The following is a 230,119-nucleotide window of genomic DNA, read 5'->3' as shown; positions in this document are numbered from 1 at the left end:
TCGACCAGTCCCTGAAGCGCACGGGCCTCGACTACGTCGACATCTTCTACTCCCACCGACTGGACGCCTCCACCCCGCTGGAGGAGACCATGACGGCGCTGGACACCACGGTCCGCCAGGGCAAGGCGCTCTACGTCGGCATCTCCTCCTACGACGCCGAACGCTCCCGGCGGGCCGCCGCGATCCTGCGCGACCTGGGCACGCCGCTGCTCATCCACCAGCCGTCGTACAACATGCTCAACCGGTGGATCGAGACCGAGGGGCTGCTCGACGCGGCGGCCGACGAGGGCTTCGGCGTCATCGGCTTCACCGCGCTGGCCCAGGGCCTGCTCACCGGCCGCTACCTCGACGGCGTGCCCGAGGGGTCCCGCGCCACCCAGGGCAAGTCCTTCGCGACCGGCTGGCTCACCGAGGACACCGTCCGGCGACTGCGCGCCCTCGACGACATCGCCGCCCGCCGCGGCCAGAGCCTCGCGCAGATGGCGCTCGCCTGGGCGCTGCGCGACCCGCGCGTCACCTCGCTGGTCATCGGCGCCTCCCGCCCCGAGCAGCTGGAGGAGAACGTGGCCGCCCTGGGCAACCTCTCCTTCGGCGACGACGAACTCGCCGAGATCGACAAGCACGCGGTCGTCGACGGCGACGTCGACCTGTGGCGGGGGGCCCGCACCGGCGAGCTCGGCTGAGCCGCCGGGGCGGCACAGCGGCCGGTCAGGACGGGGTCCCGCCGGTGACGCGGAGCATCCGGGGCGGCTCGCCGGCCGGCTCGGGCAGCCGCAGGGGCTCCCGGCCCGGTGTGATCGTGCCCAGCAGCGCCGCCCGGCGCGCGCCCGTCCCCGAGGGGATCGCGCCGGGCAGGCCGTTGACGGTCAGGAAGCCCAACAGGGCGAAGGCCAGGGCCTCCTTGGCGTCCGACGGCAGCCCGAGCGCGTCGCTGGAGCCGAGGACCACGTCCGGCAGCTCCTCGGCGATCATGCCCATCAGCACGGGGTTGTGCGCCCCGCCGCCGGACACCACGAGCCGCGTGACGCCGTGCGCCCGGCAGGCGTCGGCCACCGTGACGGCGGTGAGCCGGGCCAGCGTCGCCAGGACGTCGTCGGGCTCGGCGACGGGCGCCGCCGCGAGCGCCCGCAGCAGGTACGGCAGGTGGAAGTGCTCCTTGCCGGTGCTCTTCGGAGCCGGCCTGCCATAGTAGGGGTCGTCCAGGAGCGCCCGCAGCAGTACCGGATCCACGCGGCCCGCCCCGGCGCGGCGCCCGTCCTCGTCGTACTCGGCCGCTCCGCCGGTGAAGTGCCGTACGGCGGCGTCCATGAGGGCGTTGGCCGGCCCGGTGTCGAAGGCCAGCGGCTCGGCGCCGGGGGCGACGACGGTGACGTTGGCGATCCCGCCCAGGTTGAGGGCGGCGGGGACGCCGGGCAGCGCCGCCATGGCCAGGACGTCGGTCATGGCCACCAGCGGTGCCCCCTGGCCACCGGCCGCGACGTCCCTGCCGCGCAGGTCGGAGACGACGGGCAGACCGGTCGCCTCGGCGATCCAGGCGGGCTGGCCGAGCTGGAGCGTGCCTCGCACGGCCCCGTCCTCGACCCAGTGGTACATGGTCTGCCCGTGCGAGACCACCAGGTCGGCGCCTTGGCCGCACAGTTCGCGCACGGCCCGCACGGCCACGTCGGCGAACGCCTGCCCGATCCCGGTGTCGAGCCGGGCGACACTGCCGACCGTCGTCGCCGCCGGCGGCAGGCTGCTCGCGATCAGGTCGCGCAGCTCGTCCGGGTAGGGGGCCGACAGATGGCCGAGGGGACGCAACTCCAGCACCTCGCCCCGGAGTTCGAAATCCGCGGCGGCCGCCTCGACGGCGTCGTAGGACGTGCCCGACATCAGGCCGATCACACGCACGATGTACTCCTGCGAAGAGGGGGTGGGGGCCCGGCCGGGGATCAGTTCCGGTCGGCCGTCGTGGTCAGGCGGTCGGGCCCGGCGCCCGGCTCCTCGTCGGGGGCAGGGCCCCCTCCGGACTCCGGCGCCCGGTGGAACAGGCTCAGCACACCGCCGACGACCAGCGTGATCAGCACGCCGATGGGCACCAGCCACTGGGCCGCGATCGCCTGGGACACCGTCGTCCCGTCCGTGGTGACGTCGATCTTCACCACCCGCACGATGTACGTCATCACCCCGATGGTGACCAGGAAGGCCACGACGGAGTCGGTCTCGTTGGCCCGTTTGACCAGCCGGCCCAGGAGGAACGCGCCGAGCAGCGCGCCGTAGGTGTAGCCCGCGATGGTCAGACCGGTCAGATACACGTTGCCCGTGCTCGTGCTGAACGCGCAGGCGAAGACCGCCATGAGCGTCGCCCACACCAGCGTCATCCAGCGGGCCAGCCGCAGCAGCGCCTCCTCGGACGGAGTGGTGCGGAAGAAGCTGTGGATGATGTCGGCGACCGTCGAGTTCGACATGGAGTTCAGCGCCGAGGACAGCGAACCCATCGCGGCACCCAGGATGCCGGCCACCAGCAGGCCCGAGACCACCACGGGCAGCCCGTGCAGAATGAACTCGGGGTAGAGGTTGTCCGAGCTGGACAGCCCCAGCTCCGAGAAGGACTTGCCCTCGTTGTACGACCACAGCAGCGCGCCGACGAGGGAGAAGGCGGCGAACTGGACGGTCACGAAGAGACCCGAGGCGATCATGGCCTTCTGGCCCTCGCGCAGCGTCCTCGTCGCCAGCACGCGCTGGACGATCAGCTGGTCGGAGCCGTGCGAGGCCATGGCGAAGATGGCGCCGCCGACGATGGCCGTGGGCAGGGCGAACGGGCTGGTGAGGATGTGGGCGAGGTCGAAGTCGGTGTCGAAGAGCGTGAACTTGCCGGCGTCCAGGGCACGCGCGTAGCCGTCACCGCCGACGTGGGCGGAGAGCACCGCGACGGCGAGGACCGCGCCGCCGAGGTAGAGGACCATCTGGATGGCGTCGGTCCAGATGACCGCCTTGATGCCGCCCAGGTAGGTGTAGACGACGGTGATCAGCGTGATGACGACGATGATCACGCGGTAGCTCGCGTGCACGCCGAACTCGTCGAGCAGCAGCTTGATCGGGATGGCGGAGGCGAACAGCCGCACGCCCTCGGCCAGGAGCCGGGTGAACACGAAGGTCACCGAGGCGAGCCCCTGCAGCTTCAGCCCGAACCGGTCACCCAGGTACTGGTAGGCGCTGACGAAGCCGCCGCGCTTGTAGAGGGGGATCAGCACGGTGGCCACGACGACGCGTCCGACGACGTAGCCCAGGGCCAGTTCGACGTTGCCGAACCCCTGGCCGCTGTAGGCACCGCCGGGGACGCTGATCACCGTCAGCACACTGGTCTCGGTGGCGACGACGGAGAACGAGACCGTCCACCACGGCATGTGGCCCTCACCGACGAAGTAGTCCTTCGCCGACTTCTGCCGGCCTGCCTTCCGCAGGCCGATCCAGGCGATCCCGATCAGATAGACCACGATCACCACGAGGTCGAGCTGGCGCACGCTTGCTCCTAGGCACTGGCCGGTGGGGTCGCCGGCGTGGGGAGAGGGGGGTTGGCGGTCGCCCGGCGGACGCGGACGACGAGGGAGGCATGAGGGGTCGTGCGGTCCAGCGCCAGCAGCCCGGCCCCGTCCAGGGGGTCGCCGAGCGGGGACGTGAGCCACACGTGGAGTGCGGAGCCGGTGATCCGGGCGGTCAGCGGCGTCATCAGGGCCGGGCCCAGACCCGCCAGCCCACCGGTGACGGCCAGCGGCAGCGGACCGCCGTCGCCGGTGATCCGGCCGGCCGCCGCGAGGGCGGTCTCGGCCAGGTCGGCGGCCGCGTCCCGGACGATCGCCGAGGCCACGGCGTCCCCCGCGTCGGCGGCGCGGGCCACCTCGGGGGCGAACGAGGCGGCCGTACGGGCGGGATTGCCGTCCCGTCCGACGGCGGCCGGGAGCCGTTCGAGGTCGCCGAAGAAAGCGGTGGCCGCGTCCAGCAGGGCGGTGGCCGGGCCCCGCCCGTCGTGGGCCCGCAGGGCCGCGCGGAGTCCGGCCGTACCGATCCGGGCACCGCTGCCGTCGTCGCCGAGCAGGGGACCCCACCCGTCGACGCGCGCGTACGTCCCGTCGGCGCCGATGCCGACCGCGACCGACCCGGTGCCGATCGCCAGCACCACACCCGCGCGGCCGCCGAGCGCGCCGGCGTGGGCGGTGACGGCGTCGCTGGTGACGGCGGCCTCCCCGACGGGCAGGTCCTCCAGGAGGGCTCCCGCCAGCGAGCGGGCCGCCGCCGGGGCCGAAGCCGCTCCGGCGGCACCCACGAGGACCGACTCCGGCCGGGCGCCGCCCGGCTCACGCAGCAGCGGCCCGACGGCGGCGCGCACGGCCGCACGGGCCGCCGCCACACCGTCGGGGGCGGCCAGACCGGGGGCACCGGCCACGGAACTGACGGACGGTGAGGAGCCGGCGCCGTGCCACAGCATGGCGCGGCAGCCGGTCTTCCCCAGATCTACCGCCACTGTCGAAGTCATACGGCTCGCCCTTTGCCCGAGGGACCCGGCACGTCGAGAGCCACCGGGTCGTCGGTGACCGGCGCGGATCGCCGTCCGAGTATGGGAACGCCGCCCTCCGGATGTCAATAAGTAACGTCGAGTCGTTCACCGCGTAACTTTTTGACCCCCTCGGTGGACCCCATTACCCTGTGTGCACCACTTCCAGGAGGGGCCATGGTCCGCCAGTCCTCGTCCCGCGCGCCGGAGCCGTCCGCCCAGGACGCCCCGCTCGCCGACGTCCTCACGCGCATCCGCGCCGCCCGGCCCTCCCTGGCCCCCTCGGAACGCCGGGTGGCCGACGCGGTCCTCGCCGATCCGGGACAGGTCGCGGAGCTGTCCATCGGCGCGCTCGCCGAGCGGGCGAGCACCTCGGCGGCGACCGTGATGCGGTTCTGCCGCACCATCGGCACGGGCAACTACCCCCAGCTGCGCCTGGCACTGGCCGCCGCGGCGGCGCGGGAGCACGCGCTGGGCGGCGGGCGGGCGGCGCACGGCGGCACCGACATCAGCCCGACGGACTCGCTGGACCGGATAGTCAGCAAGATCATCTACAACGAGGTCCGGGCCCTGGAGGACTCGGGCGCCGGACTCGACGTCGACGCGCTGGGCCGGGCGGTCGACGCGGTCGCCAAGGCCCGCAGGGTCGACATCTTCGGCGTGGGGGCCAGCGCCTTCGTCGGCCAGGACCTGCACCAGAAACTCCACCGCATAGGCCACATGGCCTTCATCTGGAGCGACCGGCACGCGGCGCTCACCGCGACGGCCCTGCTGGGGCCCGGCGACGTGGCCCTGGCCGTCTCCCACTCCGGCGAGACCGAGGACACCACCGAACCCCTCCAGGCCGCGGCCGAGCGCGGAGCCACCACCATCGCCCTGACCAACGACCCGGGCTCCACGCTCGCGACCGCCGCCGACCTGGTGCTGACGACCTGTGCCAGGGAAACGCCGTTCCGCTCCGGCGCCACCGTCAGCCGCATCGCCCAACTGGCCGTCATCGACTGCCTCTTCGTCGGCGTCGCCCAACGCTCCTACGACGCCGCGACCACCGCCCTCGAAGAGACCTACGGCGCCGTCCAGCGCCGTCGGCGTCCCGGGCGCCGCACCGGTTGAGGCCGCCTCACGGCCGTACCGTCCGGCCGCCGCCCGGGCCGGGGTGCCCGTCCCCGCGCAGACTCGTCACCAGGTCGCGCGGCAGGCCGTGGGTGTCGTGCAGGTAGGCGAAGTCCTCCTCGCCCAGCGGTCCGCTGAACCGGGGCCGGGCGAGCACGTTCCGGCCGCGTTCCAGGAGCCGCCGGAACCGGCGCTCCTCCTCCACCAGCAGCCCGCGCACGAGACCCGGGTCCACGTCCTGCCGGAAACGGTCCGAGGTGTGCGTGACCAACTCCTGCGGCAGGTCTCCGAGCCCGCGTGAGGGGTCGTCCCGCCACAGCACGGTGAGCATCCGTCGTACCAGGCGGCGCAGCACATAACCCCGGCCGGTGTTGGACGGGCGGACTCCGTCGCCGACGACCACGACGGCCGACCTGAGGTGGTCGCAGACCACCCGGAACGACGGTTCGTCCAACGGCCACAGGGACGGCAGCAGCCGCCGCCACGGCTCGAAGACGTCGCAGTCGAACACCGACGACTTGCCCTGCAGGAGCATGGCGAGGCGTTCCAGGCCCAGGCCGGTGTCGACGTTGCGCTGCGGAAGCGGCACGAGACGGCCGTCGTCGAGCCGGCGGTGGCGCATCATCACGTGGTTCCACACCTCCACCCAGCGGTCGTCGCCCGTGGGCGTGGACCGCGGCGGAGTGTCACCGCTCCACAGGAAGATCTCCGAGTCGGGTCCGCACGGGCCCACCGGTCCGTTGGACCACCAGTTGTCGTCCACCGTCGGCTCCACGGGAACGCCGCGCTCCTGCCACAGCCGCAGGGACTCGGTGTCCGGCCCGACCTGTCCGCCACCCCCGTACACGGTGGCGTGCAGCAGGCCCGGGTCGACGCCCAGGCCCTCGGTGAGCAGCCGGTGGGCCCAGTCGAGGCTCAGTGGGCCCTCGTAGTCGCCCAGCGACCAGGTGCCGAGCATCTGGAACACCGTCAGGTGGGTGTCGTCGCCGACCTCCTCGAGGTCCGTGGTGCGCAGACAGCGCTGTACGTTGACCAGCCGCCGGCCCAGCGGATGGGGGCGTCCTTCCAGGTACGGGGTGAGCGGATGCATGCCGGCGCTGGTGAACAGGACGGGGTCGCCGGGTTCGGGCAGCAGCGTCGAGCCGGTGATCCGGCGGTGCCCGTGGTCCTCGTAGTACTCGACGAACATGCGGGCGACGCGCTCGGTGTCCATGGGGGTGACTCCTTCGCTTCGGGGCGGGAGGGGCACCGGAGAACGGAAACCGTGCGGTCCTCGCACCGAGGCGAAGGCGGCGGAGCGCCACGTGAACCACCGACGGCCGTTTCCGGTCGCCGGTGGGAAAGGGGGGAGGTCAGACGGCGGCAACCGGCGAGCTGGTCGCTCGCGCGGTCGCGAAGACACTTCGGCCGATGACGTTCATGCTCCGAAGATAACGCCCTCCGGTGTCCGGAGCACCCGAATTCTCCGTGAGCATCCTAGGAAGGTGCGCCGGCCCACACGCCCGGGGTTCGGCCCGACCACGGTTGTGCCCGTTCGAGCTGTCCGGCGAGACGGAACAGGAGGTCCTCGCGCCCGAAACCGGCGGCGAACTGCATTCCGACAGGCAGCCCCGTTCCGGTGTCGGCCGTCAGGGGCACGGACATGGCGGGTGTGCCCGCCACGTTGAAGGCCATGGTGAACGGCGAGCGGTCGTTGAGCCGGTCGATCCAGCCGAGGCCGTCGAGTGCGTCCGAGCCCTCGCCGTAGGCACCCAGCGGCGGGGGGAGCTCCGGCAGGGTGGGGGTGAGCAGCAGGTCGTGGGTGTCGAAGTACCGGGCCAGGCCGCGGGCGACGCGGTTGCGGACGGTGAGGGCGGCGACGAACCGGGGGCCGCTGACCCGCTGCCCGTAGCGGTGGGCGGCCAGCGTCGACGGCTCGAGGGTCGAGGAGTCGACGGGCCGGCCCAGGGCGGCGGCCAGGGCGTCGACCGAGGCCGCGAGGTTCGCCGTCGACAGGTGGGCGTTGGCCAGCACGAACTCCTCCCAGCCGGCCCCCAGGCCGACCGTGACCTCCTCGGTGCGGTGGCCGAGCGATTCGAGCAGCCGCACCCTACGGTCCAGTGCGTCGGCCACCGGGGCGGCGGTCCGGCGTCCTCCCCCAGGCCTGGGGGAGGACCCCGATCCGCAGCGGGCCCGGAGGGCGGGTGACTTCCTCCGCGTAGGGGCGGGCCGGCTGCTCGGCGAAGTAGGGATCGCCCGGTTCCGGACCGCGTACCAGGTCGAGGAGCGCCGCGCTGTCCCGCACGGTCCGGCTCACGGTGCCCTGGACGGCCAGCCCGTTGAACCCCTCGTCGAGGGCGGGGCCCATGGAGACCCGGCCGCGGGTCGGCTTCAGCCCGAAGAGGCCGTTGTACGAGGCCGGAATGCGCAGCGAGCCCGCCGCGTCGGTGGCGTGGGCGAGGGGAACCGCCCCGGCCGCGACGGCCGCGCCCGCGCCACCGCTGGAGCCGCCGGCGCCGCGACCGGGGTCCCACGGGTTGCGGGTGGGGCCGTACAGCACCGGTTCCGTGGTGATGCTGTAGGCCAGCTCCGGTGTCGCGGTACGCCCGAGGGTCACCAGGCCGGCGCGGCGGAAGCGCCGCATCAGGAACGAGTCGGAGCGGGCGACGTGCCCGGCCGCGAGACGACTGCCCATCTCGGTGCGCCGGCCCGCCATGGATATGCCGAAGTCCTTGATCAGGAAAGGCACTCCCGCCAGCGGCGTGCTGCCGGGGGCGGGCCGGTCGTCGGCCGGCCACGTCTCCACGACGGCGTCGATCGCCGGGTCACCTCCTGCACCGCCTCACGGGCGGCCGCCTCCACCTCGGCGGGCGACACCTCGCCCCCGGCCATCAGCTCCGCGAGGCCCACCCCGTCGTGGCACACGTACTCGGAAACTCTCACTGTCACTCCTCGACCCGAAAGAACGGTACTCATGAGTCTCGGACGATACCGTACGGTATCGAACGGGACGGGCTGGTACCGTAGCAGGAGCTGAACGAGCCCATCGACCGCACGTCACGGAGCAGGCATGACAACGACCGTCCGCAGGCCGGGCAGGGTGGCGAAGCTGCCGCCCCGGGAGCGCATCCTCGACGCGGCCGAAGTGCTCTTCCGGAGCGAGGGCATCCAGCGGGTGGGTGTCCAGGCCATCGCGGAGAAGGCCGAGACCACCAAGATGGCCATCTACCGGCACTTCGAGACCAAGGACGCGCTGGTCGCCGAGTGGCTGCGGATCCTGGCCGCCGAGTACCAGGCGGCCTTCGACCGTGTCGAGGCGGAACACCCCGGCCGTCCCCGGGAGCAGATCCTGGGCCTGGCCCGCTTCATCGCCGACGGACTGCCGACGCTGTCCTACCGGGGCTGCCCCTTCGTCAACTCCCTCGCCGAACTGCCCGACCGCTCCCACCCCGCGAGGCAGGTGATCGAGGAGCACAAGGCCCGCCAGACCCGCAGACTGGTCGGCATGTGCACCGAGGCCGGGCTGCCCGACCCCGAGCAGGTCGCCGCCCAGATCACCTTCGTACTCGAAGGCGCCCAGGTCAGCACGCAGAACGGAAGCATCGACCGGGCGGGGGAGCGGTTGATGCGCATCGTCGAGACGCTCGTCGGCCGGTAGCGGCACACGATGGGTGCGATGATCCGGGGAGCCAGCCTGCGCGGCTTCGCACGCCTCGTCGAGGAACTCGGCGGCGTCCCCGGGGAGTTCACGGCACGGTTCTCGATCCCCGCGCGGGCGCTCACCTCCGGGGCCGGCCTCGTCCCGATCACCGGCCACGATCTGATGCTCGACGCGGCCGCCCGTGATCTGCGGTGCCCGGACTTCGGCCTCCGCCTCGCCCGCGGCCAGGATCTGGGCATCCTCGGGCTGCTCGCCCCGGCCGTCCAGGCGTCGGCCACCGTGCGGCAGGCACTGGAGTGCGCCTCACGGTTCATGTTCGTGCACAGCCCGGCACTGAGCGTCGGCGTGGAGCCCGATCCGCGGGGCCGGCGCGAGGTGGTCGCCCTGACCTACCGCAAGGACCTGAACGAGTCCCCGTACTCCCCGCAGGCGACCGAACTCGGGCTCGGCCTTTTCCACCGGGTGGCGGTGGCGCTGGTGGGCGGCACGGCCGGTCTCCGCTCGGTGGAGTTGCCCCACCCGCCCCTGTCGCCGGTCTCGCTGTACACGGAGTTCTTCGGCGCGGACGTGAAGTTCGGCTGCCCGACCGCCGCACTCCGGGTGGAACGGCGCCTGCTGGACACGGAGTTGCGCGGCACGGACGCGGAGGCGCGCCGGCTCGCCGTCGACCGTCTGGCCGCGCACCACACCGATCCGGAGACACTGACCGCCACGCACGTCCGGAGGGTCCTGGCCCGGGCCGTCGGCGTCGGCCCCGTCACCGTCGGCCGGGTGGCGCGCCTCCTCGCCCTGCATCCCCGCACCCTGCAACGGCGGCTCGCGGCGGAGTCCACCGGCTTCGCCGAGATCCTGGAGGAGGTACGGCGGGACCTCGCGCTGCGCCACCTCACCACGACCGACCTGCCACTGTGCCAGGTGGCCGCGATGGCGGGCTTCGCCGACCAGTCCGGACTCAGCCACGCCGTGCGGCGGTGGGAGGGCGCCAGTCCGAGCGAGGTGCGCCGCAGGGTGCGCGGCACCGGCTGAGATTGTCGCGCCGGAACAAATCCCGCCCGGCGGGCGCGGGCATGCTGCTGCCCCGACGACGAGAGCGAGGAGTGGCCCATGGCGACGGCCGGCACCAACCACCTCACCGGCATCGGTGCGCGAACGATCCCCGGGTTCGACGGCGTCCACGGCATGTGGCCGCGCGGCGACCGGCCGCGGTCGGTCCGGGCGGCGGCCGAGACCCGCGAGGAGCGCTTCAAGGCCCTGCGCGCCACCGAACTCGCCCCGTGGAAGCGTTTCTGGCCCGTGGTGCCCACCTGTGTCCACGGCGGCATCGCCCACGGCGAGACCAAGGGCGGCGGGCGATGAGCCGGGAGCGCACCGGCGCGGTGGTCACCGGGGCCGGCCGCGGCCTCGGCCGGCTGATCGCCGGGCTGCTGGCCGACCGCGGCCACCGCGTCCTGGTCACCGACGTGTCCGGGGATGCGGCCCGCGCCGCGGCGGCCGAACTGGGCCCCGACGCGTCGTGGGCCGCCGTCGACGTGCGCGACGAGGCCCAGGTGGCCGGGGCACGGGACCGCGTCGTCGCGGAGACCGGCCACCTCGGCGTGTGGGTCAACAACGCCGGTGTACTCGTCACCGGCCCGGCCTGGGAGCAATCGCCCGACGCACGGCGCCTGATGCTGGAGGTCAACGCGCTCGGCACCGTCAACGGCACCGTCGCCGCGATCGAGGCCATGCGGAACACGGGCGGGCACATCCTCAACGTCGTGTCCCTCGCCGGGCTCACCGCCGTGCCGGGCGAGGCGGTGTACGCCGCCTCCAAGCACGCCGCGATCGGCTTCAGCCTCAGCACACTCGCCGACCTGCGCCTGGCCGGCATCGAGAACGTGCACATCTCCTGCGTCTGCCCCGACGGCATCTGGACCCCGATGCTCCACGACAAGCTCGACGACCCCGCCTCCGCGCTGTCGTTCTCCGGCAGGCTGCTCAGGCCCGAGGAAGTCGTCGGCGCCGTCGGCAGGGTGCTCGACCGCCCCCGCCCGGTCACAGCGGTACCCGGCTGGCGGGGTGTGCAGGCCCGCCTGGCCGACGCCCTGCCCTCGCTCGCCCTGCGCGGCATTCCACTGGCGGTCGCGCTGGGCCGGCGGGTGCAGCGCAGGATGCTGGCGAAAAGGCCCCCGGCGTAGGCGCCGGGGGCGGTGCGGTGACGGCGACCGCGTCACCGCACCGCGATCGACTCCGGCTCAGGGGGCGGGTGTTCCGTAGACGCCCATCTCGTACAGCGAGTAGCCCCAGGTCATACTCTGGCCAACACCGTTCGCCGGGTGCCGTTTTGGCATGCACGGCTCATGGAATGGGCTGAGGCTCATGGAGAGGTGGCCATGAAATTCGGACGACGACGCGGCATCGCGGGAGTGATCTGCGCGGTGACGGCCCTCGCGGCCGCCGCGGACCAGCGCACCCAGCGCTGGCAGCTGACGCCGCACAAGGGCGCGCTGACGCTCACGAACGCCGTCTCCCAACTGGTGCTCACGGCGGGCGGAGCCGACGGCGCGGCCGTGCAGGCGGCACCGGACACCACCGCGCCGACCCGGGTGCGGGCCGTCCCGCGCGACTGACCCGGTTGCCCGGACCCGTGGGCGCGGTCAACGCCGCCGGGCGTGCCCGGCCTCGGGGCCGTCGTCACCCCGCGGCCTCGTTGCCCAGGAGGGGAGCCAGGTGTCCTCCGGCAGCGGGGCGAGGCTCGCGAAGTGGTTCAGGACGGCCCGGAGCCCCGGGTGCGGGTTCTCCCGCGGGAGGACGAGCGAGAGCGGGTAGGCGAGCGTCGGGCGCACGATCGGAATGCGGCGCAGGTCGTGACCGGCCGGCCAGACGTACCGGTCGCGCGAGCCCACGAGAGTGGCCACGTCGTCGGAGTCGGCGAGGACGTCGAGGAGCACCTCGTTGCCGAAGTTGGGGCCCGCGGCGTCCACGCGCAGGCCGAACGCGGTGGTGAGCTGGTCGTAGAAGTCCGCCCATTCGCTGCCCGGCGCGATACCGGGCACCCAGATCCGGTGCCCGCGCAGCCGGGCCGGTGTCACGCTGCGCGCGGGCGCGAGCGGGTGTCTCGGTCCGACGACGAGTTCCAGCGGGGAGTGGAACGCGTGGATCATCCGCACCTCGGGCGGCAGGCCGTCCGGGTCGGTGACCGAACGGAAGGAGGCGTCGACGTCGCCCGACTGCACGGCGGCCACCGCCACACGCGGGTCGTCGGTCTTGAGCGTCACCACGTCGAGCGCGGTTTCGGGGTGTGAGCGCCAGTAGTCGTGCAGGATCACGGCCTGCGCGGTCCGCAGGCCGAGAACGTCGATGCGCAGCGCCCGCGAACCCCGCCGGATCGCGGCGACGGCACGGTCGACGTCCGTGACGATGTTCCGGGCGTGCGCCAGGAAGGCCTGTCCGTCGAGGGTCAGCTCCACCCCGCGGGCAGTGCGGTTGAACAACCGGACGTCGAGTACGCGTTCCAGGGCCGCGATCCGCTTCGAGACCGCCTGCTGCGTCACACCGAGCTCGTCGGCCGCGTGCCGCAGCTGTCCCAGCTCGGCCGCGCGGACGAACGACCGCACCGCCTCGGTATCCATGGGGCGAGCATAGGCGGGCCCAACCGACGGGTGTGCGCTTCGCCCGCGCGCCACGGGCGGGCCCGACGCGGGAGGAGCGGCTGCTCCCGCCGGGGTCCCTCCCCGCGTGCCATAACCTCGTCCGTGGGAACGTCGGTTGCCATGCGTGTCCACACCGAGGAGGCGGCGGTGCTCAACAGCGGCGGCTCGCGATTGCTCATATGCGCGGTGGCGCTGGCCTGCCTGGCGCTGGTGGGCCCCAGCGCCCCCGGCGGCACGCTGCCCGGCGGGGCGCTGCCCGTCCAGGCCGTCAGGGACGTCGTACCGAACCGGGTCATGACGTGGAACCTGTGCAATCCCTGCGACGCGAGCAACCTCGACCGGGCAGCGGCGATAGCCGCGCACGCGCCCCAGGTCGTCGGCATGCAGGAAGCGTGCGCACGTGACGTCGAACGGATCCGGGACTACCTGGAGGTCTTCCACGGGCTAGTCTACCACGTCGCATACGGGTCGGTCCTGGAGAACTGGAGCCGCTGCGGGGGAGCACCGTGGAATCCGGGCGGCTTCGGCCAGGCCATCCTCTCGGCGGCGCCGATGACCGACCGGGTCAACACCGAGTACCCCGACGGCGGATCCGAGGACCGCGGGTACCTCGCGGTCACCACCGAGGTGGGCGGCCGGTCCGTCCGGGTCTTCGCCACACACCTCGCCCAACGGCGTCAGGAGGAGTTCCGCAAGGGCCAGGTCCGCGTACTCGCCGAGGAAGTCGCCCGGTACGACCGCGCCGTGGTCCTCGGCGACTTCAACGCCGTGCCGGACGCGCCCGAACTCGACCCCATGTGGGCACTGGCCACGGACACCGACCCGCAGTGCCGCCCCGCCTCCGCCGGCACCTGCGATCCGACCACGGACTGGCGGAGCAAGTTCGACTACGTCTTCCTGCGCGGCATCGCCCCGATCGACCACCGGGTGGTCCGCACCACGCACTCGGACCACGACATGCTGTACACCGACCTCGACGTGACCTGAGGCGCGGTCCCAGGCCGTGCTTCCGCCCCAGGGTCCCCGGACGACCGCATAACCGGTTGCCGGCCGGCACCGGCGTCGGATGCAATGTCCGGCATGGTCACCGAGGCACGCCTGCCAGGGCGAGACGACATCGACGCGCACGTCCGGATCGGCGTCCTCGTGCCGCTGACCCGGCCCGGCTGGGGTGAAGCGGGCCGCCACCTGCTCGCCGGAATGGAGCTGGCCGTACGCGAAGTCAATGACGCCGGCGGCATCGCGGGCAGGCCGCTCGGGCTGGTGGTCCGGGACACGGCGGCCGATCCGGACAGGGCGGCGGCGGCCGTGGACGAACTGGCCCGGCTGGGCGTGTCCGCCCTGGCGGGGGAGTACCACAGCGTCGTCGCGCGCGCCGTCGCGTCCGGAGCCGACGCCCTCGGCCTGCCGTTCCTGTGCTCGTCGGCCGTGATCGACGCCCTCACCGAGCGGCCGGCGCGGTGGGTCGCCCGCCTCCCGCCGGCACAGTCCCACGGCTGGCGGATCTACGCGGACTTCCTCCTCGCGGCGGGCCACCGCCGTGTCGCCGTAGCGGCTCAGCCGAGTCTCTACTGGGCATCCGGCGCCCGAATCCTGCGGGACCATCTCGCTGCGCGAGGCGGCACCCTCGTCGATCTCGGCCTCCGCGAGCCGGCCCCCGCGTCGGTGTGCGACGCGCTCGCCGAACAGGACGCGAGCGCCCTGCTGCTCCTGGTCGGTCACCCCGAGCCGGCCGTGTCGATCGTCCGCTCCGTCCGCCGCGACCGACGCCTTGCGGAGATCATGATCGGTGCCCCGGCCGGGCAACCGGAGTTCGCCCAGTGGGCGGCGTCGCTGGGCGGAGACGGCGCCGCGGTCCCGTTTCTGCGCTACCTGCCCGAGCGCCTCGGCCCGCTCGGGGCACGAGTCCGGACGGCCCTGCGCGAGCGGCTGGCCGAAGCGCCCTCCTTCGTCGCCTTCGAGGGCTACGACACGGTGACGGTCCTCGCCGACATGCTGCGTTCGCACGGCGCCGGCCGGGCGCCGGCCACCGAAACCTGGGCACGTGTGTCGGTCGAAGGCACCCGGGGGCGGATCAGGTTCTCCCGCACGCCGGACACCGGCGTGTGGCAATGGCCCGGTGCGCCGGTCCAGGTCGTCGACCGGGATCCCGCTGAACCCGGTCGCTTCCGCGTCCTCCACACCGGCTGACGCGCCGGCGCCCCGAACCGGGCGATCACGAGGCCCCGCCGTCCGGTCAGCCGTACATCGCCACGCGGTGGAAGGCCGCGAGCGCGTCGTCGATGGGGTGGGGCTGCGGCCTGCCCGAGGAGTCGAGCACGTTCCACCTCTGGAGGTTCACCGCGATCGCCATGCGCCGCCTGCCGTCGGCGCTGATCACGGCCAGGGTCCCGGCGCCCCAGGCCGTGCCGCCGTGACCCCAGAAGGTGTCCTGGCCCGGTGCCCGCGTCGGGTGCAGGCCGAGACCGTACTCGATGGTGCGGCCCTCCTGCGAGACGACCGGCACGGTGCGCCGCATCTGCCCCAGCGACGACGGGCTGACGATCTCACCGGCCATCAGCATCCCGAAGAAGCGGTTGAGGTCCGAGACGGTGGATATCAGCGAGGCCGACGGCCCCACCCACGACATGTCGAAGACGCTGTAGTCGCGCGGCGGATCGATCATGCCGAACCAGGACTCGTAGAGGCGCGAGTGCGGCTCGCCCACGTACGGTCCGGTGGGCAGCTCGGTGTCCCTGAGCCCGGCGCGCTCGATGACGTCGCGGGTGATGCACCGCTCGGCCGTGGTGCCGGTCACCCGCTCCAGGAGCAGGCCCAGCAGCAGGTAGTTGGTGTTCGAGTACAGGCCCGGAGTGCCGCCCGGGGTGCCGACGGGGGGTGCGGCGACGCCCAGTCCGATCAGTTCGGCGGGGTCGAACCGGGTGAACCGGTGGTCGTCCAGGCTCTGGGGCCCGGTGTCCGCGAGGGCGGGGAACGCCTTGAGGGACGGGTAGGCGTGGGGGAGGTACTCGGCGAGGCCGCTGGTGTGGTTCAGCAGCATCCGGACCGTGACGGCGTCGCCGCGCTCCCGGGGAAGCATCTCCGGAAGGTACCGGCCGATCGGCGCGTCGAGGACTATCCTCCCCTGCTCGACCTGCCGCAGGACCGCGGCGGCGGTGAAGGTCTTGGTGATGCTGCCGACACGGTGGCGCATGTCGGCGCCGACCGGGCGGCCGCCGGTGACGTCGGCGACCCCGGCGGCCCCCCGCCAGACCTGGTCGCCGTCCCGCACCTCGGCGAAGACGCCCGGTATCCCGGCGCGACGGACGTTCTCGACGGCTGCGTTCAGTTCCTCGGGATCCAGAGAGTCACTCACGGCGTGCGTTCCTTCCCAAGCTCTTCGGCATGTCCTTGCACCCATTATGCACGCAGTGCGTGCAACGCCAAGTGCTCAGCGGCCGGGAAGGGGCCCGGCAGGGGCATCCGCGCGCATGCCCGTCCCCGCCCCGGGTAGGACCTCCGGTGCAAGGGCGCAGCGCAAGCGCCCGAGGAACGAGGAGTGGCGGACGTGATTCGAAAGCTGCAGGCGGTCGCGCTGGACTGCGCCGATCCGGTCCGGCTCGCGGAGTTCTACGCCGAGCTGCTCGGCGGGCGGGTGGTCGCGGATCCGGACGAACCCGAGTGGGTCGAGGTGCACGGCTTCGAGGGGACGCCGCTGGCCTGCCAGCGGGTGGACGGCTACCGGCCGCCCGAGTGGCCCGGCCAGGACCGCCCCCAGCAAGTGCACCTGGACTTCGACGTCGACGACCTCGAAGGCGAGGAGAAGCGGGCGCTCGCACTCGGCGCGACCGTCCTGGAACGCACGGACCGAATCCGCCCGGAAGCCAACTGGCGGGTCTACGCCGACCCGGCCGGCCATCCGTTCTGCCTCTGCGTGCACTGAACCCGCCGGGCGGTGGACGGTCCCCGGCCGTAGCCGCGAGGGGCTCCGGCGACGGTGGTGCCGACCGCACCGGCAGGACCCTCGGCCGGCCGGAGGCGGACGTCGCGAGCGGCCATGCCGTCGACGTCGCCGTCCGCCGCGAGGAGGAGCCCGACGCGCTGTTGCGCTCGCGCGTCAGGCGGCGCGCGTCAGGGGGGGGCGAGGCTCAGGCGGTCCCCGCCGCCGCGGCCAGGATCCGGGCCAGCTCGGCAGGGGCGGTGATCATGGGCCAGTGGCCCGAGTCGATGTCGGCGAAGTCGACGCGGCCCGCCCGGGCGAGTTCCGGAACATCGCCCGCGTCGATCCACTTGCGCGCCTGCGCGGGCGTGAACTCGGGGCACACGAGCAGGACCGGTACGTCGAAGCGGCGTTCGTCGGTCAGCCGCACCGTGCCCCGGGCCACCGCTTCGGGCACCGGGACCGCGGCCGCCGCCAACCGGCGCCTCGCGTTCTCGTCGAGGTCCGCGGCATCCGGTCCCTGGAAGGGCTCCCAGCCCGGAAAGGGCATGGCACCGTCCCTGATCTCGAAGAAGTCGGCGTAGGGCTGCGCGTCAGGGGCCGGGACACCACCGATGAGAGCGACCTTGGCCAGCCGCTCCGGTCGCCGGTCGGCGGCCAGCCAGGCCAGTGAGCAGGCCGCGGAATGCCCGACCACCATGGGCTTGGCGGGCGCCACATCCACTGCGGCCAGCACCGTCGCCAGCTGATCGTCGAGCGTCGCGGCCGCCGCGCCGTCGCCCTGCCCCGGGAGGGTGAGCGGCACCGGACGATGGCCGAGCGACTCCAGTGCGGACGCGACACGGTCCCACACGGTTCCCTCCAGCCACAGGCCGCCGATGAGCAGAATGTCCATGATCGTTCCCTTCCTCTGTGTGGCTTCACCGTAGGAGGAGATCCGGACGTTCCACTGCCGGAATGTTCTCCCGCCCGGCCAGACGCGTTCCGAGCGCGGACTAGCCTGTTCCCGTGCCGAACGACGTCAGCCCCACCGCGCGAGCGCTGCGTGCCCTGGAGATCCTCCGGACCCGCCCCGCCACGACGGCCGGCGAACTCGCCGTACGGCTGGGCGTGACGGAGCGAGCGGCACGCCGGTACGTCGGGATCCTCAGGGAGGCGGGCATCCCGGTGGAGTCGTCCCGCGGACCGCACGGCGGTTACCGGCTGGGACGCGGGACGCGGCTGCCGCCCGTGCACTTCACGCAGGCCGAGGCCCTCGGCCTCGTCATGGCGGCGCTGAGCGGCCGGCCGGCCGTGACCGACGCCGACGACCTCGTCGGCACCGCCCTGGGCAAGGTCGTCAAGGCGCTGCCGGAGAGCGTCGGACGGCAGGCCGCGCTGCTGCGGGAGTACGCGTCCGCCGCTCCCGACCCGTACGCGGCCCACCCGGATCCGGCTGTCACCAGTTCCCTCGTCGAGGCCGTCGCACACCGGCGCCGCGTGCTGCTCACCTACCGCAGCGAGGCAGGCAACGAGTGGGAGGAGCAGGCGGACCCGTGGTCACTCGTCGTCCGCTACGGCCGCTGGTACCTGCTGTGCCATTCCCATCGCGCGGACGCGATCCGCACCTACCGGGTCGACCGGGTCGGCCGGGTGAGAACCACCGGGCACGGATTCGAGCCACCGGTTGCCTTCGACCCGGTGACGGTCCTGGAGGAGAACCTGGGCAGCGGATGGCAGTTCACCACCCGGGTGGTGTTCGACGCACCCCCGGCCGAGGTCGCCCCCTGGATCCGTCCGCCCATGGGACGGCTCGAACCCCTGGGCGACGGCTGCGTCCTCGTCGGCAGCACTCGCAACCCGGACATGTACGCGCAGGAGTGGCTCGCCGGGGTGCCGTTCGCCTTCCGCGTCGAGGGCGGAGAGGAACTGCGTGCCGCGGCCGCCGCACTCGCCGCACGGTTCACGGCCGCCGTGACGGACCGCCCCCCGTCCGGCGGCTCCCGCCCGCACGGGGGGTGAAGACCACTCCGGCCGCCCCGAGGAGCCGCCCCCGACGACCGGTTCGGCGAGCGCCGACCGGCGGCCGGACTCAGGAGGAGCGGATCGCGGAGATGTCGAACTGCAGGCGGACCTTCTCGCTCACCATGCTGCCGCCCGCCTCGAGCCGCTGGTTGTAGACCAGGCCCCAGTCCCTGCGGTCGATGGTGGTGGTCCCGTCGAAGCCGGCCCGCTCGTAGCCGAACGGGTCCACGACCGAACCGAGGTAGTCCAGTTGCAGTTCCACGGGCCGGGTCGTGCCCCGGATGGTGAGGTCCCCCGTCATACGGAAGGCTTCCGCCGATTCCTGGACGGCGGAGGTGCTGCGGAAGGTCATCTCGGGGTGGCGGCGCACGTCGAAGAAGTCCTTGCCGACGAGGTGGGCGTCCCGCTGCTCCACGCCGGTGTCGACGCCGGCGACGCGAATGACGATCTCGGCCCGGGACTTGGCGGGGTCGGCCCCGTCGAAGTAGAGCTTGCTGTCGTAGTCGGGGAAGGCCCCGCGGACCGTGGTGACCATGGCGTGCCGCACGGAGAACCCGATCCGGCTGTGGGGGCGGTCGATGGTCCAGTGCCCGGTCAGGGCGCGAAGGGCCGGATCGGGGGCGGCCACCGTTGTCGCGGACCGCGCGGCGGGCCCGTCCTGGACTGCCGCCGTCGGCGGCTCGGCGGTGGCGGTCTGGCGACGGCTGAAGATACCCATAGTCGTAGGCCTTTCGAGTTGATCACTTCGTGCTATCACGAAGCCGATCAGCGGCCCACGGCAAGATGTGCGCCCTCGTCCGGGTTCCATGAGCCCGGCCGTAAAGCTGCACCGGTTCGACACCGCGTCCCTCGTTTGTGCACGTGGTGGGCTCAGCGCAGCCGCCCGAGCGCCTCCCGCAACCGCCGCGCGTCGCGCAGCCGTTGCTCGTAGGTGGCCCCCAGCGCCAGCAGCACCAGACCGGCGAGGGCCGGAGGTGCCCAGCGGGGGAGCGCGCCGACGGCCTGGGTGAGGTACGGGGCGAGTTCGTGCAGTGTGACCAGCGCGAGCACACCCGCTCCGAGGACCAGTGGAGCCTGGAGCCGGTACCGGGCGCCCGCCAGAGTCACCGCGAGCGCGGCGACGCCGAGCAGCAGGGGCCGCAGCCAGTGCCGGTCGTCCCAGGCCGCGAGCAGACTAGGCACCAGGGTGAGGGCCAGCCCCCCGCCGTACGCCGTCCACGAGGAGACCGCCGCGTCGCGGCGCCGGCGCAGGAACCCGACGACCAGCGCGGGGCCCGTCACCGGCAGGGTGTAGGCCTCCGGCGTGGTCACGCCCCAGGCCGTCAGGCGCACCCAGGCGGCCAGCAGGAACAGGGCGGCGGCCGCATGACCGGCCGCCCGCCGCCCCGGACGCAGCGCGGTGGCGGCCGCGAGGACACCGCTCAGGGAGAGCACCACGGCCAGCGTCGGCGGCTCCGTCACGGCGAGCGCGAGTGCGAGCAGCCCCGCTGCCGCGCCCGCCGCCTCGACCGGCACGGTCGCGCGCGAGCCACTCGTGCGCGAGGCGACCACGGCGGCGACGGCGGGGACGACGAGAACCAGCAGCGCCGTGTGGTGCGGCTGCCAGCCGGCGGAAGCCCCGACCGCGCAGGCCAGCGCCGTGGCATGGCCGAGAGCGGCGGGCGCGGTGAACGGGGCCGGTCCCCGGCGGCGGCAGGCGGCACCGAAGAGGAACGTCAGCGACGCGAGGACACCGATCGTCGCGGACTCGGAGGCCAGCGCGAGGAAAGCGAGGTCGACCGAGGTGACGAGAGCCAGCACAAGGGCCGTGCGGGTCACCGGCGAGGGCCGGTCCCCGGCCCGGCCCGTCCGCTCCGCGATGCTCAGCGCCGCCACGACCACGACCCCCTGCGCCACCAGGCCGGTCGCGTACGGCAGTTGGAGTACCACCGGGACCGCGACGACGGCCGCCCAGCCGAGGACGAGCGCCGCCACCCCGGCGGCGGCGCGGTGGACCGTGTTGCGTCCGGCGACCAGCACTACGGCGGCCACGACGGCCAGGACGAGCGGTCCCGTGCTCGCGTACGGAGGCCGCAGGACGTCCGTCGTGAACACGGCGTCCCGGAAGTCCCCCGGCGCACCGGACCAAGGCCGCGCCCCCTGCGCCACCGGACCGAGGACGGTCCCGGCGACCAGAGGGACCGTCCACAGCACGGCGAGGCACTGGACGGCCGCCGAAGCACGCACCAGCCCCTGACGCAGTGGCCGGGGCAGGGGCGTCCGGTCCGCCGCAAGCAGGGCGATCGCAAAGGCCAGGAACCCCGGCACGGTCCACTCGTCCGGCACGAGGACCCGCAGCACCCCGCCGGTCCCGGCGACCAGACACAGGCCCGCGGCCGAGGCGGCGCCCATGGCGGCCTCCGCGTTGGGGACCGACCGGCCGGCGACCAGGGCGACCGCCGCCGCCACGACCAGGAGCGCCGCCGCCCGGGCGGCCGTGCCCGGGTCGGACGCGCTCCAGCAGAGCCACCCCGCCGACAGGACACCGGCGACGCCCGTGCCCAGCGCACCGACCACGGCGACGACCCGCACCGGCACCGAGCCCGCCCGCAGGGCGACGGCGGTGCCGCCGGCGGCGGTCGCCAGCACCACGGTCGTGACCGTGTGCGGCCCCGCTCCGGCGGCGAGTGCCCACAGAAGCAGCGGCAGGTGGGCGGTGGCCACGGCGAGGGGGAGCGGGTGCCGGAGCCCGAGGCGCGCGCCCTCGGCCCCCCGGCCGCCCTCCGCCGCGCGCACCTCGGCGGAAGGGGATACCGAGGAGCCCGCCGCCACCCCGTACGCGGCCCACACCGAGGCCAGGACGGCGGACGCGGCCGCCGTGTACCCGACACCGTCCGCGTCGGCGAACGCCACCTCGTGGAGCGCGTAGGCGTCCAGCACGGTCAGGGCCGTCCCCAGGGCGGCCACGGCCTCGGCGGTCGACCGCAGTCCGCGCCGCAGCAACACCACGGGCGCGCCCAGCGCCGCGAGGGTCAGCGCGCCGAGTGCCGGCGCGCGTCCCGCGATCCCCATATGACTCCAGCTGACCAGCGTGAACGCGATCGCCGCGATCGTCAGCAGCACACCACCGAGCGCGAGCAGCAGGTTCTGCACGCCGGGCCCGGTGGCCTCCGGCCGCCGGGCGAGGCCACTCGCGCCGGTGCTCGGCGGTCCACCTCCCGGCGTGGTCCCGGCCGCTGGGGCGGACTGCCCGCCGGCGGCAGCCCGCAGCGTGTGGATCAGCCACTCGCGGCGCCGGAGCAGGACGGCACGGCGCAGGTCGAGTTGCCGCAGCTCGGCGTCCAGCAGCCGCAGCTCCTCGGCCGGGGGCGGAAGGTTCGTCATGCCACGGAGTGTGGCCCGCGCCACCTGCCGGGACATGAGCGCGGATACTCAGCCCGTACTCATTGACGTGGTTCCCCGCGGCGCGGCCCCGGCGCGGGGTCAGAGCTCGATGCGGAGATCCGCCCAGACGGTGGTGCCCCCGGTGCGGCCGGACCGGGAGGTGCCCCAGGAGTCCGCGAGCTGCTGCACGATCAGCAGCCCCCGGCCGCTCTCGTCCAGGGAAGCGGGGCGGGAACCGGCCGGACCGGCCGGCGCACGTCCGTCGTCGTGCACCTCGATCCGCAACCGCTGGTGCGAAGCCAGTGACAGACCGCACAGCATGCGGTTGCTGCCCGAGTGGATCACGGCGTTGGTCGCCAGTTCCGACACGAGCAGCACCGCGTCCGTGCACACGTCGCCGGGGAGCCCCCAGTCGCGAAGCCGTCTGCGGACCGTGTCACGTGCCGTCCGCACGCTGACGCGGAGCGAAGGAAGGTCGAACCAGTGTTCCCGGTCCGGCTGCGCCGGCGGTAAAAGGCCGGGCGAAGGGCTCCTGTGGGGGGTCACGGTGATCGCCTTCCGATGGGGGCGGGCGCGATGGGGAGAGCGGGCCCGGGCAGGCGCGGACGGGACGACGGTCGGACGGGCGGGCTCACGGACGCCACTATGCTCGCCGCGCGGTTCAGGCTGCAACCGAATCCCTGATAATTTCAGGAAGACGCGTTCAGTCTGGTTTCCTCACCAAGTCGCTGCCACAATGGCGCCGGTGACAGCCCATCAGGAGGTGGGGCGTGAGTGAAGCCCGGTCCGGCGCGGCCACCAGCGCTCCGACGGTGCTGCGCATGATCCTCGGACGCAGGCTCCAGGACATGCGGCAGAACGCGGGTGCCTCACTGGCCGACGCCGCCAAGGCACTTCGGGTGACACCCCTGACGATCCGCCGGCTGGAGAAGGCCGAAGTCGCCCTCAAACCCCTGTACGTCGAGAAGCTGCTGCAGACCTACGGCAGCGCGCAGCAGGAGATCGACGAGTTCGTCGCGCTCGCCGAGCAGGCCAACAAGCCGGGCTGGTGGCACGCCTACCGCGACGTGCTGCCCACCTGGTTCACCGCGTACGTCAGCCTGGAGACCGGCGCCAGCACGCTGCGCACCTACGAACCCCACTACGTCACCGGCCTGCTCCAGACCCCCGCGTACGCCCGCGGCGTCCTGGGCGGAGGCTTCCCGAACGGCTCCGACGACGAGCTGGAGCGCCGGGTCGGCCTGCGGCTGCGCCGGCAGAGCCTGCTGGAGCGGGAGAACGCGCCCACCCTCTGGGTGGTCATGGAGGAGGCGGTCCTGCACCGGGCCGTCGGCGGACCGGAAGTGATGCGCGAGCAGATCGACAGGCTGCTGGAGGTGTCGGAGCTGGAGCACGTCAGCATCGACATCCTGCCCTTCGCCGTCGGCGCCCACGTCGGGGCCTGCGCCCCCTTCACCTACTTCCGGTTCGAGGAGCCGGAGCTGCCCGACGTCGTCTACAGCGAGATCCTCTCCGCGTCGATGTACCTGGACGAACGCGCGGACGTCGTCGCACACCTGGAGGCGCACAACAGGATGTCGCTGCTGACCTCGACACGCGACAGCACGGCACTCCTGAACCGCATGCGCAAGGAGTACTCATGAGCACCACCGAAGGCAGCGTCTACAACGGGATGCCCGCCTGCGACCTCGGCGAGCACGGCTGGGAACGCCCGTGGAGCGGGCCCAACGGCGGCCAGTGCGTGGAGACCAAGCAACTCGCCGACGGCCGGGTCGCGGTGCGCCAGTCGACGGACCCGGCCGGCCCCGCTCTCATCTACACGCCCGAGGAGATCGGCGCATTCGTCCGGGGAGTCAAGCAGGGCATGGCCGACCACCTGACGGCCGGTCTTCCGAAGGGAACAGCATGAGCAGCACCCGTGCCGCGCGCGGCCTCGACACCAGCAGGCCGCACTCGGCCCGCATGTACGACTACTACCTCGGCGGCAAGGACCACTTCCCGGTGGACAAGCAGGCCGCCGAAGCGGTCGCCGAGGCCTACCCCGGCATCTTCACCTGCGCACGGGAGAACCGCGCCTTCATGCACCGTGCCACCCGGGTCCTGGCCCAGGAGCACGGCATCCGCCAGTGGCTGGACATCGGCACCGGCATCCCCACCGAACCGAACGTGCACCAGGTGGCACAGTCCGTGCTCCCCGAGGCCCGGGTGGTCTACGCCGACAACGACCCGCTCGTCCTGAAGTACGCCGAGCGCCTCATGCGCAGCACCCCGCAGGGCCGCACCGCCTACATCGAGGCCGACGTCACCGACCCGGACGCCCTGCTGGAGGCCCCCGCGCTGGCCGAGGTGCTCGACCTGTCCCAGCCGGTCGCCCTGTCCCTGAACGCGCTGATGCACTTCATCACCGACGCCCGCAACCCGTACGGCATCGTCGACCGGCTGATGGCGCCCCTGCCGGCGGGCAGTGCCCTGGCACTGAGCCACTGCACGCCCGACTTCGACCCGCCCACCTGGGAGAAGGTCACGGGCATCTACACCGGGGCGGGCACACCGGTGCAGATCCGCTCGCAGAAGGACGTCACCCGCTTCTTCGACGGGCTCGACCTCCTCGACCCCGGTGTCACCGTCGGTCACCGCTGGCGACCGGCCCGGCCCACCGGTGCCGACGCCCCCACCGACGCAGAGGTCAGCCTGTGGGCAGGGGTGGCCATCAAGCCGTAGCCGCACTTGCCGGACCGTTCCGGTGGGGCGCAGTCTGGAGGGGTGAACGGTCAGGAGGGCCCCACGCTCATCTCCTCGGTGCAGCGAGCCTTTCGGCTGATGGAAGCAGTGGGCGCCCACGAGAGCGGCGCACCGGCCAAGCAGCTGGCGCGCGAGACGGGGCTGGCCCTGGGCACCACCTACCACCTGCTGCGCACCATGGTGCACGACGGCTACGTGCGCAAACTCGAGGACGGCACGTTCGTCCTGGGAGAGAGGCTGGGCGCACTGCACGCGGGCAGCAGCGACCAGACGGCGCTCAGCAGGGTCCGTCCCACGCTCACTGAGCTGCGGGACGGCCTGTCGGCCGCGGCCTACCTGACCCTCTACGAGGAGGGCGAGATCCGGGTCGCCGAGATAGTGGACGGGCCGAAAGCGCCCCGGGTCGATCTGTGGGTCGGCTTCGAGGACGCGGGACACGCCACGGCACTCGGCAAGAGCGTGCTGCGCGAGCTGGACGCCGACGCCCGCGCCGACTACCTCTCCCGGCACGTACTGAACGATCTCACTCCGCGCACCATCACCTACCGCGCCGAGCTGCTGCGCCGCATCGAGGCCTCCCCGCACGGCAGGGCCGTGACCGACATCGAGGAGTACCGTCTGGGCACCGCGTGTCTCGCGGTCCCCGTCCGCCGGGGCGACACCGTCGGATCCCTCGGCATCTCCGTGGACGTCAGCCGCACCGCCTGCCTCGACGACGCGGTGGCCACGCTGCTCGACACCGCGGAACGGGTGTCCCGGGGCCTCTCGCTCACCATCTGAAAACCACGCTCTTGTGACACCGACGCCGGACCGCGTTTCCTGGATGAGACGGGCAAATCGGACATGGATGCAGGGGAGCGAGAAGTGAGCGAGCAGGGCGTCGCGGGGCCGGACGTGCGGGTCGGTTGCCATGTGGCCAACGGCTGGACGGTCGTCAAGGCCGACGAGGAGATCGACATCGCCTTCGCGCCCCTCGTCCGGGCCGAGGTGGGCCGGCGTCTCGCCGAGGGACACCGGCACTTCGTGCTCGACCTGTGCGACACCCCCTTCATCGACTCCATGGGCCTCGGCATGATCGTCGCCGTGACCAAGCGCATCCGGAGCCATCAAGGGTCGCTGCGGATCGCCTGTTCCGACCGGCGGCTGCTGCACGTCTTCGCCCTCGGCGGCCTGGGAGCGGTCTACTCCTTCCACGACTCCGTCGGGCAGGCCGTCGCACAGCCGCCCTGCGCGGAGGGGCTCGCCGACTGGCCGCCCGTGCGAAGCTGACGCGGCAGCCGCCGCCGGCCCGTGTTTGGGCCCGGCGTGCCGGTTCACTTGAACCGGAGGCACGAGAGGGCTGCGCGGTCTCTGCGGGAGGAAGGGCGGGGCATGGCTGCACGGGTCGGATACCGGAGGATCTACGAGGACCCCACACCGCAGGACGGCAAGCGGGTGCTCGTCGACCGCCTGTGGCCCCGTGGCGTGAGCAAGGAGAGGGCCGACCTGGACGAGTGGCTGCGCGACGTCGCTCCGTCGACCGACCTGCGTCACTGGTACCACCATGATCCCCAGCGTTACGAAGAGTTCCGGCGCCGCTACTACGCCGAGCTGGAGGACTCCGACCACCAGGAGCCGCTGCGTCGGCTGCGCGAGCTGTCGGCACACGACAGGGTCACCCTGCTGACCGCCACCAAGGACGTGGATCACAGCGAGGCGGCCGCCCTGGCCCAGTGGCTGGACGGGTCCCGAGGGGAGTAGCGCCCCTACCCGGGAGGCAGTCGCCTCGCCGGCCGCCGGAATGAATGCTCTCACCGCGTCGACGGGACGCGGACCAGGGAGGGGTCGATGATGTCTGTGACCGCAGCGGCGAGTACACGCACCGTGGTGGGAACTCGCCGAGCACCACGTGTCCGAGCACGCGGACACCGAGGTCGAACGCGTTCTCGTCGACGGAGACGACGCGGTGGTGCTCGGCGAGATCCGCCGGACGGCCCGGCTCACCCGACGCGCCTGTCGCGCCCGGTTCGCCCTGCATCTCACCCTCCTGAACGGCCCGGTCACCGCACCGCTGTCACCCCCCGCCCGGCGGCCGCCGGGCCCGGTTCGCTCCCGGCGTCGAGCGCTTGGAGGATCCCCTCGACGCTCTGCCTGGCGTCGCCGAAGAGCATGCTGCTGTTCTCCCGGAAGAACAGCGGATTCCGCACGCCCGCGTAGCCGGAGGCCATCGAGCGCTTGAAGACGACGACCTGCTCCGCCTCCCACACCCGCAGCACGGGCATGCCCGCGATCGGGCTGTCGGGGTCCTCGGTCGCCGAGGGGTTGACCGTGTCGTTCGCACCGATGACCAGCACGACCGACGTGTCCGCGAAGTCGTCGTTGATCTCGTCCATCTCCAGGACGATGTCGTACGGCACCTTCGCCTCGGCCAGCAGCACGTTCATGTGCCCGGGCAGCCGCCCGGCGACCGGGTGGACACCGAAGCGCACCTCGATCCCGCGCTCGCGCAGCCGCCGCGTCAGCTCCGCGACCGGGTGCTGGGCCTGCGCCACGGCCATGCCGTAGCCGGGGGTGATCACCACGGTCCGGGCCCGCGCGAGCAGTTCGGCCGCCTCGTGTGCCCGTACCTCGCGGTGCTCGCCCTGCTCCTCGTCGGCGCCCGGCGGGGCCTCGATGCCGAAGCCGCCCGCGATGACGGAGAGGAAGGAACGGTTCATCGCCTGACACATGATGTAGCTCAGATACGCACCGGAGGATCCGACCAGGGCACCGGTGACGATGAGCAGGTTGTTGTCCAGCAGGAACCCGGCCGCCGCCGCGGCCCAGCCGGAGTAGCTGTTGAGCATCGAGACGACGACCGGCATGTCCCCGCCGCCGATGGAGGCCACCAGGTGCCAGCCCAGGGCGAGTGCCAGGACCGTGACCGCCACCATCAGCGGGAGGCCCGGACTCACGGTGAACCAGACCGTCAGCACCGCGAACACGGCCAGGGCTCCCAGGTTGAGGGCGTTCCTGCCGGGCAGCATGAGCGGCCGGGACCTGATCCGTGCGGACAGCTTCAGGTAGGCGACCACGGAGCCGGTGAAGGTCACCGCACCGATGAAGACGCCGACGAACACCTCGGCGTGGTGGATGCCGGCCAGGTCGGCGGCGATCCGGCCCCGCGAGCCGTGGGCCTCGACCTCGAGGTAGCTGTTCCAGCCGACCAGGACGGCCGCGAGACCCACGAAGCTGTGCAGTACCGCGATCAGCTCGGGCATCTGCGTCATCTCCACGCGCCGCGCCCGCCACAGGCCCAGAGCGGCGCCGATCACCATGGCGAGCAGGATCAGCGCGACCGGACCGGCGGAGACGCTCCGTGCCGAGACCACGACGGTGGCGGCCAGGGCGAGCGCCATCCCGGCGATGCCGTAGACGACTCCGGCGCGTGACGTTCGGTGCCGGGACAGGCCGGCCAGACTGAGGACGAACAGCAGGGCCGCGACCAGGTCGGCGGCGCGGGAGGCGGTCATGGACGTCATCGGGGCTCGCCTCTCGAGAACATGGACAGCATCCGGCGGGTGACGGCGAAACCTCCGAAGATGTTCACGCTCGTCAGCAGGATCGCCACGAAGGACAGCACGGTGACGAGCGCGCTCTCGTGACCGATCTGCAGGAGGGCGCCGATCACCACGATCCCCGAGATGGCGTTGGTCACCGACATCAGCGGCGTGTGCAGGGAGTGGTGCACCTTGCCGATGACGTAGTAGCCGATGACCACCGCCAGCGCGAACACCGTGAAGTTCTCCGCCAACTGGGCCGGGGCGAAGGCCACCATCAGGAAGACGGCCGACATGCCGAGACCGATCAAACCGGAGCGTCCGGCCGCGGTGAGCCGGGGCTTCGCACTCACCGGTGCGGAGGCGGACGCCGGTGCGGTGGTGGGCGGGGCCGCCGACACGGGGACCGGAGGGGGAGGCCAGGTGACCGTGCCCGCGCGGACCACGGTCACGGTCCGCTGCACCACGTCGTCGAAGTCGAGGACGAGGCGGCCGTCCTTGCCGGGGGTGAGGAGCCGGAGCAGGTTGACCAGATTGGTGCCGAAGAGCTGCGACGCCTGGGCGGGCAGCCGGGACGCCAGGTCCGTGTAGCCGATGATGGTCACACCGTTGTCGGTCACCACACTCCGGCCCGCGACGGTCCCCTCCACGTTGCCGCCCTGGGCGGCGGCCATGTCGACGACGACACTGCCGGGCCTCATCGCCGCCACGTCGGCGGCGGTGAGCAACCGCGGGGCGGGCCGCCCGGGTATCAGCGCGGTGGTGACGACGACATCCACATCGCGGGCCTGCTCGTGGTACAGCTCGGCCGCGGCCCGGTCGTAGTCGTCCGACGTCGCCCGGGCGTAGCCGTCGGTACTCTCCTCCCGGGGCACGTCCACCGCGAGATACTCACCACCCAACGACCGCACCTGGTCGGCGACTTCGGGGCGGGGGTCGGTGGCGCGGACGATCGCTCCCAGACTGGACGCGGCCCCGACGGCGGCGAGTCCCGCGACACCGGCCCCCGCGACGAGGACCTTCGCCGGCGGCACCTTGCCCGCCGCGGTGACCTGCCCGGTGAAGAAGCGCCCGAAGACGTGCGCGGCCTCGATGACCGCCCGGTACCCGGCGATGTTGGCCATGGAGCTGAGCACGTCCATCGACTGCGCCCGCGAGATCCGCGGCACCGCGTCGAGGGCGAGCACGGTGACGCCACGTGCGGCGAGCGCCTCCAGCAGTTCGGGCCGCTGTGCCGGGGCGACGAGCGCCACCAGTGTCGTCCCTGCGCGCAGTGCGGCGACCTCCTCGTCGGACGGCGCGTTGACCTTGAGTACGACGTCCGCGGCCCAGGCCTCGCCGACGCTCGCCCCCGCCTCGGAGTAGGCCCCGTCGCCGAATCCGGAGCCGGCGCCGGCCCCCGGCTCCACGACGACCTCGTAACCGAGGCCGAGCAGCAGGCGCACCGTCGAGGGCGTCGCGGCGACGCGGGTCTCCCCGGGCAAGGACTCGGCGACGACGCCGACGCGTTGAGGTGGTTGGTGAGCGGGTTGGTGTCCAGTCATGTCCAGTCTCTCGTCGAGGCGTTGTTGCCGGTTCCGTACCCAGGGAGGGGGGCGGGGCACCGGAAACACTGATCCCGGATCGACTGCGGCCCGGTCGCGGAGCAGTGTCGGCGGGCCGGTCAGGTGAGTCTGGCGGCCACGGCGTCGAGGACCCAGTCCAGGCCGGTGGTGAAGGACTCCTCGGCGTCCACGTGCGTGCCGTCGTACACGGCCTTCGACAGGGCCGGAAAGCGGCCCGTGGCCAGCATGCGCGTCACGTGCGGACCGCGGGCGCGCTGCCACTCGCTCTTGGACAGGCCGGTGGCGCGCTCGGCCCGCAGATCCGTGACCTCGCGCCTGATCGCGCCGGTGAAGTAGGCGCTGACCGTCTCCACGGCGCGCATGACGGTGTCGACGTCGGCGAGGCCGTCGAGGGCGGCCAGCGTGGCCTCGGAAACGGCGAGGCCGTTGGGGCCCAGGGCGGGACGGCCGCCGAGCAGGTCGGCCAGCCATTCGTGACGCAGGGCCGACCGCCTGGTGCGGTGGGCGAGGCCGCGCAGCGCCTCCCGCCAGTCGCCGGGCTGTTCCTCGGGGAGGATCTCGGCGTACACCGCGTCCACCATGAGGTCGAACAGCTCGTCCTTGGTGGAGATGTATCCGTACAGCCGCATCGGACCGGCGTCCAGCCGGGCGGCGACCTTGCGCAGGGAAACCGCCGCCAGGCCCCCCTCGTCGGCGAGCGCGACGGCGGCGGTGACGATCCGTTCCCGGTCGAGCGGCACGGGGCGATTCGGCGGCTCGGGCCGGTCCCACACAGTCATGATCACACCGTACTGACCGTACCGAACCGTTGCGGTGCGCCGTAGGGCGGAAATACAGTGTATCGGTATGAGACACCGTATCGCCGTGATCGGCGGCGGCCCCGCCGGCCTGGCCTTCGCCCGCGTCCTGCACCGCCACGACCACCCCGTCACCATCCTCGAACGCGAGTCCGGTCCCCACGCCCGGCCCCCGGGCGGCACTCTGGACCTGCACGAAGGGCTGGGGCAGCTCGCGCTGGAGAAGGCCGGGCTGCTGGCGGAGTTCCGGGCGCTGTCCCGTCCCGAGGGGCAGGCCATGCGCATCCTGGACACCGACGGGACCGTCCTGCGCGACTGGCGGCCGGGTCCGGACGAGCGGGCCAATCCGGAGATCGACCGCCGTCAGCTCCGCGATCTGCTGCTCGGGCCCCTCGACGTCCGGTGGGGGCGGGGTGCGGCGAAGGTGACGCCGGGCCCTCCGGACGGTGTACGGGTCCATTTCGAGGACGGCCGCCAGGAGACGTTCGACCTCGTGGTCGGCGCGGACGGCGCCTGGTCCCGTACCCGACCGGCGGTCTCCCCGGTGACACCGCACTACACCGGCGTCACCTCGGTCGAGACCTCCCTGGACGACGTCGACACCGACCACCCCGACCTCGCACGCCTGGTCGGCGACGGTTCCGTGGCCGTGTACGGCGCGAACCGGGCGATCGTGGCCCAGCGCAACAGCGGCGGCCACGTCAGGGTCCACGCCCAGTTCCGCGCGCCGCTGGACTGGCACGCGAACCTGGACACGGCCGACGCAGCAGCCGTGCGAGCGAGTCTGCAGGCCCTGTTCGACGGCTGGGCCGCTCCCGTTCTCGACCTCCTCCGCCGCGGCACCGCCTTCGTCCACCGCCCCCTCCACGCCCTGCCCGTGTCGCACACCTGGACCCACGTCCCCGGTGTGACGCTCCTGGGCGACGCCGCACACCTGATGCCCCCCTTGGGGGCGGGCGCGAACCTCGCCCTGCTGGAAGGCGCCGAACTGGCCGAGTCCGTCGCCGCCGGCCCCGAAGACCTGGACGAGACCGTCCGCGCCTTCGAGGAACGGATGTGGGAACGGGCCGGCGAGTGGGCGAGGATCACGACGGCCGGTCTGGAACACCTCATGAGCCCGGACCCGGCCGAAGCGCTGGCGCTCTTCGACCAGGTCCAGCCGTCCCGTTGAGCGGCGGCCTCCCGGGCCGCCCGGGATGCGTCAGCCGGCCGGCTCGCCGTACCAGCGGGCCAGGTGCCCGTCCAGGTCCCGCTGGTCGTCGCCGATCCAGGCCACATGGCCGTCGGGGCGCAGCAGGACGCACGGTACGTCCAGCGCCGCGCCGGGGTCGCAGACGCGGTCGACGCGGCCCGACCAGCGGCCCACGGTCAGGCGTCCGGTGCGGTCCAGCAGCAGGCCGCGCCCGCGGTGCATCAGACCGTAGAGGCGGCCCTGTTCCACGCCGACGTCCCCGATGCGGCGGCCGAGCAGATCGGGGCCCTCGCCGAAGTCGTAACGGATGCCGGTCGCGGTGATCTTCTCGGTGAGGCGGCGGTTCACCTCGTCGAACTCCATCAGTTCGGTGAGCAGCCTGCGCACGGCCTGCGGCCCGGGTTCGGTGGAGTGCAGTTCCATCTGGGCCCGGGTGTTGTCCAGCACGTCCTCGGCGACCGGCCGGCGTTCGGCCTGGTAGGTGTCCAGCAGTGTGTCCGGCGCCCAGCCGCGGATCTGCGCGGCCAGCTTCCAGCCGAGGTTGAACGCGTCCTGGACGCCGAGGTTGAGGCCCTGCCCGCCGGTGGGCGGATGGATGTGTGCCGCGTCGCCGGCCAGCAGCACCCGCCCGGCCCGGTAGCGCTCGGCCAGCCGGGTGGCGTCCCCGAAGCGGGACAACCAGCGCGGGGAGTGCACGCCGAAATCGGTTCCGGCGACGGCACGCAGCTGTTCCCTGAAGTCCTCCAGGGTGGGCGCCGCCGTTCGGTCGCCGGCTCCCGCGGCGGGGACCACGACGCTGTAGACCTCCGTGCCGACCGGCCGAAGCCAGAACCGGTGCCGCGTCTCGCGGACCTGGGCCACCCTGGCGGCGATCTCCTGCGGCGGCACACCCACTTCCATCTCGCCCATCAGCGTCTCGTTGCGGGAGGGCTCGCCGGGGAACCCGACGCCCAGCAGCCTGCGCACGGTGCTGCGCCCGCCGTCACAGCCCACGAGGTAGCGCGCACGCACCCGTTCCCCGCCGGCCAGTTCGACGGTCACACCCTCGTCGTCCTGCTCGAAACCGGCGACCGCGCCCCCGTGCCGGACCCGCGCACCCAGTGCGACCGCGTGTTCCTCCAGCAGCCGGACGACGACCGGCTGCGGAATGCCCAGCAGACAGGCGTATTCGGAGTCCAGGCCCTCGGGCGCGGGCGCCGGGATCGCGGCGAAGAGTCCGCCGGCCGGGCGCCGCCTGCCGTGCTGGAGGAGGCGGTCCAGGAGCCCGCGCATGGCCATCAACTCGAGGCTGCGCATGTGCAGAGCCACGATGCGGACGTACGACGCGGGCTCGGTCTCCTTCTCGAGAACGAGTACCCGTACATCGTGCAGCCGCAGCTCGGCGGCCAGCGTCGCGCCGGTCGGTCCGCACCCGGCGATGATCACGTCGAAGTCGTGCCCGGCCGTCTCGTCGGACGACGGCTCGGCGGTGAACTGCCCAGTGTTCATGGGTGTTGCCTTTCGGGAGTGCCTGTGTCGAGGCGCTCCCGGCGACACCTGGGTCAGTCGCCGGCCATGACGTAAAGGGGGAGCACCCACATCGATACGACATTCATGGGTCTCACCTCCCCGGGCGGTGTCACGGTCCACCGAAAGCTACAAGCGCGGGCGTTGTTCCGTCCAATCCTTTTCCGCGGAGAAGCGCTCCGGCGCCGGCGTGCCCAGCAGGGAGCGGATCACCAGGTCCGTGGACGCGGCCATCTCGACGGAGCCGGGGTCGAGCAGCCACTGGACCTGGAGGCCGTCCATGACCGCGATGACCGCGTCGGTGACGAAGGCACGCAGGCCGGTGTAGCGGTCGCGGAAACAGGCCTGTGCGGGGTGCTCGTCGGTGACGGACTCGGCGGACAGGACGGCGTAGAGCCGGACGATGCCCTCCCGCTCGGCGTTGCGCCGGGCCGTGTCGACGAGATGGCGCAGGAGCGCCGGCCCGTGCGGACGCTCGGTGCCCAGCTGTTCGGTGTCCTGCTGGTCGCGGAGTGCGAGCACGCTGGTGAGCAGCAGCGCCTCCGCGCTCCACGGTCTGGGTACCGGCCGGCCCGGACGGAATCTCCGTACGTTGCTCCCGGTCGCCGGTACACCCCGCCCCGCACCGAAGCGAAGGAGTCCCCACCGTGTCGACCCGTACGAGACCCCATTCTGAACACCTGCCCGGGCCGCCGAGCCGGTCGCCCAGGTGTGGGTCACCACACCCGACGGCGCCAAGAGACTCACGGCCGAGGGCGACGTGCCCTTCACCGGCAGTCCGCAGCCCGTCGACATCCGCATCGACGGCGGCGCCGAAGGCCGGCGGTTCACCGGCGCGGGCGCCTCCGTGACGGGCGCGTCGGCCCACCTCGTCCAGAGCCCGCCCGCGGACCGGCGCGGCGAGCTGATGCGGTCGCTGTTCTCCACCGCGGGCGACGGCATCGGCCTGAACTACCTGCGCCAGCCGCTGGGCGGTACCGACTCCGACGCGACGAACGACCACTACTCCTACGAGGACACCCCGGGCCGGTTCTCGACCGACCGGGACAAGACGCCGAGATCGTCCCCGTGCTCACCCAGGCCACCGCGGTGAACCCGCAGATCCGCTGCTACGGCGGCCAGGTCTCCGCACAGCAGCAGGTCGTCGACGCGGGCAAGCGCGCCTTCTTCACCGAGTGCTCCGGCACCGACAGCGCCGACACGTCCCGGACCTTCGCCGACAGCCTGCGCCGGCAGGCGGAGAACCTCGGCGTGCAGAATTTCCGCCACGGCGGCGAGACCGTCCTGACCCAGGTCGTCAACCGGCACAACGGCACCCGCAATGGCGTCCCGAGCCCGCCGGCACCACGGGCGGGTACCGCTTCGTCGCCCGGCACGGTGCCAAGTGCCTGAGCGTCGACGCCGGCTCCACCGCGAACGGGGCACGCCTGTCGCAGCAGCCCTGCACGCAGTCCGCCGTACAGACGTTCACCCTGGCGGCCGGCTGACCCCGCCGGCCCCCCTGCGCCGGCTCCGACGACTTCCGGGCCCGGCCCCGGTCGCATCCGGCAGGGAACACCCGGGCACACCTACCTGCTCAGGGCGTGTGAACGGCCTCGCTGCCGTACAGCTCCCGGGTGAACGCGGAGACGTCGGCGGTGCGGTCGCCGCCGTCGAGGTTGTACGTCAGATAGACGCCGTACACCTCGTCGACGGTGCGGCGGGCGAGGTCGGAGACAGTGCCCTGCGGGGTCCGGCCGATCTCGACGGCCGCCGGGGACAGCTTCGCCTTGGGCAGCGAGATGCCGGGGACCTGCCAGGTGCCGTAGTACGGATTCCAGGCGTAGTCGAACGCGGCGGAGACGTCGACACCGCCGTACGAGAGTCGGGACGCGGCCGGGCCGATGTTGTAGAGGCTGATGATCTTGTCCGGCATGTTCGCACGCAGTGCCGTCACCAGATGCACGAACGAACTGTCGTTGGGCTGCGCCGTGCCGTTGTTGCCGTACTCGGCGTATTCGTCGTCGAAGTCGACGCCGTCGAGGCCGTACTTCGCAACAGCGTCCGAGAGCTGCTTCGCGAACGCCGAAGCCGCCTGCTGCGACGGGAAGTTGGCGAATCCGGCGCCCTGGTGGTTGCCGAGCACCGAGAGGACGACCTTGATGCCCTTCTGCTGCAACGGCCGTATCTGCGTGGCGGCGTTGTCGAGGACGCGCTGTACGTTCTCGTTGAAGTGCAGGTACGCCGTCTTCGTGCCGGTGTCGTAGTTGATGTTCGCCGCGAAGATCACGGCGACGTCGAAGGCGTTGCCGCCCCCGTTCGCCAGTGTGTACTTGCCGACGTTGAGCATGCTGTTGTTGTTCACCTCGACGTAGGCCACCGAGGTCGGCCCCTGCTTCAAGGGAGCAGGGGCGGGGGCCGCCGGCGCGCCGCTCGCGGCGGTCGCGCCGAAGAGGAGGGCCGCGGCGGCGGAAAGCGCGAGCGCCGCCGTCCGCGCTCTTGTGCGAACCAGAGTGAACATGGCTGATGGTCTCCCAACGCATGGGCGGCGCCCCGCCTGTACGGAGGCGCCGAGCGAGTGCTTCGAGTCTTCCGCCGCCGGGACCGTGACCGGGAGAGCGTGCCCTGACTCTTCACGGCTTCCACGCGCGGCGCGCCCCAACGGCCCTGTTAGGTCAGTCGCCCGGTCGGTCCGCGACGAGGACGGGAACCGATTCCGCGACCGCCAGCGAACCGGCCGTGCCGGTGAAGTTGTTCTCGACCTCCGCCCTCTCCGCCGCGTTCGGGTAGGGGTTCGTGCACGGGACGCCCGCACTCGATCCCGACATCAGACTGGAGCACGGCCCGGGCTTCCGGTCCGGCAGCCCCAGGATGTGACCGAGTTCGTGGGACGAGATACGCACCGTGTCGTAGCCCTCGTTCACGGCCTGGCGTCCGATCCAGACGGTGCCGCTGCCCAGGGACGTGGTGAGGGCGCGCGGCCAGCCGTCGTCGGCCAGGACGCGGATGTCGGCCCGCTGCCCGGCCGTGGCCGGACGCAGCTCGGCGCCCTCGACGCTCTCGTTCCAGATCGCCGCGCCCCGGTCGACCGCGGACCTGAACTCGGCGGAGCCGCTCGCGTCGTAGGTGAGGACCCTGGCCGCGGCCGGGGCGGCGCCCGGCGAACCGGCGGCCACGGCCTCGCCGCTCAGCAGCGGCAACGACACCAGCACCAGCGCAGCCGCGGCGAGGTGTCCGGTCAGTGTGCGGACGTGCATGCTCGACCTCCTTGTGGGGGAGAGGAGTCGTGCTCATGACATCATCTGCCTCCCTGCCCGCCGGGAGGCGGCGTCAATCAGTCAATTCGCGTGCCGATCGTGACGCGCGCGGTCCGGCGTCAGCCCCGCCCGAGGACGCAGAACTCGTTGCCCGCCGGGTCGGTCAGGACGACCCACGGGACGTCGCCCTGGCCCACGTCGGCCCGCGTCGCGCCGAGCCCTTCGAGCCGGGCGACCTCCCTCGCCTGGTCCTCGACCGGATCGGACATCACGTCGAGATGGACGCGGTTCCACACGATCTCGTCGTCGGACGTGCGGCGGAACTCGAGGTAGGGCCCGACGTCCTTGGCGGAACGCAGCAGAGCACGGTCGTCGGACAGCTCGTGGACGGTCCAGCCGATCGCCTCGCCCCAGAACCGGGTCATGTCGCGCGGGTCGGCGCAGCCGACGACCACGGCGGCGATCGGTCCGGTGTCCCGGTACAGGTCACGGGGCTCCAGGACGCTGAACATGTTGCCCTCCGGGTCGGCCATCACCTTCCACGGCGCGTCGCCCCGGCCGACGCCCATGTGCGTCGCCCCGAGCTTCTCCAGGCGGGTCACCAGCTCCGCCTGATGGGCGTCGGAGGTGGTGGCGAGCTCGATGTGCACCCGGTACCGCACCGTCTCCGGGTCCGGGACCCGGACGAGATCGACGCAGACCGCGGACGGGTCCGGCCAGTCGAAGCCCACGGGTTCCAGGTTGGTGACACTGGGCCCCTCGCTCGAAACACCCCAGCCGAGCGCCTCCGCCCAGAACCGGCCGAGCGCCGCGTCGTCCCGCGTCTTGAAGTTCACCTGCACAAGTTCCAGCGTCATCCCGCACACCCTAGTGGCACCGAACGGCCGGGCGGGTCCGTCCGGCCCCGGCAGACCGGCGGCCGGAGCGCACCGGGGCCGGCGGCCCCGGCCCGTCGTCGGAGGCCGGACTTTTCGGACCAGCGGGGCAGGGCACACGGTCGCTGACCGCGCCGTAACGAGACACGGGAGACCGACGTGGCGGACGACCGGCATCGCCAGCAGGACCCTACCGATCAGTATCCCCGTCCGGACTTCGCCGCCCAGGACCAGCCGCACCCGGGCTGGACCGGGCCGATGGACCCGCCACCCGACCACGGTGAGGAGTCGTACCGCGGAGCGGGGCGTCTGGCCGGGCGCAGGGCCGTCGTCACGGGCGGTGACTCCGGCATCGGCCGGGCGGTCGCCCTGGCCTTCGCGCGTGAGGGCGCCGACGTGCTGTTCACGTACCTCGAGCAGGAGCAGGACGAAGCGCGGCAGACGTCCCGCCTGGTGGAGGACGCCGGGCAGAAGGCCGTGGCCGTCTCCTGCGACATCCGTGAGGAGCGAAACTGCCGGACGCTGGTCGACCGGGCCGTGGCGGAGTTCGGCGGCATCGACATCCTGGTGAACAACGCGGCCTACCAGATGTCCCAGCCGGACGGCATCGAGGCGATCACGACGGAGCAGTTCGACCGGGTGGTGCGGACGAACCTGTACGGCATGTTCTGGCTGACCAAGTTCGCGCTGCCGCACATTCCCGAGGGCGGCAGCGTCATCAACACCACCTCGGTGCAGGCGTACAAGCCCAGCCCGCACCTGCTGGACTACGCGATGACCAAGGGCGCCATCGTGACCTTCACCCAGGGACTCGCCCAGATGGTCGCGGAACGCGGTATCCGTGTGAACGCGGTGGCACCGGGACCGGTGTGGACTCCGTTGATCCCGGCGACGCTGCCGGACACGGCCGAGTTCGGGAAGCAGAGCCCGCTGGGCCGTCCCGCGCAGCCGGCCGAGCTCGCCCCGGCGTACGTCTACCTCGCCTCCCAGGAGGCCGGGTACGTCACCGCGGAAATCCTGAACGTGACCGGTGGGACACCCCTGCCCTGAGCGGGGTGCCGTGGTGTGCGGCGGCCGCGGCGCGGCGTTGCCGATCCGGTTCGTGTCGTTGACGTTCACGGCGATGCGGAAAAGGGTGGTCGTGGCCGGGCGTCCCGCTTCCACGGGCGAAGCGTGCAGCACCCGGTCGTGAACTGGCCGGAATGCCGTTTCCAAGACCCCGAGGACGGACCCGTGAAAATCACCGCCGCCGACGTCGTCGTCACCAGCCCGGGCCGCAACTTCGTCACTCTGCGCATCACCACCGAGGACGGGCTGACCGGACTCGGGGACGCCACCCTCAACGGACGCGAGAGGGCCGTCGAGGCCTACCTGCGAGAGCATGTGGCCCCGCTGCTCCTCGGACGGGACGCGCATGCCGTCGAGGACACCTGGCAGTACCTGTACCGGGGCGCGTACTGGCGCCGGGGTCCGGTCACGATGGCGGCCGTGGCCGCCGTGGACACCGCGCTGTGGGACATCAAGGGCAAGGCCGCCGGCCTGCCGGTGTACCAGCTCCTCGGCGGCGCCTGCCGCACGGGCGCGCTGGCCTACGGCCACGCCTCCGGCCGGGACATACCCGAACTGCTCGACTCGGTGCGCGAACACCTGGCCGACGGATTCCGGGCCGTCCGCATCCAGAGCGGCATCCCCGGCCTCGACTCCGTGTACGGCGTCGCCGCCTCCGCCGCCGGAGCAGGGGAGCGCTACGACTACGAGCCGGCCCGGCGTACGGGCGCCGCTCACCCCCGTCCCACCGAGGAGACCTGGGACACCCGCGCCTACCTGCGCCACATGCCCACGGTGTTCGAAGCCGTGCGGCACACCTTCGGCCCCGGGCTGCCGCTGCTGCACGACGGGCACCACCGCATGACGCCCATCCAGGCCGCGCGGCTCGGCAGGGACCTCGAGCCCTACGACCTGTTCTGGCTGGAGGACGCGACACCGGGCGAGGACCAGCGGGCCTTGCGGCTGATCCGGCAGCACACCACCACCCCGCTGGCCATCGGGGAGGTCTTCAACTCGGTCCACGACTACACCACGCTGCTCCAGGAAAGGCTGATCGACTACGTCCGCTCGGCGGTGACGCACACCGGCGGCATCACCGCCGTACGGAAGCTGCTCGACATGGCCGCCGTCCACGGCATCAAGTCCGGCATGCACGGTCCGACCGACATCTCACCGGTGGGCATGGCGGCCGCTCTCCACCTCGACCTCGCCGTACACAACTTCGGCATCCAGGAGTACATGCGCCACGCCCCGGAAACGCTCGAGGTGTTCCGGACCTCCTACCGCTTCGAGGACGGCCTCCTGCATCCCGGTGACGCCCCCGGCCTCGGGGTCGAGCTCGACGACGAGGCCGCGGCCCGCTTCCCCTACGAACCCGCCTACCTGCCCGTGAACCGCCTGCGCGACGGCACCGTCCACGACTGGTGAGACGGGGGAGCCGGGCGGGTGCGGGATCCGCGGGTCCTCGCAGGACCGTGGCAGAGTGGGGACGTCCCGTCGTCCCCCGGAAAGCCCCGTCGCATGCGTCTACTGCTCATCAGGCACGGCCAGACCCCGTCCAACCTCAAGCACCTCCTGGACACCGCCGAGCCCGGCCCCGGTCTGACCTCCCTCGGCCAGGAACAGGCCGCGGCGCTGCCCGACGCACTGGCACCGGAGAGGATCGACGTCCTGTACGCGTCGACGCTCGTACGCACCCAGCTGACCGCCGCGCCGCTGGCCGCCTCGACCGGGCTGGAGGTCCGGGTCCGGGCAGGCATCCGGGAACTGACCGCGGGTGATCTGGAGATGCGCGGCGACGACGAGGCGGCACACACCTACATGCGGACCGCCTTCGCCTGGTCCGCGGGGGACGTGCGGCTCCGTATGCCCGGCGGCGAGAACGGGGAGGAGGCGCTGGCCCGGTTCGACGCCGTCGTCGCCGAGGCGCACGCGGACGGCGCGCAGACGGTGGCGATGGTCAGCCACGGTGCCGCGATCCGTATGTGGGTGGCAGCGCGGGCCGACAACGTGGACATCGACTACGCCGCGCGCCACCCCCTGGCCAACACGGGGATCGTCACCCTCGCCGGGTCGCCCGACGAGGGATGGCGGGCACTGCTCTGGGAGGGCGGCTCCGTGGGGCCCCTTCCCCACACACCGGGCCCGGACGACCCCACGGGGTCGGCGGTTCCCACGCCCTGACGCCGGGCGGCGGGAGCGGGAACAGCGGGGCCGGCCCGCGCCGTTGCACAGGCGGAGAGAGCGGCGCCCCTGGGCGGGGGACACCTGACCACGAGGCTGCCCGCCCGGCGGAGAGGGTTCCGGAATCGCCGCACACCCGTCGTACTCGGATTTATACGCATGTCTGCAGGAGGAAAGCTCTTATGACGGACCGACCCTTGACGCTCATGGCCGTGCACGCCCATCCCGACGACGAGGCCACCGGAACGGGCGGTGTCCTGGCGCGGTACGCGGCGGAGGGCGTCCGCACGGTGCTCGTGACGTGTACCGACGGCGGTTGCGGCGACGGACCGGGGGGTGTCAAGCCGGGCGACCCGGGACACGATCCGGCGGCCGTCGCCTCGATGCGCCGGCAGGAACTCCGGGAGAGCTGCGAGGTCCTGAAGATCAGCGATCTCGAGTTGCTGGACTATGCCGACTCCGGGATGGCGGGCTGGCCGAGCAACGACGCCCCCGGTTCCTTCTGGCGGACCCCTGTGGCGGAAGGCGCCGCGCGACTCGCGGAACTCATGCGGCGCTACCGTCCCGATGTGGTCGTCACCTACGACGAGAACGGTTTCTACGGTCATCCCGACCACATCCAGGCGCACCGCATCACGATGGCGGCACTGGAGATGACGGAGCAGGCGCCGAAGGTGTACTGGACGACGGCGCCCCGATCGATGATGGGGCGTTTCGGCGAGATCATGCGCGAGTTCCACGAGGACATGCCGGAGCCGGACCCCGCCGAGGCCGCCGCGATGGCCGAGATCGGCCTGCCCGACGACGAGATCACCACCTGGGTCGACACCACCGCGTTCAGCGGCCAGAAGTTCGACGCACTGGCCGCGCACGCCAGTCAGGGCGAGAACATCTTCTTCCTCAGGATGGGCAAGGAGAGGTTCGGCGAGTTGATGGGCATGGAGACCTTCGTGCGCGTCCGGGACACCACCGGCGCGGCCCTGCCGGAGGACGACCTCTTCGCCGGACTGCGCTGATCCCCGGCCGACGGCACTCCCGGGCTGTTAGCCTGCGCGCATGTCTGACCTGGGACGCGTCGCCTGGCCACCCGAGCCGATCAGGACCGAGAGACTCGTGCTCCGCGAGTCCGAGGCCGGGGACCGTGCGGTGTTCGTCGAGCTGCTGGCGTCGCCGGAGGTGCACACCTACCTCGGCGGACCCCGTACGCGCGAGGAGCTCGAGCGCGAGATGCCCGGGGTGCCGGGGCGGTGGCCCGGGTGTTTCGTCGTGGAACTCGACGGGGCGATGATCGGCGAGATCCTGCTCAGGAGACCGTCGGAGCACCAACGCCCGGCCGCGGTGGGAATGGTCGACCTCGGCTACCTGTTCCTGCCGCGGGCGTGGGGGTCCGGGTACGCCGCCGAGGCGTGCGCGGCGGCACTCGACTGGCTCGGCGGCGTCCTTCCCGGCGAGCCGGTCGTGCTGACCACCCAGACCGCCAACCTCCGTTCGATGCGTCTCGCCGCGAAGCTGGGTTTCACCGAGGCCGAGCGGTTCCACGCGTGGGACGCCGAGCAGTGGCTCGGCCTGCGGTCCCCGGTCCCGCCGTCCGGCTGACCCCAATGCCACGCGACTGCACAGCACTTGACCCAAAGATGCGCAGCTCTGTGTGAAGCTTTGCCCATGAGTCATCCGAGTGAAGAAGTCAGAGCCAGACTGCAGACCGATCGTCCGCACTCCGCCCGGGTCTGGAACTACCTGCTGGGAGGCAAGGACAACTACCCCGTCGACAGCCAGGCCGGCGACGTCATCCTGTCGACGTTCCCCGAGTTCGCCGCCGTGGCCCGGCTGCAACGGCGGTTCCTGGCACGGGCGGTGCGCTTCCTGGCGGGTGAGGCCGGCATCCGGCAGTTCCTCGACATCGGCACGGGACTGCCCACCGCGGACAACACGCACGAACTGGCCCAGCGCATCGCGACGGAGAGCCGCATCGTGTACGTGGACAACGACCCCCTCGTCCTCACCCACGCCCAGGCACTGCTCACCAGCAGCCCGGAGGGCGCCTGCGCCTACATCGACGCCGATGTCCGGGACCCGGAACGGATTCTGGCCGAAGCCGCCAAGACCCTGGACCTCAGCCGTCCGGTCGCGCTCACCATGCTGGGGATCATCGGACAGATCTCCGACGCCGAACGTCCGGCGGAGCTGGTGAACTCGCTGCTCTCGGGGCTGCCCCCGGGCAGCTACCTGGCCCTGAGCGACGGCACCGACGGCAACGAGGCGCTCAACAGGGCGGTCGAGGCATACAACGGACAGTCGGCCAACACCTACCACCTGCGGTCCCCGCAGCAGATCGAGGCCTACTTCGCCGGACTGACCCTGGTGGAGCCGGGAGTCGTGTCCACGGGTACCTGGCGCCCGGACGAGGACCGGCCCGAGGAGGCGACGGCCGATGTGTCCGTCTGCGGAGTCGCGGTCAAGAACTGACGGCGCCCCGCCCCCTGCGTGGACGGGACACGGCGCACGGCACGGGCCGATAGGCTGCGTCGATCGTGACGTCGATCGGAGTTCACCCGTGAGCCACCCACGTCTGGGGATCGCCATCCTGACCATGGGCAACCGGCCGGCGGAGTTGCGGGCGCTGCTGGACTCGGTGGCCGGGCAGACACTGCCGGCCACACGCACCGTGGTGATCGGCAACGGCAGCCCGCTGCCGGAGCTGCCCGCCGGCGTGGACGGGGTGGAACTGGAGGAGAACCTGGGCGTCTCCGGCGGCCGGAACGCGGCCGTCGAGCACCTGCGGGCATGCGGGGACGTGGACGTCGTCGTCGACTTGGACGACGACGGACTGCTCGTCGACACGGACGTCTTCGAGACACTGGCCGCGATGTACGAGGCCGACCGGCGGCTGGGGATCGTGTCGTTCCGTATCGCCGACGAGCGCGGCCGCACCCAGCGCAGGCACGTTCCTCGGCTGCGGTCGAAGGACCCGTTGCGCGGCGGCGAGGTGACCACGTTCCTGGGCGGCGGGCACGCGCTGTCGATGCGGATGCTGGACCGGATCGGCGGCTGGCCGGACGCCTTCTTCTTCACCCATGAGGAGACCGACCTCGCGTGGCGGGCGCTCGACGACGGATGGCGGGTGGTGTACGAGCCGTCGCTGCTGCTCCAGCACCCCTGGACGTCACCGGCCCGGCACGCCGTGTACCACCGGATGACGGCCCGCAACCGGGTGTGGCTGGCCAAACGCCACCTGCCCGCGCCGCTGGTGCCGGCCTATCTCGCGACTTGGACCCTGCTGACCCTGGCGCGGACACGGTCGTGGGGCGGTCTGCGGGCGTGGGCGGCCGGATTCGCCGAGGGGGTGCGATTGCCGGGCGGTCCGCGGCGGCCGATGCGGTGGGCGACCGTGGCCCGGATGACGCGTCTGGGCCGCCCGCCGGTCGTCTGACCGTCCGGCCCGGCCGCTGTCCGAGGGCACCCCGGGCAGGAGCGGCGGCGAGTTCCCTGGTGGCCGGCGCCACCTCCTGTCGAGGGCCGTGGCCACGTCCGGCGCGCCCGCGGCCCCGCCGACCGTCGTCGGCAACTCGTCGCCCTCACGCCCGAGGGGGAAGGACTCCAGCGGCACCTGATCGAGGTGGCTCAGCGCTCGCAGGACCGGTTCCTCGAATGCCTGGCACCCCAGGAGCGTGCCGTGCCGGCCGAGTTGCTGCGGCGTGTCCCGGCCCGCGGACTCCACGGCCGCCGGGGTGCCCGCCTCGGAGAGCCCGGACGGTCGTCAGGGCCGACAGCCGGGAGAAGGACGTCAGACGCGGTCGAGGGGCCGGTGCGGCTCGCTGGGAAGTTCCGCTGTGATCGTGTCACCGGGACGCACCGTGCCGCCGTGCTTCACGATGCTCATGATTCCGGCCTTGCGCACGACGTTCCCGGCCTCGTCACGGCCGACGACCCGCTTCAGGAGCCCCTCCTGGAAGTTGTCGATCTGCAGGCAGGGATTGCGCAGGCCGGTCACCTCCAGCACGGCGTCGTCGCCGATGCGCAGCAGCGTGCCGACCGGCAGCCCCAGCAGATCCATGCCGCGGGTGGTGATGTTCTCGCCGAGGTCACCGGACGACACCTTGAATCCCTCCGCGCCGACCTCGGCGAAGAGTTCCTCGTGGAGGAGGTGGACCTGGCGCAGGTTCGGCTGGGTGGGGTCCTGCGCGACCCGCGAACGGTGCTTGACCGTCACGCCGGCGTGTACGTCGCCCTCCACACCCAGCCCGGCGAGGAGCGTGATGCTGTTCCGGTTCGGCTTGGTGAACGAGTACGTGCCGTTGCTGCTGACCGCCGTGACCACACTGCTCATCCCTGACGCCCCTCCCGAGTGACACTGATCGGCCACGACCCTAACCCCAGGACCTCACGCGTCGTCCGGAACGTGGGGACGCCGGGCAAGCCGCAGGGCTTCCGCCGTGACTTCGGCGTCTACCCGGGCCGGTGTCCCGTCGTCGTACCCGAGGAGGTCGTACTCGTCGTCCAGTTGGGCGAGCCGCTCCGTCAGAGGCAGTTCGTGTCCGAAGCGCTGGTGGATCCGGAGCGTCAGCTCGCGTGGTGTCAGTTCCCCCGCGAGCATCCGGGCGGCCAGTGCCCGCGCACCGGCTTCCCGTCCGGCAGGACTGCCCGCGGCGCAGAAGGCCAGGCCCAGTTCGTCGAGTGCCGGGGGAAGGAGGTCGGGGACGTCGTAGTCGGCCTCCGCGCGAGTGCAGGCGGCCAGGATCCGCAGCGCGGGGCTGTCGAGACCGGCGACGAGCGCCTCGCATCCCGGGCTGAGCGGAGCCGGCGAATTTTCGCCCCGGGCCGTCCGCGGCACCGACGGCCGCGGCCACCGGCTGTCATCCCTCGGTGCGCCGCACCGGACGTTCCGCGACGAGATCGGCGGGGATGCCGGCGTCACCTGTCTGTCGGTGGGACGCGCGGGTGCCGGCGGCCGGGGCCGCGAGAACGGCCGTGGCGACGAAGGCCAGCACCACGACCATCGCCGGGCGCAGCCCGTAGTGATCGCCCAGGAAACCGAGGGTGGGCGGCCCCACGAGGAAGGCGATGTAACCGATCGTCGCCACGAGCCCGACACGGGCGGTCTCGTCGGGGCCCGAGTCACCGGCCGCCGACAGGGCCACCGGAAAACCCAGGGACGCGCCGAGTCCCCAGAACAGCACGGCGGCCGCCGCGACGACGGCGTTGTCGGAGAAGATGACCAGACACAGACCGATCGCTCCGGAGACCGCGCTGGCCCGCACCACGGTCGCGCGGCTGTGACGACTGAGGAAGAACGTACCGCTGAAGCGCCCGAGAGTCATCGCCGCGGCGAACCCCACGTAGACGAGCGAGCCGACGGCGGCGTCCAGCCCGTGACCGTCGACCATGAGCAGGGGCAGCCAGTCGTTGGCGGCCCCCTCGGCGAGGGCCATGGCCAGGACGATGGCCCCGATCACCAGGAGCCGTCGGTCCCTCCACACCTGCGGCCGTGAGTCCCGCGTGGAGTCCGAGGAAGACGGCACCGCACGGATTCCGGTCCCGGCGGGGACGGCACCGATGGCGTACGCGAAGATCGCGGTCGTCACCACGGCCACTGCCGGCAGGTGCCAGTGGGCGGGGAACGCCGCAGCGGTGGCCGCCATGCCGGCCAGGCCTCCGACGACGGTGCCCAGGCTGAAGCAGCCGTGCAGCGTGGGCAGTACCGCCGTGCCGGTGATCCGTTCCACGTCGGCACCGTCCACGTTGATCGCCACCTCACCCGACCCGACCCCGACGCCGAACACACACAGTCCCACGGTGACCAGGGGAGCGGAGGCCAGTGCGCTGCCCACGCCGACGACGGCCACGCTCGTGGTGATCAACAGCGTGCCGAGCGCCGTCACGGGTCTGGTCCCGAACCGTGAGACGAAACGGCCGGAGAAGAGGATGCCGGTCATCGACCCGACGGACAGACCGAACAGCACCAGTCCCATCTGCCCCGTCGACACGCCCAGACGGTCACGGATGTCCGGCGTGCGCGTGACCCAGGACGACATGGCGATGCCATTGAGGAAGAAGAAGAGGAACAGCGCCCGGCGGCGTCGGCGTATGGCGCGGTCTGTCAAGGAGGGGCTCCGCCGGTGTTGGAGACAATGGGACAGGCAGGCGACGACCCCGCGTCACCCACCGAGTATGCACAAATGTACATACCGGGTGGGGGGCCGAGAAGACAAGGCAGACAACGGCGATGACAGGCAGCACCCGTGGCCCCAACGACCCCCGGCGCCGCGAGCGCATCCTCGACGCCGCGCTCGACGTCATCGCCGAGCACGGCGCCATCAAAGTGACCTTCCGCAAGATCGCCGAGGCGGCGGGGGTGCCGCTGGGGTCACTGACCTACTACTTCGACGACATGCAGCATCTGCTGACCGACGCCTTCACCCGGCTCGCCGAGACCGTCTCCACGCGTTACGGCGCCCTTCTGGAGGCCGCGCGGACCCGCCGGGAGGCCGAGGCGGCGGTCGTCGAGATCATCTGCGGCAAGGTCTGGGGAACCGACCGCAACCTCCTGCTCAGCTACGAGCTGTACGCCTTCGCCACCCGTCATCCCGAGGTGCGCGCCGTCATGCGGTCCTGGATGCGAGCCAGCCGGGATTCGCTGGCCAGACACTTCGACCCGCTCACCGCGCGGGCCCTCGACGCCCTGATCGAAGGACTCTCCATCCACAACTCGGTCGACCCTCGGCCCACCGAGCGCGGGGAGGTGGCCGCCATCGTCAAAGCCGTCGCCGACCGGCGCCGTTGAACATGCGGCCGCCGACCGGGGCGGGGCTTTGGACGACCCGCAGCCCCGCCGCGGGTCAACTCGTCGGGAAGTCGTCGGCGGTGCTGATGCGGCTCTTGAGCAGAGCCCCGGACTCGGTCAACACGCCGTTGCTGCTGTAGTCGGTACCGCCGCAGGTGCCCGGCTTGAACGCGGCGCTGCCCTCGTCGGCGTCGGAGTACGTCCAGTTCGCGTAGCCGATCTTCAGCTGGTCGAGCAGATCCAGCCACGCGATGCTGCTCGCCCGGTCCACCGCACCCCCGCCGGTGGCGCTCACCGTGCCGAACTCGGAGACGAAGAGCGGCAGTCGGGCGGCCGCCCGGCTCACCGTGGACCGGTAGGCGTCCTTGTGGCTCGCGGCGTAGAAGTGGAACGCGTACATGATGTTGGTCGCGTTCACGGGGTTGTCGACCACCTCGCTCTCGTTGGCGCCGTCCGAGACCCCCAGCGAGGACCAGCCGCGGGTGCCGACGATGACGACGGCGTCCGGGTCGGCGGCCCGGATCACCGGGATGACCTGCTCGGCGTAGTTCTTGATGGCCGTCCAGCTCACGCCGTTGGGTTCGTTGGCGATCTCGTAGATCACGTTCTTCTTGTCGGCGTTGCGGGCGGCGACGGAGGAGAAGAACGTCTTGGCGCGGTCGAGGTTGTAGTTCGGATCGCCCGGCGTCAGCGTATGGAAGTCGATCACCGCGTACATGCCGCGTGCCTCGGCCATGTCGACCAGACGGTTCACCTGACCGGTGAAGCCCTCCGGGTCGGTCTCGTAGCCGTCCTCCTGTACGTACATGGCCACGCGGAGCAGGTCCGACTTCCAGTCGTCGGCCAGCGCGTCCAGGGCCTCGTCGCCGTAGCACTCGCCGAACCACTGGATGCCGTGCGTGCTCATGCCGCGGAGCTGAACGGGACGGTCGTACTGGTTGCACAGATGCACACCGCAGACGTGCAGTTGCCCGTTGACGTCGGCGGGGGCGCCGGTGGCGGGCGGATCGGTCGGGGGGTCCGTCGGTGGATCGGTGACGGATCCCGTGCAGGTCACGCCGTTGAGGGCGAAGGACGTGGGCGCCGGGTTGGAACCCGTGAAGGACCCCACGAATCCCAGGTCGGCGGACGCGCCGGTGGACAGGGTGCGGTTCCAGTCGACGCCGCCTGCGGTGACCGCGGCACCAGACTGTGACCAGGCCGCGTTCCACCCCTGGACGACCTTCTGTCCGGTGTCCGGCAGGGTGAATCCGAGCGTCCACCCGCTGACGGGATCACCCAGGTTCGTGACCTTCACACCGGCTTGGAATCCGCCGGACCACTGGCTGGTGATCGTGTACTCGACCGTACAGCCGGTTGCGGCCTGCGCCGGGGGGCCGACGAGCGCCGTGAGACCGACGACCGATGCGCCGGTCGCGAGCAGGGCCAGAAGACGTTTCAAGGCATTCCTCCTTGACTGTCGTGCGCATGACATTCCGGGCGGCGGGTGGGAGCGCTCCCAAACGCCGTCGGCCCGAGACCGTACACCTGAGTGCCGGTGCGCGACAGGTGTGGGACCGCCGAACTGCTCCCAATCGGCCACAGGCCGCTGATCGCGTGACGGGAGAACGGAAGAACGAACGAGGGGATGAGCGGAGGACGGAAGGGCGGAAGGGCGGACAGGCGGGCGGTCCGGGCGCTCGGCGGCGGCGGACGGCCTTCGGCGCCGTCAGGCCCCGGTGGCGGACGTGTAGCGGGCCAGTTCGGCGGCCAGGCGGCGCATGACCGTGCGGTTGGCCCGCCGCATCGTGCCGCGCACGACCGGGGCCAGCAGGCGGTCGGCGAGCGGGGCGCGTACCCAGGCGTAAGTGAACGAGACGGCGGCCCCGCCGGTCGGCAGCGGCTCGATGGCGTAGGTCCCGTGGGCCAGGCGCCGGCCGCCCGCGCTGACGTTGCGTTCGACGATCCGCCGCGGCCCGTCGGCCTCGACCACCTCGATGCCGACCTCGGTCCTCGTGCCGCCCAGCGAGGCGGTGACGGTGGCGCGCGAGCCGATACCGCAGGCGGGGCCGCCGTAGCGCCAGTCGGACAGGTAGTGATTCGTGAATCGCTCGTGGTGTGCCATGACGTCGAGGAAGTCGTAGACCTGCTCGGGCGTCTGGGGCACGCCGATCGACACGGTGACAGGCTTCATGTACCACACGGTAGCGTCGAGCCGTCGCGAAGCCCGCCGGCCGCTAGGGCGTCGCACGGGTGGTGGAGCCGACCCGGTGCACGCGTAGGGGCGAAAGGCGGCCACACGGGCGCGGGCCGGCACGCGAGACTGTGCGGGTGTTGAGCAACCTCCCTGAGATACCGGCGGGATTCGTCGGACGCACGCGTGAACCGGACCGGGTGGACGAGGTGCTGCGCGGGCACTGTCTCGTGACCCTCACGGGAATGGGCGGCGTCGGCAAGAGCGGACTCGCCCCGCAGGCGACGCACCGGTCACGCGCCACCGACGGTCGAGCTGTCGCGTTCGCCGAGCTCTGGCCGTTCCCCGACGACCGGCTCCTGGTCGCCACGGTCGCCGACGCACTCGACTTCTCCGACCACACGGCGGACGACCCGGCCGCCGCGCTCGCGGCCGGGGGGCGCCGCGGAACCCGCCGCGGAGGCCTGCGCCGTCGGCGAGACCCTGTGGAGTTCGGTGGGCCACCCGCAGCGCGGGACACCGGAGCTGGGTCCGACGCGCGCCCACTACGAGAGCACCGTCCGCGCGGTGCTCGGAGACACGCGGTACGAGTCCGTGACGGTACGGAGCGTGGTCCGCGGGCCGGAAGCCGTACTGGCCGACCTGCTGGGGCCCGCACCGGACTGACATCGCAACGCCGCGGGCCCGGGCCCCGCCTGCGGATGCGCGGGGCCTCGGCGCTTGGCCCTCGCTGTCCTCAGCCGATCTGTTCGGCGAGCCCCACGACGATGCCCTCGGGGCCGCGCACGTAGCAGAGCCTGAAGACGTTCTCGTACTCCACGACCTCGCCCACGAGTTCGGCGACACCACGGGCCCGCAGCCGGGCGACGAGGTCGTCGACGTCGTCCACGGCGAACATGACGCGCCGGAGGCCCAGGGTGTTCGCGGGCGCCTCGCGCGGCTCGGGAACGACGGCCTCCGGGCGGTGGAACTTCGCCAGCTCCACCCGGCCCGGACCGCCCGGAACCCGCAGCATGGCCACGTCCTGCCGGACGTCGTCGAGCCCGATCACACGCTCCGCCCCGCGCCATTCGAGCGGTCCCTTGCTCTCCAGTTCCAGGCCGAGTTCGACGAAGAACGCGACGACGGTGTCGAGGTCGTCGACGACGACGAGTACGTTGTCCAGCCGCTGGATCGTCATGCGGGGGTCTCCTTCTTCGCTGCGGTGTTCTCCCGGACGCGGCCGCCCGGTGTGGTGAACGCGAGGGTGAGCTCGTCGTGGAGGGATGCCGCACCGGGGTGGGGGCCACGGCGTGGCGTGATCGTGTAGATCCCCCGGGTCGGGGGATCCACGAGGCGCACGGTCGTGACGTCGGTTCGCAGAGCACGCGTCAGTACTCCGGGTATCAGCGCGATGGCGTGACCGGTCGCCACCAAGGCAAGCTTGCCGGGCAGATCGGCCGCGTCCAGTTCGATGCGGGCACCGACTCCGGCCCGGGCGGCGTGCTGGCGCAGTAGCGCCGCCGAGCCGTCGTTGTCCTCGACCCAGACCTCCTCGGCCAGCGCCCGAATGTGCACGGGGCCGCTCCCGGCCCGGGGATGACCGACGGGCAGGACGACGACCATGGCGTCCAGCCCGAGGAAGCGCCGTTCGACCTGCGAGTCCTGGGGCAGGCCGGGAGGCGCGTCGGTGACGACGGCGATGTCGAGGTCACCGTCGGCCACGCGCCGGTGCAACTGCCCGCTCAGGCCGGGGACCAGGCTCCAGCGGAGGCGTCCGCCCCTGTCCAGCAGGCCGCGGATGGCCTCCGGAACGATTCCGGAGGCCAGGGAGGGGGCGGCGCCGACGGCCAACGGCCGGCCGGTCGCCCCGTCGCGAACGTCACGTGCGGCGCGGACGGCCCGGTCGGCCTCGTTGAGGGTGGTCAGGGCGTGGCGCCGGAACACGTCACCGGCAGACGTCGGACGCACACCACGCGCATGGCGCTCCACCAGCGTCACACCCAGCTGCCGCTCCAGCCCGGCGATCTGTCGGGAGACGGCCGACTGCGTGTGATTCAGCTCGTCGGCGGCCGCCGACAGCGACCCGAGGCGGCACACGGTCACGAAGGTCCGCCACACAGTCAGGTCCATCGCGCCAGTATGGCGGCCGGTATGCGTGACGCGCATGCCGGCAGTGCGAAATCTGCGCTTGTCGCAACTCTTCCGATCCACCAGTGTGGCGTCCATGACCGCACCACGAACGCACCGCACCATCGCCGTCCTCGGCCTGGGACGCATGGGAGAGGCGATCGCCACCCGGCTCACCGCCCAGGGCTGGGACGTCGTCGGCTGGACACGCTCCGGGCACACGTCGGGCACCGTCGAGGTGGCCGACGACCCGGCCACCGCGGCGGCGAAGGCCGACCTCGTGCTCCTGTCGCTGTTCGACGGGCCCGCCTGCCGACAGGTCCTCGACGACGTCCGGGACTCGCTGCGCACGGACACCGTCGTGCTGAACACCAGTACCGTCGCACCCGCCCAGGCGTCGCAGCTCGCGCGTCGACTCGGCCGGTCCTACGTCCACGCGCCCGTGATCGGCTCCGTCCCGGCCGCGGCCGGCGGAACGCTCCGGATCCTCGCCGCCGCCGAACAGGGCACGCTCGACAGAGCCCGGCCGGTGCTGGAATCGCTGGGTACCGTGCGACGCGTCGACGATGCCGCCACCGCCGCCGCACTCAAACTCGTCGCCAACAGCAGCCTTGCCGGAGCCCTCCTCGCGCTGCGCGACTCACTGCGGCAGGGCGACGCGCTCGGCCTGCCCCGCGAGCAGGTGCTCGACGTTCTCGAACTCGGCGCGCTCGGAGGGCTCGTGGCCCGCAAGCGTCCCTTGCTCACCGGCCGTCCGGCCCCGCGCACGGCCGAGTTCACCGTCGGGGCGCTGGCCAAGGACATGGCGCTGCTCGCCGCGGCGTCCAACGCGCCCTTGCGCAGCGGGGACGACCTGGCCGGGCCCGCCGTCGACCCCGAGGCCGACATCGCCGTCGCCGCCGCCGTGCCGGCCGTGGAGGGGGCCGTACTCGATCCGCTCCGCGCCTACGTCCGCGGCCACGCCACCGGCGACCCCGGGCACTTCCGCGACGCGTTCCTGCCCACCGCCCACATCGAAGGCGTCCGGGACGGCGCGTTCGTCTCCTGGGGCCTGGAGGAGTACTGCTCCCTCTTCGAGGGGCGGCCGGCCCCGGACGAACCGACCCGCGCCCGCCGGATCGACGCCGTCGCGGTCCACGGCACCGTCGCGACCGCCACCATGACGCTGCGGCACGGTGCGGACAGGTTCACCGACGTCTTCCTGCTGGTCCGCGCCGACGACGGCTGGCGGATCGCCAACAAGGCCTACCACCGCCACTCTTGAGGACACGGCCGGGACGGCCCGCGCGGGACGACGGCCTACGCGTGCTGGTCCGAGTAGTGCCCGCGGAGCAGGTCGGCCCCCCAGTCGTGGCGGACGTGGCGCCAGACCGAGTGGGCGTGGTTGCCGTCGTCCTGGGTGTTGTCGTACTCGATCAGGAAGTCCGGGGCGCGGACGCAGTAGTAGTGCCGGTCCCCGGGCTCGAGGCCGCCGGCCCAGGCGAAGGAGAGGGAACCCAGTCCACGGGTCACCGTCTCGGACCAGCACTCGCGGGCGTACGCGGTGGGCGCACGGTCGAGATAGCGGCGCACCAGGCGCTGCAGAAGGTGCTGCTGACCGGGCGTCATGCGGTCGTGCGTCAGACCGTCCGGAAGAAGACCCGGATCGGCGAACGGATCGTCCCGGGTCGTGATGTCGTCCGGCGGCGTGGCGGCGAACACCGTGACCGCCCGTGCGCTGCCCGGCAGGTCTGTGACAAGCGCCCTGGCCAGGTCCTCCTCGGGTCCGAGGAGCCGGTGGCCCGTCCGTGGTCCGCTGCCGACGCGAGCCGGTTCCGAGCCGACGAAGTGGGGCGTCACCCGGATCCCGGCGGCCGTGACCAGTACGTGCACGGCGAGGTGGTGGCCGTTCATCCGCCAGCCCCACGGTTGTCCGCCGTCCGGGTCGCCGAGCAGCCGCACCCAGTAGCGGTCCGGGCCCAAGGGCCCCTGCAGGGCACGGCGGTGCCGTTCCACCTCGATCGCGCCGCGCACCAGCTCCGCTCCCGCCGCGCTGTGCGCCGTGGCCAGGAGGGCGTCGACCGCCTCGCGCTGCCGGTCGTCGAGCCCTTCGGTGGGCAGTCCGGGGCGCGGGCCCGGCAGATAGGTCCACTCGCGCAGCTCGGGCGCGTCCAACCGGTCGGGCGCCGCGCGCAGTTCACGCACCTGTTCCGGCTCCAGTACGGCGATCAGCGCACGTGCCGCCTCGCGCATCCCGGAGGCGACGTCCTTCGAAGGCATCCCCGTCACGCTTCTCCCTCACGGTTCGTCAAGTGGTCCCCGGCTCTCTCAGTGCGGCGGCGGTACCGGGTCGAGGGCGTTGGCGACGGTACAGCCGCCCTCCCCGGGCATCCGCTGGATACGGGGCGGCACCCACACCTCGGTGGCACCGGGTCCGACGCGGGCCAGCAGGCAGTCCTGCGGGTCGAAGTGATTGCCCTCGACCGAAAGGAGGACGCCGACCCGGCCGCCCTCCGCCGTCACTTCGGTACGTATGGCCGGGTCGAGGTCGAGCGCGGCGAGCGCACGGCGCACCTCGGCCTCGTTCACCCGGCCACCCGGCGGGACCCTCGGGAGTTTCGCCCGTAGCTCCTCGCCGGGCAGCCGCGGCGGCTCGGGAGGCGGGGCGAAGGTCGGCGCCGGACCGTCCGGGCAGTCCGCGTCATCGGGTTCCTCACGCCACCGCGACTCGGGGGACACCCGCAGCGTGAAACAGCGCCGCACGATGATCTCCTCGACGTCGAACCATCCGTTGTACGCCGAGCCGGACGTACGGACGACCACGTCGACGCCGTTCCCCTCGTGGGTGGAAGTGCCCGTCACCCGCAGCACCTTCACCCCGTCGATGCGGGAGGCGGCGAGCCCGACCTCCCGCGCGGTGCGGGGGCGCTGACCGTACAACTGCTCGCCCGCCTTCCTGGCGGCCTTTCGGGCGGCGTCCGTCGCCTCGCCCTGTGAGGACTGGACCGACCCGCAGCCGGCGGTGAACAGCAACAACGAAGTGAGGAGCAGTATTCGGCGCATGCGTCCACCTTTCCGGCGTCCCCCGCGGCGGGCCTCCGCTCGCACACTCGGTTGGGCTCAGGTGATCGTACTCATCCCGGGAGCCTCTGCGTCCGGGCGCGACACCGGTCTCGACCGTGTGCCCGCCACGAGCCGCCGGGTCCGGCGCCCGCGTACCCCTGTTCGGGTGGGTTCGGCTCGCCCCGGCGCGTTGCCGCGTCGCTGTTCCGGCCGGTGGCGGAGCATGCCACGCATGCTGTCCGATCTCCTGGCCAGACTGGCCGAACTGCTGCTCGGACGCCGGGGCGGGGCGCTGCACGTCAAGGCCGCCGGTGCCGCGACGGTCGTCCTGGTGATCGTGGTCCTCGTGGGTTCCTACCTCGCCGTCCTCGCCGAGCACGGCGCACCGGGGGCACAGCTGACCACCTATCCGCGCGCCCTGTGGTGGTCCGTGGAGACCGCGACGACCGTCGGCTACGGCGACCTGTATCCCGTGACCTTCTGGGGACGGATCGTGGCCGTGGTGGTGATGGTCGCCGGGATCACCGCCTTCGGCCTGGTCACCGCCGCGCTGGCCACCTGGTTCGTCGGAAAGGAACAGGAACGCCGGGGACACTTGGTGCGCCACACCGAGGAGGCCGCTCAGCAGGCGTACGCGGAGGCGAGCCGAGCGCTGCACGAGCGGTTCGACCGGTTGGAGCGGATGCTCGACGACAACCGCGGGGGACCGGCGCACGAACGGCGTTAGCAGCCGCACGAGTTGCCGTCGGCGGCCCCCCGCCGGGAGCCGTCGGCGTCAGACGCGCTCCAGCCGCCAGAGCTGTGGTTGCAGCCCGTTGCAGGTCCACTGCTGGACGTTGGCGCCCGGTTCCCGCGAACCCTGCGAGACGTCCAGGCACTGGCCGCTGGAGCGGGCGACCAGCCGGTAGTAGCCCCGGCCCGCGTTCTCCAGCCGCCAGTCCTGCGCGGCCAGCCCGTTGCAGTACCACTGCCGGACGTTCGCCCCCGGCGTGGGCGACCCGTTCTCCACGTCCAGGCAGTGGCCGCTGTTTCGCCCGGTCAGCGTGAAGTGGCCGTCGGCGCCGTGGGCGCGCACCGTCCAGCTCTGCGGACCGAGGCCGTTGCAGGTCCACTGCTGGACGTTGCCCCCGGCCTCCCGCGCGTCGGCCGCCACGTCGAGACAGTGTCCGCTGCCCGCGTTGACCAGCCGGTACAGGGCGCCGTCGGCGACCCCGGCCGCGTCCCCGGTGCCGGTGACGCTTCCGGTGGCGAAGTACGGCTTGCACACCGAGCCGTCCCAGTCGGTGGCGATCTCCAGCACCCGGCGACCGTCCGCGGACGGCAGCAGGGGCGAGCTGTAGTTCTGGCAGTAGTTCACCTCGGGCGCCGGCACGGCGACCGGCGCCTCGACCTCGTACCACGGCCCGCTGCCGTTCTCCGTGTTGGCGAGGATCGTGCGGCCGCTCTCGGCGGCGGGTGTGCCGTCCCTGTTCAGGAGCCGCTGGCCGATCAGCAGCAGCCGCCCGTTCGGCGCGCCGTCCGGTGACGGTGCCCAGGCGACGGTCGGTGCCGCGCGGAAGTACTTGCCGTCCACGGTCTCCGGCCGGTACCCGAGGAAGGCGGGGTCTCCCCAGTTCCAGCCGTCGACGGAAGTCCGGAAGTGCACCACGCACTGGTACTGGCCACCCGGATTGCAGATCTCGTAGCTCATGAAGTAGCTGCCGTTCGGCAGTTCGCGGACCACCGGCATCCCGGGCCGGTCCTCGGACCAGCCGCTCGCCACGGTGTCGTGGTGGTCCTGCCAGTGGACGCCGTCGTAGCTGCGCGCGGCGACCAGCTTCTGGCTGTGTCCGGGGTCGGTCTCGTCGGAGTAGTGGCAGACCAGCGCGCCGTCCGCGGCCACGGAGAACTCCGGTTCCCACAGCCCGCCGGTGCCGCCGGCGACGGCGCACGAGGACAGATAGGACCAGGTGCGTCCCACGTCGTCACTCCGCCAGATCCTGAGCGCCATGCGGCGGTTCTGTTCGTCCTGGCCGGCGGACGAGGCCCACAGCAGTGTGCCCGCCCGCAGCCCGCCCACCTGCCGGGGCAGCTCGAACAGCGTGGTGCAGCACAGGCCTTGGCCCGCCGCGGACTCGGGATCGACGACCCGGCCGACCTCGCGGAAGCTCGCACCCGCGTCGGTGCTCTCGTGGACGGCGCCGACGCCGTTGTCGCCGTCGAAGGTGACGACACTGGCGAGGACACGCCCGTTGGCCGTGCCGTTGTGGGCGAGCCGCACGGCACGGGGGTAAAGACCCGTGCCGTCGCGCAACGGCGTCCCGGTGGCCGCGGCGGCGGTGGTGGTGTCCGCCGCGACGGGCGTCGGGGAGACGGGGAGCGAGGGGACGCCGGCCGTGGCCGGAACGGCCAGTGCCAGGCTGAGGACGCCGGCCGAACCGTACAGCGCGAGCCGTGCGCGGGTGCGTCGGAGGAGGTGGTACAGGCGGAGGATCACGGTGGTCTTCCTTCCTGCGAGGAGGAAATCCGCGCCAGGGTAGAGGCGCATGTACATCGATGTAAACAGGGCGGACGAGCATGGCCGCGTACCGTGTCGTCCCCGGCCCCGCGTCCGGTCGGGCGAATACCGGCGCGGCGGAGAGGGGAGTCCGACCACGCCTTGTCAGCGCGACGACAACGGATGTATAACGTTGCAAAACCAGCGCACGGGCTCGGCGCACGGCTCAGGGTGACGACACCGGACCCGCACCGACCACCCGAGTCGGCAGCTCAGGGAAGGGAACACCGTGCGGGTCAGCCTCAAGGACGTCGCCGCGCACGCGGGGGTCTCCATCAAGACCGTCTCCAACGTGGTGAACAACTTCCAGCACGTCACCCCCGCCATGCGCGAACGCGTCCAGCGCTCCATCGACGAACTCGGCTACCGTCCCAATCTGACGGCCCGTCACCTGCGGGCGGGACGTACGGGCATCATCGCGCTCGCCCTGCCCGAACTGGGCAACCCCTACTTCGCGGAACTGGCCGCGGCCGTCATCGACACCGCGGCCGAGCACGACTACACCGTGCTCCTGGACCACACGGGCGGGCGACGCGAGCAGGAGCTGCTGGTCAGTCAGGGTTTCCGGGCACGGGTCATCGACGGGCTGATCCTTAGCCCCATCGAGCTGGAGACCGAGGACCTGCGCGATCGCTCCGGCAACGTGCCACTGGTGCTGCTCGGTGAGCGGGACTACGACCTGCCCTACGACCACATCGCCATCGACAACGTCGCCGCCGCCCGCGCCGCCGTCGCGCACCTGGTCGGTCTGGGGCGCCGGGAGGTGGCGTTCATCGGCGCGCGGCGCGGGAGCAACCAGCCGGCCCAACTCCGCGTACGCGGCTGGCGCGAGGAACTGGCCGCCGCCGGACTCCCCGTCGACGAGGGGCTCGTCGCCGCCACCGACGGCTGGGGGCATGCGGACGGTGCGGCGGCCATGACCCGCCTCCTCGACGAGGGAAGGCGCCCCGACGCGGTCTTCGCCTTCAACGACCCCATGGCCATCGGCGCGATGCGGGTGCTGCACGCGCGGGGCCTGCGGGTGCCGGAGGACATCGCGGTGGTCGGTTTCGACGACGTGGTCGAGGGACGGTTCGGAGCCGTGTCCCTCACCTCCGTCTCCCCGGACAAGGCGGCCATCGGCCGGCTCGCGGTGGAGTCGGTCCTCGCCCGGCTCGGGGGCGCCGCTCCCGAACCCCGGCGCATCTGGGCGGACTACCAGCTTGTCGAACGGGAGAGCACGCTGGGGCGCCGTGACGAGGGAGGGAGCGCGAGCGGCTGACATCGGATCGCTCGTCCCCGGGAACAGGAACCACCGGCCGCAGGTCATGGGGCAGAGGGCGACCGGGGACGGGCAGCCTGACAGCGTTGTCAGACCGCAGGTGCCTCAGTTTCCACGCAGTCTCGCCCTTGCGTCAAGAGGTGTGCACCGCCCGGGAGTCGAGGGTGTCACGTGCGGCCGCGAGAACTTCCCACGAGTCGGATCGCCGCGGGCGCCGGGTTCCCCCGCGTCTCCTGCGCGAGGGGTTTACAGGTTCCTTGCAACGATGTAAAACCCTCTTGCGGCGCATCGGACACAGTGCCTGTGCCGAGGGGGGTCGGCCGGTTCTGCTCGTCGTTCGGTTCCCCAATTCCCTTTCAGCGTTCGCCCGGATCGGGGTCACCACCATGCAGCGCACCACTTCCCGCCGTCCTCTCCTCGCCCGCCCCGTGGTCGTGGCCCTCGCCGCCGCGGTGGCTCTGACCGCGACCGCCTGCGCCAAGACGGAGGACGACTCCTCGGACAGCAAGCAGTCCGAGACGGCCGCCGGCGCCGAGCAGAAGGTCGTCACCCCGAAGCCCGGCAGCAAGACCTGCACCATCGACGCCTACGGCGCCGAGAAGATGGACCTCAAGAACGCCACCGTCGGCTTCTCCCAGTCGGAGAAGGAGGCCAACCCGTTCCGCATCGCCGAGACCCAGTCCATCAAGGACGAGGCGAAGAAGCGGGGCGTCAAGCTGCTGACGGCCAACGCCCAGTCGCAGTTCTCCAAGCAGATCAGCGACGTGCAGAACCTGCTTGCCAAGGGCGCCGACCTCCTGGTGATCGCCCCGCTCAACTCCGACGGCTGGGACCCGGTACTGCAGGCGGCCGCCGCCAAGAAGGTGCCGATCATCACGATCGACCGCAAGATCAACGCGGAGCCGTGCAAGGACTACGTCTCCTTCATCGCCTCCGACTTCGTCGAGCAGGGCCGCCGCGCCGCCGACCAGATGATCGAGGCGACGGGCGGCAAGGGCGAGGTCGCCATCCTGCTCGGCTCGGCCGGAAACAACGTCACCACCGAGCGGACCAAGGGCTTCAAGGAGCGGATCGCCGAGAAGGCCCCGGACCTGAAGGTCGTCTTCGAGCAGACCGGCGACTTCTCCCGCGAGAAGGGCCAGCAGGTCACCGAGCAGCTCGTCCAGTCCAAGCCGGGCATCAAGGGGATCTACGCCGAGAACGACGAGATGGGCCTCGGCGCGGTGACCGCCCTCAAGGGCGCGGGCAAGAAGGCCGGCGACGTCAAGATCGTCACGGTGGACGGCACGCGCAACGCCGTGCAGGGCGTCGTGGACGGCTGGATCAGCGGCGTCATCGAGTCCAACCCGCGGTTCGGACCGCTGGCGTTCCAGACGCTGGACACCTTCACCAAGGGCGAGGAAGTCCCCCAGGACATCATCATCGAGGACGGCGCCTACAACGCCGACAACGCCAAGCAGGACATCGGCAAGGCCTTCTGACCCTCCTCCGGGGCCCGGACCGTCCGGGCCCCGGCCCCCTTTCGCGACTTCCTTCCTGGAGGCACAGGTGGCACCCCCCGCCGAAGTCCTCGCCGTCCGTGGACTCAGCAAGACCTTCCCCGGCGTCCGGGCCCTGGACGACGTGGACCTCACCCTGCACCCCGGCGAGGTGCACGCACTCATCGGCGAGAACGGCGCCGGCAAGTCGACCCTCATCAAGCTCCTCACCGGCGTCTACCGGCCCGACGCCGGTGACATCACCTTCCAGGGCCGCAAGGTCTCCTTCGCCACTCCGCTGGAGGCGCAGAAGGCCGGCATCTCGACCATCTACCAAGAGGTCAACCTCATCCCGCTGCTGAGCGTGGCCCGCAACCTCTTCCTGGGCCGTGAGCCGCGCAACCGCTTCGGCATCCTGGACGTGGCCCGCATGAACCGCGAGGCCGAGGAAGTACTCAGCACGTACGGCGTCCGCGTGGACGTGCGGCAGTCGCTGCGCACCCTCGGCGTCGGCGCCCAGCAGATGGTCGCCCTGGCCCGCGCCGTGGCGACGGACGCCCGCATCGTCATCATGGACGAACCGACCTCGTCGCTCGAACCGCGCGAGGTGGAGACCCTGTTCTCGGTGATCCGGCGTCTGCGCGACGCGGGCATCGCCGTCGTGTACGTCAGCCACCGCCTGGACGAGCTCTACGCCATGTGCAGCACCGTCACCGTGCTGCGCGACGGACGCCGCGTCCACCACGGCCGGCTGGCCGACCTGGACCGGCTCGCCCTGGTGTCCACCATGCTCGGCCGGGACCTGGGCGACGTCCGCGAGGAGGGGGCGACGAAGTTCTCCGGCGACCACCAGGCCGCCGACACCCGGCCCGTCCTGACGGCCGAGGGCCTGACCGTCCCGCACAAGCTGCACGACGTCTCCGTGAGTATCCGGCCGGGGGAGGTCGTCGGCCTGGGCGGCCTGCTCGGCTCGGGACGCACCGAGACGGCGAAGGTCATCTCCGGCGCCCTCGCCAGGAGTTCGGGCGAGATCACGGTGGCCGGCGCGCCGCTGCGCGGCGGTTCCACCCCGGCGGCCATCCGCGCGGGGATCAGCCTCCTGCCCGAGGACCGCAAGAGCGAGGGCATCGTTCCGGGGCTGTCGGTCCGCGAGAACATCGCGCTCGCGGCGCTGCCCCGCCTCTCCCGCTTCGGCCTGGTCTCCGATGCCCGTGTCGACAGCATCGTGGACACCTTCGTCAAGCGGCTGCGCATCAAGGCGTCCTCCCCGCACCAGAAGGTCGGCGAACTGTCCGGCGGCAACCAGCAGAAAGTGCTCCTCGCCCGCTGGCTGGCCATGAATCCCAAGGTGCTGCTCCTGGACGAGCCCACCCGCGGCATCGACGTCGGCGCCAAGGCCGAGGTCCAGAAACTCGTCGACGAACTGGCCGAGGACGGCCTGGGCGTCCTGCTCATCTCCTCCGACCTGGAGGAACTGATCGAAGGGTCCGACCGCGTGGTCGTACTGAAGGACGGTGCGGTCGTCGGCGAGCTGACCGGCGACGACGTCACCGAGGACAGGCTGATGCGCACCATCGCCGGCGGCGACCCGGTGCCCGACGCGGTGAAGGAGGCGGCGAGCGATGGCTGAAGCCACCCTTCGCACCCCGGCCCTGGACCGGGCCCGCGTCCTGCAGTGGCTGCAGACCTACGGCGTGTACGCCGGCGTGGCCCTGCTGCTGGTCGTCAACATCGTCATCACCCCGCACTTCATGTCCGCGGAGAACTTCCGCACCCAGGCCGTCCAGGTCGCGCCCGTCATCATCGTCGCGCTCGGCATGGCCCTGGTCATCGGCACCGAGGGCGTGGACCTGTCGGTCGGCGCGGTGATGGCCCTGGCCGCCTCGGTGACGGCCCTCTACCTCGGCTACGGGCTGCTGCCCGCCCTGCTGGTGGTGGCCCTGTTCGCCGCCGGTGTGGGGCTGGCCAACGGAGCGCTGGTCGCGTTCATCGGAGTCCAGCCCATCGTGGCCACACTGGCGCTCATGGTCGGCGGCCGTGGACTGGCCCTGGTCCTGCTCCCGCAGCTGGAGGACCTGCGCAATCCCGCGCTGGCCTCCCTCGGCTCCGGCGACGTCGTCGGCATCCCCTACCTGATCCTGATCGCCGCCGCGCTGGCGCTGCTGGTCGCCCTCGTGGTCCGCCGCACCACCTTCGGCCGCCAGCTCCTGGCCATCGGCGACAGCCGCCCCGCCGCACAGCTCGCCGGGCTGCCGGTGCGCCGCGTACTGATCATCGTGTACGTCGCGTGCGCGCTGCTGGCCGCGGTGGCGGGCGTGCTGGCCACCGCGCGCCTCCAGGCCAGCGACCCGACCTCGCTCGGCAACCTGATGGAACTGTCCGCCATCACCGCCGTAGTCGTCGGCGGCACCCCGCTGACCGGAGGCCGCGTCAACATCGCGGGCACCGTGGCGGGAGCGGTGCTCATCCAGTTGCTCACCGCCACCCTGATCAAGCACGATCTGCCGCCCTCGTGGACCCAGATCGCCCAGGCCATAGTGATCGTGTGCGCGGTCTACGCGGCACGGGGACGGGGTAAGCGATGACCGCCACCGGGACCAGGACGCCCGTGACCACCGCGAGCAACGAACCGACGGAGGCCACCGCACCGGTGGGGTCCGCCCGCTCCGAGCGGCTGAGCGCCCTGGTCCAGCAGCACGGCGCGCTGGCGGTGCTGGTGCTCGTCTCGATCGTCGCCTCCTTCAGCTTCGACTCGTTCGCCACCGGCGACAACGTCTCGAACATGGCGACCGGTTCGGCCTTCCTCGCGATCGTCGCGCTCGGCATGACCTTTGTCATCATCACCGGCGGCATCGACCTGTCCGTCGGGTCGCTGTTCGCCCTCGGTGGTGTCCTGGCGGCCTGGGGGTCCCGCCACGGGACCCTGGTGGCGCTGCTGCTGCCGCTGCTGGTCTGCGGCCTGATCGGCTTGGTCAACGGCCTGCTGGTCGCCCGCTCCCGCCTCGCCCCCTTCATCGTCACGCTGGCCGCCATGCTGGGCGCGCGCGGACTGATGCTCGCCATCACGGACGAGGGCGCCAACACGTACCTGATCGGCAAGGGCTCGTTCCTCGCCGAACTCGGCCAGGGCAGCACCCTGGGCGTGGGCAATCCCGTGTGGATCACGCTGGCGCTGTTCGTGGCCGGGGCGGTGGTCCTGCGCCGGACCCGTTTCGGGCAGCACGTGTACGCCGTGGGCGGCAACGAGGACGCCGCCGCGCTGATGGGCGCGCCGGTCGTCCGCACCAAGATCGTCGTCTACACCCTGTCCGGGGTGCTGGCGGGCCTGGCCGGCGCCCTCAACGCCGCCTGGCTCGCCTCCGGGGTGACCATCCTGGGCAACGGCATGGAGCTGGACGCCATCTCCGCCGTCGTCATCGGCGGCACCCTGCTCACCGGCGGACTCGGCTACGTCAGCGGTTCACTGGTCGGTGTCCTGCTCCTGAAGGTCATCCAGAACATCATCAACCAGATCGGGTCCCTCGACTCCTCCTACCAACTGGTCGTCAGCGGCGCCTTCCTGGCCCTCGTCGTGATCGCCCAGACCTGGCTGGGACGCAGACGGCAACTGATGTGACGGCCCCGGACGCGGCAGCCGTGCCCGGCTCGGGCCCCGGCTGCCCGTCACGGGCCGGTCAACCGGCGCCCGCGGACTCCGCGGGCGCCGCTGTGCTGTCGCGCACCACCAGTTGAGTGGCCAGTTCGACACGGGGCAGGTTCACGTCCTCGCACCGGCTCTGCGCGAACGCAGGTTGAGGGGCCGTTGAACTCGCCGAACCTCACCGCCCCGTCGGGCACGGCGAGGACGTCATCACCGCCGTCACCCACACCGACCGCGACTTCCGCTACGGCTGGGACGGCGTCGACGACGGGAGCTTCGACTTCCCGCCGAACTCCACCTGGTTCGCCGACGGCCGCCTGTCCCGCTACACCGACGCCCGCACGGCGTTCTGCCGGGGCCTGGCGGAGCACGGCTTCACCAGCGGATGCCGGGCCTGACCCGCACGACGAAAGGCGGCCCCGGCGGAAGGCTCCTCGCCTCCCGCCGGGACCGCCCGGTCCTGCCGGTGTCCTCGGTGCCGCGTCGCCGGTTACGGCTTCTCGGCCTCGTACAGGGCACTCACCTCCTCGCCGGTCAGCGCCTTGTCGTAGGCGTGGACCTCGTCGACGGAACCGTTCCAGAAGTCGGTGGCCGAGCCTTCCCACTGGGCGCGGCCCACTGCCAGGCCCCCGGTGCTCTGGTAGGCCGGGCCGGCGGTGGCGGTCGCCGCCGGCTCGCCGTCGACGTACAGCCGTATCTCGTTGCTCGCGGCGTCCTTGACTCCGACCAGGTGGTACCAGCGGCCCGTCTCGGGGGTGGTCTCCAGCCGGGCCCGGTTCTCACCGGGGGTGCTGAAGGCGAAGGCGCCGTGACCGTACTGGAGGTAGAACGGGCTGGCCTGGCGCCGGGTGTCCTGGCTGACCGCGGTCGCGTAGTTGCCGGGCAGCGCGTCGAGCGTCACCCAGGCGGAGACCGAGTAGCTGCCGGTGGTGTCGAGCACCGGTCCGGCGGTCTCGGCGGACTGGCCCTGACCGTCGAACTTGAGCGCGCTGCCGCTGACCCCGCGGGTCCAGGTGGTGCCGCCGGTGAGGGCCAGGGGCTTCGCGTTCGGGCCCGAGTCCTTCGCGGTGGTGCCGGCACCCTCGTCGAGGGACCAGGAGCCGCCGCCCTTCAAAGTGCCCTTCCGGCCGGCCGCGGCACCGGCCGCGATGACCTTGCGGTTGATCTCGCGCACGGGGGCCGGGTCGACCTTGATGTCCCGGCGGTCGTACGTGTAGAGGCCGTTGAGTTCGTTCTCCAGGTCGGTGATCTGGGTGTACACCGACCCGGACAGCTCGGCGCCGGCCTGGTCGAGGTAGTACTTCTCGGTGTTCTCGACGTACTTGCGGGTCAGCGCCGCCTTGTCGGCGACACCGCTGTAGATCACGGTCGGCGCGCCCGGCCACATGTGTCCGGGGGTGCGCAGGGTGAAGCCGCCGTGCTCACCGTCCATCGCCGCCCGCTGCTCGTCCGGCCAGGCCGGGTCGGTGTTGTTGTAGTCGTGGTGGTCGACGATGTCGCCCTTGCCGGAGTCGCCCTTCGAGTTGCAGCAGTTCACGCCGCTGTGGGCGTTGACGACGCGGGACGGGTCGGCGGCCTTGACCGACTCGGTGATCCTGCCGGTCTCCTCACGGTTCCACTCGCCCCAGCCCTCGTTGAAGACGATCCAGCCGATCACCGAGGGGGAGTTGTGGTGCTGGCGCATCATCTCCATGCCCTGGTCGACGAAGGCCTTCTGACCGGAGGTGTTGGTGATGTTGCCGGAGACGAAGTCCTGCCAGACCAGCAGTCCCAGCTGGTCCGCGTGGTAGAACCAGCGGTCGGGCTCGGTCTTGATGTGCTTGCGCACCGCGTTGAAGCCCAGCTCCTTGTGCGCCTTCAGGTCGAAGGCGAGGGCGTCGTCACTCGGTGCGGTGTACAGACCGTCGGGCCAGAAGCCCTGGTCGAGCGTGGCCAGCGAGAAGACCGGCTTGCCGTTCAGCACGAGCTTCTGATAGCCGCCGACGTTCTCGACGCCGATCTCGCGCATGCCGAAGTAGCTGCCGACCTTGTCCGTCGACCGGCCGTCGGTGAGCTTGACGTCCAGGTCGTACAGGTACGGGTCGTCCGGGCTCCACAGGTGCTGCTTCGCCACCGGCAGCCGCAGCTCCTTGTTGGCAGGGCCGCTGACCTTGCCGACGACCTTGCCGTGCTTGTCGCGGGCGACGGCCTCGACGCGCGCCCCGGCGGACGCCTTGCGCGACTGCACGTTCACCGCGAGGGTCGAGGTGTCGATGTCGGGCGTGGTGACGACGTTGTCGATGGCCGCCCTGGCGACGGGCTCCATCCACACCGTCTGCCAGATGCCCGAGCTCTGGGTGTAGAAGATGCCGCCCGGGTCGGTGGACTGCTTGCCCATCGGCTGGTCCGCGCCACCGGTGTCGGTGACCGCGACGACGACCTCCTGCCGGCCCCTGCCCTTCAGAGCGTCCGTGATGTCGGCGCTGAACGCGTTGTAGCCGCCGGTGTGTTCGGCGACCTTGGCGCCGTTGACGTACACCGTGGCCTGGTAGTCGACCGCGCCGAAGTTGAGCTTCAGCCGGTTGTCCCGGTCGCTCTTTCCGACCTGCCAGTTCTTGGGTACGTCGATGAGCCTGCGGTAGAACATGTGGTCCTCGTGGCGTTCCAGACCGGAGAGCTGGGACTCCACGGGGAACGGCACGATGATCTTCTCGTCCAGGTTCTTGCCGAACACGGGCCGCTCACCCGCGTCGGCGCCGCTGAACTGCCAGGGACCGTTGAGGTTCTGCCACTGCGAGCGGACCTGCTGCGGGCGCGGGTACTCCGGCAGCGGGTGCTTCTCGTTCAGCTTGTCGCCCCACTTGGTGGTGAGGCGGTGCGTGGAGTCGTTCTGCGCCCAGCGGACGATCTTCGGGACGCTGTCGCCGCCGGAGGTCAGGTTGCCGGCACCGTCGTAGGTGAGCTTGACCTGCTGGTTCTGCTGGATCGGCTCGGCGAGCGTGATCAGCAGGGAGTTGCGGTCGCCGTGGGCGGTGGAGACCGACTTGACCGGCATCGGCGTCGTGTCGGACTCGACCGCCAGGTGCTTGGCCAGCGCCTTCGGGTCACCGCCGACCCGGCCCTCGAAGCGGGCCCGCACCTGCCGCCCGTCCTTGCCGACCGACGGCTCCACCGGGTAGACCTCGAAGCCGTCCGGCGGGGTGAACGCCGACTGCGGCACGATCTGCTTCGCCAGCGTCGGCGTCGACCAGCGCAGGAACATGTTGGCGCCGCCGGTGTCCTGGAACATCTCCAGACGGAAGTCGTGCCGCTCACCGGCCGTCAGATGGACCGGCGCGCTCGTCTGCTCGTTGTCCCAGTCCCCCTCCCAGTGGTCGATGACCGCTTCGCCGTCGACGAAGAGCCGGAAGCCGTTGTCGCCGGAGGCGTAGAACGTGTAGTCACCGGTGGCGGGAGCCTCGATCCTGCCCGTCCAGCGGGCGGTGGTGTGCTCCGTCCTCCCGGTCAGCTCCTGGAAGGTGCTGGTCAGTCCGGAGAAGTTGATCTGCGGGTCGAGCAGGGTGCCGCCGAGCTCGGCGAAGTCCCTCGCGCCCGGCGCCGACATGCTGAAGTACTCGCCCTTCAGGCCGTTCACCTCGACGGCGGCCCGGTCGCTGGACGAGGCGGAGGGCGTGCTCGCGGCCGGTTCCGCGGCCGACGCGACGGATGTCAGGGCACTGGTGGGCAGGACCAGGGCCGCCGCCGTCAGCAGTGCCCACACTCTGGTCTGGGGGCGGGTGCGTTGTCTTGTCATCGAACCTTCTCGCACAGGGGGACTGGACCGGGACCGCTGGAGGAGGACATCGGCATTGGCCGAACCACCCCCGCACGAACGGGAGTCGGAGGTTCGGCAGGCCGGGAGGAGCTCTCCTTCCAACGTTGGAAATCCCGCGACAAGCCGAATGACAGCACGCTCCCCGACGACTGTCCAGACCTCGCGCACGCGTCGGTGTCCGCGATCCGTCGCCCGAGCCGGGTCTGTGCGGATGTGAGGAGGCTCGCTGCTCTCCGGCGAGAGGGCGGTGAGTGATGAGGGATCAAGTGCCCTATGAGCGCCAAATCTTGGGGGTTCCTGAGTGATTCCGTTCGAGTCTGTTCCGTGCTAGGTTCCCCGCACCTCGGCCGCCTTCGCGTCTTCCAGCCGGGGTGCGGGGCGCCCTGCCCGCGTTCGTGCCGCTCGTCCGACCGCGTCGGAAGCCCGTACACCGCACCGCCCTGGCCCGCCCGTCGCGACGGCCGGCGATTCGCTGCGGCACACCGGCCTCCACGCGCCGTCCTGCCCTGGAGGACCTCGATGCGACGCATCATCGCCTGTCTGGCGGTCCTGTTGGCGATGGCCGGAGGCCTGCTGGTCACCGGAACCACCGCCGCCGTGGCCGCCGTCACGCCCAAAGCACCACCACTGACCACCCCCTGGACCGGCCAGGTCTCCACGACCAGCCCGCTGCCCGAATACCCGCGGCCCCAGATGACGCGGCCCGACTGGCAGTCCCTCAACGGCGAGTGGGAGTTCCTCAACCCGCCCACCGACGGCGCGGGCAACGTCGACCGCGACGCCGCGCCGCCCGTCGGCCAGACCCTGCCCGAGCGCATCCTCGTCCCGTACCCCGTCGAGTCGGCGCTCTCCGGCATCATGCGCAACGACAACCGCGACCTGATGTTCTACAAGCGGTCCTTCACCGTCCCGCAGAACTGGAACGGCAGACGCGTCCAACTCCACTTCGGCGCCGTCGACTACGAGGCCACCGTCTGGGTCAACGGCACCCGGGTCACCACTCACAAGGGCGGCTACGACCGCTTCGAGGCCGACATCACCCCGCAGCTGAGGAGCGGTGCCAACGAGCTGATCGTGCGCGTGTACGACCCGACCGACGGCCGGGGCGAGAAGCAGCCGGTCGGCAAGCAGACCAACAATCCGAGCGGCATCTTCTACACGCCGACCTCCGGCATCTGGCAGTCCGTCTGGATGGAGCCCACGCCGGCGTCGTCGATCTACTCCGTCGACATCCGGCCGAGCCTCTCGGACAACACCGCCCGGGTCCGGGTCTTCACCCGCGGCAACGCCGACGGCCACACCGTCCTGGCCGAGGCCATCAACGGCTCGACCGTCGTGGGCCGCTCCACCGGCGGCTTCACCGAGTTCTCCGTGCCCGTCCCGGACGCCCGCCGCTGGTCACCGGACGACCCGTTCCTGTACGACCTGCGCGTCACCCTGCGCAACGCGTCCGGCACCGCGGTCGACACCGTGACCAGCTACTTCGGCATGCGCGAGATCGGCAAGAAGATGCTGAACGGGGTCATGCGGCCCACGCTGAACGGTGAGTTCGTCTTCCAGATCGGCACGCTCGACCAGGGCTTCTGGCCCGACGGCCTCTACACCGCCCCGACCGACGCCGCGCTCGCCTCGGACCTGGAGAAGCACAAGGACCTCGGCTTCAACATGGTGCGCAAGCACATCAAGGTCGAACCCGCCCGCTGGTACTACCACGCCGACCGGCTCGGACTGCTGGTGTGGCAGGACATCCCGTCCACCATCCCGTTCGACCACAACCGCACCGCCGCGCAGACCGCGCAGTTCGAGACCGAGGCCCACGAGATCATCGACGAGCACCGGTTCTCCCCGGCGGTCGTCACCTACGTGCCCTTCAACGAGGGCTGGGGCGAGTGGGACCTCGCCGCCACCCGGCGCGTCACCACCGACCTGGAGAACTACGACCCGAGCCGCCTGATGAACCCGCACAGCGGCTACAACTGCTGCGACTCACGGGGCGACCCGGGCACCGGCGACATCATCGACTGGCACGTCTACACCGGTCCCGACGCACCGCGTCCCTCGGACACCCGCGTCTCCGTCCTCGGCGAGTTCGGCGGCATCGGCCTGCGCAACCCCGGCCACGAGTACAGCCCCAACGGCCAGTTCTTCGCCTACGAACAGGTCTCCAGTCAGGCGCAGCTGAACGACCGCTACACCGGCATGGTCCGCGACGTACAGCAGCTCATGACCACCAAGGGCCTGTCCGCCTACGTCTACACGGAGATCACCGACGTCGAGGGCGAGTACAACGGCCTCTACACCTACGACCGACGCGTGCAGAAGGTCGACACCGACCGGCTCCGTCAGGCGCACGGCGCGCTGATCGCGGCCTCCCGCAACCTCAACGCCTCCCCGGCGCTCACCCCGGGCCACGTCCGGTCGTTCAGGGTGACCACGCCCGGACACACCGACCGCTATCTGCGGCACGCGAACTCCCTCGCCCGCACCGACGTCCTCACCGCCGCCTCCGGTGACGGCCCCCGCCAGGACGCCTCCTTCCGCACCGTCACCGGACTCGCCGACCCGCGCTGCCACTCGTTCGAGTCGGTCAACTTCCCCGGCCGCTACCTGCGCCACGCCGACAGCCGGGTGCGTGTCGACGCGGACACCGGCGGCTCGTTCGCCGCGGACGCGACCTGGTGCGGTCGGCCCGGCCTGGCCGCGGGCGGCACGTCGTTCGAGTCCAGGAACCACCCCGGCCAGTACCTCCGGCACTACGCCGACAACGTGTACCTCGCCCGCAGCGGCGGCCCGAACACCTGGGACACCGCCGCCTCCTTCGCCGCCGACGCCACCTGGAACGTCGGCGAGCCGGCCCTGTGGCGCAGCTCCGTCCAACTGCCCACCGACGTGCGCAAGTCACTGCGGGTCACCACCTGGGGCCACACCGACCGGTATCTGCGCCACTCCGACAGCCTCGGCTGGACCGAGATCGTCGGTGCGGGCAGCAGCGCCCTGCTCAAACAGGACGCCACGTACACGGTGCGGCGCGGGCTCGCCGACTCCTCGTGCTACTCGCTGGAGTCGGTGAACTACCCCGGGAGGTTCCTGCGGCACGCGGACAGCCGGGTACGCCTCGCGCCCGACGACGGCTCGGCACTGTTCCGGCAGGACGCGACGTTCTGCGCCCGGCCCGGACTCGGCGGCACGGGCGTGACCCTGGAGTCGATCAACATTCCGGGGTCCTACCTGCGCCACCACGCCTCCCAGGTGTACATCGCCTCCGGCAGCGGCACCGGCGACACGTACAACCGCCCCCAGACCCTCGCGGCCGACGCCAGTTGGTCCGTCGAGGCACCCTGGGCACCCTGAGGGCGCCGTGCCCGGCAGGTGATGCGCACCCGTCTCGCAGGCGCCGACGAGCGGCAGGCAGGAGGATGGGCGGCGACGGACAGCCCCGGTGTCCGTCTGTGTCACCGCACCTCGTCGACCCAAGGAGTCGTCCCGTGAGGCATCCCCGTTGAGCGCCCGTCCCGTTGCGCCCGAGCGCCTGCCACGGCCCGAGACCGTGCGCCGCTGCGCACCACGCATCGCGCGACTGGCCTACTACCCGGTCAAGGGCTGTGCTGCCGTCCACGCCACCACGGCGGCCGTAACACCGGCCGGGATCACGCACGACCGTGCGTTCCTCGTCGTCGACGGGAAAGGTGTGTACCGCACCCAGCGCCGCCATCCCCAACTGGCGCTGGTCGCACCGGAGATCAGCTCGGACGGTTCCAGCATGACGTTGCGCCACCCCGATCTGGAGCCACTCCACCTCCCCGTCGACCGGAGCGGCCCCCGCCGCCCCGTGGACCTGTTCGGCGAGCCGTTCCAGGGCATCGATCAGGGATCCGTCGTGGGGGAGTGGCTGTCGGAAGCGGTCGGTGAGACCAGCCGGCTGGTACGGGTGCCGCCGGACCATCGGCGGGTGACCGACGGACTCACACCCGGCACCTCGGGCTACGCCGACAGTAGCGCCGTACACATCCTGTCCAAGGCGTCCCTGGACCTGCTCAACGAGAGACTCCGGGCGGACGGACACCCCGCGGTCCCGATGGAGAGGTTCCGGCCGAACATCGTCGTCGACGGCTGGGAACAGCCCCACACCGAGGACCTCGTGCGGAGAGTGACGGTCGGAGGGAGCGAACTGGGATACGCGAAGCCGGCACTGCGGTGCGTGGTCACCACCGTTGACCAGCGCTCGGCGCACAGGACCGGGCCGGAGCCACTGCGCGCTCTGGCCCGCTATCGCCGGACCGAGGGCGGACTGGCCTTCGGTGCGAAGTTCGCCGTCGTACGACCGGGAGCCGTGTCGGTGGGCGACGCGGTGACGGTCACCCGGTGGGGAGCCTCCGAGATGTGAGCAGGCGAGCCGAGGGCACCCCAACAAGGCGAGACGTATCGTCTTGCGAAGTCGCCCGCCGTGGCGTACCGTCCCTCGCATGGGTTCCCTGTGAGGTCACCGGCGCCGACGGCGTGGAGCACCGCCCCGCCGTCGCCGCGCCTCGCCGTGCAGTCATCCACCCCCGATCCGGCCCGGGCCGAAACACGCCCGGCCAGGAGGGACCCGACCTTGCACACCTCACAACTCACCCTTCGCTCCGTCACCAAGCGCTACCCCGGCCGCACCGTCCTGGACCAGGTCTCCTTCACGCTCAAGCCGGGCGAGAAGGCCGGGCTGATCGGTGACAACGGCGCCGGCAAGTCCACCCTCCTCAGGATCGCCGCAGGCCGGGAGCGCCCCGACAGCGGTGAGGCGACCGTGACCGCCCCCGGCGGTGTCGGCTGTCTGCCGCAGGCCCTCCCCCTGCCCCCGACCGCCACCGTCCAGGACGCCGTCGACCTGGCCCTCGCGGACCTGCGCGCACTGGAGGCCGAGCTGCGCCGCGCCGAGCGGGCCCTCGGTGACGGTGGCGACCCGGCGGCGCTCGCCGCGTACGCCGTCCTCCTCGCGCGCTACGAGGCCCGGGACGGTTACGGCGCCGACCACCGGGTGGACATCGCGCTGTACCACCTCGGCATGCCAGGGCTCGGCCGTGAGCGCCGCCTCGGCACTCTCTCCGGAGGCGAGCGGTCCCGGCTCGCCCTGGCCGGGGTCCTCGCCGGCCGCCCGGAGGTGCTGCTCCTGGACGAGCCGACCAACCACCTGTTACCGGCGCTGGTCGAGGAGCTGGAGGAGGCGCTGACCGGGTACGCGGGGGCGATCGTGCTGGTCACACACGACCGCGCACTACGGGCACGGTTCCGGGGCCGGCATCTGGAACTGCCCGAAAGCGCCCCTGCGGGCGCGGCGCCGGCCACCACCCGCCGCGGGCCGGAGCACGGCCCACGGCCGTGAGGCGGCAACTCCTGTCATGAACCCCGGACTTGACGGGCCGCATGTATGAAACGACCCCGACGGGCAACTCGAAGGTCATCGAAGGAGAAACCCAACCGATCCACGAGAATCCGGGAGAAAACATGTCGACCTACAGCAGAACGGGAGCCCGGAAGGGCGGCAGGACCAGTGGACTGGCGATCGCCGGACTGGTCTGCGGCATCGTCGGTCTGTTCATCCTGCCGATCGTCCTGGGCCCGCTCGCGATCGTCTTCGGCGCCGTGGCGTTGCGTCAGACCGGCTCCACGATGGCCAAGTGGGCACTCGGTCTTGGTGTGGTCGACATCGTCCTCATGATCGTGACGTTCGCCGTCGCCGCCAACAACGGAGGCAGCTTCACCTGGCACATCGGCTGACGTCGACGCCCGCCACGTCAGCCTTCTCCCGTCGCGTCCCCCGCGTCCCGGACCAGGAGAGCGACCTGGACCCGGTTCTCGACCGCCAGTTTGGCGAACAGGCTGCCGGTGTGGGCCTTGACCGTGGCGACGGTGATGCGCAGCCGCTGGGCGATCTGCTGGTTGCCCAGTCCGTCCGCGATGGCCCGGGCGGTCTCCCGCTCCCGTTCGGTCAGCAGGGACAGCCGTTCGCGCGCGGCGCCGCGGGAGCGGTCACGGATGTGCGAGGAGCCCGGCCCCGTGGCCGCGGCGATCACCCGTGCCGTGGCCGCCGGGGACAGCACCGGGTTGCCGTCCGCGACGGTCCGCACCGCGTCGAGGATGCGTGAGGGCGGGGTGTCCTTGAGGACGAAGCCGAGCGCCCCGGCACGCAGCGCCCCGAGCACCAGGTCGTCGGAGTCGAAGGTGGTCAGCATCAGCACCCGTGGCGGGGCCGGCCGGGCGAGCAGTTCCCGGGCCGTGTCCAGACCGTCCCGGCCCGGCATCCGTACGTCCATCAGCACCACGTCGGGCCGCTGCTCGTCCACCACGGCGAGCGCGGCGTTCCCGTCGGCCGCCTCCGCCACGACGGTCAGGTCCGGTTCGCCGTCGATGACGAGCCGCAGCGCCATGCGCACCAGCTCCTCGTCGTCGACGACGACGATCCGTACGGGATTCTGTCGGCCTTCCATTCAGGCGCCCCTTTCGTGGCGGTGGGCCGGCCCGTCCGGCCAGGGCAGTCGTGCGGTGAGAAGGTACCCGCCGTCGGAGGTGGGCCGGTGGCCGAGTTCGCCGCCGGCGACGGCGACTCGTTCGCCGAGGCCCAGCAGCCCGAAGCCCGAGGCCGGTGGCCGTGCGGCACCTCGGGGAGCCGGTCCGTTGCGGACACCGACGTCGAGGGTCCCGCCCGCGGCCCCCTCGATGGTGACCCGCACGACCGCGCCCGGCGCGTGCTTGGCGGCATTGGTCAGCGCCTCCTGGACGATCCGGTAGCAGGTCCGCCCGACGCCGTCGGGCGGGGCGGCGGTCACGGTGCTGGTGAACCTGACGTCGAGACCCGAGGCGCGGGCGTCGGCCACCAGGTCCGGAACGCGGTCGAGGGAGGGCTGCGGGGGCTCCGGCCGCGCGGCGTCGGCGCGGAGCACGCCGAGGACCTCCCGCAGCTCTTCCAGTGCCTGGTGGGCCCCGTCGGCGATGCCGCGGACCAGGACGCGGTTCTCCTCGGCCGAGAGGTCGCCTCGGTGGTCGAGAACCCCGGCCTGCATGGCGACCAGGGAGATGCGGTGCGCGAGCACGTCGTGCATCTCGCGGGCGATCCGGTTGCGTTCCAGGGCCCGTGCCTGCGCCGCCCGCGCACTCTGCTCCCGTTCCGCGCTCTCCGCCCGTGCGCGCAGGGACCGTACTTCGACCCGCCGTGCCCCGACCGCCATGCCGGCGGCCACCGCGATCCCCGCGGTCAGCGCCGGCACCACGACCTGGACCCACCACAACGTCTCGGCCGAACCCTGCACCGGGTAGATCCAGTGGGCGAGCTGGGAGGCGGCCACATAGGCCACGACGACGGCCCCGATCTTCCCCGGACGGCGTCGGGTGGCGACCGAGCACAGCGCCAGCAGCGCGGCGCCCGTGGCGAGCGCGGACACACCGGACGCGACGGCGACCGTCAGAGCGACCGCGAGAGGCCACCGCCGCCGCCACCGGAGCACCGTCAGACAGGCCAGTGCCACCAGTGGATCGCCGACGAGGACCCAGTGGCCCGGCTCGCCGTACCGGCTCCGCATCAGCGCCAGGGTCGAGAGCCAGACAGGCACGCTCACCACCGCGGCCACCGTCAGCCGCCATGTGTGCTGCCACGCGCCGGTCCGCGGCGCATCGTCCGTGTTCACCGGGCCATTGTCGCCATGCCGTGCGAACGGCGGATCGGACCGGAGACGGATACGCCTTGGCCCCAGGTCGAACCGGCGCCTCTCCCACGGTCGTAGGCGCACCCGGTCCGCCGGGCCGATGTGCGGGCCACGCCGGACGAACAGACTCGGTCCCATGCCGGCCGAACCCCCCACTGGAGGACACCCCGTGCGCAGAAGTCTGTCCCTCGCCCTCACCGCCGCCGCGTTGGCGGTGACCACGCTGCCGGCCTCGGCGGTGCCGTCGGCGGCCACTACCCCACCGCCGCAGGGCACCCTGCGGTGGGGACCGTGCCCCGAGGGTGCCTCGGCGCCCCGCCTGCGGTGCTCGACCCTGGAAGTCCCGCTGGACTACCGCGATCCGGACGGCCGGCGGATAGAGATCGCCGTCTCCCGGCTGGCGAGCGCCGATCCGTCGCGGCGGCGCGGCGTCCTGCTGACCAACCCGGGCGGCCCGGGCGGCTCGGGCCTTGTCTACCCGGCCGTCCTCGCCGCGTCGGGGCTGCCCCAGAAGGTGCTGGACTCCTACGACATCATCGGCTTCGACCCGCGCGGCGTCGGCCGCAGTACGCCGGTCACCTGCGACCTGACGCAGGAGCAGCAGTGGCGCGGCAACTTCCCGCCGTACGCGCACACCGCGGCCGACGTCGCGCGGGAGGCCGGACCCGCCCGGAGGATCGCGGAGCAGTGCCGCGGTTCGCGGACGGCGTGGATGCTGCCGTACACGACCACCGCCAACACGGCACGCGACATGGACCGTATCCGGACGGCGCTGGGCGAGCGGCGGCTGTCGTACCTCGGTGCGTCCTACGGCAGTTACCTCGGCGCGGTGTACGCGACGCTGTTCCCGCGACGCGGCGACCGGATCGTGCTCGACAGCAACATGGGACCCGGCGGCTACGACGTCACGGCCATGCGGCTGTTCGCCCGGGGGATGGAGGACCGCTTCCCGGACTTCGCCGCGTTCGCCGCGGCGCACCCCGAATACGGTCTGGGCTCCACGCCGCAGCAGGTCACCGCCAAGTTCTTCGAACTCGCCGGGCGGCTGGACGCGAAACCGGTCCAGAACGTCGACGGGACCGCGTTCCGCGGCTACACCTTCGACCGTCTCTACGCCGACGGCTCCATGCCCCGGCTCGCCGAGTTCTGGCAGGCGGCCGACACCGGCGGGCCGCTGCCGCTTCCCGAGCCGCCCGCGGACCTGGAGAACCTCATGGCCGCGCGGTTCGCCGTGGTCTGCGGCGACTCGCGCTGGCCGGGTACGGTCCGGGAGTACCAGCGCAACGTCGCCGCGGACCGGCGCACGTATCCGATGCTGGGCGGCTCCACGGCGAGCATCAACCCCTGCGCGTTCTGGCCGCGGGAGCGGGCCGAACCGCCCGTGCGCATCACCGGCCGTGGCCCGTCGAACGTGCTGATGCTGCAGAACGGGCGCGACCCGGGCACGCCGCTGGCCGGTGCCCGGGAGCTGCGGCGGGCCTTCGGCGGGAGGGCCACGATGGTGACCGCCGACCAGGGCGGCCACGGTGTCTATCCGTACGGCCGCAACACCTGCGCCAAGGATGCGGCGACCAGGTTCCTCACCACCGGCGAACGTCCCGCGCGGGACCTCGCCTGCGCGGCGCGCCCCGGCGGCTGAGCGAGTGAGGGCGGGGCGCCGGACGGTCGCCCTGCCCTGCTCGGACCGCCCTCAATCGTCGTGCGGGGGCGACGTCGCACCGCCTCCGGTCGCCCCGGCGGCCAGGGCGGCCAGGTAGTCGTCCAGCAACTCGACCTGCCGCTGCGGCGGGAACGCCGCCGGGTCGAACAGGGCCTGCACCACCAGCCCGAGCACGAAGGACTGCGCACTCGCCGCGATCCGCGTGGGGTCGCCCGGGGGCAGTTCGCCGAGCTCCTGCGCGGCGGCGACCCGGGTGCGCAGGCGCTCGCGGCTTCGGGCGTACTTGCGGCCGTAGTCGGAGGTGAGCGCCGGGTCGGAGAGTGCGGTGTCCCAGGAGGAGACCCAGATGCGATTGCTGTCCGTGGCCTCGGCGGTCAGCGGCAGGACGTCCAGCAGGGCGTCCCTGAGGGCGGCCGGGCCCCGGCCCGCGTGGCGGCGGGGACGGGACTGAGTGCGCTCTTCAAGCAGGTCCAGGGCGTACTCGACGAGGGTGTGCTTGGTGGGGAAGTAGTGCGTGAGCAGACCCGTGGTCGCGCCGAGTTCGGCGGCCACGGCGCGCAGGGTCAGGCCCGCGAAACCGCGGGTGGCCATGACCTGCCAGACCGCCGCGGAGACGTCCCGCCGCCGGGCCTCGTGATCTCCCTTGGAACGTGGCATGCTGCCACGGTACATTTCCATAACAGGTGTTGTGTAAACGGGGAGGCTGTCATGTTCTCGGTGTCGCTGGGTGGCGCTGCTCGACTCGGTCCGCTGGAGGTGTGGCAGGCCGAGGAGTTCGCGGGTCATCTCGACCGGGCTCGTGAACACGTCCGCCCCTGGGTCGGGCCCGCCTTCGTCACCGACGACACGGACGGCGCACGGGCCACGCTTGAGCGGTATGCCGCGCGCCAGGCCGCCGACGGTGCCCGCCTGTACGGCATCTGGAACGAAGAGGTGCTGGTCGGCGGCGTGATGTTCACCCAGTTCGACGCGGCCTTCGGCAACTGCGAGATCGGCTGCTGGCTGGAGCCGTCCGCCGAGGGCCGGGGTCTGATCACACGGGCCTGCGGCCTGCTGCTGGACTGGGCCTTCACGACCCGGGGACTGCACCGGGCCGAATGGCACTGCCGGGCGGACAACGAGCGCAGCGCCGCGGTCGCCGAGCGGCTCGGCATGACACTGGAAGGCGTGCGACGCGAGGCGTGGCCGTACGGGGGTGTGCGTCACGACAAGCAGGTCTGGGCGGTCCTGGCCGACGACTGGCGCGCCCGGGGACACTGAAGCGGGCGGCTGACGACGTGTCCGGAGCGCCCTCGCCGGCGTGCCCCCGCCGACAGCGGGCCGGTGTGGCGCGCTCAGTCGATGCAGAACTCGTTGCCCTCGATGTCCAGCATCGGGATGCACGCGTCGTTGCCGTCGTACAGGGTGCGCAAGTGCACCGCTCCGAGCGGCACCAGGCGTGCGCGTTCGGCCTCGAGTGCGGCCAGGCGCTCGGGGCCCACGAGCCCGGTACCCACCCGCACATCGAGGTGCACCCGGTTCTTGACGGCCTTCCCTTCGGGAACGCGCTGGAAGTACAGTCGCGGGCCGACGCCCGTCGGATCACTGCACGCGAACCACGCACCACGCCGCTCGGGCGGCTGTGAACTCCAGTAGTCGTCCCACGTGTCGAACCCTTCCGGGGGCGGTGGAACGACGTATCCCAGCACCTCGCACCAGAAGCGGGCGAGGCGCTCGGGTTCCGCGCAGTCGAAGGTGACTTGGAACTTCTTGATCGCCGACACCGCCGCACCCTACCAAGGGTCCCGCGCGCTCCGCGGCGGCTTCCCCTCCTGCGACGGAACTAACGCCGAGTACGTGGGCTTGTCCTGCGAAGGCCAGGGCATTCGGTGGCCTGGAGGTTGATGACTATGGTTCCCTTGCTTCTCGTACTTCTTCTGGCCCTGATCCTCTTCGGTGCGGGTTTCGCCTTGAAGGCACTGTGGTGGATTGCCGTCATCGTGCTCGTGGTGTGGCTGCTCGGCTTCCTCATCCGGCCCGCCGGCAGCGGCGGCCGTAGGGGTCGCTGGTACCGCTGGTAGACGACGTACCGAGCGGTGTGCCGCACAGTGCGGCTGGAACGGCGGGCCCGGTCGAGTACAGACCGGGCCCGCCGTTCCCGTGGTGCCGGGAGAGAGACTTGGTGTTTCAGCCGAGGTGTCTCACCGTGAACTCGTTGCCGTCCGGGTCGAGCAGGAACGCCCGGCCGTGGGCCTGCGCACCGGCGGCGTGCGTCGCGCCGAGCGCGAGCAGGCGCTCGGTCTCCGCCTCGAAGTCGGCCTCGGCGCCGAGCGCGAGCTCGAGACGGATCCGGTTGGTGCCGGACTTCGGAGCCACCGGGGGGCCGCCCCAGGTGATCTTCGTGCCGCCGGACGGGGACTGGATCGCGGTCTCCTGGTCCTGGTCCCAGACCAGCGGCCACCGCAGCGCCTCACTCCAGAAGTGGCCGACCTCCCGCGTGCCGTCGCAAGCCAGTGCTCCGACGGCTCCGGTACCGGCGAGGAAGGCGTTGCCGGCCGGGATGACACAGAACTCGTTCCCGTCCGGATCGGCGAGCACCACATGTCCCTCTTCCGGGAGTTGACCCACGTCGATGTGGCCGCCACCCAGTTGCAGGGCCCTGGCCACCGTCCGCCGTTGGTCTTCCGGGGACGTGCTCGTGAGGTCGAAGTGCGCCCGGTTCCGGCCGGTCTTCGGCACCACGTCCGGCAGGAAGCGCATGCGGTAACCGGCGCCGCCAGGGGGCAGAACCTCGATGTCGCCGCCCTCCGGACCGGTGGCCGACTCCCAGCCCAGTACCCCGGACCAGAAGCGGGCCAGGCCCGCGGGCAGCGCGGTGTGGAAGCAGATTGCGGAGAGCCGACTGCTCATAGGCGGCGCACCCTCGATCCATGACGTCGTGATCCGGAACGTCTCCGCTCCACGAAAGGCCGATGCGGCGGCACAGGCCGACCCCATGGCAGCAGGGTAGGGGTGGCCGTGCCGCAACCGCATCCGAATTCCCGTACGGGAGACGGCACCCACCGACGCGGCAGTCGACTACGTCAGGGGGTGTCGGAGGCAGTGGCGGAGGGCGGGTGGAAGCAGGCGACAACCGTCTTGCCGTAGGGGCAAGGACGCGCTTCCCAGCTGTCCGCGAGGGCGTCGACGAGGAGGATGCCCCGCCCGCCGAGTCGGTCGGCGCTCGGCGGGCGGGGAGTGGGCAGGTCGGCGGAGGCGTCGTGGACCGCGACGTGCAGGCAGCGCGTGTCCCAGGTCATCACGAGTTGGGCGCTGCTGTGGGCGTGGACGTGGGCGTTGGTGACCAGTTCCGACACGGTCAGGAGCACCGCGTCGACCGTCTGGGGCGCGCTGTCCGTCCAGCCGAGCGCCCTCAGACGCTCACGGGACCAGTCCCTCGCCGTCTTCACGTCGCTGCTCATCGGAAGGGACCGCGCCCAACCCACAGCCCTGACCGATGATTCGTCCACCTGCATGCACCTTCCGTGCTCCGGGTTCCGGCCCTGTGCAGTCGCGTCTACCCCCTGGTGCGGTGCCGACTCGCGGACCGGCGTCGGAACCGGATGCGGGAGTCACGGCGTGGATCAGCGCCCTGCCGTGCTCACCGTGTCCGCACGCGTCCTTGAGCGCCGGCGCATCTACATCCCACACTTCTCAATCCCAGAAACCACACCTGTTGGATTTCTGGATCGGCGATTCCTAGAGTGAGCGCGGGGCAGTCGCGCGGCACCGCGGGCGCTCACGAGAGCCTCCGGTCCGAGGCGACCCATGCGGCGACGCATCATCGGTGACCTCGCCGTCCTCTGCGCCTACGCGCTTTTGTCCACCTGATCCGTCCGAGCCACAGCGAAAGAGCCGCATGAAGACCTTCACCCTGCCCGGCACCGACATGGTGGTCCCCAATGTCGTCCTCGGGCTGATGCGCATCCACGACATGACCGACTACGCCGTGCGCACCCTCGTGCACACGGCGCGCGACGCCGGCATCACCTTCCTCGACCACGCCGACGTGTACGGGCCGGGCAGCCACGGATGCGAGCGCCGTTTCGCGCAGGCCCTGAAACTCAGCCCCTCGGAGCGCGAGCAGTTCGTCATCCAGACGAAGGCCGGCATCGTCAAGGACGGCCCGTACTTCGACTTCTCCTACGAGCACATCGTGGAGTCGGTGAACGGTTCGCTCGAGGCACTGGGCACGGACTACCTCGACATCCTGCTGCTGCACCGTCCCGACGCGCTCGTCGAACCGGAAGAAGTGGCCCGTGCCTTCGACGACCTGTCGGCAGCGGGCAAGGTGCGTGCCTTCGGCGTGTCCAACCAGACACCGCGGCAGCTCGATCTGCTGCGCAAGTACGTGACGCAGCCGATCGTCGCGAACCAGCTCCAGCTCTCGATCACGCACGCGCCGATGATCGCGCAGGGCGTCGCCGCGAACATGCAGGACCTGGACCAGTCGGTCGTGCGCGACGACGGGATCGTCGACTACTGCCGCCTGCACGACATCACCGTCCAGGCGTGGTCGCCCTTCCAGGCCGGATTCTTCGACGGCCCGTTCCTCGGCTCGCCCCGCTACCCCGAGCTGAACGCCGTGATCGACCGGCTGAGCGCAAAGTACGGTGTGCCGGCCGAAGCGATCGCGGTCGCCTGGATCACGCGCCACCCCGCGCGGATGCAGGTCGTGCTCGGCACGACCACGCCGGAGCGCGTCGCAGCCGCCGCGCTCGGCTCGGACATCCCGCTCACCCGCCCCGAGTGGTACGAGCTGTTCCGCGCCGCCGGCTACACCGTGCCGTAGCGGGCCCTTCCCGCTGACCGGCATCTCGAAGCCCGCGACCGGAAGAGCCTCCTTGACCTCTACCGGACTTGAGGTTGAAGGCTGTCCGGGACGCTGTCCTCGATGAAGGGTGCTGCCCATGCGTGCGGTACAAGTGGCCTCGTTCGGCGCTCCGGACGTGCTGACCCCGGTGGACCTGCCCGATCCGGTGCCCGGCCCCGGCCAGGTCGTCGTCGGCATGGCCGCGGCCGACGTCATCTTCCTGGACACTCTGCTGCGCGCCGGGTGGGGGCAGGACATCTTCCCGCGCACGCTGCCGTACGTGCCGGGTGGCGGCGGAGCGGGCGAGGTGCTGGCCGTCGGAGACACGGTGGACCCGGCCTGGGTCGGCCGAAGGGTAGCCGTACGAACCGGCACCGGATACGCCGAACAGGTCGTCGCGGGTGAGGCGGAGATCATGCCGATCCCCGACGGGCTGACCGCCGTGACGGCCGCTGCACTGGTCCACGACGGCGTGACCGCACTCGACCTGCACCGGCTCGGGGCGCCGAGCAGGGGGGAGTGGGTGCTGGTCTCGGCGGCGGCCGGAGGAGCGGGCACGCTCCTGGTGCAGTTGGCCGTCGACGCCGGAGCCCGGGTGGTGGCCGCCGCGTCCAGCGACACCAAGCTGGCCCTCGCCCGTGACCTTGGTGCCGAGGCCGTCGTCGACTACACGCGGACGGACTGGATCGAACGGGTGCGTGAGGCGACCGGCGGCGGCGCCGCACTCGTCTACGACGGTGCGGGCGGGGCACTCGGTACGGCCGCGGCCGACGCGCTCGCCGAGGGCGGACGGTTCGTCACCTACGGCACCGCCGACGGCTTCGCGGCCCCGGACCGGGAAGCGGCCGCGCGCCGGAACCTACGGCTGTTCACGCCGCTCATGGACGGCCCGCCGGACCAGGAGACCGTCCGGGAACTGCTGGGACTGGCACTGGAGCACGCCGCCAAGGGCACCTTGCGTCCAGTGATCGGCGCCACCCACCCGCTGGCGCGGGCCGTCGAAGCCCACCGCGCCCTGGCCGCGCGCAGCACTGTGGGCAAGTCACTGCTGCTGATCGACGGCGAACAGGACGGCCGCACACGGCGACACGGGCAGCCCTGACCATGACCGGCATCAGTCCCCGTCACCGGTCGCCGGCCGGTAACGGGGGGCCAGGACGAGGCCGGAGTCCTCGCGGAGAGCCCGTTCGGCAGCCGTCAGCCGGGTGACGGCGTCGGCGTCGCGCAGGCCGGGCACGCATACCACTTCACGGGCTTCCAGGGCGGAGAGCGATGCGGTGACGACGTCCGCCGGTGGCATCCCGCCCTCGTCGTGCACCCGTTCCCGCCCGGACACCGGCGTATCGCCGGCGCCGAGATGGAACTCCGTGGCGGTGAGTCCGGGGCAGACCACCTGTACACGCACCGGCGTGGCCGCGACCTCTGCCGCCAGGGTCCTGGTGAAGGTCACCATGTAGCCCTTGGTACCGGCGTACACCGCGCGATGGGGGAGGGGGACCGGCGGCAGGGAACCGGCGAAGGCCAGCAGCGAGGCCACATTGATGACCGCGCCTCGTCCGCGCGCCGTCATATGAGGAAGCGCCGCACGGGCCAGCACGGTGGGCGCCACGACGTTCACGCCGAGGACCTTGGCCAGAAGACCGGCGTCGGCCGCAGCGAAGGCGCCGTAGCCGTTGATGCCGGCGTTGTTCACGAGCAGGCTGACATCGTCCTGCGCGACGCGTTCGGTCACCCGGACGAGGTCCGCCTGGTCAGCGAGATCGGCCACCACCGTGGTCACGGCGACGCCGTCGCCCAGCCGTTCGGCCACTGTGGCGAGCCGGTCGGCGCGACGGGCGACCAGCACCAGGTCCCAGCCGCGTCGCGCCAGCTGGGCGGCGTACTCGGCGCCGATGCCCGAGGACGCTCCGGTCACCACCGCTGTACCGGCTTCCCGGTCCCCTGCCATCGGACGATTCCTCCTCGAAGTACCGGGTGGGCGAGCCCGCTGCCCCGGCTACCGCAGCCAGACCCAGGCCATCGTGTGCAGGCCGGCCGCAGCGGCCAGCACGACCGACACCCAGCCCGCATGCCGTCTGAGCAGGGCGCGCCGCAGTTGCAGGTAGCGCCCTTCGTAATCCTCGCGCAGCTCTCCAGCGCGTGTCACGGTCGTGCTGAGCATGGCCCGCGTCAACGTGAGCCGGTGGTCGACGTAGTGACGCGTGAAGTCCTCGGCCTGGGCCGAGGTCATCCACGGCATGCGGTCGCACAACGTCCGTGCTTCGCCGCGGGCCTCGTCGTAGTAGGCCTGAGCCCGGAGGAAGCCCTCCGCCTGCGTGGCGATCGCCGCGGCGTCGCCGACGGGCGGATGCGGGCGCCGGCCGCCGCTCACGACCGTTCACCTTCGTGGCCCGCCGCGTCGATGACGTCACGCCGCCCGGTGTTCTCCTTCTGGTCCAGCGAGGTGAGTTCGAAGTGGTGCAGGTCGAAGGCGGGGGATTCACTGCGGATACGGGGCAGGGTGCAGAAGTTGTGCCGCGGCGGCGGGCAGGAGGTCGCCCACTCCAGCGAACGGCCGTATCCCCACGGGTCGTCCACGTTGACGGGTTTGCCGTACTTGGCCGTCCGCCACACGTTGTAGAGGAACGGCAGCATGGACAGACCGAGCAGGAAGGAGCTGATCGACGAGATCGTGTTCAGGGCGGTGAAGCCGTCCGTCGCCAGGTAGTCGGCGTAGCGGCGCGGCATGCCCTCGGCGCCCAGCCAGTGCTGGACCAGGAAGGTGCCGTGGAAGCCGACGAACAGCGTCCAGAAGGTCATCTTGCCCAGACGCTCGTCCAGCATCTTGCCGGTGAACTTCGGCCACCAGAAGTGGAAGCCGGCGAACATCGCGAACACCACGGTGCCGAACACCACGTAGTGGAAGTGCGCCACCACGAAGTACGAGTCCGAGACGTGGAAGTCCAGCGGCGGCGAAGCCAGCAGGACCCCGGTCAGGCCGCCGAACAGGAAGGTCACGAGAAAGCCGGTGGCCCACAGCATGGGCGTCTCGAAGCTGAGCGATCCCTTCAGCATCGTCCCGGCCCAGTTGAAGAACTTCACGCCGGTCGGGACCGCGATCAGGAACGACATGAACGAGAAGAACGGCAGGAGCACGCCCCCGGTCACGAACATGTGGTGGGCCCACACCGTCACCGACAGACCCGCGATCGCGATCGTCGCGCCCACCAGACCCATGTAGCCGAAGATCGGCTTGCGGGAGAAGACCGGAATGACCTCCGTGACGATGCCGAAGAACGGCAGCGCGATGATGTACACCTCCGGATGCCCGAAGAACCAGAACAGATGTTGCCACAGCAACGCTCCGCCGTTGGACGAGTCGAAGACGTGGGCACCGAACTTGCGGTCGGCCTCCAGCGCGAACAGCGCCGCGGCCAGCACCGGGAACGCGAACAGGACCAGCACGCCGGTCAGCAGCACGTTCCAGGTGAAGATCGGCATACGGAACATGGTCATGCCCGGCGCACGCATGCAGACGATCGTGGTGATGAAGTTGACCGAGCCGAGGATGGTGCCGAAGCCGGAGAAGGCCAGACCCATGATCCACAGGTCACCGCCGATCCCGGGCGAGTGCTCCGCACCGGACAGCGGCGAGTAGGCGAACCAGCCGAAGTCCGCCGCGCCCTGCGGCGTCAGGAACCCGCCCACCGCGATCAGGGATCCGAACAGGTACAGCCAGTAGGCGAACATGTTCAGCCGCGGGAACGCCACGTCCGGCGCGCCGATCTGCAGCGGCATGATCCAGTTCGCGAAGCCGGAGAACAACGGCGTCGCGAACATCAGCAGCATGACCGTGCCGTGCATCGTGAACGCCTGGTTGAACTGCTCGTTCGACACGATCTGCAGACCGGGCCGGGCCAACTCGGCGCGCATGACCAGAGCCATCACGCCACCGATGAGGAAGAACGCGAACGACGTCGTCAGATACAGCGTGCCGATCGTCTTGTGGTCAGTGGTCGTGAGCCACTTGATCACTGCGTTGCCGGGCGTCTTGCGCAGAAGGGGCAGTTCGTCCGAGTAATGGTCGCCGGCTGCCGGCCTGTGAGGCTCCTCGACGGTGGTCACAGCGCGCGTTCCTCCCGATACTCAGCGGTGATTACGGGGGGCATTCTCGTCGCGCGAAGCGCAGTACGACGCCGAAGGCAAATGACACGCGGGCCGATCCGCACCCTTTGCACCCGAACGGGCCAGCGACCTCCTCGGGCCGTTCGGAGTTCTCGGGTCGGACACCCGGGCGCCGGGGCGGCCGGTGGCCGGCCCGGCCGCGATTGTCAGACCCCCTCGGTACGGTCGTGCGCATGAGAGCTACGGCAACGTTCACCGTCAAAGCGTTCGTCCCGACCGAGCTGAAGCCCGAACCCGCCGTGCCCACTGGACTGCCGGTAGGTGTCGCGACGATGGAGAAGCACTTCGAGGGAGAGGCGGTGGGGCGCTCGGCGACCCTGTTCACTGCCGCGTTCGACCAGTCGACCGGCGTCGGCACCTATGTGGCCATGGAGTCGTTCGAAGGGTCGCTGCAGGGACGGGAGGGGGCCTTCAACTTCGTGCACTCGGCGACCACATCCGGCAGCGACCGCTCGGCGGAGTTCTTCACCATCGTGCCTTCGAGCGGCACCGGTGAGCTGGCCGGAATCTCCGGGGCCGGAGGGATGGCCGTCGACGCCGACGGCACGCACCGCATCTGGTTCGACTACCGGATCGGCTGAATTGCGGGGCGTGTCCGGGCAGGCGGGTGCGGGACCGTCGGTGAGCGATCCGGTCCCGCACGACGAGTCCCCTACACCCGGTCTGCCGCGATCAGCATGTACTGGAAGGAGCCGTCACGGTAGGACTCGATGAACGCGTCCTCGATGCCGGTCACGAGGGAGGACTCGGCCCGCAACTCCCAGTAGGGCAGTGTCTCGGGGGTGAGGTCGACGATGGTGTGCGGCACCAGCCGGTTGTCGGCCATCGCCCGAAGGTACTCGCGTCGGCTGTGGATGTTGCATTCGAAGTGGGCGTTGATCTGGGAGACCCACTTCGACGGCTGCCCGTAGCGGGGGTTCCAGCAGCCGGTAATCGTCACATACCGGCCGCCCACCTTCAGGAAGCGGGAGTGCTCGGCGAACAGGTCGTGCAGATCGACGTACATGGTCGACTCGTTGTTCCAGGAGGCCGCGACACTGCCCTTGTCGAAGGGCGTGTCGAGCATGTTGCACACGCGGGAGCGGACGCGGTCCTCGACGCCCAGCTCCCTCGCGCGCGTGTTGCCGAAGTCGGCCTGGGTGGTGGACAGGGTGATGCCCTCCACCCTGCAGCCGAATCGACGGTGGGCCATGACCATGGAACCGCCGCGCCCGCAGCCCGCGTCGACGAGGGTGTCGTCGGGACGGACGGGGCCGAGGTGGTCCAGGAGGAACTCCGCCTGAGCCGACTCCAGCCGGTGCAACTCCGCGACGAGCCTCGCCTCGTACTCGCCGTGTGCCGGTTCGCCGAGCGCGGCACGGTCCACGGCCCCGATGCCGTAGTGGTGGTGGTACAGACCGTCCACGTCGCCGAGGCGCAGGTTCACCGGCCTGGCCTCGCTGTTCCAGTACCGGGCGATGTCCTCCTGGTACGGCGTCGCCGGGGCCGGGATCTTCGCGGTGGCGGTGGAGGTCGTTTCAGTCGTCACAGAGGTGTCCGTTCCTTACCAGAAGTCGGGCAGGCTGTAGCGGTAGGTGTTGGTGCGGTGCCAGTCGTGGTTGCCGTCGACCCACGCGGCCACGCCCTTGAGGAAGCGCAGCACGGGGGGCAGGGGGCAGGCCCCGGCGAGTTCGGCCGCGGCGGCCTCGAACGAGTGCTGGAGTTCGTTGTGGATCTCGATGGCTTTCAAGTAGGCATCGCGGGCGGAGAGTTGCTCGCGTTCCGCGATCACCACGGGCAGGTTGAGATGGCGGCCCGGGCTCTTGAGTTCCTTGGTGTAGGAGTAGAGGTCGTTGACGACGGTGGTCGCGTTGCCGGCCAGTGCGATGACCCGTTGCATGTCCGGCCGGGCGTGCAGGTCCGCGGGCAGTTCGTAGCCGCCGACGGTGTCCGTGATCGTGGGGCAGGGGCGGAAGTTGTTGAACTGGCGCATCGCCAGGTACTCCCAGACCTGAGGGACATGGCCGGTCTGCGACCAGGCGGCCTCGGCCAGGTATCCCAGGTGCAGCCGTGCCATGTCGTGCCGGTAGCGGTCGGTCTGTGAGGGGTCGGCCGCGCGGACGAAGTAGTCCATCGCACTGCGGTACGCCCGTCGCGGGGCGTCCGAAGCCAGCGACTTCCGCCACGGCGGCGCGTACTCCGCGGTGGTGTGGAAGGGGTCGATCGCGGTGTGCGCGAGCAGGAGGCGCCCGCCGAGGCCGACGGGTGACCCGCCGTGGTCCTCGCAGTAGCAGTCGTCCACCGCGTTCTCGGCGACCATCAGTCGCGTTGCGAGCATCAGGTGGTCGACCGTGGGGGCGTCGGGGTGGCAGCCCACCATGTAGCGGCCGACGGAGAATCCGTCGAACTGCCCCTCCCACTCCTCGGGATAGAGCTGGACCTCGTCCTCGGCCCAGCGCTTGATCCGGCGGCTCACCTCCTCGACGCGCACGGGGTCGGGTTCCGGGATCGGGTGGTGGTACAGACCGGGCACGGCACGGCCTTCGGAGGGCGCGGCGGGTGCCGGCGCACCCGTGTCCGGCGGCGAGGGCCTGAGTCCGTCGGACAGGGAGATCGAGGCCGTACCCGGTCCGCTCGGGCCGCGCAGGATCCGCTGGAGCGCGGAGCCGTCCGCGGTCGCGGTCGCACGAGGCGGATTCCCCACGGTGGAGGCGGTTGCCGGGCCCGGCGGCGGGTCGGGGATCGTGACCGGCGGATGCAGTGCTGCCAGGAAGTCGGGTACGGGCGGCGGTGTCGGACGGTCCGGCGGCGTCGGCCGCGGCGCGGTGGTGTGGGGCGGTCCCAAGGGCCCGGAGTCGGGCATCGGCGGCTCCTTGTCGCGGTGGGGTGGGCGCTCCGTCGTGTGCAGGACGTTTCGTCGGGGAGGGACCGGCGACGCTCGGGGGGTCAGCTCGGGCCGGGTGCGATCCGCACGTTCTCCATCACGCCGAGCGCATCCGGCAGGAGCACCGCGGCGGAGTAGTAGGTGCTGACGAGGTAGGAAACGACCGCCTGCTCGTTGACACCCATGAACCGCACCGAGAGCCCCGGCTCGTACTCGTCCACCAGCCCCGTCTGCCGGAGGCCGATGACGCCCTGGCTCTTCTCGCCGGTGCGCATCGCGATGACGGAACTGGTCTGTTCGCCGCTGATCGGGATCTTGTTGCAGGGCAGGATGGGGACCCCGCGCCAGGCGGGGACCGACTGCCCGCCGAGGTCGACGTGTTCGGGGTAGAGGCCGTGGGCGCTGAAGCCACGTCCGATGGCGGCGATGGTGCGCGGGTGCGCGAGGAAGAGTTTGGTGCCGCGGCGACGGCAGAGCAGATCGTCCATGTCGTCCGGGGTCGGGAGACCGGACTTGGGCTGGATGCGCTGCTTGAAGTCGGCATTGGGCAGCAGCCCGAACTCGCGGTTGTTGATCAGCTCGTGTTCCTGGCGCTCGCGCAGGGCTTCGACGGTGAGCCTGAGTTGCTCCTCGGTCTGGTTCATCGGGCCGTTGTAGAGGTCGGCGACCCGGGTGTGGATCCGCAGAACGGTCTGGGCGACGGAGAGCTCGTACTCGCGCGGCGCCAGATCGTAGTCGACGAAGGTGCTCGGCAGTTCGGCCTCGCCGACATGGCCGGCCGACACGGCGATCTCCGCCTCACCGTGCTTGTTCTGCCGCCGCCGTGCGCGGGAGCGGAACGTGTCGATGTGGTCCCGGAGGTGCGGTGCGGAGTCGAGGACCGCCGCGAAGTCGGTACGGGAGAGGGTGAGGAGGGTTCCCGCCGTCTCGGCGGTGGCCGTGCAGGTGTGCCGGGCCTCGGAGTCCACCAGCGCGTTCGTGCCGAAATGGTCGCCGTCCGCCAGTACCGCGACGGTGTTCCGGCCGCCGTACTCGCCCTCGGACGTCTGGCTCACCCGGCCGTGTGCGATCAGGTGAACCGCGTCGCAGGACGTGCCGCGTTGGACCAGGACCTCGCCCGCCGCGAAGTCGCGTTGCGCGCAGCGGCCGGCGAGCGCGTTCAGGACCTCCGTGTCGTCGAATCCACGCAGGGGAGCGAGTTCGGTGAGCTCGCGCGGGACGACCCGAACCGTGGCGCCCTCCTGGACGAACTCGACGCGCCCGTCGCCGAGGGTGTGGCGCAGCCGCCGGTTGACCCGGTAGGCAGCGCCCTCCGCCTCGACCCAAGGCAGCATGCGCAGCAGCCAGCGGGAGGTGATCTCCTGCATCTGCGGGGCGGACTTGGTGGTGGTGGCGAGGTTGCGGGCTGCGGCGGTACTCAGCGACTGCTGCGGCGCCACGGGCGAGGGCTGGGTTTCCGGGATGCTGTCGACGGACATTGAGCGGCGTTCTCCTTGTACGACGAGTCGTCCGGCGCATACGGCACGCCGACCGGGAGAAGGGGAGGAGTGGGCAACGAAGGGGACGGATCACGGCAGTCCGCCCACTCGCAGAAGCTAGCCGCTGAACCGGCCGCATCCACCAGAGAGTCGAGACACTTACCTCGAAGCAGTGACAATCGGGTGAATACGGTTTATCGGGGATGCGGTACTGGTGCTGCCCGGCACGTGGCGACGAAGGGGCGCTCGGCGGGGGAGTGGCGCCCCTCCCCGCGACCGCACCGCACGCTCCGGCCGCCGGCTCAGTCCTCCGCGATCACGACTGCCTGGAGTGCGCGGCCGTAGTAGCGGACCACCGTGTCGGTGTCGGCGGACGCGAGGGGTTCGAGAAGCGCGATGTAGCGCATCATGGCCAGTCCGACGAGCTGGGTGGCGATCATGCTCGTCCGGAGCGTGGCGTCCTTGCCCGTGACCACTCCGCTGAGCGCGTCGGCCAGTACCCCGGTCGCCGTCTCGCGCAGCCGGGCGGCGGCTGCCTGGTGAATGGCGGCCGAGCGCACCATGGTCATGAGTGCCGGTCGCGCCGACAGGTCGTCCCACACGGAGAGGTGGGCGCGCACCATGCGTTCCCCGACCCCCGCGCGTTCCCCACGGGCCGCGGCGGTGAGTGCTTCCCTGATCCTCCCGGGCAGCTCTAGCGCCTGGAGGAACAGGTTCTCCTTCGTGCCGTAGAAGTGGTGCACCAGTGACTGGTCCACCCCCGCCGTCTCCGCGATGCGGCGCAGGCTGGTCGAGTCGAAGCCGCGCTCGGCGAAGCAGACCCGGGCGGCGCCGAGGATCGCCTCACGGGTACGGGTCTCCCCGGGCCGTCGGCCTCCCGCATGCTTGCCCGCCGGGCCCGTCGTCCCTGCCGTCTCCACCGTGGGTCCGGGCTTCTCGGGGCCGGTACCGCTCACCTCGCGCATGTCGCGGACGCTCTCCATGGCCCCATCATGCCCTCTTCCCGCCGCTCGACAGAAAACTCATCAGGTGGTGAACTAACTGCGTGATGAGTTATATGGTGTGCCGGTCGGTGTCACCGAGCGTGTCCGACCGTCCTGTCCGCTCCGTCCGCGCCCACCGCGCGGCCGAGTCGCACGCGTGACTCCTGACGTGTTTCACCCGCCGCTCTGCCCCGCCCTGTCCGCGGAGGCAGAGCCCTTTATGGAACGGTTGCCATGTCCGCCAACCTCGCCACCTCCACATCCCCGGAACCGGGCGACGCCGGCTCCCGCGCCGCTCCGTCGCCCGGCGGCCGGAAACCGATGGCACGCCTCGCCGCCCTGGTCGCCGGTCTGACCGCCGCGATCACCCTCATGCTGTGCGCCTTCGGTCTGCCGTCGGCCGCCGGCGGCCCGCACCACGCTCCGCTCGGTGTCACTGGTCCGGATTCCGCGGTGGCCGCCGTGAAGAAGCAGCTCTCCGGCGACGACTGGGAGGTCACGGCGTACGACGACCCCCAGGCCCTCACCCGCGCCGTCGAGAACCGTGAAGCCGTGGGCGGCCTCGCCTTCGGCGGCGACGGCGTGGACGTCTATACGGCGACGGCCGGCGGTCAGCTGATCAGCGGTGCGATCAGCGGACTCGGTACCTCGCTCGCGGAGCGGCAGCACACCGCCGCCACCGTGCACGACGTGGTGCCCTTCCCCGAGGAGGACCCGCGTGGCACCGGGCTCGCCTCCGCCGCGCTGCCGATGGTCTTCGGCGGCATGCTCCCCGCCATCGCCCTCCTGCAGTTCTTCCCCGGCCACGCCGGGCGGCGGACCCGCCTCGCCGGAGTGATCGCCTTCGCGCTCGCGGGAGGAGCCGCTGTGACCGCCGTTCTCCAGTTCGGCATCGGCACTCTCGACGGCAACTACTGGATCACCTCCCTCGGCCTCGGGCTGGGTATGGCCGCACTGGCCATACCCCTCCTCGGACTTGAATCGCTGTTCGGGTATGCCGGGTTGGGTGTGGGTTCCGTCATGATGATGTTCCTCGGCAACCCGCTCTCCGGGCTCCCCACCGGCCCGTACTGGCTTCCCGACGGCTGGTCCACGCTCGGGCAGCTCCTGCCGCCCGGCGCCTCGGGCAGCCTGCTGCGCGCCAACGCCTTCTTCGGCGGCACGGGCGCGGGCGGCCCGGCGCTGGTCCTGGGCGCATGGGCCGTGGCCGGTCTCGCCCTCATGTTCGCCGCGGACCGCCGCCACAACAGGAGGACCGGCAACGCCGCAGCGGGTTGAAAGCCGCCGTGCTCTTCCCCAGGGCGAGCCGGTGATGCCCCCCCGAGCCCCGAGCGGAGGGCACCGGCCGTGTCGCGGGTCGGCCGTGCCGAAGGTGCGGCGGGCGGGCGGCCCGTGGCTGGACCGGCCCGCCCGGCCATGCGCCGACTCGTGGTCGCGGATCACTTCATGAGCGCCGGGGCATCCGCCAGGCCGTAGGGTCGGCTCGACGGGAGGACGGCGAAGCGCGGAGAGAAGGAGTGTCGGGTGCCCCGAACGGGAACGACGGCGGTGCTGGCACTGTTGCCCGACGCCGAGCCGCTGTTGCGGCTGGCCGCCGCGGTGGACGGGTCGGCGGTGCGACCGGGCGTGCCCGCACACGCCGCGCTGCTCTACCCCTGGTTGCCCTCCCACGAGGTCGAAGAGCCGCAACTGCACCGATTGCGGGCCGCCCTGCCGGTCGGCCCGGTCACCATCAGGCTGGCCGCGGTCGAACGAACCGGTGGATTCGTCGGTGTCCCGGTGCCCGAACTGGGCCACGTGGCCGATGCCGTGCGCAGCGCGTTTCCGGAACAGGTCCCCTACGGCGGCCGGTTCGGCCCCCGCCCGCCCGTGCACGTCACTGTGGCCCTGGAGTCGACGCCGCAGGCAGCCGCCGCCATCGCCCGCCGAACCGCCGCCGCCCTGCCGATCACCACGGAGGTCAAGGCCTTGCACGCGGTCGGTCTGACCCGCGCCGGCTGGCGAAACCTCGCCGAACTGCCGCTCAGCCGTTAGCGCGGCAGGCGGTCCCAGCGGACGACGCTCCGCGGGGAGCCATCGGCCGAGACGGGCGGCCATCGGCCGGCCACGCCCTCTACCAAACGACCCGGCATCGATCGGCCAGTTTCCGCGACTTCAGCCTGATTTCATCCACTGCACAGCGATCCGGCCAAGGTCCCACGGTTTCCCACCTTCTGGACAACCGGGCATTCGACCGCTCCCTCTCACAGGCGGGCACAGCAACGTGCCCGCCTGTTCCTTCCCACCGCACCCCCCAGCACCTGAAGGACGAGGGATCGATGAACAGAACGCGCACCACCCGGCTGCGGCGTCCACTGCTCACAGGAACCACCGCCTGCGCCGCCCTGGCCGTGACCGCCGGACTCGTGGCAGCCACCGCCGAGCCGGCGAAGGCCGCGACAGGACCCGAGCTGAGCCTCATCGCCGCGACCGGCTCACTCACGCTCACCTCCTGGAAGGAGGACCCGGGCGTCTACCTCGACCTCGGCACCTACCTCACCGCGGACGGCAGACCGCTGGAGCTGAAGGTGACCCGGAAGTCCTACAAGGACCCGGTGACCATCACCCAGACCGTGTACGAGGGCGGCAAGGCCAAGGCCAGGACGCTGCCCAAGGGCACGGTGAAGGACTTCTCCGGGCTGCCCGGCTTCGCGGAGATCACGATCACCGACAAGGCGGGCAAGAAGGTCCTCAGCCGGACTGAGGACTTCTGCCCGAACAACGCCAGCGGCCGGGTACGGCCCGACGCGCCCGCCACCTCCAAATATCCGGAGAGCTGCCCCACCAACCCGTTCACCCTCGGTTCGGTCTGGGGAGTCGAGAAGGGCTGGGCGGCCAACACCTACGCGGGTTCCTACACCGAGCCCGTCGCACTGGCGGCCGGGACCTACACCGCCAAGGTCGGGGTGGCCAAGAAGTACCGCGACCTGTTCGGCATCGCGAACAAGCCCGCCACCGTCGAGGTCACCGTGGTGGAGCGCAGTTACGAGGACGACGACGGCGCCGTCGGGCTGTCCGCGTCCCGGTCCGCGGCGGCGGGCGAACACGCCGGTCACGCGGCCGGCCACCAGGTCCCGGCCGCGCACCCGGGGCACGCCCCGACCCCCGCGCAGGCCGCCGCGCCGGTCACGAGTGGGGCGGGACCCTCGTACAACGTGGGCCACGGTCCGCTCAAGGCGGCGCCCCCGGCCCTGCCGTGGGCGCTGAAGAAGGACCAGGCCCTGCGCTCCCTGCCGGTCGGCGACAAGGGAGGCCAGACCGACGGCTCGCGCAAGGCCCTGGCGCTCCAGCCGCTCGCGAAGCGACCCGACGGCAAGGCCTCCGTCCCGGACGTCCCCAAACCCGACCTGCGCTCGCTGCCGGCCTACGGCATCGTCGTCAGCGACGGGGAGGAGGACGTCCCCGGCAAGGACTACCTGGCCTTCAGTGCCAACGTGTGGAACGCCGGTCCGGCGCAACTGGTGGTGGACGGTTTCCGGTCGCCCGGCAAGGCCAGGATGGACGCCTACCAGTACTTCTACGACGCCAAGGGCAAGCAGGTCGGCTACGCACCGACCGGCACCATGGAATGGGACCCGCGTCCGGGGCATGTGCACTGGCACTTCACCGACTTCGCCAGCTACCGGCTGCTGAAGGCGGACAAGAAGGAGGCCGTGCGCAGCGGCAAGGAGGCCTTCTGCCTGGCCAACACCGACGCGATCGACTACACGGTCGAGAACGCCAACTGGCACCCGTTCAACACGGACCTGTCCACCGCCTGCGGGGAGGAGAACTCCATCTCCGTCCGCGAGGTGCTCGACGTCGGCTCCGGCGACACGTACTCCCAGGACCTGCCGGGCCAGTCCTTCGACATCACGGACGTACCCAACGGCACGTACTACATCCAGGTACTGGCCAACCCCGAGAAGCGGCTCAAGGAGACCAACCTCGACAACAACAGCGCGCTGCGGAAGATCGTGCTCGGCGGCAAGCCGGACGCCCGCACCGTGACCGTCCCGGCCCACGACCTGGTGAACGAGAACTGACCTGACGCCGGCCACACCGACACCCCACCCCGAAGAGCCGACGGCCACCCACCCGGTGGCGGCGGAAGCTGAAGTCTCCGAGCCGAGCCGAGCCGGGTCGTGCCGTCCTTCCGGGCTTCAGGTGTCGATGTGGGCTGCGAGACGGTCGGCGGCGGTGCGGGGGGCGCGGCCGAGGAGTTCGGCGAGGAGGGGGTCGGCATCGGCGAAGCAGCCTGCGCGGGCTGCCTGGTACCAGGTGAGCATGAGCCGGGCCACCTGCTCCGGCACGCCGGTCGTGATCTGGCCGGTCACCCATTGTTCGTCGTCCAGGGTGACGCGCTTGACCGTGCGGCCGGTGAGGCCGGACGCGATCTCGGCGAGGTCGTCGAAGGTGACGGCGGCCGGCGCGGTGAGGGTGACAGGACCGTCGAAGGAGCGGTCACCGGCGAGGACGACCGCGGTGGCCTCGGCTATGTCGGCACGGTCGGTATACGGTACGGGCCCGTCCTGCGGCTGGGCGATCACGCCGGTCCGCTGCCAGGGGCCGAGAACCTGATCCAGCGGGCCGTACGCGCCGTTGCGCAGCGCGGTCCAGGCGACTCCGGAGTCGCCGAGGATCGCCTCGGTGGCGATGTGGATGTCCGACGGCCGGTACGGGTTGCCGGGGACGGCGCCCTGCTGGCTCGTGTAGAGGATCCGCCGGGCGCCGGCCGCGACCGCGGCTTCGACGGCGTTGCGGTGCAGGCCGACCATGTCGGCGGCCGGGTCGTTGCCGGACACCAGGAGGACCTGTTCGGCACCGTCGAACGAGTCACGCAGCGCGGCCGGGTCCTCGTAGGAGCCCTGCCGCACGCGCACGCCGCGGTCGGCAAGGTGCCGCGCCTTGGCGGCGTCGCGGACACTGACCCCGATTCGGCCGGCGGGTATGCGCCTGAGGAGGTGCTCGACTGTGGAGCCGCCCAGCCCGCCGGTGGCGCCGGTGACAACGATCATGTTCTCGACCTTCCTGACCGCCCACGGTGTCCGTCGGGGCGGTGGGCGGAATCCTAAGTTGACCAAACGGGTCAGTTTCTCGTCTGCCGACGACCGTAGGTAAGCTGACCCGACGAGTCAAGTTGCGGTGGTGAGTGACAGGGCAGGGAGAGGCGGTGAGGTTCATGGCCGGTGCGGTGCCTTCGGGATCCCGGCTGCGCGCCGACGCCCGGCGCAACTCCGAGCAGATCCGTTCCGCCGCGGTCGGTGCCTTCCAGGGGCAGGGCCTGACGGTGCCGCTGGAGGAGGTCGCCAAGGCGGCGGGGGTGAGCAAGGCCACGATCTTCAACCGGTTCGGCGGACGGATCGGCCTCATCGAGGCCGTCATCGAAGAGGTCGTGGCGAGTGAGCTGTTCGCCGTCGTCGACCACACTCGGACCATCGACGACGTCGACGAGCGGATCGCGTACTACCTCACCGCGATCCGCGACCTCCAGTACCGCCAGCCCGCCTTCAACGACGTCCTGCTGCAGACCTACCCGAACTCGCAGCAGCTCATGGAGATCTGCCGGGTCGGAACCGCCGCCAACGAAGAGTTCGTCGCGGCGGCGCGGGCCTGCGGTGTGCTGCGGCCGGAGTTCACGGCGGGCGACCTCCACGCCCTCGTCGTCGACAACGCCCTGGCCCTCAAGCACGGCGAGCGGCCTGGCCGGGACGACTACGACCGCCGCACCGTGTACCTCCTGGACGGGATCCGCGGACGCTCCTCCGCTGCCGGCGGACGGTGACAACGTCCTTGCCCGGGTGCCCCACGCCCCCCCGTGGGTGATCCGCGATCGGCTTCAGGTCAGAACCATCCACCGTCGGCCGTCGATGAGTTCCCGTGCGGCGTCCAGATGTCCGGCATGGCACGCGGTCTCGGTGACGACGTGCAGCAGGACGTCCCGAACGGTGTGCAAGTGCGGTTCGCCGAAGAGATGGTGGGGCCACCAGGCCAGGGGAGCGTCCCCATCAGCGGCGGCGAGAGCGGTGTTCGCGAGGTCCGCCTCCGTGCGGTACCGGTCGAGTACGTCGGTATGCGGTACGTCGGGATCGACCTGCCAGGCGTCGTCGATGTCGTCCAGCGCTTCGATGACGCCCTGATCACCGGTGATGACGGCACGGAACCAGAACCGCTCGACGTCGAGCGCGAGGTGCTGGACGAGCCCGAGGCAGCTCCATCCGGAGGGCAGTACGGGCCGCCGCAGTGCCTCCGGGTCCAGCCCGTCGAGTATGCCGAGGACATGGCGACGCTGGGCGTCCAGAACGGACAGGAGGCCCCGGACCTCGGTGTTGGCTGCCGGGCGCACGGTCGCGGTCACTGGGTGATCTCCCAGATGTGGCCGCTCGGATCCTTGAAGCCGGCGGTTCGTATTCCCCGGGGCCGGTCGATCGGGCCGTTCAGCAGCGTCACGCCGCGGGTGGTCAGCTCCTTGCACATCGCGTCCACATCGTCCACGGGGAGGGTGACCTGAACGCGGGAGCCGGCGTCCGGGTCGGCGACGCGCGCCGGGTCGACCGACCCGTGTGCCGCGGTGGATCGGAGCAGGTTGATGATGGTGTTCCCGAAGCTGAACACGGCCGAGTTGTCGTTCTCGTAGGTCACCGGGAGGCGGAACACGTCACGGTAGAACCGCTTCGTGGCCTCCAGGTCCTCTACGAACAGGGTGATGGCACTGATCTTTTCGGGCCACGCGGTCCCGGTCGTGGTGTGAGTCACGACTACAGAGGATCTACTGATGAGTGTCCCCTGCATAGGTGGCGGCCGGCGGCGAACGTGTTCGTTACGATCGATGTCATGAGCGCGAGAAGAGAGCCGGTCAGCCGACGGGAGCGACCGGCGAAGCCCGCCCTGTCCCGGCGCCGGATCGTGGACACGGCCGTGCGGATCATGCGGGCCGAGGGACTGGACAAGGTCACGATGCGCCGCTTGGCGCAGGAGCTGGACACCGGCCCGGCCTCCCTGTACGTCTACGTCGCCAACACCGCGGAACTGCACGCGGCCGTCCTGGACGCGCTGCTGGGCGAGGTGGACCTGAGCGGTCGGGGCGCCGGTGACGACTGGCGGGACCAGCTCCGCGCCGTCATGACGTCGTACACCCTGATGCTGTTCGAGCACCCGCAGCTCGCCCGGTCCGCGCTCGTCGCCAGGCCGAGCGGCGAGAACTACCTGCGGTTGGTGGAACGGATCCTCGACCTGCTCGCCCGCAGCGGCGCTCCCCGAGCCCAGGCCGCCTGGGGAGTGGACAAGCTGCTCCAGGACGCCACGGCCACCGCCGCGGAGCAGTCGGCGCACGAGCACGACCCCGCCTCCGCGGACGACTGGAACGCCACCGTGCGCGCGCTGCGTTCCGTCGACGAGGCCACGCACCCGGCGATCACCGCAAGCATGCCGGATCTGATCGACGGCACGGTCCGCGACCGTATGCGCTGGAGTTTCGACGTCCTCGTCAACGGAATCACGCACACCCCGGTACCCGGCCGGGCCGACTGAGCCCTCCCTCCCCGGTCCGGTGGGCCACGCCCGCCGGACCTGAACCGGCCGTGGCGACGCACACCCCGTGACGAACTTGTTCGGTACGAACATGTTCGTTACGGTGGAAGGGAGCCGAAGGGACCGCTGTGCTGCCACCGCGCGGCGCCGTCCCGCCCGGCACCGGCACCGGCGGCGACAGCCGCTCCTCGGTGCGCGCACGCGTCCGTACTCCCGCGAAGAGGTTCACGATGAGCACCACGCACTTCCCCGTCGCGATCATCGGCGGCGGTCTCGGCGGTCTTACCGCCTCCCGCACCCTGCACGTCAACGGAGTGGAGTCGGCGGTCTTCGACCTGGAGACCGGCCCGGAGGCCCGCACGCAGGGCGGCATGCTCGACATCCACGAGGAGAACGGGCAGAAGGCCCTGCACGCCGCCGGCCTGCACGACGACTTCCTCAAGATCGTCCACGAGGGCGGCCAGGCCATGCGTCTGCTGGGCCCCGACGGCACGGTGCACGTCGCCGAGGAGGACGACGGCACCGGCGCCCGTCCCGAGGTCGATCGCGGCCGGCTGCGCGACCTGCTGCTGAGCTCCCTGCCCGACGGCACGGTGCACTGGGGCCGCAAGGTCACCGGCGCCCGGCCGCTGGGCGAGGGCCGCCACGAGGTCGCCTTCAGCGACGGTTCGATGATCACCACCGACCTTCTCATCGGTGCGGACGGCGCATGGTCGCGCGTCCGGCCGCTGCTCTCCGACGCCATTCCCGCCTACACCGGCATCTCCCTGGTCGAGGCCGACCTGTACGAGGCCGACACCCGTCACCCGCGCAGCGCTGCCGTCGTCGGTGGCGGATTCTTCATCGCCCTGGGGCACGAGCGCGGCTTCCTCGCGCACCGTGAGACCGACGGCAGTCTGCACGTGTACACGGCGCTGAAGGCGGACGAAGCGTGGGTCGACACCGTGGACTTCAGCGACCACACCGCCGCAAAGGCCGAGGTCCTCGCCCACTTCCACGGCTGGGACGAGGGCCTGCGCGGCCTGGTCGCCGACGCGGAGACCCTCACTCCCCGCCGTGTCCACGCCCTGCCCGTCGGCCACCGCTGGGACCGCGCCCCGGGAGTCACCCTGCTCGGCGACGCCGCCCACGTCATGTCCCCGTTCGCGGGCGAGGGCGCCAACCTCGCCATGTTCGACGGCGCGGAGCTCGCCCTCGCCGTCGCCGCACACCCGGGCGACACCGAAGCCGCTCTGACCGCGTACGAAAACGCCCTCTTCCCGCGCAGCGAAGCCTCCGCCGCCGAGTCCGCCACCAGCCTGAACACCATGTTCGGCGCGGACGGCCTGGTGCGGATGGCCGAGTTCTTCACCAACGGCCCGGACGGAGGGCGGTGAGAACACGGCCCACCGCCGCCCGGCCCTCTCCGCGATCCGCACCCCGGAGGAACCCATGACCTCGCCGACTCCGCCCGTCCGGCACACCCTCCAGGTCAGGCCCGGTCACGGCCTGGAACTGAAAGAGGCCGGCCAGGGCGGCCCGGTCCTCGTCCTGCACGGCGGCCCCGGCCCCGGCAGCCTCTCGCCCCTGGTCGACCATCTCGCGGAACGTCACCGGGTGGTGGCCCCCACCCACCCGGGCTGGGACGGCACGGAGCGGCCCGACGACCTCGACAGCGTTCCGGCGCTCGCCGCCCTCTACCTGGACCTGCTCGACCACCTCGGCCTGAGTGACGTGACGGTGCTCGGCACGTCCTTCGGCGGCTGGGTCGCCGCCCAGACGGTCCTGGACGACCGCGAAGGCCGGATCTCCCGGCTCGTCCTCATGGACGCCATCGGCCCCGTCGTCCCGGGCCGGCAGGTCACCGCGCCCACCGGTCCGCCGCCCTCAGGGCCCGCTGCGGCCGGCGGACCCGCCCCACGAGGCGGACCGTCCCCGCAGTCGACGGCCGCCCTGCGCGCCTACGCCGGAGCGACCATGGCGGACGCCGGCCTGCTGCCCCGGCTCGCCGCCGTCACCTGCCCGGTCCTGGTCATCTGGGGCGACGAAGACACGGTCGTCACACCCGACTTCGGCCGCGCCTACGCGGCGGCTTTCCCCGACGCGAGGTTCGCGTCCATTCCCGGCGCCGGTCACCTGCCGCTCCGCGAGAGGCCGAAGGCGGTCTTCACCCTCCTCGACTCCTTCCTCACGCCCGGGGAAACGACCGCAGACCACTGCCCCCCTTCACTCCCGGAGACACGATGACGAAGATCGCGATCATCCTCGCCAGCACCCGTACCGGCCGGGCCGGCGCAGCCGTCGCGCGGTGGGTCCTCGACCAGGCTCGGCAGCGTGGCGACGCCGACTACGAACCGGTCGACCTCGCCGAGGTCGACCTGCCCCGGACCGACGAGCCGTTCCCGCCGGCCATGGGCCGCTACACCCAGCCCCACACTCAGCGGTGGGCCCGGACCGTCGCCGCCTACGACGGCTACGTGATCGTCACCCCCGAGTACAACCACTCCTTCCCCGGCGTCCTCAAGAACGCCCTCGACCGTGTCTACGCCGAGTGGCACAACAAGGCCGTCGCCTTCGTCTCCTACGGCGTCGACGGCGGCGTGCGCGCCGTCGAGGCCCTGCGCCCCGTCGTCGGCGCGCTGCAACTCGCCGACGTCTCCGCGGCCGTCGCGCTCAACCTGCGTACCGACTTCGCCGGCTTCGGCGCCGGCTTCACCCCCGGCGATCACCAGGGCCCCGCCCTGGCGACCGTGCTCGACCAACTCCTGTCCTGGAGCAGGGCCCTCGCGGCCGTCCGCACCACGGAGGCTTCCCCCGCTTCCTGACCGACCGCCCGGGCCTCACCAGTCGAAGGTGGCCTGTGGGTCCACGGTGCAGTGAGTGGTCGTGTCCACGCGGCCGGTACTGGCGACGCCGATACGGACGGTGGCTGTGTCCTTCGCCGGTACCGATGCCTGTGCACCGGCCTCCGCCACGGTGGAGCCGGTCGTGTCCTGGAGGCTGACGGAGACGGAGAAGACGCCGTCGCGTGTGTTGGGGTTGTGCACCCGGAGAGTCGCGTAAGGGTCGTCCGGGGTTGCGCAGCGCGTGAGCACGGCGGTGCCGTTCTTCATCGGCGGGGCGCTGGGGCGGGAGGGAGACGCCGCGGGGGCCGCGGGGGTGGTGGGCCGGGAGAGCCGTGAGTCGTCGGTGCCGCTGCCGTCCTTGCCGGAGGTGCTGCACTCGCTTGCGGCGGCGTCGCCGTCCCGGTCGCATCCGGGCCTGTCCTGGCCGAGGGAGCATCCGGTCAGGGCGGGCACGATCACCATGGCTGCCGCTACGACCACTTGGGCTAGTCGGGCCCGCCCCCGCGTGTACATGGCGTCAGGGTACCCGTCGCGGCGGTCACGGCCGACGGTGCGCCGGGCGTCGACCGGGGTGGAGCCCCGGTCGTACATGTGGCGTGCAGCACTCCGTGATGCCGTGCGAGACATCTGTGCGAAGGCTGCCACCGGATGTTGTGTACATTCTGTAAGGACGGCAGGGCAGTTCCTGCGGTCACGGTGCCGGGAACGCTCAGATCCGTCACCCCGGGCGTGAACTGGTCGAAAGCGGAGCGGGAAGACGGAGGCAGGGGTGGTGGCGGTACAGCCACGGGCTACCGGTACGCCCTCATCGGCGGCGACCCCCGCCGCGGTGGCCTGGCAATGGAGGGAGCCGTCGGTCCTCCTGATCGAGGACGACCCCGGCGATGCCCTGCTGGTCGAGGAACTCGTGGCCGACAGCGCACTGAAGATGCGGCTGCGCTGGGCCCGGTCCATGGCCGAGGCGCGCGAGGTGCTGTCGAGCCAGGCGCCGGACTGTGTGCTCCTCGACCTGCATCTGCCCGACGCACGGGGCCTGGAAGCCGTGTCCATGGTGCACTCCCTCGCCGACCAGGTCGCCGTCGTCGTACTCACCGGCCTGGCCGAGGACGACACCGGTCTCGCCGCTGTGGCCGCCGGCGCACAGGACTACCTGGTCAAGGGCCGCGTTGAGCCGGAGCTGTTCGTCCGCGCCGTGCGGTACGCGATACAGCGCAAGGAGGCCGAGCAGGCCGCCGTGGCCCTGCAGGCCAGCCAGATGCAGGCCCAGGAGAACGCCAGGCTGGAGCGCGGGCTCCTGCCCCGGCCGCTGCTGCACCGTCCGGCGGCCGAGGTCGTCACCCGCTACCGGCCCGGACGCGCGCAGGCACTGCTGGGCGGCGACTTCTACGACATCGTGGAGAGTGCCGACGGCACCGTGCACGCCGTCATCGGTGACGTCTCCGGCCACGGCCCCGACGAGGCGGCCCTCGGGGTGGCCCTGCGCATAGCCTGGCGCACCCTGGTGCTCAGCGGTGTCACCGGAGCCGAACAACTGTCTCGGCTGGAGGAGATCCTCGTCGCCGAACGAGCCCGCGTCGAGGTGTTCGCCACACTCACGAGCCTCAGCATCGCACCGGAGGGACGCCGCGTGCGCATGCTGCGCGCCGGGCACCCGGGTCTGCTGCTGCGTACCGACGACGGGCAGGTGCGGTGGGTCGAGGTCGCCGGCGGGCCGGCCCTGGGAGTGGTGCCGGGTCTGGCGAACTGGCCGGTTCAGGAGCTGTCGCTGCCGGTGGGTGCGGCACTGGTGCTCTTCACCGACGGGCTCTTCGAGGGCTATGTCGGCCGTGGCAAGGAGCGGCTCGGAGAAGAGGGGCTGCTCCGACTCGCCCAGGAGGTGGCCGACCTGACCCCGGACGCCTTCGTCGACGGGCTGATCCACCGGGCCGAGACCCTGGCCGAGAGCCAGGGCGGTCTGGACGACGACGTGGCCGTGCTGCACCTGCGCTGGAACACGGGGCAGGCGAACGAGAACGAGGGCGGCGAAGAACGCAGTGAGTGACAGGACACACAAGCCGCGGGGGACCGGCCGCCTGACGGTGCCGGGCTGGTTCCAGCTGGTGCTGGGCCTGATGATCCTCCTCGTGGTGGCCGGCTCGATCGTCGGTGCCCGGGTGCAGGGACGGACCACGGAGGTCACCGACCAGCTGACCGACCGGGTCCAGCCGGCGCAGACCGAGGCCTACAGGCTGCAGGCCGCCCTGGTCAACCAGGAGACGGGAGTGCGCGGTTACGCCATCGCTGCGGACCGGCAGTTCCTCGCGCCGTACGAACAGGGCCGCAAGGAGGAGGACCGGGCGGCCGCCCGGCTCGGTGAGCTGATCGGTGACCAGCCCACGTTGCTCGCGGATTTGGAGACGGTCCGGCAGCAGGCGGAGAACTGGCGGCGCACCTACGCGCGCCCTCTCGTGGAGGGCGTGACGCCCGGCGAGCCCCGAACCGTGGACGAGACCGCGGTCGCGCGGGGCAAAAAGGCCTTCGACCGGATGCGCTCGGCCTGGACCAAGCAGAACGGCGACCTCGCGAACGTCGTCAGGGACGGCAAGGAAGAGCTGGAGGACGTCCGAACGCTCCGCAACCTCACCTTCGGCGCCCTGGTGACGGTGTTCCTGCTGGCCGGCGTGGCGCTGACGATCGTGGTGCGCCTGCTGGTGGCCCGCCCCCTGCAAGCCCTGCGTGAGGCCTCGCGCAGAGTGGCGCAGGGCGAGTTCGGGTACACCATTCCGGCCGAGGGACCGGCGGACGTCACGGCCGTGGCGGGTGACGTCGAGCACATGCGGCAGCGGATCGTGGCCGAGCTGGACGCTTCCCGACGGCAGCAGGACGCCCTGACCCGGCAGGCCGCCGACCTGGACGCCCAGGCCGTCGAGCTGCGTCGTTCCAACGCGGAACTGGAACAGTTCGCCTACGTCGCCTCCCACGACCTGCAGGAGCCCCTGCGCAAGGTCGCCTCCTTCTGCCAGCTCCTGGAGAAGCGGTACGGTGACAAACTCGACGACCGGGGCCGCCAGTACATCGACTTCGCCGTCGACGGTGCCAAGCGCATGCAGGTCCTCATCAACGACCTGCTCACCTTCTCCCGGGTCGGGCGCCTGAACGACGCCCGCGTGGACGTCGACCTCGGCCAGGCGCTGTCCAAGGCCCTCACCAACCTGGACACCGTCATCACCGAGTCCGGGGCGCAGGTCGAACGGCCCGAGCGGCTTCCCACGGTCCTCGGCGACCCGACCCTGCTGGTCATGCTCTGGCAGAACCTGGTCGGCAACGCCGTCAAGTTCCGCCACCCCGACCGGCCCCCGCAGATCCGCATCACCTGCGAAGACGACCCGGACCACCCGGGGACCCGGCGGCTGTACGTCACCGACAACGGCATCGGTATCCCGGCGGAGTTCGCCGAAAAGGTCTTCGTCATCTTCCAGCGGCTGCACAGCCGTGACTCGTACGGGGGTACGGGCATCGGCCTGGCCCTGTGCAAGAAGATCGTCGAACACCACGGGGGAGGGATCCGGATCGACACCGCCCATACGGACGGCACGCGTCTCTGCTTCACTCTGTCCGCCGAGAACGACGCGGACGGCACCGAACCCCGTACCGAGGAAAAGGCCCTGGCATGACGACCCACGCGACACCGATCGACGTCCTGCTCGTCGAGGACGACCCGGGCGACGAGCTCATGACCCGTGAGGCGTTCGAGGACAACAAGATCGGCAACACGCTGCACGTGGTCAGGGACGGCGAGGAGGCACTCGACTTCCTCTACCGCCGCGCCGACCACGCCGCCGCGCCACGCCCGGACCTCATCCTCCTCGACCTCAACCTGCCCAAGTACGACGGGCGGCAGGTCCTCGAAAAGATCAAGTCCGACCCCGACCTGAGCGACATCCCCGTGGTCGTCCTCACCACCTCGGCGGCCGAGGAGGACATTCTGCGCAGCTACAAGCTGCACGCGAACGCCTACGTCACCAAGCCGGTCGACCTGGACCAGTTCATCGCGGCGGTCCGCCAGATCGACGACTTCTTCGTCCAGGTGGTGCGCCTCCCCCGGCGCGGTCACTGACCGCAGCGCGCAGTTGATCTCCGAGTGGCCGCGCCCGCGCGGCAGTTGCGTCGCCTTCTCGAAATCACGGGCGTCGACACACTGCTCAAGGTGCGCTCGACAGTGCAGGAAGCCGCCGGCTGCTAGGACCCGCCCGTCCTTGAGGGCGTCGAGCGTCGGCCACCGACGGTCACTTCGAGGCGTGCAGGTGCTCGTACGTGCTATCCGGCCAGAACCGACGGTTTCGTGCCATTCGTCGGCAACTCCTCTCCCACATCACCATGACGCCACTACACAGGGATGCCGGCGGCGGCGTCGCCGAGGCAGACCGACGAGCAGCCCGCAGCCTCCGTACGCGCACGGGGTGGACGACGCCCGTCGGTGCACACAGCGGATCAGGGGAGCGGGGGAGTGATGGCGGCACGTCGAGGGCGCCTGCGCTTGAAGAAGCGGACGCGCAGGCAACTGCGCGGCCTGGGGGTCGTGGCGGTGCCGGCCGCGGGAGTGTGGACCGCCGGGAACTGGTCGACGGTGTGGCCCGTGCTCGTGGTCGCGATCGCGGTGGCCATGTCGGGCGGGGCAGGCTGGGCGGTGCTGCGGGCGCACTGGCGCGCGGTCCGTCAGGACCGCGCGTGGCGGGAGCAGGAGGAGGCCCGGGCGCGTGAGTTGTCCATGGCAGAGGTCGATGCCTTGTCGTGGCAGGAATTCGAGACGTACATCGCGCAGCTGTGCCGACGGGACGGCTGCACGGATGTCGTCGTCAGTGGCAAGAGCGGTGACCTGGGTGCGGATGTCGTCGGCCACCTGGCCGACGGCCGCAAGCTGGTCGTCCAGTGCAAGAAGTACGCGCCGCACCGGAGCGTGTCCTCGCAGGACATGCAGAAGTTCGTCGGCACCGCCCGTCTCGAGCACGGCGCGGACGTCGCCCTGTTCGTCACCACCTGCCGCACGTTCACCAAGGCCGCGCAGGGCCTGGCGCTGCGCCAGGACATCGTCGCTCTGCACCGGGACCTGCTGGGCTCGTGGGTCAAGGGCGCTCATCTGGAGACACTGATCCCGCTGAACGGCAGCGGCGACGGCACCAGGCGGCGATCCTCAGCCTGACCACGGCACGTCCGACGGGGACGACGGGCCCGCGGCAGAAGCGGATCAAGTCGTCCAGTTGGCGCCGGAGCTCCGTGCCCACCTCCAGCGGCACGGGCAAGGACTTGGCCACCGACGCCGACACCGGAAGAGGCCGGAAGGGGCGGGGAGAGCTCCAGACAGTAGGGGATCGCCGGGCCGAACTGCCGGTGCCCGCGCGCGGTCGGGTTCACGGCGTGCGGTGTGGTTGGCTTGAAGCATGGCGAAGCGCGCACGGGTCCGAGCCCCCGAGCTGGTGGGCAGGGGCGGCTGGATCCGCACCGGTGGCCGGGAACCATCTCTTGCCGCGCTGCGCGGACGCATCGTGATCGTCGATTTCTGGACCTCCTGCTGCATCAACTGCCTGCACGTCCTGGACGAGCTGAGGGAACTGGGAAGGGCGCACCGCGAAACCGTGGTGATCGTCGGCGTGCATTCCCCGAAGTTCGCGCACGAGACCGATCACCGGGCCGTCGTGGACGCCGTCGAGCGCTACGACGTCGAACACCCCGTGCTGGACGACCCGGAGCTGGTCACCTGGAAGCAGTACGCGGTGCGCGCGTGGCCCACCCTCGCCGTGATCGACCCCGAGGGCTACGTCGTCGCCCAGTACTCCGGTGAGGGACACGCGGACGCCATCGGGCGGCTGGTCGAGGAACTGGAGGCCGAGCACGCGGCCAAGGGCACCCTGCGGCGCGGCGACGCCCCGTACGCGGCGCCCGGACCGGAGCCGACGAGCCTGCGCTTTCCCGGCAAGGCCCTGCTGCTGCCCTCAGGTGCCTTCCTGGTCAGCGACTCCACCCGGCATCAGCTGGTGGAACTGGCACAGGACGGTGAGAGTGTCGTGCGGCGGATCGGGAGCGGAGAGCGGGGCTTCGCCGACGGTCCCGCCGAGGGCGCCTCCTTCAGCGAACCGCAGGGCCTCACTCTGCTCGGCGACGGTTCCGTGGCCGTAGCCGACACGGTCAACCACGCCCTGCGCCGCTACGATCCCGGCACCGGCGAGGTCACCACCCTCGCCGGCACCGGCCGGCAGTGGACGCGGGGCGGGCCCACCTCCGGGCCCGCCCGTGAGGTCGGCCTCTCCTCGCCCTGGGACGTCGCCCTGTGGAACGGCCGGGTGTGGATCGCCATGGCCGGCGTGCACCAGCTGTGGGCCTACGACCCGCGGGACGAGAGCGTCGCCGTCACCGCGGGCACGACCGACGAGGGACTCGTCGACGGCCCCGGCCCGCAGGCCTGGTTCGCACAGCCCTCAGGGCTGGCGGCGACCGGGGACCGGCTCTGGGTCGCCGACTCCGAGACCTCCGCCCTGAGATGGGTGGACCTCGAAGGCACGGTCCGCACGGCGGTCGGCACCGGACTGTTCGACTTCGGGCACCGCGACGGCCCGGCCGCGCAGGCACTGCTGCAACACCCGCTGGGCGTGACGGCCCTGCCCGACGGTTCGGTGGCCGTCGCCGACACCTACAACCACGCCCTGCGCCGCTACGACCCGGCGACCGGCGAGGTCAGCACGGTCGCCACCGATCTGCGCGAGCCCAGCGATGCCGTGGTCGCCGGCGAGGACCTCCTGGTCGTCGAGTCCGCCCGGCACCGGCTGACCCGGCTGCGGCTGCCGGAGGAGGTCGTACGCGCGGCGACCGGCCCCCACCGCACGCGGCGAGACGTGACCGAGGTGGCGCCCGGCACCCTGCGCCTGGAAGTCGTCTTCCGGGCACCCGCCGGGCAGACCCCGGACACGCGATACGGACCCTCGACCCGGCTCTCGGTCTCCGCCACCCCACCCGAACTGCTGCGCGGCCAAGAGAACGCGGACACCGGCCCGTTCCGCCTGCTCGAAACGGACCCGGCGGTGCCGGAGGGCGTGCTGCACGTCTCCGCCACGGCCGTGTCCTGCGACGACGACTCGGAGACCCCGTACCCGGCCTGCCACCTCCATCAGCGGGACTGGCACCTTCCGATCCGCCTCGCCGACGGGGCGACGGACCGCCTGTCGCTCGTCCTGGCCGACCCGGACGACACCTGACCCCGACGGCTCCGGCCGTACGGGTCGACCGGCGGGTCGACCGGCGGGACGCGACGAGGGCGACACCCACCGCAGTGCCCGCAAGGCGACCTGCCGTGTGATCATGACCTGTCCCATTGCCGCCCGGCCCGGGGTGACCCCAGCGCTTCCGTGCCCCGACAGCCCCGCAGATCAAGGACGATCGAGAGCCATGTCTGAACGAGCGACGGAACCCGTCCTGCGGTCCCCGGGCATACCCCACCTGCTGACGGTGGGGGCCTTCTGCTTCGCGGGACTGGCCCTGCTGCTCCCCGTCTCACCGGCATGGGCCGTCGCCGGCGGCGCCGACGAGTTCGGTGCGGGACTCGTCACGGCGGTCCTGATGGCCGCCACCGTCCTGGCCCAGTTGTGTGTCAGGACGACGCTGCGCACGATCGGCTGGCCCCGCACCCTCGCCCTCGGCGCGCTTCTGCTCGGCCTGCCCGCCCTCCTGCAGAGCCTCAGCGACCATTTGCTGCCCATCCTGCTCACTACGGCCCTGCGCGGAGCGGGCTTCGGCATCGTCACCGTCTGCGGCGCCACCGCCGCGGCCGCCCTGGCCCCGCGCGGTCGCCAAGGGGCGGCCATCGGCCTCTACGGCCTCGCCGTCGCGCTGCCCCAGGTCGTCCTGACTCCGGCGGCACCCTGGCTGATGGGGACGTTCGCCCTCCCCGTGATCGTCGCCTGTGGTGTTCTCCCCGTCCTCGCGCTGCCCTGGACCCGCGCCCTCGGCCGCGCGGTCGAAGCCCGCACGGACGCTCCGCCCGCCCAGGACGGCCGTACCGGGCACCCCGACCCCGCAACCACGGTGCTCCGGCGCATCCTCCTCCCGCTCACCGTCCTGCTCCTGGTCACGGCCGCCGGCGGAGCGGTGCTCACCTTCGCCCCGCAGTTCACGAGCACCCCCACGCTCGCCGCCACGGGTCTGCTCGCCCTCACCGCCACCGCCGCCCTGGCCCGCTGGGGCTGTGGAGACCTGGCCGACAGGATCGCCCTGCGGCCGATCACCGCGCTCCTCGTCTCGACCGCGTGTGCGGGACTGGCACTGATCGCCCTGGCCGTCCGCGCGGACGGCGGGACCGTCCTGGCCCTGATCGCCGGGCTGCTCCTGCTGGGGGTCGCGTACGGGGGGCTCCAGAGCCTCACGCTGGTGCAGGCCTTCGACCTCGCGGGCACGGAGAACCGGCACGTGACATCCGTCGCGTGGAACATCGGCTACGACGCCGGCACCGGGCTCGGGTCCCTCGCGCTGGGCCTGGCGGCGCAGGCGGCCACCTTCTCCGCCGGCTTCACCGTCATGTCCGCGGTGATGGCGGCCGCGGTCCTCGCCGTCGTGCTCACCCGCACCCCGCCCTCCGGCCCGTCAGACCGACGTCAAAGGCCCTGACACACCCGAGCGCCGGTTCGCTGGTGTTCGCGCCAGGGGCGGCGGTTCTGGCACCGGCTGAGGCCGTCGCGCGGGGCGTCGAGGCGGCTGGGAGGTTCGACGCCCCGCTGGAGGGCTCGGAACCTCAAACAGGCGCTTGGCGCGTTGGCACGGCGCCGGGTGGCGTTGCGGCGGCGCCGCGCGCTCTTTCACGCTGTTGGGTGGGCCACGTGGGCGGACAGCATCCTCTCAGTACCGCACATGGAGGGGACTGCGATGGCCAGTGAGTTTCAGCGGACCAAGCTGCAGGACATGTTCAACGCCTTCGACGTGAACGGCGACGGCTGTCTGGAAGAGGAGGACTTCGCGGCCCTCGCGACACGGTGGGGCCGTCTGCCGCGGGTGAGAGCGGACGCGGAGCTGGCTGCGCGGGTCGAGGACGTGCTGCTGGGATGGTGGCAGCACCTCTCGGCCGCTGTCGACTCGGACCACGACGGACGGATCGACCTGAACGACCTCCTCGCCATGGTCGACCGGTTGCCCTCCATGCGGGGCGCCGTCGCCGCCACCGCCGACACGGTCTTCGACGCGGTGGACGCGAATGGCGACGGCCGCATCTCCCGGGGCGAGCACCAGCAGCTGGTCGACGTGTGGCACGGGCGAGGGGTCACGACCGGGGACGCGTTCGACCGGCTCGACCAGGATGCCGACGGCCACCTCAGCCGGTCCGAATTCGCCTCGCTGTGGACCCAGTTCTGGATCAGCGACGATCCTGCCGAACCGGGCAACCACATGTGCGGGCCCCTGGCGGGTCATTCCCTCCCCTGAGGGACGGAGAGCAGACCCCGGTGAGGCCGCTCGCGTCATCCTGCCTCACGCGGTCGAGCCCCGTGACCGTCTCCGGGGCCGCTTTCCTTGCCAGGTGTCGGGGGAGGGGAGGACCTCGGCGTCCGCGGCCTGCTCCGCGGTGAGGGGGACGACCCGCTGCACGAAGACGTCCGGCAGACGCACCTCGTCGAGGTCGAGGTCGAGGGCGGCCTGGGCGCCGCCGCCGTCGCCGCAGCCGCCGCCCGGCTGGGGCAGCCGCTCGACTGACGGCGGACCGGGCGGGCCTGGTGAAGGAATCCGTCATGCCGGGGCCGCCCGCGCCGTGGCGCACCCCCGCGCCACGTGCACACGATGCCCGGCCGGCCGTTCCGCTGGTGGGCGCCGGCGCTGCCGAGGAGGCCGGAAGGCGCTCGAAGAACCGCAGGCCACAAGCGGGGGAGCGCACCGTGAACTCTTCTGGCGGCGGAGGTGGGAAAATCCTTCACGCCGGCCCTGCGCGCACTCGACGAGCTCGGCCTGCCCCGGCCGGCCGTCGCCCTCGTGCTCAACGGCGACGAGGAGACCGGAAGCCTCGCGTCCCACGAGGCCCTCGTGGAAGCGGGCCGCGACTGCCGGCTCGCCATGGTCTTCGAAGGCGCCGCCGACGGCGCCATCAAGACCGCCCGCAAGGGGGTCGGCCTGTTCACCCTCACCGTCACCGGCACCGAGGCCCACGCGGGACTCGACCCCACCGCAGGAGCCAGCGCGGTGGACGAACTCGCCCGCCAGATCCTGCGTCTGACGGAGCTCCGCGACCACGCGGCCGGAACCTCTCTCAACGTCGGAGTGGTCGAAGGAGGGACACGCAGCAACGTCACGGCCGGCCGCGCCCACGCCCGCCTGGACGTACGCGTGGCCACCGCCGGCGAGCAGCAGCGCGTCGCACAGGCCCTCGACGGCCTGCGCCCCGTCGACGCCCGCACGCGCCTGGAGGTCAGGGGGGACTGGAACCGTCCCGTCTTCGAACGCGGCCAACACGTCGCGGAACTCGCGGATCTGGCCAAGACCTGCGCCCGCCGCCTCGGCCACGACCTCGCCGAGGCGTCGGTCGGCGGAGCGAGCGACGGCAACTTCCTCGTGGCAGCCGGCGTACCGGTGCTGGACGGCATCGGGGCGGTCGGGCACGGCGCCCACGCCCGTTCGGAGAGTACATCCGTGTCCGGAATGGTCACCCGGGCCGCCCTGGCCGCCACCATCCTCACGACACTCGCCGAGAAGTGACCCCCGCCTCGTGGCAGGAACGGCTGCGCCCGCAGGTCGAGCGGTGGCGCGCAGGGGCCGGGCACGGTGACGGCCGACGCTCCCGCCCGTTGCCGACCGGCGCCGCAGATGCCCCGGGCAGCCTGCGACGGCTCGCCGCGGGGGATCATCCCGGGCGCGGTCCGCGCACGCAGAGGATGCTCCCGCTGTTCCGGCTACGGACAGGACTCGCCGAACTTGACGGCCGTGAACTCGACCGGCCGCCCGTCCCATGCCGCTCCGGCCGCCGGGTTCTGCGTGCACACCTGCCAGTTCGACTCCATCAGCACCATCCGATCGTCGGCCGACGCATCGTCGACCGTGATCGACGTGCCGGAGTCGAGCGCACCACGCGCCGCCTTCACGGACTTGCCCTTGAAGTCCGGCATCTTCCCGTCCGCAGCCTCCGGCGCCTTCTCGTCCTTCGCCGGACACGTCTCCTCGAGCTTCGCCGCGCCGAAGTCGAGGCCGGTGTCCGTCGAAGCGGAGGTGCCGGCCTTGACGTTCTGGCTGCACACCTTCCAGTTCCGGTCGAAGGCCTGCATGCGGTCCCGGCCCAGCGCGTCGTGCGAGTCCAGGCTGTAGAAGCCGAGCTCCTGTGCCTTGTCCTGCGCCGACTGCAGGCCCATCCCGACGAAGTTCGGCAGCGTCGCCTTCTCGTCGTCCTTGCCCGCCGTCGGCCCCTCGTCCTTCGCCGGCTTCGCGTCGTCCTTGACCGGGTTGGCCTCGGCGGTCTCGGTGACCGTGACGGTGGGCTGCGGCTTCGCGGTGCTGTTCGTGTTCTCCTGGCCGCCGTTGCCCGCGGCACCGATGCCGACACCGGCGAAGAAGACCAGGCACGCGGCAGGGACGGCTACACGCTTCCGCGCCCACCCCGGCTTCCCGCCCGGCTGCCCGGCCGGTTGGCCGATGGGCGACGGCTGGGCAGGCGGCGGCTGGTTGTACGACATGGATCCCCCAAAGTTGAACGCTGGAATACCGTAGGCCACATGTGAGGGAATTGTGTACGAGAAGTCTGTCGCTGTGACACTCTCATTGCACACCGTCATCACTTGGGATGAGTCGCACGCGATACTCGCTCAACCGCTCGGCCACCATGGTCGCCGATGAGAAGCGACCCCAGAGCCCGCCTTTCGCGGAACCTGTCGTTTCCGCGCCCTTCATCCGACCGAGTCATGGGGCTGACCGAACACCACATCAACCGCAGCCGCCTTGACTCAGCGCGGTGCGTCCATCAGCGCGGTCACATAGGCGTCCAGCCGCTCCTCCACAGCTCGCGTCGTCAGCTCCGTCCTCCCTGCGTCTCGCCATGTCTGTGCCACCACCCGCACCTCTTCTGAGGATGCCAGCGCGTCCCGGACCAGCCAGTACAGTCGCTCGTCCGCGTCCGGGGCCAGCACCCCGCCGGCCTCCTCGTAGGCCGCGGGGAACCGCAGACCCCACGCCGGGCCGTGCAGCAGCGCGAGATTGACGGAGCAGTGCGCCACATCGAGATCCGCCGGGCCCCAGGAGGCGGCTGCCCAGTCGACGACCCCCGTGATCCGCGCATCTGCCGGACCTGAAGGCGGCACGTCGAACAGCACGTTGCCCGGCTGGAAGTCCCGGTGCAGGAACCGCCCTTCACGGGGCGGCGGGGGTCTGCGGATGACGTCGGTGGCGGCGGCCCACGTCGCCGCGTCGGCGCCCTTGGGAACGACGACGGTGTCGGCGGTCGTCAACGCCACGTAGTTCCGGGGACGCTCGGCGGGCCGCACCTCGTGGATCGCCACAAGTCGACGGGTCAGCAGAGGGACGCGCGCCTCCACTCCCTCGTCGTCGAGGACCGTCCGGCCCGGCAGATGCGTCATCAGGAGCGAGGGGTACTCGCAGTAGGCAGCGGTCTGATCGACCGCCTTCAATCGGGGGGCCGGCACGCCGGTACCCGGGAGCAGGGTCAGGGCGCCTGCCTCCCTGTTCAGCGAGTCCTCGGCGTGCCGCAGGTAAAAGGGGTCGACGAAGCTCCGCAGCACCAGGCTACGGGTGCCACCACCGGGCGTACCGATGGTCAGCCTCCGCACGTCGGCCGTGATGCCGCCCCGCAGCGCCTCGGCACCTACGATCCGCTCGCCGGCCTCCAGATGCCGGCGCACCCAGGCCAGTGTCGACGGTCGGACAGCCGCCTCCTCGTCGTGATGGGTCACGCTGCCCCCTTCGGGATGCCCGTCAGCGGCGCGAGTTGCCGAACAGCAGGCGGTAGCCGATGAGCAGGACCAGGGCACCGACGACGGCGGAGCCCCAGGTTGCGGCGTCGAAGAAATCCTTTTGTACCGGGCGGTCGAGGAACTGGGCCGACAGCCAGCCGCCGAGGAACGCGCCCGCGATACCGATCACGGTCGTTCCGATGCAGCCGCCGGGGTCCCGTCCGGGCAGGATCAGCTTGGCGATCCCTCCAGCCAGAAGTCCCAGAATCAGCCAGGCGATGACGCTCATCTGTCCGGCGCTCCTTTCCGTGTTCATGCTCATGAGGACTGGGTCCCGGACAGCCTATCTTCTACAGCTGTGTAGAGGTCATGGACGGGTGGGGCGGTCGGCCGGGGCGGCATCGGAGCCCCTTCATGACGTCTGCATTGCGGACGTGTGGCGGACAGACGCAGCGGCGCCCATGCGGCGGTGCGATGCCTTCCGCATGTGATTACCTGGGATCATGACCGTGCTCGTGACCCGCCGCCACGTCGACTACGTGCGTGTCACCACCACGGGCTGTACTGCCCGGCGCTGACGCCGACGCCCGGAGCCGACGCCCCGCTCGCGTATCAGCCCCCACCGTTCCCCTCTCCACCACACCGCGCCGCCTTGATCACCGGCCTCGTTCGAGGACCGCCGTCGCGCGCGGTGTGCTTTCCGCACCCGTTTCCCGTGCAAGGGAGCAGCACCATGAGCCAGCAGCCGATCGACTCCGTCACCGCCGGTCACACGCCCGACGAGGAGCCGTCCGCGCCCGACACCTCGGCCTGGTCCTTCGAGACCAAGCAGATCCACGCCGGCGCAGTGCCGGACCCGACGACCGGTGCCCGGGCGACGCCGATCTACCAGACCTCGTCGTTCGTGTTCCGGGACACACGGCACGCCGCCGACCTGTTCTCGCTCGCCGAGCCGGGCAACATCTACACCCGCATCCACAACCCCACCCAGGACGTCTTCGAACAGCGCGTCGCCGCGCTGGAAGGCGGCGTCGCCGCGGTGGCCCTGGCCTCCGGCCAGGCGGCGGAAACCCTGGCGATCCTCACGCTGGCCGGTGCCGGTGACCACGTCGTATCCAGCGCCTCGCTGTACGGGGGCACCTACAACCTCTTCCGGCACACGCTCCCCAGGTTCGGTATCGAGGTGTCCTTCGTCGACGATCCGGACGACGCCGAGGCCTGGCGTGCGGCGATCCGACCCGGCACCAAGGCGCTGTTCGCCGAGACGCTGGGCAACCCGCGCGGAAACGTGCTCGACGTGCGGGCCGTGGCGGACGTCGCACACGAGGCCGGTGTCCCGCTGATCGTGGACAACACGGTGCCCACGCCCTATCTGCTGCGGCCCATCGAGCACGGCGCCGACATCGTCGTCCACTCGGCCACCAAGTTCCTCGGCGGACACGGCACCACCATCGGGGGCGTCGTTGTCGACGGCGGCACCTTCGACTTCGGCGCCCACACCGAACGCTTCCCCGACTTCACCGAGCCCGACCCCAGCTACCACGGCCTGCGGTACTGGCCCGCGCTCGGTCCCGGTGCCTTCGCCGTCAAGCTTCGGGTCCAGTTGCTGCGCGACCTCGGCCCGGCCATCTCCCCGCACTCCGCGTTCCTGCTCCTCCAGGGCGTGGAGACACTGAGCCTGCGTATCGAGCGGCACTCCGCGAACGCCCAGGCCCTGGCCGAATGGCTGGAACAGCGCGACGAGGTCGCGGCCGTCCACTACCCGGGGCGGCCGTCCAACCAGTGGTACGAAGCCGGGCAGCGGTATCTGCCCCGGGGCGCAGGCGCCGTCCTGTCCTTCGGACTGCGTGCCGGAGCCGAGGCCGGCAAGCGGTTCGTCGACGCGGTCGAACTCTTCAGCCACCTCGCGAACATCGGAGACGTCCGCAGCCTCATCATCCACCCGGCATCCACCACCCACAGCCAGCTGGACCAGGAGCAGTTGGAGGCCGCCGGCGCCTCGCCCGGCCTGGTGCGGCTGTCGGTGGGCCTGGAGAATCTCGCCGACCTCAAGGCCGACCTGGAGGCCGGGTTCCGGGCCGCGAAGGGCGCGTCCTGAGCACCGTACGGACGCCTCCCCGGGTCCCTCTTCCGCCGGCCTCCGGGGCCTGGCGGGAGGGGGACCCGCCGGGGCGCCGCCAATGGTTCGGGCGTGAGACGCCGTTTCGCCTGGAGGCGGGCGGTGAACTGCCCGGACTGCGGATCGCGTTCGAGACCTGGGGGCAGCCGGCACCGGACCGATCCAACGCGGTACTGGTCCTGCACGCCCTCACCGGGGACAGTCACGTGGCCGGGCCCGCGAGCGCAGGTCATCCGACGCCCGGATGGTGGGACGGGCTCGTGGGGCCGGGTCGAGCACTCGACACCGACCGGTGGTTCGTCGTGGCCCCCAACGTCCTCGGCGGCTGCCAGGGCAGCACCGGACCGTCCTCGCCGCGCCCCGGCGGGCGGCCCTGGGGCGGCGACTTCCCGTTCCTGACGCAACGTGACCAGGTCGCCGCCGAGGCCGAGTTGGCCAATGCGTTGGGCATCGAACGCTGGGCTCTGGTGGTGGGTGGCTCGATGGGCGGGATGAGGGCGCTGGAATGGGCCGTGACCCACCCCGAACGGACAGGGGCGCTCCTGCTGCTCGCCACGACGGCAGCCGCGAGTGCCGAGCAGATCGCCTGGGCCGGCATCCAACTGCATGCCATCCGCTCCGACCCGCACTGGCACGGAGGTCACTATCACGGCACCGGCAGGGGACCGCACGCGGGACTCGGCCTGGCCCGGCGGCTCGCCCACGTCACCTACCGCGCCGAGCCCGAACTCCAGGCCCGCTTCGGCCGCTCGGCACAGGACCGGGAAGATCCGTGGGCCGGCGGCAGATACCAGGTCGGGTCCTACCTCGACCATCACGCCGCCAAGTTGGTACGCCGCTTCGACGCGGGCAGCTACGTCGCGCTGTGCGAGGCCATGAACAGTCACGACATCGGCCGCGGCCGCGGCGGCGTGCGAGCCGCACTGAGGCGGGTGACCGGCCAGACCCTGGTGGCCGGCGTCGACTCCGACCGGCTCTACCCGCCCCCGCAGCAGGCGGAGCTGGCGGCGGGCATCCCCACGGCCGACGTCCCGCGGGTCATCGAGTCGGCCTGCGGCCACGACGGCTTCCTCGTCGAGGTGGAACAGGTCGCCGCGCTCGTGGCGGAGCTGCTGCCCTGAGCACTCATGTCCTCGGCCACGCACGGCCGGCACCCGGGCCGTCCCGTTCACACGACTGACAAGAAGCTGTCACGCAGGACAGGAATGGGGCATCGGACTCCGGAGGTTTTCACCGACATGACAGTCGGAGTAGCGCTCAACGCGAGCGACGCGCGGAACCAGGTCGACGCCACCGTGGAATTGGCCCGTGAGGCCGCGGCCGCGGGGCTGCGCTCCGCCTGGTTCGGCCAGACCTTCGGCGCGGACTCGCCCCAACTCGCCGCAGTCGTCGGGCGCGAGGTGCCCGGACTCCAGGTGGGCACCTCCGCGATCCCCGTCTTCGGACGGCATCCCCTGCTCGTCTCCAGTCAGGCCCAGACCGCGCAGGCGGCCACGCACGGCCGCTACCACCTCGGACTGGCGCTGGGCACCAAGCTGCTCACCGAGGGCGGCTTCGGCCTGCCCTTCGAACGGCCCATCGCCCGGCTGCGCGAGTTCCTCACCGCACTGCGGCAGTTGACGCAGAACGGCGCCGCCGACTTCCGGGGCGAACTGCTCACGGCCGTCACGCCGGTCCCCGCCCGGGTGCCCGGCGCCGAAGCGGGTGTCCCCCTGCTGGTCGCCGCGATGGGAGCGCAGTCCCTGCGAGTCAGCGGTGAACTGGCGGACGGAATCCTGCCCTACCTGGCGGGCCCGCGCGCACTGGAGACGCACATCGTCCCGGCCCTCACCGCGGCGGCGGAAGCCGCCGGCCGCCCCGCACCGAGGATCGTCGCCCTGGTGCACGGCGTCGTCACGGACGACGTGGAAGCGGTGCGGCAGAAGGCGACCGAACAACTCGCGTTCTACGAACAGATCCCGTCCTACGCGCGTGTCGTCGAACTGTCCGGGGGACACCGGGCATCCGACGTGGCGGTGATCGGCGACGAGAAGACGGTCGCGGCCGAAGTGCGGCGCTACCGGGACGCCGGGGCGACGGAGGTGGTCTTCGCCGGCACGGAGATCGCGGGAGAGACCGACCGACGACGCACCTGGGCGCTCCTCGGTGAACTGGCCGGGTGAGACCCCACCTCCGCACGGAGGCCGCACGCTGCCGCGAGGCACGACCCCGCCGGACGAAGGAGCACGTATGAGCACACCACAGGTCACCACGACGGACCTCCGGGCCTTCACCGAGGAGTGGCTGGCCTGGTACCGCGGGCACGAGGAACGGCTCGCCGCACCGCACGGATTCATGTCGATCACCGGCCTGCACTGGCTCGACGACCGGCCCCGGCGCCTTCCGGACGCCCCGGGTGCGTGGTCCACCGACACCGACGGGATCACCGTGACCCTGGACGAGGGCGAGGAAGTCGTCGTCGAGGGCACCACCGTCCGGGGCGAGCACCGGTTCGGTGTGCTCCCCGAGCGCGGTGGCGTCGACGTGGCGTGGGGCGACTCCGTGATCGAGGTGGCCAGGCGCGGCGGACACGACATCGTGCGCCCCCGGCGTCCGGACGCCCCGCTGCGCGCCGCCTTCGTCGGCACGCCCGCCTACGCACCACATCCACGCTGGGTCGTCACGGGGCGCTACGCCGCTTTCGACGAACCGCGGCCGACCGCGGTGGGGGCCGCGGCCGAAGGTCTGGAGCACGTGTTCGACGCCCCCGGCCGGATCGACTTCGAACTGGCGGGGCAGGCCCTTTCCCTCACCGCCTTCCCCGGGCAGGCCCCGGACGGACTGACGGTGCTCTTCACGGACGCGACCTCCGGAGTCACCACCTACGCCGCCAGTCGCACCCTGAGCGTGGCCCCGCCGGCCGCCGACGGCTCCGTGGTCCTGGACTTCAACCGTGCGGTGAACCTGCCGTGCGCCTACACCGACCTGGCCACCTGCCCGCTGCCGCCGCCGGAGAACCACCTGACGGTGGCGATCGAGGCGGGCCTGATGATTCCCCGGGAACGCGGCGGGGCAGCGGCGGCGTCCTAGAACCTGCCGCACGTGACGCCCGGAGACGTCGTCGGCCCGGGCGTCACCGGACAGTCATTGCCGCAGTCTGCGCCGGTCGTGAGCGGATTCGGGGGTGCGCAGGAGTTCCTGCCTTGCATCGGGCGGGCACGGTGTACGGCCATGCCCCACTCGGACGGCAAGTCCCGTGCGGCACAAGGGTGATGAGGCCGCCCCGAGGTCTGTGCCCGTCTGCCGCTTTGACATCTCTCGCAAGTTCGTTCATATTCCTCTCATGTCGTCCGACCACGCCACCGCACGCGCCGCCATCGAGCTGGCGCTGATCGGCGTGACCCCGCTCTGCGTGGCCGACATTCTCTGTCGCTGACGTCCGCCTTCGGCGCGTACGTCGCGTTCCTCGACCTTCACGACCCTCCTCCGAGCACCCTTCGCCGTGCCTCGGGGCAGTCGATGTCCGGTGGCCGCCGTGCCCGCGCCGGGGTGATCCCCCTCGCCAGCCGTCCCCCGTGTCACCCAGCCGTCTCGAGACCCGAGCCGGCCCATCCGAGAGGTCGTCCTCCCATGCACCACCCGTCCCGCAGAACGCGCCGAGTCACCGCCGCGTTGACCGTCGGCCTGATCGTGACGGCCGGTGCGGCCGCCTGCGGACCCGACGACAACGATGCCAAGTCCGGCGGCGCCGACGCCGAGCCCCACAAGGGCGGCACCCTGACGGTGCTGAACTCCGGCCCGCAGCAGGACTTCGACCCGGCCCGCCTCTACACCTCGGGCGGCGGCAACGTCCCGTCCCTCGTCTTCCGCACCCTGACGACCCGCAACCGGGAGGACGGCGCCAAGGGCACCGAGGTCGTCCCCGACCTCGCCACCGACACCGGCCGCCCGAACAAGGACGCCACCGTGTGGACGTACACACTCAAGGAGGGGCTGAAGTACGAGGACGGCACGAAGATCACGTCCGCCGACGTCAAGTACGGCATCGAGCGGTCCTTCGCCGCCGAGCTGTCGGGCGGCGCACCCTACCTGCGGGACTGGCTGGTCGGCGGCGCCGACTACCAGGGCCCCTACAAGGACAAGGACAAGGGCAAGGACAAGGGGCTCGACTCGATCGAGACGCCGGACGAGCGCACCATCGTCTTCCACCTGAACAAGCCCGAGGGCGAGTTCCCCTACCTGGCCACCCAGACCCAGTTCACGCCGGTGCCCAAGTCCGCCGACAAGGGCACCAAGTACGAGGAGCACCCCGTCTCCTCCGGGCCGTACAAGGTCGTCGAGAACCAGAACGACGGCGAGCGGCTGATCCTGGAGCGCAACGAGCACTGGTCGGCGGAGACCGACGAGGAGCGCAAGGCCTACCCGGACCGCATCGACGTGCGCTCCGGACTCGACTCCTCGGTCATCAACCAGCGGCTGTCCGCCTCCCAGGGCCCCGACGCCGCCGCCGTCACCACCGACACCAACCTGGGCCCCGCCGAACTCGCCAAGGTCACCGGCGACAAGGAGCTGGCGAGCCGAGTGGGCACCGGCCACTTCGGCTACACCGACTACATCGCCTTCAACCCGAAGGTGAAGCCCTTCGACAACCCCAAGGTGCGGCAGGCGATCTCGTACGCGGTGGACCGCACGTCCGTGGTCAACGCGGCCGGCGGTTCCTCCCTCGCGGAGCCCGCGACCACCTACCTGCCGAACCAGAAGTCCTTCGGCTACACGGCGTACGACCACTTCCCGGCCGGTAAGTCCGGCAACGCGGCGAAGGCCAGGGAGCTGCTGAAGCAGGCGGGCTACGCGAACGGGCTGACCGTCACCCTCACCCACTCCAACGCCAAGGACTTCGAGACCAGCCCGGAGATCGCCACCGCCCTCCAGGACGCCCTGAAGAAGGCCGGTGTCACGGTGAAGCTGGAGGGCCTGGAGGACAACGACTACAAGGACACCATCCACGACGTGAAGACCGAGCCCGGATTCTTCCTGGCGCACTGGGGCGCCGACTGGCCCTCCGGCGGCCCGTTCCTGGCACCGATCTTCGACGGCCGGCAGATCGTGAAGGACGGCGCCAACTTCAACACCGGCTTCCTGAACGACACGTCCGTCAACGACGAGATCGACGCCATCAACAAGCTCACCGACCTCGACGAGGCGGCCAAGCGCTGGGGCGCCCTCGACAAGCGGATCGGCGAGCGGGCACTGACGGTCCCGCTGTTCCACCCCGTCTACAAGCGGCTGTACGGCAAGGACGTCAAGAACGTCGTGATCAGCGACTGGACCGGGGTGCTGGACGTGTCCCAGGTCGCGGTCAAGTAGGACCGGGTGAAGCAAGTCCATGAGTGAGGCCCGCGTGGCCTCCGAGGGCGCGAGGGCGAGCACCGCCACGGTGCTCGCCCCCGCCTCGGGGGCCCGACAGTTCTGGCGGCGGCTGCGCGTGCAGCGGGCCGCCCTCGTCGCGGCGTTCGCCGTCGCACTGCTCGTCCTGATCGCGCTCGCCGCGCCGTTGCTCACCGCCGTCGAGGGGCAGAACCCGACGACGTACCACCCCGGCCTCGTCGACTCGGCGCGCGGCGGTGTGCCCGTCGGCACGTTCGGCGGCATGGGCGCCGACCACTGGCTGGGCGTCGAACCCCAGACGGGGCGCGACCTGTTCGCCCGCCTCGTGTACGGCGCCCGCGTCTCGCTCGGGGTGGCGCTGGCGGCAACGGTGGTGGAGGTCGCCCTCGGACTGGTCATGGGGATCGCGGCCGGGCTCGGCAACCGCTGGGTCGACCAGGCGCTGAGCCGGTTCACCGACGTGGTGGTGGCACTGCCGCTGATGGTGATGTCCCTCGCGCTGCTCGCGATCGTGCCGAGTGGCTTTCCGCGACCGGTACTGGTCGCGAGCGTGATCGGGCTGCTCGGCTGGGGAGCCGTCGCCAAGATCGTGCGGGCCCAGACGCTGACGCTCAAGCAGCTCGACCACGTGGCGGCGGCCCGGCTCAGCGGCTGGGGCTCCTGGCGGATCGCACGCCGCGAGCTGCTGCCCGCACTGGCCGCGCCGGTCATCACGTACGCCGCGCTGCTCTTCCCGGTGAACATCAGCGCCGAGGCCGCCCTCAGCTTCCTCGGCGCGGGGGTGAAGCCGCCCACGCCGTCCTGGGGGCAGATGCTCACCTCGGCGAACGTCTGGTACCAGGCGGCGCCGCAGTACCTGCTGCTGCCCGCCGGGCTGCTGTTCGTCACCGTGCTCGCGCTGACCGTCCTCGGCGACGGGGTGCGCAGGGCTCTCGACCCACGCGCGGCCTCCCGGCTGTCCGTGGGCACCGGCCGGAAGTCCGTGAGCACCGGCCGCAAGAAGGAGGTGCGGGCATGAACGCCCTGCACGGCTTCGCCGGCTTCTTCCTGCGCCGCACGCTCGGCGCGGTGATCACCCTGCTCGCCATCTCGGTGATCGTGTACGTCGTCTTCTACGCCGCTCCCGGCGACGTCGCGCAGATCACCTGCGGGCCGCGCTGCTCACCCGCGCAGGTCCACCAGGTGGCGGAGCAACTGCGCCTGGACGATCCCCTGTACGTCCGCTACCTGCACTTCCTCCAAGGCGTCTTCGCCGGACACGACTACTCCACCGGCACCTCCGCGGAGCACTGCTCCGCACCGTGCCTCGGGCTGTCGTACCAGAGCGACCAGGAGGTCACGCAGCTCATCCTGGCCAAGCTGCCCGTCACCGGCTCCCTCGCGCTCGGCGCCATGGTGCTGTGGCTGCTGCTCGGCGTCGGCACCGGAGTCCTCGCCGCGTGGCGCCGCGGCCGGCTCGACGAGCGCGTCCTGACGGGCATCACACTGGCCGGCTGGGCCACGCCGGTGTTCGTCATCGGACTGCTGCTGATGATCCTGATCTGCGGGCAGTTGCAACTGCTGCCGTTCCCGCAGTACGTACCGTTCACCGAGGACCCGGAGCAGTGGGCCTGGAATCTGCTGCTGCCCTGGCTGTCGCTGGCCCTGATCGAAGCCGCCAAATACGCGCGCCTGACCAGGTCGGCCATGCTGGAGACGCTGGCCGAGGACCATGTGCGCACCTTCCGTGCCTACGGTGTCGGGGAGCGCGCCATCGTCGGACGGCACGCGCTCCGCGGTGCCGTCGGACCGCTGATCGCGCTGAACGCCAACGACCTGGGCACCCTCTTCGGCGGGGCGGTGCTCACCGAGTCACTGTTCGGGCTGCCCGGGATCGGCCGCGAGCTGGTGCACGCCGTGAACGTCGTCGACCTGCCGGTCGTCGTCGGCATGGTCCTGCTGACCGGCTTCTTCGTAGTGCTCGCCAACGCCGTCGCGGACGTGCTGTACGCGGTGGCCGACCGAAGGACGGTGCTGTCGTGAGTACGGCCGAGAGTCTGGTCGAGGTCACCGACCTGTCGGTCGGGTTCGGCCCCGTTCGCGCGGTGGACGCGCTGTCCTTCCGGCTGGAAAGGGGAGCGGCGCTCGGCCTGGTCGGCGAGTCCGGCTCCGGCAAGTCCACCGTGGCATCGGCCCTGTTGGGACTCCACCGGGGCACGGGCGCCGTCGTGGACGGCACGGTCCGGGTGGCCGGCGTCGACGTGGGCGCGGCCCCCGAGGCGGAGCTGCGGCGGCTGCGCGGCGGCACGGCGGCGATGGTCTTCCAGGACCCGCTGTCGTCCCTGGACCCCTACTACGCCGTCGGCGACCAGATAGCCGAGGTGTACCGGGTACACCACAAGGCGTCGCGGCGGGCGGCACGGGCGCGCGCCGTCCAGGTACTGGACCGGGTGGGCATCCCCGGGGCGGCACGGCGTTCGCGCTCGCGCCCGCACGAGTTCAGCGGCGGCATGCGCCAGCGCGCCCTGATCGCGATGGCCCTGGCCTGCGAACCGGAGCTGCTCATCGCGGACGAGCCCACCACCGCGCTCGACGTGACCGTGCAGGCCCAGATCCTCGACCTGCTGCACACGCTGCGCGAGGAGACGGGCATGGCGCTGCTGCTCGTGACGCACGACGTGGGCGTCGCCGCGGAGAGCGTCGACGAGGTCCTGGTCATGCGGAACGGGGCCGCGGTCGAGCACGGCCCCGTGAGCTCCGTCCTGGGGTCCCCGGCCCAGGCGTACACGCGACGGCTGCTCAAGTCGGTGCCCCGGGTGGACGTGCCACGCCCCAGGCACCCGGCCCACGCCGAGAAGGAGCCGGCGGCCGGGGCGGTGGTGCTGGAGGCGGTCGGACTGCGCCGGGTCTTCGGACGCGGCGCGAGGGCGTTCGCCGCGGTCGACGACGTCTCGCTGGAGGTGCGGCGCGGGGAGGCACTGGGCATCGTCGGCGAGAGCGGCAGCGGCAAGACCACACTCGGCCGGATGCTGGTGGGGCTCCTCGATCCCTCCGCCGGGCAGATCCGCCGCGAGGGCGTGGCCGTGAACGGTGTGCGTCCGGACGTCCAGATGGTGTTCCAGGACCCGGTCTCCTCCCTCAACCCACGGCGCAGCGTGGGTGAGTCGGTGGCCGACCCGCTGCGCGCCCGGGGCGAACGGGACCCGGCGGTGCGCTCCCGGGTCGCGGAGCTGCTGGAGCGGGTCGGCCTAGAACCCGCCCACTACGACCGCTACCCGCACGAGTTCAGCGGAGGCCAGCGGCAACGCATCGGCATCGCGCGTGCGCTGGCGGCCGGCCCGAGCGTCCTGGTCTGCGACGAGCCCGTTTCCGCGCTCGACGTGACCACGCAGGCCCAGGTCGTCGGGCTGCTGGACGAGCTGAGGCGCGAACTGGGCCTCGCCCTGGTGTTCATCGCCCACGACCTGGCCGTCGTGCGCCAGGTCAGCGACCGGCTGGCGGTGATGAGGAGAGGCCGGGTGGTGGAGCACGGGCCGGCGAACGAGGTCTACGAGTCACCACGGGAGGCGTACACTCGGCAGCTCCTCGCCGCCGTACCCGCTCTCGATCCGGACCTCGCAGCCCTGCGCCGTGCGGAGCGCCGGGCGCTGACCGCGACCTGACGACGTGACGCCGCCCGCCGGCCTACCGGCGCGCGGCGCCGGGCCGAGACCGGAGTCGTCAGGACCCGAGGTGGTCACCGTGCATGATCCGGTCGCGGACTCGGGGCGGCGTCAGGCCGGTGTCGGCCAGTAGTCCCGAGAACGCGGCGGCCGCGTGACGGCGAAGTACCCGGCACGGGACTCGCTCACGGCCGTCAGGCAGGATCTGGTCGCCGCGCAGGTCGCCGGTGTCGGGGACTGAGACCGGGCCGGCATGGCGGTGCGCCGGAGACCCATCGGCGAAGGCACAGGAACCCGTCCCGCCCCTCGGCGCGACGCTGCTGGGCGTCGTCGGTACGTCGCTGCCGACGCCGACTTGATCCCCATGCCCGTCCACTTGCGCGGAACAGGAACGCCCGTGCCGTCGTCGCGCAGTTCACCGGAGCCGGCCGTTTCAGTCGGTGCCTTCGGCTTCGGGGCCCCACAGCCCGACGACTCCGTCGAGTTCGGACAGTTCCGCCAGCAGGCGGTACACGTCGCCGGTGCCCTCGATGGACAGGTGCACCTCGGTGCTGCCGGTGCCGAGCGCGGCTTCCCCACCGCCGTCCCGCGGCCCGCGGTCGACCCGAACGTTGAGCACGCGGAAGCCCTGTGCCGTGCAGCGTTCCAAGGCGTGGGGGAGGACCCCGTGTCCGGGTGAGTAGGACAGGTGCAGTTCGGTCTCCTCAGGGGTGGAAATGGCCGGGATGCGGCGGACGAGCACGGGGTAGCCGCGCACGATGAGGAGGTAGGCCCCGGTCACAGCCAGGGCCAGCGCCCACAGCCCACCACCGCACGCCATCCCGACGGCCGCCGTCAGCCAGACCGTCGCGGCCGTGGTCAGCCCGCGCACGATGTCCCGCCGTACGAAGATCAGCCCGCCTCCGATGAAGCCGATGCCCGAGACGATCTGCGCCGCCACCCGGGACGGGTCCAGGACGACGTGCGACAGACCGAGCACGTTGTCGAAGCCGTGCTGGGAGACCTCCATGAACAGTGCCGCCCCGAGCCCCACCAGAGCGTGGGTGCGCAGGCCGGCACTCTTCTGCTGGACTTCCCGCTCCAGGCCGATCACCGTGGACAGGACCAGGGCCAGGCCGAGCTCGGTGAGCTGCCTCAGGCCCTGGCCGGCGCCCGGGTTCCACAGCAGCGACGCACTCAAATGCACGATCCCCTCCAATGAAGGTCGGTTCGACGGGCTGACGGGCCCGGCCTGGCGAAAGCCACGCTCGTGCCAGCCTGGCACGGCTGCCCGAGGGGGAGGCAGCGCCGACTTGCCGACCGCGTGCACGAAAGGACTTCGCCTGGAGGTGGAGTCCTCTTCCGGCAGACAAGGAAGGGGGAATCAAACACACTGTTGGAATGCAATACGCTTTTCACAGTGTTCTTACTGTGATGTAGGTACCCTGTTGCCTCGGTCCGGAGTGGCCGGGGCGATTACCGGGCGCGGTAGAGCCCGCGGCCGGCCCGGCGGATACGGGAGGTGCCGACCAGACGGTCGAGGGTGCTGCGAACCGCGTTGATGCTCCCGCTGTCGGCGTCGCGGCCCAGTGCCGCCGCGACATCCCGGGCGCGCACGTCGGCGTCACCGACGCTCGCGAAGTACTCCAGAATCTGCTCGGTGAGCCGGCCGTAGCTCCCCAGCCCGCCGTCCTCGGCGCGGGGCGCGCGTGAGGTCCGCTGCTGCGCCGTCCGCTGCCGGGGCGCCGGCTGTTCGAAGCGCGACCCCGTCCGGGACACGGCGGTGCCGCCGCCCTCGACGGACGCGTCGGTGTCGGCCGTCGCGGCCTCGGCTGCCCGGGGGCGCTCCGCGAGCGGGGGAGCGGCGGCAGGCCCGGCCGGGTCGGTGGCGCCGGCCGGGGAGAGCATGAGGACCTGAAGAGCGCTGAGGGCCCGCTGAACGGAGCCGAGGTGGGCCACGACCGCGGCCAGTTCCCGCTCGAGTGCCTGCTTCTGGACCTCCAGGCGGGCCAGGTCCTCCTGGAGGCTCTCTGCGGTGATCTCAACATTGTGCGCCGCGCGAGTTCCCGAGACCATGTGTTCCTCTCATCCTCGTCCGTACGTGCACATCATAAGCGGCAGCGCGCCCCTCACAAAGATGTACCAATTGTTGCCACTGTCCCGCAGGGAGTGCAACGGGATGCCGAGGGGAAGTCTGTCACGCCCCGGGCGAGACCCTCCACGGGCAGAAACCCCCGTGTCACACATACGGACAGCACTCGGTCTCACAAGCCAGATGCTTCGTCACCGAGGAGGCCCGTCATGGACTGGCGTGAACAGGCGAGTTGCCGATACGAGGATCCCGACCTCTTCTTCCCCATCGGCAACAGCGAAAGCGGCCCGTCGCTGATACAGGTCGACGAGGCGAAGTCCGTGTGCCGTCGGTGCCCCGTCATGGAGACATGCCTGAACTGGGCGATCGAGGTCCCGCCCATGGAGGGGATCTGGGGTGGGACCACGGAGAGCGAGCGCCGTGCCATCAGGCGCCGGTTCGCACGCCGGACGGCTCGGACGACCGTGAAGGCCGTCGCATGACCGGTCCCGGGGTGCTGGGAGCCGGACCACGAAAAGGTTATGTCACATATTCACACGGTGTCCGGTCGTATGGGAGACAGACGACCGCAAACCCTGCCGTTGGAGTGCCACCGTGAACGAGTCTGGTGAAAGGGTCGCCCAGTGGGCGAAAGAGCGGCTGGGCCACCGCGGCGGTGCCCGGGGCGCACTGCGGAAGGCCTTCCCGGACCACTGGTCGTTCCTGCTGGGAGAGATCTGCCTCTACAGCTTCGTCGTCATCGTCCTCACGGGCGTGTACCTGACCTTCTACTTCCACCCGTCGTCCGAGCAGATGATCTACGAGGGCAGCTATGCGCCACTGCGGGGACAGCCGGTCTCGGCGGCGTTCGACTCGACGATGCACATCTCCTTCGACGTGCGCGGCGGCCTCCTCATCCGGCAGGCCCACCACTGGGCGGCCCTGATATTCGTCGCCGCCGTGTTCACGCACATGATGCGGGTCTTCTTCACCGGCGCCTTCCGGAAGCCGCGTGAGCTCAACTGGGTCCTCGGGTTCTCCCTGCTGATCCTGGCCATGTTCGGGGGGCTCACCGGATACGACCTGCCGGGCGACCTTCTGTCCGGCACCGGGCTGGCCGTCGTGAACGGAACGATTCTCTCCATACCCGTCGTCGGCACCTACCTGTCGATGTTCCTCTTCGGCGGAGAGTTCCCGGGAAACGATCTCGTGGCCCGCTTCCACACCATCCACGTCCTGCTGATCCCCGCCCTCATGGCGGCGCTGATCCTCGCCCACGTCGTCCTGGCCCTCCGCCACAGGCACGCCCAGTACGCCAAGCCGGGGCGCACCAACGACAACGTCGTCGGCATACCCGCCCGGGTGTACATGGTGAAGTCGGCGGGATACTTCTTCCTGGTCACCGGCGTGATCTTCTTCGCCGCGGCGATCGCGCAGATCAATCCCGTCTGGGAGTACGGCCCCTACCGGCCCGACCAGGTCTCGGCCGGATCACAGCCCGACTGGTACATGGGTGTGGCCGACGGACTCCTGCGGGTCATGCCCGGCTGGGAGATCAGCGCCTGGGGCCACACGCTCGCCCTCGACAACCTTGTCCCGCTCCTGGCGGGCATCGGTCTCTTCGCCGCGATGGGCGCGTATCCCTTCATCGAGGCGTGGGTGACCGGCGACGACCGGGCGCAGCACCTGCTCGACCGGCCGCGCAACCGGCCCGTGCGCACCGCACTGGGGGCCGCCTGGCTGAGCGTGTACCTGGTCGCGCTGATCGGAGCCGCCAACGACGTGATCGCGACGCGTTTCCACGTCTCGGTGAACGCGGTGACGTGGGGGGTCCGCATCGGCCTGTTCGCCGTACCGCTCGTCGTCTACTTCGTCGCGAAACGCTGGGCCCTCGGTCTGCAGCGACGCGACCGCGACAAGGTTCTGCACGGCTGGGAGACAGGCATCGTCAAACGCCTCCCGCACGGCGAGTACGTCGAGGTGCACGAGCCGCTCGGCCCCGCGGAGTTGCACGTACTCACCGCGCACGAGCAGTACGCGCCACTCGCCGCGTCGGCCGAGGACGACGGCGACGGAGGGCGCAGCCGCGCGCAGCGGCTTCGGAGCCGGCTCAGCCGTGGCTTCTACGGCGAGGCGTCGCAGATTCGGAAGCCAACCGAGAAGGAGTACAAGCAAATTACCCATTCGTAGCCGTCTCACGCCGATCCACGTACCAAGAAATGCCCGGAAAGGCCGGCCGGAAGCTTTCTGACGACGCCGTCCCGACTGGTCGAATCGGCGAATGCGCCGATGGACGCAGACCAGCACAGACCAGCACGCCAGACCCCCGGAGACCGGGGGCTGGCGTGCTGGTGGCGTTCTCTTCAGCGAGTCAGGCGGCGGGGGACACCTGCTGCTCCTGGCGCACCGCGGAGATGTCGAGCGCCAGCGTCACCTTGTCGCCGACGAGAACGCCACCCGCTTCCAGGGGAGCGTTCCACGTGAGCCCCCAGTCGGACCGCCGCAGGGTGGCCCTGCCCTCGAAACCGACCCGGTGCTGCCCGTAGGAGTCCTGGCCGGCACCGCCGAAGGTGATCTCGATGCCGACGGGCAGCTCGACGTCCTTGATCCTCAGGTTGCCGACCAGGCGGAAATCGTCGTTTCCGACGGGAACGATCCCGGTGGAACGGAAGGCCATCAGAGGGAAGAGCGCGGAGTCGAAGAAGTCCGGACCGGTGAGATGCGTGTCCCGGTCCCGGCTGCCGGTGTGCAGGCTCTGCGTCTGGACACTCGCGTAGACCTCCGACCGTTCTGGCCGGGAGCCGTCGAGTTTCAGGAGTCCCTCGAACGCGTCGAACCTCCCCCGCACGTTCGAGATCATGGCGTGCCGGACGGAGAAGCCGATGGTGCTGTGGACCGGGTCGATGGTGTAGATGCCGGTCAGCGACGTGTACCGGCCGGCCGGGAAGAGGACGGTGTTCTGTGTGCGGTTCCTGAGCATGACCAGACGCTTCCTTCTGGGCGGAGTGAGGTGGCGGCGGAGGACGGCGGCACCGGGACAAGACGGGGTGGCCCCCCGGAGAGAGGGGCCACCCCGTCTGGACGGCCTGCTGCCTGCCGTTGCTACCGCTGCTGCTGCGCGGACCAGTCGGCGATCCGCGTTTCGGCGATCTGCGCGTCGGGACCGGGCAGGAGGGTGGTCTCCTGGAGCTGGGCACCGAAGTACGGGGCCTTCGGGTCCGCCACGACCTTCCGGGGGTCGTTCTTGGCGGCGAGGGCCTTGCGGACCAGCTCGTCCAGGTGGAACGCCTCGGGGCCGGCCACCTCCACCACACCGTCCACGGGTGAGCCCGCGGCCGTGCGGCCCACGGCGGCGGCGACGTCGTCGGAATAGATGGGCTGGATCCTGACCGGGGCCAGGCGCACGGTGTCGCCCTCGGTCGCGGCGTCCGAGATGCCCTTCATGAACTCGAAGAACTGCGTGGCGTGGACGATGGAGAACGGGATCCCGGACTCCTTGATCAGCTCCTCCTGCACCTGCTTGGCACGGAAGTAGCCGCTCTCCTGGAGCCGCTCGGTACCGACCACGGAGAGTGCGACGTGGTGGGTCACACCCGCTTCCGCCTCGGCCTTCAGGAGGTTGCCGGTCGACGTGCGGAAGAACTCCATCACGTCGTCGTCCGCGAACGAGGGGGAGTTCGAGACGTCGACCACGACGGAGGCGCCCTGTAGGACCTCGGCCAGGCCCTCACCGGTCAGGGTGTTGACGCCGGTGTTGGGAGCGGCCGGCACCGCCTCGTGGCCGTGCTCGTTCAGCTTGGCGACCAGCTTCGAGCCGATCAGGCCGGTCCCGCCGATGACTACAACCTTCATTGTTCGGATCCTCTCCGAGTTCTCTCCGCGCGGCGAAATCGTGGGAAACGCTTCTCCGCCGCATCGGTCGATTTCGTTCTTCACTGAGAAAGACAGAACGCCGAGTTGTTTTGTGACACCGCACCCGGACGAATTCAGAATCTTCCGGGTCCGCGTGCCGGGATGCCCGCGGTCTATTCCACGAGCTTTCCGTCGGCCGAGACCTCTTCCATCAGAAGGGAGATCTCGTCCGGAACGGGACCGATGCTCTCGTGAGTGATTCCCGCCGTGGGGGACCACACCAGGTTCACCCGCAGCGCGGGATCCATCTGCGGGTAGTCGCTCCGGTTGTGGCACCCGCGGGTCTCCCGGCGTTCGAGGGCCGCCTCGAGCGTGGCCCGTGCCGCGAGCGCGGCGGACTTGAGGTCGAAGGCGTGGGCCAGATCCTGGAATCCGGCGATGTCGGGGTGGACGCCGACGTCCTCCATGCGCTTCTCGATCGCGGTGAGCTCCGCGAGCCCGGCGCGCAGCCCGTCCTCGTCTCGTACGACGCCCGCGTGCTCGGTCATGGTGTTGCGGATCGCGCGCTGGAGGGCCCGCACGTTCTCCCGTCCGTCCGCCGCGAGCAGTTCGTCGACCTCCGCCCGTGCCTCGGCCACCGCGGCCGCCGAGCGCGGCTGCGCGGTGAGCTCCTGGGAGTAGGCGGCGGCCGCCCGGCCCGTGATGCGGCCGAAGACCAGCAGCTCGATGAGGCTGTTGCCGCCCAGGCGGTTGGCGCCGTGCAGGCCGCTCGACGCCTCGCCGATGGCGTACAGACCGCGCACGTCCGTGCTGTGGTCCTCCGGCCTGACCCACACCCCGCCCATCGAGTAGTGCGCCGTGGGCGCGATCTCGATCGGCTCGCGGGTGATGTCCAGCATCTGCAGGTCCAGCAGCGTCTGGTAGACCCGGGGCAGCCGGTTCATGATCGTCTGCCGGGGCAGGTGGGAGACGTCGAGCCAGACGCCGCCCTTGGGCGTGCCGCGCCCCTCCTTGATCTCCGTGTACGAGGCCAGGGCCACCCGGTCGCGGGTGGAGAGTTCCATACGCACGGGGTCGTAGCGGTTCATGAACCGCTCGCCGAGGGCGTTGCGCAGAACGCCGCCCTCCCCCCGAGCGGCTTCGCTGACGAGGGTCCCCGCCGCGTTCTCCGGCTCGATGATGCCCGACGGGTGGAACTGCACCAGCTCCGGGTCTCGCAGCCGGGCACCGGCTTCCACCGCCAGCCGGAACGAGTCCCCGGTGTTCTCGTCGCGCCGCGAGGACGTACGCCGCCAGATACGGGTGTGGCCGCCCGCCGCCAGAATGACGGCGTCGGCGTGGATGAGGTAGCGCTGCCCGTCCGTGAGCCCGAAACCGTAGGCCCCGAACACGGCACCGTCGTCCACCAGGAGCCGGGTGATGTACACGCTGTCGAGCATGGGAATGCCCAGCTGGGTCGCCCGCCGGATCAGCGTGCGCTGGATCTCCAGTCCCGTGTAGTCGCCGGCGAAGGCGGTGCGGCGGAACTTGTGTGCGCCGAAGAAGCGCTGGGAGATGCGGCCGTCGTCCTCCCTGGCGAAGGCCATGCCGTAGCGTTCCAGGTCGTCGATCCCCAGGGCGGCGCCCCGGGTGACGATCTCGACGGTGCGCGGATCGGCGAGGAGGTAGCTCTCCTTGAGCGTGTCGGCGGCGTGCTGCTGCCAGCTGTCCTCGGGGTCCATGGTGGCCAGGGCCGCGTTGATGCCCCCGGCGGCCAGGGCCGTGTGCGTGTCCTCCTTCGGGCGCTTGCCGACGGCGAGGACGTCCATCCCGGCCTCGGCGAGCTCGATGGAGGCCCGCAGACCGGCCCCGCCCGTACCGATCACCAGCACCCCGGTGGAAAGACGTTGTTCGGTGATAGCCACGATTGCTCCGATCGATTGGGTCGTCACCGACTACGACCGGCCGGTCCCGGTGTTTGTGACACGGCCCGGATCAGGGCAGCAGGCTGTCGAGGGGGACCCCGGGATCGGCGAGCAGAGCGTCGTCGACGTCGGCCCGGGACCGCACCAGAGCCCGGATGGGATCGACGACGTCCCACACGTTGACGTTCATGCCGGCGAGCACACGACGGCCCGACATCCAGAACGCGATGAAACGCCGTGTGGCCGGATCGCCGCGGAAGACCACACGGTCGTATCCGCCGGCCTCCGTGTGACCCGTGTACTCCATCCCCAGGTCGTACTGGTCCGTGTAGAAGTACGGCAGCCTGTCGTACACGGCGTCCTGGCCGAGCATGCTCCGCGCGGCCGTCTCCGGCTGGTTCAGGGCATTGGCCCAGTGCTCGACGCGGACATGACGGTCGAGGAACGGGTGATAGGCGTTGGCGACGTCACCCGCCGCGTGGATCCCGGGCACCGAGGTCCGCAGGTGCTCGTCCGTGACGATGCCGTTGCGCACCTCAAGGCCCGCCTGCTCGGCGAGCCGCACGTTGGGGGTGATGCCGACGCCCACGACGACGGCGTCCGCCGCCAGACGCGTACCGTCGGCCAGCAGCACCCCGTCCGCGCGGTTCCCCGTCCCGGTGATGCGCTCGACCTCCACGCCGGAGCGCAGACGGACGCCGTGCTCCTTGTGGAGTCCGGCGAACACCTCGGCCGCCTCCCGGCCCAGCACCTTGAGCAGAGGCAGGTCCCCGTGCCCGAGCACGGTCACCTCCGCCCCCGCCGTCCGTGCGGCGGCCGCGGTCTCGAGCCCGATCCAGCCGTCGCCGATCACCACGATCCGCGCGCCCTCGGTGAAGGCGGACTTGAGCCGTTCGCTGTCACCCACCCGCCGCAGATACAGCACGTTCCCGAGATCCGCACCCGGTACCCGCAGGCGACGCGGAGAGGAGCCGGTGGCCAGCAGGAGCCCGCCGTAGGACACCCTGCGGCCGTTGTCGAGCTCCACTTCCCTGGCCGTCGGATCGACGGCCCGCACGCTGGTGTCCAGGAGCAGGTCCACGGCGTTCTTCGCGTACCAGTCCTCGGGGTGCACGAAGATCGAATCGCGCTCCTCCTTGCCCAGCAGGTAGCCCTTGGACAGCGGGGGGCGGACGTAGGGCGGCTCCTTCTCGTCGCCGACGACGAGAATCGGGCCGGTGTGGCCGTGCTCCCGCAGCGCCTCCGCCGCCTTTCCCGCGGCGAGTCCGCCCCCGACGATCACGAAAGTGTTCACAGATGACACGGTGTTTCCCTTCTCGGATGTCGCATTGCGAGGCGCGTGGCCCTCGGCCAAGTGACCGGGCATCTGAGCCTGCTGTGACATTGGGGCCGTGCCTCCGGCGGTCGCGGTGGTGTCACATCAGCAGGGCCCGAGCGGTCTTAACGGCTGGCCGGGAGTACCGCGCTCGCGGACGGAGGAGGACGGGATGACGTACGTGATTGCGCAACCCTGCGTCGATGTCAAGGATAGAGCCTGCGTCACGGAATGCCCCGTGGACTGCATCTACGAGGGCGAGCGGACGCTCTACATCGACCCGTCCGAGTGTGTCGACTGCCACGCGTGCGAGCCGGTGTGTCCGGTGGAGGCGATCTTCTACGAGGACGAGCTCCCGGAGCAGTGGGCGCACTACCGTTCCGTGAACGCCGAGTACTGCCAGGCCGTCCAGGAGCCGGACGCGCTCGGGGGCACCGGCGGCGACCACCGTTTCGTCGCCGAGCTGCCCCCGCAGCTTTCGCGGAGGATGAAGGAGACCGCCGTGTTCACCATCCGGAAGGAAGCGGCCGCCGACGCCGATCTCTGGTTTCCCGGCTGACCGCGTCGCGCATGGGGCGCGGCTCGGGTGAGTCCCGATGCGCGCGGCGTTCAGGTCAGGGAACGAGAGTGACGGTCGCCGGCGTTCCCTCACCGGCCATCCTGGCGTAGGGACACAGCGCGTCCGCCTTCTCGATGAGGGGCGTGGCGACCTCCGGGACGACACCGGGCCACCTGACCACCAGATCGACGCGGAGCAGATACCCGCCGTCTCCCGGATCCCGGCCGAACGCCACGGTCGCCTCGACACGGATCGCGGACGGATCGAGCGCCTCCTGCCGCGCGACCAGGCTCAGGGCGCCGTGGAAGCAGGCCGCGAAGCCGGCGGCGAAGAGCTGCTCGGGATTGGTTCCGTGCCCGTCGCCGCCGAGCGCGGCCGGCATCCGCAGGTCGAGGTCGAGAACCCCGTCGTCCGACCGTGCTCGTCCGGAGGCCCGTCCGTGGGCGGCCACGCCACCACTGACCGTCACCGTCGTCGTGTAGATGGCGGAGAAGGACTCGCCGTCGAAGTCCTTGTCCGTCGACAGGTCCGGCAGTCTGATGTGCTCGGTCATCTCGTGACCCCCCGGGCCGGAGTCCCGACTCGCCGGGCACAACCGCTCACACCGCAGAGGGCGGGACCTGCCGCGCCGCTCATGGCTGTCGTCACGTCGTCTGTCCTTCAGGTCTTGAGGAAACCGCAGGTTCGGGCAACCAGATGACCGACGAGTGGCCGTGCTTGTGACAGACACGGCGGGCCCCTCGCCGCCCCCGAGCCCGAGGGCCGTGCTCAGCCCGTCAGCGACGCGACGTACGGCGCGAGCTTGGCCGGGTTCATCACCCACATGATCCTGTCGATGCCCTCTGCCGAGACGTCGACGGACAGCAGTGCCACCGGGTCCTCGCCGAAGTGCACCAGAACCGCCGGCCGGCCGTTGGCCTCGACCCAGCGGACCTGCGCCTGCGGCCAGAAACGGGGCGCGAAGGCGACCAGGTACCTGGCGACGCGCGTACGCCCGAAGACGGGGATCTTCGATGCTCCGCGCACTCCTCCGCCGTCGGAGTAACTGACGACGTCCTGGGCGAGGACGTCCTCCAGTGCCCTGAGATCCCCGGTCCGTGCCGCGGCGAGGAACACTTCCAGCAGGCGCTGGTGGGCGGACCGGCTCACCCGCTCACCGCGCTCTGCGGCCAGGTGCTTGCGGGCCCGGCTCACCAGCTGGCGGGTATTGGCCTGACTCGTCTCCAGGATCTCGGCGATCTGCCCGTAGGGGTAGTCGAACGCCTCCCGCAGAACGTAGGCGGCCCGCTCCACCGGATTGAGCTTCTCCAGGAGGTGGAGAACGGCCAGCTCGACCGCCTCGGCCCGTTCAGCGCCCATCTGCGGATCCGCGCTCGTGTCGACGGGCTCGGGAAGCCAGGGACCGACGTACGTCTCGCGCCGCACGCGGGCGGACTGGGCGGTGTTGATCGCGAGCCGCGTGGTCATGGTGGCCAGAAAGGCCGCGGGTTCGACAACCCGGCTGCGGTCTGCCTTCTGCCATCGCATCCAGGCTTCCTGGAGGATGTCCTCGGCCTCCACCGTGCTGCCGAGCACGCGATAGGCGATGCCGAAGAGCCGCGGACGCGACGCGACGAAGTCCTCCGTCGCCTTCTCCAGTGCGTCCACATCGTCCCCAGAGCGCATTGACATCCCTTCCGGCCCGGAGCACCCATGCTACAACCGGCACAGATGGGACGCATGGGCGGCTCGGAGGGCCCGAACCACGGGAACAACGTGGTACTCGATGTCACACGAGGAGGGCCGTCAGGGCGCAAGCCGGGGCGGGGACCCGCACCCGTGTCACAGATCCGCGTTCCGTCCGGTCGTAGTGGGCGGACCGTAACGACGTGTCACCCAGGGTGGAGAAGGTGGATCATGCGGGTCACTCGCCTCCGGAAACCGCACTCGTCATCACGCCCGGACGAGACGCGTTCCCTGCCACCACGAAAGGTGTCCACAGCCCCCGACTCGGTGGGCCTGAACACGCTTCCGCGGCCCGTCGCCGTGGTCGTGGGCGCCGGCGGCGTGCTGGGCGCGGCACACGTCGGCATCGGGCACGCGCTGGAGGAACGCGGGTTCGTACCGGACATGATCATCGGGACTTCGGTGGGCGCGCTGAACGGCGCCATCGCGGCCTCGCGCCCCGACGGGGCGGCATCGTGGCTGGAGCACGCGTGGAGGGAACTGCGCCGCCGGGACGTGTACCGGCTTGCCCATCCGTCCTCCCGGGCCGGCCTCTTCACCGACCTGGGGCTGCGCCGGCTGATCCTGCGGGCCGGACTTCCCGCGCGCATCGAGCAGTTGACCGTTCCGTTCACCGCCGTGGCCACGGATCTGGTCGCCGGTACTCCGGTGCTGCTCGACCACGGCGACCTCGAATCCGCCCTGCTGGCCAGCACCGCCATCCCCGGGATTCTGCCGCCGGTGGAACGCGGGGGCAGACTGCTCGTCGACGGCGGGGTGACCGCCTACGTCCCCGTGCTGGCAGCCCTCGAAGCGGGCGCTTCCAGTGTGGTCGTGGTGCCTACCGGGCCGGAGAGCTCGCCGCTGCCACCCGACGCCCCGCCTCTGCGGGCCGGCGCCATCGCCGCACGGGCCGGGGTACTGCTGCTGCACCACCAGATCGAACGCGACCTGCACGAAGTGGCGCGGAGCATCCCGACCGTAGTGCTGCCGACCGGCACCGAAGACTGGCCCGCCCCCTGGGACTTCGGCCACTCGCAGCGGCTGATCAGCGCCGCCTCCCGGACCGCCGGGCACTTCATCGACGCGCTGCACGTCACCGGTCCGGGCCTGTACCGGATCGAGGGCGCCGAACGGGCCGTGCCCGGCGCGCGGATCGCTCAGAACGCCTGGCAGCCGAGAACACAGCACGAGGCCCCAACACAGCACGAGGCCCGAACACCACACAAGACCTGAACACAACAGGTCAGGACCCAGAGGAGATTGATCTGTGAGCACCGTCGCGTTCCTCAACATCGGTATGCACGGGCACGTCAACCCGACCCTGCCGGTCGTCTCCGAACTCGTCGGGCGCGGCCACACGGTCACCTACCACACCTGGCCGGAGTTCCGTGAGGAGATCGAGGCCACCGGTGCCGATGTGCACCTCTACCCCGGTGGTGCCCCTCCGCTGCCCGATCCCGTCACCCCGCTCACGCTGCTGGAGGCGCTCGCCGGCACCGCCGTACGCATGCTGCCCGCCGTCCTCGACGACCTCCGCGGCATCGGCCCCGACCTGGTCGTCCACGACAGCGCCTGCCCCTGGGGCGCGGTCGCCGCGCGTGAACTCGGGGTCCCGGCGGCGTCCTCGTTCACCACGTTCGCCTACAACCGGCACGTCCCCAGCCCCACGAGCGCCTCGTGGGACCTGCTCACCGCGGCGCGTACCCGACCGCGCAGCCTCCGGGGCTACGTCCGCTCACGCCACGAACTGCACCGGCGGTTCGACACCCACGACGTACCGCTGGTCGACCTCTCGGGCATCCGCCAGCCGCTCAACCTGGTGTACACCTCACGCGAGTTCCAGCCCGACGTCCAGGAGTTCGACGGCTCCTACCGGTTCGTCGGTCCCAGCCTCGGCGCCCGGCCGCACGACCCGGCCTTCCCCTTCGAGCGGCTGCGTGATCCGGTGCTGTACGCCTCCCTGGGCACGGTGTTCGACGCCGACCGCCGCCTGCTGCGCTGCTTCGCCACCGCGCTCGCCCCGCTGGGCGGCACCGTGGTCCTCTCCACCGGCAGGACCGACCCCGCGGCGCTGGAGCCACTGCCGAAGAACGTGATCGCGCGCTCACACGTGCCGCAGACCGAGGTACTGGAACGTACCGCCCTGCTCGTCACGCACGGCGGGATGAACAGCGTGAACGAGGCCCTGTACGCCGGAGTCCCGATGCTGGTGATCCCGCAGGGCGCCGACCAGCCGCTGGTCGCGGGGCGCGTCACCGACCTCGGCGCCGGTCTGTCGATGCGGCCCAGGGACGTCTCGGAGGAGACCGTCCGCTCGCTCGCCCGGCGCCTGCTGGACGAACCCCGGTTCCGGAGGGCCGCGCACACCATGCGCGACGCCCAGCACCGGGCGGGCGGATTCCGGCGGGCCGCCGACGAACTGGAGCGGTACCTGCGTACAGCGCGTCCGCTCCGGCCGGCAGTCGCCGACCGGCCGCAGCAGGGGTGACGCCATGTCACCCGCCGTCGTCGCACTGCTTCTGCTCGCCGGACTGTCGGAAGCCGCCGGACGCATCATGCCGCTCCTGGTGTGCCGGCCAGGCGTGTCCCCAAGGAACGTCGTCGGACTGATGCTGACCGGCGCCGTCGTCGAAGGCGCCGTGCTCGCGCTGTGGCCGCTGACCGCGCTGACCACGGCCGAACTGCTGCCGGCCTCCCCGTCCGGGGACGGCACACTGGAGTGGACCCCGGGCCTGCTCGCCCCGTTGCTGCTCGCCGCGGTACTCGCCTTCCCGCTGCTCGGCCCCCTCCTCCATCTGCTGGTCTTCGCCGGAGTCGGCGCCGCACTCACCGGCCCGCTGGCCGCCACGGCCGGGCTGGGCTGGTGGACCGCCGCCGGCTGCGTGGCCGCGGCCGGAGTCGCGCTCGGCGTCGCGGTGGAGGGCGTCCGCCGGCTGGTCGTACGCCTCGGCGCGACCGCTGCCCCGGAGCCGCTCGCATGAACCACTTCCTGCTCTGGGCCGCCCTGCTGGGACCGGCCCTGCTCGCCGAGGGACTGCTCGCCCGGTACGAGGTGCTGGCCTACGGCGCCGGCTGGCGCGACCCCGTCACCACACTCCCGGAGGGCATGCCCTACGCCCGCGGCGCGGCACCCGACGATCCGCCGAAGGCCTATCTGGTCTACCTGGACGGCATCGGAAAACGGCGCGTGCGCGACAGCCGCGACGGCGGCCAACTGGTCAAGGCCGTGATCGCCGCAGCACCCGAACTGCGGGTCCTGGGCCAGGTCCAGCCCTATTCGCCGCTCGCCGACCCGCTCGCCGACCGCCCCGTGTGGGCACGGCTGCGCCGCCATGTCGGGCTGCTCCTGTTCCTGCACAACGTCATGCAGATCTTCGTCGCCGCCGACCGGCGGTACCGCCCCCTGTACAACCGGGCCGTCGGCTCCCAGATCGCCACGCAGCTACGGCTGGCCGGCTACCGCCCGGGCAGCGGCACTCCCGTGGTGCTGCTCAGTTACAGCGGCGGCGCACAGGTCGCCACCGGCGCGGTCGACGAACTGCGCACACGGCTGGCCGCCCCGCTCGTGCTCGTCATGTTCGGGGCGTTCCACAACGGGGCCAACGACCTCAGCCGCGCCGAGCACGTGCATCGACTGACCAGTGCGTACGACCGTGTCGAGCGGGTCGGCACCTGGATGTTCCCCCGGCGCTGGCCGCTGTTGCGCCGCAGCGCCTGGAACCGTGCCGCCCGTGCCGGGAAGGTCACCGTCCACCGTCTCGACCCGGCCACGCACGTCGGACCGCGCAGTTACATCAGCCCGACCGCCCTGCTGCCGGACGGCCGCAGCCATCTCGACCGCACCACCGAGACCGTGATCGCGATCGTGCGCTCCCACCGTGCCGCGACCGCGATGACGCAGGACCCGGCGCCCTGAACGGCGACGGCCACAGAGGGCCGGAACCGTCGAAGGCGGTGCGGGGCGACGTCCACTCGTCGCCCCGCACCGCCCGTGTGTTTCCCGCAGCCGCAGCCGCAGTTACGGCTCAGGACCGGGAACCGGGACCCGGCGGGACCACCGAGTCCCCGGCCGGGTCACCGAGGGGCCGGCCGTAGCGCCCGCGGGCCTCGGTGACCGTCCGCGAAGAGACCTCGCCGGCCCGGGCGAGCTGGTCCAGGGCGGCGATCACGATCGACTCCGCGTCCACCCGGAAGTAGCGGCGTACCGCGTCCCGGGTGTCCGACAGGCCGAACCCGTCCGTTCCGAGGGAGGCGTAGTCCTGCTCGACCCACTGGCTGATCTGGTCGGGCACCTGGCGCATCCAGTCGGTGACGGCCAGCACCGGTCCCCGCACACCCGAGAGTGCGCGCGTCACATAGGGGGTGCGCTCCACGCCGTTCAGCCGCTCCCGGTCCGCGCAGAGGGCGTCGCGGCGCAGCTCCGTCCAGGACGTCACCGACCAGACGTCGCCGTGCACGTTCCACTGGGACCGCAGGAGTTCCTGGGCCTCCAGCGCCCAGTGGATCGCCGTGCCGGAGGACAGCAGCTGGATCCGCGGGCCGGCATCGGGGAACTCCGCCTGCCGGAAGCGGTAGATGCCCCGCACGATGCCCTCCTCGATGTCCGGCACGGGAGGCATGGCGGGCTGCCGCTTCGGCTCGTTGTACACCGTCAGGTAGTAGAAGACGTTCTCGGGCCGCTCGCCGTACATGCGCCGCAGCCCGTCCTTGACGATGACCGCGATCTCGTAGGCGAAGGCCGGGTCGTAGCTGACCGCCGCCGGATTCGTGGAGGCCAGCAGGTGGGAGTGCCCGTCGGCGTGCTGCAGCCCCTCACCGGTCATCGTCGTACGGCCCGCGGTCGCCCCGATGACGAACCCGCGCCCCATCTGGTCGGCGAGCGCCCAGAACTGGTCGCCGGTCCGCTGGAAGCCGAACATGGCGTAGAAGATGTAGAACGGGATCATCGGCTCACCGTGCGTGGCGTACGAGGTCGCCGCCGCGGTGAACTCGGCCATCGAACCGGCCTCGGTGATGCCCTCGTCGATGAGCTGGCCGTTCTTCGACTCGCGGTAGTACAGCAGCTGGTCGGCGTCGACCGGCTCGTACGTCTGCCCGTCCGGCGAGTAGATCCCGGCGGTCGGGAACAGGGACTCCATGCCGAAGGTGCGGGCCTCGTCGGGAATGATCGGTACCCAGCGCTGCCCCGTCTCCTTGCCCTTCATCAGGTCCCGGACCAGGCGGACGAGGGCCATCGTGGTGGCCACCTCCTGGTTGCCGAAGCCCTTCTCCAGCGTTTCGAAGGGCTTGGCCGGCGGCTGCTCCAGCCGGCCCGCGACGACGCGGCGCACCGGAGCCGGACCGCCCAGGGCGGCACGCCGCGCGCGCAGGTAGCGCACCTCCGGCGCGTCTTCGCCGGGGTGCCAGTACGGCACCAGATCGCCGCTCAGCGCACTGTCCGGAATGGGCAGTTCGAGCAGGTCGCGCATCTGCCTGAACTGCGCCATGGTGAGCTTCTTCATCTGATGGTTGGCATTGCGCGCCTCGAAATCCGGCCCCAGGGTGTGCCCCTTGACGGTTTGGGCGAGGACGACGGTCGGCGATCCCCGGTGCTCGACGGCGGCCCGGTAGGCGGCGTACACCTTGAGTGGTTCGTGGCCGCCGCGCGACTTCTCGAACAGCTCGGTCAGCTGGGCGTCGCTCAGCCCGGCCGCGATGCCCGACAGCGCGTCGCCGGTGAAGAAGTCCTTACGGACGTAGGCGGCGTCCCGCGTCGCGTACGTCTGCATCTGCGCGTCCGGCACCTCGCCCAGACGGTGGACCAGCGCACCGGTGGTGTCCTGCGCGATCACCGGGTCCCAGGCCTCGCCCCACAGGGACTTCACCACGTTCCAGCCCGCCCCGCGGAACCGTGCCTCCAGCTCCTGCACGATCTTCGAGTTCGACCGGACGGGACCGTCCAGCCGCTGGAGGTTGCAGTTGACGACGAAGGTGAGGTTGTCCAGTCCCTCACGAGCGGCGAGCGCCAGCGCGGCCATCGACTCGGGCTCGTCCGTCTCGCCGTCCCCGAGGAAGGCCCACACGCGCGAGGCAGAGGTGTCCTTGATGCCCCGGGCGTGCAGATACCGGTTGAAGCGGGCCTGGTGGATCGCGGCGAGCGGGCCGAGCCCCATCGACACGGTCGGGAACTCCCAGAGCCACGGCAGCCGCCGGGGGTGCGGATAGGAGGGCAGCCCGTGCCCGTCCGCCTCGCGCCGGAAGGCGTCCAACTGGTCCTCGCTCAGGCGTCCTTCGAGGAACACACGGGCGTAGATCCCGGGCGAGGCGTGCCCCTGGACGTACAGCTGGTCGCCGGAGCCGTCGCCGTCCTTGCCCTTGAAGAAGTGGTTGAAGCCGATCTCGTAGAGCCAGGCCGCAGAGGCGTACGTCGATATGTGACCGCCGAGGCCCAGACGGGAGCCGCGGGTGACCATCGCAGCCGCGTTCCACCGGTTCAGGGCGGTGATCCTGGACTCCATGGCGAGGTCGCCGTCGAAGGGCGGCTGGGCGGCTGCCGGGATCGTGTTGATGTGGTCCGAGGAGAGCAGTCCGGGCAGGCGCACACCCGACCTGGCCGCGTGCTCGTGGACCCTTCGCAGCAGATACGCCGCCCGGTCCGGACCCGCGTTGCGCACCACGGCGTCGAGCGAGGCCCGCCACTCGGCGGTCTCCTCGGTGTCGCGGTCGGGTACCTGGTCGAGTTCACTCGTGGGCGCGGACTCTGCGGGCTGGGCCGGATCGCTCATGTCGGTCTTCCTGTCACGGTGTCGGGAGGGGAGGAGACCGGCCGCGGGACGGGACGCGCCGTCGGTGTCCGCGGCCGACGGGTCGGGGACGGGCCGGGGGCCGGCGTCGCCAGGAGGCGTCACCGCAGGGCGAGCCACTGGTCGAGGGTGCCGTGGCCCACGTGGGCGTCGGCACCCGGGAGCAGCGTCCGCTCCCCGAGCACCGCGCCGAAGAACGGGGCGTGCGGGTCGGTGACCACACCTCGCGGGTCGCCGTGCGCCGCCTGCACCTTCGCGGTGAGTTCGTCCAGGCGGTACTGGTCGGGCCCGGCGACCTCGCGGATGCCGAACAGCGGCACGCCCACGGCGGCATGGGAGACCGCGGCGGCGACGTCGTCCGCGGACACGGGGCGTACCAGCGCGGGCGCCACGTGTACGCCGTCGGCGTGCTTGGCCGAGCGGGACAGTGCGTCCACGGACTCGAAGAACGGCGTGGCCCGTACCACGGAGTGGGGTATCGGGGAGCGCCGCACCCGCTGTTCCTGGAGCGCCTTCGCACGGAAGTAGCCGCCCTGGACCCGGTCGGCGCCCACCACGGACAGCGCCACGAAGTGCTCCGCGCCCGCCGCGGCGGCGGCCCGCAGCAGATTGGCGGTCGCGGTGTCGAAGAACTCGGCACTCGCCCGTTCGCCGCGGGAGGGCGCGTCGGTGACGTCCACGACCACCTCGACACCTCGCAGGGCGTCGGCGAGCCCCTGCCCGGTGATGACGTCGACACCTTCGGAACGGGACACGGGGACGGCCTGCACACCGTGGTCCCGGAGCCCGGCGACCGTCCTGGAGCCGATCAGCCCACTGGCTCCTGCAACAACGACTCTCATCTGAGGTCTCCTCCGTCGGGGGCCGACGCCCCGCTGATGCCTGCATGGCGGTGCTGGTGGAATCCGACCGCTCATCACACGTACGACCGGGCTGCCGACGTTGTTGTGACATTGCGGACGGGACCCGCCGGTGTCACAGAACCACCCGGTGCCCGGTCAACACGGGGAGACCGTCATGAGATCCACGGAAACGGAAGGTGCAACACAGTGTCCGAGAACCACGCAGCTCACGCGCATGGAGCCGGGGAACACGAGGAGGGGGCGAGCTGGACGACCGCGGCCAGGATGCTCCAGGACGCCTCCCCGATCACCATCCCCGACGGCGCCTCGGCGATGACCATCGAGGTCGAGTGGGAGCCGGGCGACCCGGGCACCCCTCCGCACCGCCACTCCGGTCCTGCCTTCGGCTACGTCGTCGAGGGCGCGGTCCGCTTCGAGTTGGAGGGCGAGCCCGAGCGCGTCGTCGAAGCCGGCGGCACGTTCTGGGAGCCGGGCGGCGACGTCATCCACTACCAGGACGGCAACGCGCTGACGGACGCGCGGACCCGGTTCGTGGTGACCATGATGTGTGCTCCCGGCAAGCCCATGCTGGAGCTGGTCGACGAGGCCGAGCTGGCCCGCCGGACGCACCTGCGCGCCCCCCGGCCCACCACCTGACCTGCGGGCCCTGCCCGTGCAGGTCGGCCGAGGCGCGACGTTCATGAGTGCCACTGACACCGTGCACGGCATGCTGAGCGTCCTGTTCGCGGCCGCCGTGGTCCACGGCCTGCGACAGGCCGTGTCGTCCAGGACCCCCGGATGGCGTGGGCGCGTCGACCACCTGCTGCACACCGCCATGGCCCTGGCCATGGCGGTGATGCCGTGGAGCTGGGGCGGTGTGCTCCCGGAGCCGCCCCAGACGGTCTTCTTCGCGGCCGCCGCACTGTGGTTCCCGCTGTCTGCGGCGGGACCGCTCCGGGACTTGCGGCCGGGCATGGTCGCCAGACGGCTGCCCCAAGCGGCCGGCATGGCAGCGATGGCGTGGATGACCCACTCCATGGCGGGCTCGTCGCACGACACACTGGCCGGCGGGCTCCCGGAAGCGCACCACTCCGCCGGCTCCGCGCATCCTGCGGGGGAGACGACGGCCGCGGACGCCGTCGGCGCGGCACTGGCGCTGCTCCTGCTGGCGTACGCGCTGTGGTCACTGACCCGGGACATGCCGGCGCTGCGCACCCCGAGGCTCGTCGAGACGCACGGCACCGGCGCCCCGGGGACACGGCACCCCTACGCCCGCTTCTGGGAGGGCTCGATGGCCCTGGGCACGGCCGTCATGCTGCTGATGCCGCACTGAGACCGCCCGGCAGGGCCGTCACGGCGTCACAGGGAGCCAATGACGGCCTTGCCGCGCATCAGGAAGTCCGACAGATAGCCGTCGTGAGGCACACCCGGCGCCATCCAGTAGGTCGGATGCCCGCCGAGATACACGTTGGCGATGGTGGGTTCCGCCAGCAGTGCGTCGACCAGTGGGCCGGCACTGGTCAGGGCCGACAGGACCGGTGTGCCGCGCAGTGGGGCGATGCCGTCCGCCCGGCTCCACGGCGCCACCCGCACACAGGGGAAGGGCAGTTCGGTCCGCAGCTGCACGGCGTCCGCCCGGGAGACCAGGTGGACGGCCGGCCGGAGCACGGCGCTGCCGTCCCCGAGATCCTCGGCGACGCCCTCCCCACCGAGCAGCGCCCGCGTCCCCTCGGCCACGGCACGCAGATGGGAGTCCAGCGCACGGGCCCGGTCCAGCGACTGCACGGGGAGCACCGCACGCTCGTCCTGCGGAGGCAGACGGGGCAGCGCGGACAGACGGGCCGCGAGGGCCTCGGCTGCGGGGCGGTACGTGCAGGAAGTCGCCCCCTCCTCCTGACCGAGCAGACGGCGGAGGTGTGACAGCGGACGGGCACCGGCGCTTCAGCCTCGGGGGCGCGCGTCTTCTCCGAGGACCGACAGCAGCCGGAGATTCACGTGGCTCTCCGTGCCGGGTACCGCGGTGAAGACCAGCAACCGCTGCGACTGATCGGGGTCGACCAAGGTCTGGCAGTGCAGTTCGAGCATGCCGACCTGCGGGTGCCGGAAACGCTTCGGAGCACAGGAGGAGCCCAGCACCGGACGCCTGTCCCACAGGGCCGCGAACTCGGCGCTGGCAGTCCGCAGTTCCTCCACGAGTTCCCCCGCGCGGGAGTCCCTGCCGTCGTGCGCGTACGCGCCGTGGAGATCCGCGACCAGGAGGCGGCTGTGCTCCGCGTGGTCGCTCTCGGGGCGGATCAGGCGGGAGGCGGGCTCGGTGAACCAGCGGTAGTGCAGGCTGCGGGCCCAGCCGGTGAAGGCCCGCTCGTCCCCCAGCAGCGCCACCGCCGTACGGGTCTGCTTGAGCGTTTCGCCCAGGTGGTTGACCACTTGTGCGGGGGTGTCCTCCAGTCGTTCGAGGATGCGCATCATGCCGGGACCGACGTGGTCGCCGCGCCGGATCCTGCGCGGAGCGACGTGCCCGGCGAGCCGGAACAGATGGTCCCGCTCCTCCAGGGAGAGGCGCAGGCCGCGCGCGATCGCGGCCAGCATCTGCTCCGACGGGTGCGGCCCCCTCGGCTGCTCCAGCCTGCTGTAGTAGTCCGCCGACATGTCGCACAGCGCCGCCACCTCTTCGCGGCGCAGGCCGCCGGTGCGCCGACGGCGCCCGCGGGGCAGGCCGACGTCCTCCGGCTGGAGGGCGTCGCGACGGGTTCTGAGAAACGCCGCCAGCGCGGCTCGGTCACCTGTGTCCACTGTCCGTGGTCCTCTTCGTCCTGGCCGTGTCAGACGGCGGGGAACGCGACGCCCGTGAGACGTTCGGAGACCTGCCAGAGCCGGGCCGCCGTCGCCTCGCTGCGGGCCGATCCGTAGATCGCCAGCCGGGTGGGGTCGCCGGTGAACTGGCCCAGACCGTCGGGGCCGTACAACTGCCCGCCGCCCGCGTCCGGACTGGTGGCCGCGTGGAGGATCGGAAGTACTCCCCTGTCCACGGACTGTACGAACATGCCCCAGCGCGCGAGTCGCCTCACAACGGCCTCGTGCGGCGCGGGACGGGAACGGCCGAGGCTGGGCCCGGAGGCGTAGAGGTTGGTCAGCGTCGTGCCCGGATGCGCGGCGTTGCTGACGATGCCCCATCCGCCCGCCGTGCTGCGGCGGTCCAGCTCCAGTGCGAACAGCAGGTTGGCCAGTTTGGACAGGCCGTACGCCCGTACCGGCGAATACCGGTGGCTGCTCTGGAGGTCGTCCCAGACCGGCTTGCCGCTGCGCGCGGCACTGCTGGTCACGGTGGTGACACGGGCTTCTCCGGCCCGAAGCAGTGGCATCAGCCGTCCCGTGAGCGCCATGTGGCCCAGATGGTTGGTGCCGAACTGCAGCTCGTACCCGTCCGCCGTCGTGTGCCGGGTCGGCGGCGCCATCACCCCGGCGTTGTTGACCAGGAGATGGACGGCCCTTCCCTCGGTCTCCAGCGTGGCGGCCAGCTTCTCCACAGAAGCCAGGGAAGCCAGGTCGAGGGCGCGGGTGCTGACCTCGGCGGCCGGCTCCGCCGCACGGATACGGTCGACGGCCGCGGCACCCTTGGCCTCGTTGCGCACCGGCAGGATCAGTTCGGCGCCGGCGGCCGCGAGCCGCGTGGCGAGCCCCAGGCCTATCCCGTCGCTGGCTCCGGTGACGACGGCGAGCTTTCCTCGCATGTCCGTCACGGTCACTTCCTTCATCACAGACTCCTGTCGTGCGGTCGACTGCTCGGACCATCAGGGTCGCCGCACGGGACGTCCTGATCCATGTGACGCCGGACCATGGTTCAAGGCCGAGCCGGTGCCTGCTGCCACGCCTGCTCCGCGCGGCGCGTCGCTTCGTTCCGCGTGATGGCTCAAACAGTGTGGGTATTTCGATGGCAACTACACTCACACTGTCTTCGGTTGATACGGTCACCCGTGCCACAGGGTCTCGATCCGCCAACCAGGTAAGGAACAGGCGATCTTGGACGTCTACCAAGCGGTCACCAGCAGGCGAGCGGTGCGAGGTTTCACCGACCGCGAAGTCCCGAGGGAGGTGCTCCAGCGCGTCGTGTCCGCCGCCGCTTGGGCGCCGTCCGCGTCGAACATCCAGCCATGGCACGCCTATCTGCTGACAGGCGAGCCGCTGTCCGATCTCAAGAAGCAGGTGCGCGAGCGCATAGCCACAGGCGAACCGTGGGACGAACCGGAGTACGTGCAGTATCCGGCCGAGCTGAAGTCCCCGTATCGCGAACGACGGTCCGCGTTCGGTGCCCAGCGCTACGGCTCGCTCGGGATCGCGCGCGAGGACTGGGAGGCCCGCCAGCGGGCCGCCGTCGCGAACTGGGAGTGCTTCGGCGCACCTGTCGCCCTGTTCTGCTACATCGACCGGGACCTCGGACCTGCCCAGTGGTCGGACGTCGGGATGTTCCTGCAGACCGTCATGCTGCTGCTGCGCGCCGAGGGGCTGCACAGCTGTGCGCAGATGGCGTGGGCGAAGTACCACACGTCCGTCGCGGAGATCCTTTCGCCTCCGGACGACCTCCTCCTCTTCTGCGGAATGTCCATCGGGTACGAGGACCCGGCGGTCAGTCATCCCCGTACGGGCCGGGCGGAGCTTGAGGAGACGGTCACCTTCGTCGGCTCCTGACCCGGTCGGGGAGCAGGGGACGGCATTCTGAGCCCGGAAGAGTCCGGAGGTGATGTCTTCACCCACTTCCGGCCTTCCCCGCCACGTTCCGCCCGGACATCTCCTACTGCTCCCCGCCGTCCGCCTCGGGTACCGAGTGACGCAGCTTGTGCAGACTGGCAGTGATCATCCCGATACGCGTGTCGACGTCTCGGAGAGCGTCGCTCAGCATGCCCAGGCGGGCCTCCAGCAGGGCAGCCTCGGCGGCCAGGAAGACGCCGGCGCCGGCCGGGTCCGCGTAGACGTCGCCGTGATCGCGTGCTGTTGACATGTATGTTTCCCTTCCTCGCCGAACAGGTGCGCGCAGGCGCCACGCACACCACCGAGGAAGTGACAGGGCAGCCGGGCGATCTGTGACAGACGGACGCTCGCGGCAGGAGATCCCCGGCCGGTGACCGGCCTCGGCCGGGCGCGAGACGGGTTTCGCCCCGCGCCGGAGCAGCGATGTCACAACATCTCCGCCCGTCCGGTCTAGCTGTCGAGCCGGCAGAGGAACCGTCTCTCAACGACCGTCGCTCGGGCCGTGCGACGCGGTGCCGGGGCGAGAGGAGGCAAGCCGCATGGACCACTCCGACGACCCGGTGCCGATTTCCGAGTTGCTCGACGAGCGGAAGCACCTGCTGGATGTCGCGTACTGGATGCTGGGCAGCGGTGGTGCGGCCGAGAGCGTGATCGACGAGACCTACCGGCACTGGTACCAGCTGTCCGATGCCGAGCGGGCGGGCATCGCCGCTCCGCGAGCATGGCTTGCGAAGGTGGCCGGCGGCATCTGCCTGGCACGGTTGGCCGTGCCGGAGCGTCCGGCCTCCGCGGCAGGCGGTCGGGCGGCCGGGACCGATGAGGCCGGCGCACTGGGGGAGGAGATCAGTGAGGTACTGCTCAACGCGCTGGACGCCCTCTCCCCCCAGGAGCGGGCCGCGTTCGTGCTCAACGGTGTGTTCGGGATGGCGCCGGGCACCGTCGCCGACGTGGTGGGGCAGTCGGAGCCGGAGGTCGCCGAACTGACCCTGCGGGCCCGGGACAGCCTGCGCGCCCGCCGCGCCCGCCCCACGACCGCCGCGGAGCACGACGCGGTGGTCCACAGGACGCGCCGGGCCTGGGCGACGCGGGACGAGGCGCTCCTGGCGTCCCTGATGGCGCCCGACGTAACGGCGTTCTTCGACGGTGGTGGCAAGATCCGGGCAACGATCAAGCCGGTACACGGCACGGAGCGGGTCGCCCGCTGTCTGCTGGGATTGCTGGACCCGGGCTCACGTACCACCCTGCGGGCCCAGTCGGTCAACGGACGGACGGGGCTGGTGATGCGATACGACCGGCAAGTGGTCGCCGTCATCAGTCTCGACGTCGCCGCTGACCGGATCGTGCAGGCGTGGATCGTCCTCAACCCCGACAAGCTCCGCTCCTGGAACCGGCCCCCTGCCGAGCACCCGTGAGCCGCACGCGTTTCCCGGCGGGTACGAGAACGGCCTCCAGCCGGGCGGTGCTTCCGGTCCGCCGCCGACAGGAAGGCGTCGAGAAGCTGCCAATGCTCCGCCGCCCCGACGGTCGCCCGCTGGTCCGCCCAGAGATGCCTGCGGGCCCTGCTCACGATCTTGCGGACGTTGACCGGGGTCAGCCCCAGGATCTCCGCGATGTCGGCGTAGGCGTAGTCGAACGCCTCGCGCAGGACGTAGGCAACCCGCTCCACGGGTGACCGCTTCAGTTTCATTGACCTGGCAGCGTGTCGATATGTGACAGGTTCGGCCTGGCGAACCCCGGCGTATCGCCGAGGCGGCCCTTTGACGGCCGGCTCCAGGGGCTCACAAGCCCCGACAAGGGGCAGCGTGACGACCACCACGTCACATCCAACATGCCTATGTTGTCAACATTGTGACGGAGCATCAGCAACCGTCGTGTTCGCGAGAACCCACGGAGGAAGAGTGCGTAACACATCGATGAGGTTCCGGCTGGCGGCGGTGGCGCTCGTAGCCGCGTCCGCCGCGGTCCCGGGAGCGGCCGTGCCGGCCGTGGCCGGTGACGCCTCGGTCGCGGCGGACGGCCCTTCGGCCGCCGTCTGGGGCTTTCCCGGGGAGGGAAGCGACTGGAAGCCGGTGACCTACGGGGGCGGGGCGATCACCAGCCGGTCCACCCCGGGCGAGGCACGCGACGAGCGCGGCAACATCCTGCACGCCTGGCGGGGCGCCGACAACGACTACATCTACATCGCGTTGAACAACGGCCCCTCCCGCCGGCTGCCCGCGGGGGCAGGCGCGTTCGCGCAGACCTGGACACCGCCGAAGGTGATCTGGACCGACGACGGAGGCCGCGGGAACTTCAGGATCTTCCACACCGGTACGGAGGGCCACGTCTACCAGCACCGCGTCCAGCTCGACGCGAGCTACCAGCTGCCCGGCGACCTGCCCGACCCGACCAAGATCCCCAACGACACCCGGACAAGCAACACCCTGCCCGTGGGGGCCGCCGCGCTGCCCGACAACTCGTTCATGCTCGCTTGGAACAGCCAGTCGAACGACGCCGTCTGGACGACGTACTACAACGGTGGAACCGCCACCTACACCTCCCCCCGCGTGGTTCCGGGCGCCCTGAGCAAGGACGCGCCGGCGCTGGCCGCCCAGGTGGACTCGGGGAACGACCCCGCTCCCTGGAACCAGATCGTCCTGGCCTTCACCGGCACCGACAACAACATCTACATGTCGCGGCAGAGGTACGGCTCTTCCACGTGGACGAGCCCGTTCAAGGTGTACGCCTCGGGCACCCCCGGCTACACCAGAAGCGGTCCGTCCGTCGCGCTCTCCCGAAACGGCTATGGCGTGATCAGCCTGACCGAGGACCGTGACCACACGATCGGCAGCTACATCATCTCGCGGGACGGGGGGTGGAGCGGGTACTACGAGGAGAACTCGTTCGCGAACACCTACGGCAGGACCCCGCTGGCCGTGATCGCCGGAACCGATCTCTACTACGTCATCAACGGTACCGGCGGGGGACGGAACGGCGTCCTGTGGAAGGCGGTCTACGACTTCGCGGCCATGCCCAAGCCCCCCGCCCCGCAGTGGTGACGGGCTCCCGACGATGACGCCACCTGTCGAGGTCTCGTGAAACACAGCCGAACAGCGATGAGCCTTCTTCCCGGCCTGCTGCTGTCCTTCCTGACGCCGGCGCTCGCCCCGCCGGCGTCGGCACTCGCCCCCGCGACGCCCACGACCGCTCCCGCGCCGGCCGCGCCAACGGCCGGACCGGGGGCAGTCGGCCCGGACCTGAGCCACGCGAACCGCACCGTCCCCCGTGCCGGTCTGCCCGACTGGTCGCGGACCGGGTATCGCGGCGGCCTGGAGCTCCCGGGCAGCGGCGACCTGACCGGCGATGCCTCCTGCCGCATCTCCAGCGGCGAACTCGCCTCCACCTACAAGGTGATCGGGGACGACGGGGCCGACGACACCGCCGGGCTGCAGAAGGCGATCGACGACGTCAGGAGCAGATGCTCACCGAACGCGAACTTCCACCGGCTCTCACTCATCGAGTTGCCGTACGGGCGGGTCGACATCTCCCGCCAGATCTACGTCGACGCCAACTTCCTGACCATCAGGGGCATGGGCTCGGGAGACGGCGGCACCCGCCTGGTGTTCCGCCCCGACCTCAGCACACGCTACGACCAGACGGTCAACGGCCGCTGGGACCAGGAAAGCATGACGGCCGGCAACGCGCCCGACATGGGCAACGGCGGCTGGATATGGCCGGGGCGGGGAATGTTCCGGGTCCAGACCCGGGAGGTGGCGGCACGGTACCAGGACGAATGGGAGGTGCTTCCGCCCCTTCCCGGCCGCAAGGACCTCTTCGAGAGCAGCGTCAACCAGCACTGGGTCTCCGGCTTCAAGCTCGCCGCACCGCCCGACGACCCGGGCTTCTCGGGCCGCCGGGGCGGCAACGCGGTGCGGCTGGATCCGAAAGCCGACACGGACAAGTTCAAGCCGGGCGGCTATGTCTGGGTGGGGGCGGCCAACAGCAAGAAGTTCTACGCACAGCAGGGCATCACCGATCCGAGCATGATCGAGGCGCTCCACATGCGCCAGCAGATGTTCCGGGTCACCCGCATCGACGCCACCACCAAGACGATCACGCTGGACGAGCCGCTGGAGTGGGACCTGCCGGTCAACTCCGAATCGGACGGCTCCGAACCGCTGAACGGCAGCGGCAATCCCTACCCCAGCAAGATCACCCCGCTGAAGACCGTCGAGGGGGTGGGGTTCGAGGACTTCGCCTTCACCCAGGACATGAACGGACTGCCCAAGATCGGCGGCCAGGAGACCTACTCCCTGAGCCCCGACCAGGCCAGGAACAACTACGGCAACATGGCCCCGGAGTACGCGATGCACGGCATCGTGTTCAAATGGGCCGCCAACAGCTGGGCGCGAGGGCTGAGGGCCACGATGACCGGCTCGCACCCGATCGTCACCGAGGTGGCGCGCAACCTGCAGATCGAGCGCAACAGCTTCGACGGCGCGTGGAACAAGGGCAAGGGCGGCAACGGCTACTTGCGCGGCAGCCGGGTCTGGGACTCGCTGTGGGCCCACAACCTGAGCCGCAACCTGCGCCACTTCACCTTCCAGTGGTCGGCCAGCGGCAACGTGGCCTTCCGCAACGACCTCGACTCGGACCTGAACCTGCACGGCGGCTGGGAACACGGCAACCTGTTCGAGCAGAACACGGTGCGTATCCCCTACGAACACCGTTCGGCGAGCTGCCGGGCCAACTGCGGCGGGGAAGGCGGTGAGATCGACGACGGGACCTGGTACCCGATCTGGTGGGCCGCCGGTCCCAAGGCAGGCAAGTGGGCCGGTTCCTCCGGTCCGCAGAACGTCTTCTACAACAACACCCTGATCAAGCAGACCACCCCGAACGGCCCCTTCGAGCCGTACGCCCCGTACGGCACGCAGCCCGGTGTCGCGTTCCAGTTCGGTTCCGACGGCCTGCGTCCCGGGGAGTTCCTGCCCCTGGGCCAGGACGGTCAGGCCATCGCGGACTGGACGGGCCGGGAGACCCTGGATTACCGGGGCCAGGGGGTGGCGACGCTCGACCTCGGCAAACAGCACTCGTTGTTCCTGCGGGACACCGGCGGCGAGACCGACCCCCGTCAACAGAACCGCCGCAAGGTGATCACCTGGAACATGCAGGGCGCAGGCACCACCGACGACGCCGGCGAGTACGAATCCAAGTACGACGCGGGGGTGCTCGGCATGATGGCGCGGTACGAGGCCGACATCATGCTCCTGCAGGAGGCAGGGTCTCCTCCCGGGGGCGAGACCGGCGACAGATGGCTGGGGCAGGAGCACGACATCCAGCAGACGCAGTACAGCCGGGGCCTCGACTACGTGGGCAACCACATCAACCCACCGGTCCGGCAGTACCTCATCAGCGGGACGCGCAGCCGGCCGGCCGCATACCTGTACTGGCTGCACACGGACACCTCCACCGTCGGGGTCAACCGCGTCAACCTGGCCATCGCGACGTCCAACCCCGTCGAGCGCGACGACGTCTTCGTGGTGCGGGGAGCCGTCGACCAGTACGGAGTCGCCACGAGCCGGCCCGCGCTCGGCGTCCGCGTCAACGGCGTCGTCTACTTCACGGTGCACGGCTGGTCGGGGTCCGGCAACGACGCCCCCGAGCTGCTGGCCAACATCCGGACCAGGATGGCCACCGCGGGCCCCAACAACACGCCGCTGCCCTGGGTGGCGCTCGGCGACTACAACCGCCTCCCGCATCCCGGCGCGCAGAACTCCCTGTACGACCGGCTCTCCCGTGACGCGCCCGGGCAGTGGCAGGTGATGGCCCCGTCCCTCGGACAGCCGACCCATCCGACCGTGCCGGACCCCGAACCCTATGTTCCGGACCCCTTGGATCCGGAGCCCGCGGAGCCGCTGACCACCACGCCGAGAATCCTCGACTACGCGGTCGCCCCGTCCGGTGCCGACGCGCCCCAAGCCACAGGCATAGGCCGGGTCGACGAAGAAGTCAGGTCGGACCACTACCCCGTTCTGTTCGAAATCGGCAATCTGCCGGAACCCCCGAGCGCCAGGGCGCGGCCGGTGAAGAAGCTGCCGACGCGGGCCGTGCTCCGCAATGCCAAGACCACCAACGTGGCCACCTACGGCGGCTACACCTCCCAGGTCGTCGACGAGCCGTTCAACCGGGCCGATGTGCCGATGCAGACGTTCAGTCTGGACGCGGTGCCCGAGTTCCCCGGCCACTACCGCCTGGTCTCCGTCGACGGCAACAGTTACCTGGGACAGCCGGACGGTGCCCGCGACGCGCGGATCGCACTGAACCCGAACGAGGAGACCGACCAGCTCTGGCACCCCGTCGACCAGGGAGACGGCACATGGATCCTGGAGAACATGGTCAGCCACCAGTTGCTCACGTCCCTGAACAGCGGTGCGGCTCTGGTGGCTCGCGACTTCGACAACTCGGGTGCCCAGCGCTGGTTCCTCCAGGACCCGGTCACCGAGGCGCCGAGAGTCGACGAGATCCTGCTCGAGGAGTCCACACCGCCCCTGATGATGACGGTGGCGGACGGCCGCACCGAAGAGGGCACCGCGGTGGACGTGCGCTACGACACCGAGGCGGGAAACGAGGGGTTCACCACGATCTACGCGGACAGAACCGGTGACGACCACTGCTACTACCTCGCCTACGGCGGGAAGTACGTCAACGCGACGGCGACCCGGGCACTGCCACAGGACGGCAACAGGGTGACGCTGAACACCTTCCGACCCAACGACGACGGCTACCTGTGGTGTGCCACGTTCAACGAGACGACGATGTTCCTGAGCAACCACACGGCCCCCGGCGAGCGCCTGTACCTGGACGCCCACGGCGAGAACCAGCCGTTGACGCTCCACACGTACACCCCCGGTCTCCCGGTGGATCTGTGGGCCTTCGACCCAGTCACACAGTGATGCCGGCACACAGCGACGGACGGACCGCGGCCGGGACGCCGACAGCCACTTCACGTGAAGTCGGTGTCACAGCACGCGGTTCCGCCCGGTCAGTGGTGTGAAACCGAGAAGACAAGAACTGAGGACACCGTGCGTGAGATCCTTATCGTGGGCGGCGGCTACGCGGGCTTCTACACCGCGTGGGGCCTTGAGAAGAAGCTGCGCAGGGGCGAGGCGCGCGTCACCGTCGTCGACCCGCGTCCGTACATGACGTACCAGCCGTTCCTGCCGGAGGTGGTGGCGGGCTCCGTGGAAGCCCGTCACGCCGCGGTGTCACTCCGCCGGCACCTGCACCGCACCCGCCTGATCGCGGGCGCCGTGACGAAGATCCGCAACAGTGACCGCACCGTCACGGTACGCCCGGAGAACGGGCCGGACTACCAACTGACCTACGACATCCTCGTCATCACGGCGGGCGCGGTCACCCGCACCTTCCCCATACCTGGCATCAGCGACCAGGCCTTCGGCCTGAAGCACGTCGAGGAGGCGGTGGCCGTCCGGGACCGGCTGCTGACCTCGTTCGACCGCGCGGCGAGTCTGCCCGAGGGATCCGAACGCAAGAGGCTCCTGACCGCCACCTTCGTGGGCGGGGGCTTCTCGGGTGTGGAGGGCTTCGGCGAAGCGCTGTCCCTGGCGACCGCACTGCTGAAGCACTACCCGGAGATCAGCGCCCGCGAGCTCCGCTTCCACCTGGTCGAGGCACGTGGCCGCATCCTCCCCGAGGTCACTGACGGGCCGGGCGACTGGGTGGTCCGGTCCCTGCGCAAGCGGGGCGCGCAGGTGCACCTCAACACCCAGCTCGTCTCCGCCGAGGACGGACACGTCGTGCTCTCGGACGGGACGGAGTACGACTCCGGCCTGATCGTGTGGGCCGCGGGCAACGCGGCCAACCCCGTGGTGCACAACCACACGGACCTCCCGGTGGACGAACGGGGACTGCTCGTCGTACGGCCCGACCTGCGCGTCGGAACGGAGACGGACGCGGTACCGGACGTCTGGGCCGCGGGCGACGACGCCTCCGTGCCCGATCTCGCGGCGGGCCGGCCGGGGGCGCATACGGTCCCCAACGCCCAGCACGCGGTACGGCAGGGCAAACGCCTCGCCAAGAACATCCTGGCGTCACTGCGCGGAAGGCCCGCCAAGGACTACGTCCACCGCAGCCTGGGAGTGGTGGCCACTCTGGGCCTGGGCCGGGGTATCTTCCAGTACCGGCGCCTCGTCATCAAGGGCTTCCCGGCATGGCTCATGCACCGCGGCTACCACGTGCTCGCCGTACCGTCGTGGGAACGCAAGGTACGCGTGTTCGCCGTATGGGCCACCGCCGCCTGCTACGGCCGGGACATCGTCTCGCTGGCCTCGGTGCAGCACCCTCGGGAAGCCTTCCTGACCAAGGGCGACCCGCACCGCGGCGACCAGCCGGCCGACGCGCCCGTCGGATGAACCGATTCATCATGAGTGAACATGAGTGAAGAGGCCTCCTTGATCACACGCTGGAGCGCGCTCGACCGGCTCCACCGCCGGATCGATGCGACCGTCGAGCGGCACCTTCACCAGCGGCTGGGCCTCGGCGTCAGCGAGTTCCGCGCACTGGCGGCTCTGGACAGCGGCGATGCCGGGATCCAGCCGCTGCAGCTCCGGGACCTGGCCGCGCAGGTCGGCCTGAGCCAGTCCGCCACAAGCCGCCTGGTGACCCGTTTGCGGGAACGGGGTCTGATCGCCACGAGCACCCCCCCGCACGACCACCGCAGTGTCGAACTCCGGCTCACCACCGTCGCACAGAAGGCGCTGCGGGTCGGTGCGCCGGTGCTCGCCGACGCGGTCTGCGAAGCGGTACGAGACCTTCGCGAGGAGGACACCGACCGCGCCCTGCTGCGCTACCTCCAGGAGGGCCCCGGGGCATGATCGACGGCCGTGTCGGCATTCCGGTCGGCGGTGGACGGTGCGCTCCACGACGACGCCACCCAGTCGTTCTCTACTTGATAAAAGAAGGCGGTGTGTCCGGGCGGATACCGGGCTCTCCGGGACACGGCCCGGACCGTCGCTGATATTCGTGAGTTCTGCTCGGCGCGTCACGCTTCGACCTCCGGCCCGGTCTTATTGGGTGCAACCCTTTCCCCATGACCGACTTCCCGGAGGAAACGCCGTGAACGACATCATCCTCGAACCCGCCGCACAGGAATTCGCCGACGCGACCGCCAAGCCGCCGTTGCTGTACGAACTCGGCGTCGACGGTGCCCGCAAGCTGCTGGACGACGTCCAGGCACAGCCCGTCGAGAAGCTCGACGTCGAAGAGAAGTGGACCACCGTCCCCGCCCGAGTCGGTGAGGTGAGGGTGCGTGTCATCAAGCCGGTCGGCAGCACGGGCGCCCTGCCCGTGATCCTCTACATGCACGGCGGCGGCTGGATCCTCGGCAACGCGGGCACCCACGACCGCCTGGTGCGCGAGCTGGCGGTGGGCGCGCGGGCCGCCCTGGTCTTCGTCGAGTACGACCGTTCGCCGGAGGCGAAGTACCCCGTAGCCATCGAGCAGGCGTACGCCACCGCCCAGTGGATCACCACCAAGGGCGCGGAGGAGGGCCTCGACGGCTCCCGCATGGTCGTTGCCGGCGACTCGGTCGGGGGCAACATGAGTGCGGCCCTCACCCACATGGCCAAGCAGCGCGGTGACGTGACCTTCCTGCACCAGTCTCTGTACTACCCCGTCACCGATGCGGCCCAGGACACCGAGAGCTACCGTACCTTCGCGCACGGTCCGCACCTGACCGCGAAGGCGATGGAGTGGTTCTGGGACGCGTACACCACCGATCCCGCCGAGCGGGCCCAGGTCACCGCGTCCCCGCTGCGGGCCACCCTCGAAGACCTCCAGGGCCTGCCCCCGGCGTTCGTCGTCGTCGACCAGAACGACGTCCTGCGCGACGAGGGAGAGGCCTACGCCGGCAAGCTGGTCCAGGCCGGCGTGCCGACCGTCAGCCTTCGCTACAACGCCGGCCTGCACGACTTCATGATGCTGAACCCGGTGCGGGGCACCCAGGCGTCGAGTGCGGCGATCGAGCAGGCCGTCCACGTGCTGCGCAAGGCGCTGGGAACCGACTGATCCACCTCGGAGCGGCACCCCGGGAGGACCGGCACCGAACTTCCCGGACAGGAAAGTACGGGATACGCCAGAACAGCGAATCGGGGGTCCGTTCGCGACACCGCCGCAAGCCGGAACCACGAATTCGGCAAGTGGCGACCCGTTCGATGAAGCGCGTATTCGCCAGTAAACGAAAGGTCACCGTCATGAATGCGCAGAACCCCACCATCGTTCTCGTCCATGGTGCGTTCGCCGACTCCTCCAGCTGGAATGGCGTCGTCGAGAAACTGCAGTCCCACGACTATCCGGTCACGGCCGCGAGCAACCCGCTGCGCGGACTTGCCGACGACGCCCAGTACGTCAGGCAACTGGTGGCCTCCATCGACGGCCCCGTCGTGCTCGTCGGCCACTCCTACGGCGGCTCGGTGATCAGCGGCGCCGCCAAGGGGCTCGCCAACGTCAAGGCGCTGGTCTTCGTCGCGGCCTTCCTGCCCGACGAGGGCGAGAGCGCGATCGCTCTCTCCGGAAAGTTCCCGGGAAGCACCCTCGGCGAGGCACTCCGCCCGGTTCCGGTCACCCTGCCCGACGGCAGCCAGGCCGCGGACCTCTACATCGACACGAGCAAGTTCCACCAGCAGTTCGCCGCCGACGTACCCGCGGGAACAGCGGCGGTCATGGCCGCCACGCAGCGGCCCGTGACCGACGCCGCGCTGGCGGAAGGCGGCGCGGCCCCGGCGTGGAGGGACATCCCGTCGTGGGTCCTCGTGGCCACCGAAGACCGGAACATCCCGCCTCGGACGCAGGCCTTCATGGCCGAGCGGGCGGACGCCACCGTCGTCAGCGTTCCCGCCTCCCACGCGGTCAGCGTCTCGCGTCCGGGGGACGTCGCGCGCCTGATCAACGAGGCGGCCCAGGCCACCGCCTGAGCGGCCGGCACCCGCGCCGCGTCGGGCGGGGTGGGTGCCCACGGCCGCCCCCGGACACGGATCGCACCGCGGGGAGCGGCCCGGGGCGGGCTGGACGGAGACGGAAACGACCGGTCACCGACTCTGGAGTACACCATGGACACGGAGAAGCAGGCCGCCCGTGGGCTGGTCGACATAGAAGCCTTCCTCCACCGGGAGGCCCAGCTCAGGGCGGCCCGCCAACGGGTGGAGGACTTCACCGCGAGAGCGGATGGACTGACCCTCGAACAGAGGCGACGCATCGAACGGTGGTACCTGGAGGAGCAGCGGTATGTGGCCCACATGGTGACGGAACACATCGCCGAAAGCCTCAACGCTGCCGAGGAGGCGCACCGCGTCCGGTTCGGGCGATGGCTGCGCGGAACGCTGGTCGGCACGGTCCTCATTACCCTGGCGACGTTCGTGTGCACGGCCGCCGTGGTGGGAACGATGCACTGATCCACCCCGGAGCGGTGATCGCCCGCCCTGCGGCGAACGCGGCAGGGTACGAACTACGGCATCACTACGTATCGGACCACGGGTTCTCAATGGTTCGCTCGCCGCCGATGGGCGCGAGGTTGGTCTCAGCAGCATTCCCGAGCTGCGTCCCACCCAGCGGAGGAGCCGACCGTGGACACGTACCTGACGAAGACCGGGACCACGTCGGTGGCGGGTCGCGGTGTGGCGGCCCCGGTCATCGACGACCTGGAGGACGCGGCATCCCTGTTCCTGCAGGACCGGCCGTCACTGCTCAAGATCGCCTGTCGCATCCTCGGCAGCGTGAGCGAAGCCGAGGACGTGGTCCAAGAGGTGTGGCTGCGTCTGCAACGCACCGACCGCACGGTGGTGAAGAGCCCGTCCGCGCTGCTCCGGACGATCACCGTCCGGATGGCGATCAACGCGGGCCAGTCGGCCAGGCGGCGCCGGGAGTACTCCGCCACCCCGTGGCTGCCGGAGACGCCCGACCCCGAGAGCACACCGGAGGCGGTGGCCGACCGGCAGGACGCGGTGGAGCGGGCCAGCGTCCTCATGCTGGAGACGCTGACACCGCGGCAGCGCGCTGCGTTCGTCCTCAGGGAGGGGTTCGCCTACCCGTACGACCAGATCGCCGCTCTCCTGTGCATCAGCGTCGTCAACGCGCGGCAACAGGTCGCACGTGCTCAGCAGCGTCTCGGCGCGGGGCGTCGGCGTCAGCCGGTGGACTCCGTCACGCACCGCCGGTTCGTGCAGGCGCTTCTCGCGGCCGCACAAGGAGGAGACCTGAACCGTCTGGAGCGTTTCCTCGTCGTCGTCGTCGACGACGACGACGACGGCGGGCGGCCCGGCTGCCCGCCCACGTGACGACCGCGCCGCACCCCGTCGGAGAGGCCGCGGCGGCCGTCCGACGCCGCGACCCGCACCGGTCAGAGCGCCGTACGCAGGACACGGCGAGAGGCGATGCCGAGCTTGGCGTACACCTTCCGCAGGTGCCACTCCACGGTGTGAGTGCTGAGGAACAGCTGGGCGCCGATCTCGGAGTTGGTGAGCCCGTCCCGGGCCAGACGCGCGATCTGGGTCTCCTGCGCGGTGAGGGCCGGGGCGGCGGCGACGCCGGTGCGCCGTGCCACCGACTCGCCGGTGGCTTGCAGCTCCCGCACCGCGCGCTCCGCGAAGGCGTTGGCTCCGAACCGTGTGAACAGGGCGTGCGCCTCACGCAGTTGCTTCCGGGCGTCGGTGCGCCGGTTCTCCCGGCGCAGCCACTCCCCGTACAGCAGGTGTGCCCGGGCCAGTTCCGCTCCGGCTCGCGTGCGTTCGAGCCGCTCGACCGCCTCGCGGTACAGGCCGTCGGCCTGGTCCCCATGGCCGAGCAGCGCGCGGGAACGTGCCTGGACACCCAGCGACCAGTCCGTGGCCGCCGCGCCCGTCGTCCGGGCCAGCCGGGCCATCGCGGCCTCGGCCGCTCGCGGACGGCCGCTGCGCACCGCCGCCTCCACCAGTTCGACCAGCCCCCAGTTGGCCGCGACCAGGTCCTGCGGGTACGCACTGGCCTGCTCGGCCGCGGCAAACGCCTCCTCGTAGCGGCCCATGGAGTTGTGGAGCACGGCTTTGGCCCGCTGAGCGATGGCCACGCCGATGCCCTCGCCTCGGTCGACGGCCTCGTCCATGCTGGTCGCGATCAGTGCCGCGGCCTCGGCCGCGCGTCCCTGCCAGGCGGCGAGGGTCATCGTGCCGTAGGGAACGAAACCGCTGCCGGCGGCTTCCTGGACCCTGCCGACCTCCGCGAGGAGCAGCGCCGCCGCGTCCAGTTCTCCGGCGCAGGTGTGGACGACCACCCGAGAGTTGAGTGCGAGCGGCAGCTCGGCCAGGGCGCCCACGGCACGAGCCGTCCCCACGTGCCGGGTCGCCAGGTCCGCCCAGCCCTCGTCGTCCCACATCTCGGCCGCCAGTGCCGACGCCAGCCACGACCAGCGCAGAATCTCCTCCGAGTCGGTCTCCTGGCGAAGTGCGCGCACCGCGTCACGGGACACGGCCACCGCCTCGCGGTATCCACTGGTGAACCGGGTGGCCAGGGCCTCCAGGAGCAGGTCGGAGTTGCGCGGCGGCCTGGTGCCGGACGGTGACGTCCTCTGCGCCGCCGCTGCCACCTCGTGCACGGTCGTACCGGTGGCGAGGCGCCCGGCGAACATGGCGGCGGACACGGTGTCCAGGAAGGTCTCGCGGGCCATGCCGACGTCGAGCGGCACCAGGCGCCGCGCGGCGTCCAGCAGGAGGGGGAGGGCCTCGTTGCCGCGGCTTCCGGTGAAGGCGATCTGCGCTTGGAGAAGGTCCACACCGGCACGACCCAGCTCGTCCAGGGACCCGCTCCTGGCGAGGGCCAGCAGATCACGGGCCGCGGCGGGCGCACCGGCGCGAAGTTTCGCCCGGGCCGCAGCGAGGGCACGTGTCGCCTTGCGCCGCGGCTGTGGACTCAATACGGCAGCGTGGGCGAGAAACGCCGCAGCCGCGGCGGTGCCGCCCCGTGCGAGTGCCCGACCGGCCGACGACTCCAGCGCGGCGGCGACCGTCTCGTCGGGGCGCACCGTCGCCCTTGCCAGATGCCACGCGCGGCGGTCGGGGTCAAGGACGGGATCGGTCACCTCGGCAAGGGCACGGTGGGTCTCCCGCAGGTCCGCGAGCCCGGCCGACCGGTAGACGGCCGAGCGCAGGAGCGGATGCCGGAAGCGCACCAGGGCGGCGATGTCGAGCAGTCCCGCCTTCACCGCGGGGTCGGCCGCACCGGGGTCGATGTGCAGCCGTTCCGCCGCGCGCCACAGCAGGTGCACGTCGCCGATCGGCTCGGCGGCGGCGGTCAGCAGCAGCCGCTGTGTCGCCGACGGCAGTGAGCGCACCCGCTGCACATAACTGCGCTCGATGCTGCCGGTCACCGGTCCCGGGTCGGGCCGTGCGAGCCCGTCGGCCGGTTCCGTCTCGCCGCGGCCGTGGGGGAGTTCCAGCAGCGCCAGGGGGTTGCCGCGCGCTTCGGCGAGGATGCGGTCGCGGATGCGCTCGTCCGCCGGACCGCCGGCCGCCGCGTCCAGCAGTGCCCGGGCGTCGGCGTCGTTCAGGCCGCCGAGGGTCAGTTGCGGCAGCCCGGTGAACTCGTCCCGTCCCCGGTGTTCACGGGAGGCGAAGACCAGCGCCAGCGGCTCGGCGAGCATCCGTCGCGCCACGAACGCCAGCGTCTGGGCGGATACCCGGTCGAGCCACTGAGCGTCGTCCACCAGGCAGAACAGCGGCCCCTCGTCGGCCACCTCGGTCAGCAGGCCGAGCACAGCCAGACCCACCAGGAACCGGTCCGGCGGCGGGCCTGCGCTCAGTCCCAAGGCCGTAGCCAGCGCTTCTTGCTGTGGTTGCGGAAGGGAGGTGGCACGTCCCAGGAAGGGGGCGCACAGCTGGTGCAGTCCCGCGAAGGGGAGCTCCATCTCCGACTCGGCGCCCGCCCCGCGGGCGACGCGATGGCCGGTTGCGCGTGCCGCCAGGTGGTCGAGCAGCGCCGACTTGCCGATTCCGGCCTCACCGCGCAGAACGAGAACGGCGCTCCGTCCGGCCTCCACTCCCAGGACGAGCTCGTCGAGGGCACCGCACTCGTGGTGTCTGCCGCGCAGCCGCTCTCTGCCGTCTCCGCTCACTTGCTCCCCCTCCGGCACGGGGGGAGCATAACAACACGGGAGGTGGACCAAGCCGTGGAGCGGCGCAGGAGGACGGGTTCCCTTCGACCACTCCCACCTGCGTGTTTGCTTCGCGGGGCCACACGGTCCTACGGCTCCGGAGGCCGGCCCGGCAGCCTCGTTCCGCCGGCAGGGTGCCCCGGCTGGGTTTCCTCGGGTAGACAGGACGGATCAGAATCATTCGGAACCAAGGCGGACACCGTGACGGGAAGCGTGCCGCTGCGCGGTCGACGACGCGAGCTGGCGGAGCTGGATGCGCTGGTCCACAGGGCCCGCGCCGGCCACAGTGAGGCCCTGACCGTCTCCGGCGAGGCCGGCGTCGGCAAGACCGCCCTCCTCGACCACCTCACCGCGAGAGCCGGCCCGCACGTCCGCGTGGAACGCACCGTGGCCTCCCAGTCCGAGATGGAACTCGCCTACGCCGGCCTCCAGCAGCTCTGCGGCCCCATGCTGGGGTCGGCCGCGCGGCTGCCCGCTCCGCAGCAGGAGGCGATCGAGGTGGCGTTCGGACTGCGCAGCGCACCCGCGCCGAGCCCCTTCCTCGTCGGACTCGCGGTGCTGGGCCTGCTCACCGAGGCCGCACAGGACCGGGGGTTGCTGTGTGTCGTCGACGACGCACAGTGGCTCGACCAGGCATCGGCCCGGGCTATCGCGTTCGCCGCCCGGCGCATGGACGTGGAGGGCATCGCCCTGGTGCTGGCGATGCGCTGGGTGGACGAGGCGTTCGCCGGCCTTCCGCACATGATCGTCGAAGGACTGGAGTACGAGGACGCGAGCGCTCTGCTGCGCCTCGCGGTCCCCGGCGGCCTCGACCGTCGGGTGCGGGAGCGGCTTCTGGCGGAGGCACGCGGCAACCCGCTGGCCCTGCGGGAACTGCCTCGGGCCCTGAGCCCCGCCGAGATCGCCGGCGGCTTCGCCCTCACCGGCTCGCTGCCGCTGGAGAGCCGGATCGAGCAGAGCCTGGTCGTGCAGCTCGCACCGCTACCCGTACCGGCGCGCCTTCTGCTGTTGCTGGCGGCAGCCGACCCCACCGGCGACCCCGGCTTGCTGTGGCAGGCGAGCGAGCTGCTGGGACTGAAGCAGGAAGCCTTCGACGCCGCCAGGGACGCCGAGGCGCTCGTCGTCGGCACGCGCGTCGGCTTCCGCCATCCACTGGTGCGGTCGGCGGTGTACCGGGCCGCGTCACCGGAGGACCGGCGGCGCGTCCATGCCGCGCTGGCGGACGTCACCGACCTCAGTCGGGACCCGGACCGCCGGGCCTGGCACCGCGCCGGCTCGGTGCTGCACCCGGACGAGGAGGTCGCCGCCGATCTGGAGCGGTCCGCCGTACGTGCCCGGACCAGGGGCGGCGCGGCGGCCGCGGCCGCGTTCCTGGAACGGTCGGCGGAGCTGACGCCCGACCCGCCACGCCGGGTCCAGCGCATCATCGCCGCCGCCGAGGCGAAACACGATGCGGGCGCTCCCGAGTCGGTTCTGAGCCTGCTCGACGCTGCCCACGGCCTCCCGCTGACCGCTGCACAGGAGGCGGTGACCGCCCGCCTGCGTGCCCGCGCCGGGTACGCGCTGCGCCGGGACAGCAGCGGTCCGCAACTCCTCCTGGCCGCAGCGCAGGGCCTGGAGAGGCACGATCCCGTGCTGGCCCGCGACACCTATCTGGAAGCACTGGCGGCGGCGGTCTACGGGGGCAGGCTCGGTGACGCCGAACAAGTTGCCGTCGTCTCGAACGCGATCCTGGAAGCGACCGTCGACGAGGGGCCCGGCAACGCACGGGACTTGATCCTGCGCGGTCAGGCGCTGCTCGCCGCCAAGGGGCAGGAAGCCGCGATCGAAACCCTGCGCCGGGCGCAGCGCGCGCTCCTGGAACAGGCCCCCGACTCGCTCGGACTGCACTGGCTGTGGTTCGCCTCGCGCGCGGCGCAGGACCTCTGGGACGCCGGTGCGCTGCGTGCCCTGGCCGACCGGCAGGTCAGACTCGCTCGTGCCGACGGTGTCGTCACCGTCCTTCCCATCGCCCTGAGCCTGCTGATGCTGGCGCAGACGGTCGACGGCGACCTCGACGCGGCGGAGGCTTCCTGCGACGAGATCGACGCGATCAAGGACGTCACGGGCAATAAACTGCCGCCGTACGGAAGGCTGTTCCTGGCCGCGTACCGCGGGAGGGCGAGTGAGGTGGCGCGCTGGGCCGAGCGCATCCGGGCGGACGCGTACGCACGCGGCGAGGGGTACGGACTGAGCGCGGTCAACTTCTCGGAGGCCATCCTCCACAACGGCCTCGGCGCCTTCACCGAGGCGGTGGCCTCCGCCGGCCGTGAGCTGCCGTACACGCACGAGCTCAATCACGCGATGCGTACCCTGCTCGAACTGGTGGAGGCGGCCACCCACACCGGCGACCGGGCTCTCGCCGAGCACGCGGTGGACAAGCTGGCCGGCGTGACGCGTCCGGTCGGGAACACCTGGGCGACCGCGGTGCTGGCCATGGCCGAGGCGCAACTGCATGAGGGCGACGAGGCCGAGAGGCGCTACCGGGACGCGATCGACGGCTTCGAGGCGGAGCGCATCCCGATCATGGTGGGCCGTTGCCGTCTGCTGTACGGAGAGGAACTCAACCGCCGGAAACGGCATCCCGAGGCGCGTGAGCAGCTCAGGGCTGCGCACGGACTGCTGACGGGCTTGGGCATGGAGGGTTTCGCCCGTCGGGCCGCGGACGAACTACGAGTCAGTGGTGGGACCCCGCAGGTCCGGGTGCGTGGATCAGCTGTGCAACTCACCAACCAGGAGCTCAATGTCGCGCGCCTGGCGCGGGAGGGGCTGACGAACCGGGACATCGGCGCCCGGCTGTTCATCAGCGTCCACACCGCGGAGTACCACCTGCGCAAAGTGTTCGCGAAGCTCGGCATCAAGCGGCGCACCGAGCTGAAGACCGCCCTCGCCGAACTCGACCAGTCACCCACGGACATCTGATACCGGGGGCCTTGAGCGCGGTGTGCCGGCGGCCACCCGAGCACGGGGGCGGCAAGGTCCCGTCGCGGCGGCGGAAAGTCCATGTTCGACACTTTCCGAACTTGCGATAGCGTGGCCCTCATGCCTGATCACTCCACCCCTGCCGACAGCGAGATCGGCCTGCCGCGCCTGCTGGGAGTGCTCAGCGATCCGACGCGGCTGGGGATCGTCCGTATCCTGGCAGACGGCGCTGAACGAGGGTGGGGGCAGTTCAGTGCACCCGTCGCCAAGTCAACGCTCAGCCACCACCTCAAGATGTTGCGCGAGGCGGGCGTCACCCAGACCCGTCAGGAGGGCACTCGCTGCTTTGTGAAGCTGCGACGTGATGCCCTCGACGCCCGTTTCCCCGGACTCCTGCCGGCCCTGCTGTCGGCCGCGGTCGCAGACCACATCGGGGAACACGTGAGCGAACGTGACGAGCACGGGTAGCCACCCTCATGAACGCGTCGGGGCCCGTGGACGGTACGTGATCACGCCCCTCGGCCGGGCGCCGTACCCGGGTCGCCGAGCAGACCGGCAAGAAAGGCATCCGGGTCCAACCGGCTCATCTCCGCACCGGCCGGCACGATCTGGTAGGTCCGTTCCAGCCACTCCGCCAGCGGCGGTGCGGGCATCTCGAACAAGGCGGTGACGTCGTAGGAGCTGAGCTGCAGCCAAGCCGACTCCTCCTCGCCCAGATACGACGGCCACACCTGAACATCGCCGATGCCACTGGTCGATCGGAGGCCTTGGTCCAAAAGGTCGCGGCCCACCTGCCACGTCACCCTGGGGCCGTCCTCGTCGATGAAGAAGGTGATGCTCACGAGAAGGGGAGCGTCGGGGTCGAACTCGAACTCGCCCCGAACGGACTCCCACGCCTGACTGCTCACCATGCGGTGGAGCTCCAAGGACAGGCGGAGACCCTGTGAAGCCTCGGGCTGCGTCTGCACACGCTGATCATTACCACTCATGAGGATGTGTTTCCTTCCTTGAGGACCTGGCGACGCCACCACTCTCGCGCACGACGTGATATAGACACATCAGTACTTCGACAGTGAGAAACGGCAGGTCAGACCGGAAGAGAGAGCACCTGGACCGTGATCGTGGGACAAAGGGACGCGAGGGAGCCCCGGCATGGGCACGACGTTAGGTCGGACGACTGCGTTCTCCGACGGCACCTGGTGGGCATGACACACTCTGTGTTAAGAAGCTGACACCGGCTTTGGCGGTCGCCCACAGCACCGTGTCGTCCGCCTCGCAGACACTGTGACGAACGACGAGGAGCTACTTCTGCTCCGGGAAGTCGGCATCGCGCATCATGGGCCGTCCGTCGTCGAGAGCCGCGAGTGCCGTGGCCAGCTTGCCTCGGCTGGTGATACCCAGGCGCGGATAGATCCGGTAGAGGTGGGCTCCAACCGTGCGGTGGGAGATGAACAGACGCTGACCGATCTCCCGGTTGCTCAGCCCCTTCGCAGCCAGCATGGCGATCTGCATCTCCTGGGGAGACAACTGCTCACCGGAGCTTGCGGGGCGTCGGACACTCGACTCGCCGGCAGCACGCAACTGCTCGCGGGCCATGTCGGCCCAAGGCTGCGCACCGACCCGGTCGAACTCGTCGCGGGCGAGCCGCAGAGGTTCGCGGGCATCGACGTTGCGTCGCTGGCGACGCAGGCGAAGCCCCTGGTGCAGATGCAACCGGGCCCGCGCCGGCGTCCAGCCTGCCGGCATCGTCTCAAGCGCGGCGGCGTACCGCTTCTCCGCCGTGTCGTCCGGCGCCAGCACCGCATCGGTGTAGGAGTGAGCCACCAGCATCATCTCCGAAGGCAACCGGCGTGCCAGATCGGGTAGTTCAGCGAGGAGGTCCCGAGCCTGCTCGACGGTTCCGGCGGCAACGGCGGCGTCCGCGAGATCCGGTGCCAGCAACCAGCGACTCACCGAGTGGTAGTGCGGGTCGGCTGGATCGAACGCCCGCACGAGAAGCTCGTACGCTTCGGAGGCACGACCGTCGAAGAGAGCGAGCAGACTGTCGACCTGCTGAGCCATCACGGTGACGAAGGGAGCACTGGGGAAGAGGTTGTGGGCGCGCAACTCGCGCACTGCGGAGTCCGCCGCTTCCCGGTCACCACGCACTGCCGCCACCAGGCCCGCGGTTGCCTTCAGACCCAGCCAGACGAGCCACTCCCCGGTCTCCTCCGCCAGGCCGAGGCCTTCGCCCGATTCCTCGCGGGCACGGTCCAGCTGACCGAGATACACGCGGGGCCAACTGCCGGCCAGGGCGCGGGCGAGCAGTCCGAGCCTGCCCTGTGACCGCCATGCGGCAGCAGTCATCGACAGATACCGGGCAGCGCGGCCCATGTCGCCCACGACCATGGCACCGCTGCCGAGGAAGTGCAGGGTCCGACCGTCCCGAGGGTCCGGGTTGATTCCTTCGAGACGTGCGATCACGTCCGCACCGTGCTGGTAGGGCTGGGTGTACGCCCGGACGGTCAGCACATGCGGAGCGTCCGGGTCGGGGTTCCACCGGCCCAGTTCCGCGGCGGCCTCGGCACGGACCCGGGCGTCGCCGTCCTGGAAGAAGCACCGTGCGGCGGCACGCCACAACAGGTCCTCCGCGACGTTGTTGGCCTCCGCGTCCATCGCTCCGGCCGCGGCGTCGACCATGTCCCTGATGCGGCGGTGGGGCTCGTCCGCCTCCAGGCCCGCTCTGTCGGACACCACCAGGAGGCGCGCCCGTTCAACCGGCCCGAGTATGTCCATGTCGGCACGGCTCAGGAACTCCTGCGCGGTGATCCGGTCGTTGATCTCACCGGCCAGTTCGGCCGCCCGCACCAGGATGCCCGTCCGCCGGCGGGGATCACGTACGAGGTCCGCCGCCTGTCGCAGGGCCGGAATGGCCGACGCCGTCTTGCCCCGTGCCAGTGCGGCGTCGGCACTGTGCTCCAGCCGCTCGGCCAGTTCGTCGTCCGGGCCGATCGAGGCCGCCGCCCGGTGTACGAGCTGGCGGTCCGGCATGTCGTCCAGCACCGCCGCCAAAGCAGCGTGCGTGGCGAGCCGGTCGGCGATCGGAGCGCGGGTGTAGACCGCCGACCGCATCAGCGGATGCCGCCACTCCGGCGTGCGGCCCGCCAGAACAATCAAGCCCGCGTCGATGGCCTCCTGCAGAGCGTTCAGGGAGACGGGAGCGCCGCACACGACGCCGGAGACGTCCAGCAGACGGTCCAAGGGTGTCGTCGGCTCGGCCGCCAGCGTCAGCAGCAGCGCACGGCATTCACGGCTGGCGGAGTCGGTGCGTGCCGCGAAGGCGGCCTCCAGCCGTTGCGTCAGAGGTAGTTCGTCCACCGGCCCCGAGATGTGCTGCATCGCCTTGGGCAGTTCGACCAGCGCCAGTGGGTTGCCCGCAGCGCGGTCCAGAACCAGCGAGCGCAGGGGCGTCGGCAGATCCGGGGCCTTCGAGTCGAGCAGCGCGACGGAGGCTTCCGCGTCGAGCGGGGACAGCCGGAGGTCGGGGTGAACGCCCAGACTGTATTCCTCGGGGGAGTGGACCCGAGCAGCCGCGATCAGAACTATCTGCAGGTCACCGGTTCGCCGTGCGATGAACCTGAGCACATCCCGGCTGGAGGAGTCGACCCATTGCAGGTCGTCGACGAGGAGCAGGAGCGGCTGTCGGTCGGCTGCTTCTGCCAGGAGTTCCAGTGCGGCCAGACCGACTTTGTAGAGGGGTGGCTCGTTCTCCGCGGCGCCGAAAGCACCGTTGAGCGTCTGCTGGTGCAACGCCGAGAGGCTCTTGGGCCCTCGCATGACCGGGTGCAGCAACATCTGCAGTGCGGCGAACGGCAACCACTGCTCGGTCTCGACCCCGGAAGCAGACAGCACCCGGAAACCACACCGAGTGGCATCCTCACCAACTGTGCCCAGCAGAGCCGACTTGCCGACACCGGCTTCCCCATGTACGAGCAGCGCCGTACCACTGCCGTCCGCCGCCCTGTCCAGCAGCGCACTCATGGAGCGTCGTTCCGCGTCTCGACCGATCACGAAACGTCTCCTGAAACGGGCGGCACTGGGGATTTTTCTTGCAGGGCACGCTACCACAGCTGCATCAGTCAAATGACTCTCAAACGACTATCAGACGGCCCACCCGGTCACGCGGAATCGGCGAGGCGCGCCGGGCGAACGAGGGCCGCAAGGCGGACTTCGCCCTGCTCGCCCCAGATCGCTCGGCGCTCGCGGCATCAGATGAGTTCCAGACCTCCGTCAACGGTGACGACCTGGCCGGTCGCGTGGCGCCCTGCCGGCTCAGCCATCCGGAGAATCCAGTGCGCCATCTCATCGGCCGTCGCAATGCGATGAGTGGGGATGCGGTCGCGTTCGTAGGCGTACATGTCGTTGGCGGCCTCCGGGGTGAGACCGGCGTGCAGCATGACGTCGGTCCGGGTGGGCCCGGGGGCAACGGAGTTGACGCGGACACCTTCGCCGGCGAGTTCCAGGGCCCAGCTCCTCGTCATCTGTTCGATGGCGGCCTTGGTGGCCGAGTAGTGGGCGCCGCCGGCCATGGGGCGGTGACCGTAGGTGCTGGAGAGATTGATGATCGTGCCGAACGTCTTGCGCAGATGCGGCAGGGCCTCGTGGGCCAGGAGGCTCGGAGCGACAACGTTCAGCGCCAGCAGGTCGAGGATCACCTTCTTGTCCGTCTCGGCCAGCGGCATGACCGCCGTCGCGCCGGCGTTGTTGACCAAGTGGTCGAGACGTCCCCAACGCTGCACGGCGGTGTCGACGACTCTCGCGGGTGCACCGTCCGCACAGACGTCGACGGCAAGGACCTCAATGTTGTCGCCGGCCGCAGCCGTCTCCTTCAACGGTTCCTCGCGGCGCCCCACCCCGAGTACATGTGCGCCTGCCTCGGCGAAGGCGACGGCCGTGGCCCGCCCGATGCCGGACCCCGCGCCGGTCACGATCGCCACCTGCCCCGCGAAGGCCGGATTGATCGAGTTCTCTGTCACGAACGCTCCTTGTTCGAAGTTCGTTGTACATAGAACACTATGTGGGGCCAGTGTGTTCGAGTCAAATGCACACGTGCACGGCATGGCGGCGGATCACAAGGTGCACTCGCCGTCGAGCAGCCCCGACCCCGACTACATGTGGCAGACGGGGCGGGCCGATCCGAGGATCTGGCGAGACAGTCCAGGTGCCGGGGACGACAAGCACTGCCTCTGCCCGTGGGGGACGAGTACACGTGTGAGGCTCTCGAGATCACCGGTGTTGGCCGCGGTCCGGAACGCGGCGACCAGGCGACGGTGTGACTCGGCGGGGACCGGCTGCCGGCGGCCGGCTTTGACGAGACGGAGCTGCGCGCGGCGGACCAGTTGCCGTGCATTCGCGACGCTGACGCGAAGCACCTCCGCAAGATCGGCATAGGCGTAGCCGAACCCCTTCCGGAGCACGTAGGCGGCCAGCCCGTCCGGCGTGAGCCTGGCCATGAGCAGAGCCAGGGCCTCCTCGACCGACACCGTCTGCTCGGCGTACAGCACGGGATCCTGGCCGGTCAGGTCGACGAGGTGGACCAACTGCGACTCGCTCGGAATCTCGTGGCGGTGCCGCGCGGACTGGACGACGTTGAGGGCCAGACGGGTCGTCGTCGTTGTGAGGAACGCCGCCGGGTTCTCAATCCGTGCCCGGTCCGCGCGCTGCCAGCGCAGCCATGTCTCCTGAACCGCGTCCTCGGCTCGCGAGACGTCGCCGAGAATCTGGTGGGCGACGCGGAACAACCGTGTCCGCTGGGCCAAGAAGATGTCGAGGGCCGGGCCCAGGTGGTCCTCGGGCGACCGGGTGAGAGGGACTCCGGCCGGCGTCGTCGTCTCAGGGCTGGGCGCGGACATCAGGAACTCCTCGTGGTGGACGGCGCCCGTCGAGGGCGATGGCTCCACACTCGGTCCGTGACAGTGTTCACCGCGCCCCGGAAGTCCGTGGTGTCATCCGGGGGGTACCGCACCGGTTCAGCCGGATCGCACCATGTCCACGTTCCTCGCGTCCGTGGTCGCAGCACTCGACAGTGCGCTCGGCAGCGCACGACGGGAGTTGATCCCAAGCTTCGTGTACACCTTGCGCAGGTGCCATTCCACGGTGTGAGGGCTGATGAACAACTCAGCGCCGATCTTGGGGTTCGTCATGCCGCTGGCGGCGAGAGCCGCGATCTGAGACTCCTGCGGGGTCAGAGCGGCCGCCAGGTCGGTGGTCCGCACGCGTACGTGTTCGCCAGTGGCGAGCAGTTCTCGGCGAGCACGTTCGGCGAACGCCTTCGCCCCCATCCCGTCGAACATCCCGTGGGCGGTGCGAAGGTGCTCCCGCGCCAGTGAACGGCGGCGGCTCCGGCGCAGCCACTCGCCGTACAGCAGGTGAGTGCGTGCCACCTCCACGACCACGCCACCGCGGGTGAGCTCGTCGATCGCGAACCGGTACAGCTCGTCAGCCGCGTCGCCGTCGGCGAGAAGGGCCCGGCTGCGTGCGGTGACGCCACCGGCCCAGCCGGAATCGGTGGCCCGGGTGAGTTCGACCAGCCGGGCGAGCGAGGCGTGGGCCTGGTCGAACTCGCCGCAACGGGTCGCGGCCTCGATGTGTTCGACCAGCGACAGGCCGAAGAAGTTGAAGCCGTCGTGCTCGATGCCCGAGCGGGCGGCAGCCAGAGCGTCGTCGTAGCGCGCCAGGCCGTTGAAGAGCACGCCTTGGATGTAGCCCGTGGCACCCAGGAGTGACACCTCGCCACGTTGCGCGGCACTGGCCCTTGCGTCCTCGATGAAGCCGGCGGCGATCTCCTCGTCACCTCGCCAGGCGGCGAGGACCAGCGTGGCGTACTTGTGCGGCGCGTGACCGGTCGCGGCGGCGATCGCGTCGGCTTCCTCGATCATCCGAGCCGCGCCGGCGAAGTCGCCGGTGTGGATGTGCACCCCGCTGGCGTAGACCAGAGCCGGTGGCAGGGTGCCGAGTGCTCCGATGTCGCGAGCAAGACGTACCGCACGGGCCGACAACGTGTCCCACGCTGTGAGGTCCCAGACGTAGTGAATGACCGCTTCCAAGGCGACCGGGGCCAGGAGGAGCCAGCGCATCGTGGCCTCCCGGGTGACGAAGCTCTCGCGTGCGAACGGCTCCAACGCGCGGCGCAGGGCTGGGCCGCCCGTCTCGTAGTCGCCGACGAGGAGCGTAGCCACGCCATCCAGCAACAGGTCGGCGGCCTCGGAGCCCGAGGGAGGTGCTCCTGAACCACGTGCCGCGATCGCTGCGGCCCGAGCGCCCGTCGGCCCGTGGACCCTGCCGGCGAATATGGTCGCGCCGATTGCCTCCAGGTACGTCTCGCGCGCCAACGACGACTTGGCAGCAGCGAACTTCGCCGCGGCGTCGAGGAGCAGAGGTGCCGCCTCGTCGCTGCGGCTGCGGGCGAAGAGGATCCTGGCACGCAGGCGCGCCAGGTGGGCCCGGTCCAGCGGACTGAGCGGACACAGTTCGGCCAGTGTCGCCTGCTCCGTGGCCCGGTCCGGAGAGGCAGCCGAGAAGTGTGCCTCCGCGGCTGCGAGGGCTCGGCGTCCTCGGAGCCAGAGGTCCGGCGTCAGCTCGGCCGCCCGCTGCAGCAGTACGGCCTCGGCGGCCACGCCGCCGCGTTGGCGAGCCCGGCCGGCCGCCTGCTCCAGCCCGGCCGCGACCTCCTCGTCGGCCTCATCGACGGCCTGCGCGGCATGCCAGGCACGCCGGTCGGGATCCAGGGCAGGGTCCGTGGCTTCGGCAAGCGCCCGGTGCACCAACCGGCGTTCCTCGGGCTCGGCCTGGTGGTAGACCGCCGAACGCGCCAGCGGGTGCCGAAACCGAACGGACTCACCGAACTCGATCAGGCCGGCTGCTTTGGCCGGTGCGGCGTTGGGGGTGATTTTCAGAGTGGCGGCTGCGCGGAACAGCAGACGGGGGTCACCGACCGGTTCCGCCGCGGCGATCAGCAGCAGCGTCCGGGTCGACACCGGCAGCGAGGCCAACCGGCTGGCGAAGTCCCGTTCGACACGGCTCGACACCGTCCCTTCGACAGTTGGGGAACCCGAGGGCAGGCCGTACGCCAACTCGGGGGCGCTACGGCCGCGGGAGAACTCGAGCAACGCGAGGGGGTTGCCGTGCATCTCGGCGATGAACCGATCCCGGACCCGCTTCTCCAGCCGCCCACCGACGGCGGTCACAAGGAGTTCTTCGGCCGCGCCGTCATCGAGACCGCCGATCCGCAGCTCCGGCAGACCGACGAGTGCGGCCTGCCCCTCCGGCTCCCGTACCGCGAACGCCATCGCGACCGCCTCGGCCAGCAGCCGGCGGGCCACGAATTCCAGCGTCTGCACAGACACCTGGTCGAGCCATTGCGCGTCGTCGACCACGACGAGTACCGGCCGGGTCTCCGAGGCCCGGGTGAGCAGGGTCAGCACCGCGAGGCCGACGAGGAAGCGGTCGGGCGGTTCTCCGGCCGCCATCCCGAACGCCACGCGGAGGGCGTCGCGCTGGGGGCCGGGCAACGCTTCGACGTCGGCCAGAAACGGCGCGCACAACTGATGCAGACTGGCGTAGGGCAGTTCCATGTCCGCCTCGATGCCCTGTGCCCGCGTCACGGTCACCCGTGACGCCTGGTACGCCACGTAGTCCAGCAGCACCGACTTCCCGATGCCTGCTTCGCCGCGGATCACACAGACGCGGGACTCTCCCCTGCGCAGGGCAGCCAGCAGGTCGTCGAGCGCCGTGCACTCGCGCTGTCGGCCGACCAGGATGGGAAGCGTGTTGGCTGCCATATGACATTGCTCCTAGGGTCCGTCGTCAAATGGTGTCCGATCAGGGCCCACGGTGGGTGATACGCCGTCGTGAACCGTCCAGTACCCGGTGGGTTTCGTGGAGCCGTCCGGCCTCCCAGGGTGTCGGGGCACTCCCTAGACGATACTAAGAGGTCACAACATATGCTGTTAAAGCTGTGGACGCTTGCTCCAGTGTTACCGTGTGAGAGGACAGTCCGCGGACACCGCCTGCCCGTGAGCGCAGGAACTGTTCGGGGGCCGGGGCCACCACAAGGGTCAACGGGGACCGGGGAGAAGACGGTGATCAAGCGGACCGGCGATCTGGAAAACGCCATCCCGAAACTGCGGGTCGCTTCCCCGCACGGTCAAGAGTACCGAGCCCAGCGTGCGACATGGTGTCTCCGTCTGCTGACGGCGACTTGACTCCCTGGCCTGACAGCATCGGAATTCAGTGAGCCGTCACCTGGCGCAGACGCCGACGGCTACGTCCCAGAACGTTGACCGGCGAGCACCCGCTGTCGTGGGCGGCGCGGGATCCGAACCCGGGAGCGGCTCTGCGCGGCGCCGTGGCGAAGCATGGCCGAACTGAACTGAGAGGGGGGACGGCATGCGAAGGGTGCGGTAGACGGTGGTCAGGCCGATCGGAATGCCTGCGGCCTCGGCCGCCGCGTGCAGGGATCGTGCCGAGACGAAGTCGGTTCGCGAGAGCGGAGCCGCGCATGCACACCTCCCGGTGGACGACGCCGTACCAGGCGGACCGGGCCGGGTGATGCCGTGGCTGCGACCATCACCCGGCCCGGGGTGTTTCAGACGGGCAGCCCCACCCCGTGCTGCTCGTGCACGCAGGCCTCGTGGGCCTCGGGAACGTCCCAGACGGGGAAGGGGTCCTCGCCGCCGGTCCACTCACCGTCGAGCAGGCAGTCCGCCAACGCCGAGTGCAGAGCCGCCGGCTTCAGTTCGATGCCGATGAACACGAGCTCCTGTGCCCGCTGCTCGGGTGCCCCGGCGTCGCTGATGCCGGCGGGCTCGAAGCGGGCGACTGACCCGGCCTGGGACCACAGGCCGGTCACTCCGGGGCGTCCGGCCAGTGTGAAGAAGCCCTTGCTGCGCAGGACCGTCCCGAACTCCCCGCTGTCGAACCGCTCGGCGATCAGCCGCCACAGCCGGCCCGGGTGGAAGGGCCGGTCGGCACGGAACAGGGTGGAGGAGATCCCGTACTCCTCGGTCTCCGGGACGTGGTCGCCGTTCAGCTCCCGCACCCAGCCGGGTGCCTGCTGCGCCTGTTCCACGTCGAACAGGCCGGTTCCGAATACGTCCGAGGCGCGCACCTGTCCGCGGACCGTCTCGACGAGGCGTGCCCCTGGGTTGAGCCGGGCGAGGACGCCGCGCAGCCGTTCGGCGGAGGCGCCGTCGACGAGGTCGAGCTTGTTCAGCACGATCACGTCGGCGAACTCGACCTGGTCGATGAGCAGGTCGCTCACGGTGCGCTCGTCGTCCTCGAAGGGCGCGAGGCCCCGCTCGGCGAGTTCCTCGCCAGTGCCCAGCTCGGCCAGGAAGTTGGCCGCGTCCACCACGGTGACCATGGTGTCCAGCCGGGTGAGGTCGTCCAGCGTCGCCCCGTCGTCGCGCGCGAAGGAGAAGGTGGCGGCGACCGGCATGGGCTCGGAGATGCCGCTGGACTCGATCAGCAGGTAGTCGAAGCGTCCTTCCCGGGCGAGGCGGTCCACCTCTTCGAGGAGGTCGTCACGGAGCGTGCAGCAGATGCATCCGTTGGTCATCTCGACCAGCCGCTCCTCCGTGCGCGAGAGGGCGGCCTCACCGCCGCGCACCAGCGCGGCGTCGATGTTGATCTCGCTCATGTCGTTCACGATGACGGCGACCCGCAGTCCGTCGCGGTTCGCCAGCAGATGGTTGAGCAGGGTGGTCTTGCCCGCTCCGAGGAACCCGGAGAGGACGGTCACGGGCAGGCGGTCGTACGGCATGCTGCGTCAGTCCTCCGGGCGGAGAAGACCGCGCTCGTAGGCCTTCCGCAGGTGCTGGGGCACCAGGTAGGTGCTTCCGCCGACGGTGACGGGGGCGAGCGCCGGGGTGGTCGCGCGCCACTGGGCGCGGCGGTGCCGGGTGTTGCTGCGGGACATCTTGCGCTTGGGAACGGCCATGACGGTCCTTTCGTCGGCGGGGAGCCGGGAGGGGGTGAGGTGGGGGTCAGCGGCTGGAGTAGGGGAGCAGGGCCATCTCGCGGGCGTTCTTGACGGCCGTGGCGATCTGCCGCTGCTGCTGCCGGCTGACCCGAGTGACCCGGCGGCTTCGGATCTTGCCGCGGTCGGAGATGAACTTCCGCAGCAGGTCGGTGTCCTTGTAGTCGATGTACGTGATTTTGGCGGCGTCGAGCGGGTTCGGCCGGTTCTTGCGGGCGAGGGCGGACTTGGCGGGGCGGGGCACGGGATCTCCTCGGTCGTTCGGTCGGGGTGGGTCAGGCGACGGTGTCGAGCAGCTGGTCGAAGCCGGTGGGCCGCGGCCAGGCGTCGGGCCCGGAGGCCGGCTCGTCATCCGGGCCGGTGGACAGGTCGTGGTGCAGGGCGACGCTGCCGGGCACCTCGTGCAGCAGCTGTGCGACCGTCTCGCGGCGGGCGTCGGCATGCATTCCGCCGACGATCACCACGGGCATCGGTCCCTCGGGGGTCATCGCGTGCCCCCGTCCCTTCCGTAGCGGCGCTCGAAGCGCTCGACACGGCCGGCGGTGTCCAGCACGCGTGCGGTGCCGGTGTAGAAGGGGTGGCTCGCGGAGGAGGTCTCGACGTCGACCACCGGGTAGGTCTGACCGTCCTCCCACTCGACGGTCTTCTCGCTGGTCATCGTCGAGCGGGTCAGGATGGCGAAGGCACCGGCCTTGTCGCGGAAGACGACGGGGCGGTAGGCGGGGTGGATTCCGGGCTTCATGGGGTGTGTCCCTGGTTCGGAGTGGGGGCGGGTGGAGCCGGTGCGGTCAGCGTTCCTCACGGAAGTCGACATGGCGCCGGACGATGGGGTCGAACTTCCTGAGGACCAGCCGGTCCGGGTTGTTCCGGCGGTTCTTGCGGGTCACGTACGTGTAGCCGGTGCCGGCGGTGGAGCGGAGCTTGATGACCGGGCGTAGTTCGTTGCGAGCCATGCGGGTAGCATACGACAATGATTTCCATTACCGATACGCAGGTACAGAGAGGCTGAACCCTTATGTCCGCCCACTGCCAGCTGACCGGCGCCGAGCCGGTCTTCGGCAAGAAGATCTCCCACTCGCACCGGCGCACCTCGCGCCGGTTCGACCCGAACATCCAGAACAGGCGGTACTGGCTGCCGAGCGAGGGGCGCAATGTGCGCTTGCGCCTGAGCGCGCGAGCCATCAAGACCGTGGACGCGATCGGCATCGAGGCCGCTGTCGCCCGGATCCGAGCCCGTGGGGAGCGTGTCTGATGGCGAAGAAGAGCAAGATCGCGAAGAACGAGAAGCGGAAGCTCGTCGTGGCCCGCTACGCGCAGCGGCGTGCCGAACTCAAGGCCGTACTGATCTCGTCGAGCACCACGGATGACGAGAAGGCGGCCGCGCAGGCGGAACTCCGCCGGCAGCCCCGGGACGCGAGCGCGACCCGCGTGCGCAACCGGGACAGCGTGGACGGTCGCCCGCGCGGCCACCTGCGCAAGTTCGGCCTCTCCCGCGTCAGCGTGCGCGAGCAGGCCCACGCCGGATTCCTGCCGGGGGTGACGAAGTCGTCCTGGTGACGGCCGGACGGGAGGGGGCGGCACGGGTGTGCCGCCCCCTTCTCGTCTCGACCGCCGCCGCGCCCGGGGGCGATCGGAGCGAGCGCCGGGACCGGGATGTGGCACGGCGTGTGCAAGACGAGGCTTAGCGGCGCGTGTAGGTGGAAACGACTAACCCCGGAACGATTGTCGTCACCATCAGGCGGCGGCACGTGAACCTGGGGAGGGTACGTGGCGAAGGACGCGCCCCTGTATCTGAGGCCGCGGGTGGAGCCGCCTCTCGCCTCACTGCTCGGGGAGGTGGGATTACTGCACTCGCTGGTGGACGCGCTCGGTTCACCGCTGAACGTGCTGCTCCCCGAGGTGGTCGCGGAGAACGCCGACCGCTTCGTCTCCGTGTACCGGCGCCACCGACTGTCCGGGCGGGTCTACTTCGCGCACAAGGCGAACCGTTCCAGCGCCCTGGTGCGAAGGCTGGCCGCGTGCGATCCGGCCGTCGTCGGCGTCGACGTGGCCTCCCTGGGCGAGCTTCGGCACGCGCTGGGCTGCGGGTTCACGGGGGACCGGGTGATGGCGACCGGGCCCAAGGACCCGGAGTTCCTGTGGCTCGCGGCCCGGGTGGGAGCGACGGTCAACGTGGACTCGCCCGGCGAGCTGCGGCAGTTGGCCGGGCTCGTCCGCGGACACGGCCTGGGCAGGACGCGCGTACTGGCGCGTCTGTCGGGGTTCGAGTCGGACGCCGGCTACGGCGGGTCCGGCACACGGGTCCTGTCGCGCGGCAGCCGGTTCGGCACGCCGGTCGCCGAGGCCGAGGCGCTGTGGTCGGCGCTGGAAGAGCACCGGGACGCCGTCGAACTCCTCGGTCTGGCCTACCACTTGGACACCACCGGCCTGGAGGAGAAGGCCCGCGCCCTGGAGCGATGTGTCCTGCTGATGGACGAGTGCCGGGCGCGCGGTCTGACGCCTGGCACCGTGGACATCGGCGGGGGGTTCGGCGTCGGATACCTCGCCGAGGCCCCCGAGTGGGAGCGCTGGACCACCGCGCTGAGCGAGGCCGTACTCGGGGTACGCCCGCCGATGACCTGGCGCGGCCACGGCTACGGGCTGCGCGCCGACGGCGGTACGGTGCGCGGCACGGCGGCGCTCTACCCCGCCCACCGGACCGTCGCCGGGCCCGGTTATCTCGACGAGCTGCTCTCGCGTCCGGCCCCGGCCCTGGGCCGGGCGCCGGCCACCCTGCTGCTGGAACACCTGAACGACCTGTACATCGAACCGGGACGGGCCCTCGTCGACCAGTGCGGGGTGTCACTGGCCCGGGTGCTGGAGGCGCGGCGCACGGACGACGCCCCCGACCGGTACCTGGTGCGCCTGGGCATGAACGCCGGGGACGTCAGCCTGGAGGAGCACGGCGTGCTCGTGGACCCCGTCCTGCTGCCCCGTGACGGAGCCCCGGGTGAGCCGTCCGGTGACGGCGCCGGAGGGGACCGTCCGGTCGCCGTCCACTTGGTCGGAAACCTGTGCCTGGAGGCCGACCTGATCACCCGGCGGCTGGTGTACCTGCCGCGGCTGCCGCGCCCCGGGGACGTCCTGGCCTTCGTCAACACCGCCGGGTACGTCATGGACTTCCGCGCCCACCGCGCGCAACGGCAGCCCGTCGCACGGACGGTGGCGGTCACGCGGGAGGCCGACACCTGGCGCTGGTGCCCCGACGAGGACTACTGGCCGCTCATACACCCGGAGAAAGGGCCGTCTTGAGGTACGACAGCATCACCGACGCCATCGGCAACACACCGCTGGTCCGCATCGACGCGTCCGTCCACGGACTGAGCCACATCGACCTCTACGCCAAGCTGGAGATGCTCAACCCCTTCGGGTCCGTCAAGGACCGGCCCGCCTGGCACATGGCCCGTCCGCTCCTGTCGGAGGCGGCAGGCGGCGACGCCACGGTCGTCGAACTGTCCAGCGGCAACACCGCCAAGGCCCTCGCGCTCCTGGCCGGCCTCAACGGGCTGAAATTCAAGAGCGTGACCAACCGGATGCGCGTTCCCGAGATCAAGGAACTGCTGCTCCTGCTGGGCGCGGAGATCGAGGAGCTGCCCGGACGGAGCGAGTGCCTGGACCCCACGGACACCGACGATCCACTGACCCGCTTCCACCAGGCGCTCTCCGAGCCCGAAAGCACCTACCTGCACACCGACCAGTACTTCAATCCGCGCAACGTCGAGGCACACGCGACCGGGACCGGACCCGAGATCGTCAAGGACCTGGACGGCCGGGCCCCCGACTGGTTCGTCGCGTGCGTGGGCACGGCGGGCTCCTCGACCGGTGTCGCCAAGGTGCTGCGCGAGCACGACCCGCGGGTGCGCGTGCTCGGGCTGGTCGCCGACAAGTCCGACTTCGTTCCGGGCATCCGCACCATCGACGAGGTGCACCAGGTAGGTCTGTTCGACCCGGCTACGTACGGCTCCATCGCGTCGGTCACCTCCCAGGAGGCCATCGACGGCATGGTCACGCTGATCCGCCGCTGCGGGCTGCTGTCCGGGCCGACCGGCGGCGCGGCCTACCAGGGAGCGGTCCGTGAACTCGCCCCGGTCGACGCCGAGCTGGCGGGCACCGGGCACCGGCAGACCGCCGTCTTCATCGTCTGCGACCGGGCCGAGAGCTACCTGAGCTACGTACGCGACCGCCGCCCCGAGCTGCTCGGCAGGGCGCGGCGCGGCCACTCGGCCGCCTCGCTCACCGACGCCGAGATCCGTGCCGAGGCCCGTACCGTCGCCGTCGAAGAGGCGCGGCGGTGGCTGGCCGAGGGCGAACCCCGCCCGCTGGTGATCGACCTGCGCGGACCGCACGCCTACGCCGCCCTGCACATCGAGGGCTCGGCCAACATCGTCGACGAGGTCTTCGAGGAACTGGTGCGGACCGGGCTGCCGTTCAGCAAGCGCACCCCGGTACTGCTCGCCTGCCCCGTGGGGGAGAAGTCGCTGCGCTACGCCGCACTGCTGACCCGTATGGGCCACCCCGACGTGCGCAGCCTCGCGGGCGGCATCGTGGCCTGGCGGGACGCGGGCGCACCGCTGGTGAGGGAGTGAGCCCGATGCCCGGCGAGACCACCGACGACGGCCAGTCCTGGCAGGCCCTGGCGCGCGCCCAGTTCCCCATCGTCACCGCCCACCCGGAGCTGGCCTACCTGGACAGCGCGGCGACCTCGCAGAAGCCGCAAGCCGTCCTGGACGCGGTGTACACCTATCTGACGACGACGAACGCCAACGCGGGACGCGGTACCTACCCGTGGGCCAACCGGACCACGGAACTGGTCGAACTGGCCCGCGAACGGGTCAAGTCCTTCCTCGGGGACCCCGCGCCGGACCGCTCCACCGTGCTCTTCACCGGCGGGACCTCCGAGGGGCTGCGCACCGTCGCCCGCGACTGGCTCACCGGACACCTCACTGACGGCGACGAGATACTGGTCCCGTTCGCCGACCACCAGGCCAACCTCGCACCGTGGCTGGAGGCGCAGCGTCTGCTTTCCGAGCGCGGCACCGAGGTGCGGGTGCGGGCCCTGCCCCGGCAGGCCTCGGGCGACTACGACCACCGCGCCCTCGCCGACGTCGTCGGCCCCCGCACCCGCTTCGTCGCCGCGACCCACGTGCACCACGTCTACGGCGGCGACATGAACGTCCACCGCATCCGCGCCGCCGTCGGCCCCCAGGTACCGATCTGCCTGGACGCGGCACAGAGCGTCGGCCACCTGCCGCTCCGGCTCGACGACCCCGCTCTCGACGTCGACTTCGTCGTCTTCTCCGGGCACAAGGCCCTGGCGCTGCCCGGCACCGGAGCGGTATGGGCGCGCAACACCCGGGGGCCGGCCCTGTGGCCCCGGGGCTGGCAGGGCACCCCCAACACCGCGGGGATCGTGTCGCTGCTGGCGGCGTTCGACTGGCTCGACGCGGTCGGCGTCGACCGCATCGCCGCCCACGTCTCCGCTCTGGCCGGCCGTCTGACCGACCGCTTGCGCCGGCTGGACGCCTACGAGGTCCTCGGCTGCCCCGCCAGTCTGGCCGCCGACACCGCGCTGCCCGCTGCCCAGCGACGGCACGGCATCGTCACCTTCCGACACCGCGACATACCCTCCGACGACCTGGGCTTCATCCTCTTCAGCCACGGCTTCATGGTCCGGGCCGACAGCCTCTGCCAGGCGGGCGCGGACGAGAAGGAGGGGTCCGTCCGGGTGAGCCTGCACGTCTACAACACCGTTGCGGAGATCGACCGCCTGCTGGAGGTGCTGGCTTCCTTGGAGTGAATGGTTATTGATAACCGTTTCCACCTGTAGATTACGCGGTAGTCGCAAGAGGTGGGAGACGGAAGAGGTGCGCGACCGGTGAGCGTGAGCACGGAGACGGCCAGGACCTGGGTCGAGCGCTGGGAACGGCAGCAACAGCGGTACGCGCTGGACCGCGAGGAGCGCTTCACCGTCATCTGTGACGTCGTGGAGCACGTGTGCGTCGACCGTCCCCGGCCGACCCTCCTCGACCTCGGCTGCGGCCCCGGATCCCTGTCCGCCCGGCTCGCCCGTCGGCTGCCGGAGGCGGAGATCGTCGCGGTCGACATGGATCCCATGCTGCTGGAACTGGCGCGCGCGCATCACCCGGACGTCGCACGCTGGGTGAACGCGGTGATCGGCGAGGAAGGCTGGACCGGCGCCCTCGGCCTGGAGCACGGGCTGGACGGCGCCGTCACGACGACGGCCCTGCACTACCTTCAGGCCCCCGCGCTGCTGAAGACCTACCGGAGCATCGCGGCCCTGCTGCGCCCCGGCGGAGCGCTGATCAACGGAGACCACTTCCCGCCGGACGCGCGCTCCTGCTCCGACCTCACCGCCCATGTGGGGCGCCGTCGGGCGGAGCGCGCTGGCGACGGGAGCCACGAGGACTGGGAGTCCTGGTGGTCGGCGGCGGCCGCGGACCCGGAGCTGGCGAACCTGTTCGAGCAGCGTGAGCGCAGTCGCTCGTCGTCCAGCGGCGGAGGCGAGAACTGGCACCTGCCGGTGAGCCGCCACGCCGAACTCCTGCGGGAGGCGGGATTCGGCCGCGTCACGCCGGTGTGGCAGGTGGGAGACAGTTGCGTGCTGGTGGCCCTGAAGGACTGAGAGCGCCGGACCCGCTCGTGATCCGGTCCCTTCACAGGGCGAGGCTCATCAGGATCTCGTCGCGGTCGTCGCCGGGTGCCAGACGCAGCGCGCCCGGCCACCGCCCCACCTCCGTCCATCCCGCTTTGCCGTAGAAGACTTCGAGCCCCAGCCCGGACCGCACCGTCAGCCTGAGCCGCTCCAGGCCCATCTCCTCCCGCGCGATCCGGCGGACGCGGTGCATCAGCGCGGCCCCGACCCCCGAGCCCCGGAAGCGCACCTGCGTCTGCACGTGGTTCACCGTGCCGCAGTGCGCTTCGAGCGGATGCGTCTCACGCCGGACGAGCAGCCAGCCCGCGAGGGCGCCGTCGACGGTGGCCACCACCAGCCTGCGGCGTTCGGGCGCCAGTTCACCGGCGATCCGGTCCACGGCGGCTTCCATGTGCGCGGAGGTCAGCGGCGGCAGCGGGCAGTCCGCCGGGATGACCGCCCCGCCGGCGTTGGCCACCGAGGCCCAGCAGGCGGCCAGTTCACGTCTCATCGACGAGGAGAGCTCGGACGGCCGGGTGAGCTGGGTGAAAGCGGGTGCGGCGACTTCGGATGCTGTCACGCGCATCAGCTTGTCACGGGTGTGCCCTTCACCGTGCCGGCTCCTCGGGACACGGCAAACGGCTTTACGCGGTAGGCGCGGACAGACTTTATTGAAAATGATTACCGTCTCATATAGCTTGACGTGGTCACGCTCGAACGAGGGGTGCGCCGGGACTTCGCGTGCCCTGACGGAGTGCGTGCCGCGAGCTGTCATGACGGGATGGGGAAGATGGGATCACTGGCACGTTCGGCGTGTGTGGTGGGAGCGCTGGGGCTGACACTGTCGGGTCTTCTCTCGGCGAGTGCCGAGGCGTACGGCGCCGGTCGGGTGGTGGGCGGCGCTTACACGGCGGACGCCGGCGCCGCCGCCGTCGCGGAGGATGTTCACGACGAACGCATCGTCATCGACCAGGGGCATGTCGACGCCGTGGCCCCTCGTATGGTCGACGGCACGTTCCGCACCCTGTTCAGGGACAGCAGAACGAGCGACGTCGTCTGGCACGAGCCGGAGTCGGTGATCATGCACCTCACGTCCCAGGGACGGGAGGTCGTTCCCGACCCCGCCGGCGGTGCGGCGTTCATCGGGGAGGCGGGAGATGTCTACTACATGATCCCGCAGGTGCAGGACTCCGCTTTGCTGTGGGCGGGGTGGAGCACGGAGGCGTTCGCCTCGTCGTCGGTACAGGGGAAGTTGAGCTTCTCACTCGACCAGGTCGAGGGGCCTGGAGGCGTGCTCGTCTTCGGTTGGTCGCCGTTCGGTGAACCTCTGATGCGCTTCGACTCCCGCGACGGGCTGCCGGACACCTACGGGGTGCCCGCTGTGACCCACGAGCACGCCAACTGGGTCTTCACGGAACCGGGCGTCTACCGCCTGACCTTCACGGTCGCGGCCACGCTCGCTTCCGGTGAGCGGGTCGAGGACAGCCAGACGTACACCATGGCCGTCGGGGACATCGATCCTGACGATGTCCCCCTCCCCGGTGACCCTGGCGGCGACACCGGGGGAAGTACGGGGGGTGGCACGGGTGGTAGCTCGGGTGGCGACTCTCATGGCGGCACCGGCGGTAGCTCAGGGGGTGACACCGGCGGCGATGCGGGAGGTGACTCGAACGGGAGCACCGGCGGCGACTCGGGTCAGGTGACCGGTGGTGGAGCCGGCGACGACTCGGGTGACGACACTGCGGGTTCCTCGGGTGGCGACTCGGGCCCGGGAACCGGCGGCGCCTCGGGCAGTGCGGGCGTTACGGACGGCTCGGGCGGCAGCACCGGCACGGGCCTCGTCGCGAACGGCGGCGAAGGCGGCGTGGGCAGCAAGGAGTTGGCTCGCACGGGGGCAGAGATCGCTGTTCCCCTCGGCGCGGGGGGCGCGGCTCTCCTGCTCGCCGGTGCCGGGGCCGTGTACATCGGCCGGCGCAGGACGCGTGCGGCGGCGACTGATCACCACTGAGGCAACACCCGCCGTCCGAGGAAGGAAACGTATCGCGATGGGACCAGTCATAGACCATCGATGGGCAGTGGCAGTAGTGGGTTCCCTGGCTCTCGCAGCCGGTGTCGCACCCGCCGCGACGGCGGCCTCGCCGGAGATCGGATCCGGAAGCTCCCCGGTCTCCACCTCGGCCGACGTGGTGATGGCGTTGGACGGCGACAGACTGACCCTGGATCTGGGGCAGCCGGGCGTCGGTGACCGCGCTGACGCAGAAGCGGGCAGCGGCTCCCGCGCGGCGGTGCCCGCGGGCGGCCACCACGGCGCCGAGGGCGGAACGGACACCGCGGCGGCCGTGCCACGGTGGGACACCACCCAAGTCCCCGTGGGGAGTGTCCAGGACGGTACCGTCACGTGGGCGCTGACGGAGGCCCATGGTCCGGGCCACGTGACGGTCTTCGAACCTGAGCCCGAAACGGCATCGGCTTCCCCCGGCCCCGACGCACACGTGCTGTTCGACAGTCGTGACGGGCTGCCGGACACCCAGGAGCTGGCGGCGGGGGACACCGGTGCGGCGGTCTGGGCCTTCACGGAGCCCGGCGAGTACACGATCACCTCGCAGGCGACGGCCCGGCTCACTTCGGGCGCTGTCACCACCGCCACGTCCGAGTGGACGGTGACCGTGCCTGCCGGTGAACCACGGCCGACGAAGTCTCCCGAGGCGTCGTCCGCACCGTCGGCTTCACCCGGCGACCCGCGAAAGTCCGCCCGCCCGACGCTCGCCGCCCCGGAGACCGCCGCTTCTAAGAGTGTCGCCAAGGCGGCGAAAGCGGACATCTCCACCGAGCGGGTGGTCATCGCGGACGGCCATGTGGACGCGGTCGCCGGCAAGATGGTGAACGGGACCCTGCGGACGCTCTTCAAAGACAGCCGCGACCCCTCCCAGATCGTGTGGCGGGAGCCGTCTTCCGTCGTCCTGCACGTGAACCCGCAGGCGAAGCAGAAGGTGCCACAGGACGGTGCCTACGCGTTCCTGGGCGAAGCGGGAAGCAGCTTCTGGCTGATACCGCAGGTACAGCAGCAGGGTGTGGTCTGGGCGGGGTGGAACACCGAGGACCTGACCGGTGACGACCTCAAGGGTCCCATCGACATGACCCTCACGAACGTCAGCGGTCCCGGCACGCTGGCGATCTGGGAGACCGCCGGCCTGGGAGCCCCGGACGTGCTCTACGACAGCCGGGACGGACTGCCGGACGGGCAGAAGGTCAACCTCGGCGTCCACGCCCACGCCAACTGGGCGTTCAGCAAGGAAGGCACGTACAAGGTGACCTTCCGTCTCAGCGGCACGCTCGCATCGGGCGGAACCGCCTCCGACACCCGTACGTACACGTTCGCGGTGGGAGACGTCGACCCGGGCACCGTGACTCCCGGCGGGGGCGGCACGGACGGCGGCGCCACGGCGTCGACGGGCGGCGGTGGAACGTCCACCGGCGGCGGTGGTGACACGGCGCCCTCCGCCGGGCCGGACTCGGAGCCCGGCGCCACCGAGGGAAGCCTCGCCCACACAGGCACGGGAGGGGCGCTGCCGCTGGCCGTGGGCGCGGGTGCGTTGGTGGTCGCGGGTGTCGCCGCGACCGGGCTGGTGGCGCGGAGGAGGCGTGCTGCGGCGCCGGGCGGCGCCGGTTCCTGACCGAGCCCCTGACCGGGGCCCCATGTCCGACGCTGCTCGACCCGGCTTCCGCGGTCGGGCAGCGTCGTCTCTCTTTCCGTCGGGCCTCCGGCCTCCCGAGAGGGGGGGCGACTCCTTATCTAAAATGACTATCGTTATCATTAATGCTGCGTACTTCGCTTCAGTGAATGATCCACCCTGAAAGGCACTCATGACCCTGTCCCTGGGGCGCGTCACCCGGCGCGCCCGTCAAGCAGCCTCCCTGTTGTCCCTGGGGGGCGTACTCGCCCTGGCGGTCGCCGCACCGGCCGACGCGGCGAACGGTCCGGCCGACGGCCGCACGGTGTTGGGTGCCGGTCAGCACGTCGACGCCGTGTACCCGGTCGTCAAGGACGGTGCCCTGGCCGTCCACTCACTGACGGACAAGGGCGAGACCGAACCCGACGACATCGCCCTCCATATACCCGACACCAAGACGTCCCACGTCACACTGCCCAAGGAGTACTCCTTCCTCGGCAAGGCGGGCTCCGACGCCTGGATCAGTCCGCAGACACAGGACATGTCCGTCGTCTGGCCGGGCTGGTCCTTCGAGGGCATCGAGCCCGGTGTGCTGAAGGGCACGGTCAGTATGGACTTCGAGGGCTTCGCCTACGCCGGCGAAGCGAAGTCCCCCACGTTCGCCGTCACCCAGCCCGGCGGGTTCGGCAACAAGAAGGTCAGCCAGCTCATCGTCCCCGGGTCGGCGTTCACCAGCGTGTCGGGCGAGGTCGGTTCGCACACGCACGCCAACTGGATGTTCACCGCCCAAGGCACCTACGACATCGACTTCAGCGTCCACGCGACCCTCGCGAACGGCAAGGCGCTCGAGGACACCGCCACCGTGCGCTTCATCGTCGGCGCGGTGCCGGACGAGCAGAAGGCGCCGGTGGCCCAGGAGGTCCGCCACTACAGCGAGGGCGCCGACGACCTGCTGGTCACCCCGAACAAGGTGGATGGAGAGTACTTCGTCGGGCAGACCGTCAACCTGACGGCGGCCTCGGACAAGGCCGAGGAGGACTCCGAGTACCGCTGGCACGTGAGGAAGGCCGGTGAGAGCGACTACACGGCGGACCCCGAGCAGCGGGAGGCGGTCTACACCACGAAACCGGACCGTGCGGTCGACGGCACGCAGGTCTACGCGGAACTGTTGAAGGACGGGAAGGTCGTGCAGACCTCCGAGCCGACCACCGTGCACGTGCGCGCGCTCGACCCCACCACCACCCTGACGGTCACGCCCGACCGCAAGACGTACCACGAGGGCGACACGGCCCGGTTCACGTCCGTCCAGAAGCCGGAGACCGACGACGAGCACTACCACTGGTACCTCAAGCATCGCGGTGAAAGCGCGTACGAGTGGATCGAGGAGTCCAGGCTCGCCGACCAGGAGCTTGAGGTGACGAGGGAGCTCGACGGCGCCCAGGTCGTCGCGCGGCTCTTCAACGCCGACCACGCCGTTCTCGCGGAGTCCACGCCGATCACCCTCTCCGTGGACGGCGGGAGTGCCACGGTGTCTCCGGTCACCGTCGAGATCGACCAGGACACCGAGCGGCACGCGGCAGGGGGGAAAGCCACCTTCACCGCCCAGGTGAAGAACGCGCCGAAGCACTACTCCGTCTCGTGGGCCGTGCGCCAGAACGCGGAGAACCCCTTCACCGAGATCGCCGGAGCACACGGAAAGACGCTGACGCAGTCCCCGCCCGTCGGCTGGAACGGCGCCCAGATCATGGCTTCCGTGAAGAACGGCAAGGGTGACGTGGTCGCAGAGGGCACCGTGCCGGTGCTGAAGGTGACGGAGACCGGAAAGTCCGGCGCGCAGAAGTCCGCCGCCGACAAGCAGTCCGACTCGTCGGGTGCGGCGGTGTGGTGGACGGCCGGAACCGTCGTCCTCGTCGTCCTCGCGGCCTTGGCCGTCTGGCTGGTACGGCGCCGAAAGGACCGTACGCCCGCCGCCGAGCAGGTGCAGTGACGGGCCGGCGTCCGCGGCGAAGACATGGCGGGCGCCGTGATCCACCGGTCGGACCCCAGCTCCGGCCGACCTCTTTCCCTGGGCAGCGCCGGGTCCGTCCACGACTCGGCGCTGCCCCCTGCCACCGGAGTTGGTGCCCTATGCATGTGCCCCGTCCGGCAGGGCGGGCACTGGCCGTGCTCACCCTGCTCACCGTCACAGTGACCGGTTGCAAAGGTCACGCCCTATCGGGCGACGACGAGAATCCTGATGCCGCCCTGCGCGTGGTGGCCACGACCGAGATCCTTGCCGACCTCGTCCGGCAGGTCGGCGGCGACCGGGTCCACGTCGACTCCGTCGTCCCGCCGGGCGGTGATCCGCACTCGTACGAGCCCACCCCGGCCGACGCCGACGCGGTGTCCAAGGCCGACGTGACGTTCACCAATCATCTGCTGCTCGAAGAACACGCGTTGATCAAGACGATCGATTCCAACGCTCGCAAGGGCACCCCGAACGTGTCGCTCGCCGAGGCGTCGGAGACCTACGGCGCCAACGTCATCCCGCTCGTCGAGGACATCGGACTGGACGTCATCTGGCTGGGACTGCGCGTTCGCGGAGAGGGTGCAGCGGCCGGCGCGACCCGCTCTTCCGACATCCAGCTCTCCGCCACCGACGTGGAAGGGCCCGGAGACCTCGTGGCCTACCTCACGGAGTCACTGGGGCAGCCGAACGTCTACTTCGACTCGTCCGACGGCCTGAGCGCGAAGGACACCACCACCCTGCCCCCGGCCGCCCACACCCACCTGAACTGGGCCTTCACCAAGCCCGGCGTCTACAGGCTGACCCTTCAGGCCAAGCTGAAGAACGCGGGCGCGACGGCGAAGCCCGTCGGAGAGGGCACGTTCACCTTCGCGGTGGGGGTGGACCCGCACACCGTGGCCGACTCCGGGGACACCATCCTCGACGACGGCCACACCGATCTGACCGTGAACATCGACACCGGCAAGATGTCGGCTTACACCGACGCACGGACCGACGGCAAGAAGCAGGAGGAGATCCCGCCCGCGGACGTCGTGATCGACGTTCCCAACCGGGCCCTGGACAAGGTCCCGTCGGGGGAGCAGTTCTCGTTCCTCGGCGAGCCCGGCGCGGAGATCTACCAGCTTCCCCAGGCGGTCCTGGGCAAGCACGTGCACGGAGAGATCGATCCGCACCTCTGGCAGGACGTCGAGAACGCGAAGGCGTACGTGCAGCTCATCCGCGACACACTGAAGAAGGAGGACCCCGAGGGCGCGGCTCAGTACGCGGCGAACGCCAGGAGCTACGAGAGGGAACTCGACGAACTCGACGCCTACATGGCCAAGCAGATCGGCCGCATCCCCTCGGACAGAAGGCAGTTGGTCACCACCCACGACGCCTTCGGCTACCTGGCGGACGCCTACGGCATGTCGATAGCCGGCTTCGTCGTCCCCAACCCCGCCCAGGAACCGAGCGCGGACGACGTACGGAAACTGTCCCGCACCATCAAGAACCTCAAGATCCCGGCAGTCTTCATGGAACCCAACCTCGTCCAGCGCGCCACGGTGCTCAACCAGGTCGCGGAGGACCAGAACGTCAAGGTGTGCATGCTGTACGGCGACGCCTTCGACGACGACGTCCGGCACTACAGCGACATGATGCGCCACAACGCGGACGAGCTTCTCTCCTGCCTCGGGGGTGAGAAGAAGTGAAGGGCACCGCACCGCGTTCCGCCGTCACGGCCCTCGCCGCGGCCCTCTGCTTCTCCCTGCCCGCGGCACTCCCCGCCGCGGCGGCCGAAGGCGCCGGGTCCGACACGGCCACCGGACGCACGGTGATCGGAGACGGACACGTAGACATCGGACCTCGGTTCGCCGAGGACGGCTGGGCCGTGGAGCTCCGTGACGACACGGTCGACCCCGCCGTGTGGCGCGACACGGACGACGTCGTGCTCCAGGTCAAGGACACGGCCAAGATCGAGGTGCCGACGGCGGAGGAGTTCTCCTTCCTCGGCAAGCCCGGCGACGACGTCTGGGTGCTGCCGCAGGCCCAGCGGCAGGGCGTGGTGTGGCCGGGCTGGAACAGCCAGGACCCGCAGGTGGCCACCACGGTCGAACGCGAGGTGACGTGGGAATTGACCGACGTCACCGGGCCGGGCGACTTCGTGCTGTTCCTCAACGGCGCCTTCGGCACACCCGAGGTCGTCTTCGACACGGGCGAGCGACTGGCTCAGGAGACCGGCATCGAGGTCAACAGCCACGTGCACGGCAACTGGGCCTTCACCAAACCGGGCACCTACCTGCTCGACGTGCGGATGACGGCGACCACGAAGGACGGCAAGACCCACGAGAGCCGGCGCACCCTGCGCTTCTCCGTCGGCCCGCAGAACCCGGACAGCACCTTCACGGCGCAGGCTTCCGCGAGCCCCGACGACGCCCGGAAACCCCGGAGCACCTCCGGCTCACCGTCTGACGCGCAGTCGGACAACGGCAGTTCCTCCACGCCGCTCTGGGTGGGGGTCGGGGCGGCGGCCGTCGTGGCGGCCGTCCTGGTGCTCGTCGTGCTGCGGCGGGGGCGAGGTGACTCGGCCGGCCGAGGGCCCGCGGCCGCACCCCGTACGGCCGCGGCAGATCCGGATGAACCCGGCAAGGAGAAGGGGGAGAGCGATGAGCCGTCCTGAGACGACCGGCACGCCCGTACTCGAAGTGCGCTCGCTCGCCGTGGAACTCGGTGGCCGACGCGCCCTCGACGCGGTGGACCTGGCGGTCCGCACCGGTGAACTCGTCGGCCTGATCGGCCCCAACGGAGCCGGCAAGACGACGCTCCTGCGTGCGGTGCTCGGGCTGCTCAGCCCGCAGGCCGGCACCGTCCTCCTCGACGGCCGGTCCGTGGACCGGGCCAGGGGCGACGTGGGGTACGTACCCCAACGGCACGAGTTCGCCTGGGACTTCCCGCTGTCGGTGGAGAAGGCGGTACTCACCGGGCGGGTTCACCGCATCGGGTGGCTGCGCAGAGCCAGGTCCACGGACCGTGACGCCGTGGCCGAGGCACTCGAACGGGTGGACATGACCCACCTGCGGCACCGTCCGATCGGCGAACTGTCCGGCGGACAGCGCCAGCGGGTGCTGGTGGCCCGCGCGCTGGCACTGAATCCCACCCTGCTGCTCCTCGACGAGCCGTTCACCGGCCTCGACGTGCCGACACAGGAGTTGCTGACCTCACTCTTCGGGCGCCTGCGTGAGGAGGGCAAGGCACTGCTGATGACGACGCACGACCTGCCGGCCGCCGCGGACATGGCCGGCCGGCTGTGTCTGCTCAACAGGACGGTCATCGCCGACGGCCCTCCCGAGACGCTGAGAGAGCCCTCGGTCTGGCTCCGCGCCTTCGGTGTGGCCGGTTCCGACCAGTTGCTGACCTCCCTGGGGGTGACGAAGTGAGCGCCGTGACCGACTTCCTGGCCGACCCCTGGCAACACCTCTTCATGCGGCGTGCCTTCGCGGTCGCCGTCATGTGCGGCGTGGTCTCCGGAGTAGTGGGCGCCCACGTGGTCCTGCGCGGCATGGCGTTCATCGGCGACGCCGTGTCCCACTCCGTCTTCCCCGGCGTCGCCATCGCTTTCGTCTTCCAGTTCAACCTGGTCGTCGGCGGCGCCGTGGCGGGACTGCTGACGGCGTTGGCCGTCGCGGTGTTCTCCCAGAACCGGCGGCTGAAGGAGGACACGGTCATCGGCGTCTTCTTCGCCGCCGCCTTCGGCCTCGGGATCGTGATCCTCAGCACCGCACCCGGCTACAGCGGATCACTGGAGTCGTTCCTCTTCGGACAGATCCTCGGCATCAGCGACGAGGACGTCCTCACGGTGGCCGTGATGGGGCTCGTTCTTCTGCTGCTCGCAGCTGCGGTGCACAAGGAACTGGTCACCGTCAGCCTGGACCGGGAGACCGCCCGGGCCGCCGGGCTGCCCGTATTCGCCCTGGACATCGTCCTCTACGCCCTGGTCACCGTGACCGTGGTGATCTCCCTGCAGGCGGTCGGCAACATCCTGGTCCTGGCCCTGCTGATCACACCCGCCGCGTGTGCGCGGCTGCTCACCGACCGGATCGGCGTGATGATGACGCTGGCGCCGGTGATCGGCGGCCTCTCGGCCGTGACGGGGCTGTACCTGTCCTACGCCTTCAACCTCGCCGCCGGTGGGCTCATCGTGCTCGTCGTCACGGCCGTATTCATCGTCTGCTGGCTCTTCGCGCCCCGGCACGGCCTGCTCACGGGCCGCAGCCGCCGTGGAAAGGACGGAGAGACGGCGGACCGGGACGGTGCCGCCCGGCCGAAGGCGTCGGACGAGAGGGCGCCGGTCGGAGAATCGGCAGGGGCGTGAGGCCGCTCCGTGAAAGGCCGTGGGGGTGGTACCGCCTGTGAAGGCGGTACCACCCCCACGGCCTTGTGAGGCCGGGCTCCCGCTCAGCCGACGGTGAAGTGGTAGTTCACCGCGTCCGAGCTGACGGTCGTGCCGTCCAGCAGCGTGCCGGTCGCCTTGAAGGTGAGCGCGTACTCGCCCTCCGCCTCGAACGCCCAGTTGGTGTGATGGTGTTCCCCGGCCGCGACGTTCACGGAGTCGGGCAGTCCGTCACCACTGTCGAACCGCTTCGCGGGCCCGCTGCCGCCGACGTCGAACACGCTCACGTCCGCCGGCCCGTCGACCGCGGTCAGCTGCAACCGCACGCTGTCGCCCTGGAAGACACCGGTGTCCACCTCGTGGGCGGCCCAACCCGCGTACAGCAGGTCGGGGTTGTTGGTCTGGGGGAGTATCCACACGGGGTCGCCCGGGGATCCGAGGAACGAGTAGGCGGAGCCCGCGGGGACGGTCGTCTCGGCCTCGGGCTTGACGTGCAGGACGACGTCGGCCGGGTCGTGCTCCACCTCCGTCCCGGTGGTCTCCTCGGCCAGGACGAGCTCGAGGGCCCCGTCCTCGTAGCCGATGTCGACGACGTCGACGTGCCCTTCGGAGAGAGTGATGGGGGCGGCCTGCGCGGGAGCGGCCGGGAGGCCGACAGCGGCAACGGCAGCCCCGGTGAACAGCGCCGCACGAGTCATGGTCGAGAGCAAAGCACCCTCCTGGGGTTGATGTGAACATGAGCAACGTAGATGCATGTGATAATCGTGTTCAATAACGGTGAGGGTGGCGTAACTCTCGTTTGAAGCCGGAGCGCGTGCCGCATCGCCCGCGAGGCGGTCGTTGGTTGAAGATGGAAGTCGTTTTCGTCTATCGTCTGGTTGTCGTGCCGTCCATGGCGTGCACGGCTACCGGGGAGGGCCCTCATGACCTTGTCAGATCAGGTATCCGGACACGAGAGAGTCAGTGCGGAGCGGGACCGGTGCGTAGGGGCGGGAAAGTGCGTGCTCGCCGCGCCCGCCGTCTTCGACCAGGACGACGGGGACGGGCTCGTGCTCGTCCTCGCCGAGCAGCCGCCGGCCTCCCAGTCGGACGCCGTGCGCGAGGCCGTGTGGTCCTGCCCGTCCGGAGCTCTCACCCTCTATTAGTTCTCGGCCGGACCGATCGCTCCCGACGGCACGACCGTCCGTACGCGCGCTCGTCGTCCACCGGCCACCCGCCCTCGTCCGGGCCTCAGTTCATATGCCGTGGAGATCTCCCGGTGCCCGGTTCAGCTTGCAGAACGTCAAGGAGAGACATGTCCAGACAGTTCGATCGCCGTGCCTTCCTCCGTCGAGGCGCGGCGGGCGCCGCGGCTCTGGCGGTGGGACCCGGCCTGCTGGCCGCGTGCTCCACCGACGAGCCCCGCTCCGAGGGGAAGGCCGCAGCTGGCGCCTCGCCCCGCTCGGGCGGCACGCTGCGAGCCGCTTTCGTCGGCGGCGGCGCCTCCGAGTCCCTCGACTTCTTCAACGGCCCCTCCGCACTGGACCTGGTGCGCGCCCGCGCCTGGCACGGCACGCTCGGCGACCTGGACCCGAGCGGTCCCGACGGGGTCCGCTACGGAGTGCTCAAGGGCATCGACGTCTCCGACGACCTGTCGACCTACACCCTTCACGTACGGTCCGGTGTCCGCTTCACCGACGGCTCCGAACTGACCTCCGCCGACATCCTGCACTCTCTGAGCGCCCTCGCGGCCAAGAGCACCCTGCCCGTGTACCGGCTCGCCGCCGCCAACTTCGACCTCGGGCACGCCAAGGCCGACGGTGACCTGAAGGTCGTACTGCCCACACTCCGGCCCATCGCCGACGGCCGCATGATTCTCTGTCAGGGCAACTTCCTCGTCGTCAAGAACGGCACGAAGAACTTCAGCAAGGGCATGCCCAGTTGCGGCCCCTTCCGGCTGACCGGGTTCACCGCGGGCCAGGGCTCGGCGTTCGAGCGCTACGACGACCACTACGGCCACGTGCCCCACCTGGACGGCCTGGAGCTGCGGTCGATCGCGGACTCGACCGCCAGGGCCGGCGCGCTCACCAGCGGCGAGATCGACTTCGCCCACGACCTGTCACCCGTCACCGCGCGCACGCTCGACGACAACGGGAAGGTCGAACTCGTCCCCACGAGGAGCCCTTACCTAGTCGGTCTCTCCTTCCAGATGAACATGAGCGCCAAGCCCTTCGACGACCCCCGGGTGCGGGAGGCGTTCAAGCTCGCCGTCGACCGGCAGGCCATGGTGAAGACCGTGTTCTACGGCAACGCCGGGGTCGGCAACGACCTCCCCTCCATCGGCTTCCCCGACTACGCCGAGGGCCTGCCCCAGCGCGCCCACGACCCGGAGCGGGCCCGTGCGCTGCTCAAGGAGGCGGGGGCCGACGGGATGAAGGTGACGCTGACGACCGGCCCCGAGACGCCGGGCATGGTCGAGATGGCCACCCTCTTCGTCGAGGACCTGAAGAAGGTGGGTGCCCGCGCCACCGTCCGGGAACTGCCAGCGGGGCAGCTGTACGCGGACTTCCCCGCGTACGCGGCGCTGCCGTTGGCCGGCTCCTACCAGATGCCCGTCCCCGCTCTGTCGACCTACCAGATGACCACGGCGGGCGGATCACCTTCGGCCTTCGGATGGAAGGAGTCCGCGACCGACGCCCTCGTCGCCAAGGCCCGTGCCGAGAGCGACAGCCGCGAGGCGAAGAAGCTGGGCACGCAGGCGCAGCGCACGCGCTGGGAGGACGGCAACCAGGTGCTGCCGGTCTTCAAGCCGAACCTGAACGCCCAGGTCAAGGGGGTCACCGGGATCCACGACGACCTCTTCGAGCAGTTCCCCGGCTTCTCCCAGGCGTCGCTGGCGTGAACCTGGCCGCGTTCGTCGGCCGTCGCCTCGCGGGGGCGGCCGTCCTGCTCGTCCTGTTGTCGGCCGTCATCTTCGCGGCGACGGCGGTTCTCCCCGGGGACGCCGTGAGCACGGTCGCGGGAGTGGACGCCTCCGAGGCGCAGCGCGCCGACGTCCGGGCCGAGCTGGGCCTGGACCGGCCGGCCGCCGAGCGGTACGCGCACTGGCTCGCGGGTGCGGTGCAGGGGGACCTGGGCCGTGGTTTCGTGGGGGACCGGCCGGTCACCGAGGTCCTGTCGACCCGGCTGCCGAACAGCCTGCTCCTCGCCGGACTGACCCTCGCGGTCACCGCGCCGCTCGCCACGCTGCTGGGCCTGTGGACCGGTCTGCGCGGCGGTGCCGCCGACCGCTTCGTCTCGACGGCCGCCCAGACCCTGGCGGCGACACCGGAGTTCGTCGTCGCCGCGCTGCTCGTCGCCGTCCTGGCCGTGTGGCTGGAGATCCTTCCCCGGGTCTCCGTCATCCCCCTGGGCGGCACGCCGCTCGACGTGCCACACGCGCTGATCCTGCCCGTACTGACGCTCAGCGCGGTCGGTCTCGCGGTGGCCACCAGGCTGCTGCGGGTCTCCGTCGCCGACGTCGCGGCCAGTCCCTACTGCGAGGCCGCGCGGCTCAACGGCGTGCGCGGGGTGCGGCTCGCCGTCCGTCACATCCTGCCCAACGCCGCGGGCCCCGCCGTCCAGGCGCTCACCCTCACCACGGGGGCGCTGGTCGGGTCGGCGGTGGTGGTGGAGAACGTCTTCGACTACCCCGGGATCGGCCGGGAACTCCAACTGGCCGTCGCGGCACGGGACATACCCATGGTGCAGGGCATCGCCACCGCGCTCGCCGGGGTGATGCTCGTGGTGCTGCTGGCGGGGGACATCTGCGTGCGTCTGCTGGGCGCACGGGAAGGGCACGGACGATGACGACGGTCCTCACCCCACCGGGGGGACGGGTACGCACCGACAGGCCGGCCACACCCCGGCGTCGTCGGCCACCGCTGATCACGGGGGTGGCCACCCTGCTCGTCCTTCTGCTCGCCCTGCTGGGCCCGCTCGCCGCTCCGCACAGCCCCACCGCGCAGCTCGCCGCCCCCTTCCAGCAGCCCGACGGCCAGTTCCTGCTCGGCACCGACGTGCTGGGCCGGGACGTGGCGAGCCGAGTGCTCGCCGGAGGCCGCACCATCGTCCTCACGGCCCTGGCCGGTACGGCGGCGGCCGGAGCCGTAGGGACGGCCGCCGGAGTTCTGGCGGCCCTGGCCTCCCGCCGGCTGGGCGACCTGCTGCTCCGGTGCGTGGACGCCCTCGCGGTGCTCCCCGGCCTCCTGGTGGTCCTCGTCCTGGCCGCGGGGTTCCCCGGCAGCCACGCCGCCCTGGTGGCGGCGGTCGCCCTGGCCACCGCCCCGTTCTCCACCCGTGTGCTGCGGGCCGCGGCGGACACCGTCCTCGGCAGCGGGTACGTCGAAACCGCCCTGGCCCGGGGCGACGGCCGCTGGGCCGTGCTGCGCCACGACGTGCTGCCCAACATCGCCGGACCTGCCCTGATGGACACCGCGCTGCGCCTGGTCGCCTCCCTCCACCTCGCCGCCACCGCGGGATTCCTCGGCCTCGGACCCGGCGGTTCGGCGCCCGACTGGGGACACATGGTGAGTGAGAACGTCCCGGGAGCGACGCTGGCCGCCGCGCCGTTCCTCGCTCCGGCGCTGCTGCTCGTGCTGCTGTCCGTCTGCGTCGGCCTGCTGGCCGGGCGGCTGGCGGACTGGGCGGGACGGGGTGCCGCATGACCGGCCGCCCGACCGTCGACGCTTCGGACGCCGGAACGCTCGCCGAGATCAGCGGGCTGACGGTGGGCCCCGCGGCCGGAGGGCTGCCCGTCCTGCGCGACGCCTGCCTCTCGGTGCCGGCCGGGCAGGTGCTGGGCGTCGTCGGCCGGTCGGGGTCGGGCAAGAGCAGCCTGGCGTACGGCCTGCTCGGCCATGTGCGTCCCGGGCTGGAGGTCCGCGCCGGAACCGTCCGCGTGGCCGGCCTCGATGCGTTCGACCGGGCGGACGCTCGCCGACTGCGTGGCAGGGTCGTTTCCTTCCTGGGGCAGGACCCGGCCTCCTCGCTGAATCCCGCACTGCGGATCGGCACCCAGATCGCCGAGGCGGTGGGACTGCGCTCGGCCGTGACAGGTGGCGAAGGCGTCCGCGCGCGGGTGGAAGAACTGCTGCTGTCCGTGCGGTTGCCGGCCGACCGGAACTTCCGGCGGCGACTGCCCCGGCAGCTGTCGGGTGGGCAGGCCCAACGGGTGGCGCTCGCGCTGGCCTTGGCGGGCCGGCCCAGCCTGCTGGTCCTCGACGAGCCCACCAGTGGCCTCGACCCGGTCCTGGCGGACGGGATGCGCGGTCTGCTGGCCGAGACCCTAGGGGAGGGTGACGGCGCGGCACTGCTGGTCAGCCACGACCCGGTCTGGCTCGGGTCGGTGTCGGACGACGTGATCCGCCTGGAAGGCGGACGGATCACAGGGCGCGGGATGTCGGTCGCGCCGTTCCCCGTCCAGCCTCCCGGTCCTTCCTCGGAAGGTGGTCCCCGCGGCGAGGCCCCCTGCACCCCTGCTGCCGAACCCGTCGCGGGCGGCGGGCTCTTCGTGCGGGGACTGTGCGCCGTCCACGGTCGATCCGCCGTGCTGCACGACGTCTCCCTCACCGTCCCGGCGGGCTCCTGCACCGCCGTCGTCGGGGCGTCGGGGTCGGGCAAGACCACCCTCGCCCGATGCCTTGCGGGGCTTCACCCGAAGGCGGCGGGGAGTGTCGAGTGGCAGGGCGACGGCACGCCACGGGGGCGTGCGGCACCGGTGCAACTCGTCGCGCAGGACGCCCGTGGTGCCCTCAACCCGCGCGAGTCCGTGGGCGCCGCGCTCACCCGCCCGCTCAGGGGGGTGGGCGGCAGGCGGGCGCGGGACGCGTCCGACGAAGCCGTGCGGCTACTGGGGGTGGTCGGACTGGACGAGGACGTACTGGGGCGCCGACCGGGGGAGTTGTCGGGGGGCCAGCGTCAACGCGTGGCACTGGCGCGGACGCTCGCCGCCGGGCCGCGTGTCCTCGTCTGCGACGAGATCACCTCGGCGCTCGACCCGGAGACGGCGGGCACAGTCCTGGACCAGCTGGACGACCTGCGGCGGACGCTGGGCCTGACCGTCGTCATGGTGACGCACGACCTGGCCGCCGCGTCCTCCCGCGCGGACCGGGTCGTCGTCCTGGACGAGGGACGGGTGGTGGAAGCCGGCCGGGCAGACCGCGTCCTGGTGAACCCGGAACACACCGTCACCCGGAACCTGCTCGCCCATGAGGGCCGTCCGGTCCTCACCGCGCCGAAGTAGACGCGGTTGAAGGGCTTCACACGGTGGCCCGGAGGGGCACCCGGCACAGCAGCGGGCGCCCCTCCGGGCCGCGCGTCACCGGCGGAGCAACTCCCGTGCCAGCGTGGCCTTGTCGACCTTCCCGACGGCGGTGAGCGGGAGGCCGGACACCTGGACGACCTCGTCCGGCGCCTTGTACTCGGCGAGTCCGCGCTCCTTCAGATGGGCGGCCACCTCCCGCACGCCGGGAGCCGCGCCGTCGCAGACCACGAAGGCGACGGTCCGCTCGCCCCGGCGCTCGTCCGGCACACCCACCAGCGCCGCCGCGGTGATCGCCGGATGCGCGAGCAGCTGCTCCTCCACCTCGACCGCGGCGATCTTCTCGCCGCCGCGGTTGATCTGGTCCTTGATCCGGCCCACCACCACGAGGTGCCCGGACGGCAGCCGCCGCACCACGTCGCCGCTGCGGTAGTAGCCGTCGGGGGTGAAGGCCGTGCGGTTGTGCTCCTCGGCGCGGTAGTAACCGCGCAGCGTGTACGGGCCCCGGGTGAGCAGTTCACCCGCCGACCCGTCCGGCACGGGCCTGCCGTCGGCGTCCACCACCAGGATCTCGTCGTCCGGAGAGACGGGCCGGCCCTGGGTGGCGCAGACGAGGTCCTCGGGATCGTCGAGCCGCGTGAGGTTGATCAACCCCTCCGCCATGCCGAAGACCTGCTGCACGGTCACCCCGAGCGCCGGACCGAGCTTGCGGGCCTGCTCCTCGGGCAGCCGGGCCCCGCCCACCTGCACCACGGCGAGGCTGCCGAGGTCCCAGGAGCCGGCGGCGGCCTCGTCCATCCAGTGGGCGACGAGCGGAGGCGTGAGGGAGGCCAGGGTCACGCCCTCCCGCTCGACGAGAGCGAACGCCGTCTGGGGGCTGGGATCCGGGGCGACCACGACCGTGCCGCCGGCCATGAGGGTGCCGAGCACACCGGGGCAGGCGAAAGCGAAGTTGAAGCCGAGCGGCAGCACCGCCAGATAGACGGTCTGTTCGTCGAGGGCGCAGACCTCGGCGCAGGCACGGGCGTTGTAGGCGTAGTCGTCGTGCGTGCGCGGGATGAGCTTGGGAAGGCCCGTGGTGCCGCCGGACAGCAGCAGGAGGGCGACGTCGCCGGGGTCAGCTCCGCCGTCGTCGGCGCCCGGAGTCGGCGGGGCGCCCGGCGAGGTACGACCGGGCGACGAGGGATCAGCCGCCCGCAGCGCCTCGAACGGGACGAATCCACTCTCCTGACCGGGATCGCCGACCACGACGACGGTGAGCGGCGAGCGGTTCGGCTCGTGTTCCGCCCGCACCGCGCGCATCAGCTCCCGGTAGTCGAACCGTGCGTGCCGGTCGGGCACCACACAGGCCACCGCCCCCGACACGCGAACCAGATGACCGATCTCCCGGCGCCGGTGGCCGGGCATGGCGTGCACCGGGACCGCGCCGAGGCGCTGCAGCCCGAACCAGACGAGCACGAACTCGGCGCGGTTGGGGAGCTGGACCACGACGCGGTCGCCCCGTCCGACGCCGATTCCGCGCAGTCCGAGGGCGACGCGGTCGGCCTCGGCGTCCAGGTCCGCGAAGGTCCACCGGCGGTCCCCGTCGACCAGGGCGACCCGGCTGCCGTGGTCCGCCGCCGCCCGGCGCAGACGTGCGCCGAAGGTGACTCCCTCCCAGTGGCCGGCGGCCCGGTAGCGGGCCGATTCCGCCTCGGACCAGGTCTGTTCAGTCTCGGTCATGGGGTTCTGCCTCTCATTGCCGGGCCGAGGGCTCTGGCGCCACAGCCCCTTGTGTGACTACGATGTGAATTATAGAAATGAAAATCATTTCTATCTAGGGGGGCTTCAGTCCCTCGGACGGAGCCCCGCCGCCGACGCGGCCACTTCACCCGCCCCGCCCCAGACCGGAAGGCCCCACCAGTGAGCGATGAAGCAGTCGTCCCAGCGCGAACGGCGGAGGGCGAGAGGTCCCTCTTCGCACCGGACGCCGTGCGTGAAGCGGTGGCACGCGCGCTGGAGATGGCGCCGCACGAGCTGGACGACGACCGCGACCTCTTCGAACTCGGTCTCGACTCACTGGTGTTGATGTCCCTGGTCGGCACGTGGCGGCGCGCCGACACTACGGTCACCTTCCAGGAGCTGACCCGCACCCCGACCCTCGAAGCCTGGACGGCCCTGCTCGGGCAGGAGCATCCCGTCGAGGCACCCACGCGCCCCGCACCGGCCGGTCCGGCCACCGCGCTCCACGCGCCCGCCGACGAGGAACCGGCGGAGCCCTTCCCGCTGGCGACGATGCAGCACGCCTACTGGATCGGACGCCAGGACGGCCAGCCGCTCGGCGGCGTCGCCGCGCACTTCTACGTCGAACTCGACGGCCAGGAGGTCGACCCCGACCGGCTCGACACCGCGCTGCGCGCCCTCGTGCTCCGCCACGGCATGCTGAGGGCCGTCTTCGACGAGGAGGGCCGGCAGCGCTTCGGCCCGCCGGGAGCCCCCCTCACCGTCCACGACCTGCGTGACCGCGATCCGCGGGACGCCGAGACCGAGCTGGAGCTGCTGCGCGAACGCAACACCCACGCCCGCCCCGACATCACCTCCGGCGACGTCTTCCGCGCGGCCCTGTGCCTGCTCCCCGAAGGCCGGACCCGGCTGCAGATCGACCTCGACATGATGGCCGGCGACGCCCTGAGCCTGCGCGTCCTCCTGTCCGATCTGCGCCGCCTCTACGACTGTCCCGACGACCGGCCCCGCGCACTCGGCCTCGACTACCGCACGTACCTCGCGGAGCACGCCGCCCGACGTGACGCGGAACGTGAGCAGCACGCCGCCTGGTGGCGCGAGCGCCTGCCGGAGCTGCCCCGCGCGCCGCGCCTGCCGACCACCGTCGACCCGCTCACCCCGGTCGGCGCCGGCGACACCACGCTCACCCACTCGCGCCGCCTGCACCACTGGCTGGGCCCCGCCGACAAGGCCGCGCTGATCAGCGCCGCACGACGGCACGGCATCACCCCCGCCGCGGCCCTCGCCACCGCCTTCGCCGAGGTCGTCGCCGCCTGGAGCGACAGCCGGCGCTTCCTGCTCAACCTCCCCCTGTTCGACCGGGAGATGTTCACCCCCGACGTGGCCGGTCTGGTCGGGGACTTCAGCAGCTCGGTCCTGCTCGACGCGGACATGAGCGCGCCCCTGCCGTTCGCCCGACAGGCCCGCGGGCTTCAGGAACGCCTCCAGGAAGGCATCTCCCACGGCGCGTACGGCGGTGTCGAGGTCCTGCGCGACCTCGCCCGCGCCGAGGGAGCCCCGGTGCTGGCCCCGGTCGTGTACACCAGCGCCATCGGACTGGGCGAGATCTTCGAGCAGGACGTCCAGAAGGCCTTCGGCCGACCCTCCTGGATCATCTCCCAGGGCCCCCAGGTGTACCTGGACGCCCAGGTCACCGAACTCGACGGCGGACTCCTCCTCAACTGGGACGTCAGGGACGGCGTGTTCGAGGCCACCGTGCCCGACGCCGCGTTCGACGCCTACCGCGGCCTCATCACCCGTCTGATCACGGACCCCGACACCTGGGCCCGGCCGGTGGACGGCCTGCTCGCCCCCGGCGTCCTGCCGGGGCGCGCGGTGGCGGCGCTGCCGCCCGCGCCCGCACCGGACCGCGCCCTGCACACCCGCTTCTTCCGGCTCGCCGAGACCGAGCCGGACCGCGTCGCCGTCGTCCGCACCGGCGGCGACACCCTCACCTACGGGGAACTCGCCGACACCGCCCGGAGGATCGCCGGGCTGCTGCACGGTCACGGCGTCCGGGAGGGCGACACCGTCGCGCTGACGCTACCCAAGGGCGCCGACCAGATCACCGCCGTCCTCGGCATCCTGGCCGCGGGCGCCGCGTACGCCCCCGTCGGCGTCGAGCAGCCCGCCGTACGCCGCGAACGCATCCACTCCGTGGCCGGAGCCTCTGCGGTGCTCACCGACCAGGAGCACGCGCCGCTGTGCGAGGGGGTCTCCGCGGCCCCGGTGCTGCTCCTGGAGGACGCCGCGACGCACGAGCCCGCCCCTGTAGTCCGGCCGGACCCCGCACTGCCCGCCTACGTGCTGTTCACGTCCGGCTCCACCGGGCTGCCCAAGGGCGTCGAGGTGTCGCACCGCGCGGTCGTCAACACCGTCGAGGCGATGGCGGAGCAGCTCGGCCTCGGCCCCGAGGACCGCACCCTCGCCATTTCCGCGCTCGACTTCGACCTCGCCACCTGGGACATCTTCACCCCGCTGTCGCTCGGCGGCCAAGTGGTGACCGTCGGACAGGAGCACCGCCGCGACGCCCACCACTGGGCCCACCTGGTGCGCGCGCACGGCGTGACGCTGGTGCAGTGCGTGCCCGCCCTGCTGGACCTGCTGATGGCCGCCGGGGAGGACGACGGCCTCGGCGACAGTCTGCGCATGGTGCTGCTCGGAGGGGACTGGGTCGGCCTGGACCAGCCCCGCAGACTGCGCGCCCTCGTGCCCGGCTGCCGCTTCGTGGCGCTCGGCGGCATGACGGAGGCCGCCGTCCACTCCACGGTGTTCGAGGTCGAGGAGACCGATCCCGCCTGGAAGTCCGTCCCCTACGGCGTTCCGCTGCGCAACATGCGGGCCCGGGTCGTGGACGGACGGGGGCGCGACTGCCCGGACCTCGTCCCCGGCGAGCTGTGGATCGGCGGGCCCGGTGTGGCCAACGGCTACCGAGCGGACCCCGAGCGGACCGCCGAACGCTTCGTCGAGTACGACGGCGAACGCTGGTACCGCAGCGGCGACCTCGCCCGCTACCGGCCCGACGGCGTACTGGAGTTCCTCGGCCGCGCCGACCACCAGGTGAAGATCGGCGGTCACCGGATCGAACTCGGCGAGGTCGAGTCCGCCTTGGAGGACGACCCCGCCGTGCTGCACGCGGTCGCCTGCGTCCTCGACACACCCGTACGACACCTCGCCGCCACCCTGTCCGCCCCCGGCGAGGCACCCGATCCCGACCAGGTGCGCCTGCGGGCGGCGCAGCGGCTTCCCGCGTACATGGTCCCCGAGCGCCTGCTCGTCCTGGGCGACCTGCCGCTGACCGCCAACGGCAAGCTGGACCGGGCGGCCGTGCGCCGGGCGCTGACCGAGGAGGCCGGAGACGACGGCCCCCGCACCTCGGCACCGGCCGGACCGGTGGAAACCGCGGTGGCTGCCGAGTGGGCCGACCTGCTCGACGTGCCCGAAGTGGGCCGCGAGAGCAGCTTCTTCCTGCTCGGCGGGGACTCGCTCGTCGCGACCCGGATGATCGGCCGGCTGCGTGCCGCCGGATTCCCCGACGCCCGCGTGGCCGACCTCTTCGCCCGCCCCGTACTGCAGCACTTCTGCGAGACACTGCACCCCCGGGCCGCCACCGAGGCACAGCCCGTACCGGCCGCCGTACCGGTCCTCGTGCCCGACCCGGACCGCGCCCACGAGCCCTTCCCGCTCACGGACGTCCAAGCCGCCTACCACACCGGCCGCGACCCCCGTTTCACCCTCGGCGGCGTCGGCACCTGGCACTACACGGAGTTCGACGGCCCCGACGTCGACCTCGACCGGCTGGAGCGCGCCTGGAACACCCTCGTCCGGCGGCACGGCATGCTCCGCGCGGTCGTGGAGGACGGACACCAGCGCGTCCTGCCCGACGTACCGCCCCTGCGCATACCGGTGGCGGACGTCCCGGCCGGCGACGCCGACGAGGCGCTGGCCGGCCTGCGCGCCCGCCTGTCCCAGCAGGTGCGCGACCCCGCCCGATGGCCCCTCTTCGCGGTCGAGGCGGTGCGCTACGACGATGGCGGCGCCGTACGCACCCGCCTGGGCGTCGGCCTGGACTACCTGGTCCTGGACGCCCTCTCCATCACCACGCTCTACGCCGAACTGAACGTGCTCTACGCCGACCCCGAGCACGAACTGCCGCCCGTCGACGTGTCGTTCCGCGACTACCTCACCGGGCTCCCCACCGACCCGGGGCCGGCCGAGCGGGCCCGCGCCCACTGGCAGGAGCGGCTGTCCGAACTCCCGCCCCCGCCGGCCCTGCCCTTCGACCGGGACCCGGCGACCCTCGACGTGCCCGTCTTCACCCGGCGCCGGCTGAGCCTGCCCGCCGAGGAATGGCAGACCGTCAAGCGGGAGGCGGCCCGGCACGGCCTCACCCCGTCCACCGTCCTGCTGGCCCTGTACGCGGAGGTCCTGGAGACCTGGAGCGGGACGGACGCGCTGACCGTCACGCTCACCCTCTTCAACCGCCGAGACGTCCACCCCCACATCCACCGGGTGCTGGGCGACTTCACCTCCCTCTCGCTGGCCGGGCACCGGCGCGACGGCGGGTCCTGGCTGGAGGCGGCCGAGGCACTGCAACGCCGCCAGGCGGAGGACCTGGACCACCTGAACGTCCCGGTCGACTGGCTGCTGAGGGAGTTCGGCCGCCGGACGGGCACCGTGGACGCCGCCGCGCCCGTGGTGTTCACCAGCGCCATCGGCGTCGGTGACGCGACGCTGGCCGGACCGGGCACCGGCTTCCCCGCGAAGGTCTGGGGCATCTCGCAGTCCCCGCAGGTGTGCCTGGACAACCAGGTCACCGAGGAGTCCGGGAACCTGGTCGTCACCTGGGACGCCGTCGAGGAACTCTTCCCCGAGGGCGTACTGGACGCGATGCTCGGCGCCTACGAGAGGCTGCTGGGATACGTCGCCGCCGGTGACTGGGACGCGCCCTTGCCCGGTCTGCTGCCCGCCTCCCACCTCCAACGGCGGGCCGCCGCCGCACGGGAGGCCGCCCTGGAACCGGTGGTCCCGCGCCCGCTGCACGCGGCGTTCTTCGCCCACGCGAAGGCCGTCCCCGACCGGACCGCCCTCGTCACGACCGCGGGGGAGGAGGTGACGTACGGGACCCTCGCCGACCGGGCGCTGCGCACGGCCGCCGCGCTCGGTGACGCCGGCGTGGCCCCGGGCGACCTGGTCGCGGTGACCCTGCCCAAGGGACCGGAGCAGATCGCCGCGGTCCTCGGTGTCCTCGCGGCCGGCGCCGCCTACGTACCGCTGAGCCCCGAACAGCCCGCCGCACGACTGGAGCGGGTGCGCGCCACCGCCGCCTTCCAGATAGTCGTGGGCGACTGGCCCGCTCCGGGCGGAACGGCTCCCCGTGCCCTGTCCGTCACGGAGACGCAGGGCCACGAGCCGCTGCCCGCACCGTCGCACACGTCTCCCGAAGCGCTCGCCTACGTCATCTTCACCTCGGGTTCCACCGGTGAGCCCAAGGGGGTGCAGATCACCCACGCGGCCGCCTGGAACACGATCGCGGACATCAACGCCCGGCACGGCATCGGCGCGGACGAGCGGGTCTTCGCCCTGTCGGCACTGGACTTCGACCTGTCCGTGTACGACGTCTTCGGGCTGCTCGGCGCGGGCGGCTCCCTCCTGCTGCCCACCGAGGACCAGCGCCGTGCACCGGCCCGCTGGCCGGGCCTGCTCGACCGCCACGGGGTGACCGTCTGGAACACCGTCCCGGCACTGCTCGACCTGCTCCTCGACGCCGACGAGCAGGAGACGCCGCAGGGTGGACGTATCGCGGGGCTGCGGACGGCGCTGGTGTCGGGCGACTGGATCGGCCTCGACCTGCCCTGCCGCCTGCGGGAGCGCACCGCCCGTCCCTGCGTCTTCGTCGCCATGGGCGGTGCGACCGAGGCCGCCATCTGGTCCAACACGCTCACCGTCGAGAAGCTGGACCCCCGATGGGTCTCCATCCCCTACGGACGTCCCCTGACCGGGCAGCACTACCGCGTGGTCGACCGGGACGGACGGGACTGCCCCGACTGGACGCCCGGCGAACTGTGGATCGGCGGCGCCGGACTGGCCGGCGGCTACCTGGCCGACCCGGCCCGCACCGCCGAGAAGTTCGTCGAACGGGACGGGCGGCGCTGGTACCGGACCGGTGACCTGGGCCGGTTCCGGGGAGACGGACTGCTGGAGTTCCTGGGCCGCCTCGACAGCCAGTTGAAGATCGCGGGCCACCGCATCGAGGCCGGTGAGATCGAGGCCGCGCTGGAGTCCCACCCGGCCGTCGCCCGGGCCGCCGTCGTGGCGGTGGGGGAGCGGACCGCGAAGCGCCTGGCCGCCTTCGCGGTACCGCACGAGCCGACGCACGCGCGGTCCGCCGGTGCCGTCGAGCCCGGCACACCCGCGGCGGACCCCGGCCTCACCGAGAGTCTCTTCGCCCTGCTGGCCGAGCGAGTGCCCGGCTACGCGGTCCCCTCCCGCATCCAGCTGCTGCCGGCCCTGCCGCTCACCGCGAACGGCAAGGTCGACCGGACGGCGCTGGCCGCTCCGGCGGGACCGGAGACGGCGCCCGCCGTGACCGAACCCCCGCACGGCGAGACCGAGACGGCCCTCGCCGGCCTGTGGAGCGAGCATCTGCCGCACTGGACGCCCGACCGCCACGCCAACTTCTTCACCGCGGGCGGCGACAGCCTCACCGCCCTGCGCCTGCTCACCGCGATCGAGCGCCGCCTCGGGGCCACCGTGCCCGCCCGGCGCTTCTTCGCCGCACCGACCGTCGCCGCGCTCGCCGCGGACATCACCCGAACGCTCGCGGCCCACGGGACCGCCTACGAGACCGGAGAGCTGTGAACATCCCTGAACTGCTGGCCCGTTACGCCGACGAGGGCGTGGTGCTCTGGGCCCAGGACGGCCAACTGCGTTTCCGCGCCCCCCAGGGCCGCCTCACCGACGCACACCGGGCCGAACTGCGGACCCACAAGGAAGCCCTCCTGCGCCACCTGGAAGCGGAGGAACCGGTGCTGCGGGCCGACCCGGACAACCGCCACGCGCCCTTCCCGCTGACGGACATCCAGGCCGCCTACCTGATCGGCCGCACCGACGCCTACGCCTACGGAGGTGTCGGCTGCCACGCCTACGTCGAACTGGAATACCCCGACCTCGACGTGGACCGCGTCACCGCGTCGTGGCGGGAGCTGGTCCGGCGGCACGACATGCTCCGTGCCGTCGTCCACCACGACGGCTACCAGCAGGTCCTGGCCGACGTACCCTCCCTCGTCGTCGAGGCCGACGACCTGACCGCGCTCTCGCCGGCCGTCGCCGAGGCGGAGCTGGAGCGCACCCGTGCGCGGCTGTCCGCACGCGAGGCGCCCACCGACCGGTGGCCGCTCTTCGAGGTGCGCGTGAGCCGGACAGCGGATCGGGACGTACTCCACCTCTCCTTCGACATGCTGGTCGTCGACCACGCCGGCCTGCGCATCCTCCTCGCGGAGTTCCAGCGGAGCTACGGCGGTGAACCCCTCTCCGAGGCACCCCGGATCGCCTTCCGCGACTACGTCCTGGCCCGCCGCGCCCTCGCCGACTCCGACGCGCACACCCGCGACCGCGCCTACTGGACCGAACGGCTCGACACCCTGCCGCCCGCACCCGAACTGCCGCTCGCCGAAGCCTGGGAGGCGGGCGTCGGCGGCGCCGGGGAGAGGGGCCGCACCCCGGCCACCTCGGAGCCGGTGACCTTCCGCAGGCTGGAGGTCCTGCTGCCCGCGGCCGACCGGGACCGCCTCACCGAGCGGGCCGCGCGGCGCGGACTGACCCTTTCCACGGTACTGCTCACCGCGTACGCCGAGACGGTGGGCCGCTGGTCGCGCACCAGCCGGTTCACGCTCAACGTGCCCACGGTGGACCGGCCCGACCTGCACGAGGACATCGGCCGGCTCGTCGGCGACTTCACCTCGCTCGAACTGCTCGCCGTGGACCTGGACCACCCGGCCACCTTCGCGGAGCGCACCCGTTCCGTCGGGGCGCGGCTCCTGGACGACCTCGCGCACCCCCTGTTCACCGGCTCCGAGGTGCTCGCCGAACTGTCCCGCGGGGCCGGCGCACCGGTGCTGATGCCGGTCGTCTTCACCAGCGCCCTCGGCACCGGCGCCACCTGCGAGGGCGTGCCCCCCGAGGTGACCTACGCCCTGACGCGGACCCCGCAGGTGTGGCTCGACTGCCAGGTCATGCACCGCGGCGACACCCTGAGCCTGTCCTGGGACATCCGCGAGGGCACCCTCGCCCACGGGGTGGCCGACGCCATGTTCGACGCGTACACGGCACTCGTACGGGCTCTGTCGGCCGAGGGCGAGGGCGGGGACGCGGCCTGGGACGCACCGGCCGAGATCCCGCTTCCCGAGGCACAGGCGGTGCGCCGCAACGCGGTCAACGCGACCGAGGGGCCCCTGCCGGACACCCTCCTGCACGAACCCGTACTCGCCCGGGCCCGGGCCACACCGGACGCCGTCGCAGTCCGCACCCCCGAACTGGTCCTCACCTACCGGCAGCTCGTGGCCCGCGCGGGCGCTCTCGCCGAGGCACTGACCGCGTCCGGACTGCGCCCCGGGGAGCCCGTGGCGATCTGGGCGGACAAGGGCTGGGAGCAGGTCGTCGCCGTCTTCGGCACACTCATGGCGGGCGGCGCCTATCTGCCGGTCGACACGGCACAGCCACCGGCCCGCCGGGACACGATCATCGCGGACGCGGGCGTCCGCACGGTCCTCACCCAGTCCTGGCTCGCCGAGATCGACGACCTCCCGGCGGACGTCGCGGCACTCGCCGTCGACCTGCTCCCCGAGGACGCCGCGGCGACACCCGGGGCGAACGGAGCACGGCGCCACCCGGACGACCTCGCGTACATCATCTACACCTCCGGCTCCACCGGCACGCCCAAGGGTGTGATGATCAGCCACCGAGCCGCCCTCAACACGATCGAGGACATCAACCGCCGCTTCACCGTCACCGAGCGCGACCGCGTCCTCGGCATCGCGGGACTCGGCTTCGACCTCTCCGTCTACGACCTGTTCGGACCGCTCGCCGTCGGTGCCACCCTCGTCCTGCCCCACGCCGACCGGCGCGGCGACCCCTCCCACTGGGCCGAACTCGTCCGCGACTTCGGCGTCACGGTGTGGAACTCCGTACCCGGCCAGCTCCACATGCTGTGCGACTGGCTGCGCCCCGAGCCGCCCACGGACGACGCCTCGCTGCGTCTCGCACTGATATCCGGCGACTGGATACCGGTCGCCCTGCCGGACCAGGCCCGCGAACTCCTCCCCGGGCTGGAGATCGTCTCCCTCGGCGGAGCGACCGAAGGATCCATCTGGTCCATCGCCCATCCGATCGGCCAGGTGGACACCGCACGCCCGAGCATCCCGTACGGCACGCCCCTGACCAACCAGACGTTCGCCGTGCTCGACCGGCAGCTGCGTCCACGGCCCGAATGGGTCCCGGGCGAGCTGTACATCGGCGGCGCCGGCGTCGCCCAGGGCTACTTCGGCGACGAGGGCCGCACCGCGGAACGGTTCCTCACCGACCCCGCCACCGGGGAGCGGCTCTACCGCACCGGTGACCTCGGACGGTACCTCCCCGACGGCACCATCGAGTTCCTGGGCCGGGAGGACGCCCAGATCAAGATCCGCGGCTACCGGGTCGAACTGGCCGAGGTCGAAGCCGCCGTGCAGGCCCACCCCCGGGTCGCGGCGGGCGCCGTCGTCGTCGACGACTTGGCGGCCGGAGGCCGACGCCTCGCCGCGTACGTGGAGACGGCCCGCAAGGACGGCCCGGCGGACGCGGACGCGGACCGTGCCGGAACCCCGGCGACGCGGACACAGGCGCGGGCGGCAGCCGCCGACGCCGTACGGGAAGCCTCCGCGGCCGTCGACGCCGTACGGCTCACGGAATTCCTGGCCGCCCTCGACGACGTGGCCCTCGCGGAGATGACCCGTGTCCTCCACGTCTCCGGAGCCTTCGCGGACGGCGCCTCGCGCACGGCCGAGGAGGTGGGCACGGCACTGCGCGCCACGCCCCGCCACCGGCACATTGTGCGGCGCTGGCTGCGTGCCCTGGCGGCACGCGACCGCCTCACCCACCGGGACTCCGACGACACCTACACCGGTCTCGTCACCGTCCCGGACAGCGAAGCGGAACACGGCTGGCGGCGGGCCGCGGAACTGGAACACGAGGTCGGCTGGAGCACGGAACTGCTCACCGTCATGCGCACCTGCGCCGAGCGGCTGCCCGCACTGGTCTCCGGGGAGACGGGCATCCGGGAACTGCTCTTCCCCGGCGCGGCCACCGAGGCAGCGGACGCCGCCTACCGCGACAACCTCGCCATCCGGCATCTCAACCACGCGGTGGTCGCCGCCCTGCGCGAGATCGCCGCGGGCCACACCGGCGAGGAGTGGCTGCGCGTCCTGGAGGTGGGCGGCGGCGTCGGCGGCACCACGGGTGAACTGGTGCCCGTCCTCGCCGAGTACGGCGTCGACTACCTGTTCACGGACGCCTCCGCCTTCTTCCTCAACGAGGCCCGCGAGCGCTTCGCCGACCACGCCTGGGTCCGCTACCAGCGCTTCGACGTCGACGAGGACCCGCGCGCCCAGCACCTGCTGCCCAACACCTTCGACGTGGTGATCTGCGCCAACACCCTGCACGCCGCCGCGGACGCGGACGCGGCCGTGGGCCGGCTGCGGGAACTGCTGGTGCCCGGCGGACAGCTCGTGTTCGTGGAGAACACCCGCGACGAGAACCTGCCCCTGCTGGTCTCCATGGAGTTCCTCGAGGTCGCGGGACGGACGTGGACCGACGTGCGCGAGCACCACGGGCAGTCCTTCCTCACCCACGCGCAGTGGCGCCAACTCCTCGAAGCGCACGGCGCGTCCGAGGTCACCTCGTTGCCCGACGCCCAGGACGCGCTGGCCCGGACCGGCCAGGAGGTCTTCCTCGCCACGCTGAAGGACGACCGCCACCACGTCCCGGTGGGCGAACTGGCCCGCACCGCGGCGACCCGGCTCCCGGAGTACATGCTCCCCTCGGTGTGGCAGGTCGTCGACTCCCTGCCCCGCACGGCCAACGGCAAGACCGACCGTGCCCGCCTGCGGAGCTGGCTGCCCAGCGAGAGCGGCCCGGCCGTCGTGGACGAGAAGCCCATGGACGACCTGGAGAGGGCCCTCGCCGAGCTGTGGTCGGAACTCCTCGCGGCCGAGAGCGTCGCCCGGGGCGACGACTTCTTCGACCTCGGCGGCGACTCGCTCCTCGTCGCGCGCATGGTGGGCCGGCTGCGTGAACGCGTGCCGCAGGCCGCCGACCTGGAGTGGGAGGTCGTGCTGCGCCACATGCTGCGCCGCCCGACGGTCGCCGGGCTCGCCGCGTTCCTGCGCGCTCTCGCGGGCACCGAGGACGCGCCGGCCGCCGGTGCCGTACGCACGGACCCGGTGATCCACCTGCACGGCGCCCGCTCCGACGACGAGCCGACCACCGTCCTGGTCCACGCCGGAACCGCGACGATCATGCCGTACCGGGCGCTGATCACCGAGATCCGGCGCCGCTCACCGGGACTCGCCGAGGTCGTGGGCGTGGAGGTCCCGGACCTGAACGGCTTCCTCGCCGCGCCGCCGGAGGGGCTCATCGAGCAGATGGCGGCCGACTACGCCCGCGCCCTGACCGCCGACGGCCGCAGCCGCTTCCACGTCGTCGGCTACTGCCTTGGCGGCCTGATCGCCACCGAGGTGGCCCGCAACCTCGCCGAGTCCGGGGCCGAGGTGGAGAGCCTCACCGTCATCAGCAGCCACAGCCCCCGCTTCCGGCTCGACGACGAACTGCTCGCCGAGTACTCCTTCGCCGTCATGATGGGCATCGACCCCGCCGACCTCGGCTTCCCCGACGACCAGCACCGGGTCGCCGCGGCCGCCGACGCGGTCCTGGCCGCCAGTCCCGGCGTCCTGCCGGACGGCGGACTCGCCGCACTGGCAGAGGAGTTCGCGGACGTCGCGGGACGCTTCCGGGAGCTGGCCGGCATCCCCCGGGCCACCCGTATCGCGCGGATGTGCGAGGCGGTGCCCGCATCGGCCGGCACCTACGAACCCGACCACATGACCCGGCTCTTCCTCGCCTTCCGGCAGAGCGTCTTCGCCATCACCCGCTACGACGCCGAGCCCTACGCCGGTGACATCACCTTCCTGCGCCACGACGGCGCCTACCCCTTCCCCGGCAGCAAGGACGCCGTCACCGCCTACTGGGAGGAACTCACCCTGGGCGACCTGGACATCGTCGACATCGGCGGCGACCACTACAGCTGCCTGTCCGTCGAGCACGCGCCCGGCATCCTCAAGACCCTCGCCGAGCTGACCCAGGGGGCGATCACCCGATGAGCAAGCCCGTGATCGGGGTCCTGGGCGCCTCCGGCGCGGTCGGCCGGGCCGCCGTACGCGAACTGCGCGCCCTCGGCCACAGCGGCCTGCGGCTGGGCGGCCGGACCGCGTCCACCCTGTGCGAGGTCGCCGAGGAGAACCCCGGCGGCCACGACGAGACGGTCTGGGCCGACGCCACCGCACCGGACGGACTGCGTGCCTTCACCGAGGGCTGCGACATCGTCCTCAACTGCGTCGGCCCCACCTACCGGCTCCGCGCCACCGTGGCGTTCGCGGCGCTCGACGCCGGCGCGCACTGCGTCGACGTGGCCGGCGACGACCCGGCCGCCGAAGACCTCCTCAAGGGCGGCGATCCGGCCCGCGACGCGCGCACGGTCGTCCTGTCCGCGGGCGCCCTGCCCGGCCTGTCCAGCCTCCTGCCCCGCTGGCTGGCCGGGCAGGGCCTGGACGGTGTCGCCGCGCTGACCGCGTACTGCGGGGGCCTGGAGCCCTGTTCGCCGACGGTGGCGCACGACTTGATGCTCTCCCTCAGCTCGGGCGGTGCGCACGGCGCGGCCTACGGCGAGGCCCTGGCTGCCGTCCGCGGCGGCCGTCGCGTGCCGCGCGCCCTGCGCACCGACGAGGACACCGTGCACCGAGCGTTCCCCGGCCGGGTCGCCGTACAGCCCTACCTCAGCGGCGAGAGCGAACGCCTCGCCGGCGACCTGGGCGTCGACCGGCTCGACTGGTACAACGTCCACCCCGGCCCCGCCGTACGCGCCCTGCTCAACCTCCTGCCCGGCCGCCTCGCCGCCGGAGGGGACCCGGACCGCCTGGCGCAGCGGCTGATCCTCGCCGCCGACCTCGACCTGGCCGGACGCAAGCCCTACTACGTCATGGACTTCGCGCTGTCGGGCACCGCTTCGGGGGCGCCCGCGACCGCCGGAGCGACCCTGCGCACGGCCAGCAGCTACCGGCTCACCGCCGCCGTGGGAGCCCTGGCGGTGGACGCGGTACTGCGGGGCGGGGTCCCGGCGGGCGTCCACTTCGCCGGCGACGTGCTCGACCCCGACGCCGTGGTGCGGCACCTGCGCTCCCACGGGACCGCCGACCTCCGGCTCACCGGAACGGCCGCCGGCGCCGGGCTGGATGAGGAAGGGGTCCTGTGAGCACCTCGACACCACTGCGCGTACTGGTCTGCGGCACCAACTTCGGCCGCTTCTACGCCGAAGCCGTACGCCGACGCCCCGGATACACCCTGGCCGGCATCCTGAGCCGGGGATCGCGAGCCTCCAGGGAGTACGCCGAGAGCCTGGGCATCCCCTTCCACACGGACGCCGGTGACCTTCCCGACGACATCGACGCGGCCTGCGTGGCGGTGAGTTCGTCCATCTCGGGCGGCCAGGGAACCGACCTGGCCCGGGCGCTCATGGACCGGGGCATCCACGTGCTCCAGGAACACCCCGTGCACCTCACCGAGTTGACGGACAATCTCAAGCACGCCCGCCGCCGAGGGGTGCAGTACCGGCTCAACACCCACTACCCGCACGTCGCCCCGGTCCGCTCCTTCGTCGAGGCGGCCCGGCGGCTCGTCGCACGGCAGCGCCCGCTCTTCCTGGACGCCGCCACCCCGATCCACCTCATGCACCCCCTGGTGGACATCCTCGGGCAGGCCATGGGCACCCTGCGCCCCTGGCGCTTCGCGGACCCGGCACCGCTGCCCGCCGGCATCGGACCCCAGCCGTTCCGCTCCCTGCACGGCGTGTTCGCCGGCGCACCCCTCACCCTGCGGGTGCACCACCAGCTCGACCCGTCCGACCGGGACAACCACGCCCTGCACTGGCACCGGATCGCCCTCGGCACGGAGGGCGGGGTCCTCACCCTGGCCGACACCCACGGGCCCGTGCTGTGGAGCCCACGGCTGCACATCGGACGGGACGCCGACCGGCGCTTCGTCCTGGACGGCCCCGGCACCGGCCGCCTGGGACTCGGGAGCACGGCGGTGGTCGGAAGCACCGGCTCCTTCCGCACCGTCTTCACCGACCTGTGGCCGGAAGCGATCGGCAACGCGCTCGACGGTCTCCGCGACGCGATCGCGCAGGGCGGCGACGCTCTGCGCGCGGGCCAGTACGACCTGGCCGTGTGCCGCGTCTGGACCGACCTCGCGGCCCGGCTCGGCCCTCCCGAGATCGTCCGGCCGCCCACGCCGCGCCCCCTCGCGGTGAGCGACGTCTTCCCCGCACAGGAGCGGTTCCGGTGCGACACGGCCGACACCCGCCCCGCACCGGACGAGGCGTCGGCCCCGCCCTCGGACACCGCCGCGTACTCTCCGTCGGCCGAGTTCTTCGACCTCGTCGCCGCCGAACACACCGCGACCGCGAGCGCCCCCGCCGTCGCCGCGCTCCTCGCCGACGCCGACCTCGGCACCGGGCCGGTGGTGGACATCGGCGCCGGCATCGGTCTCCTGACCGAGGCGGTCGCCCGGGCACGGCCGGACGCGGAGATCATCGCCTGCGAACCGTCGGTCGGCATGCGCGCCGTGCTCACCAGCCGGGTCTTCAGCGACGAGGACCTGCGGACCCGGGTGACCGTCACCGCGGACGCCGCCCCCGACCTCGACCTTCCCGACCGGATCAGCGCTGTCCTGCTCTGCGGAGTCCTCGGCCACCTCGACGCCGAGGAGCGGGCCAGGCTGTGGCGGCGGGTGAACCGGCGACTGGCGCCCGGCGGACTCGTGATCGTCGAACTCATGCAGTTCGAGGAACCGACGACCCTGCCCGAGACCCGGCTCGCCACCGCGACCGCCGGACGCCACCGCTACGAGTGGTCGTTCGGCGGCACACCGGACGAGGCGGACGACGGCGCGATGCGCCTGCACTCCACCTGGCGGGTCTACCGGGACGGCGCCCCGCGGGCGGAACGCGAGGTCCACGACTCCTACCGCTGGGAGCCCTTCGGACTGCGGGACGTCGTCGCCGAGTCCGGCCTGACCGCACGCACCCTGCCCACCCGGCCCGGGGCACCCCCGCTGGCCGTCCTCACCCGGACCCCGGACACGTCCGGCCCGGCTCCCGTACAGCACCTGCCGCGTGCCCGGACCGCGCCCGACGGTCCCGGCGCTCCGGCATCTCCGGGCACCCCGAGCCCCATCCCCCTCCTCTCCTCCTCCACCGACGGCTAGGACCCTCCATGACAAGCCCCGAGACCCCTACGGCGCCCCTGCCCCCCGGCGAACCCCGCACGGACTCCGCGTCCCCGCCCCGGGACTTCCCCGTCCAGCGCGGCTGCCCCTTCGCGGCGCCCGCGGAGTACGACGCGCTGCGCACCCACGAGCCGGTCGCCCGCGTCACCCTGCCGACCAAGCGCGAGGCCTGGGTGGTCACCCGCTACGACGACGTACGCGAACTGCTCTCCGACCCCAGGGTCAGCGCCGACATCCGCCGCCCCGACTTCCCGGCCCTCGGAGAGGGCGAGCAGGAGGCCGGGGCGAGGTTCCGCCCCTTCATCCGCACCGACGCCCCCGAGCACACCAAGTACCGGCGCATGCTCCTGCCGGTGTTCACCGTGCGCCGGGTGCGCGCGATGCGCCCGGCCGTCCAGGCCCGCGTCGACGAGATCCTCGACGACATGCTCGCCGCCGACGGCCCGGTGGACTTCGTCTCCGCGTACGCCAACGCCGTCTCCACCTCGGTGATCTGCGAACTGCTCGGCATCCCCCGGGAGAACCTGGAGTTCTTCCGGGACGTCACCCGCGTCTCCGGCTCCCGCCACAGCACCGCCGAGCAGGTCTCCGAGGCCCTCGGCGATCTCTTCGGCCTCCTCGCCGAGCTGATCGGCAGGCGCAGGGAGGAGCCCCGCGACGACCTGGTCTCCAAGCTCGTCACCGAGCACCTCGTCCCCGGCCACGTGACCACGGACCAGCTCCTGTCGACCCTCGGCATCACGATCAACGCCGGACGCGAGACCACCACCAGCATGATCGCCCTGAGCACGCTGCTCCTGCTGGAGCGGCCGGAGCTGATGGAGGAGCTGCGCCGGGACCCCTCCCTGATGCCGGCCGCCGTCGACGAACTCCTGCGTGTCCTGTCCGTCGCCGACTCCATCCCCTTGCGCGTGGCCGCCGAGGACATCGAGCTGTCCGGCCGGACGATCCCCGCCGACGACGGCGTCATCGCCCTCCTGGCCGGGGCCAACCACGACCCCGAGCAGTTCGACGAGCCGGAGCGGGTCGACTTCCACCGCACCGACAACCACCACGTCGCGTTCGGCTACGGCGTCCACCAGTGCGTCGGCCAGCACCTGGCCCGGCTGGAACTGGAGGTCGCCCTGGAGACGCTCGTCCGCCGCGTCCCCACCCTCCGCCTCGCGGGGGACCGGGAGGACGTCGTGATCAAGCACGACTCCGCCACCTTCGGCCTCGAAGAGATGAGGGTGACCTGGTGACCGTTTTCCCCCGGTCCTCCGCACGCGGGGCGCGCGCCGACAGCCCCTGGATCAGACGGTGGAACGGCGGCACCGCACCCCGGTTCACGCTGATCTGCCTGCCGCACGCCGGTGGCAGCGCGAGCTTCTACCGGCCCTGGGCGGCACTGATGCCCCCCGAGGTCGAACTGCTCGCCGTCCAGTACCCCGGCCGCGAGGAGCGCCTTGAGGATCCCGAGGCGGCCGGCATGAGCGAGCTGACGACAGCGGTGGCGGACGCCGTCACGCCGCTGCTCGACCGGCCGTACGCCCTGTTCGGGCACAGCATGGGCTCCGCCGTGGCCTGGGAACTCGCCCACGAGCTGAACCGCCGCGGACTCCCGGGCCCGCGCCGCCTGTTCGCGTCCGGCCGGGCCGCCCCCGGTACGGCCGTCACCGGGCAGCTCCACCGCCAGAACGACGACACCCTGAGCGCCGAACTGGCCCGGCTTGGCGGGACCAGCCAGGAGATCCTGGACGATCCCGGGCTGCGGTCCCTGATCCTCACGGCCGTACGTCACGACTACCGGATCATCGAGACGTACCGGCCACCCGACCGGAAGCCGCTGTCCTGCCCCCTGCACGTCCTCACCGGCGGCGCCGACCCGGAACTCGGTGAGGAACGCAGCCGCGACCGGGCAGGCGGCTGGGCGGACCTCACCACCGCCCGCACCGAGGTACGCGTCTTCCCCGGCGATCACTTCTACCTCACCCCCGGACGCCGTGAGGTCGTGGCCACCGTCCTGCGCAGGCTGGACCCGTCGCTGACCACCGGCGGCACGCACACCTGGCCGAGCACCCCGTGAACCGCCGCACCGAGCCCGCCCGCCCGGCCACCCCAGCCCGGAGAGCATCGTGATCGACTACTACTCGACCTCGGCCGAGTTCTACGAACTGGTCGCCACCCGGCACACCGCCAGCAGCGGCCCGCCGCTGACCCGCGTCCTCACCGGACTCGACGTCTCCCACGGCCCCGTCCTCGAGATCGGCGCCGGCACAGGCCGCGTCACCGAGGTCATCGCCGCCGCCCTGCCGGACGCGGAGATCCTCGCCGCCGAACCGTCCGCCACCATGCGCGCCATGCTCACCTCCCGCATCGCCCGCGACCCGGACCTGCGCCGGCGCGTCACCGTCGTGGACGGGGCCGCCCAGGACCTCGTCCTGCCCGACCGGCTCTCCGCCGTCGTCGTTTTCGGCGTGGCCGGTCACCTCACCGTCCCCGAACGCGTGGCGCTGTGGAAGCGGCTCGCGGACCGCCTGCCCGACGGTGCGCCCGTCGTCGTGGAACTGATGGGGGTCTCCTCGCCCCGCGTCATCCCCCCGGTCATGTCCCTGCGGGAGACCATCGGCCGCCAGACGTACGAGTGGTGGATCGGCGGCGAACCCACCGAGGGCGACGCCATGCGGTTCACGACCACCTGGAAGGTCCTGCGCGACGGCCGCACCGTCCGCGAGGTCGCCGACAGCTACGACTGGCACACCTTCGACGTCGCCGTGCTGGCCCGCGAGGCCGGCATGACCAGCCGCCGCATCACCGAGGCGGGCGGCAGGCCCATCCCCGAAATCGGAGTACTCGTCAAGTGAAGTCACAACCGCCCGAGCCCGGCCCGCCCCCGGCAGCACCGGACACCGCAGCCGACGGCGCGGGCACCCCCGACAACCCGCCACGGCCACTGCGCACGCTGGCCGCGCCCGTCCGCGGACGACTGGCCCTCGCCGTCGGTCTCCAGGCCGCCGCCGCCCTCGCCGGAGTGGTGCCGTTCATCGCCGTCTCCCGCGTCGCCGAGCGCCTCACCACGGGTTCCCCGGCCGACGGCGACGCGCTCTGGCCGCTGGTGGCGCTGGCCTGCTCGGCCGGCCTCGTCGCCCTCATGTGCGGCACGGCGGCCGGCGCCCTCGCCCACATCGCCGACAACGACCTTCAGCTCGCCCTCCGCCGCCGGCTCGCCCGGCACATCGGGCGGCTGCCGCTCGGCCGGCTCACCGAACGAGGCACCGGCGAGGTCAAGCAGGCCGTGCAGGACGACGTGAGCGCGCTGCACACCCTGTTCGCCCACACCCTCCTCGACGTCGTCTCCGTCCTCACCGCCCCGGTGCTCGTCCTGGCCTACCTGCTCACCGTCGACTGGCGCCTGGCCCTGGTCAGCGTGGTGCCCCTGCTGCTGGGCGTGTTCCTGTTCAGCCGGGCCATGGCCGGGGCCGCGGCCCAGATGGCCGAGTTCGGTGCCGCGGTGGGCCGGATCTCCGCCGCCGCCGTGGAGTTCGCTTCCGGCATCGCCGTCTTCAAGAGCTTCGGACGCGGAGGCAAGGCCCACGAGAGGTTCGTCCGCGCGACCGAGGGCTTCGCCGACTTCTTCTCCGGCTGGGTCCGGTCCACCCTGCCCCCCTCCACCGCCGCGATCCTGGTGGTCGCCCCCGCCGTGGTCCTGCTGCTCCTGACCGGGCTGGGCGCGCTCTTCGTCACGCAGGACTGGACGACCGGCGCCGAACTCGTCCCCTTCCTCCTGCTCGGCCCCGCCGTCGCCGCCCCCATGGGTGTCGTCGGCCCCCGCATCCAGCAGATCCGGGCCGGCCAGGCCGCCGCCGTGCGCATCACCGACCTGCTGGACGCCCCCACCCTGCCCGAGCCGACGGCCGCGGTCCTCCCCGACGGCCACCACGTCCGCCTGCGGGGGGTGTCCTTCTCCTACGACGGGAACACCGACGTCCTCAGCGGCGTCGACCTCGACCTCGCGCCCGGCACGGTCACCGCGCTGGTCGGCCCCTCCGGCTCGGGCAAGTCCACCCTGGCGTCGCTGCTGCCCCGCTTCCACGACGCCACCGCCGGCACGCTTACCCTCGGCGGCGCCGACCTGCGGGACATTCCCGCCACCGAGCTGTACCGACGCGTCGGCTTCGTCCTCCAGGACGTACGGCTGCTGCGGGCGAGCGTCGCCGACAACATCCGCCTGGGCCGCCCCGACGCCTCCGACGAGGAGGTCGAGCGGTGCGCCCGAGCCGCCCGCATCCACGACCGCATCACGGCCCTGCCCGACGGCTACGCCACCGAACTCGGCACGGCCGTCACCTTCTCCGGCGGCGAGGCGCAACGCCTGTCCATCGCACGGGCGTTGCTCGCCGACGCGCCCGTCCTCGTACTCGACGAGGCGACCGCCTACGCCGACCCGCACTCCGAGGCACTGATCCAGGACGGCCTGTCCGCCCTCGCCGCCGGCCGCACCCTCCTCGTCATCGCCCACCGGCTGTCGACCATCCGCTCCGCCGACCGGATCGTGGTGCTGGAGGACGGACGCGTCACCGAACAGGGCCGCCACGACGACCTGCTCGCCGCCGGCGGCCGCTACGCCGTGCTCTGGCAGGCCCAGCGGACCGCGGGCCCGGACGAGACCGACGGCGTACCGCACCACCGGTCCGCACCCGTGGGCGCCCGTGGTGCGGCGGACGACATCCGAGAGGGAAGTGCACGATGATCCGTCAGCTCTACCGCGTCCTGGGGCCGGAAGGTTCCCGCCCACTGAACCGGCTGGTGCTCCTCCAGTCCGGCGCGGCCGTCCTCCAGGGCGTCGCCTTCGCCCTCCTCGTGCCCGTCCTCAAGGCCCTGCTCGGCACGGACCCGGACGACGTATGGCCCTGGCTGGCAGGATTCACCGGCTGCGTACTCGTCTACGCGGCGCTCCAGGGCGCGGCCGTCAGCGGCGGTTTCACGGTCGGATCCCAGCTCTCCCGGGTGCTCCACCGCCGTATGGCGGACCAGGCCCTGCGCCTGCCGCTGGGCTGGTTCACCGCCGGCCGCACGGCCGAATTCAGCAGGCTCGCCGGGCAGAACGTCATCCAGGTGATGAGCACACCGGCCCACCTGCTCCGACCGTTCATCACCTCCCTGCTCACCCCGGTGACGCTGGTCGTCGCGACCTTCTTCTTCGACGTACGCACCGCACTGGTGCTCCTGGCCTGCGTGCCGGTGCTGTTCGCGGTGCAGCAGGCGAGCACGGCACTGATGCGCCGGCTCGACCTCGGCCGCGACGCCGCGATCGGCGAGTCGGCCGACCGGGTCCTGGAATACACCCGCAACCAGCCGGTCCTACGGGCCTTCGGCCGCACCGCGGAGGGCTACGGGGCGCTGGACGACGCCCTGTTGGCCGAGGCGCGCGCCGACCGCCGGCTCATCGTCCGCGGCCTGCCCGGCCTGGTCTCCTTCACCTTCGCCACCCGGCTCGTCTTCGCCCTGCTGCTCGCACTCGGGGTGTCCTGGCAGCTCGACGGGTCGCTCACCGTCCCCGCCCTCCTGGCACTCCTGGTGCTGCTGGTCCGCCTCATCGACAGCGTGGCGTCCGCCGCCGAAGCCGGCTCGGGCATGCGTATCGCCCGCAACACCCTGGAACGGCTCGGCGCCGTCCTCGACGAGCCGCCCTTCCCGCAGCCGGCCGAACCGAAGACACCGCGGGGCGCGGGCGTGGAGTTCGCCGGGGTCGGCTTCCGCTACGACACCGGGACGGCAGACGGGACTTCCGCCCGCCCGGTCCTGAACGACGTGACCTTCCGCCTGCCCGAACACAGCATGACCGCCCTGGTGGGACCCTCCGGCGCCGGCAAGACCACGGTCGCCGCGCTGATCGCCCGCTTCCGTGACGCCACGGAAGGCACCGTTCGCATCGGCGGCGTCGACGTCCGCGAGATCACCGCCGACGACCTGGCCGCACACGTCTCCCTCGTCTTCCAGGACGTCTACCTGTTCGACGGCACCATCGAGGAGAACGTCAGGATCGCGGCCCCGGAAGCCGCACCGGACGAACTGACGCACGCCGCTGCCCTGTCCGGACTCGACCGGGTGATCGCGGAGTTGCCCGACGGCTGGGACACCAAGGTGGGGGAGGGCGGCACGCGGCTGTCCGGCGGGCAGCGTCAGCGCGTGTCCATCGCCCGTGCACTGCTGAAGGACGCGCCGATCCTCGTCCTCGACGAGGCCACCGCCGCACTCGACCAGGAGAACGAGGCACTGTTCGCCGAGGCCGTGCGGGCCCTCGCCCACCGCAAGACGCTGCTGGTCATCGCCCACCGGCTGAGCACCGTCGTGCACGCGGACCAGATCCTGGTCCTGGAGGACGGCGGGATCACCGAACAAGGCACACACGACGACCTGGTCACGGCGGACGGAACCTACGCGTCCTTCTGGCAGCGGCGGGCGCGGGCCCACGGCTGGCGGCTGGAGGCGGCACGGTCATGACCCCGCACCCGGCACCGGCGACCCACCGGGCACAGCAGCAGCGTCAGAGGGAAGGCACGACACGATGAGCACCGGCCTGAGCGACAACACCTGGGATTCGTGGGCGGGTTCCGTCCCCCCACTCCAGCGCTCGACAACTCTGGGGCCTCGCCACGACCCCGCGGCCACCAGCACCCGCCTCGCCCAAGCCGAGCTCGCCGACCAGTACATGGTCTACGAGGCGGCGGGCGGTGTCTGGCACTTCGCGGCGGGCTCCGCCGTAAGCCTCACCGCGCACCCGACCACCATCACCGCGCGGGCGGCGGGCCGGACCTGGACCTGCCCCACCGGCGGCAGGCCGCTGACGGCGTTCGCCGCCGCACTGAGTGCCCTGTCCGCGGTGCACGGTGCGCACGACGGCGGACGTCATTTCTACGGCTGGGCGGCCTTCGAACTCGCCCATATCCTGCACGCTGATCCCTCGGACGCCGGCGCCGGACCGCTGCTGCACGCACTGATCCCGTCCGTCGAGGTGACCCTCACCGGCGACCGGACCGTGGTCCGCGCGGTGGACGATGCGTGGCTCCGCAAGGTCGCCGACCTGCTGGCGGAGCCGACGACACGACAACTCCCCGCCGACGGGACCACTCCGGAGGTCACTGAGCGGACCGTCGCGGCCGGCACCGCCGCCTACGGCAGCGCGGTGTCGCGCACGGTCGCGGACATACGTGCCGGGCTCCTGGAGAAGGCCGTCGTCTCCCGAAAGGTTCCACTGCCCGCCGGACCACCCGTGGACTTCCCCGCGACCTACCTGGCGGGCCGCCGGGCCAACACTCCCGCCCGTTCCTATCTGCTGGACATCGGCGGCTACCGGGCGGCCGGGTTCAGCCCGGAGACCGTCGTGGAGGTCGGGGAGAACGGACGTGTCAGCACCCAGCCGCTCGCCGGCACCCGCGCACGCGGGGCGGACCCGGCCGAGAACGAGCGCCTACGCACGGAACTGCTCACCGACCCCAAGGAGATACACGAGCACGCCGTGTCCGTACGCCTCGCCTGGGACGAGATGGCCGCCGTGTGCCGGCCCGGTTCCGTCGCGGCCGAGGAGTTCATGGCAGTCCGGCCGCGCGGGTCGGTGCAGCACCTCGCCTCCAGGGTGACCGGCCGACTGCGAACCGAGGCCGGACCGTGGGACGCCTTCGCCTCCCTCTTTCCCGCGATCACCGCCACCGGAGTCTCCAAACGCTCCGCTCTCCAGGCCCTGGCCCGCCACGAGGAAGGTCTCCGCGGGCTGTACGGCGGGGCGGTCTTCCGGGGGAGCGCCGGCGGAGCCCTGGACGCCGCCCTCGTCCTGCGCACCCTCATCGGCGAGGGCGAGGAGACATATCTGCGCGCGGGCGCGGGAGTCACCGCCCAGTCCAGCCCGGAACGCGAGACCGAGGAGACCTGCGAGAAACTCCGCAGTGTCGCTCCGCATCTGAGGTTCGCCCCTCATTAGGTCCCGGAGCCGACGGTGCACACCGGAACCGGGGGAGATGCATTGGCGGATACAGCAACGAAAGTCGTTGTCGACACTGTTCGTGCGCAATTAGCCTGTTTGCCGACGTGTGTTCTCCAAGGGAGCCCTGCCCGCGAGGGTAGAAAACGGGAAGGACATTGGAGGCTGTCGTCCAGCACGGGCGGTGGTCCGATTTCACGGAGATGAGCGAAGTGGCGACATCTTTGCAACATGAACCGCACCCCGGACACGAACACAAGCACGGCGAGGGCTGCGGTCACGTGGCGGTTCCTCACGACGGACACGTCGACTACGTACACGACGGGCATCTGCACCGTGAGCACGACGGCCACGTGGACGAGTGCGAGGTCGACGGGCACCGGGAGCACGCCGAACACTCCCACGCGCACGGCGAGGGCTGCGGTCACGTGGCGGTTCCCCACGGTGACCACATGGACTACGTGCACGAGGGCCACCGCCACGCGGCTCACGAGGGCCACTGGGACGACCACTGAACGGCAGGGGCGTCGTCGGGCCCGAGCAGGAGGACCGCAGCGTCCTGCCGTATTCCGGGTGACGGGTCCGCCGCCTTCCCTGTCCGATGATCACGTTGTTCGGCGCGGGGTGGCCACCCGTGCGGTGCCACGCCAACGCCGGTGACACCGTTCCTGCTTTGTGCGAGTGCTGCCTGGAGTCCGTCCCGTCGCCCCGGCCCTGCAGGCCGGCGTTCTGCAGGAACGCGGTCAGGCCGTGCGGAGTGAAGGCCGTTGCGACGCCTGGAATGGCGGCTGCCGTCTTGGGGGCGGCAGTCAGCCGGAGTCCGACTTCCACGAGGGTCCAGCCGAGACGGGCGCGGAGGTCCCGGGGTTGCCGGACCGTTGCGGCAAGACGGTGCGTGTCGGTTTCGGCGCGCAGTTCGACGCCGCGGGCACGGTGCAGGGCGAGGAGGGTCTCGGGTGCATTGGACTGTGGCCTTTCACTCTGTGGTGAGGGGAAGGCGTGCGTATGGATGCGCACCTGGGCGGTGTCGGCGTCGTCCTCGTCTCCTGCGGCCACACCTGACGGTTGCCGAGCCAGGTCGAGAGGTCCCGGGTCTGGGCGGTGGCGACTTCGTGGAAGATTGGCCCTCACAGGGTGGCGGTAGTGAGGAATGCGTCTCTGGTGGGGCTGGTGGCCTGTGGGGAATACAGGGCGTGCAGGGGAGCGTGGACGGGCGGGCTGAGGGCGACGACGGCGGCGCCGCCCGCGGCTCGGCCTGGGGCCGTGGTGACGAAGGCGAGACGATCGGTGCCGATGACGGCGGTGGCGGGTGGGGTGCCCTGGAGGACGGTGCGTTCGGTGCGGGGGTCGAAGCCGGCTGCGTGGCAGTGGCTGATGAGCAGGTCGGTGTAGCCGGAGTGCCCGGGTTGGCCCCAGACGATGAAGTGCTGGTCGGCGAGGTCCGACAGGGCCACGGAAGTGTGTGTGGCGAGGGGGTGGTCGGCGGCGACGGCGATGTTGAGCGGCTGGTGGCCCAGGGTGGTGCGGGCCAGTCCGTGTGGCGGGGTCATGGCCCGGCACAGCCCGATGTCGAGGTCTCCGGCCAGCAGTGCGTCCGTCAGTTCGGCCGGGTAGCGCTGGTTGACGTCGGTGGCCAGGTGGGGGTGGACGGTCCCCACCTGCCGCAGCAAGGCGATGATCTCCTCCCCGGTGACGGCCGGGGTGTGACCCAGGCGCAGCACTTCCTGCTCGCCGCGGCCGATGCGGCGGGCCCGCAGGAGGGCGGAGCGTGCCGTGCCCCGCAGGATCCGGGCGTCCTCGGCCAGGGCGGCGCCCGCAGGCAGCAGCATCACACCGGTGGCGGTGCGCTCCAGCAGGGGGACGCCTACTTCGCGTTCCAGGACGCGGATGGAGGTGGACAGCGCCTGCTGGGACAGGTGCAGGCGGGCGGCGGCGCGGGTGATGCTGCCCTCCTCGGCCACCGCGATCAGGTGCTCAAGCTTGTGCAGGTCCAGGCCCACGGGGTCAGTTCACCCCCCTGCGGCACCGGCACGGGGAACCGCCCCGCCGCTCGCTCTGCGCCCACGCCCCGGGAGCAGTCAGCTCGGCAGCCACCTCTTGACCCCCTCGTGCCGGAATCGGATACGGCGTGCGCCCGCCCGCGGGGCCGACCGCGTCGACGAGCGCGGCCGGCCCTGGTGTGCGGCTTCATCGGGTGGTGTAGCCACCGTTGGCGAACAGTGTCTGCCCGGTGATCCAGGAGCCCTCGACGGCCAGAAACCTGATCAGCGGGACGATGTCATCGATGTGGGTGAGCTGGTTGCCCATGGCCTGCGACTTGTGGAACTCCACCCGCTCCGGCGTCTCCTGCGGGTAGAAGAACGGCGTGTCCATCGGCCCCGGCGCCACGACGTTCACCGAGATCGACCGGTCGGCGAACTCCTTGGCCGCCGCCCGGGTGAAGTGCTCCAGCGGCGCCTTGCCGCCCGCGTAGGTGGAGTAACCGTCGGTGAAGGCGGCCAGCAGGGAGGTGCCCAGGCTGATGATCTTGCCGTGGTCGTTCAGGCGGCGCCCCGCCTCTTGGATGAAGAAGTACGCAGCCTTGGCGTTGATGCCGAACATGCGGTCGTACTCTTCCTCGGTGGTCTCCAGGATCGGCTTGCGCAGCACCATCCCGGTCGTGTTCACCGCGACGTCGACGCCGCCGTAGGTGTCCACCGCGGTGTCGAACAACCGCCGCACACTCGCCACGTCCGTCAGGTCGCCCTGCACGGACACCGCCTGCCCTCCGGCGTCCTCGATGGCCCGGACGGTCTCCTCTGCCTCTTTCTCCGACGTGTGGTGATGCACCACGACCTTGGCCCCGGCCTCGGCGAACGACTTGCTGAGCAGCCCACCCAGGTTCTTCTCGCCCCCGCCGACGACCGCGACCTTGTCCTTGAGCGCGTGCTCGGCCATGTCCAGTACCTCCTCATAGTGCCATCGGTGACCGTATTGATCACTTCCACCCACGAGGCTAGACAGGTCTACTGGTGCAGGCCAACGCGACCTGTGCGTCGCCCCACAAACAGCCTCGATGAGCGCGTGCTCGGCCATGTCCAGTACCTCCTCATAGTGCCATCGGTGACCGTATTGATCACTTCCACCCACGAGGCTAGACAGGTCTACTGGTGC

196 protein-coding genes and 11 pseudogenes (1 of these 207 only partly in view) are annotated in these 230,119 nt (G+C 71.4%); 124 read left to right on the top strand and 83 right to left on the bottom strand.

Features of this window, described 5'->3' with window-relative positions:
• Positions 1-683, top strand: the 3' portion of a protein-coding gene (gene mgrA, locus ACIQFU_RS09550) for an L-glyceraldehyde 3-phosphate reductase (RefSeq protein WP_402550292.1). Its footprint begins 364 nt before the window's first position; only the last 683 of its 1,047 coding nucleotides appear in the window; its start codon lies beyond the left edge, outside the window; it ends in the stop codon at positions 681-683.
• A gap of 25 nt (positions 684-708) precedes the next feature.
• Here the strand turns inward: mgrA and ACIQFU_RS09545 are convergent, their stop codons facing one another.
• From ACIQFU_RS09545 to ACIQFU_RS09535, 3 genes are read right to left on the bottom strand one after another with little or no spacing between them, the layout of a single operon-like run.
• A complete protein-coding gene (locus ACIQFU_RS09545) occupies positions 709-1,890 on the bottom strand; it encodes an anhydro-N-acetylmuramic acid kinase (protein WP_402550291.1) in 1,182 nt (393 codons plus the stop codon).
• A gap of 41 nt (positions 1,891-1,931) precedes the next feature.
• The gene (locus ACIQFU_RS09540) at positions 1,932-3,503 is read right to left on the bottom strand and encodes a sodium:solute symporter (RefSeq protein ID WP_402550290.1); all 1,572 of its coding nucleotides are present in this window, start codon (positions 3,501-3,503) and stop codon (positions 1,932-1,934) included.
• Positions 3,504-3,511: 8 nt separating this feature from the next.
• Positions 3,512-4,513: an N-acetylglucosamine kinase gene (locus tag ACIQFU_RS09535; RefSeq protein ID WP_402550289.1), complete on the bottom strand. Its 1,002-nt coding sequence runs from the start codon at positions 4,511-4,513 to the stop codon at positions 3,512-3,514.
• 195 nt (positions 4,514-4,708) lie between these two features.
• Between ACIQFU_RS09535 and ACIQFU_RS09530 the strand changes: the two genes are divergently transcribed.
• Complete coding sequence (locus ACIQFU_RS09530; protein ID WP_402550288.1) at positions 4,709-5,644, top strand: MurR/RpiR family transcriptional regulator; 936 nt, start codon at positions 4,709-4,711, stop codon at positions 5,642-5,644.
• A gap of 7 nt (positions 5,645-5,651) precedes the next feature.
• On the opposite strand, the gene ACIQFU_RS09525 is transcribed toward ACIQFU_RS09530, so the two are convergent.
• Together ACIQFU_RS09525 and ACIQFU_RS09520 are read right to left on the bottom strand one after the other, a co-directional pair.
• Positions 5,652-6,857 carry an alanine--tRNA ligase-related protein gene (locus ACIQFU_RS09525; RefSeq protein WP_402550287.1) on the bottom strand — a complete coding sequence of 402 codons (1,206 nt, stop codon included), beginning with the start codon at positions 6,855-6,857 and terminating at the stop codon, positions 5,652-5,654.
• 263 nt (positions 6,858-7,120) lie between these two features.
• A pseudogene (locus ACIQFU_RS09520) lies at positions 7,121-8,566 on the bottom strand (amidase).
• Positions 8,567-8,693: 127 nt separating this feature from the next.
• Here ACIQFU_RS09520 and ACIQFU_RS09515 point away from each other — a divergent pair.
• The 5 genes from ACIQFU_RS09515 (at position 8,694) to ACIQFU_RS09495 (ending at position 11,893) form a co-directional block, all read left to right on the top strand.
• Positions 8,694-9,281, top strand: a complete 588-nt coding sequence (locus ACIQFU_RS09515; protein ID WP_402550286.1) for a TetR/AcrR family transcriptional regulator — start codon at positions 8,694-8,696, stop codon at positions 9,279-9,281.
• An 18-nt stretch (positions 9,282-9,299) separates the two neighbouring features.
• Positions 9,300-10,310, top strand: coding sequence for an AraC family transcriptional regulator (locus ACIQFU_RS09510; RefSeq protein ID WP_402550285.1), 1,011 nt, complete (start codon positions 9,300-9,302; stop codon positions 10,308-10,310).
• A gap of 78 nt (positions 10,311-10,388) precedes the next feature.
• Positions 10,389-10,640 carry a hypothetical protein gene (locus tag ACIQFU_RS09505; RefSeq protein WP_402550284.1) on the top strand — a complete coding sequence of 84 codons (252 nt, stop codon included), beginning with the start codon at positions 10,389-10,391 and terminating at the stop codon, positions 10,638-10,640.
• Positions 10,637-11,461 carry an SDR family oxidoreductase gene (locus tag ACIQFU_RS09500; protein ID WP_402550283.1) on the top strand — a complete coding sequence of 275 codons (825 nt, stop codon included), beginning with the start codon at positions 10,637-10,639 and terminating at the stop codon, positions 11,459-11,461. Before ACIQFU_RS09505 ends, ACIQFU_RS09500 begins: the two co-directional genes overlap by 4 nt.
• Positions 11,462-11,656: 195 nt before the next feature.
• Positions 11,657-11,893: a hypothetical protein gene (locus tag ACIQFU_RS09495; protein WP_402550282.1), complete on the top strand. Its 237-nt coding sequence runs from the start codon at positions 11,657-11,659 to the stop codon at positions 11,891-11,893.
• A gap of 27 nt (positions 11,894-11,920) precedes the next feature.
• Here the strand turns inward: ACIQFU_RS09495 and ACIQFU_RS09490 are convergent, their stop codons facing one another.
• Positions 11,921-12,895 carry a LysR family transcriptional regulator gene (locus tag ACIQFU_RS09490; protein ID WP_402550281.1) on the bottom strand — a complete coding sequence of 325 codons (975 nt, stop codon included), beginning with the start codon at positions 12,893-12,895 and terminating at the stop codon, positions 11,921-11,923.
• 141 nt (positions 12,896-13,036) lie between these two features.
• Between ACIQFU_RS09490 and ACIQFU_RS09485 the strand changes: the two genes are divergently transcribed.
• Both ACIQFU_RS09485 and ACIQFU_RS09480 read left to right on the top strand, forming a co-directional pair.
• Positions 13,037-13,903, top strand: coding sequence for an endonuclease/exonuclease/phosphatase family protein (locus tag ACIQFU_RS09485; RefSeq protein ID WP_402550280.1), 867 nt, complete (start codon positions 13,037-13,039; stop codon positions 13,901-13,903).
• Positions 13,904-13,987: 84 nt separating this feature from the next.
• On the top strand, positions 13,988-15,106 hold the full coding sequence (locus ACIQFU_RS09480) for an ABC transporter substrate-binding protein (RefSeq protein WP_402550279.1): 1,119 nt from the start codon (positions 13,988-13,990) through the stop codon (positions 15,104-15,106).
• A gap of 46 nt (positions 15,107-15,152) precedes the next feature.
• Here ACIQFU_RS09480 and ACIQFU_RS09475 read toward each other — a convergent pair whose 3' ends face one another.
• The gene (locus ACIQFU_RS09475; RefSeq protein WP_402550278.1) at positions 15,153-16,316 is read right to left on the bottom strand and encodes a serine hydrolase domain-containing protein; all 1,164 of its coding nucleotides are present in this window, start codon (positions 16,314-16,316) and stop codon (positions 15,153-15,155) included.
• A gap of 147 nt (positions 16,317-16,463) precedes the next feature.
• On the opposite strand from ACIQFU_RS09475, the gene ACIQFU_RS09470 reads away from it, so the two are divergent.
• Positions 16,464-16,838, top strand: a complete 375-nt coding sequence (locus ACIQFU_RS09470) for a VOC family protein (protein WP_402550277.1) — start codon at positions 16,464-16,466, stop codon at positions 16,836-16,838.
• A 205-nt stretch (positions 16,839-17,043) separates the two neighbouring features.
• On the opposite strand, the gene ACIQFU_RS09465 is transcribed toward ACIQFU_RS09470, so the two are convergent.
• Positions 17,044-17,730, bottom strand: a complete 687-nt coding sequence (locus ACIQFU_RS09465; RefSeq protein WP_402550276.1) for an alpha/beta fold hydrolase — start codon at positions 17,728-17,730, stop codon at positions 17,044-17,046.
• A gap of 113 nt (positions 17,731-17,843) precedes the next feature.
• On the opposite strand from ACIQFU_RS09465, the gene ACIQFU_RS09460 reads away from it, so the two are divergent.
• Complete coding sequence (locus ACIQFU_RS09460; RefSeq protein ID WP_402550275.1) at positions 17,844-18,836, top strand: helix-turn-helix transcriptional regulator; 993 nt, start codon at positions 17,844-17,846, stop codon at positions 18,834-18,836.
• Positions 18,837-18,906: 70 nt separating this feature from the next.
• Here the strand turns inward: ACIQFU_RS09460 and ACIQFU_RS09455 are convergent, their stop codons facing one another.
• From ACIQFU_RS09455 to ACIQFU_RS09445, 3 genes are all read right to left on the bottom strand, one after another.
• Positions 18,907-19,557: a YceI family protein gene (locus ACIQFU_RS09455; protein ID WP_402550274.1), complete on the bottom strand. Its 651-nt coding sequence runs from the start codon at positions 19,555-19,557 to the stop codon at positions 18,907-18,909.
• A 152-nt stretch (positions 19,558-19,709) separates the two neighbouring features.
• Positions 19,710-22,202: an SCO7613 C-terminal domain-containing membrane protein gene (locus ACIQFU_RS09450; RefSeq protein WP_402550273.1), complete on the bottom strand. Its 2,493-nt coding sequence runs from the start codon at positions 22,200-22,202 to the stop codon at positions 19,710-19,712.
• A 99-nt stretch (positions 22,203-22,301) separates the two neighbouring features.
• Positions 22,302-22,655, bottom strand: a complete 354-nt coding sequence (locus tag ACIQFU_RS09445) for an ATP-binding protein (protein WP_402550272.1) — start codon at positions 22,653-22,655, stop codon at positions 22,302-22,304.
• A 317-nt stretch (positions 22,656-22,972) separates the two neighbouring features.
• On the opposite strand from ACIQFU_RS09445, the gene ACIQFU_RS09440 reads away from it, so the two are divergent.
• The 7 genes and pseudogenes from ACIQFU_RS09440 to ACIQFU_RS09410 form a co-directional block, all read left to right on the top strand.
• On the top strand, positions 22,973-23,845 hold the full coding sequence (locus ACIQFU_RS09440; RefSeq protein ID WP_402550271.1) for a helix-turn-helix domain-containing protein: 873 nt from the start codon (positions 22,973-22,975) through the stop codon (positions 23,843-23,845).
• Positions 23,842-24,111, top strand: coding sequence for a DUF397 domain-containing protein (locus ACIQFU_RS09435; RefSeq protein WP_402550270.1), 270 nt, complete (start codon positions 23,842-23,844; stop codon positions 24,109-24,111). The genes ACIQFU_RS09440 and ACIQFU_RS09435 overlap by 4 nt, the downstream gene beginning before the upstream one ends.
• Positions 24,108-24,923, top strand: a complete 816-nt coding sequence (locus ACIQFU_RS09430; RefSeq protein ID WP_402550269.1) for an SAM-dependent methyltransferase — start codon at positions 24,108-24,110, stop codon at positions 24,921-24,923. Before ACIQFU_RS09435 ends, ACIQFU_RS09430 begins: the two co-directional genes overlap by 4 nt.
• A 42-nt stretch (positions 24,924-24,965) precedes the next feature.
• Complete coding sequence (locus ACIQFU_RS09425) at positions 24,966-25,724, top strand: IclR family transcriptional regulator (RefSeq protein WP_402550268.1); 759 nt, start codon at positions 24,966-24,968, stop codon at positions 25,722-25,724.
• 84 nt (positions 25,725-25,808) lie between these two features.
• Positions 25,809-26,213, top strand: a complete 405-nt coding sequence (locus ACIQFU_RS09420) for an STAS domain-containing protein (RefSeq protein ID WP_402550267.1) — start codon at positions 25,809-25,811, stop codon at positions 26,211-26,213.
• 102 nt (positions 26,214-26,315) lie between these two features.
• Entirely contained in the window at positions 26,316-26,684 is a 369-nt protein-coding gene (locus ACIQFU_RS09415) for a DUF488 domain-containing protein (protein WP_402550266.1), read from the top strand.
• A gap of 118 nt (positions 26,685-26,802) precedes the next feature.
• Positions 26,803-26,988 (top strand): annotated as a pseudogene (locus ACIQFU_RS09410) (ketosteroid isomerase); the annotation flags it as partial.
• Here ACIQFU_RS09410 and pntB read toward each other — a convergent pair.
• From pntB to ACIQFU_RS09395, 3 genes are all read right to left on the bottom strand, one after another.
• A complete protein-coding gene (gene pntB, locus ACIQFU_RS09405; RefSeq protein WP_402550265.1) occupies positions 26,984-28,444 on the bottom strand; it encodes a Re/Si-specific NAD(P)(+) transhydrogenase subunit beta in 1,461 nt (486 codons plus the stop codon). The pseudogene ACIQFU_RS09410 and the gene pntB overlap by 5 nt on opposite strands.
• Positions 28,441-30,006 carry a Re/Si-specific NAD(P)(+) transhydrogenase subunit alpha gene (locus ACIQFU_RS09400; protein WP_402550264.1) on the bottom strand — a complete coding sequence of 522 codons (1,566 nt, stop codon included), beginning with the start codon at positions 30,004-30,006 and terminating at the stop codon, positions 28,441-28,443. Before ACIQFU_RS09400 ends, pntB begins: the two co-directional genes overlap by 4 nt.
• Before the next feature lie 119 nt (positions 30,007-30,125).
• The gene (locus ACIQFU_RS09395; RefSeq protein ID WP_402550263.1) at positions 30,126-30,806 is read right to left on the bottom strand and encodes a TetR/AcrR family transcriptional regulator; all 681 of its coding nucleotides are present in this window, start codon (positions 30,804-30,806) and stop codon (positions 30,126-30,128) included.
• A gap of 67 nt (positions 30,807-30,873) precedes the next feature.
• Here ACIQFU_RS09395 and ACIQFU_RS09390 point away from each other — a divergent pair, with 67 nt between their 5' ends.
• On the top strand, positions 30,874-31,995 hold the full coding sequence (locus ACIQFU_RS09390) for an FAD-dependent oxidoreductase (protein WP_402550262.1): 1,122 nt from the start codon (positions 30,874-30,876) through the stop codon (positions 31,993-31,995).
• A gap of 30 nt (positions 31,996-32,025) precedes the next feature.
• On the opposite strand, the gene ACIQFU_RS09385 is transcribed toward ACIQFU_RS09390, so the two are convergent.
• Positions 32,026-33,504, bottom strand: coding sequence for an FAD-dependent monooxygenase (locus tag ACIQFU_RS09385; protein WP_402550261.1), 1,479 nt, complete (start codon positions 33,502-33,504; stop codon positions 32,026-32,028).
• A 147-nt stretch (positions 33,505-33,651) separates the two neighbouring features.
• A pseudogene (locus tag ACIQFU_RS09380) lies at positions 33,652-34,068 on the bottom strand (TetR family transcriptional regulator); the annotation flags it as partial.
• 130 nt (positions 34,069-34,198) lie between these two features.
• Here ACIQFU_RS09380 and ACIQFU_RS09375 point away from each other — a divergent pair.
• Together ACIQFU_RS09375 and ACIQFU_RS09370 are read left to right on the top strand one after the other, a co-directional pair.
• Positions 34,199-34,809, top strand: a pseudogene (locus ACIQFU_RS09375) (hypothetical protein); the annotation flags it as partial.
• Positions 34,698-35,009: an RICIN domain-containing protein gene (locus ACIQFU_RS09370; protein ID WP_402550260.1), complete on the top strand. Its 312-nt coding sequence runs from the start codon at positions 34,698-34,700 to the stop codon at positions 35,007-35,009. The pseudogene ACIQFU_RS09375 and the gene ACIQFU_RS09370, both read left to right, overlap by 112 nt.
• An 89-nt stretch (positions 35,010-35,098) precedes the next feature.
• On the opposite strand, the gene ACIQFU_RS09365 is transcribed toward ACIQFU_RS09370, so the two are convergent.
• The 3 genes from ACIQFU_RS09365 to ACIQFU_RS09355 all read right to left on the bottom strand — a co-directional run bounded on the left by ACIQFU_RS09365 (position 35,099) and on the right by ACIQFU_RS09355 (position 37,615).
• Positions 35,099-36,022 carry an endo-beta-N-acetylglucosaminidase H gene (locus tag ACIQFU_RS09365; RefSeq protein WP_402550259.1) on the bottom strand — a complete coding sequence of 308 codons (924 nt, stop codon included), beginning with the start codon at positions 36,020-36,022 and terminating at the stop codon, positions 35,099-35,101.
• 154 nt (positions 36,023-36,176) lie between these two features.
• Positions 36,177-36,758 (bottom strand): snapalysin family zinc-dependent metalloprotease, encoded by a 582-nt coding sequence (locus ACIQFU_RS09360; RefSeq protein ID WP_402550258.1) that lies wholly within the window; start codon positions 36,756-36,758, stop codon positions 36,177-36,179.
• Between the two features lie 119 nt (positions 36,759-36,877).
• Positions 36,878-37,615: a VOC family protein gene (locus ACIQFU_RS09355; RefSeq protein WP_402550257.1), complete on the bottom strand. Its 738-nt coding sequence runs from the start codon at positions 37,613-37,615 to the stop codon at positions 36,878-36,880.
• A 177-nt stretch (positions 37,616-37,792) separates the two neighbouring features.
• Here ACIQFU_RS09355 and ACIQFU_RS09350 point away from each other — a divergent pair, with 177 nt between their 5' ends.
• The 7 genes from ACIQFU_RS09350 to ACIQFU_RS09320 all read left to right on the top strand — a co-directional run bounded on the left by ACIQFU_RS09350 (position 37,793) and on the right by ACIQFU_RS09320 (position 44,294).
• Complete coding sequence (locus ACIQFU_RS09350) at positions 37,793-38,683, top strand: SDR family oxidoreductase (protein WP_402550256.1); 891 nt, start codon at positions 37,793-37,795, stop codon at positions 38,681-38,683.
• A 183-nt stretch (positions 38,684-38,866) separates the two neighbouring features.
• On the top strand, positions 38,867-40,108 hold the full coding sequence (manD, locus tag ACIQFU_RS09345) for a D-mannonate dehydratase ManD (protein ID WP_402550255.1): 1,242 nt from the start codon (positions 38,867-38,869) through the stop codon (positions 40,106-40,108).
• Positions 40,109-40,201: 93 nt separating this feature from the next.
• Entirely contained in the window at positions 40,202-40,864 is a 663-nt protein-coding gene (locus ACIQFU_RS09340; RefSeq protein ID WP_402550254.1) for a histidine phosphatase family protein, read from the top strand.
• A gap of 182 nt (positions 40,865-41,046) precedes the next feature.
• Positions 41,047-41,880: a PIG-L family deacetylase gene (locus ACIQFU_RS09335; RefSeq protein ID WP_402550253.1), complete on the top strand. Its 834-nt coding sequence runs from the start codon at positions 41,047-41,049 to the stop codon at positions 41,878-41,880.
• A gap of 40 nt (positions 41,881-41,920) precedes the next feature.
• Positions 41,921-42,460, top strand: coding sequence for a GNAT family N-acetyltransferase (locus ACIQFU_RS09330; RefSeq protein ID WP_402550252.1), 540 nt, complete (start codon positions 41,921-41,923; stop codon positions 42,458-42,460).
• Between the two features lie 66 nt (positions 42,461-42,526).
• On the top strand, positions 42,527-43,330 hold the full coding sequence (locus ACIQFU_RS09325) for an SAM-dependent methyltransferase (protein WP_402550251.1): 804 nt from the start codon (positions 42,527-42,529) through the stop codon (positions 43,328-43,330).
• 88 nt (positions 43,331-43,418) lie between these two features.
• A complete protein-coding gene (locus ACIQFU_RS09320; RefSeq protein ID WP_402550250.1) occupies positions 43,419-44,294 on the top strand; it encodes a glycosyltransferase family 2 protein in 876 nt (291 codons plus the stop codon).
• 354 nt (positions 44,295-44,648) lie between these two features.
• On the opposite strand, the gene ACIQFU_RS09315 is transcribed toward ACIQFU_RS09320, so the two are convergent.
• From ACIQFU_RS09315 to ACIQFU_RS09305, 3 genes are read right to left on the bottom strand one after another with little or no spacing between them, the layout of a single operon-like run.
• The gene (locus ACIQFU_RS09315) at positions 44,649-45,191 is read right to left on the bottom strand and encodes an MOSC domain-containing protein (protein ID WP_402550249.1); all 543 of its coding nucleotides are present in this window, start codon (positions 45,189-45,191) and stop codon (positions 44,649-44,651) included.
• A gap of 54 nt (positions 45,192-45,245) precedes the next feature.
• On the bottom strand, positions 45,246-45,695 hold the full coding sequence (locus ACIQFU_RS09310; protein ID WP_402550248.1) for a hypothetical protein: 450 nt from the start codon (positions 45,693-45,695) through the stop codon (positions 45,246-45,248).
• Positions 45,696-45,717: 22 nt separating this feature from the next.
• Positions 45,718-46,965, bottom strand: a complete 1,248-nt coding sequence (locus ACIQFU_RS09305) for an MFS transporter (RefSeq protein WP_402550247.1) — start codon at positions 46,963-46,965, stop codon at positions 45,718-45,720.
• 122 nt (positions 46,966-47,087) lie between these two features.
• Between ACIQFU_RS09305 and ACIQFU_RS09300 the strand changes: the two genes are divergently transcribed.
• Positions 47,088-47,645 (top strand): TetR/AcrR family transcriptional regulator, encoded by a 558-nt coding sequence (locus tag ACIQFU_RS09300; RefSeq protein ID WP_402550246.1) that lies wholly within the window; start codon positions 47,088-47,090, stop codon positions 47,643-47,645.
• A 55-nt stretch (positions 47,646-47,700) separates the two neighbouring features.
• Here the strand turns inward: ACIQFU_RS09300 and ACIQFU_RS09295 are convergent, their stop codons facing one another.
• Together ACIQFU_RS09295 and ACIQFU_RS09290 are read right to left on the bottom strand one after the other, a co-directional pair.
• Positions 47,701-49,086: a cellulase family glycosylhydrolase gene (locus tag ACIQFU_RS09295; RefSeq protein ID WP_402550245.1), complete on the bottom strand. Its 1,386-nt coding sequence runs from the start codon at positions 49,084-49,086 to the stop codon at positions 47,701-47,703.
• Between the two features lie 267 nt (positions 49,087-49,353).
• Positions 49,354-49,818 carry an SRPBCC family protein gene (locus ACIQFU_RS09290; RefSeq protein WP_402550244.1) on the bottom strand — a complete coding sequence of 155 codons (465 nt, stop codon included), beginning with the start codon at positions 49,816-49,818 and terminating at the stop codon, positions 49,354-49,356.
• Between the two features lie 495 nt (positions 49,819-50,313).
• On the opposite strand from ACIQFU_RS09290, the gene ACIQFU_RS09285 reads away from it, so the two are divergent.
• Entirely contained in the window at positions 50,314-50,484 is a 171-nt protein-coding gene (locus tag ACIQFU_RS09285) for a hypothetical protein (RefSeq protein ID WP_402550243.1), read from the top strand.
• Between the two features lie 70 nt (positions 50,485-50,554).
• Here the strand turns inward: ACIQFU_RS09285 and ACIQFU_RS09280 are convergent, their stop codons facing one another.
• Positions 50,555-50,998 carry a VOC family protein gene (locus tag ACIQFU_RS09280; RefSeq protein ID WP_402550242.1) on the bottom strand — a complete coding sequence of 148 codons (444 nt, stop codon included), beginning with the start codon at positions 50,996-50,998 and terminating at the stop codon, positions 50,555-50,557.
• Complete coding sequence (locus ACIQFU_RS09275) at positions 50,995-51,930, bottom strand: LysR family transcriptional regulator (protein ID WP_402550241.1); 936 nt, start codon at positions 51,928-51,930, stop codon at positions 50,995-50,997. Before ACIQFU_RS09275 ends, ACIQFU_RS09280 begins: the two co-directional genes overlap by 4 nt.
• Before the next feature lie 94 nt (positions 51,931-52,024).
• Between ACIQFU_RS09275 and ACIQFU_RS09270 the strand changes: the two genes are divergently transcribed.
• Positions 52,025-53,191 carry a nuclear transport factor 2 family protein gene (locus ACIQFU_RS09270; protein WP_402550240.1) on the top strand — a complete coding sequence of 389 codons (1,167 nt, stop codon included), beginning with the start codon at positions 52,025-52,027 and terminating at the stop codon, positions 53,189-53,191.
• Positions 53,192-53,226: 35 nt separating this feature from the next.
• Here ACIQFU_RS09270 and ACIQFU_RS09265 read toward each other — a convergent pair whose 3' ends face one another.
• Both ACIQFU_RS09265 and ACIQFU_RS09260 read right to left on the bottom strand, forming a co-directional pair.
• Positions 53,227-54,186, bottom strand: a complete 960-nt coding sequence (locus ACIQFU_RS09265; protein WP_402550239.1) for a DUF3500 domain-containing protein — start codon at positions 54,184-54,186, stop codon at positions 53,227-53,229.
• 48 nt (positions 54,187-54,234) lie between these two features.
• The gene (locus ACIQFU_RS09260; RefSeq protein WP_402550238.1) at positions 54,235-54,969 is read right to left on the bottom strand and encodes a translation initiation factor IF-2; all 735 of its coding nucleotides are present in this window, start codon (positions 54,967-54,969) and stop codon (positions 54,235-54,237) included.
• A 232-nt stretch (positions 54,970-55,201) separates the two neighbouring features.
• Here ACIQFU_RS09260 and ACIQFU_RS09255 point away from each other — a divergent pair, with 232 nt between their 5' ends.
• Positions 55,202-55,696 (top strand): potassium channel family protein, encoded by a 495-nt coding sequence (locus tag ACIQFU_RS09255; protein ID WP_402550237.1) that lies wholly within the window; start codon positions 55,202-55,204, stop codon positions 55,694-55,696.
• A 48-nt stretch (positions 55,697-55,744) separates the two neighbouring features.
• Here the strand turns inward: ACIQFU_RS09255 and ACIQFU_RS09250 are convergent, their stop codons facing one another.
• Positions 55,745-57,445, bottom strand: coding sequence for an RICIN domain-containing protein (locus ACIQFU_RS09250; protein ID WP_402550236.1), 1,701 nt, complete (start codon positions 57,443-57,445; stop codon positions 55,745-55,747).
• Positions 57,446-57,734: 289 nt separating this feature from the next.
• Here ACIQFU_RS09250 and ACIQFU_RS09245 point away from each other — a divergent pair, with 289 nt between their 5' ends.
• The 5 genes from ACIQFU_RS09245 to ACIQFU_RS09225 all read left to right on the top strand — a co-directional run bounded on the left by ACIQFU_RS09245 (position 57,735) and on the right by ACIQFU_RS09225 (position 63,860).
• Positions 57,735-58,766: a LacI family DNA-binding transcriptional regulator gene (locus ACIQFU_RS09245; protein WP_402550235.1), complete on the top strand. Its 1,032-nt coding sequence runs from the start codon at positions 57,735-57,737 to the stop codon at positions 58,764-58,766.
• Between the two features lie 386 nt (positions 58,767-59,152).
• Positions 59,153-60,247, top strand: a complete 1,095-nt coding sequence (locus ACIQFU_RS09240; RefSeq protein ID WP_402550234.1) for an ABC transporter substrate-binding protein — start codon at positions 59,153-59,155, stop codon at positions 60,245-60,247.
• A gap of 67 nt (positions 60,248-60,314) precedes the next feature.
• On the top strand, positions 60,315-61,874 hold the full coding sequence (locus ACIQFU_RS09235) for a sugar ABC transporter ATP-binding protein (protein ID WP_402550233.1): 1,560 nt from the start codon (positions 60,315-60,317) through the stop codon (positions 61,872-61,874).
• Positions 61,867-62,829 (top strand): ABC transporter permease, encoded by a 963-nt coding sequence (locus tag ACIQFU_RS09230; protein ID WP_402550232.1) that lies wholly within the window; start codon positions 61,867-61,869, stop codon positions 62,827-62,829. The genes ACIQFU_RS09235 and ACIQFU_RS09230 overlap by 8 nt, the downstream gene beginning before the upstream one ends.
• Positions 62,826-63,860 carry an ABC transporter permease gene (locus tag ACIQFU_RS09225; RefSeq protein WP_402550231.1) on the top strand — a complete coding sequence of 345 codons (1,035 nt, stop codon included), beginning with the start codon at positions 62,826-62,828 and terminating at the stop codon, positions 63,858-63,860. Before ACIQFU_RS09230 ends, ACIQFU_RS09225 begins: the two co-directional genes overlap by 4 nt.
• Before the next feature lie 514 nt (positions 63,861-64,374).
• On the opposite strand, the gene ACIQFU_RS09220 is transcribed toward ACIQFU_RS09225, so the two are convergent.
• Entirely contained in the window at positions 64,375-67,656 is a 3,282-nt protein-coding gene (locus ACIQFU_RS09220; protein WP_402550230.1) for a LamG-like jellyroll fold domain-containing protein, read from the bottom strand.
• 540 nt (positions 67,657-68,196) lie between these two features.
• Between ACIQFU_RS09220 and ACIQFU_RS09215 the strand changes: the two are divergent.
• The 5 genes and pseudogenes from ACIQFU_RS09215 to ACIQFU_RS09195 all read left to right on the top strand — a co-directional run.
• Positions 68,197-70,530, top strand: a pseudogene (locus ACIQFU_RS09215) (AbfB domain-containing protein); the annotation flags it as partial.
• A 36-nt stretch (positions 70,531-70,566) separates the two neighbouring features.
• Positions 70,567-71,028: an AbfB domain-containing protein gene (locus ACIQFU_RS09210; RefSeq protein ID WP_402550535.1), complete on the top strand. Its 462-nt coding sequence runs from the start codon at positions 70,567-70,569 to the stop codon at positions 71,026-71,028.
• A 196-nt stretch (positions 71,029-71,224) separates the two neighbouring features.
• Positions 71,225-72,061 (top strand): MOSC domain-containing protein, encoded by an 837-nt coding sequence (locus ACIQFU_RS09205; protein WP_402550534.1) that lies wholly within the window; start codon positions 71,225-71,227, stop codon positions 72,059-72,061.
• A 210-nt stretch (positions 72,062-72,271) separates the two neighbouring features.
• Positions 72,272-72,964, top strand: a pseudogene (locus tag ACIQFU_RS09200) (ATP-binding cassette domain-containing protein); the annotation flags it as partial.
• 194 nt (positions 72,965-73,158) lie between these two features.
• The gene (locus ACIQFU_RS09195; protein ID WP_402550229.1) at positions 73,159-73,431 is read left to right on the top strand and encodes a DUF4190 domain-containing protein; all 273 of its coding nucleotides are present in this window, start codon (positions 73,159-73,161) and stop codon (positions 73,429-73,431) included.
• Positions 73,432-73,448: 17 nt separating this feature from the next.
• Here the strand turns inward: ACIQFU_RS09195 and ACIQFU_RS09190 are convergent, their stop codons facing one another.
• Both ACIQFU_RS09190 and ACIQFU_RS09185 read right to left on the bottom strand, forming a co-directional pair.
• The gene (locus ACIQFU_RS09190) at positions 73,449-74,141 is read right to left on the bottom strand and encodes a response regulator (RefSeq protein WP_402550228.1); all 693 of its coding nucleotides are present in this window, start codon (positions 74,139-74,141) and stop codon (positions 73,449-73,451) included.
• Positions 74,142-75,335, bottom strand: a complete 1,194-nt coding sequence (locus ACIQFU_RS09185) for a sensor histidine kinase (protein WP_402550227.1) — start codon at positions 75,333-75,335, stop codon at positions 74,142-74,144.
• Between the two features lie 187 nt (positions 75,336-75,522).
• Here ACIQFU_RS09185 and ACIQFU_RS09180 point away from each other — a divergent pair, with 187 nt between their 5' ends.
• Entirely contained in the window at positions 75,523-76,992 is a 1,470-nt protein-coding gene (locus tag ACIQFU_RS09180; RefSeq protein ID WP_402550226.1) for an alpha/beta hydrolase, read from the top strand.
• 51 nt (positions 76,993-77,043) lie between these two features.
• On the opposite strand, the gene ACIQFU_RS09175 is transcribed toward ACIQFU_RS09180, so the two are convergent.
• Positions 77,044-77,670: a TetR/AcrR family transcriptional regulator gene (locus tag ACIQFU_RS09175; protein ID WP_402550225.1), complete on the bottom strand. Its 627-nt coding sequence runs from the start codon at positions 77,668-77,670 to the stop codon at positions 77,044-77,046.
• 51 nt (positions 77,671-77,721) lie between these two features.
• On the opposite strand from ACIQFU_RS09175, the gene ACIQFU_RS09170 reads away from it, so the two are divergent.
• Positions 77,722-78,273: a GNAT family N-acetyltransferase gene (locus tag ACIQFU_RS09170; RefSeq protein WP_402550224.1), complete on the top strand. Its 552-nt coding sequence runs from the start codon at positions 77,722-77,724 to the stop codon at positions 78,271-78,273.
• 74 nt (positions 78,274-78,347) lie between these two features.
• Here ACIQFU_RS09170 and ACIQFU_RS09165 read toward each other — a convergent pair whose 3' ends face one another.
• Complete coding sequence (locus ACIQFU_RS09165; RefSeq protein WP_402550223.1) at positions 78,348-78,776, bottom strand: VOC family protein; 429 nt, start codon at positions 78,774-78,776, stop codon at positions 78,348-78,350.
• A 126-nt stretch (positions 78,777-78,902) separates the two neighbouring features.
• Here ACIQFU_RS09165 and ACIQFU_RS09160 point away from each other — a divergent pair, with 126 nt between their 5' ends.
• Positions 78,903-79,073 (top strand): hydrophobic protein, encoded by a 171-nt coding sequence (locus tag ACIQFU_RS09160; RefSeq protein WP_402550533.1) that lies wholly within the window; start codon positions 78,903-78,905, stop codon positions 79,071-79,073.
• Positions 79,074-79,179: 106 nt separating this feature from the next.
• Here ACIQFU_RS09160 and ACIQFU_RS09155 read toward each other — a convergent pair whose 3' ends face one another.
• Positions 79,180-79,902 (bottom strand): VOC family protein, encoded by a 723-nt coding sequence (locus ACIQFU_RS09155; protein WP_402550222.1) that lies wholly within the window; start codon positions 79,900-79,902, stop codon positions 79,180-79,182.
• A 173-nt stretch (positions 79,903-80,075) separates the two neighbouring features.
• Positions 80,076-80,453 carry an ATP-binding protein gene (locus ACIQFU_RS09150; protein WP_402550221.1) on the bottom strand — a complete coding sequence of 126 codons (378 nt, stop codon included), beginning with the start codon at positions 80,451-80,453 and terminating at the stop codon, positions 80,076-80,078.
• A gap of 437 nt (positions 80,454-80,890) precedes the next feature.
• Here ACIQFU_RS09150 and ACIQFU_RS09145 point away from each other — a divergent pair, with 437 nt between their 5' ends.
• Both ACIQFU_RS09145 and ACIQFU_RS09140 read left to right on the top strand, forming a co-directional pair.
• Positions 80,891-81,823 carry an aldo/keto reductase family oxidoreductase gene (locus ACIQFU_RS09145; protein WP_402550220.1) on the top strand — a complete coding sequence of 311 codons (933 nt, stop codon included), beginning with the start codon at positions 80,891-80,893 and terminating at the stop codon, positions 81,821-81,823.
• Positions 81,824-81,941: 118 nt separating this feature from the next.
• Positions 81,942-82,946, top strand: a complete 1,005-nt coding sequence (locus tag ACIQFU_RS09140; RefSeq protein WP_402550219.1) for a zinc-binding dehydrogenase — start codon at positions 81,942-81,944, stop codon at positions 82,944-82,946.
• Between the two features lie 12 nt (positions 82,947-82,958).
• Here ACIQFU_RS09140 and ACIQFU_RS09135 read toward each other — a convergent pair whose 3' ends face one another.
• From ACIQFU_RS09135 to ctaD, 3 genes are read right to left on the bottom strand one after another with little or no spacing between them, the layout of a single operon-like run.
• A complete protein-coding gene (locus tag ACIQFU_RS09135) occupies positions 82,959-83,792 on the bottom strand; it encodes an SDR family NAD(P)-dependent oxidoreductase (RefSeq protein ID WP_402550218.1) in 834 nt (277 codons plus the stop codon).
• Between the two features lie 48 nt (positions 83,793-83,840).
• On the bottom strand, positions 83,841-84,215 hold the full coding sequence (locus ACIQFU_RS09130) for a hypothetical protein (protein ID WP_402550217.1): 375 nt from the start codon (positions 84,213-84,215) through the stop codon (positions 83,841-83,843).
• On the bottom strand, positions 84,212-85,948 hold the full coding sequence (ctaD, locus tag ACIQFU_RS09125; protein WP_402550216.1) for a cytochrome c oxidase subunit I: 1,737 nt from the start codon (positions 85,946-85,948) through the stop codon (positions 84,212-84,214). The genes ACIQFU_RS09130 and ctaD overlap by 4 nt, the downstream gene beginning before the upstream one ends.
• Positions 85,949-86,181: 233 nt before the next feature.
• On the opposite strand from ctaD, the gene ACIQFU_RS09120 reads away from it, so the two are divergent.
• On the top strand, positions 86,182-86,589 hold the full coding sequence (locus tag ACIQFU_RS09120; RefSeq protein ID WP_402550215.1) for a DUF3224 domain-containing protein: 408 nt from the start codon (positions 86,182-86,184) through the stop codon (positions 86,587-86,589).
• A 71-nt stretch (positions 86,590-86,660) separates the two neighbouring features.
• Here ACIQFU_RS09120 and ACIQFU_RS09115 read toward each other — a convergent pair whose 3' ends face one another.
• The 4 genes from ACIQFU_RS09115 to ACIQFU_RS09100 all read right to left on the bottom strand — a co-directional run bounded on the left by ACIQFU_RS09115 (position 86,661) and on the right by ACIQFU_RS09100 (position 91,332).
• On the bottom strand, positions 86,661-87,536 hold the full coding sequence (locus ACIQFU_RS09115) for a geranyl diphosphate 2-C-methyltransferase (protein WP_402550214.1): 876 nt from the start codon (positions 87,534-87,536) through the stop codon (positions 86,661-86,663).
• 15 nt (positions 87,537-87,551) lie between these two features.
• Positions 87,552-88,850, bottom strand: coding sequence for a 2-methylisoborneol synthase (locus ACIQFU_RS09110; RefSeq protein ID WP_402550213.1), 1,299 nt, complete (start codon positions 88,848-88,850; stop codon positions 87,552-87,554).
• A gap of 83 nt (positions 88,851-88,933) precedes the next feature.
• On the bottom strand, positions 88,934-90,349 hold the full coding sequence (locus ACIQFU_RS09105; RefSeq protein WP_402550212.1) for a family 2B encapsulin nanocompartment shell protein: 1,416 nt from the start codon (positions 90,347-90,349) through the stop codon (positions 88,934-88,936).
• A 302-nt stretch (positions 90,350-90,651) separates the two neighbouring features.
• Positions 90,652-91,332: a TetR family transcriptional regulator gene (locus ACIQFU_RS09100; RefSeq protein WP_402550211.1), complete on the bottom strand. Its 681-nt coding sequence runs from the start codon at positions 91,330-91,332 to the stop codon at positions 90,652-90,654.
• Positions 91,333-91,566: 234 nt separating this feature from the next.
• Between ACIQFU_RS09100 and ACIQFU_RS09095 the strand changes: the two genes are divergently transcribed.
• The 3 genes from ACIQFU_RS09095 (at position 91,567) to ACIQFU_RS09085 (ending at position 95,396) form a co-directional block, all read left to right on the top strand.
• On the top strand, positions 91,567-92,610 hold the full coding sequence (locus ACIQFU_RS09095; RefSeq protein WP_402550210.1) for a hypothetical protein: 1,044 nt from the start codon (positions 91,567-91,569) through the stop codon (positions 92,608-92,610).
• Positions 92,611-92,856: 246 nt separating this feature from the next.
• A complete protein-coding gene (locus ACIQFU_RS09090; RefSeq protein ID WP_402550209.1) occupies positions 92,857-93,366 on the top strand; it encodes a 2'-5' RNA ligase family protein in 510 nt (169 codons plus the stop codon).
• A 284-nt stretch (positions 93,367-93,650) separates the two neighbouring features.
• Positions 93,651-95,396: a lysyl oxidase family protein gene (locus ACIQFU_RS09085; protein ID WP_402550208.1), complete on the top strand. Its 1,746-nt coding sequence runs from the start codon at positions 93,651-93,653 to the stop codon at positions 95,394-95,396.
• 117 nt (positions 95,397-95,513) lie between these two features.
• Here the strand turns inward: ACIQFU_RS09085 and ACIQFU_RS09080 are convergent, their stop codons facing one another.
• The gene (locus ACIQFU_RS09080) at positions 95,514-96,368 is read right to left on the bottom strand and encodes an NAD(P)H-binding protein (protein WP_402550207.1); all 855 of its coding nucleotides are present in this window, start codon (positions 96,366-96,368) and stop codon (positions 95,514-95,516) included.
• A 164-nt stretch (positions 96,369-96,532) separates the two neighbouring features.
• Here ACIQFU_RS09080 and ACIQFU_RS09075 point away from each other — a divergent pair, with 164 nt between their 5' ends.
• The gene (locus tag ACIQFU_RS09075) at positions 96,533-97,135 is read left to right on the top strand and encodes a TetR/AcrR family transcriptional regulator (RefSeq protein ID WP_402550532.1); all 603 of its coding nucleotides are present in this window, start codon (positions 96,533-96,535) and stop codon (positions 97,133-97,135) included.
• Between the two features lie 54 nt (positions 97,136-97,189).
• On the opposite strand, the gene ACIQFU_RS09070 is transcribed toward ACIQFU_RS09075, so the two are convergent.
• Both ACIQFU_RS09070 and ACIQFU_RS09065 read right to left on the bottom strand, forming a co-directional pair.
• Positions 97,190-97,708, bottom strand: a complete 519-nt coding sequence (locus ACIQFU_RS09070) for a DinB family protein (RefSeq protein WP_402550206.1) — start codon at positions 97,706-97,708, stop codon at positions 97,190-97,192.
• A complete protein-coding gene (locus tag ACIQFU_RS09065; protein ID WP_402550205.1) occupies positions 97,705-98,106 on the bottom strand; it encodes a VOC family protein in 402 nt (133 codons plus the stop codon). Before ACIQFU_RS09065 ends, ACIQFU_RS09070 begins: the two co-directional genes overlap by 4 nt.
• A 78-nt stretch (positions 98,107-98,184) precedes the next feature.
• Here ACIQFU_RS09065 and ACIQFU_RS09060 point away from each other — a divergent pair, with 78 nt between their 5' ends.
• From ACIQFU_RS09060 to ACIQFU_RS09045, 4 genes are all read left to right on the top strand, one after another.
• Positions 98,185-98,880 carry a TetR/AcrR family transcriptional regulator gene (locus tag ACIQFU_RS09060; RefSeq protein WP_402550204.1) on the top strand — a complete coding sequence of 232 codons (696 nt, stop codon included), beginning with the start codon at positions 98,185-98,187 and terminating at the stop codon, positions 98,878-98,880.
• Between the two features lie 230 nt (positions 98,881-99,110).
• Positions 99,111-100,256 carry an FAD-dependent oxidoreductase gene (locus ACIQFU_RS09055; RefSeq protein ID WP_402550531.1) on the top strand — a complete coding sequence of 382 codons (1,146 nt, stop codon included), beginning with the start codon at positions 99,111-99,113 and terminating at the stop codon, positions 100,254-100,256.
• Positions 100,257-100,311: 55 nt separating this feature from the next.
• The gene (locus tag ACIQFU_RS09050; RefSeq protein ID WP_402550203.1) at positions 100,312-101,106 is read left to right on the top strand and encodes an alpha/beta fold hydrolase; all 795 of its coding nucleotides are present in this window, start codon (positions 100,312-100,314) and stop codon (positions 101,104-101,106) included.
• Entirely contained in the window at positions 101,103-101,684 is a 582-nt protein-coding gene (locus tag ACIQFU_RS09045; protein WP_402550202.1) for an NADPH-dependent FMN reductase, read from the top strand. Before ACIQFU_RS09050 ends, ACIQFU_RS09045 begins: the two co-directional genes overlap by 4 nt.
• Positions 101,685-101,699: 15 nt before the next feature.
• Here ACIQFU_RS09045 and ACIQFU_RS09040 read toward each other — a convergent pair whose 3' ends face one another.
• A complete protein-coding gene (locus ACIQFU_RS09040; protein WP_402550201.1) occupies positions 101,700-102,218 on the bottom strand; it encodes a hypothetical protein in 519 nt (172 codons plus the stop codon).
• A gap of 316 nt (positions 102,219-102,534) precedes the next feature.
• Between ACIQFU_RS09040 and ACIQFU_RS09035 the strand changes: the two genes are divergently transcribed.
• The 9 genes and pseudogenes from ACIQFU_RS09035 to ACIQFU_RS08995 all read left to right on the top strand — a co-directional run.
• Positions 102,535-103,746 carry a PP2C family protein-serine/threonine phosphatase gene (locus tag ACIQFU_RS09035; protein ID WP_402550200.1) on the top strand — a complete coding sequence of 404 codons (1,212 nt, stop codon included), beginning with the start codon at positions 102,535-102,537 and terminating at the stop codon, positions 103,744-103,746.
• Positions 103,747-103,816: 70 nt separating this feature from the next.
• Complete coding sequence (locus ACIQFU_RS09030) at positions 103,817-105,358, top strand: CHASE3 domain-containing protein (protein ID WP_402550530.1); 1,542 nt, start codon at positions 103,817-103,819, stop codon at positions 105,356-105,358.
• Positions 105,355-105,801: a response regulator gene (locus ACIQFU_RS09025; RefSeq protein ID WP_402550199.1), complete on the top strand. Its 447-nt coding sequence runs from the start codon at positions 105,355-105,357 to the stop codon at positions 105,799-105,801. The genes ACIQFU_RS09030 and ACIQFU_RS09025 overlap by 4 nt, the downstream gene beginning before the upstream one ends.
• Before the next feature lie 393 nt (positions 105,802-106,194).
• Positions 106,195-106,884: a restriction endonuclease gene (locus ACIQFU_RS09020; protein WP_402550198.1), complete on the top strand. Its 690-nt coding sequence runs from the start codon at positions 106,195-106,197 to the stop codon at positions 106,882-106,884.
• Positions 106,885-107,122: 238 nt separating this feature from the next.
• Positions 107,123-108,931, top strand: coding sequence for an NHL domain-containing thioredoxin family protein (locus tag ACIQFU_RS09015; RefSeq protein WP_402550197.1), 1,809 nt, complete (start codon positions 107,123-107,125; stop codon positions 108,929-108,931).
• A 190-nt stretch (positions 108,932-109,121) separates the two neighbouring features.
• Positions 109,122-110,336: an MFS transporter gene (locus tag ACIQFU_RS09010; RefSeq protein ID WP_402550196.1), complete on the top strand. Its 1,215-nt coding sequence runs from the start codon at positions 109,122-109,124 to the stop codon at positions 110,334-110,336.
• 255 nt (positions 110,337-110,591) lie between these two features.
• Positions 110,592-111,143: an EF-hand domain-containing protein gene (locus tag ACIQFU_RS09005; RefSeq protein ID WP_402550195.1), complete on the top strand. Its 552-nt coding sequence runs from the start codon at positions 110,592-110,594 to the stop codon at positions 111,141-111,143.
• A gap of 87 nt (positions 111,144-111,230) precedes the next feature.
• Positions 111,231-111,410: a hypothetical protein gene (locus ACIQFU_RS09000; RefSeq protein ID WP_402550194.1), complete on the top strand. Its 180-nt coding sequence runs from the start codon at positions 111,231-111,233 to the stop codon at positions 111,408-111,410.
• 222 nt (positions 111,411-111,632) lie between these two features.
• Positions 111,633-112,403, top strand: a pseudogene (locus ACIQFU_RS08995) (M20/M25/M40 family metallo-hydrolase); the annotation flags it as partial.
• A gap of 194 nt (positions 112,404-112,597) precedes the next feature.
• Here ACIQFU_RS08995 and ACIQFU_RS08990 read toward each other — a convergent pair.
• From ACIQFU_RS08990 to ACIQFU_RS08980, 3 genes are all read right to left on the bottom strand, one after another.
• Positions 112,598-113,371, bottom strand: coding sequence for a hypothetical protein (locus ACIQFU_RS08990; protein WP_402550193.1), 774 nt, complete (start codon positions 113,369-113,371; stop codon positions 112,598-112,600).
• A 267-nt stretch (positions 113,372-113,638) separates the two neighbouring features.
• Positions 113,639-114,601 carry a phosphotransferase family protein gene (locus ACIQFU_RS08985; protein ID WP_402550192.1) on the bottom strand — a complete coding sequence of 321 codons (963 nt, stop codon included), beginning with the start codon at positions 114,599-114,601 and terminating at the stop codon, positions 113,639-113,641.
• A gap of 22 nt (positions 114,602-114,623) precedes the next feature.
• Positions 114,624-114,890 carry a GlsB/YeaQ/YmgE family stress response membrane protein gene (locus tag ACIQFU_RS08980; RefSeq protein WP_402550190.1) on the bottom strand — a complete coding sequence of 89 codons (267 nt, stop codon included), beginning with the start codon at positions 114,888-114,890 and terminating at the stop codon, positions 114,624-114,626.
• Positions 114,891-115,334: 444 nt separating this feature from the next.
• On the opposite strand from ACIQFU_RS08980, the gene ACIQFU_RS08975 reads away from it, so the two are divergent.
• From ACIQFU_RS08975 to ACIQFU_RS08935, 9 genes are all read left to right on the top strand, one after another.
• Entirely contained in the window at positions 115,335-116,699 is a 1,365-nt protein-coding gene (locus ACIQFU_RS08975; RefSeq protein ID WP_402550188.1) for a bifunctional o-acetylhomoserine/o-acetylserine sulfhydrylase, read from the top strand.
• On the top strand, positions 116,696-117,841 hold the full coding sequence (locus ACIQFU_RS08970) for a homoserine O-acetyltransferase (protein WP_402550529.1): 1,146 nt from the start codon (positions 116,696-116,698) through the stop codon (positions 117,839-117,841). Before ACIQFU_RS08975 ends, ACIQFU_RS08970 begins: the two co-directional genes overlap by 4 nt.
• Before the next feature lie 117 nt (positions 117,842-117,958).
• A complete protein-coding gene (locus ACIQFU_RS08965) occupies positions 117,959-118,882 on the top strand; it encodes an LLM class F420-dependent oxidoreductase (protein WP_402550186.1) in 924 nt (307 codons plus the stop codon).
• Positions 118,883-118,949: 67 nt separating this feature from the next.
• Positions 118,950-119,789, top strand: a complete 840-nt coding sequence (locus ACIQFU_RS08960) for a DUF1684 domain-containing protein (protein WP_402550184.1) — start codon at positions 118,950-118,952, stop codon at positions 119,787-119,789.
• A 253-nt stretch (positions 119,790-120,042) separates the two neighbouring features.
• The gene (locus ACIQFU_RS08955) at positions 120,043-120,135 is read left to right on the top strand and encodes an Ms4533A family Cys-rich leader peptide (protein WP_328822926.1); all 93 of its coding nucleotides are present in this window, start codon (positions 120,043-120,045) and stop codon (positions 120,133-120,135) included.
• Positions 120,136-120,329: 194 nt separating this feature from the next.
• The gene (locus tag ACIQFU_RS08950) at positions 120,330-122,066 is read left to right on the top strand and encodes an ABC transporter substrate-binding protein (RefSeq protein ID WP_402550182.1); all 1,737 of its coding nucleotides are present in this window, start codon (positions 120,330-120,332) and stop codon (positions 122,064-122,066) included.
• A gap of 19 nt (positions 122,067-122,085) precedes the next feature.
• The gene (locus ACIQFU_RS08945) at positions 122,086-123,105 is read left to right on the top strand and encodes an ABC transporter permease (protein ID WP_402550180.1); all 1,020 of its coding nucleotides are present in this window, start codon (positions 122,086-122,088) and stop codon (positions 123,103-123,105) included.
• The gene (locus ACIQFU_RS08940; RefSeq protein ID WP_402550178.1) at positions 123,102-124,109 is read left to right on the top strand and encodes an ABC transporter permease; all 1,008 of its coding nucleotides are present in this window, start codon (positions 123,102-123,104) and stop codon (positions 124,107-124,109) included. The genes ACIQFU_RS08945 and ACIQFU_RS08940 overlap by 4 nt, the downstream gene beginning before the upstream one ends.
• Entirely contained in the window at positions 124,106-125,728 is a 1,623-nt protein-coding gene (locus ACIQFU_RS08935; RefSeq protein ID WP_402550176.1) for a dipeptide ABC transporter ATP-binding protein, read from the top strand. The genes ACIQFU_RS08940 and ACIQFU_RS08935 overlap by 4 nt, the downstream gene beginning before the upstream one ends.
• 433 nt (positions 125,729-126,161) lie before the next feature.
• Here ACIQFU_RS08935 and ACIQFU_RS08930 read toward each other — a convergent pair whose 3' ends face one another.
• The gene (locus ACIQFU_RS08930) at positions 126,162-126,914 is read right to left on the bottom strand and encodes an MgtC/SapB family protein (protein WP_402550174.1); all 753 of its coding nucleotides are present in this window, start codon (positions 126,912-126,914) and stop codon (positions 126,162-126,164) included.
• A 269-nt stretch (positions 126,915-127,183) separates the two neighbouring features.
• Entirely contained in the window at positions 127,184-127,783 is a 600-nt protein-coding gene (locus ACIQFU_RS08925; protein ID WP_402550172.1) for a hypothetical protein, read from the bottom strand.
• Positions 127,784-128,008: 225 nt separating this feature from the next.
• On the opposite strand from ACIQFU_RS08925, the gene ACIQFU_RS08920 reads away from it, so the two are divergent.
• Together ACIQFU_RS08920 and ACIQFU_RS08915 are read left to right on the top strand one after the other, a co-directional pair.
• Positions 128,009-128,281 carry a WhiB family transcriptional regulator gene (locus ACIQFU_RS08920; RefSeq protein ID WP_402550170.1) on the top strand — a complete coding sequence of 91 codons (273 nt, stop codon included), beginning with the start codon at positions 128,009-128,011 and terminating at the stop codon, positions 128,279-128,281.
• 112 nt (positions 128,282-128,393) lie between these two features.
• Complete coding sequence (locus ACIQFU_RS08915) at positions 128,394-129,968, top strand: cytochrome bc complex cytochrome b subunit (protein ID WP_402550168.1); 1,575 nt, start codon at positions 128,394-128,396, stop codon at positions 129,966-129,968.
• A 181-nt stretch (positions 129,969-130,149) separates the two neighbouring features.
• Here the strand turns inward: ACIQFU_RS08915 and ACIQFU_RS08910 are convergent, their stop codons facing one another.
• The 4 genes from ACIQFU_RS08910 to ACIQFU_RS08895 all read right to left on the bottom strand — a co-directional run bounded on the left by ACIQFU_RS08910 (position 130,150) and on the right by ACIQFU_RS08895 (position 134,837).
• Positions 130,150-130,758: a YceI family protein gene (locus tag ACIQFU_RS08910; RefSeq protein ID WP_402550167.1), complete on the bottom strand. Its 609-nt coding sequence runs from the start codon at positions 130,756-130,758 to the stop codon at positions 130,150-130,152.
• A 122-nt stretch (positions 130,759-130,880) separates the two neighbouring features.
• On the bottom strand, positions 130,881-131,630 hold the full coding sequence (locus tag ACIQFU_RS08905) for an SDR family oxidoreductase (RefSeq protein WP_402550165.1): 750 nt from the start codon (positions 131,628-131,630) through the stop codon (positions 130,881-130,883).
• Between the two features lie 173 nt (positions 131,631-131,803).
• Positions 131,804-133,534 carry an L-aspartate oxidase gene (locus ACIQFU_RS08900; protein ID WP_402550164.1) on the bottom strand — a complete coding sequence of 577 codons (1,731 nt, stop codon included), beginning with the start codon at positions 133,532-133,534 and terminating at the stop codon, positions 131,804-131,806.
• A gap of 70 nt (positions 133,535-133,604) precedes the next feature.
• Positions 133,605-134,837: an NAD(P)/FAD-dependent oxidoreductase gene (locus ACIQFU_RS08895; RefSeq protein ID WP_402550163.1), complete on the bottom strand. Its 1,233-nt coding sequence runs from the start codon at positions 134,835-134,837 to the stop codon at positions 133,605-133,607.
• Between the two features lie 184 nt (positions 134,838-135,021).
• Between ACIQFU_RS08895 and fdxA the strand changes: the two genes are divergently transcribed.
• Positions 135,022-135,408 carry a ferredoxin gene (fdxA, locus tag ACIQFU_RS08890; RefSeq protein WP_402550162.1) on the top strand — a complete coding sequence of 129 codons (387 nt, stop codon included), beginning with the start codon at positions 135,022-135,024 and terminating at the stop codon, positions 135,406-135,408.
• 55 nt (positions 135,409-135,463) lie between these two features.
• Here the strand turns inward: fdxA and ACIQFU_RS08885 are convergent, their stop codons facing one another.
• Positions 135,464-135,961: an Ohr family peroxiredoxin gene (locus tag ACIQFU_RS08885; protein WP_402550161.1), complete on the bottom strand. Its 498-nt coding sequence runs from the start codon at positions 135,959-135,961 to the stop codon at positions 135,464-135,466.
• A 215-nt stretch (positions 135,962-136,176) separates the two neighbouring features.
• A complete protein-coding gene (locus tag ACIQFU_RS08880) occupies positions 136,177-137,073 on the bottom strand; it encodes an RNA polymerase sigma-70 factor (protein ID WP_402550160.1) in 897 nt (298 codons plus the stop codon).
• A 306-nt stretch (positions 137,074-137,379) separates the two neighbouring features.
• On the opposite strand from ACIQFU_RS08880, the gene ACIQFU_RS08875 reads away from it, so the two are divergent.
• Genes ACIQFU_RS08875 through ACIQFU_RS08860 form a run of 4 tightly spaced genes read left to right on the top strand, consistent with a single transcriptional unit; the run spans position 137,380 to position 141,031 of the window.
• Positions 137,380-138,348 carry a patatin-like phospholipase family protein gene (locus ACIQFU_RS08875; RefSeq protein WP_402550158.1) on the top strand — a complete coding sequence of 323 codons (969 nt, stop codon included), beginning with the start codon at positions 137,380-137,382 and terminating at the stop codon, positions 138,346-138,348.
• Positions 138,349-138,382: 34 nt separating this feature from the next.
• Positions 138,383-139,603 carry a macrolide family glycosyltransferase gene (locus tag ACIQFU_RS08870; protein WP_402550157.1) on the top strand — a complete coding sequence of 407 codons (1,221 nt, stop codon included), beginning with the start codon at positions 138,383-138,385 and terminating at the stop codon, positions 139,601-139,603.
• A 4-nt stretch (positions 139,604-139,607) separates the two neighbouring features.
• Entirely contained in the window at positions 139,608-140,096 is a 489-nt protein-coding gene (locus ACIQFU_RS08865; protein WP_402550156.1) for a hypothetical protein, read from the top strand.
• Positions 140,093-141,031, top strand: a complete 939-nt coding sequence (locus ACIQFU_RS08860; protein ID WP_402550155.1) for a hypothetical protein — start codon at positions 140,093-140,095, stop codon at positions 141,029-141,031. The genes ACIQFU_RS08865 and ACIQFU_RS08860 overlap by 4 nt, the downstream gene beginning before the upstream one ends.
• Positions 141,032-141,140: 109 nt before the next feature.
• Here ACIQFU_RS08860 and aceE read toward each other — a convergent pair whose 3' ends face one another.
• Entirely contained in the window at positions 141,141-143,879 is a 2,739-nt protein-coding gene (gene aceE / locus ACIQFU_RS08855; protein WP_402550154.1) for a pyruvate dehydrogenase (acetyl-transferring), homodimeric type, read from the bottom strand.
• A gap of 119 nt (positions 143,880-143,998) precedes the next feature.
• A complete protein-coding gene (locus ACIQFU_RS08850) occupies positions 143,999-144,739 on the bottom strand; it encodes an SDR family oxidoreductase (RefSeq protein WP_402550153.1) in 741 nt (246 codons plus the stop codon).
• A 207-nt stretch (positions 144,740-144,946) separates the two neighbouring features.
• On the opposite strand from ACIQFU_RS08850, the gene ACIQFU_RS08845 reads away from it, so the two are divergent.
• Together ACIQFU_RS08845 and ACIQFU_RS08840 are read left to right on the top strand one after the other, a co-directional pair.
• Positions 144,947-145,396, top strand: coding sequence for a cupin domain-containing protein (locus ACIQFU_RS08845; protein ID WP_402550152.1), 450 nt, complete (start codon positions 144,947-144,949; stop codon positions 145,394-145,396).
• Positions 145,397-145,439: 43 nt separating this feature from the next.
• Positions 145,440-146,072, top strand: coding sequence for a DUF5134 domain-containing protein (locus ACIQFU_RS08840; protein ID WP_402550150.1), 633 nt, complete (start codon positions 145,440-145,442; stop codon positions 146,070-146,072).
• 26 nt (positions 146,073-146,098) lie between these two features.
• Here ACIQFU_RS08840 and ACIQFU_RS08835 read toward each other — a convergent pair.
• The 3 genes and pseudogenes from ACIQFU_RS08835 to ACIQFU_RS08825 form a co-directional block, all read right to left on the bottom strand.
• Positions 146,099-146,602, bottom strand: a pseudogene (locus ACIQFU_RS08835) (aldehyde dehydrogenase); the annotation flags it as partial.
• Positions 146,603-146,680: 78 nt separating this feature from the next.
• On the bottom strand, positions 146,681-147,532 hold the full coding sequence (locus ACIQFU_RS08830) for a helix-turn-helix transcriptional regulator (protein WP_402550149.1): 852 nt from the start codon (positions 147,530-147,532) through the stop codon (positions 146,681-146,683).
• Between the two features lie 29 nt (positions 147,533-147,561).
• Entirely contained in the window at positions 147,562-148,494 is a 933-nt protein-coding gene (locus ACIQFU_RS08825) for an SDR family oxidoreductase (protein ID WP_402550148.1), read from the bottom strand.
• Positions 148,495-148,759: 265 nt separating this feature from the next.
• Here ACIQFU_RS08825 and ACIQFU_RS08820 point away from each other — a divergent pair, with 265 nt between their 5' ends.
• Positions 148,760-149,425, top strand: a complete 666-nt coding sequence (locus ACIQFU_RS08820) for a nitroreductase (RefSeq protein ID WP_402550147.1) — start codon at positions 148,760-148,762, stop codon at positions 149,423-149,425.
• A 103-nt stretch (positions 149,426-149,528) separates the two neighbouring features.
• Here the strand turns inward: ACIQFU_RS08820 and ACIQFU_RS08815 are convergent, their stop codons facing one another.
• Positions 149,529-149,735, bottom strand: a complete 207-nt coding sequence (locus tag ACIQFU_RS08815; protein ID WP_402550145.1) for a hypothetical protein — start codon at positions 149,733-149,735, stop codon at positions 149,529-149,531.
• Between the two features lie 289 nt (positions 149,736-150,024).
• Between ACIQFU_RS08815 and ACIQFU_RS08810 the strand changes: the two genes are divergently transcribed.
• The gene (locus tag ACIQFU_RS08810) at positions 150,025-150,897 is read left to right on the top strand and encodes an RNA polymerase subunit sigma (RefSeq protein WP_402550143.1); all 873 of its coding nucleotides are present in this window, start codon (positions 150,025-150,027) and stop codon (positions 150,895-150,897) included.
• Positions 150,898-151,088: 191 nt separating this feature from the next.
• Here the strand turns inward: ACIQFU_RS08810 and ACIQFU_RS08805 are convergent.
• Positions 151,089-151,172 (bottom strand): annotated as a pseudogene (locus ACIQFU_RS08805) (hypothetical protein); the annotation flags it as partial.
• Between the two features lie 211 nt (positions 151,173-151,383).
• Between ACIQFU_RS08805 and ACIQFU_RS08800 the strand changes: the two are divergent.
• The 8 genes from ACIQFU_RS08800 to ACIQFU_RS08765 all read left to right on the top strand — a co-directional run bounded on the left by ACIQFU_RS08800 (position 151,384) and on the right by ACIQFU_RS08765 (position 161,814).
• A complete protein-coding gene (locus ACIQFU_RS08800; RefSeq protein WP_402550142.1) occupies positions 151,384-152,523 on the top strand; it encodes a hypothetical protein in 1,140 nt (379 codons plus the stop codon).
• A 57-nt stretch (positions 152,524-152,580) separates the two neighbouring features.
• On the top strand, positions 152,581-156,417 hold the full coding sequence (locus tag ACIQFU_RS08795; RefSeq protein ID WP_402550140.1) for a hypothetical protein: 3,837 nt from the start codon (positions 152,581-152,583) through the stop codon (positions 156,415-156,417).
• Positions 156,418-156,546: 129 nt separating this feature from the next.
• Entirely contained in the window at positions 156,547-157,896 is a 1,350-nt protein-coding gene (locus ACIQFU_RS08790) for an NAD(P)/FAD-dependent oxidoreductase (protein ID WP_402550138.1), read from the top strand.
• 21 nt (positions 157,897-157,917) lie between these two features.
• The gene (locus ACIQFU_RS08785; RefSeq protein WP_402550136.1) at positions 157,918-158,358 is read left to right on the top strand and encodes a MarR family winged helix-turn-helix transcriptional regulator; all 441 of its coding nucleotides are present in this window, start codon (positions 157,918-157,920) and stop codon (positions 158,356-158,358) included.
• A 241-nt stretch (positions 158,359-158,599) separates the two neighbouring features.
• Complete coding sequence (locus ACIQFU_RS08780; RefSeq protein WP_402550135.1) at positions 158,600-159,550, top strand: alpha/beta hydrolase; 951 nt, start codon at positions 158,600-158,602, stop codon at positions 159,548-159,550.
• A gap of 185 nt (positions 159,551-159,735) precedes the next feature.
• On the top strand, positions 159,736-160,455 hold the full coding sequence (locus tag ACIQFU_RS08775; RefSeq protein WP_402550133.1) for an alpha/beta fold hydrolase: 720 nt from the start codon (positions 159,736-159,738) through the stop codon (positions 160,453-160,455).
• A 135-nt stretch (positions 160,456-160,590) separates the two neighbouring features.
• A complete protein-coding gene (locus ACIQFU_RS08770) occupies positions 160,591-160,932 on the top strand; it encodes a hypothetical protein (protein ID WP_402550131.1) in 342 nt (113 codons plus the stop codon).
• A 171-nt stretch (positions 160,933-161,103) separates the two neighbouring features.
• Positions 161,104-161,814 carry a sigma-70 family RNA polymerase sigma factor gene (locus ACIQFU_RS08765; protein ID WP_402550129.1) on the top strand — a complete coding sequence of 237 codons (711 nt, stop codon included), beginning with the start codon at positions 161,104-161,106 and terminating at the stop codon, positions 161,812-161,814.
• Positions 161,815-161,876: 62 nt separating this feature from the next.
• On the opposite strand, the gene ACIQFU_RS08760 is transcribed toward ACIQFU_RS08765, so the two are convergent.
• On the bottom strand, positions 161,877-164,621 hold the full coding sequence (locus ACIQFU_RS08760; protein ID WP_402550127.1) for an AAA family ATPase: 2,745 nt from the start codon (positions 164,619-164,621) through the stop codon (positions 161,877-161,879).
• 240 nt (positions 164,622-164,861) lie between these two features.
• Here ACIQFU_RS08760 and ACIQFU_RS08755 point away from each other — a divergent pair, with 240 nt between their 5' ends.
• Positions 164,862-167,621 (top strand): AAA family ATPase, encoded by a 2,760-nt coding sequence (locus ACIQFU_RS08755; RefSeq protein ID WP_402550126.1) that lies wholly within the window; start codon positions 164,862-164,864, stop codon positions 167,619-167,621.
• Between the two features lie 120 nt (positions 167,622-167,741).
• Positions 167,742-168,089: an ArsR/SmtB family transcription factor gene (locus tag ACIQFU_RS08750; protein WP_402550125.1), complete on the top strand. Its 348-nt coding sequence runs from the start codon at positions 167,742-167,744 to the stop codon at positions 168,087-168,089.
• Between the two features lie 41 nt (positions 168,090-168,130).
• Here ACIQFU_RS08750 and ACIQFU_RS08745 read toward each other — a convergent pair whose 3' ends face one another.
• From ACIQFU_RS08745 to rpmG, 12 genes and pseudogenes are all read right to left on the bottom strand, one after another.
• The gene (locus ACIQFU_RS08745; protein WP_402550123.1) at positions 168,131-168,589 is read right to left on the bottom strand and encodes an SsgA family sporulation/cell division regulator; all 459 of its coding nucleotides are present in this window, start codon (positions 168,587-168,589) and stop codon (positions 168,131-168,133) included.
• Positions 168,590-168,923: 334 nt separating this feature from the next.
• A complete protein-coding gene (locus ACIQFU_RS08740; RefSeq protein WP_402550121.1) occupies positions 168,924-171,671 on the bottom strand; it encodes an ATP-binding protein in 2,748 nt (915 codons plus the stop codon).
• A 197-nt stretch (positions 171,672-171,868) separates the two neighbouring features.
• Positions 171,869-172,636, bottom strand: a complete 768-nt coding sequence (locus ACIQFU_RS08735; protein WP_402550120.1) for an SDR family NAD(P)-dependent oxidoreductase — start codon at positions 172,634-172,636, stop codon at positions 171,869-171,871.
• Positions 172,637-172,768: 132 nt separating this feature from the next.
• Complete coding sequence (locus ACIQFU_RS08730) at positions 172,769-173,512, bottom strand: sigma factor (RefSeq protein WP_402550118.1); 744 nt, start codon at positions 173,510-173,512, stop codon at positions 172,769-172,771.
• 117 nt (positions 173,513-173,629) lie between these two features.
• Complete coding sequence (locus ACIQFU_RS08725; protein ID WP_402550116.1) at positions 173,630-176,440, bottom strand: AAA family ATPase; 2,811 nt, start codon at positions 176,438-176,440, stop codon at positions 173,630-173,632.
• 609 nt (positions 176,441-177,049) lie between these two features.
• A pseudogene (locus ACIQFU_RS08720) lies at positions 177,050-177,115 on the bottom strand (transcriptional repressor); the annotation flags it as partial.
• Between the two features lie 131 nt (positions 177,116-177,246).
• The gene (locus ACIQFU_RS08715; RefSeq protein WP_402550115.1) at positions 177,247-178,422 is read right to left on the bottom strand and encodes a GTP-binding protein; all 1,176 of its coding nucleotides are present in this window, start codon (positions 178,420-178,422) and stop codon (positions 177,247-177,249) included.
• Between the two features lie 6 nt (positions 178,423-178,428).
• A complete protein-coding gene (rpmF, locus tag ACIQFU_RS08710; RefSeq protein WP_402550113.1) occupies positions 178,429-178,599 on the bottom strand; it encodes a 50S ribosomal protein L32 in 171 nt (56 codons plus the stop codon).
• A gap of 46 nt (positions 178,600-178,645) precedes the next feature.
• A complete protein-coding gene (gene rpsR, locus ACIQFU_RS08705) occupies positions 178,646-178,882 on the bottom strand; it encodes a 30S ribosomal protein S18 (RefSeq protein ID WP_402550112.1) in 237 nt (78 codons plus the stop codon).
• A gap of 109 nt (positions 178,883-178,991) precedes the next feature.
• Positions 178,992-179,126, bottom strand: a pseudogene (locus ACIQFU_RS08700) (cobalamin biosynthesis protein CobW); the annotation flags it as partial.
• Positions 179,123-179,380 (bottom strand): type B 50S ribosomal protein L31, encoded by a 258-nt coding sequence (locus ACIQFU_RS08695; protein ID WP_402550110.1) that lies wholly within the window; start codon positions 179,378-179,380, stop codon positions 179,123-179,125. The pseudogene ACIQFU_RS08700 and the gene ACIQFU_RS08695, both read right to left, overlap by 4 nt.
• Before the next feature lie 46 nt (positions 179,381-179,426).
• Positions 179,427-179,591 carry a 50S ribosomal protein L33 gene (gene rpmG / locus ACIQFU_RS08690; protein ID WP_402550109.1) on the bottom strand — a complete coding sequence of 55 codons (165 nt, stop codon included), beginning with the start codon at positions 179,589-179,591 and terminating at the stop codon, positions 179,427-179,429.
• 62 nt (positions 179,592-179,653) lie between these two features.
• On the opposite strand from rpmG, the gene rpmB reads away from it, so the two are divergent.
• The 6 genes from rpmB to ACIQFU_RS08660 all read left to right on the top strand — a co-directional run bounded on the left by rpmB (position 179,654) and on the right by ACIQFU_RS08660 (position 185,320).
• A complete protein-coding gene (gene rpmB, locus ACIQFU_RS08685) occupies positions 179,654-179,890 on the top strand; it encodes a 50S ribosomal protein L28 (protein WP_402550108.1) in 237 nt (78 codons plus the stop codon).
• Complete coding sequence (gene rpsN, locus ACIQFU_RS08680) at positions 179,890-180,195, top strand: 30S ribosomal protein S14 (RefSeq protein WP_402550107.1); 306 nt, start codon at positions 179,890-179,892, stop codon at positions 180,193-180,195. Before rpmB ends, rpsN begins: the two co-directional genes overlap by 1 nt.
• Positions 180,196-180,405: 210 nt before the next feature.
• Positions 180,406-181,929 (top strand): Y4yA family PLP-dependent enzyme, encoded by a 1,524-nt coding sequence (locus ACIQFU_RS08675; protein WP_402550106.1) that lies wholly within the window; start codon positions 180,406-180,408, stop codon positions 181,927-181,929.
• A complete protein-coding gene (locus ACIQFU_RS08670) occupies positions 181,926-183,263 on the top strand; it encodes a pyridoxal-phosphate dependent enzyme (RefSeq protein ID WP_402550104.1) in 1,338 nt (445 codons plus the stop codon). Before ACIQFU_RS08675 ends, ACIQFU_RS08670 begins: the two co-directional genes overlap by 4 nt.
• 5 nt (positions 183,264-183,268) lie before the next feature.
• Positions 183,269-184,474, top strand: coding sequence for an aminotransferase class V-fold PLP-dependent enzyme (locus tag ACIQFU_RS08665; protein WP_402550101.1), 1,206 nt, complete (start codon positions 183,269-183,271; stop codon positions 184,472-184,474).
• A gap of 78 nt (positions 184,475-184,552) precedes the next feature.
• Complete coding sequence (locus ACIQFU_RS08660) at positions 184,553-185,320, top strand: class I SAM-dependent methyltransferase (RefSeq protein WP_402550099.1); 768 nt, start codon at positions 184,553-184,555, stop codon at positions 185,318-185,320.
• A 31-nt stretch (positions 185,321-185,351) separates the two neighbouring features.
• Here ACIQFU_RS08660 and ACIQFU_RS08655 read toward each other — a convergent pair whose 3' ends face one another.
• The gene (locus tag ACIQFU_RS08655) at positions 185,352-185,909 is read right to left on the bottom strand and encodes a GNAT family N-acetyltransferase (RefSeq protein WP_402550098.1); all 558 of its coding nucleotides are present in this window, start codon (positions 185,907-185,909) and stop codon (positions 185,352-185,354) included.
• A gap of 210 nt (positions 185,910-186,119) precedes the next feature.
• On the opposite strand from ACIQFU_RS08655, the gene ACIQFU_RS08650 reads away from it, so the two are divergent.
• The 7 genes from ACIQFU_RS08650 to ACIQFU_RS08620 all read left to right on the top strand — a co-directional run bounded on the left by ACIQFU_RS08650 (position 186,120) and on the right by ACIQFU_RS08620 (position 195,356).
• Positions 186,120-187,337 (top strand): choice-of-anchor M domain-containing protein, encoded by a 1,218-nt coding sequence (locus ACIQFU_RS08650; RefSeq protein WP_402550096.1) that lies wholly within the window; start codon positions 186,120-186,122, stop codon positions 187,335-187,337.
• A gap of 67 nt (positions 187,338-187,404) precedes the next feature.
• Positions 187,405-189,003: a TIGR03773 family transporter-associated surface protein gene (locus ACIQFU_RS08645; protein WP_402550095.1), complete on the top strand. Its 1,599-nt coding sequence runs from the start codon at positions 187,405-187,407 to the stop codon at positions 189,001-189,003.
• 190 nt (positions 189,004-189,193) lie between these two features.
• Positions 189,194-190,987 carry a choice-of-anchor M domain-containing protein gene (locus tag ACIQFU_RS08640; protein WP_402550094.1) on the top strand — a complete coding sequence of 598 codons (1,794 nt, stop codon included), beginning with the start codon at positions 189,194-189,196 and terminating at the stop codon, positions 190,985-190,987.
• Positions 190,988-191,253: 266 nt separating this feature from the next.
• Complete coding sequence (locus ACIQFU_RS08635) at positions 191,254-192,696, top strand: anchored repeat ABC transporter, substrate-binding protein (protein ID WP_402550092.1); 1,443 nt, start codon at positions 191,254-191,256, stop codon at positions 192,694-192,696.
• On the top strand, positions 192,693-193,664 hold the full coding sequence (locus ACIQFU_RS08630) for a TIGR03773 family transporter-associated surface protein (protein WP_402550090.1): 972 nt from the start codon (positions 192,693-192,695) through the stop codon (positions 193,662-193,664). The genes ACIQFU_RS08635 and ACIQFU_RS08630 overlap by 4 nt, the downstream gene beginning before the upstream one ends.
• The gene (locus ACIQFU_RS08625; RefSeq protein WP_402550088.1) at positions 193,651-194,421 is read left to right on the top strand and encodes an anchored repeat-type ABC transporter ATP-binding subunit; all 771 of its coding nucleotides are present in this window, start codon (positions 193,651-193,653) and stop codon (positions 194,419-194,421) included. Before ACIQFU_RS08630 ends, ACIQFU_RS08625 begins: the two co-directional genes overlap by 14 nt.
• A complete protein-coding gene (locus tag ACIQFU_RS08620) occupies positions 194,418-195,356 on the top strand; it encodes an anchored repeat-type ABC transporter permease subunit (RefSeq protein WP_402550087.1) in 939 nt (312 codons plus the stop codon). The genes ACIQFU_RS08625 and ACIQFU_RS08620 overlap by 4 nt, the downstream gene beginning before the upstream one ends.
• A gap of 83 nt (positions 195,357-195,439) precedes the next feature.
• Here the strand turns inward: ACIQFU_RS08620 and ACIQFU_RS08615 are convergent, their stop codons facing one another.
• Complete coding sequence (locus ACIQFU_RS08615; RefSeq protein ID WP_402550085.1) at positions 195,440-196,072, bottom strand: choice-of-anchor M domain-containing protein; 633 nt, start codon at positions 196,070-196,072, stop codon at positions 195,440-195,442.
• 225 nt (positions 196,073-196,297) lie between these two features.
• Between ACIQFU_RS08615 and ACIQFU_RS08610 the strand changes: the two genes are divergently transcribed.
• The 5 genes from ACIQFU_RS08610 to ACIQFU_RS08590 all read left to right on the top strand — a co-directional run bounded on the left by ACIQFU_RS08610 (position 196,298) and on the right by ACIQFU_RS08590 (position 201,636).
• A complete protein-coding gene (locus ACIQFU_RS08610; protein WP_402550083.1) occupies positions 196,298-196,519 on the top strand; it encodes a ferredoxin in 222 nt (73 codons plus the stop codon).
• Positions 196,520-196,668: 149 nt separating this feature from the next.
• Positions 196,669-198,255, top strand: coding sequence for an ABC transporter substrate-binding protein (locus ACIQFU_RS08605; RefSeq protein WP_402550081.1), 1,587 nt, complete (start codon positions 196,669-196,671; stop codon positions 198,253-198,255).
• On the top strand, positions 198,252-199,202 hold the full coding sequence (locus ACIQFU_RS08600) for an ABC transporter permease (RefSeq protein WP_402550079.1): 951 nt from the start codon (positions 198,252-198,254) through the stop codon (positions 199,200-199,202). The genes ACIQFU_RS08605 and ACIQFU_RS08600 overlap by 4 nt, the downstream gene beginning before the upstream one ends.
• Entirely contained in the window at positions 199,199-200,059 is an 861-nt protein-coding gene (locus ACIQFU_RS08595) for an ABC transporter permease subunit (RefSeq protein ID WP_402550077.1), read from the top strand. Before ACIQFU_RS08600 ends, ACIQFU_RS08595 begins: the two co-directional genes overlap by 4 nt.
• Positions 200,056-201,636, top strand: coding sequence for an ABC transporter ATP-binding protein (locus tag ACIQFU_RS08590; protein WP_402550076.1), 1,581 nt, complete (start codon positions 200,056-200,058; stop codon positions 201,634-201,636). Before ACIQFU_RS08595 ends, ACIQFU_RS08590 begins: the two co-directional genes overlap by 4 nt.
• Before the next feature lie 75 nt (positions 201,637-201,711).
• Here the strand turns inward: ACIQFU_RS08590 and ACIQFU_RS08585 are convergent, their stop codons facing one another.
• Positions 201,712-203,376, bottom strand: coding sequence for a (2,3-dihydroxybenzoyl)adenylate synthase (locus ACIQFU_RS08585; protein ID WP_402550075.1), 1,665 nt, complete (start codon positions 203,374-203,376; stop codon positions 201,712-201,714).
• A 180-nt stretch (positions 203,377-203,556) separates the two neighbouring features.
• On the opposite strand from ACIQFU_RS08585, the gene ACIQFU_RS08580 reads away from it, so the two are divergent.
• The 11 genes from ACIQFU_RS08580 (at position 203,557) to ACIQFU_RS08530 (ending at position 227,481) form a co-directional block, all read left to right on the top strand.
• Positions 203,557-210,276 (top strand): amino acid adenylation domain-containing protein, encoded by a 6,720-nt coding sequence (locus ACIQFU_RS08580; protein ID WP_402550074.1) that lies wholly within the window; start codon positions 203,557-203,559, stop codon positions 210,274-210,276.
• Complete coding sequence (locus ACIQFU_RS08575) at positions 210,273-215,828, top strand: amino acid adenylation domain-containing protein (RefSeq protein WP_402550073.1); 5,556 nt, start codon at positions 210,273-210,275, stop codon at positions 215,826-215,828. Before ACIQFU_RS08580 ends, ACIQFU_RS08575 begins: the two co-directional genes overlap by 4 nt.
• Complete coding sequence (locus tag ACIQFU_RS08570; protein WP_402550072.1) at positions 215,825-216,976, top strand: saccharopine dehydrogenase NADP-binding domain-containing protein; 1,152 nt, start codon at positions 215,825-215,827, stop codon at positions 216,974-216,976. The genes ACIQFU_RS08575 and ACIQFU_RS08570 overlap by 4 nt, the downstream gene beginning before the upstream one ends.
• Positions 216,973-218,988 (top strand): Gfo/Idh/MocA family oxidoreductase, encoded by a 2,016-nt coding sequence (locus tag ACIQFU_RS08565; RefSeq protein WP_402550070.1) that lies wholly within the window; start codon positions 216,973-216,975, stop codon positions 218,986-218,988. Before ACIQFU_RS08570 ends, ACIQFU_RS08565 begins: the two co-directional genes overlap by 4 nt.
• Before the next feature lie 8 nt (positions 218,989-218,996).
• A complete protein-coding gene (locus tag ACIQFU_RS08560; protein WP_402550068.1) occupies positions 218,997-220,250 on the top strand; it encodes a cytochrome P450 in 1,254 nt (417 codons plus the stop codon).
• On the top strand, positions 220,247-221,074 hold the full coding sequence (locus ACIQFU_RS08555; RefSeq protein ID WP_402550067.1) for a thioesterase II family protein: 828 nt from the start codon (positions 220,247-220,249) through the stop codon (positions 221,072-221,074). Before ACIQFU_RS08560 ends, ACIQFU_RS08555 begins: the two co-directional genes overlap by 4 nt.
• Positions 221,075-221,123: 49 nt before the next feature.
• A complete protein-coding gene (locus ACIQFU_RS08550; protein WP_402550065.1) occupies positions 221,124-221,852 on the top strand; it encodes a class I SAM-dependent methyltransferase in 729 nt (242 codons plus the stop codon).
• The gene (locus tag ACIQFU_RS08545; protein WP_402550063.1) at positions 221,849-223,738 is read left to right on the top strand and encodes an ABC transporter ATP-binding protein; all 1,890 of its coding nucleotides are present in this window, start codon (positions 221,849-221,851) and stop codon (positions 223,736-223,738) included. The genes ACIQFU_RS08550 and ACIQFU_RS08545 overlap by 4 nt, the downstream gene beginning before the upstream one ends.
• Positions 223,735-225,492, top strand: coding sequence for an ABC transporter ATP-binding protein (locus ACIQFU_RS08540; RefSeq protein WP_402550062.1), 1,758 nt, complete (start codon positions 223,735-223,737; stop codon positions 225,490-225,492). Before ACIQFU_RS08545 ends, ACIQFU_RS08540 begins: the two co-directional genes overlap by 4 nt.
• A gap of 64 nt (positions 225,493-225,556) precedes the next feature.
• Positions 225,557-226,966 carry a salicylate synthase gene (locus tag ACIQFU_RS08535; RefSeq protein ID WP_402550061.1) on the top strand — a complete coding sequence of 470 codons (1,410 nt, stop codon included), beginning with the start codon at positions 225,557-225,559 and terminating at the stop codon, positions 226,964-226,966.
• 203 nt (positions 226,967-227,169) lie between these two features.
• On the top strand, positions 227,170-227,481 hold the full coding sequence (locus tag ACIQFU_RS08530) for a hypothetical protein (RefSeq protein WP_402550059.1): 312 nt from the start codon (positions 227,170-227,172) through the stop codon (positions 227,479-227,481).
• 612 nt (positions 227,482-228,093) lie between these two features.
• Here ACIQFU_RS08530 and ACIQFU_RS08525 read toward each other — a convergent pair.
• Positions 228,094-228,966: a LysR substrate-binding domain-containing protein gene (locus tag ACIQFU_RS08525; protein ID WP_402550057.1), complete on the bottom strand. Its 873-nt coding sequence runs from the start codon at positions 228,964-228,966 to the stop codon at positions 228,094-228,096.
• 187 nt (positions 228,967-229,153) lie between these two features.
• Positions 229,154-229,903, bottom strand: a complete 750-nt coding sequence (locus tag ACIQFU_RS08520; RefSeq protein WP_402550056.1) for an SDR family oxidoreductase — start codon at positions 229,901-229,903, stop codon at positions 229,154-229,156.
• Positions 229,904-230,119 lie beyond the last annotated feature (216 nt).

The organism is Streptomyces sp. NPDC093065 (assembly GCF_044754585.1).
Lineage (GTDB): Bacteria > Actinomycetota > Actinomycetes > Streptomycetales > Streptomycetaceae > Streptomyces.
This window is presented reverse-complemented; position numbering and strand designations above follow the sequence as displayed.

Bases quoted from the DNA above. Each gene is read 5' to 3' on its own strand.
- ACIQFU_RS09535 (WP_402550289.1), bottom strand. From the start codon at position 4,513: ATGACTTCGACAGTGGCGGTAGATCTGGGGAAGACCGGCTGCCGCGCC.
- ACIQFU_RS09530 (WP_402550288.1), top strand. From the start codon at position 4,709: ATGGTCCGCCAGTCCTCGTCCCGCGCGCCGGAGCCGTCCGCCCAGGAC.
- ACIQFU_RS09525 (WP_402550287.1), bottom strand. From the start codon at position 6,857: ATGGACACCGAGCGCGTCGCCCGCATGTTCGTCGAGTACTACGAGGAC.
- ACIQFU_RS09515 (WP_402550286.1), top strand. From the start codon at position 8,694: ATGACAACGACCGTCCGCAGGCCGGGCAGGGTGGCGAAGCTGCCGCCC.
- ACIQFU_RS09510 (WP_402550285.1), top strand. From the start codon at position 9,300: ATGATCCGGGGAGCCAGCCTGCGCGGCTTCGCACGCCTCGTCGAGGAA.
- ACIQFU_RS09505 (WP_402550284.1), top strand. From the start codon at position 10,389: ATGGCGACGGCCGGCACCAACCACCTCACCGGCATCGGTGCGCGAACG.
- ACIQFU_RS09500 (WP_402550283.1), top strand. From the start codon at position 10,637: ATGAGCCGGGAGCGCACCGGCGCGGTGGTCACCGGGGCCGGCCGCGGC.
- ACIQFU_RS09495 (WP_402550282.1), top strand. From the start codon at position 11,657: ATGAAATTCGGACGACGACGCGGCATCGCGGGAGTGATCTGCGCGGTG.
- ACIQFU_RS09490 (WP_402550281.1), bottom strand. From the start codon at position 12,895: ATGGATACCGAGGCGGTGCGGTCGTTCGTCCGCGCGGCCGAGCTGGGA.
- ACIQFU_RS09485 (WP_402550280.1), top strand. From the start codon at position 13,037: ATGCGTGTCCACACCGAGGAGGCGGCGGTGCTCAACAGCGGCGGCTCG.
- ACIQFU_RS09480 (WP_402550279.1), top strand. From the start codon at position 13,988: ATGTCCGGCATGGTCACCGAGGCACGCCTGCCAGGGCGAGACGACATC.
- ACIQFU_RS09475 (WP_402550278.1), bottom strand. From the start codon at position 16,316: ATGGGTGCAAGGACATGCCGAAGAGCTTGGGAAGGAACGCACGCCGTG.
- ACIQFU_RS09465 (WP_402550276.1), bottom strand. From the start codon at position 17,730: ATGGACATTCTGCTCATCGGCGGCCTGTGGCTGGAGGGAACCGTGTGG.
- ACIQFU_RS09455 (WP_402550274.1), bottom strand. From the start codon at position 19,557: ATGGGTATCTTCAGCCGTCGCCAGACCGCCACCGCCGAGCCGCCGACG.
- ACIQFU_RS09450 (WP_402550273.1), bottom strand. From the start codon at position 22,202: ATGACGAACCTTCCGCCCCCGGCCGAGGAGCTGCGGCTGCTGGACGCC.
- ACIQFU_RS09435 (WP_402550270.1), top strand. From the start codon at position 23,842: ATGAGCACCACCGAAGGCAGCGTCTACAACGGGATGCCCGCCTGCGAC.
- ACIQFU_RS09430 (WP_402550269.1), top strand. From the start codon at position 24,108: ATGAGCAGCACCCGTGCCGCGCGCGGCCTCGACACCAGCAGGCCGCAC.
- ACIQFU_RS09415 (WP_402550266.1), top strand. From the start codon at position 26,316: ATGGCTGCACGGGTCGGATACCGGAGGATCTACGAGGACCCCACACCG.
- pntB (WP_402550265.1), bottom strand. From the start codon at position 28,444: ATGACGTCCATGACCGCCTCCCGCGCCGCCGACCTGGTCGCGGCCCTG.
- ACIQFU_RS09400 (WP_402550264.1), bottom strand. From the start codon at position 30,006: ATGACTGGACACCAACCCGCTCACCAACCACCTCAACGCGTCGGCGTC.
- ACIQFU_RS09395 (WP_402550263.1), bottom strand. From the start codon at position 30,806: ATGACTGTGTGGGACCGGCCCGAGCCGCCGAATCGCCCCGTGCCGCTC.
- ACIQFU_RS09390 (WP_402550262.1), top strand. From the start codon at position 30,874: ATGAGACACCGTATCGCCGTGATCGGCGGCGGCCCCGCCGGCCTGGCC.
- ACIQFU_RS09385 (WP_402550261.1), bottom strand. From the start codon at position 33,504: ATGAACACTGGGCAGTTCACCGCCGAGCCGTCGTCCGACGAGACGGCC.
- ACIQFU_RS09365 (WP_402550259.1), bottom strand. From the start codon at position 36,022: ATGTTCACTCTGGTTCGCACAAGAGCGCGGACGGCGGCGCTCGCGCTT.
- ACIQFU_RS09360 (WP_402550258.1), bottom strand. From the start codon at position 36,758: ATGCACGTCCGCACACTGACCGGACACCTCGCCGCGGCTGCGCTGGTG.
- ACIQFU_RS09355 (WP_402550257.1), bottom strand. From the start codon at position 37,615: ATGACGCTGGAACTTGTGCAGGTGAACTTCAAGACGCGGGACGACGCG.
- ACIQFU_RS09340 (WP_402550254.1), top strand. From the start codon at position 40,202: ATGCGTCTACTGCTCATCAGGCACGGCCAGACCCCGTCCAACCTCAAG.
- ACIQFU_RS09335 (WP_402550253.1), top strand. From the start codon at position 41,047: ATGACGGACCGACCCTTGACGCTCATGGCCGTGCACGCCCATCCCGAC.
- ACIQFU_RS09330 (WP_402550252.1), top strand. From the start codon at position 41,921: ATGTCTGACCTGGGACGCGTCGCCTGGCCACCCGAGCCGATCAGGACC.
- ACIQFU_RS09325 (WP_402550251.1), top strand. From the start codon at position 42,527: ATGAGTCATCCGAGTGAAGAAGTCAGAGCCAGACTGCAGACCGATCGT.
- ACIQFU_RS09315 (WP_402550249.1), bottom strand. From the start codon at position 45,191: ATGAGCAGTGTGGTCACGGCGGTCAGCAGCAACGGCACGTACTCGTTC.
- ACIQFU_RS09300 (WP_402550246.1), top strand. From the start codon at position 47,088: ATGACAGGCAGCACCCGTGGCCCCAACGACCCCCGGCGCCGCGAGCGC.
- ACIQFU_RS09290 (WP_402550244.1), bottom strand. From the start codon at position 49,818: ATGAAGCCTGTCACCGTGTCGATCGGCGTGCCCCAGACGCCCGAGCAG.
- ACIQFU_RS09280 (WP_402550242.1), bottom strand. From the start codon at position 50,998: ATGACGATCCAGCGGCTGGACAACGTACTCGTCGTCGTCGACGACCTC.
- ACIQFU_RS09275 (WP_402550241.1), bottom strand. From the start codon at position 51,930: ATGGACCTGACTGTGTGGCGGACCTTCGTGACCGTGTGCCGCCTCGGG.
- ACIQFU_RS09270 (WP_402550240.1), top strand. From the start codon at position 52,025: ATGACCGCACCACGAACGCACCGCACCATCGCCGTCCTCGGCCTGGGA.
- ACIQFU_RS09265 (WP_402550239.1), bottom strand. From the start codon at position 54,186: ATGCCTTCGAAGGACGTCGCCTCCGGGATGCGCGAGGCGGCACGTGCG.
- ACIQFU_RS09260 (WP_402550238.1), bottom strand. From the start codon at position 54,969: ATGCGCCGAATACTGCTCCTCACTTCGTTGTTGCTGTTCACCGCCGGC.
- ACIQFU_RS09255 (WP_402550237.1), top strand. From the start codon at position 55,202: ATGCTGTCCGATCTCCTGGCCAGACTGGCCGAACTGCTGCTCGGACGC.
- ACIQFU_RS09240 (WP_402550234.1), top strand. From the start codon at position 59,153: ATGCAGCGCACCACTTCCCGCCGTCCTCTCCTCGCCCGCCCCGTGGTC.
- ACIQFU_RS09230 (WP_402550232.1), top strand. From the start codon at position 61,867: ATGGCTGAAGCCACCCTTCGCACCCCGGCCCTGGACCGGGCCCGCGTC.
- ACIQFU_RS09225 (WP_402550231.1), top strand. From the start codon at position 62,826: ATGACCGCCACCGGGACCAGGACGCCCGTGACCACCGCGAGCAACGAA.
- ACIQFU_RS09220 (WP_402550230.1), bottom strand. From the start codon at position 67,656: ATGACAAGACAACGCACCCGCCCCCAGACCAGAGTGTGGGCACTGCTG.
- ACIQFU_RS09195 (WP_402550229.1), top strand. From the start codon at position 73,159: ATGTCGACCTACAGCAGAACGGGAGCCCGGAAGGGCGGCAGGACCAGT.
- ACIQFU_RS09190 (WP_402550228.1), bottom strand. From the start codon at position 74,141: ATGGAAGGCCGACAGAATCCCGTACGGATCGTCGTCGTCGACGACGAG.
- ACIQFU_RS09175 (WP_402550225.1), bottom strand. From the start codon at position 77,670: ATGCCACGTTCCAAGGGAGATCACGAGGCCCGGCGGCGGGACGTCTCC.
- ACIQFU_RS09170 (WP_402550224.1), top strand. From the start codon at position 77,722: ATGTTCTCGGTGTCGCTGGGTGGCGCTGCTCGACTCGGTCCGCTGGAG.
- ACIQFU_RS09160 (WP_402550533.1), top strand. From the start codon at position 78,903: ATGGTTCCCTTGCTTCTCGTACTTCTTCTGGCCCTGATCCTCTTCGGT.
- ACIQFU_RS09155 (WP_402550222.1), bottom strand. From the start codon at position 79,902: ATGAGCAGTCGGCTCTCCGCAATCTGCTTCCACACCGCGCTGCCCGCG.
- ACIQFU_RS09150 (WP_402550221.1), bottom strand. From the start codon at position 80,453: ATGAGCAGCGACGTGAAGACGGCGAGGGACTGGTCCCGTGAGCGTCTG.
- ACIQFU_RS09145 (WP_402550220.1), top strand. From the start codon at position 80,891: ATGAAGACCTTCACCCTGCCCGGCACCGACATGGTGGTCCCCAATGTC.
- ACIQFU_RS09140 (WP_402550219.1), top strand. From the start codon at position 81,942: ATGCGTGCGGTACAAGTGGCCTCGTTCGGCGCTCCGGACGTGCTGACC.
- ACIQFU_RS09135 (WP_402550218.1), bottom strand. From the start codon at position 83,792: ATGGCAGGGGACCGGGAAGCCGGTACAGCGGTGGTGACCGGAGCGTCC.
- ACIQFU_RS09120 (WP_402550215.1), top strand. From the start codon at position 86,182: ATGAGAGCTACGGCAACGTTCACCGTCAAAGCGTTCGTCCCGACCGAG.
- ACIQFU_RS09110 (WP_402550213.1), bottom strand. From the start codon at position 88,850: ATGCCCGACTCCGGGCCCTTGGGACCGCCCCACACCACCGCGCCGCGG.
- ACIQFU_RS09105 (WP_402550212.1), bottom strand. From the start codon at position 90,349: ATGTCCGTCGACAGCATCCCGGAAACCCAGCCCTCGCCCGTGGCGCCG.
- ACIQFU_RS09100 (WP_402550211.1), bottom strand. From the start codon at position 91,332: ATGGAGAGCGTCCGCGACATGCGCGAGGTGAGCGGTACCGGCCCCGAG.
- ACIQFU_RS09095 (WP_402550210.1), top strand. From the start codon at position 91,567: ATGTCCGCCAACCTCGCCACCTCCACATCCCCGGAACCGGGCGACGCC.
- ACIQFU_RS09085 (WP_402550208.1), top strand. From the start codon at position 93,651: ATGAACAGAACGCGCACCACCCGGCTGCGGCGTCCACTGCTCACAGGA.
- ACIQFU_RS09080 (WP_402550207.1), bottom strand. From the start codon at position 96,368: ATGATCGTTGTCACCGGCGCCACCGGCGGGCTGGGCGGCTCCACAGTC.
- ACIQFU_RS09075 (WP_402550532.1), top strand. From the start codon at position 96,533: ATGGCCGGTGCGGTGCCTTCGGGATCCCGGCTGCGCGCCGACGCCCGG.
- ACIQFU_RS09060 (WP_402550204.1), top strand. From the start codon at position 98,185: ATGAGCGCGAGAAGAGAGCCGGTCAGCCGACGGGAGCGACCGGCGAAG.
- ACIQFU_RS09055 (WP_402550531.1), top strand. From the start codon at position 99,111: ATGAGCACCACGCACTTCCCCGTCGCGATCATCGGCGGCGGTCTCGGC.
- ACIQFU_RS09050 (WP_402550203.1), top strand. From the start codon at position 100,312: ATGACCTCGCCGACTCCGCCCGTCCGGCACACCCTCCAGGTCAGGCCC.
- ACIQFU_RS09045 (WP_402550202.1), top strand. From the start codon at position 101,103: ATGACGAAGATCGCGATCATCCTCGCCAGCACCCGTACCGGCCGGGCC.
- ACIQFU_RS09040 (WP_402550201.1), bottom strand. From the start codon at position 102,218: ATGTACACGCGGGGGCGGGCCCGACTAGCCCAAGTGGTCGTAGCGGCA.
- ACIQFU_RS09030 (WP_402550530.1), top strand. From the start codon at position 103,817: ATGATCCTCCTCGTGGTGGCCGGCTCGATCGTCGGTGCCCGGGTGCAG.
- ACIQFU_RS09025 (WP_402550199.1), top strand. From the start codon at position 105,355: ATGACGACCCACGCGACACCGATCGACGTCCTGCTCGTCGAGGACGAC.
- ACIQFU_RS09020 (WP_402550198.1), top strand. From the start codon at position 106,195: ATGGCGGCACGTCGAGGGCGCCTGCGCTTGAAGAAGCGGACGCGCAGG.
- ACIQFU_RS09015 (WP_402550197.1), top strand. From the start codon at position 107,123: ATGGCGAAGCGCGCACGGGTCCGAGCCCCCGAGCTGGTGGGCAGGGGC.
- ACIQFU_RS09010 (WP_402550196.1), top strand. From the start codon at position 109,122: ATGTCTGAACGAGCGACGGAACCCGTCCTGCGGTCCCCGGGCATACCC.
- ACIQFU_RS09005 (WP_402550195.1), top strand. From the start codon at position 110,592: ATGGCCAGTGAGTTTCAGCGGACCAAGCTGCAGGACATGTTCAACGCC.
- ACIQFU_RS08990 (WP_402550193.1), bottom strand. From the start codon at position 113,371: ATGTCGTACAACCAGCCGCCGCCTGCCCAGCCGTCGCCCATCGGCCAA.
- ACIQFU_RS08980 (WP_402550190.1), bottom strand. From the start codon at position 114,890: ATGAGCGTCATCGCCTGGCTGATTCTGGGACTTCTGGCTGGAGGGATC.
- ACIQFU_RS08975 (WP_402550188.1), top strand. From the start codon at position 115,335: ATGAGCCAGCAGCCGATCGACTCCGTCACCGCCGGTCACACGCCCGAC.
- ACIQFU_RS08965 (WP_402550186.1), top strand. From the start codon at position 117,959: ATGACAGTCGGAGTAGCGCTCAACGCGAGCGACGCGCGGAACCAGGTC.
- ACIQFU_RS08960 (WP_402550184.1), top strand. From the start codon at position 118,950: ATGAGCACACCACAGGTCACCACGACGGACCTCCGGGCCTTCACCGAG.
- ACIQFU_RS08955 (WP_328822926.1), top strand. From the start codon at position 120,043: ATGTCGTCCGACCACGCCACCGCACGCGCCGCCATCGAGCTGGCGCTG.
- ACIQFU_RS08950 (WP_402550182.1), top strand. From the start codon at position 120,330: ATGCACCACCCGTCCCGCAGAACGCGCCGAGTCACCGCCGCGTTGACC.
- ACIQFU_RS08945 (WP_402550180.1), top strand. From the start codon at position 122,086: ATGAGTGAGGCCCGCGTGGCCTCCGAGGGCGCGAGGGCGAGCACCGCC.
- ACIQFU_RS08940 (WP_402550178.1), top strand. From the start codon at position 123,102: ATGAACGCCCTGCACGGCTTCGCCGGCTTCTTCCTGCGCCGCACGCTC.
- ACIQFU_RS08925 (WP_402550172.1), bottom strand. From the start codon at position 127,783: ATGGTCTCGGGAACTCGCGCGGCGCACAATGTTGAGATCACCGCAGAG.
- ACIQFU_RS08920 (WP_402550170.1), top strand. From the start codon at position 128,009: ATGGACTGGCGTGAACAGGCGAGTTGCCGATACGAGGATCCCGACCTC.
- ACIQFU_RS08910 (WP_402550167.1), bottom strand. From the start codon at position 130,758: ATGCTCAGGAACCGCACACAGAACACCGTCCTCTTCCCGGCCGGCCGG.
- ACIQFU_RS08905 (WP_402550165.1), bottom strand. From the start codon at position 131,630: ATGAAGGTTGTAGTCATCGGCGGGACCGGCCTGATCGGCTCGAAGCTG.
- fdxA (WP_402550162.1), top strand. From the start codon at position 135,022: ATGACGTACGTGATTGCGCAACCCTGCGTCGATGTCAAGGATAGAGCC.
- ACIQFU_RS08885 (WP_402550161.1), bottom strand. From the start codon at position 135,961: ATGACCGAGCACATCAGACTGCCGGACCTGTCGACGGACAAGGACTTC.
- ACIQFU_RS08880 (WP_402550160.1), bottom strand. From the start codon at position 137,073: ATGCGCTCTGGGGACGATGTGGACGCACTGGAGAAGGCGACGGAGGAC.
- ACIQFU_RS08865 (WP_402550156.1), top strand. From the start codon at position 139,608: ATGTCACCCGCCGTCGTCGCACTGCTTCTGCTCGCCGGACTGTCGGAA.
- ACIQFU_RS08860 (WP_402550155.1), top strand. From the start codon at position 140,093: ATGAACCACTTCCTGCTCTGGGCCGCCCTGCTGGGACCGGCCCTGCTC.
- aceE (WP_402550154.1), bottom strand. From the start codon at position 143,879: ATGAGCGATCCGGCCCAGCCCGCAGAGTCCGCGCCCACGAGTGAACTC.
- ACIQFU_RS08850 (WP_402550153.1), bottom strand. From the start codon at position 144,739: ATGAGAGTCGTTGTTGCAGGAGCCAGTGGGCTGATCGGCTCCAGGACG.
- ACIQFU_RS08840 (WP_402550150.1), top strand. From the start codon at position 145,440: ATGAGTGCCACTGACACCGTGCACGGCATGCTGAGCGTCCTGTTCGCG.
- ACIQFU_RS08825 (WP_402550148.1), bottom strand. From the start codon at position 148,494: ATGAAGGAAGTGACCGTGACGGACATGCGAGGAAAGCTCGCCGTCGTC.
- ACIQFU_RS08815 (WP_402550145.1), bottom strand. From the start codon at position 149,735: ATGTCAACAGCACGCGATCACGGCGACGTCTACGCGGACCCGGCCGGC.
- ACIQFU_RS08810 (WP_402550143.1), top strand. From the start codon at position 150,025: ATGGACCACTCCGACGACCCGGTGCCGATTTCCGAGTTGCTCGACGAG.
- ACIQFU_RS08795 (WP_402550140.1), top strand. From the start codon at position 152,581: ATGAGCCTTCTTCCCGGCCTGCTGCTGTCCTTCCTGACGCCGGCGCTC.
- ACIQFU_RS08785 (WP_402550136.1), top strand. From the start codon at position 157,918: ATGAGTGAAGAGGCCTCCTTGATCACACGCTGGAGCGCGCTCGACCGG.
- ACIQFU_RS08775 (WP_402550133.1), top strand. From the start codon at position 159,736: ATGAATGCGCAGAACCCCACCATCGTTCTCGTCCATGGTGCGTTCGCC.
- ACIQFU_RS08770 (WP_402550131.1), top strand. From the start codon at position 160,591: ATGGACACGGAGAAGCAGGCCGCCCGTGGGCTGGTCGACATAGAAGCC.
- ACIQFU_RS08750 (WP_402550125.1), top strand. From the start codon at position 167,742: ATGCCTGATCACTCCACCCCTGCCGACAGCGAGATCGGCCTGCCGCGC.
- ACIQFU_RS08730 (WP_402550118.1), bottom strand. From the start codon at position 173,512: ATGTCCGCGCCCAGCCCTGAGACGACGACGCCGGCCGGAGTCCCTCTC.
- ACIQFU_RS08725 (WP_402550116.1), bottom strand. From the start codon at position 176,440: ATGGCAGCCAACACGCTTCCCATCCTGGTCGGCCGACAGCGCGAGTGC.
- ACIQFU_RS08715 (WP_402550115.1), bottom strand. From the start codon at position 178,422: ATGCCGTACGACCGCCTGCCCGTGACCGTCCTCTCCGGGTTCCTCGGA.
- rpmF (WP_402550113.1), bottom strand. From the start codon at position 178,599: ATGGCCGTTCCCAAGCGCAAGATGTCCCGCAGCAACACCCGGCACCGC.
- ACIQFU_RS08695 (WP_402550110.1), bottom strand. From the start codon at position 179,380: ATGAAGCCCGGAATCCACCCCGCCTACCGCCCCGTCGTCTTCCGCGAC.
- rpmG (WP_402550109.1), bottom strand. From the start codon at position 179,591: ATGGCTCGCAACGAACTACGCCCGGTCATCAAGCTCCGCTCCACCGCC.
- rpmB (WP_402550108.1), top strand. From the start codon at position 179,654: ATGTCCGCCCACTGCCAGCTGACCGGCGCCGAGCCGGTCTTCGGCAAG.
- rpsN (WP_402550107.1), top strand. From the start codon at position 179,890: ATGGCGAAGAAGAGCAAGATCGCGAAGAACGAGAAGCGGAAGCTCGTC.
- ACIQFU_RS08665 (WP_402550101.1), top strand. From the start codon at position 183,269: ATGCCCGGCGAGACCACCGACGACGGCCAGTCCTGGCAGGCCCTGGCG.
- ACIQFU_RS08650 (WP_402550096.1), top strand. From the start codon at position 186,120: ATGGGATCACTGGCACGTTCGGCGTGTGTGGTGGGAGCGCTGGGGCTG.
- ACIQFU_RS08640 (WP_402550094.1), top strand. From the start codon at position 189,194: ATGACCCTGTCCCTGGGGCGCGTCACCCGGCGCGCCCGTCAAGCAGCC.
- ACIQFU_RS08625 (WP_402550088.1), top strand. From the start codon at position 193,651: ATGAGCCGTCCTGAGACGACCGGCACGCCCGTACTCGAAGTGCGCTCG.
- ACIQFU_RS08615 (WP_402550085.1), bottom strand. From the start codon at position 196,072: ATGACTCGTGCGGCGCTGTTCACCGGGGCTGCCGTTGCCGCTGTCGGC.
- ACIQFU_RS08610 (WP_402550083.1), top strand. From the start codon at position 196,298: ATGACCTTGTCAGATCAGGTATCCGGACACGAGAGAGTCAGTGCGGAG.
- ACIQFU_RS08605 (WP_402550081.1), top strand. From the start codon at position 196,669: ATGTCCAGACAGTTCGATCGCCGTGCCTTCCTCCGTCGAGGCGCGGCG.
- ACIQFU_RS08595 (WP_402550077.1), top strand. From the start codon at position 199,199: ATGACGACGGTCCTCACCCCACCGGGGGGACGGGTACGCACCGACAGG.
- ACIQFU_RS08590 (WP_402550076.1), top strand. From the start codon at position 200,056: ATGACCGGCCGCCCGACCGTCGACGCTTCGGACGCCGGAACGCTCGCC.
- ACIQFU_RS08585 (WP_402550075.1), bottom strand. From the start codon at position 203,376: ATGACCGAGACTGAACAGACCTGGTCCGAGGCGGAATCGGCCCGCTAC.
- ACIQFU_RS08570 (WP_402550072.1), top strand. From the start codon at position 215,825: ATGAGCAAGCCCGTGATCGGGGTCCTGGGCGCCTCCGGCGCGGTCGGC.
- ACIQFU_RS08560 (WP_402550068.1), top strand. From the start codon at position 218,997: ATGACAAGCCCCGAGACCCCTACGGCGCCCCTGCCCCCCGGCGAACCC.
- ACIQFU_RS08540 (WP_402550062.1), top strand. From the start codon at position 223,735: ATGATCCGTCAGCTCTACCGCGTCCTGGGGCCGGAAGGTTCCCGCCCA.
- ACIQFU_RS08535 (WP_402550061.1), top strand. From the start codon at position 225,557: ATGAGCACCGGCCTGAGCGACAACACCTGGGATTCGTGGGCGGGTTCC.
- ACIQFU_RS08530 (WP_402550059.1), top strand. From the start codon at position 227,170: ATGAGCGAAGTGGCGACATCTTTGCAACATGAACCGCACCCCGGACAC.
- ACIQFU_RS08520 (WP_402550056.1), bottom strand. From the start codon at position 229,903: ATGGCCGAGCACGCGCTCAAGGACAAGGTCGCGGTCGTCGGCGGGGGC.